Annotated in this window: 198 protein-coding genes, 1 tRNA gene and 1 pseudogene (2 of these 200 only partly in view); 80 read left to right on the top strand and 120 right to left on the bottom strand. The window is 63.6% G+C overall.

The features are described 5' to 3' along the window. The 4 genes from PIN31009_RS08760 to acnA form a co-directional block, all read left to right on the top strand. A protein-coding gene (locus PIN31009_RS08760; RefSeq protein WP_150789966.1) for an efflux RND transporter permease subunit crosses the window boundary here: on the top strand, positions 1-2342 show its 3' portion. 766 nt of this gene lie to the left of the window's left edge; 2342 of the gene's 3108 nt are visible here — the last part of the coding sequence; its start codon lies off the left edge, out of view; the stop codon is at positions 2340-2342. 4 nt (positions 2343-2346) lie between these two features. Continuing rightward, entirely contained in the window at positions 2347-3837 is a 1491-nt protein-coding gene (locus tag PIN31009_RS08755) for an efflux transporter outer membrane subunit (protein WP_150789965.1), read from the top strand. Between the two features lie 108 nt (positions 3838-3945). After that, positions 3946-4590 carry a LysE family translocator gene (locus PIN31009_RS08750; protein ID WP_174997051.1) on the top strand — a complete coding sequence of 215 codons (645 nt, stop codon included), beginning with the start codon at positions 3946-3948 and terminating at the stop codon, positions 4588-4590. 266 nt (positions 4591-4856) lie between these two features. Next, positions 4857-7454 carry an aconitate hydratase AcnA gene (gene acnA, locus PIN31009_RS08745; protein WP_150789963.1) on the top strand — a complete coding sequence of 866 codons (2598 nt, stop codon included), beginning with the start codon at positions 4857-4859 and terminating at the stop codon, positions 7452-7454. A gap of 47 nt (positions 7455-7501) precedes the next feature. On the opposite strand, the gene PIN31009_RS08740 is transcribed toward acnA, so the two are convergent. The 14 genes from PIN31009_RS08740 to PIN31009_RS08675 form a co-directional block, all read right to left on the bottom strand. After that, positions 7502-8431: a LysR substrate-binding domain-containing protein gene (locus PIN31009_RS08740; RefSeq protein WP_150789962.1), complete on the bottom strand. Its 930-nt coding sequence runs from the start codon at positions 8429-8431 to the stop codon at positions 7502-7504. Between the two features lie 63 nt (positions 8432-8494). Beyond that, the gene (locus PIN31009_RS08735; RefSeq protein WP_150789961.1) at positions 8495-9565 is read right to left on the bottom strand and encodes an ornithine cyclodeaminase; all 1071 of its coding nucleotides are present in this window, start codon (positions 9563-9565) and stop codon (positions 8495-8497) included. 84 nt (positions 9566-9649) lie between these two features. Continuing rightward, positions 9650-10768 (bottom strand): succinylglutamate desuccinylase/aspartoacylase family protein, encoded by a 1119-nt coding sequence (locus PIN31009_RS08730; protein WP_150789960.1) that lies wholly within the window; start codon positions 10766-10768, stop codon positions 9650-9652. A gap of 131 nt (positions 10769-10899) precedes the next feature. Beyond that, positions 10900-12762 carry a dipeptide ABC transporter ATP-binding protein gene (locus PIN31009_RS08725; protein ID WP_246185569.1) on the bottom strand — a complete coding sequence of 621 codons (1863 nt, stop codon included), beginning with the start codon at positions 12760-12762 and terminating at the stop codon, positions 10900-10902. Then, on the bottom strand, positions 12759-13598 hold the full coding sequence (locus PIN31009_RS08720; protein WP_150789959.1) for an ABC transporter permease: 840 nt from the start codon (positions 13596-13598) through the stop codon (positions 12759-12761). Before PIN31009_RS08720 ends, PIN31009_RS08725 begins: the two co-directional genes overlap by 4 nt. 8 nt (positions 13599-13606) lie before the next feature. After that, a complete protein-coding gene (locus tag PIN31009_RS08715) occupies positions 13607-14548 on the bottom strand; it encodes an ABC transporter permease (protein ID WP_150789958.1) in 942 nt (313 codons plus the stop codon). A 4-nt stretch (positions 14549-14552) separates the two neighbouring features. Next, the gene (locus PIN31009_RS08710) at positions 14553-16103 is read right to left on the bottom strand and encodes an ABC transporter substrate-binding protein (RefSeq protein WP_174997048.1); all 1551 of its coding nucleotides are present in this window, start codon (positions 16101-16103) and stop codon (positions 14553-14555) included. Positions 16104-16300: 197 nt separating this feature from the next. Beyond that, positions 16301-17422 (bottom strand): C45 family autoproteolytic acyltransferase/hydrolase, encoded by a 1122-nt coding sequence (locus PIN31009_RS08705; RefSeq protein WP_150683851.1) that lies wholly within the window; start codon positions 17420-17422, stop codon positions 16301-16303. A 314-nt stretch (positions 17423-17736) separates the two neighbouring features. Then, positions 17737-18873 carry a porin gene (locus PIN31009_RS08700; protein WP_174996039.1) on the bottom strand — a complete coding sequence of 379 codons (1137 nt, stop codon included), beginning with the start codon at positions 18871-18873 and terminating at the stop codon, positions 17737-17739. Positions 18874-19023: 150 nt separating this feature from the next. Next, positions 19024-20157: a hypothetical protein gene (locus PIN31009_RS08695; RefSeq protein ID WP_150789956.1), complete on the bottom strand. Its 1134-nt coding sequence runs from the start codon at positions 20155-20157 to the stop codon at positions 19024-19026. Further along, positions 20147-21475 carry an MFS transporter gene (locus tag PIN31009_RS08690; RefSeq protein WP_150789955.1) on the bottom strand — a complete coding sequence of 443 codons (1329 nt, stop codon included), beginning with the start codon at positions 21473-21475 and terminating at the stop codon, positions 20147-20149. Before PIN31009_RS08690 ends, PIN31009_RS08695 begins: the two co-directional genes overlap by 11 nt. 172 nt (positions 21476-21647) lie before the next feature. Next, complete coding sequence (locus tag PIN31009_RS08685) at positions 21648-22814, bottom strand: DUF5624 domain-containing protein (protein WP_150789954.1); 1167 nt, start codon at positions 22812-22814, stop codon at positions 21648-21650. 12 nt (positions 22815-22826) lie between these two features. Continuing rightward, positions 22827-23714 (bottom strand): amidohydrolase family protein, encoded by an 888-nt coding sequence (locus PIN31009_RS08680; RefSeq protein ID WP_217426774.1) that lies wholly within the window; start codon positions 23712-23714, stop codon positions 22827-22829. Positions 23715-23763: 49 nt separating this feature from the next. Continuing rightward, complete coding sequence (locus PIN31009_RS08675; protein ID WP_150789953.1) at positions 23764-24552, bottom strand: HpcH/HpaI aldolase family protein; 789 nt, start codon at positions 24550-24552, stop codon at positions 23764-23766. Between the two features lie 134 nt (positions 24553-24686). Here PIN31009_RS08675 and PIN31009_RS08670 point away from each other — a divergent pair, with 134 nt between their 5' ends. From PIN31009_RS08670 to PIN31009_RS08650, 5 genes are all read left to right on the top strand, one after another. After that, positions 24687-25652 carry a LysR family transcriptional regulator gene (locus PIN31009_RS08670; protein ID WP_150789952.1) on the top strand — a complete coding sequence of 322 codons (966 nt, stop codon included), beginning with the start codon at positions 24687-24689 and terminating at the stop codon, positions 25650-25652. A gap of 124 nt (positions 25653-25776) precedes the next feature. Continuing rightward, entirely contained in the window at positions 25777-25956 is a 180-nt protein-coding gene (locus PIN31009_RS08665) for a type II toxin-antitoxin system HicA family toxin (RefSeq protein ID WP_087723176.1), read from the top strand. A 53-nt stretch (positions 25957-26009) separates the two neighbouring features. Then, complete coding sequence (locus tag PIN31009_RS08660) at positions 26010-26414, top strand: type II toxin-antitoxin system HicB family antitoxin (RefSeq protein ID WP_087723178.1); 405 nt, start codon at positions 26010-26012, stop codon at positions 26412-26414. 109 nt (positions 26415-26523) lie between these two features. Then, positions 26524-26886, top strand: a complete 363-nt coding sequence (locus tag PIN31009_RS08655; RefSeq protein ID WP_150789951.1) for a hypothetical protein — start codon at positions 26524-26526, stop codon at positions 26884-26886. Positions 26887-27100: 214 nt separating this feature from the next. After that, a complete protein-coding gene (locus PIN31009_RS08650) occupies positions 27101-29791 on the top strand; it encodes an autotransporter family protein (RefSeq protein ID WP_150789950.1) in 2691 nt (896 codons plus the stop codon). Between the two features lie 23 nt (positions 29792-29814). On the opposite strand, the gene PIN31009_RS08645 is transcribed toward PIN31009_RS08650, so the two are convergent. From PIN31009_RS08645 to fdnG, 9 genes are all read right to left on the bottom strand, one after another. After that, positions 29815-31272, bottom strand: a complete 1458-nt coding sequence (locus PIN31009_RS08645) for a DUF1254 domain-containing protein (RefSeq protein ID WP_217426773.1) — start codon at positions 31270-31272, stop codon at positions 29815-29817. Between the two features lie 21 nt (positions 31273-31293). Further along, positions 31294-32793, bottom strand: a complete 1500-nt coding sequence (locus PIN31009_RS08640; protein WP_150789949.1) for a DUF1254 domain-containing protein — start codon at positions 32791-32793, stop codon at positions 31294-31296. Between the two features lie 501 nt (positions 32794-33294). After that, positions 33295-33390: transfer RNA gene (locus PIN31009_RS08630), tRNA-Sec, on the bottom strand. An 81-nt stretch (positions 33391-33471) separates the two neighbouring features. Continuing rightward, the gene (gene selB / locus PIN31009_RS08625) at positions 33472-35382 is read right to left on the bottom strand and encodes a selenocysteine-specific translation elongation factor (RefSeq protein ID WP_150790270.1); all 1911 of its coding nucleotides are present in this window, start codon (positions 35380-35382) and stop codon (positions 33472-33474) included. Next, a complete protein-coding gene (gene selA, locus PIN31009_RS08620; RefSeq protein ID WP_150789948.1) occupies positions 35379-36809 on the bottom strand; it encodes an L-seryl-tRNA(Sec) selenium transferase in 1431 nt (476 codons plus the stop codon). Before selA ends, selB begins: the two co-directional genes overlap by 4 nt. 4 nt (positions 36810-36813) lie before the next feature. Continuing rightward, positions 36814-37872 (bottom strand): formate dehydrogenase accessory protein FdhE, encoded by a 1059-nt coding sequence (gene fdhE, locus PIN31009_RS08615; protein WP_150790269.1) that lies wholly within the window; start codon positions 37870-37872, stop codon positions 36814-36816. Between the two features lie 51 nt (positions 37873-37923). Then, on the bottom strand, positions 37924-38628 hold the full coding sequence (locus PIN31009_RS08610) for a formate dehydrogenase subunit gamma (protein ID WP_246185567.1): 705 nt from the start codon (positions 38626-38628) through the stop codon (positions 37924-37926). 2 nt (positions 38629-38630) lie between these two features. Further along, positions 38631-39584 carry a formate dehydrogenase subunit beta gene (fdxH, locus tag PIN31009_RS08605; RefSeq protein ID WP_150683833.1) on the bottom strand — a complete coding sequence of 318 codons (954 nt, stop codon included), beginning with the start codon at positions 39582-39584 and terminating at the stop codon, positions 38631-38633. A gap of 9 nt (positions 39585-39593) precedes the next feature. Next, positions 39594-42662, bottom strand: coding sequence for a formate dehydrogenase-N subunit alpha (gene fdnG / locus PIN31009_RS08600; protein ID WP_150683832.1), 3069 nt, complete (start codon positions 42660-42662; stop codon positions 39594-39596). Between the two features lie 259 nt (positions 42663-42921). Here fdnG and PIN31009_RS08595 point away from each other — a divergent pair, with 259 nt between their 5' ends. Genes PIN31009_RS08595 through PIN31009_RS08580 form a run of 4 tightly spaced genes read left to right on the top strand, consistent with a single transcriptional unit; the run spans position 42922 to position 46538 of the window. Then, positions 42922-43545 carry a paraquat-inducible protein A gene (locus PIN31009_RS08595; RefSeq protein ID WP_246185566.1) on the top strand — a complete coding sequence of 208 codons (624 nt, stop codon included), beginning with the start codon at positions 42922-42924 and terminating at the stop codon, positions 43543-43545. Continuing rightward, positions 43542-44186 carry a paraquat-inducible protein A gene (locus PIN31009_RS08590; protein ID WP_058379608.1) on the top strand — a complete coding sequence of 215 codons (645 nt, stop codon included), beginning with the start codon at positions 43542-43544 and terminating at the stop codon, positions 44184-44186. Before PIN31009_RS08595 ends, PIN31009_RS08590 begins: the two co-directional genes overlap by 4 nt. Continuing rightward, complete coding sequence (locus tag PIN31009_RS08585) at positions 44179-45849, top strand: PqiB family protein (protein ID WP_150683831.1); 1671 nt, start codon at positions 44179-44181, stop codon at positions 45847-45849. Before PIN31009_RS08590 ends, PIN31009_RS08585 begins: the two co-directional genes overlap by 8 nt. A 35-nt stretch (positions 45850-45884) precedes the next feature. Next, a complete protein-coding gene (locus tag PIN31009_RS08580) occupies positions 45885-46538 on the top strand; it encodes a PqiC family protein (RefSeq protein ID WP_174997046.1) in 654 nt (217 codons plus the stop codon). Positions 46539-46622: 84 nt separating this feature from the next. Here the strand turns inward: PIN31009_RS08580 and PIN31009_RS08575 are convergent, their stop codons facing one another. Continuing rightward, entirely contained in the window at positions 46623-47567 is a 945-nt protein-coding gene (locus tag PIN31009_RS08575; protein ID WP_150789946.1) for a M14 family metallopeptidase, read from the bottom strand. 194 nt (positions 47568-47761) lie between these two features. On the opposite strand from PIN31009_RS08575, the gene PIN31009_RS08570 reads away from it, so the two are divergent. Continuing rightward, a complete protein-coding gene (locus PIN31009_RS08570; RefSeq protein ID WP_150683828.1) occupies positions 47762-49009 on the top strand; it encodes an ABC transporter substrate-binding protein in 1248 nt (415 codons plus the stop codon). Between the two features lie 64 nt (positions 49010-49073). Here PIN31009_RS08570 and mdtD read toward each other — a convergent pair whose 3' ends face one another. From mdtD to PIN31009_RS08540, 5 genes are all read right to left on the bottom strand, one after another. Then, positions 49074-50486, bottom strand: coding sequence for a multidrug transporter subunit MdtD (gene mdtD / locus PIN31009_RS08565; RefSeq protein WP_150683827.1), 1413 nt, complete (start codon positions 50484-50486; stop codon positions 49074-49076). A gap of 121 nt (positions 50487-50607) precedes the next feature. Further along, positions 50608-51213, bottom strand: coding sequence for a FlxA-like family protein (locus PIN31009_RS27865; protein WP_174997045.1), 606 nt, complete (start codon positions 51211-51213; stop codon positions 50608-50610). 204 nt (positions 51214-51417) lie between these two features. After that, positions 51418-53283: a glycoside hydrolase family 15 protein gene (locus tag PIN31009_RS08550; protein ID WP_150789945.1), complete on the bottom strand. Its 1866-nt coding sequence runs from the start codon at positions 53281-53283 to the stop codon at positions 51418-51420. Positions 53284-53702: 419 nt separating this feature from the next. Then, on the bottom strand, positions 53703-54941 hold the full coding sequence (locus PIN31009_RS08545; protein WP_150789944.1) for a CaiB/BaiF CoA transferase family protein: 1239 nt from the start codon (positions 54939-54941) through the stop codon (positions 53703-53705). Between the two features lies 1 nt (position 54942). Next, a complete protein-coding gene (locus PIN31009_RS08540; RefSeq protein ID WP_150789943.1) occupies positions 54943-55722 on the bottom strand; it encodes an enoyl-CoA hydratase/isomerase family protein in 780 nt (259 codons plus the stop codon). Between the two features lie 206 nt (positions 55723-55928). Between PIN31009_RS08540 and PIN31009_RS08535 the strand changes: the two genes are divergently transcribed. Beyond that, positions 55929-56603 (top strand): GntR family transcriptional regulator, encoded by a 675-nt coding sequence (locus PIN31009_RS08535; RefSeq protein WP_150789942.1) that lies wholly within the window; start codon positions 55929-55931, stop codon positions 56601-56603. 30 nt (positions 56604-56633) lie between these two features. On the opposite strand, the gene PIN31009_RS08530 is transcribed toward PIN31009_RS08535, so the two are convergent. After that, positions 56634-57293: a GntR family transcriptional regulator gene (locus PIN31009_RS08530; RefSeq protein ID WP_343039028.1), complete on the bottom strand. Its 660-nt coding sequence runs from the start codon at positions 57291-57293 to the stop codon at positions 56634-56636. Positions 57294-57674: 381 nt separating this feature from the next. Between PIN31009_RS08530 and PIN31009_RS08525 the strand changes: the two genes are divergently transcribed. Next, positions 57675-58442, top strand: a complete 768-nt coding sequence (locus tag PIN31009_RS08525) for a 2-keto-4-pentenoate hydratase (RefSeq protein WP_150789941.1) — start codon at positions 57675-57677, stop codon at positions 58440-58442. A 28-nt stretch (positions 58443-58470) separates the two neighbouring features. Then, positions 58471-58983: a cupin domain-containing protein gene (locus PIN31009_RS08520; RefSeq protein WP_150789940.1), complete on the top strand. Its 513-nt coding sequence runs from the start codon at positions 58471-58473 to the stop codon at positions 58981-58983. A gap of 2 nt (positions 58984-58985) precedes the next feature. Here the strand turns inward: PIN31009_RS08520 and PIN31009_RS08515 are convergent, their stop codons facing one another. The 4 genes from PIN31009_RS08515 to PIN31009_RS08500 form a co-directional block, all read right to left on the bottom strand. Then, positions 58986-60233, bottom strand: coding sequence for an MFS transporter (locus tag PIN31009_RS08515; RefSeq protein ID WP_174997043.1), 1248 nt, complete (start codon positions 60231-60233; stop codon positions 58986-58988). Positions 60234-60572: 339 nt separating this feature from the next. Next, complete coding sequence (locus PIN31009_RS08510) at positions 60573-62018, bottom strand: FAD/NAD(P)-dependent oxidoreductase (protein ID WP_150789938.1); 1446 nt, start codon at positions 62016-62018, stop codon at positions 60573-60575. After that, positions 62015-62323 (bottom strand): (2Fe-2S)-binding protein, encoded by a 309-nt coding sequence (locus PIN31009_RS08505; RefSeq protein ID WP_150683816.1) that lies wholly within the window; start codon positions 62321-62323, stop codon positions 62015-62017. The genes PIN31009_RS08510 and PIN31009_RS08505 overlap by 4 nt, the downstream gene beginning before the upstream one ends. After that, positions 62301-63404: an NAD(P)/FAD-dependent oxidoreductase gene (locus PIN31009_RS08500; RefSeq protein ID WP_150789937.1), complete on the bottom strand. Its 1104-nt coding sequence runs from the start codon at positions 63402-63404 to the stop codon at positions 62301-62303. Before PIN31009_RS08500 ends, PIN31009_RS08505 begins: the two co-directional genes overlap by 23 nt. Before the next feature lie 219 nt (positions 63405-63623). Between PIN31009_RS08500 and PIN31009_RS08495 the strand changes: the two genes are divergently transcribed. Then, positions 63624-64574, top strand: a complete 951-nt coding sequence (locus tag PIN31009_RS08495; RefSeq protein ID WP_246185565.1) for a LysR substrate-binding domain-containing protein — start codon at positions 63624-63626, stop codon at positions 64572-64574. A gap of 119 nt (positions 64575-64693) precedes the next feature. On the opposite strand, the gene PIN31009_RS08490 is transcribed toward PIN31009_RS08495, so the two are convergent. From PIN31009_RS08490 to PIN31009_RS08470, 5 genes are all read right to left on the bottom strand, one after another. Then, positions 64694-65686, bottom strand: a complete 993-nt coding sequence (locus PIN31009_RS08490; protein ID WP_246185564.1) for a LysR family transcriptional regulator — start codon at positions 65684-65686, stop codon at positions 64694-64696. A 92-nt stretch (positions 65687-65778) separates the two neighbouring features. After that, positions 65779-67218, bottom strand: a complete 1440-nt coding sequence (locus PIN31009_RS08485) for an NAD(P)(+) transhydrogenase (Re/Si-specific) subunit beta (RefSeq protein ID WP_150789935.1) — start codon at positions 67216-67218, stop codon at positions 65779-65781. A gap of 1 nt (position 67219) precedes the next feature. Further along, positions 67220-67633, bottom strand: a complete 414-nt coding sequence (locus tag PIN31009_RS08480; RefSeq protein WP_150789934.1) for an NAD(P) transhydrogenase subunit alpha part 2 — start codon at positions 67631-67633, stop codon at positions 67220-67222. Between the two features lie 15 nt (positions 67634-67648). Next, the gene (locus PIN31009_RS08475) at positions 67649-68779 is read right to left on the bottom strand and encodes an NAD(P) transhydrogenase subunit alpha (protein WP_058379630.1); all 1131 of its coding nucleotides are present in this window, start codon (positions 68777-68779) and stop codon (positions 67649-67651) included. Between the two features lie 42 nt (positions 68780-68821). Continuing rightward, positions 68822-69196: an HAD family hydrolase gene (locus tag PIN31009_RS08470; protein ID WP_087688422.1), complete on the bottom strand. Its 375-nt coding sequence runs from the start codon at positions 69194-69196 to the stop codon at positions 68822-68824. 206 nt (positions 69197-69402) lie between these two features. Between PIN31009_RS08470 and PIN31009_RS08465 the strand changes: the two genes are divergently transcribed. Further along, on the top strand, positions 69403-70380 hold the full coding sequence (locus PIN31009_RS08465) for a LysR family transcriptional regulator (protein ID WP_058379632.1): 978 nt from the start codon (positions 69403-69405) through the stop codon (positions 70378-70380). 129 nt (positions 70381-70509) lie between these two features. Here PIN31009_RS08465 and PIN31009_RS08460 read toward each other — a convergent pair whose 3' ends face one another. From PIN31009_RS08460 to oxlT, 7 genes are all read right to left on the bottom strand, one after another. Beyond that, positions 70510-71280 (bottom strand): fumarylacetoacetate hydrolase family protein, encoded by a 771-nt coding sequence (locus tag PIN31009_RS08460; RefSeq protein ID WP_150789933.1) that lies wholly within the window; start codon positions 71278-71280, stop codon positions 70510-70512. A 79-nt stretch (positions 71281-71359) separates the two neighbouring features. After that, a complete protein-coding gene (gene frc / locus PIN31009_RS08455) occupies positions 71360-72607 on the bottom strand; it encodes a formyl-CoA transferase (protein ID WP_058379634.1) in 1248 nt (415 codons plus the stop codon). A 15-nt stretch (positions 72608-72622) separates the two neighbouring features. Beyond that, entirely contained in the window at positions 72623-72766 is a 144-nt protein-coding gene (locus PIN31009_RS27860) for a hypothetical protein (RefSeq protein ID WP_174996032.1), read from the bottom strand. 414 nt (positions 72767-73180) lie between these two features. Next, the gene (locus PIN31009_RS08450) at positions 73181-73630 is read right to left on the bottom strand and encodes a PAS domain-containing protein (protein WP_150683813.1); all 450 of its coding nucleotides are present in this window, start codon (positions 73628-73630) and stop codon (positions 73181-73183) included. Positions 73631-73794: 164 nt separating this feature from the next. Next, a complete protein-coding gene (gene frc / locus PIN31009_RS08445; protein WP_058379636.1) occupies positions 73795-75045 on the bottom strand; it encodes a formyl-CoA transferase in 1251 nt (416 codons plus the stop codon). 25 nt (positions 75046-75070) lie between these two features. Further along, positions 75071-76861, bottom strand: a complete 1791-nt coding sequence (gene oxc / locus PIN31009_RS08440; protein ID WP_217426772.1) for an oxalyl-CoA decarboxylase — start codon at positions 76859-76861, stop codon at positions 75071-75073. 149 nt (positions 76862-77010) lie between these two features. Beyond that, positions 77011-78354 (bottom strand): oxalate/formate MFS antiporter, encoded by a 1344-nt coding sequence (gene oxlT / locus PIN31009_RS08435; protein ID WP_174996031.1) that lies wholly within the window; start codon positions 78352-78354, stop codon positions 77011-77013. Between the two features lie 730 nt (positions 78355-79084). Here oxlT and PIN31009_RS08430 point away from each other — a divergent pair. From PIN31009_RS08430 to PIN31009_RS08400, 7 genes are all read left to right on the top strand, one after another. Then, a complete protein-coding gene (locus tag PIN31009_RS08430; RefSeq protein ID WP_087688428.1) occupies positions 79085-80098 on the top strand; it encodes a 2-dehydropantoate 2-reductase in 1014 nt (337 codons plus the stop codon). 589 nt (positions 80099-80687) lie between these two features. Then, positions 80688-80906: a hypothetical protein gene (locus PIN31009_RS08425; RefSeq protein ID WP_058379639.1), complete on the top strand. Its 219-nt coding sequence runs from the start codon at positions 80688-80690 to the stop codon at positions 80904-80906. A 29-nt stretch (positions 80907-80935) separates the two neighbouring features. Continuing rightward, positions 80936-81649 carry a GntR family transcriptional regulator gene (locus PIN31009_RS08420; RefSeq protein WP_058379640.1) on the top strand — a complete coding sequence of 238 codons (714 nt, stop codon included), beginning with the start codon at positions 80936-80938 and terminating at the stop codon, positions 81647-81649. A gap of 663 nt (positions 81650-82312) precedes the next feature. After that, the gene (locus tag PIN31009_RS08415) at positions 82313-82780 is read left to right on the top strand and encodes a formate dehydrogenase subunit gamma (protein WP_058379641.1); all 468 of its coding nucleotides are present in this window, start codon (positions 82313-82315) and stop codon (positions 82778-82780) included. Next, positions 82777-84378: a formate dehydrogenase beta subunit gene (locus PIN31009_RS08410; protein ID WP_150789932.1), complete on the top strand. Its 1602-nt coding sequence runs from the start codon at positions 82777-82779 to the stop codon at positions 84376-84378. Before PIN31009_RS08415 ends, PIN31009_RS08410 begins: the two co-directional genes overlap by 4 nt. A gap of 13 nt (positions 84379-84391) precedes the next feature. Continuing rightward, complete coding sequence (gene fdhF / locus PIN31009_RS08405) at positions 84392-87256, top strand: formate dehydrogenase subunit alpha (RefSeq protein WP_150683810.1); 2865 nt, start codon at positions 84392-84394, stop codon at positions 87254-87256. Between the two features lie 202 nt (positions 87257-87458). Then, positions 87459-87692, top strand: coding sequence for a formate dehydrogenase subunit delta (locus PIN31009_RS08400; protein WP_150683809.1), 234 nt, complete (start codon positions 87459-87461; stop codon positions 87690-87692). A 42-nt stretch (positions 87693-87734) separates the two neighbouring features. Here the strand turns inward: PIN31009_RS08400 and PIN31009_RS08395 are convergent, their stop codons facing one another. Further along, complete coding sequence (locus PIN31009_RS08395; RefSeq protein WP_150789931.1) at positions 87735-88583, bottom strand: EamA family transporter; 849 nt, start codon at positions 88581-88583, stop codon at positions 87735-87737. A 436-nt stretch (positions 88584-89019) separates the two neighbouring features. After that, entirely contained in the window at positions 89020-89523 is a 504-nt protein-coding gene (locus PIN31009_RS08390; RefSeq protein ID WP_150789930.1) for a hypothetical protein, read from the bottom strand. Between the two features lie 322 nt (positions 89524-89845). On the opposite strand from PIN31009_RS08390, the gene PIN31009_RS08385 reads away from it, so the two are divergent. After that, positions 89846-90424: an SLOG cluster 4 domain-containing protein gene (locus PIN31009_RS08385; RefSeq protein WP_246185563.1), complete on the top strand. Its 579-nt coding sequence runs from the start codon at positions 89846-89848 to the stop codon at positions 90422-90424. Here PIN31009_RS08385 and PIN31009_RS08380 read toward each other — a convergent pair. The 5 genes from PIN31009_RS08380 to PIN31009_RS08360 form a co-directional block, all read right to left on the bottom strand. Further along, a complete protein-coding gene (locus tag PIN31009_RS08380; protein ID WP_150789929.1) occupies positions 90408-91655 on the bottom strand; it encodes a ShlB/FhaC/HecB family hemolysin secretion/activation protein in 1248 nt (415 codons plus the stop codon). The genes PIN31009_RS08385 and PIN31009_RS08380 overlap by 17 nt on opposite strands. A 574-nt stretch (positions 91656-92229) precedes the next feature. After that, entirely contained in the window at positions 92230-93855 is a 1626-nt protein-coding gene (locus PIN31009_RS08375; protein WP_150789928.1) for a bifunctional aspartate transaminase/aspartate 4-decarboxylase, read from the bottom strand. Positions 93856-93967: 112 nt separating this feature from the next. Next, positions 93968-95653 (bottom strand): aspartate-alanine antiporter, encoded by a 1686-nt coding sequence (gene aspT / locus PIN31009_RS08370; RefSeq protein ID WP_087688436.1) that lies wholly within the window; start codon positions 95651-95653, stop codon positions 93968-93970. A 28-nt stretch (positions 95654-95681) separates the two neighbouring features. Continuing rightward, on the bottom strand, positions 95682-97370 hold the full coding sequence (aspT, locus tag PIN31009_RS08365; protein ID WP_150789927.1) for an aspartate-alanine antiporter: 1689 nt from the start codon (positions 97368-97370) through the stop codon (positions 95682-95684). Positions 97371-98222: 852 nt separating this feature from the next. Beyond that, positions 98223-98546 (bottom strand): YXWGXW repeat-containing protein, encoded by a 324-nt coding sequence (locus PIN31009_RS08360; RefSeq protein WP_174997041.1) that lies wholly within the window; start codon positions 98544-98546, stop codon positions 98223-98225. 244 nt (positions 98547-98790) lie between these two features. On the opposite strand from PIN31009_RS08360, the gene PIN31009_RS08355 reads away from it, so the two are divergent. Next, a complete protein-coding gene (locus PIN31009_RS08355) occupies positions 98791-100131 on the top strand; it encodes an MATE family efflux transporter (RefSeq protein WP_150683802.1) in 1341 nt (446 codons plus the stop codon). Here PIN31009_RS08355 and hisN read toward each other — a convergent pair. Next, positions 100119-100925, bottom strand: coding sequence for a histidinol-phosphatase (gene hisN / locus PIN31009_RS08350; protein ID WP_150789925.1), 807 nt, complete (start codon positions 100923-100925; stop codon positions 100119-100121). The genes PIN31009_RS08355 and hisN overlap by 13 nt on opposite strands. A gap of 267 nt (positions 100926-101192) precedes the next feature. On the opposite strand from hisN, the gene rarD reads away from it, so the two are divergent. From rarD to PIN31009_RS08335, 3 genes are all read left to right on the top strand, one after another. Then, positions 101193-102113, top strand: a complete 921-nt coding sequence (rarD, locus tag PIN31009_RS08345; RefSeq protein ID WP_150683800.1) for an EamA family transporter RarD — start codon at positions 101193-101195, stop codon at positions 102111-102113. Positions 102114-102179: 66 nt separating this feature from the next. Beyond that, a complete protein-coding gene (locus PIN31009_RS08340; protein ID WP_246185562.1) occupies positions 102180-102509 on the top strand; it encodes a hypothetical protein in 330 nt (109 codons plus the stop codon). Between the two features lie 215 nt (positions 102510-102724). After that, a complete protein-coding gene (locus PIN31009_RS08335) occupies positions 102725-103186 on the top strand; it encodes a universal stress protein (protein ID WP_150683799.1) in 462 nt (153 codons plus the stop codon). 107 nt (positions 103187-103293) lie between these two features. On the opposite strand, the gene PIN31009_RS08330 is transcribed toward PIN31009_RS08335, so the two are convergent. From PIN31009_RS08330 to PIN31009_RS08265, 14 genes are all read right to left on the bottom strand, one after another. Continuing rightward, positions 103294-104202, bottom strand: a complete 909-nt coding sequence (locus PIN31009_RS08330) for a carbohydrate ABC transporter permease (RefSeq protein ID WP_246185561.1) — start codon at positions 104200-104202, stop codon at positions 103294-103296. Further along, positions 104199-105074 carry a carbohydrate ABC transporter permease gene (locus tag PIN31009_RS08325; protein ID WP_150683798.1) on the bottom strand — a complete coding sequence of 292 codons (876 nt, stop codon included), beginning with the start codon at positions 105072-105074 and terminating at the stop codon, positions 104199-104201. The genes PIN31009_RS08330 and PIN31009_RS08325 overlap by 4 nt, the downstream gene beginning before the upstream one ends. 88 nt (positions 105075-105162) lie before the next feature. Further along, a complete protein-coding gene (locus PIN31009_RS08320; protein ID WP_150789924.1) occupies positions 105163-106467 on the bottom strand; it encodes an ABC transporter substrate-binding protein in 1305 nt (434 codons plus the stop codon). 92 nt (positions 106468-106559) lie between these two features. Continuing rightward, positions 106560-107762: an ABC transporter ATP-binding protein gene (locus PIN31009_RS08315; protein ID WP_150789923.1), complete on the bottom strand. Its 1203-nt coding sequence runs from the start codon at positions 107760-107762 to the stop codon at positions 106560-106562. 124 nt (positions 107763-107886) lie between these two features. Next, positions 107887-108756, bottom strand: a complete 870-nt coding sequence (locus tag PIN31009_RS08310) for an alpha/beta hydrolase (RefSeq protein ID WP_087688444.1) — start codon at positions 108754-108756, stop codon at positions 107887-107889. Positions 108757-108758: 2 nt separating this feature from the next. Beyond that, the gene (locus tag PIN31009_RS08305) at positions 108759-109640 is read right to left on the bottom strand and encodes a DUF4118 domain-containing protein (RefSeq protein ID WP_150683794.1); all 882 of its coding nucleotides are present in this window, start codon (positions 109638-109640) and stop codon (positions 108759-108761) included. Between the two features lie 273 nt (positions 109641-109913). Then, positions 109914-110732 (bottom strand): M55 family metallopeptidase, encoded by an 819-nt coding sequence (locus tag PIN31009_RS08300; protein ID WP_150683793.1) that lies wholly within the window; start codon positions 110730-110732, stop codon positions 109914-109916. A 99-nt stretch (positions 110733-110831) separates the two neighbouring features. Further along, the gene (locus tag PIN31009_RS08295) at positions 110832-111965 is read right to left on the bottom strand and encodes a DmpA family aminopeptidase (protein WP_246185560.1); all 1134 of its coding nucleotides are present in this window, start codon (positions 111963-111965) and stop codon (positions 110832-110834) included. Between the two features lie 19 nt (positions 111966-111984). Continuing rightward, the gene (gene gsiD, locus PIN31009_RS08290; protein ID WP_150683792.1) at positions 111985-112890 is read right to left on the bottom strand and encodes a glutathione ABC transporter permease GsiD; all 906 of its coding nucleotides are present in this window, start codon (positions 112888-112890) and stop codon (positions 111985-111987) included. A 10-nt stretch (positions 112891-112900) separates the two neighbouring features. After that, the gene (gene gsiC / locus PIN31009_RS08285) at positions 112901-113821 is read right to left on the bottom strand and encodes a glutathione ABC transporter permease GsiC (protein WP_150683791.1); all 921 of its coding nucleotides are present in this window, start codon (positions 113819-113821) and stop codon (positions 112901-112903) included. A 138-nt stretch (positions 113822-113959) separates the two neighbouring features. Continuing rightward, positions 113960-115519 (bottom strand): glutathione ABC transporter substrate-binding protein GsiB, encoded by a 1560-nt coding sequence (gsiB, locus tag PIN31009_RS08280; RefSeq protein WP_150683790.1) that lies wholly within the window; start codon positions 115517-115519, stop codon positions 113960-113962. 137 nt (positions 115520-115656) lie between these two features. Next, positions 115657-117543, bottom strand: coding sequence for a dipeptide ABC transporter ATP-binding protein (locus tag PIN31009_RS08275; RefSeq protein WP_150683789.1), 1887 nt, complete (start codon positions 117541-117543; stop codon positions 115657-115659). Positions 117544-117628: 85 nt separating this feature from the next. After that, on the bottom strand, positions 117629-118609 hold the full coding sequence (locus PIN31009_RS08270) for an isoaspartyl peptidase/L-asparaginase family protein (protein WP_150789922.1): 981 nt from the start codon (positions 118607-118609) through the stop codon (positions 117629-117631). Then, the gene (locus PIN31009_RS08265) at positions 118606-119775 is read right to left on the bottom strand and encodes a MurR/RpiR family transcriptional regulator (protein WP_246185559.1); all 1170 of its coding nucleotides are present in this window, start codon (positions 119773-119775) and stop codon (positions 118606-118608) included. Before PIN31009_RS08265 ends, PIN31009_RS08270 begins: the two co-directional genes overlap by 4 nt. A gap of 511 nt (positions 119776-120286) precedes the next feature. Here PIN31009_RS08265 and PIN31009_RS08260 point away from each other — a divergent pair. After that, complete coding sequence (locus PIN31009_RS08260) at positions 120287-120550, top strand: hypothetical protein (protein ID WP_087688449.1); 264 nt, start codon at positions 120287-120289, stop codon at positions 120548-120550. Between the two features lie 63 nt (positions 120551-120613). Here the strand turns inward: PIN31009_RS08260 and PIN31009_RS08255 are convergent, their stop codons facing one another. The 3 genes from PIN31009_RS08255 to PIN31009_RS08245 form a co-directional block, all read right to left on the bottom strand. Beyond that, positions 120614-121171, bottom strand: coding sequence for a YggT family protein (locus PIN31009_RS08255; protein WP_058379672.1), 558 nt, complete (start codon positions 121169-121171; stop codon positions 120614-120616). A gap of 64 nt (positions 121172-121235) precedes the next feature. After that, the gene (locus PIN31009_RS08250; protein ID WP_150789921.1) at positions 121236-122357 is read right to left on the bottom strand and encodes an enoyl-CoA hydratase/isomerase family protein; all 1122 of its coding nucleotides are present in this window, start codon (positions 122355-122357) and stop codon (positions 121236-121238) included. Between the two features lie 127 nt (positions 122358-122484). Then, positions 122485-123618: an acyl-CoA dehydrogenase family protein gene (locus tag PIN31009_RS08245; RefSeq protein WP_150789920.1), complete on the bottom strand. Its 1134-nt coding sequence runs from the start codon at positions 123616-123618 to the stop codon at positions 122485-122487. Between the two features lie 701 nt (positions 123619-124319). On the opposite strand from PIN31009_RS08245, the gene PIN31009_RS08240 reads away from it, so the two are divergent. The 3 genes from PIN31009_RS08240 (at position 124320) to PIN31009_RS08230 (ending at position 127949) form a co-directional block, all read left to right on the top strand. Then, positions 124320-125981 carry an acyl-CoA synthetase gene (locus tag PIN31009_RS08240; protein WP_150789919.1) on the top strand — a complete coding sequence of 554 codons (1662 nt, stop codon included), beginning with the start codon at positions 124320-124322 and terminating at the stop codon, positions 125979-125981. A gap of 69 nt (positions 125982-126050) precedes the next feature. Further along, complete coding sequence (locus PIN31009_RS08235; RefSeq protein WP_058379676.1) at positions 126051-126818, top strand: 3-hydroxyacyl-CoA dehydrogenase; 768 nt, start codon at positions 126051-126053, stop codon at positions 126816-126818. A 120-nt stretch (positions 126819-126938) separates the two neighbouring features. After that, positions 126939-127949: an AraC family transcriptional regulator gene (locus PIN31009_RS08230; RefSeq protein WP_150789918.1), complete on the top strand. Its 1011-nt coding sequence runs from the start codon at positions 126939-126941 to the stop codon at positions 127947-127949. A gap of 76 nt (positions 127950-128025) precedes the next feature. On the opposite strand, the gene PIN31009_RS08225 is transcribed toward PIN31009_RS08230, so the two are convergent. The 3 genes from PIN31009_RS08225 to PIN31009_RS08215 all read right to left on the bottom strand — a co-directional run bounded on the left by PIN31009_RS08225 (position 128026) and on the right by PIN31009_RS08215 (position 131667). Beyond that, the gene (locus PIN31009_RS08225; protein ID WP_150789917.1) at positions 128026-129387 is read right to left on the bottom strand and encodes an MFS transporter; all 1362 of its coding nucleotides are present in this window, start codon (positions 129385-129387) and stop codon (positions 128026-128028) included. Between the two features lie 35 nt (positions 129388-129422). Then, positions 129423-130505, bottom strand: a complete 1083-nt coding sequence (locus tag PIN31009_RS08220; RefSeq protein ID WP_150683783.1) for a porin — start codon at positions 130503-130505, stop codon at positions 129423-129425. A gap of 358 nt (positions 130506-130863) precedes the next feature. After that, the gene (locus PIN31009_RS08215) at positions 130864-131667 is read right to left on the bottom strand and encodes an IclR family transcriptional regulator (protein WP_150683782.1); all 804 of its coding nucleotides are present in this window, start codon (positions 131665-131667) and stop codon (positions 130864-130866) included. A 360-nt stretch (positions 131668-132027) separates the two neighbouring features. Between PIN31009_RS08215 and PIN31009_RS08210 the strand changes: the two genes are divergently transcribed. Next, positions 132028-132801, top strand: coding sequence for a transposase (locus PIN31009_RS08210; protein WP_141118733.1), 774 nt, complete (start codon positions 132028-132030; stop codon positions 132799-132801). 203 nt (positions 132802-133004) lie between these two features. Here the strand turns inward: PIN31009_RS08210 and PIN31009_RS08205 are convergent, their stop codons facing one another. The 8 genes from PIN31009_RS08205 to PIN31009_RS08170 all read right to left on the bottom strand — a co-directional run bounded on the left by PIN31009_RS08205 (position 133005) and on the right by PIN31009_RS08170 (position 141092). Continuing rightward, positions 133005-134117 (bottom strand): NAD(P)/FAD-dependent oxidoreductase, encoded by a 1113-nt coding sequence (locus PIN31009_RS08205; protein WP_150683781.1) that lies wholly within the window; start codon positions 134115-134117, stop codon positions 133005-133007. Positions 134118-134240: 123 nt separating this feature from the next. Further along, positions 134241-135173: an electron transfer flavoprotein subunit alpha/FixB family protein gene (locus PIN31009_RS08200; RefSeq protein WP_150789916.1), complete on the bottom strand. Its 933-nt coding sequence runs from the start codon at positions 135171-135173 to the stop codon at positions 134241-134243. 12 nt (positions 135174-135185) lie between these two features. Then, on the bottom strand, positions 135186-135935 hold the full coding sequence (locus tag PIN31009_RS08195) for an electron transfer flavoprotein subunit beta/FixA family protein (protein WP_058379682.1): 750 nt from the start codon (positions 135933-135935) through the stop codon (positions 135186-135188). Between the two features lie 75 nt (positions 135936-136010). Next, the gene (locus PIN31009_RS08190; RefSeq protein WP_150683779.1) at positions 136011-137240 is read right to left on the bottom strand and encodes an MFS transporter; all 1230 of its coding nucleotides are present in this window, start codon (positions 137238-137240) and stop codon (positions 136011-136013) included. A gap of 82 nt (positions 137241-137322) precedes the next feature. Further along, on the bottom strand, positions 137323-138213 hold the full coding sequence (locus tag PIN31009_RS08185) for an amidohydrolase family protein (protein ID WP_087688462.1): 891 nt from the start codon (positions 138211-138213) through the stop codon (positions 137323-137325). 156 nt (positions 138214-138369) lie between these two features. Next, positions 138370-139791 carry an FAD-binding oxidoreductase gene (locus PIN31009_RS08180; protein ID WP_150789915.1) on the bottom strand — a complete coding sequence of 474 codons (1422 nt, stop codon included), beginning with the start codon at positions 139789-139791 and terminating at the stop codon, positions 138370-138372. Positions 139792-139872: 81 nt separating this feature from the next. After that, positions 139873-140607, bottom strand: coding sequence for a FadR/GntR family transcriptional regulator (locus PIN31009_RS08175; protein WP_150683776.1), 735 nt, complete (start codon positions 140605-140607; stop codon positions 139873-139875). A 185-nt stretch (positions 140608-140792) separates the two neighbouring features. After that, positions 140793-141092 (bottom strand): antibiotic biosynthesis monooxygenase family protein, encoded by a 300-nt coding sequence (locus tag PIN31009_RS08170; RefSeq protein ID WP_150683775.1) that lies wholly within the window; start codon positions 141090-141092, stop codon positions 140793-140795. 407 nt (positions 141093-141499) lie between these two features. On the opposite strand from PIN31009_RS08170, the gene PIN31009_RS08165 reads away from it, so the two are divergent. Next, entirely contained in the window at positions 141500-142702 is a 1203-nt protein-coding gene (locus PIN31009_RS08165; RefSeq protein ID WP_150789914.1) for an ammonium transporter, read from the top strand. 62 nt (positions 142703-142764) lie between these two features. Here the strand turns inward: PIN31009_RS08165 and PIN31009_RS08160 are convergent, their stop codons facing one another. The 3 genes from PIN31009_RS08160 to PIN31009_RS08150 form a co-directional block, all read right to left on the bottom strand. Then, a complete protein-coding gene (locus PIN31009_RS08160) occupies positions 142765-143859 on the bottom strand; it encodes a M14 family metallopeptidase (protein ID WP_150789913.1) in 1095 nt (364 codons plus the stop codon). 6 nt (positions 143860-143865) lie between these two features. Then, a complete protein-coding gene (locus tag PIN31009_RS08155; RefSeq protein WP_150789912.1) occupies positions 143866-145056 on the bottom strand; it encodes a M20 aminoacylase family protein in 1191 nt (396 codons plus the stop codon). A 181-nt stretch (positions 145057-145237) separates the two neighbouring features. After that, positions 145238-146581, bottom strand: a complete 1344-nt coding sequence (locus tag PIN31009_RS08150) for an MFS transporter (protein WP_087688468.1) — start codon at positions 146579-146581, stop codon at positions 145238-145240. 189 nt (positions 146582-146770) lie between these two features. On the opposite strand from PIN31009_RS08150, the gene PIN31009_RS08145 reads away from it, so the two are divergent. After that, entirely contained in the window at positions 146771-147643 is an 873-nt protein-coding gene (locus tag PIN31009_RS08145) for a LysR family transcriptional regulator (RefSeq protein ID WP_150789911.1), read from the top strand. Positions 147644-147686: 43 nt separating this feature from the next. Here PIN31009_RS08145 and PIN31009_RS08140 read toward each other — a convergent pair whose 3' ends face one another. The 3 genes from PIN31009_RS08140 to PIN31009_RS08130 form a co-directional block, all read right to left on the bottom strand. Continuing rightward, positions 147687-148049, bottom strand: a complete 363-nt coding sequence (locus tag PIN31009_RS08140; RefSeq protein WP_150789910.1) for a nuclear transport factor 2 family protein — start codon at positions 148047-148049, stop codon at positions 147687-147689. An 84-nt stretch (positions 148050-148133) separates the two neighbouring features. Beyond that, positions 148134-148556 (bottom strand): DoxX family protein, encoded by a 423-nt coding sequence (locus tag PIN31009_RS08135; protein WP_150789909.1) that lies wholly within the window; start codon positions 148554-148556, stop codon positions 148134-148136. Positions 148557-148629: 73 nt separating this feature from the next. Then, positions 148630-149370 carry a pirin family protein gene (locus tag PIN31009_RS08130; RefSeq protein ID WP_150789908.1) on the bottom strand — a complete coding sequence of 247 codons (741 nt, stop codon included), beginning with the start codon at positions 149368-149370 and terminating at the stop codon, positions 148630-148632. Positions 149371-149546: 176 nt separating this feature from the next. Between PIN31009_RS08130 and PIN31009_RS08125 the strand changes: the two genes are divergently transcribed. After that, on the top strand, positions 149547-150455 hold the full coding sequence (locus PIN31009_RS08125) for a LysR substrate-binding domain-containing protein (protein WP_150789907.1): 909 nt from the start codon (positions 149547-149549) through the stop codon (positions 150453-150455). 65 nt (positions 150456-150520) lie between these two features. Here PIN31009_RS08125 and PIN31009_RS08120 read toward each other — a convergent pair whose 3' ends face one another. Continuing rightward, a complete protein-coding gene (locus PIN31009_RS08120; protein ID WP_150789906.1) occupies positions 150521-152185 on the bottom strand; it encodes a hypothetical protein in 1665 nt (554 codons plus the stop codon). A gap of 416 nt (positions 152186-152601) precedes the next feature. On the opposite strand from PIN31009_RS08120, the gene PIN31009_RS08115 reads away from it, so the two are divergent. Both PIN31009_RS08115 and PIN31009_RS08110 read left to right on the top strand, forming a co-directional pair. After that, positions 152602-153564: a flagellar brake protein gene (locus PIN31009_RS08115; protein WP_174997039.1), complete on the top strand. Its 963-nt coding sequence runs from the start codon at positions 152602-152604 to the stop codon at positions 153562-153564. Beyond that, positions 153564-154349: an IclR family transcriptional regulator gene (locus PIN31009_RS08110; RefSeq protein WP_150683765.1), complete on the top strand. Its 786-nt coding sequence runs from the start codon at positions 153564-153566 to the stop codon at positions 154347-154349. The genes PIN31009_RS08115 and PIN31009_RS08110 overlap by 1 nt, the downstream gene beginning before the upstream one ends. Before the next feature lie 125 nt (positions 154350-154474). Here the strand turns inward: PIN31009_RS08110 and dmpG are convergent, their stop codons facing one another. Both dmpG and PIN31009_RS08100 read right to left on the bottom strand, forming a co-directional pair. After that, a complete protein-coding gene (gene dmpG, locus PIN31009_RS08105) occupies positions 154475-155494 on the bottom strand; it encodes a 4-hydroxy-2-oxovalerate aldolase (RefSeq protein WP_058379699.1) in 1020 nt (339 codons plus the stop codon). 32 nt (positions 155495-155526) lie between these two features. Beyond that, positions 155527-156471 (bottom strand): acetaldehyde dehydrogenase (acetylating), encoded by a 945-nt coding sequence (locus PIN31009_RS08100; protein WP_058379700.1) that lies wholly within the window; start codon positions 156469-156471, stop codon positions 155527-155529. Positions 156472-157136: 665 nt separating this feature from the next. Between PIN31009_RS08100 and pagP the strand changes: the two genes are divergently transcribed. Beyond that, complete coding sequence (gene pagP / locus PIN31009_RS08095; protein WP_174997036.1) at positions 157137-157844, top strand: lipid IV(A) palmitoyltransferase PagP; 708 nt, start codon at positions 157137-157139, stop codon at positions 157842-157844. Here the strand turns inward: pagP and PIN31009_RS08090 are convergent. After that, positions 157820-159040: a sugar MFS transporter gene (locus tag PIN31009_RS08090; protein ID WP_246185613.1), complete on the bottom strand. Its 1221-nt coding sequence runs from the start codon at positions 159038-159040 to the stop codon at positions 157820-157822. The genes pagP and PIN31009_RS08090 overlap by 25 nt on opposite strands. 388 nt (positions 159041-159428) lie before the next feature. Between PIN31009_RS08090 and PIN31009_RS08085 the strand changes: the two genes are divergently transcribed. The 10 genes from PIN31009_RS08085 to PIN31009_RS08040 all read left to right on the top strand — a co-directional run bounded on the left by PIN31009_RS08085 (position 159429) and on the right by PIN31009_RS08040 (position 167365). Continuing rightward, positions 159429-160514: a hypothetical protein gene (locus PIN31009_RS08085; RefSeq protein ID WP_150789902.1), complete on the top strand. Its 1086-nt coding sequence runs from the start codon at positions 159429-159431 to the stop codon at positions 160512-160514. A 314-nt stretch (positions 160515-160828) separates the two neighbouring features. Then, positions 160829-161293 carry an HU family DNA-binding protein gene (locus tag PIN31009_RS08080; RefSeq protein ID WP_058379703.1) on the top strand — a complete coding sequence of 155 codons (465 nt, stop codon included), beginning with the start codon at positions 160829-160831 and terminating at the stop codon, positions 161291-161293. A gap of 212 nt (positions 161294-161505) precedes the next feature. Further along, a complete protein-coding gene (locus PIN31009_RS08075) occupies positions 161506-162183 on the top strand; it encodes an amino acid ABC transporter permease (protein ID WP_150789901.1) in 678 nt (225 codons plus the stop codon). 21 nt (positions 162184-162204) lie between these two features. Continuing rightward, a complete protein-coding gene (locus tag PIN31009_RS08070; protein WP_150683760.1) occupies positions 162205-162858 on the top strand; it encodes an amino acid ABC transporter permease in 654 nt (217 codons plus the stop codon). A gap of 72 nt (positions 162859-162930) precedes the next feature. Continuing rightward, positions 162931-163854, top strand: a complete 924-nt coding sequence (locus PIN31009_RS08065) for a transporter substrate-binding domain-containing protein (protein ID WP_425495472.1) — start codon at positions 162931-162933, stop codon at positions 163852-163854. Next, positions 163851-164657 (top strand): amino acid ABC transporter ATP-binding protein, encoded by an 807-nt coding sequence (locus tag PIN31009_RS08060; protein WP_150789900.1) that lies wholly within the window; start codon positions 163851-163853, stop codon positions 164655-164657. Before PIN31009_RS08065 ends, PIN31009_RS08060 begins: the two co-directional genes overlap by 4 nt. 271 nt (positions 164658-164928) lie before the next feature. Continuing rightward, positions 164929-165564: a PadR family transcriptional regulator gene (locus tag PIN31009_RS08055; RefSeq protein ID WP_246185558.1), complete on the top strand. Its 636-nt coding sequence runs from the start codon at positions 164929-164931 to the stop codon at positions 165562-165564. Further along, a complete protein-coding gene (locus tag PIN31009_RS08050; RefSeq protein WP_150789898.1) occupies positions 165564-166403 on the top strand; it encodes a siderophore-interacting protein in 840 nt (279 codons plus the stop codon). Before PIN31009_RS08055 ends, PIN31009_RS08050 begins: the two co-directional genes overlap by 1 nt. 71 nt (positions 166404-166474) lie before the next feature. Continuing rightward, complete coding sequence (locus tag PIN31009_RS08045; RefSeq protein WP_150789897.1) at positions 166475-166825, top strand: cupin domain-containing protein; 351 nt, start codon at positions 166475-166477, stop codon at positions 166823-166825. 192 nt (positions 166826-167017) lie between these two features. Next, positions 167018-167365 (top strand): hypothetical protein, encoded by a 348-nt coding sequence (locus PIN31009_RS08040; RefSeq protein ID WP_150683755.1) that lies wholly within the window; start codon positions 167018-167020, stop codon positions 167363-167365. A gap of 138 nt (positions 167366-167503) precedes the next feature. Here the strand turns inward: PIN31009_RS08040 and PIN31009_RS08035 are convergent, their stop codons facing one another. After that, positions 167504-168259, bottom strand: coding sequence for an SDR family oxidoreductase (locus tag PIN31009_RS08035; protein WP_150789896.1), 756 nt, complete (start codon positions 168257-168259; stop codon positions 167504-167506). A gap of 31 nt (positions 168260-168290) precedes the next feature. On the opposite strand from PIN31009_RS08035, the gene PIN31009_RS08030 reads away from it, so the two are divergent. The 9 genes and pseudogenes from PIN31009_RS08030 (at position 168291) to dxs (ending at position 177937) form a co-directional block, all read left to right on the top strand. Then, on the top strand, positions 168291-168518 hold the full coding sequence (locus PIN31009_RS08030) for a hypothetical protein (RefSeq protein WP_150683753.1): 228 nt from the start codon (positions 168291-168293) through the stop codon (positions 168516-168518). 162 nt (positions 168519-168680) lie between these two features. After that, a pseudogene (locus tag PIN31009_RS28420) lies at positions 168681-169394 on the top strand (CDP-alcohol phosphatidyltransferase family protein); the annotation flags it as partial. Positions 169395-169409: 15 nt separating this feature from the next. Next, the gene (locus PIN31009_RS08020; RefSeq protein ID WP_150790265.1) at positions 169410-170216 is read left to right on the top strand and encodes a HalD/BesD family halogenase; all 807 of its coding nucleotides are present in this window, start codon (positions 169410-169412) and stop codon (positions 170214-170216) included. Beyond that, the gene (locus PIN31009_RS08015; RefSeq protein ID WP_087688486.1) at positions 170217-171239 is read left to right on the top strand and encodes a flippase-like domain-containing protein; all 1023 of its coding nucleotides are present in this window, start codon (positions 170217-170219) and stop codon (positions 171237-171239) included. A gap of 15 nt (positions 171240-171254) precedes the next feature. Continuing rightward, positions 171255-172019, top strand: coding sequence for a phosphocholine cytidylyltransferase family protein (locus PIN31009_RS08010; protein WP_150683751.1), 765 nt, complete (start codon positions 171255-171257; stop codon positions 172017-172019). Continuing rightward, a complete protein-coding gene (aepX, locus tag PIN31009_RS08005) occupies positions 172016-173713 on the top strand; it encodes a phosphoenolpyruvate mutase (protein ID WP_150683750.1) in 1698 nt (565 codons plus the stop codon). Before PIN31009_RS08010 ends, aepX begins: the two co-directional genes overlap by 4 nt. Further along, positions 173706-174884: a phosphonopyruvate decarboxylase gene (gene aepY / locus PIN31009_RS08000; RefSeq protein WP_150683749.1), complete on the top strand. Its 1179-nt coding sequence runs from the start codon at positions 173706-173708 to the stop codon at positions 174882-174884. Before aepX ends, aepY begins: the two co-directional genes overlap by 8 nt. 40 nt (positions 174885-174924) lie before the next feature. Then, positions 174925-175998 carry a 2-aminoethylphosphonate aminotransferase gene (locus tag PIN31009_RS07995; RefSeq protein WP_150789895.1) on the top strand — a complete coding sequence of 358 codons (1074 nt, stop codon included), beginning with the start codon at positions 174925-174927 and terminating at the stop codon, positions 175996-175998. Between the two features lie 22 nt (positions 175999-176020). Continuing rightward, positions 176021-177937 (top strand): 1-deoxy-D-xylulose-5-phosphate synthase, encoded by a 1917-nt coding sequence (gene dxs / locus PIN31009_RS07990; RefSeq protein WP_150789894.1) that lies wholly within the window; start codon positions 176021-176023, stop codon positions 177935-177937. Between the two features lie 95 nt (positions 177938-178032). On the opposite strand, the gene hpnN is transcribed toward dxs, so the two are convergent. After that, complete coding sequence (gene hpnN / locus PIN31009_RS07985; RefSeq protein WP_150789893.1) at positions 178033-180660, bottom strand: hopanoid transporter HpnN; 2628 nt, start codon at positions 180658-180660, stop codon at positions 178033-178035. 281 nt (positions 180661-180941) lie between these two features. Between hpnN and PIN31009_RS07980 the strand changes: the two genes are divergently transcribed. The 5 genes from PIN31009_RS07980 (at position 180942) to PIN31009_RS07960 (ending at position 186226) form a co-directional block, all read left to right on the top strand. Beyond that, positions 180942-181589, top strand: a complete 648-nt coding sequence (locus PIN31009_RS07980; protein WP_150683745.1) for an MlaC/ttg2D family ABC transporter substrate-binding protein — start codon at positions 180942-180944, stop codon at positions 181587-181589. Between the two features lie 337 nt (positions 181590-181926). Then, positions 181927-182886, top strand: a complete 960-nt coding sequence (ispH, locus tag PIN31009_RS07975; protein ID WP_058379718.1) for a 4-hydroxy-3-methylbut-2-enyl diphosphate reductase — start codon at positions 181927-181929, stop codon at positions 182884-182886. Positions 182887-182909: 23 nt separating this feature from the next. Next, positions 182910-184031, top strand: coding sequence for an adenosyl-hopene transferase HpnH (hpnH, locus tag PIN31009_RS07970; RefSeq protein WP_150682143.1), 1122 nt, complete (start codon positions 182910-182912; stop codon positions 184029-184031). Then, positions 184032-185027 (top strand): hopanoid-associated sugar epimerase, encoded by a 996-nt coding sequence (hpnA, locus tag PIN31009_RS07965; protein ID WP_087688492.1) that lies wholly within the window; start codon positions 184032-184034, stop codon positions 185025-185027. Further along, positions 185024-186226, top strand: coding sequence for a glycosyltransferase (locus tag PIN31009_RS07960; protein ID WP_150789892.1), 1203 nt, complete (start codon positions 185024-185026; stop codon positions 186224-186226). The genes hpnA and PIN31009_RS07960 overlap by 4 nt, the downstream gene beginning before the upstream one ends. A gap of 83 nt (positions 186227-186309) precedes the next feature. On the opposite strand, the gene PIN31009_RS07955 is transcribed toward PIN31009_RS07960, so the two are convergent. From PIN31009_RS07955 to hpnD, 4 genes are all read right to left on the bottom strand, one after another. Next, a complete protein-coding gene (locus PIN31009_RS07955; protein ID WP_150789891.1) occupies positions 186310-187032 on the bottom strand; it encodes a phosphorylase in 723 nt (240 codons plus the stop codon). Positions 187033-187129: 97 nt separating this feature from the next. After that, positions 187130-189103 (bottom strand): squalene--hopene cyclase, encoded by a 1974-nt coding sequence (gene shc, locus PIN31009_RS07950; protein ID WP_150790264.1) that lies wholly within the window; start codon positions 189101-189103, stop codon positions 187130-187132. Positions 189104-189239: 136 nt separating this feature from the next. Then, positions 189240-190493, bottom strand: coding sequence for a hydroxysqualene dehydroxylase HpnE (hpnE, locus tag PIN31009_RS07945; RefSeq protein ID WP_150789890.1), 1254 nt, complete (start codon positions 190491-190493; stop codon positions 189240-189242). Then, on the bottom strand, positions 190493-191341 hold the full coding sequence (hpnD, locus tag PIN31009_RS07940) for a presqualene diphosphate synthase HpnD (protein ID WP_150789889.1): 849 nt from the start codon (positions 191339-191341) through the stop codon (positions 190493-190495). Before hpnD ends, hpnE begins: the two co-directional genes overlap by 1 nt. A gap of 350 nt (positions 191342-191691) precedes the next feature. Between hpnD and hpnC the strand changes: the two genes are divergently transcribed. The 3 genes from hpnC to PIN31009_RS07925 all read left to right on the top strand — a co-directional run bounded on the left by hpnC (position 191692) and on the right by PIN31009_RS07925 (position 194965). Next, complete coding sequence (gene hpnC / locus PIN31009_RS07935) at positions 191692-192558, top strand: squalene synthase HpnC (RefSeq protein ID WP_150789888.1); 867 nt, start codon at positions 191692-191694, stop codon at positions 192556-192558. Between the two features lie 163 nt (positions 192559-192721). Further along, positions 192722-193699 carry a DMT family transporter gene (locus PIN31009_RS07930; RefSeq protein ID WP_246185556.1) on the top strand — a complete coding sequence of 326 codons (978 nt, stop codon included), beginning with the start codon at positions 192722-192724 and terminating at the stop codon, positions 193697-193699. A gap of 81 nt (positions 193700-193780) precedes the next feature. Then, the gene (locus PIN31009_RS07925; RefSeq protein WP_150789887.1) at positions 193781-194965 is read left to right on the top strand and encodes an NAD(P)H-dependent flavin oxidoreductase; all 1185 of its coding nucleotides are present in this window, start codon (positions 193781-193783) and stop codon (positions 194963-194965) included. On the opposite strand, the gene PIN31009_RS07920 is transcribed toward PIN31009_RS07925, so the two are convergent. From PIN31009_RS07920 to PIN31009_RS07890, 7 genes are all read right to left on the bottom strand, one after another. After that, the gene (locus tag PIN31009_RS07920; protein ID WP_150789886.1) at positions 194893-195516 is read right to left on the bottom strand and encodes a hypothetical protein; all 624 of its coding nucleotides are present in this window, start codon (positions 195514-195516) and stop codon (positions 194893-194895) included. The genes PIN31009_RS07925 and PIN31009_RS07920 overlap by 73 nt on opposite strands. Positions 195517-195679: 163 nt before the next feature. Further along, on the bottom strand, positions 195680-196654 hold the full coding sequence (locus PIN31009_RS07915) for a LysR substrate-binding domain-containing protein (protein WP_150789885.1): 975 nt from the start codon (positions 196652-196654) through the stop codon (positions 195680-195682). A gap of 2 nt (positions 196655-196656) precedes the next feature. After that, positions 196657-197037: a cytochrome o ubiquinol oxidase subunit IV gene (cyoD, locus tag PIN31009_RS07910; protein WP_150789884.1), complete on the bottom strand. Its 381-nt coding sequence runs from the start codon at positions 197035-197037 to the stop codon at positions 196657-196659. Next, positions 197034-197675 carry a cytochrome o ubiquinol oxidase subunit III gene (gene cyoC, locus PIN31009_RS07905; RefSeq protein ID WP_150789883.1) on the bottom strand — a complete coding sequence of 214 codons (642 nt, stop codon included), beginning with the start codon at positions 197673-197675 and terminating at the stop codon, positions 197034-197036. The genes cyoD and cyoC overlap by 4 nt, the downstream gene beginning before the upstream one ends. Continuing rightward, a complete protein-coding gene (gene cyoB / locus PIN31009_RS07900) occupies positions 197675-199681 on the bottom strand; it encodes a cytochrome o ubiquinol oxidase subunit I (protein WP_150789882.1) in 2007 nt (668 codons plus the stop codon). The genes cyoC and cyoB overlap by 1 nt, the downstream gene beginning before the upstream one ends. Before the next feature lie 3 nt (positions 199682-199684). Beyond that, entirely contained in the window at positions 199685-200614 is a 930-nt protein-coding gene (gene cyoA / locus PIN31009_RS07895; RefSeq protein ID WP_246185612.1) for a ubiquinol oxidase subunit II, read from the bottom strand. A gap of 269 nt (positions 200615-200883) precedes the next feature. Further along, complete coding sequence (locus PIN31009_RS07890) at positions 200884-201354, bottom strand: hypothetical protein (protein ID WP_246185555.1); 471 nt, start codon at positions 201352-201354, stop codon at positions 200884-200886. 1062 nt (positions 201355-202416) lie between these two features. Between PIN31009_RS07890 and PIN31009_RS07885 the strand changes: the two genes are divergently transcribed. Together PIN31009_RS07885 and PIN31009_RS07880 are read left to right on the top strand one after the other, a co-directional pair. Further along, positions 202417-203019 (top strand): response regulator transcription factor, encoded by a 603-nt coding sequence (locus PIN31009_RS07885; protein WP_087688504.1) that lies wholly within the window; start codon positions 202417-202419, stop codon positions 203017-203019. A 57-nt stretch (positions 203020-203076) separates the two neighbouring features. Then, complete coding sequence (locus PIN31009_RS07880) at positions 203077-204666, top strand: sensor histidine kinase (protein ID WP_150789880.1); 1590 nt, start codon at positions 203077-203079, stop codon at positions 204664-204666. Between the two features lie 56 nt (positions 204667-204722). Here PIN31009_RS07880 and PIN31009_RS07875 read toward each other — a convergent pair whose 3' ends face one another. From PIN31009_RS07875 to macA, 3 genes are read right to left on the bottom strand one after another with little or no spacing between them, the layout of a single operon-like run. Continuing rightward, on the bottom strand, positions 204723-206165 hold the full coding sequence (locus tag PIN31009_RS07875) for an efflux transporter outer membrane subunit (protein WP_150789879.1): 1443 nt from the start codon (positions 206163-206165) through the stop codon (positions 204723-204725). 53 nt (positions 206166-206218) lie between these two features. Continuing rightward, complete coding sequence (locus PIN31009_RS07870; protein WP_150789878.1) at positions 206219-208270, bottom strand: MacB family efflux pump subunit; 2052 nt, start codon at positions 208268-208270, stop codon at positions 206219-206221. A 59-nt stretch (positions 208271-208329) separates the two neighbouring features. After that, a complete protein-coding gene (gene macA / locus PIN31009_RS07865) occupies positions 208330-209532 on the bottom strand; it encodes a macrolide transporter subunit MacA (RefSeq protein ID WP_150789877.1) in 1203 nt (400 codons plus the stop codon). A gap of 414 nt (positions 209533-209946) precedes the next feature. On the opposite strand from macA, the gene PIN31009_RS07860 reads away from it, so the two are divergent. Then, the gene (locus PIN31009_RS07860) at positions 209947-210582 is read left to right on the top strand and encodes a trimeric intracellular cation channel family protein (RefSeq protein WP_150683731.1); all 636 of its coding nucleotides are present in this window, start codon (positions 209947-209949) and stop codon (positions 210580-210582) included. A gap of 79 nt (positions 210583-210661) precedes the next feature. Here PIN31009_RS07860 and PIN31009_RS07855 read toward each other — a convergent pair whose 3' ends face one another. After that, positions 210662-211987: a citrate synthase gene (locus tag PIN31009_RS07855; protein ID WP_246185554.1), complete on the bottom strand. Its 1326-nt coding sequence runs from the start codon at positions 211985-211987 to the stop codon at positions 210662-210664. Between the two features lie 226 nt (positions 211988-212213). Here PIN31009_RS07855 and PIN31009_RS07850 point away from each other — a divergent pair, with 226 nt between their 5' ends. From PIN31009_RS07850 to PIN31009_RS07840, 3 genes are all read left to right on the top strand, one after another. Next, positions 212214-213578, top strand: a complete 1365-nt coding sequence (locus PIN31009_RS07850; protein ID WP_150789876.1) for an MFS transporter — start codon at positions 212214-212216, stop codon at positions 213576-213578. A 71-nt stretch (positions 213579-213649) separates the two neighbouring features. Further along, on the top strand, positions 213650-214639 hold the full coding sequence (locus PIN31009_RS07845) for a substrate-binding domain-containing protein (protein WP_150789875.1): 990 nt from the start codon (positions 213650-213652) through the stop codon (positions 214637-214639). A gap of 47 nt (positions 214640-214686) precedes the next feature. Beyond that, a complete protein-coding gene (locus tag PIN31009_RS07840) occupies positions 214687-215451 on the top strand; it encodes a class II aldolase/adducin family protein (protein ID WP_343039027.1) in 765 nt (254 codons plus the stop codon). A gap of 22 nt (positions 215452-215473) precedes the next feature. On the opposite strand, the gene PIN31009_RS07835 is transcribed toward PIN31009_RS07840, so the two are convergent. The 4 genes from PIN31009_RS07835 to PIN31009_RS07820 form a co-directional block, all read right to left on the bottom strand. Then, complete coding sequence (locus PIN31009_RS07835) at positions 215474-216031, bottom strand: TetR/AcrR family transcriptional regulator (protein WP_150789874.1); 558 nt, start codon at positions 216029-216031, stop codon at positions 215474-215476. 78 nt (positions 216032-216109) lie between these two features. Beyond that, positions 216110-216787: an HAD family hydrolase gene (locus PIN31009_RS07830; RefSeq protein ID WP_150789873.1), complete on the bottom strand. Its 678-nt coding sequence runs from the start codon at positions 216785-216787 to the stop codon at positions 216110-216112. A gap of 59 nt (positions 216788-216846) precedes the next feature. Continuing rightward, a complete protein-coding gene (locus PIN31009_RS07825; RefSeq protein ID WP_246185553.1) occupies positions 216847-217149 on the bottom strand; it encodes a winged helix-turn-helix transcriptional regulator in 303 nt (100 codons plus the stop codon). 110 nt (positions 217150-217259) lie between these two features. After that, complete coding sequence (locus PIN31009_RS07820; protein ID WP_150789871.1) at positions 217260-218423, bottom strand: enolase C-terminal domain-like protein; 1164 nt, start codon at positions 218421-218423, stop codon at positions 217260-217262. 283 nt (positions 218424-218706) lie between these two features. On the opposite strand from PIN31009_RS07820, the gene PIN31009_RS07815 reads away from it, so the two are divergent. Genes PIN31009_RS07815 through PIN31009_RS07800 form a run of 4 tightly spaced genes read left to right on the top strand, consistent with a single transcriptional unit; the run spans position 218707 to position 222088 of the window. After that, positions 218707-219693, top strand: a complete 987-nt coding sequence (locus tag PIN31009_RS07815) for an ABC transporter substrate-binding protein (RefSeq protein WP_246185552.1) — start codon at positions 218707-218709, stop codon at positions 219691-219693. Then, entirely contained in the window at positions 219690-220577 is an 888-nt protein-coding gene (locus PIN31009_RS07810; RefSeq protein ID WP_217426771.1) for an ABC transporter ATP-binding protein, read from the top strand. The genes PIN31009_RS07815 and PIN31009_RS07810 overlap by 4 nt, the downstream gene beginning before the upstream one ends. Next, the gene (locus PIN31009_RS07805) at positions 220574-221326 is read left to right on the top strand and encodes an ABC transporter permease (RefSeq protein ID WP_150789869.1); all 753 of its coding nucleotides are present in this window, start codon (positions 220574-220576) and stop codon (positions 221324-221326) included. Before PIN31009_RS07810 ends, PIN31009_RS07805 begins: the two co-directional genes overlap by 4 nt. 15 nt (positions 221327-221341) lie before the next feature. Then, positions 221342-222088 (top strand): ABC transporter permease, encoded by a 747-nt coding sequence (locus PIN31009_RS07800; protein WP_150789868.1) that lies wholly within the window; start codon positions 221342-221344, stop codon positions 222086-222088. A gap of 10 nt (positions 222089-222098) precedes the next feature. On the opposite strand, the gene PIN31009_RS07795 is transcribed toward PIN31009_RS07800, so the two are convergent. The 7 genes from PIN31009_RS07795 to PIN31009_RS07765 all read right to left on the bottom strand — a co-directional run bounded on the left by PIN31009_RS07795 (position 222099) and on the right by PIN31009_RS07765 (position 229684). Further along, positions 222099-223043 carry an NAD(P)H-dependent flavin oxidoreductase gene (locus PIN31009_RS07795; protein ID WP_150789867.1) on the bottom strand — a complete coding sequence of 315 codons (945 nt, stop codon included), beginning with the start codon at positions 223041-223043 and terminating at the stop codon, positions 222099-222101. 104 nt (positions 223044-223147) lie between these two features. Further along, entirely contained in the window at positions 223148-223669 is a 522-nt protein-coding gene (locus PIN31009_RS07790; protein WP_174997032.1) for a MarR family winged helix-turn-helix transcriptional regulator, read from the bottom strand. 111 nt (positions 223670-223780) lie between these two features. Then, complete coding sequence (locus PIN31009_RS07785; RefSeq protein WP_150789865.1) at positions 223781-225172, bottom strand: MFS transporter; 1392 nt, start codon at positions 225170-225172, stop codon at positions 223781-223783. Between the two features lie 48 nt (positions 225173-225220). After that, positions 225221-226900, bottom strand: coding sequence for an AMP-binding protein (locus PIN31009_RS07780; protein ID WP_150789864.1), 1680 nt, complete (start codon positions 226898-226900; stop codon positions 225221-225223). After that, positions 226893-227678, bottom strand: a complete 786-nt coding sequence (locus tag PIN31009_RS07775; protein ID WP_150789863.1) for an enoyl-CoA hydratase/isomerase family protein — start codon at positions 227676-227678, stop codon at positions 226893-226895. Before PIN31009_RS07775 ends, PIN31009_RS07780 begins: the two co-directional genes overlap by 8 nt. A gap of 51 nt (positions 227679-227729) precedes the next feature. Further along, positions 227730-228923: a CaiB/BaiF CoA transferase family protein gene (locus tag PIN31009_RS07770; RefSeq protein WP_246185551.1), complete on the bottom strand. Its 1194-nt coding sequence runs from the start codon at positions 228921-228923 to the stop codon at positions 227730-227732. Then, a complete protein-coding gene (locus PIN31009_RS07765) occupies positions 228920-229684 on the bottom strand; it encodes an enoyl-CoA hydratase/isomerase family protein (protein WP_150789862.1) in 765 nt (254 codons plus the stop codon). Before PIN31009_RS07765 ends, PIN31009_RS07770 begins: the two co-directional genes overlap by 4 nt. A gap of 206 nt (positions 229685-229890) precedes the next feature. On the opposite strand from PIN31009_RS07765, the gene PIN31009_RS07760 reads away from it, so the two are divergent. Then, on the top strand, positions 229891-230686 hold the 5' portion of the coding sequence (locus PIN31009_RS07760) for a hydroxymethylglutaryl-CoA lyase (protein ID WP_246185550.1). It continues 185 nt past the right edge of the window; 796 of the gene's 981 nt are visible here — the first part of the coding sequence; the start codon lies at positions 229891-229893; its stop codon lies beyond the right edge, outside the window.

Below are 230686 nucleotides of genomic sequence, written 5' to 3'. Positions count from 1 at the left end.
ATCTGGGGCGTCTGACGTACAGCCATCAGGAACGCGAAGGCATTCTCGGCAAGGACCACAACCCGGACACGATCGAAGGCATCGTCGAGATGCTCAAGTATCAGAACCCGTCCGAAACGCTCAAAGGCGTGCACGCGAAGGTTGAAGAACTGCGCAAGCAGCTCGAGCCGCAGGGCGTTCGTCTCGTGCCGTACATCGACCGCGACGACCTCGTGCAGAACACCATCCACAAGGTGTCGCACACCGTGGCGGAAGGCGTGGGTCTCGTATGCATCGTGCTAATCCTGTTCCTAGGCAGCCCGCGCAGTGCGCTGATTGCCGCCGTAACGATTCCGCTCGCGCTCGTGGCCGTGTTCATCATGATGCACTTCACGAACATGCCGGCGAACCTGTTCTCGCTGGGGGCCATCGACTTCGGCATCATCGTCGACGGCGCCATTGTCGTGACCGAAGCGATCTTGCGACGGCGGGAAGCGGCACCCGAGGCCGTGCTTACCGAAGGCGACGTGCTGAGCGCGACGATACAGGTGGCGCGCCCGATCCTGTTCGCTACGCTAATCATCATCACCGCCTACCTGCCGCTGTTCGCCTTCGAGCGCGCAGAAGCCAAGCTGTTCTCGCCGATGGCCTACACGGTGGCTTACGCATTGGCCGGCGCCTTGCTGTGCACGTTCATGCTGATTCCCGGGCTGGCGTACGTGGCACTGCGCAAACCGCGCAAGGTCTTCCACAACGTGCCGCTTCAGCGCGCGCAGGCTGGGTTCCAGCGCTGGCTCGACAAGTTGTTGAATGCCCCCCGCATGGCCATTTCCATCGGTGTGTTCGCACTGGCGGCGGTGGTGGCGATGGGCGCGACGACCGCTCGCGAATTCCTGCCCGATCTCGACGAAGGGTCGCTGTGGCTGCAAGTGCAATTGCCGTCGGGCCTCTCGCTCGACAAGGCCAGCGAAATGGCCAGCGAGTTGCGCACGGTGCTGCTGAGCTTCCCTGAAGTGTCGTATGCCGTCACGCAGTTGGGGCGCAGCGACAGTCAGGCCGACCCGTGGACGCCGTCGCATATCGAAGCGCCGGTGGGGCTCAAGCCTTACGACACGTGGCCGCACGGGGAAACCAAGGCCGAGTTCGTCAGCAAGCTCAACGATCGTCTCAAACAGATTCCGGGCATGTCGGTCGGCATCAGCCAGCCGATCATCGACGGCATCAACGACGCCGTGGGCGGGGCTCACAGCCCGCTGGTGATCCGCATCGTCGGCGACGATTTCAAGGAACTGCGCCGTATCGGCACCGAAGTCGTGGGGGTGCTCAAGCAAGTGCCGGGCACGGCCGATGCGTCGATCTTCGAAGAGCCGCCGATTCCACAGATCGTGGTGAATGTCGACCGGGCCGCGGCTGCGCGGTATGGCATCAACGTGTCTGACGTGACGAATCTGATCCAGACCGCGATTGGCGGTGCGTCGGTGAGTCAGGTCTACGTGGGCGACCGCCAGTACAACGTGACCGTGCGCTTCCCGCCGAACACGCGCAATAGCCCCGAGACGCTGGGCAATCTGTTCGTCAATGCCCCGGGCGGTGCGCAGATTCCGTTGTCGGCACTCGCCAGCATTCGGTATCAGAGCGGTGAGGCGACCATCACGCACGACATGAGCAAGCGTGAGCTGATCGTTCGCATCGACTATGCGCAGCGCGGGCTGTCGGATTATCTCGCCGACGCCGAGAAGCGTATCGATGCCAACGTGAAGTATGACCACAGCAAGTACCAACTCGTGTGGGGCGGACAGTTCGAGAATCAGCAGCGGGCGCAGGCACGGCTCACGTTGATCATGGGGCTGGTGCTCGCGTTGATGCTGGTGTTCCTGTTCGCGGAATTCGGCAAGCTGCGTCAGGCCGCGTTGATTCTGGGCGTGGTGCCGCTGGCAACGCTCGGCGGCTTGATTGCCCTGCGGCTGACGGGCGAAACGTTGAACGTGGCGAGTGCGGTGGGCTTTATCGCGCTGTTCGGAGTGGCCGTGCAGAACGGCATCATCATGATCGCCAATATCAACCGTGTGCGCGCGGAGGGGTTGGGCTTGCGTGAGGCGGTGATTGCAGGCGCGGTCGAGCGCTTCCGTCCGGTGCTGATGACGGCAACGGTCGCGACCGTGGGCATGTTGCCGGCGGCCATGGCCATCGGCGTGGGCACCGACGTGCAGCGCGCACTCGCCACTGTGGTGGTGGGCGGGTTGATCGTCGCCACGCTGCTGACGCTGTTCATTCTGCCGACCTATTACTACGTCCTCGAACGCTATATGGAAGAGCGCGCCGCAAAGCGCGCCCTCGCAGCGGCCGAACCGGCACAGGGGTAAAAACATGACTTATCGTTATTCCGGGGCGCGCTGCGCCGCGGCGTTGGCAGCCGCGCTGTCGATGGCCGGATGTGCCGTCGGGCCCGATTTCAAAACGCCCGAAGCGCCTGCCAATGCGGGTTACACCGTCGACGCCCTGCCTGCGGGCACCACGTCGGCCGACACGACGGGCGGCAGCGCTCAGCGTTTTGTCTCCGGCATGGATATTCCTGCGCAGTGGTGGACGCTGTTCCACTCGCCCGAACTCGATGCCCTCGTGAAAGAGGCCATCGAACGCAATCCCGACATGGACGCGGCACGTGCTGCGCTCAAGTCGGCCCACGAGGCGGTACGCGTGCAGCAAGGCGACTTCTTTCCGCAGGTCAATGCTTCGTTCTCGCCGACGCGCCAGCAAATCGCATCGCCGCTGGCGAGCCCGGCCGCCAGTGGTGACGATCTCTATAACCTGCACACGGCGCAGGTGTCCGTGTCGTACACGCTCGATCTGTTCGGCGCAAACCGTCGTCAGGTCGAATCGCTCATCGCGCAAGCGGATGCCCAGCGCTTTGCACTGGAAGCGACGTATCTGACGCTGACCAGCAACGTGGTGGCCGCAGCCATTCAGGAAGCGTCGTTGCGCGGGCAACTGGCTGCGACGCAGGAGATCCTTGCGCTTCAACAGCATTCACTCGATCTGCTGCACAAGCAGTACGACTTGGGTCAGGTGGCGCAGGCTGACGTGGCGGCGCAGGAGGCATCGCTGGCACAAGCGCAGGCGGCGGTGCCGCCGCTGGAGAAGCAACTGGCGCAGCAACGCGATGCGCTCGCCCGCTTGCTCGGGCGCATGCCGAACGAGCGCATCGGCGCGCAGTTCGATCTGAGTGGCTTGCAGTTGCCCGAAGCGTTACCGGTGAGCTTGCCGTCGCAACTGGTCGAACAGCGTCCGGACGTGCGTTCTGCGCAGGCGCAATGGCATGCGGCCGGTGCTGCGGTAGGCGTGGCCGTGGCAGCACGTCTGCCGAGCATTACGTTGAGTGCGAGCTACGGGGCGAGTGCCGAAATTGCCCGGGAACTGTTCAGCCCGGGCACGGCGTTCTGGACGCTGGCGGGGAGCCTGACGCAACCGATCTTTGCGGGCGGTGCCCTGTTGCACAAGCAGCGCGGGGCCGAAGCGGCCTACGAGCAGGCGGGTGCACAGTATCGCGGCGCGGTGCTCACGGCGTTCCAGAACGTTGCCGACACACTGCATGCCCTGCGCACGGATGCCGATGCGCTGAGTGCATCGCTCAATGCCGAGCGCGCGGCGAAGCGCAGTCTGACAATTGCCCAAAAGCAGCTCGAACTGGGCGATATCAGTTACTTGACGCTGCTCAACGCCCAGCAGACATATCAGCAGGCGCGTATTGCGCTGGTGCAGGCGCAGGCCAACCGCTACGCCGATACGGTGGCCCTGTTTCAGGCGGTCGGTGGCGGCTGGTGGCATCGCGACGATGTGCAGACGGCTAAGGCGGGCTGACGTCGCGACGACGCTTGCCTGAGGTTGACGTCATGGACGGTGTTACGATGCCAGCGCATGACGTCAACTGTGTTGCCAACGCTGTCGCGCTTAATGGGAATCACCGGAATGATCGACTTTGCCGTATTGCCCTACTTCCTCGCCACCGCGGCGGTTCTCGTGGCCATTCCCGGCCCCAACACGATCTACGTGTCGACGGCGAGTGCGAGTCAGGGATTCCGCTACGGTCTGGCGTCGTGCTTCGGCGTGATGCTCGCAACGCTGGTGCATGTGGGTTTCGCGGCGGTCGGGCTCACGGCGCTGCTGATGGCGTCGCCGATTCTGTTCACGGCGATCAAGACGGTTGGGGCGGCGTATCTGGTCTATCTGGGTATTAAGGCTATTCGAAGCAAAACACGGCCCGACCCTGTCGACGCAATGAATGCGCCTGTACCGGCGCTTGGCGCGTCGGTGCGCAAGGGCTTTCTCGTCAATCTGCTGAACCCGAAGACGGGGTTGTTCATCGCGGCGTTCCTGCCGCAGTTCGTGAACGCCGCCGCCGGCAACGTCCCACTGCAAATCGTGACACTCGGGGTAATGCTCGTGGCGGTAGGCAGCGTGAGCGACGTGACATACGCCGCACTCGCCCGCACGATCGGCAAGGCTATTGCGAATCAGGGTGCCAAATCGGGCGCAGGCAAATACATCACCGGCCTGCTTTATATCGGCCTCGGCGCCGCCGCCATGGCGACGTCGAATGGGGCGGGGAAGTAAGAAACACACGCCTCGCTATGTGAAAACAGCCGCTTGAGCGGCTGTTTGGCGGTCGCTGACCGTGTGTATCGCCGGGCTTCCCCGTTCGACTGTCGTCCATCATCCTCTCGATCATTTCGGGAATGGTCTGGATTCGCGGCCTACCATCCAACCTTGCCGCATAAGCACACGCGAAATGCCTCATGAGCGCCGGTGATCGGTCCCATCGATCACCTCACGTCCGGGCGTCATTGTGGGCGGGCTGTGCAAGCCGCAAACTATCGGGCATGAACCCGATCTCCGCCTCCGGTCAGTTACTCGACGCAACCAGCCGCCCCCGTCGATTTATCGATCTGCCCGCCCTCTTCGGCGATACGCTCACGCGTCTGCCGGTCGTCTTACGCCTGTTGCTGGAAAATGCGCTGCGCAACCTGTCCGGCGATGAACGTCAGGCGGCGATCGATGGTGTGCTCGATTGGCTGGAACGCGGCACCAGTCACCACGAAATTGCGTTTTACCCGCTGCGCGTGCTCATGCACGACACTACCAGCACGCCCGCGCTGATCGATATCGCCGCCATGCGCGATGTGCTCGCCGAAGCCGGTGCCGACCCGTCGCAACTCAACCCCGTGCTGCCCGTCGACGTCTCCGTCGATCACTCGCTCGCCGTGCAATTCCACGCGCAAGCCGATGCCGCGCAGCGCAACCTGTCCGAGGAAATGCGCCGCAATGCCGAGCGTTATCGCTTTCTGCGATGGGCGTCCGGCGCACTCGACCGCGTTCGCATCCATCCGCCGGGCACCGGCATCATGCACACCATCAACCTCGAACAACTCGCCACCGTCGCCAGCGAGTGCGAGATCGACGGTGAGCCGTGGCTCGTCCCCGACACCCTCATCGGCACCGACAGCCACACGCCGATGATCAACGGTATCGGCGTGCTCGGCTGGGGCGTAGGCGGGCTCGAAGCGCAAACGGTCATGTTCGGCATGCCGGTCATGCAACGGATTCCGGATGTCATCGGCGTGCGACTCTCCGGCGCCCTCCCGGCAGGCAGCACCGCCACCGATCTTGCGTTGCGCGTGACCGAAGTCCTGCGAAACCTTGGCGTCAGCGGCGAATTCGTCGAGTTCTACGGCACCGGCGTGACGACCCTCAGCGCCAACGAACGCGCCGTCGTCGCCAATATGGCCCCCGAGTACGGTGCCAGTACCGGCTACTTCCCCGTGGACGACCGCACCCTCGCCTATCTGCGGGAAACCGGGCGCGACGCGTCGCATATCGCCAACGTCGAAACGCTCTACCGGCGCGCCGGGCTCTGGTTCGACCCGCACGCCACGCCGCGCTACACCCGGACGATCGATATCGACCTCGATAGCGTAGAGCGATACGTCGCGGGCCCCTTCCGGCCGCAAGACCGGCTGCCCAGCGGCGCGACAGGCCGCACATTGGGCACCGATCCGGCCTCGCGCCGGGGTGGCTTGCCCGACTGGCCGATTGCGCTGGCCGCCATCACCAGTTGCACCAACACGTCAGACCCCGCCTTGCTCATCACCGCCGGATGGGTCGCGCGCCGCGCAAGAGCGCGTGGCCTGCACGTGCCGTCGTGGGTCAAGACGTCGCTCGCCCCCGGCTCCCCTGCCGCCGCCGACTATCTCGCTCGCGCGGGACTCGATCACGACCTCGCCGCGCTGGGTTTCGATATCGTCGGCTTCGGGTGCACGACCTGCATCGGCAACGCAGGTCCGCTGCCGGAACCGATTGCCCGCGCCCTCGCGGACGCCGCCGCCACACCTGTAGCGGTCGTGTCGGGCAACCGCAATTTCCCCGGACGCATCCATCCGGACCTCGGGCACGCATTCATCATGTCGCCGCCGCTGGTCGTGGCCTTCGCGCTGGCCGGCACCGCGGCCATCGATATCGAAAATGATCCGATCCAATTCGACGCCCACGGTCTGCCGGTCTATCTGCGCGATCTCTGGCCCGCGCGCGAAACCGTCGCCGCCAGTCTGGCGGCCGTGCGCGCCGACGACTTCGGCACAGCATTTCACAACGCGAGCGGCAATCCGCTGTGGGCCGGTCTCGACGTATCGCATGCCCCCCGCTACGCGTGGTCACAACGCTCCACCGCTCTGCGCCGGCCGCCCTTTGTCGCGCGCGACGAAGGCAGCCTGCTCGGCGACTACGATGCGCATGTGCTGCTCGCCCTCGGCGACGATGTCACGACCGACCACATCTCCCCGGCCAGCGCCATTCCGCCGGACAGTCCCGTCGCAGACTTTCTGGTCGAACGCGGCGAGCCGCGCGACGACCTGAACGTCTTCGCCTCAAGGCGAGGCAACTGGGAGGTAATGGTGCGCGCGGCGTTCTACAGCAAATCGCTTGTTAACTTGCTTGCCGCAGACTTGCCCGTCGCGTATACGGTGCACGGACCAAGTGACGACGTGATGCCGATTTTCGATGCCGCCCAACGGTATCGCGAAGAAGACCGCCCCGTCGTTCTCGTGGCCGGTGCCCGCTACGGCACCGGATCGTCGCGCGACTGGGCGGCGAAAGGACAACGGCTGCTGGGCATCCGCGCCGTCGTCGCCGTGAGTTTCGAACGCATCCACCGATCCAATCTGATCGGCATGGGCATCCTGCCGTTGCGTCTGCCAACGGGCGTCGCGCCACAAACGCTGGCGCTGACGGCGCAAGATCGTGTCCGGATCAGAGCATTGCCTACGGATGTTTCGCCGCGTGCCGCCATTGAGATCGTGATCACACGTGCTGATGGCAGTACAGAGTCGCTGGTAACAACAGCGGCAGTGGAAACGCGTCTGGAAGTAGAACTGCTGCAACGCGGCGGCGTGATCCCGTCGATCCTCGCACGCGCGTTGAATTGATTGCCTAGTTAATAGGTTTGGTCGTCTTGCCCCGGCGGGCGGAATACTCAGCCCGCCGTACGCCGCCCGGTCGAGCCATGCACCAGCCGTGAGTACGACACGAGCATGGTTACCAGCTCTTGCGTGGCCATTGTGAACGGGGCCGAACGCCGCGCAATCAGACAAACGTCGCGCGGGTCGAACGTTTCCCGAATCGGGATGCTGATGAGCGCGTCCGAGAACAGCGGCATTTCGGCAAGCACTTGCGGCTCGATCGTCAGATAGTCCGACTCGGACACGATATGCAGCGTCTCGAGCAGCGACTCCGCCGTCAACGCGATCTTGGGATGTCCCAGACTCTCGGTATTGAACAGGCTGATGAGCCGGTTCTCGGCACCGACGATCCCCGCCGGTCGAATGCTGACCCATTCGCAATCGACGAGATCGCGCACCGACGTGGCATTCGCCTTGGGATGCCCCTTGCGGGCAATCACACTCGGTGACGACCGATATAACCGCTCGATGCTCAGGTCGACATCGCTCACCTGCGGCGCCAGCGGTGCGATCACGAAATCGAGCCGGCCATCGCGAATCCGCTCGATCAGCATCTTCGTGTAGCCGCTCGTGACATGCACCCGCACCTTCGGAAAGCGCTCGACAAAGCGCTTGACCACCGGCAGCAGCAATTCGGCTAGCGGCTCGGAGGTCACGCCCAGCGTGATATTGCCCTCCTCTTCGCCGGTCGATTGCTTGACGTCCTGCGTGGCCAGATCGCAGTCACGGATGATGGCATTGGCGCGGATGAGAAACCGCTCGCCCACCGGGGTGAGCGTCACCCCCTGATGCGAACGGTTGAGCAATGCCGTGCCGAGCTCCGACTCCAGCCCCTGAATGGCCTGCGTGAGCGTGCTCTGGGCGATGTCGAGCGTACGTGCCGCCGCGCGAAAACTGCCCTGCTCGACGACGGCACAAAACACGCGCAATTGAATGAGTGTCATGCTCCGCATCCTACCCGAAAGCGCCTGTCGCCAGCATCGGCGACGGCGTTCGTTGTGGCCGTGTCACACAGCGTAGACCGGTGCGGCCCCAACCGTCTTCACAGCTTTCACCGGCATCACCGGCGCCACCAGACTATAGAGATCCTTGCAATCGTCCGGCTCGGGAATCAGGTCGATGGTCTTGCCCACACCCGCCGTCTGCGACAGATCGCGCAGATAGCGCAACGTGGAGAAGTCTTCCAGCGCGAAGCCTACCGAATCGAACACGGTCACCTGCTCGCGCGATTCGCGTCCGGCGCGCTGCCCGGCGAGCACTTGCCAGAAATGCACCACCGGCGAATCCGCCGGCATTTGCTGAATCTCGCCTTCGAGGCGCGTCTGTGCTTCGAACTCGACCATCACGCGGGCGGTTTGCAGAATGTCGCGATCCAGTTCGGTCTTGCCCGGGCAATCGCCGCCGACCGCGTTCAGATGCATCCCTGGCTCGATCATGTCGGCGGTGAGGATCGTCGCGTAAGTCTTATCGGCGGTGACCGTCGTCACGATATCGGCGCCGCGCACCGCTTCGCGTACCGACGCCACCGGCAGCAATTTGAGCCCGGGCACGCCCGCGAGATTACGCATGAGCTTGGCCGTCGCGGCCTGATCCACGTCGTACAGGCGAATCTCGTCGATCCCGAGCATCGCGTGAAACGCCAGCGCCTGAAACTCGCTCTGCGCGCCATTGCCGATCAACGCCATGACACGGCTGTCCGGGCGCGCCTGACAGCGGGCTGCCAAGGCTGAGGTCGCCGCCGTGCGCAACGCGGTCATCAGTGTGAATTCGCACAGCAGCAGCGGATATCCGGTGCTCACTTCGGCGAGTGCGGAGAACGCCATCACCGTCAGCAGGTTGTGCCGCGTGTTGACGGGATGGCCGTTGACGTACTTGAACCCGTAGAAGCGGGCATCAGACACAGGCATCAGCTCGATCACCCCGTTGTCGGAGTGATTGGCCACGCGTGCCGATTTATCGAAGTCGTGCCAGCGCAGGTAATCGTCCTGCACATAGTCCGCGAGCGTGCGGATGAACGGGGCAACGCCGGTTTGGCGCAACAGGGTCTGAATATCGTTGACGTCGAGGAATCGAGTCATATGCGTCTCTTTTGTGGAGGTTCGGTTCGGCCTACATTGGCGGGCAGTCGGGTGTCGTAGCGGTCAGGGTCAGGACGAAAGCCATCAGGCGCCGAGCAGCATGCCGGAGCGCTGGACGCGCTGGCCGGTGACGCGGCCAAGCGGATCGCCGGCATTGACGAAACGCACGTCGCGCCGCATGTACAGCACGCCTTGCGTGCGGCTCGACACGGTGTGCACTTCGCCCGTCAACGGCGCAACGATGTCGAAGACCGGCTGCCCGACTTCGACCATCGTCCCCAGTGCCGCGCGGTGCACCAGAATGCCGGCGCACGGCGCACGGAATTGCTCGCTGCCGGCCAACGGCGTGGCGGGATGCAGCAGCGGCGGCAATGGCTGCGCATCACCCGCGATATCGCCAGTGTGGGTCAGGTACTGAATGATCGCGTCGGCATCGGCGTCGGCCTGCTCGTAACTGACGTCGCGTTGCCCACGATGCTCGACGGTGACTGACACCGGCCCCTCGGGCATCGGATAAGTCGTGCCGAAGTGCTGGCGAAGCTGCCACCACGTGTAGCTCTGCGCTTCGTCGAACGAAAACGCGCCCGAATCCAGCGCCAGCAGACTTGCTTGTGCGCCGAGATAGCGCGCCAACGGCTCGGCCGCCGGCCAGCATTCATCGCCGACATAGAGATGCATCGTCGCCTCACGCGAGCAATGCAGGTCGAGCACGATATCGGCGTCATGGGCCTGCGTCATCAACACGTGCTGCAACGAACCGAACGCATCCGTCACGGGCAAGGCAGCGAGCGCCTCGCCCCACGCTGCGCGTACGCGCTGGCGATTGGTGTCGACGTCGTCGGTCAGTGCGCCTTCCAGACGCTGCGCAACGGCCTTGAACACCATCGGAAAGCCACGGTTGTAGTTGCGACCGCTGGCCAATTCGAAGCGCCCTTGCGGCGCGCCCATCAGCCATTGGTTCAGCCCCAACGGATTCGCCATGACGACGAGCACGACTTCGGCGCGCAAACGGCCTTGCACTTCGAGCGCGAGAAACTTGTCGCGAAGGCGCGTCGCCACCAACATGGCGGGCGTCTCGTCGGCGTGCAGCGCCGCCTGCAAGTAGACCTTGCGGCCCGAGGATGCATTGCCGAAGTGTTCGGCGACCACCGCTTGCGAGGTGCCGCTGCACAAATGAGAAATGGGGTGCGTGACGCTATGCATGGCGAGAAATTAGTGACGTAACGTAAGACGGCTGACTTGCACGGCGCAGGCCGGCAAATCGATATCAGCATGGTAGGCAGTCACCTGATCGGCAGGAATGCAGATCCGCCGATCGGGATTGCCCAGAACAATCACTGCCCGCTCGCGAATACCGCGACGCGGTGCGCCGGATCGGCGCTGTGGGCGACCGGGCACAGATGCGGCAAGGCTTCGCCTCCCTGTTCGGGATCGAAGTACGCCAGCGGCGCATCGCTCGAGTCCGGTTCGGCAAATTCACGCGTATGGACGGCAAAGCCCGACTCGCGATCGCCGCGCAACTCCGGCACGGCGCGCAGCAAACGGCGCGTGTACGGATGCGCGGGACAGTCGTAGATCGCATCGCGCGTGCCGCGCTCCACCACGTGCCCCCGATACATCACGATGACGTGATCCGACAGCTGTTCGACCACGCCCAGATCGTGCGAAATCAGCAACAGCGCAAAGCGATAGCGCGCCTGCAATTCGGTGAGCATGTCGAGCACTTGCTTCTGCACGGTGACGTCCAGCGCCGATACGGGCTCGTCGGCTACGATGATCTGCGGATGCGCGGCCAGCGCGCGCGCAATGGCCACGCGCTGACGCTGACCGCCCGACATCTGATGAACAAACCGCGTGCCGAAACTCGCCAGCCCCACATCCGCCAGCACTTGCGCCACCCGCTCGCGGCGCTGCGCGGCACTCAACGAAGTGTCCAGCCGCAGCGGCTCCTCCACCAGTGCATCCACGCGCATGCGCGGATCGAGCGACGAGTACGGGTCTTGAAACACCATCTGGACGGCCCGGCGCGACGCCCGCATGGCAGCGTCGCCGCCCTGCGCCGGAAACGGCGCACCACGCACGCTCACCTGCCCCTGCGCGCGGGGCAGCATGCCCATCACGGCTTTGGCGAGGGTTGTCTTGCCGCTGCCCGATTCGCCCACGATCGCCAGCGTCTGACCGGCATGCACGCGAAACGAACACGGGTAGACGGTTCGCACGGCCTTGCGCCGGAACCAGCTTTGCGGAACAACGTAATCCACCGCCACATCGGTCACTTCCAGAATTGGCGCATCGACGATGGTGGTACCCGCCGGTGCCCGCGTCCCCGCGTCGCGGCGTGGCAAAGACTCCAGCAAACGCAGCGTGTAATCGGTTGAAGGATGTGACAACACCCGCGCCACCGGCCCCGACTCGACGGCGTCGCCCTGACGCACCACCAGCACACGCTCGGTGTAGGCCGCCACCAACGCCAGATCGTGACTGATGAACACCAGCGCCGTCCCCTCTTCGCGCGCGAGACCGATCATCACGTCGAGCACTTCCTTTTGCACCACACAGTCGAGTGCCGTCGTCGGCTCGTCGGCGATCAGCAAACGCGGCTTGAGCAGCATCACAGCCGCGAGCAGGATGCGTTGCCGCATACCGCCCGAGAACTCATGCGGATACCGCGCCATGCACCGCTGCGGATCGCGCACGCGCACACGGGCGAGCATCGCCAGCGCTTGCTGACGCGCCTGTGCCGCCGCGACACCGCGACGCCGCACGAGCGCTTCGATCATCTGCTCGCCAATGCGCATGGCCGGGTTGAGCGAGACCATCGGCTCCTGAAACACCATGCCGATCTCGGTGCCCCGCACGTCGCGCCATTGCGTAGCATCGAGATCGAGCAACGAGCGGCCGTCGAATGTCAGCGTGTCGGCGTGGGCCGTCGCAGATTCCGGCAACAGGCCAAGCAGCGCCTTGCCGATCAGCGTTTTACCGCTCCCCGATTCGCCCACGACGGCGAGCGACTCACCGGCACGCAGCGTCAGGTCGATATTGCGCACGACATCGCGCTGACCGCCTTTGCCGTCGGGAAAGGCAATGCACAGCCCTTTGATGTCGAGTAGCGGCGCGCTCGCCGAGGCGGCGTCGTCCACAGACATCGACGACGGCTGAACCGACTGAGCCGACTGACCATTTGCGAGCGCGTTCATTTGACCTCCTTCAGTCGCGGGTCGAGCAAATCGCGCACGGCGTCGCCCAGCAGGTTGATACCGAACAGCGCCAGCGAGATGGCCGCGCCGGGGAACAACACCACCCAGAACGCCTGATCGATGGCCGAACGCCCATCCGCGAGCATGCCGCCCCACGTGGGTTCCGGGGCGGGCACGCCAAGCCCCAGAAAACTCAAGGCGCTCTCCGCGAGCAGGGCCGAACCGAACAGCGACGTCGAGAAGATCAACAACGGCTGCACGCAGTGAGGCAACACGTGCCGCACGAACGTCCACGCTTCGCGATTACCCATGGTGCGCGACGCTTCGACGTAGTCGCGCAAGCGCAGCGACAGCACGGCACCACGCGCAATGCGGCTCACCGACGGCGTGTAGGCAAGCCCCAGCGCCAGCACCACGCCCCATTTCGAGGGCCCAAGCACGGTCATGATGCCGAGCGCCAGCAGCAGACCGGGGAAGGCCATCAACGCTTCGACCAGCATGCCGGCCAGCCGGTCGGGCCAGCCGCCGACATAGCCGAAGATCGCGCCGATCAACGTGCCGGCAGCCAAGGCGAGTACGACGGAAGCGACGCTCACCATCAGGCTCAGACTGGCGCCGGCCATGATGCGCGAGAGCACATCGCGGCCGAACGCATCGGTGCCGAACCAATGCGCCGCGCTCGGTGCGGCGTAGCGGGCGTAGAGATCCACGTCCACCGGGTTATAGGGCGTGTAGACGAGATCGACTGCGGCGATGAGCACCAGCAGGCCGACCAGAAAGCCGCCGATCCACAAATTGGCCCGTCGCACGGATAGCAGGGAGAACAAATAGGTCATGGGGGCGTTCAGTGCTTGATACGGGGATCGAACAGCGGATACAGCAGGTCGACGACGAGATTGATCACGACGTAGATCAAGGCGATCACCAGCAGACAGCCCTGCACGACCGGGTAATCGCGCGCATAGATGCTCTCCACCAGCAGACGCCCCATGCCGGGCAGCGTGAAGACGGTTTCGATGACCGCGCCGCCCGCCAGCAAGTGGCCGACCACGAGACCGATCACGGTGAGCGTGGGGCCGAACGCGTTGGGCAACGTGTGCCGCACCAGCACGCGGCGCTCGCTCAAGCCCTTGGCTCGGGCATGGGCGATGTACTCCAGCCGCAGCACGTCGATGCTGCTCGCGCGGATCATGCGGGTGACGACCGCGATCTCGCCCAGCGCAATCGCAATCACCGGCAGCACGAGATAGCGCAGCGATCCCCAGCCCGCCTGTGCAAACGTCTGATAGCCGAAAGTGGGCAGCCAGTGCAGCTTCACCCCGAAGATCCAGATGAGCAGAATGCCCGACCAGAAACTCGGAATCGAGACGAGCAGCACCGTCGTCATGACGATCGCCAGATCGCTGCGGCGATTCTGCCGCCACGCCGCAAACAGCCCGGCGGGTATCGCGAAGAGGCAGGCGACGAACGTTGCGCCGAGCACGATCTTTGCCGTCACCGGAAACGCTTCTGCAATCAGCGCGCTCACCGGACGATGCCGGGCAATCGACATGCCCAGATCGCCGCGCAGCAGGTGCTCGATCCAGTGCAGATACTGCGCAGGCCATGGCTCGTCGAGCCCCAGCGAGTGACGCAACTGCGCGAGCAGCGCCGGGTCGTTCAGGTCGCCTAGCATGAGCGTGGCGGGGTCGCCCGGAATGGCGCGAATCATGCCGAACACGAGCAGCGTCACGATAAAGACCGTGGGCACGGACATCGAGATGCGCTTGAAAAGGTACGCCGGCATGCCGTCAGTCCTTCGTCACGTTATAGAAGCGTTTGAGACGGATGGGCCAGCTCGTCACGCCATGCAGGCGAGAACTGACCAGCATCAGATCGGGCGAGTTGTAGAGCACGAGCATGGGCACATCGGCCAGCATGCGTTGGTGCAATTCGCCGAACACACGTGCACGCACGCGGTCGCCGGTCTCGCCCGCGATGCTGCGCAACAGGTCGAGCGCCGCCGGGTCTTCCCACTGCACCAGCGCATTGCGCGACTTGTCGCCGAGCACGTCGGCATACATCAACGCCGGGTCGGTGCGCGCCGTGTAGCCGAACGCCATCAGTTGAAAACGCCCGGCGCGGTAATCCGCCAGTTGCTTGCCCCACTCCACCACTTGCAGCTTCACGTTGATGCCGGCGCGTGCAAGCAGCGATTGCAGATACACGGCCATGGTGAACATGTGCGTGTAGCGGCGATTGGTCTCCAGCGTGATCGGCTGACCGCGATAGCCCGCTTCGTCGAGCAGACGCTTGACCGCCGGCAACGACTTCACGTATCCCACGCGGGTGGCCGGGCTTGCCAGCGCACTGGCGTTCGGCACGAGCGACGGGTTGTAGTCCGAGCGCCCTTCCGTCACGGCATTCGCAATGCCCGGCAAGTCGGCGGCCAGCGCAATGGCACGGCGAATGCGCACGTCGGCGAGCAGCGGGTCGCGCGACTGAATCAGCAGCATCGCGGGGTCGGCCCCGGGCCCGGCGACGATGTGCCATGCCGGGTCTTTCGGCGGCACCATTTGCTCGGACAGATTCATGGCATCGATCTGCCCCGACATCAGCGCAGACATCTGTGCCGTTTCGTCCGGAATGGTGACGAAGCGCACGTCGGCATGCGCCACCTTGGCACCGGCTGCCCCGTTCGCCGGCTCCGGGCGCGGCCGGTAGGCGGCAAACGGTTTGAGCAACACGTACTGCCCCGGCTGCCAGTCGGCGAATACATAAGGCCCGGTGCCGATGGGCTGCGCCCAATGGCCCTCGGCATCAACGCTGTCCGGACTGAGCACCGCCATCGGGCAGCGCGGGTCCGCCATGTGGTTGAGGAACAGGGCCGACGCGCGGTCCAGATCGAACGTGACGGTGTAGCGATCGACGACGTGCACGCCCAGCACCTTGGCGCCCGCGTGGCCGTCATAAGCGCGACGGCAATAGAACCCGGTCGACGGGTTCATGAAGTATTCGTAGCTCCACTTCACGTCGGCCGCCGTCATCGGCTTGCCGTTGTGAAACTGCACGCCGTGACGCAGATGAAACGTGTAGGTCTTGCCGTCGGCGGAGATGTCCCACCGGTCGGCAAGCATCGGACCGATGCTCAGGTCCGCACGCAACGCGACGAGCGACTCGACCACGTGCGCGAGGATGTTGTCCGTCGCCGTGTTGCGTAGAAGGCTGCCCGGCATCGACGTGGGCGTGTCGGAGCTGACGGCAAAACGAATCTCGTGACGGGAGGCGGCGGGCTGTGATTGCGGCTGTGATTGCGGCTGTGATTGCGTCGGTGATTGCGCCTGCGCCGACGAAGCGCACATCAGCGCCGCTGCCAACGCGACGCTCGCCGCAAGGCCGGCGTGCCAACGGTTGCGGAGTTCGCGCCGACAAGATGGCCGGGACATCGGAGATAACTGGGAGATCGGGGACATCGGGGACATCGGTTTGTCGTTGTACTAAGGGGACTGTCCGGGCGAAGCGGCGCGCAGGCTCGTGCCGAGCGCCCCGCCGCATGCGCTCAGCGCAACCGATATTCGACGAATTCGCGCGATTCGTAGGGCTTGCGTGCGATCCACAGCACGCCGTCGGCGGCGTCCATCAACGTGGTGCAGACCGTCGCCGCAATGCTGTCGAAGCTCACCTTTCGCGGCACGCGCAGCACGCCCACAGGGCTGCCGAAATCATCGGCGAGTACGCCCTTGATGACGGTCCAATCGATCTTGCCGAAGCGTTCGCGGCCGATGTTCAGGCCTGCGGTCACGCGGCGCTGGCGGTAGATGGAGTCGGGGCTCTTGGCCAGACCGAGATCGCGCAGCTTGGTGCGCGCCACCGGGCACAGCCAGTGATTGGCATGCACGAGGATGTCGTCGGTCGGCGTGAGCCAGAAAATCTCGTCCGGCGCGCATTCCAGATTCACGGCTTCACCGCGCGCGTCGGCCAGCATCAGGTTGTTCGACGCGTAGCGGCGCGTGTTCCACAGCGCTTTCATGGCGTCGGCCAGACTGGTGGAATCGAGCATGCGGCGGCGAATCAGCGAGAGCGGCGTATTGGCTTCGCTCGCGTTCACGTAGTCGCGATCGGATGTCAGAAAGTTGCCGGACAGCGACAGGCCCGCGCTGTTGATGCCGTGGCGGCCAAGCGTGCCGGCTTCGGTAAAGACAAGCAGATCGGGGCCATCGTCGCGGCGCATGCGCAGCACGATGCCGGTATCGGCGCACTCGGCCCGCCAGTCCCAGTTATGCGCATGCAGCAGACGCCCGTTGGTGCTCGCCTGCGGCATGACGATCAGGCCCGTGCAGCCGTCGTCGAGCGCCTTGCGCGCTTCGCCGATCTCGTCGTGCCCGTACATCATCTCGGTGCGGCAATTGATGATGACGATGTCTTCGAGCGTGACGTTCGCGCCCTCGGCGATGCCCCGCATTTCCTCGAGATACGTCGCGTCGAAGGCTTCGATGATGGGCACCATGCGACGTGCCAATGCCTGTTGCCGTTCGCTCGACACACCCCGGCGATCCAGTTGCGTGCGGTACAGCGCCAGACTGCGCGCCACGCGCTCGGGCACCTGACGACCGTGTGCGAGGCCCCGTTCGAACGGCGTGCCGCTCACATCGACGAGGGGAAAGGCTTCATTGGCATGCATGGCTTGGCGTATCCGGTGGTGAACGTGTGGATGAATGACACGTTGCCATCGTAGAAGGCCAAATAGACCGCGGGAAGCACGGTCCCGGTGATCGGTATCGGAAATTCCGATCACCCCTTCGCGATACCTCGGGTTATCGATCGAATCGGGCACATCGGGCGGAGCCAAGACCCCCGCCGATGGCCGATGCGACGCAATCGCGGCAATTTTGATTAGGGTTTATACCAATCTCGAAGTGCAGTATCGGAAAAACCGATCGCGATTGCGCGAGGCCATCAATGCACCGCCGTCCGGGGCGCATCGACGCCAATCGTTCAGAACGTGTGCCGCATGCCGATGCGCACCGCCGTCGACGACGGGCCTTGCCCGGTGTAGGTCCCCTTCACGAAGGTGGGTGCCGCCCCGCCGCCGAGGAACACCGGTGCCGCGCCGCCGCCCGCATACAGCCATGTGGCTTCGACGTAGACGTCGGTGCGCTTGGACAGCGCGTAGTCGGCGAGACCCGTCACGTTCTGCCACTTCTGCACGCCCATCTTCGAATACCAGTAGCCCGCCATGAACGTCCACGCCGGGCCCCAGCGATAGATCTGGTTGGCTTCATAGGTGTTCATCACGGCACTCTCGTTGCCGTTGCGAAACCGTGTGCTGGTGAACAGCAGGCGCGTCGTATTCGGCCCGTAACGGTAGCTGCCGCCCACGCCCCAACTGGTGATGTTGTCCAGCACGGCAGGCCCCGGCGGCAGGTCCGGGAAAATCGTCGTCCCGGCCTGCGTGGGCGCGTTGACGCCGGAGTTATGCGTGTTGGTATAGGCCGCACCGAGGCTGAGGCCGTCGTTCGCATACTTCGCGCCGAAGGCAAACACGCGTCCGGTCCCGGCGGAAACATCGGACGACGGTGTGGCGTACAAGCCGCCCACCGTCAGCCCCGCCCAGTTCGGCGACGTGTATTTGATGGCGTTATTGATGTGCAGCGTACCGGCAAGATGGTCGAAATCGCCCGGGTGCCACGAGTACTGGCCCGCCAACTGCCCCATCGTGAACTGCGTGAGGTTGTCCCAGAAGAAGTCGTATTGCTTGCCGAAGGTCAGCGTGCCCAGCGAGTTGTCCTGAAGCCCCAACCACGCCTGCCGGCTGAATAACACGCCCGACTGCACCATCGTGCCGGAGTAGAGATTGAACCCGTTCTCGAGGGCGAAGATGGCGCGGCGTCCGTCGCCCAGATCCTCGGTGCCACGCAGGCCCCAACGGTTGGCCTGAATCGCGCCGTCGTTCGCAACAAAGGTGCCGTGGCCGTTCAGGTTGCTGAAGTACGTGAGACCGGCGTCGATGATCCCGTACAACTGCACCGAGCTTTGCGCCTCGGCGGGCGCGGCGACGGCCAGCAAGGCCGGGGTCAACAAAACGGCAAGCAGCGAAGCGAGCGGAGTACGGCGTGCAGCAAGGCGAGTCATGAGGTTTGTCTCCATATGGTTTTTTTTAGGCAAAACGAAGCCGTCACCCTCTTGCGGGGCGAGACGGGTACAGCAGGGACTGCGGAATCTTCAGAAGTCGGGGCAGGCGTCGGCTATCGTGCGCGCCGCCTTAGCACCTGCCCGCGCGGGTCATCCGGAGAACCGGTAGACGACGGAGTCGACCCGAAAGCGCACGTCGGCGTCGAGACTGTTGGTCACGACCACATAGCGCTCGCCATCGATATCGAATGTCGATGCATCGGTGCCGCCGGACGTATCGATCCATGCGAGCGCATCGAAGCCGTCGCCACGCCATTGCCACAGCACCGATTGCTGAACGGGTTCCGGTGCCTTCGGGGTGCCGGTGATGAAGCGCACCTGCAACAGATAGCGCGGTGCGCCGGGGCGGCTGGCAGGTATCTCGCAAAGCTCGCGGCCACCCGCGCCATCGAGCGTCTGCGTCGCGATGAATTGCACGCCGTCGAAACGGTACAGCGTTGTGTGGCTGAGCAGATTGGCGTGGACGAGCCATAGCGTCTGGCCGTCGACGAAGAAATGGAAAGCGCGTCCGCCCGGCTCATCGAAGGTCTGGAGTGTCTCGAACTGGTTGCCGTTCCAGCGAAAGATGCGCGACCCGCTGACATGATCGGCATACGCCACGTAGTGTTTGCCGGCATGCTCGACGTGCGCCCAGTTGTAGCCCCATCGCCCGCCGGTCGCCTGAAACGGTTCGAAGCGCTCGCCATTCCATGCGAACACGCAGGACTGGTCCAGGTGCCGGGCTATCGGCCCTTCGACCGTGACGCCTTGCGCGAGGCCAAGGAAGTGCCGCCCGTCGATCTCGAAGTGACGCCACTGTTTGCCGGCGAAAACTTCGAATCTCTGATGCTCGCGCCATTCGCCGTGAAGGCGCTCGTACAACACGGCGTGCGTGTTCAGATCGTACGGCCCGCTCCCGGTGCGAATGCCCACGCAGGCGAGGAATTCTCGCGTGCCGATAGTGAAGTGCTCGACGTCTTCGCCACCGGGCAGTGACAGGCGCTCGGCGAGTGTGAAAGCGCCCGCTCCCTCCTCCTCTTTCGATCCAGCTTTTGATCCAGCTTCCCAGCGATAGAACAGTGCATCGACATTGCTGTCGCCGCCGTTCATATAGGGCACTTCGCCCGCCACGTCCTTCGACATCTGCGCAATCGCCAGCCAGCGCTCGCCATCGCGGGTGAACGTCGCCACCGCTCTCGCAGCGCTGGTCGGCAGCGTCTGCACCGGGGTGAAATTAACGGCCATGATTCACTTCTCCGTGCGGCACTGGTGCGACTTGTGCGCCGTAGGTATCCGCGTGTCGTTCATGCCCTTCCGCCTGAGGCGGCGTGCGCCAGCGAGCAATGCTCACGCCAAGCGCACCGACGACGGCCAGACAGGCTGCGAAAACGAAGAGTTGCGGCAACGGCATCTGGCGGGCGATCAACCAACCACCGACGGTCGGTCCGATGATCGAGCCAAGACGCCCGATGGCCATCGTCGCGCCCACGCCGGCGGCACGCACGTCCGTCGGGAACAGACGGCTGGCAATCGCCGGAAACGTCAGTTGGCCGCCAACAAGACACGCGCCGACTGCGAAGAGCATCCCGAACGTCGCATGCCCCACGCCGATGAGATTGCCAAGCACCACGGTCAGCACGGCACCACCGATGAAGGAGCACGCCACCGGCACGAACGGCCCGGCCCGCGTCACGACCGTCGAGAGCAGCAGCGCACCGACAATGGCACCGACGTTGAGCGTAACCGCGCCCATTGCCGCACGGTCGGGCGCCACGCCGTTCAGGTGCAACAGCGTCGGCATGAAGCTCACGAGAAAGCCCGACAGGATCATCGTCGCGAGCACGCCGACCCACAGCGCCGATGCCGCGACACCACGTCCGTCGGCGAACACGCGCGGCAACATGCCACGGCGTTGCAAGACGGCACCGGGACGTTCGCCCTTGTTGGCCTCGGCAGGCGCCGTGGCGGGCAGCACCCAGAGCACCGGGAGGATGACGAGCAGCGCAAACGCACCGCCCATCTGGAACACGAACGGCCAGCCGAAGCGCATCATCAGCACGGCCGAAATCGCGCCGCCCACCACGGCACCCAGCGGAAAACCGATGAACATCAGGATGACGAGTGCCGAGCGGCGGCGCACCGGCGCGCTTTCTGCCGTGATGGCCGTCACCGGCGGAATCGCGCCGCCCATGCCCAGACCGCCGAGCAGGCGAAGAATCGACAACTCCGTGGCCGACGTGGCCCACGCGCAAGCCAGCGTGAATACGCCGGTCATGATCAAAGCGGCCACCAACGTCGGGCGGCGTCCGAAGCGGTCGGCGAGCGGCCCTGCAATGAGCGAGCCGACGACCGTGCCGATAAAGCCCGCGCCGAACACCCGCCCCAGCGACGCCGGGTCGATGTTTAGCGACTTGGACAGCAACGGCGCGACAAAACTGAGCATCAGCGTGTCGAAGCCGTCGATCATCGAGACGGCGAAGCACACCAGCGTGATCGCGACGATCCGTCGTACGGGTAGCGCAGCAGAGACACCGGGTGTCCCCTCGTTCTGCATCAGATTCATGGTTGTCTCCTGATGGGGCTATTTGATTTCGTGTTTAAACCGTCTTGAAGCGGTCCCTTCGGACAATGAACGGTGCAGCGCCCCTGCGGCCCGTTTCTCGTTTGTTGCTTCATTTCCTGCTTCGTCGGTGGTTGTCTCTACGGATCAATCAGTTCATACGCCTGCGGGTGATTTAGCGAATTCGCGTCGGGTAATTCACATGCGTAAAGCCGGGGATGACCGCGCGCGACGGGTCGTTATCGCAGCGGGCCAGCTCGTCGACGATGTAGTCGGCCACGCAGTTGGAAAGCAGTTGCGCCGGGTCTTCCATGATGCGGCGCAGTCGTGCCGCCATGACCTTGCGGTCTTGCGCGTCGGCCAGCGGCGGCATCGCTTCGTCAGGCGACGGCGCGAACGAAAACCCGGGCGCTTCTGGAAACATCTTTCGAGCGACTTCGATGCTGGCGCGCGTGTTGTGCCACAGCTCGCGGTAGCCCGCCTCAAGGGATTTAAGGTCGTCCGCGGTGCCGAGATTCGCCACGGAAAAGCCCTGTGCATGCGGTGCGACCAGCAGGCGCTCTGGTGGCAGTTGTTCACCTGAAGCCCGCCAGATGAGATGGCACATGTTGTTCGACGACCATGTCGCCCCCGCCGTCGGACGGCCCGAGCGCCCGGAGACGATGACCATGGCGCGCGACCAGTCGATCGATTGCGCGCGCAGCCAGTTGCCGATGCGATAGACGATGTCCAGATACGCCAGACCGAAGGTTGCGAACATCACGTCGTTCATCGGCACCGGCAAGTCGCTGCCCGGCGCGGCCTCGAAGTAGTCTGCGACGAGCCGGTCGAAGTCCAGCCGCGACGGATCGACCAGTGCTTGCGTGAGCCAGCGAATAGAAATGTCACACGTGTAGTCGATCAGATCGACCAGCCAGGCTTCGTTGCCGCGCAGACTCTGCACGGCAACGACGTCGCGCCAGTGCGCCAAGGTATTGGCCTCGCGCACGTGTCCGGCATGCTCGATCAGTCGCTTCGCTTCGGCGCGCCATGCGGCCGCTTCGCTGTCGCCCTGCCCTTCGTCGTCCAGTTCGCGCAAACGGGCGAGATAGGCCAGTGCCAACGGCAGATGCGAGACCGCCGTCAGTTCGATGAATCCCCGCGTCGACTTGCGAAAACTCTCGATCTGGGCGGGTGCGCCAGCGCCCGGAAACAGCGCAATATCCGAGCCGGTCGAGACCAGCAGCGGCAGTGCCGCGTCGCGTGCCGACATCGTCTTCGCCAGCCGGTTGCCGAGACTATTCGGGTCGGAGGTGAAGGCATGAAACAGCCCGGCGAAGGCGGAATGAGGTTGGTAGCTCATGAACGAACTCGATCAGAAATCGTAGAGGCGGGCCGGATTATCGACGAGGATCCGGCGACGCGTCACGGCATCCGTCGTCCAGTCGCCCAGCAGGTTCAGCAACTCGCCGGTATCGCGCTCGCCCATCGGGATATGCGGCCAGTCGGATCCCCAGATGACCTTGTCGGGCGCGGTCTCGATGATCGCCTTCGCCATCGGCGCGACGGACGACAGCGGGCGCCCCTTGGCGACGCGATACGGTGCCGATAGCTTGAGCGTGCAGTTGCCATCCTTCAGCAGTTGAAGCAGACGCGTGAAGTCGTCGCTCGTGAGCCCGTCTTCCTGCGTCATGTAGCCCATGTGGTCGATCACGAACGGCGTGCGCACGTCGGTCAAAAACGGAATCAGGTTGCGCACGACCGGGCCCGGCGCATAGAACTGAAGATGCCAGCCGAGGCTTTCACACAGCGCCGCCATGCGGGTGATGTACGCCTGAATTTCTTGCGTGGGTTGTTCTGCGCGCGAGAACAGGTCGAGCCGGATGGCCCGCACGTTGGCGCGATGCCAAACGTCGAGCGTGGCGGCGGGCAATCCCTCGTCGATCATGACAACGCCGCGCGCGGCATCGCCGGCCTTGGCCAACGCGTCGAGCAGGCAACGATTGTCCGTGCCGTAGAAACTGGGTTGGACGATGGCGAAGCGGCGAATCGAAAGCGCGTCCATCACTTCGCGGTACTTGTCGAGTGCGCCATCGGGCAAGGTGTATTGCGGATTGCCCACGCTCGGATACTGCGCGAGCGGTTCGAACACGTGCATGTGCGCGTCGCAGGCATTCTCGGGCATGTCGAATGCGGGGCGGGTCAGCGAGCTTGCGGCGCGCATCGGAGTGGAGGTCAGTTGGCCGGCGTATTGGGTTGCCATGTGAGTGGGTTCTGTTGGGTTGGCAAAAAAAATCGGGTAAGGCGAACGCTCAGGCGGGCGTCAGCGCGGCGCGGTCTGCCGTCACGCGGCGGCGCATCGCGTCGAGAAACAGGTCGCCGTCGATGCCGCTGAATACGAACGGTGCAGCGCCGTCGGCGCGCAGTTGCGTCAGGGCTTCGCCTTCCGGCATGCCGCCAACGATGGCGATCTTGCCTTGGGCACGCACGGCGGCCACGACTTGGCGGCAGGCGGCCAGCACGTCGGGATGGGTTGGGTTTCCGGTATGGCCAAGGTCGGCCGACAGATCGTTGCAGCCGAGGGCCACGATGTCGACGCCGGGCACCGCCGCGATTTCGGCCGCGTTTTCTACGCCCGCGCGGCTTTCGATCAGCAGCTTCACGGCCGTCACGGCGTTCACGCGGCGATTCATTTCCGCGGCCGGCAATTTCTCGTAGCCGACGAACGGGAGCGTTGCCAGTTGGGAGCGCTGACCGTGCGGGGCAAAGCGGCTCGCCGTCACGATTTCGCGGGCTTGTTCGGCAGATTCGATACGGGCAGCGATGATGCCCAGTGCGCCGCCGTCGAGCACGCGGTTGATCATGCCGTAGTCGCGTTCCGGCACGCGCACCCAAGGCATCAGGCCAAGATCGACCGCGCACAGACAAAGCTGCGAGACGGTGTCGACCGGCATCGGGCTGTGTTCCATGTCGATCCATACCGTGTCGTAACCGGCGGCGCGCGCCCAGCGCACGACGTCGGGTGAGCGGGCGGCGCGCATGCCTAGTGCGAATACAGGCTGACCGGCGCGCAGACGCGCCATGAGTTCGGTACTTTCCATGCTGTCTCCGAAGCCCTTGGGGCTTGGTTTCGTTTGAGTGGTTTCGTGACAGTATGGCCCCGCCAATCGATTTCATTTATTCTTTGAAATCACGTTAATGATTTGCAAATCAAATCAATGAAAGGCACCGGGCGATGATGAATATTCGGCATCTGGAGTACTTTGCGGTGCTAGCTGAGGAGTTGCATTTCCGGCGCAGCGCCGAGCGGCTTGGGATCACGCAGGCGCCGCTGAGTCTGGCGATTCAGGCGCTTGAAGAATCGTTGGGAGCGCGTCTGTTTCACCGCACCCGGCGCTCGGTCTCGCTGACCGAGGCGGGTATTGCGCTGGCGGCACAGGCACCAGCGATCCTCGCGCATATCGAGCACGCGCGTGAATCGGTGTGGCAGACGGTGAGCGGTGAGGTGGGACGGTTGCGCGTGGGGTTCACGAACGCGTCGTCGCTGTCGCCCGTGTTTCCGCAATTGATTCACGCCTACCGCAAGCAACGGCCGAAGGTGCAGGTTCAGTTGCACGAGTTGCCGTCGTCGCGACAGCTCGATGCATTGGAAGCGCGCGAAATCGATGTCGCGTTATTGCGCCTCGATGCGCAGCAACCGGCGCCGTCGTCGTTGGTACTGACGCCGTTGGTCGTCGAGCCGCTGGTGTTGGCGATGCATGCCGGACATCCGTTGGCGAAGGCGGCCAAGGTGCGGATTGCCGATTTGCGCGACGAGGCGTTCATCGCGTATCCGCGCTCGGCGGGTGTGGTGATGTTCGCGCAGATTCATGCGCTGTGCGCCAAACGCGGGTTCGAGCCGAAGATCGTGCAGGAGGCGCAGCAGGCCTCGACACTGATTGGGCTCACGGCAACCGGGCTTGGCGTCACCATCGTGCCCGCGTCGCTGAACGCCATCGCGGTACCCGGTGTCGTGTTTCGCGACTTCGCAGATACGGACACGACGACAACGCTGTACATCGGCCACCGCTACGGCGACGCAAACTCACGGGTGAAATTGTTCGTGGAACTGGCGGGGACGTTGCGGGAACAAGACGGCGGCGGCGGGCCGGCGACGAGTGGGAAGAAGGCGCCCGCGAGGAAGCGCAAGGTGGGTGGGTGACACTTGATGACCAGTCCTTAGCTGGGTGCCGTTAGCGTCGCCAATAAATACACACAATTACACATTTTCATTGAAAATCTCTGGTTTTTGTGTATATTTACACACTCGAACACCGGAGATACCGATGAACTCATCGAAACTGATCCGGATGCTCGATGAGGACGGCTGGAAGTTGGTTCGTATTACCGGCAGCCACCACCACTTCAAACACCCGACGAAGCCGCTCCTTGTGACGGTGCCTCACCCGAAAAAGGATCTGCCAGTCGGTACTGTAAGAAGCATCCTGAAAACCGCCGGCCTGTGAGGCCGGTGGTTTTTTCGATAGCGCGATCTGACAAAAATTGTGGGAGTGCACACATGGAATTTCCCATCGCAATTCATAAGGACGAAGGGAGCACCTACGGTGTTACCGTGCCCGACGTGCCGGGCTGCTTCTCTTGGGGCGACACCATAGATGAAGCCATCCGAAATGCCAAAGAGGCGATCAGTGGTCACATTGAAACGCTGATAGCACAGGGCGAAGAAGTCTCATTGACTTGCTCGGCCATTGAAGATCTGGCAAAACAGGAAGCGTTCGCCGATGCGATCTGGGCGTTCGCCGATGTCGACATCAGCAAGCTCGACAGCAAGCCAGAACGTATCAATGTGAGCTTTCCGCGCTTCGTCCTGCACAAGATCGATGCCTATGTTGCGAAACGCCACGAAACACGAAGTGGCTTTCTTGCACGTGTTGCCATGGCGGCGATCGTGCATGAGGCGTAGCTCCGATTAGATCGGGACTACGCGCGAAACAACCTATCCCGGAGAACGAACATGCCTCAAATCAACGATATGAAACCCTCCAATTCAAATACTCATATCGAGGTCTCTAATGTTTTCGTTTTTCGAGGAATACGTTAAGCATTCCGCGCTCAACTTTGGTCAGGCGGCGCATGGATTTCGGTTCTTGCTGACCCACCCGGATGCCGACTCGCTCGCGCGTCCCGGAACCGTGAGGCACGCGGTAGCAGCACTGCCAATTCGTGCCAAGCGAATCGCGAATGATCTGTTCTTCGCCGTGATTCCCCCGCATTGGCATCACACCGATCGGGAACTGAAATCGCTTCACGGTTATTCCGTAAAGCAATGGTTTGACGCCGGCTACGGCCCATACCGATTTGCCAAAACCGGTGAATATCTGCCTGCGCATGAGATAACGCGCGAACCTCGCTGGGACCCGCGTTGCAAGGAATAAATAGCGAGGCATTGTCCAGCCACTCATACTTCGCGTCCGAGGAAGCATGAGTGGTCAATTACTTCAAGACAGCATCGGCATCAAGGCAAAGATCGAGGTGAATAACACCTGTGACATGGGCACAACAGGTGATTGAAATTGGTGCGCCTACGGCATAAATTTTAGCCACGGGGGATTCTTCTTTAATCAAGAAAATTGTCCTGGGAGCGTGCCTATGAATGCCACGGCGCTTGCAAACCGTACCTGCCCTGTCCCCTTAAAACCGCTGCTCTTCGCCATTCCGCTTTGCACGCTCGGCACCGCCCATGCCGCTTGCGATAACCTGAACCCATCCAGCAATACCACGGTCACCTGCACGGGCAGCGGCGGCGCGGTCCTCGCGCAAAGCGGCAGCACCAACGTCACCGTCAACGTCACGCCGGGAAGCACCGTTTCCCTGATTCGTGGCACCCCGAATCTCGCGATCATCACTGTCGACACCGCCAGCACGATTTCCAACGCCGGCGCGCTTAGCCTGTCCGGCTCCTCGTCGACGGGACGTGGCGCCGCGATGCTGGGCCAGAACAACGGCAACACCCTCGTCAATACGTCGACCGGCACCATTACGACCAGTGGTGCCAATAACGACGCCATGGCGCTGAACGGCAACAACGGGTCGATCACGAACAACGGAACGATCACGCTCTCGGGCCCCAACAGCTATGGCATGACAGCGTCGTGGGGCCAGTCGTCGTCGCTCGGGCAATTCACGACGTTCCTGAACACAGGGACCATCACCGCCACCGGCTCGGGCAGCCGCGCAATGAGTTCGACCGGCGGGCAGAGCACGCTGACCAATACCGGCACGCTGATCACCACCGGCGGCACGCCCTCCAGCCGGTCGTTCACCGTCTTCATGCAAGGCAACAACATCACGTTCACCAACAGCGGCTATGTCGAGGCTCGAGGTATCAGCAGCGACGCCGTAGTGTCGAATACCGGCGCGGGTTTCACCGGCACCATCGTCAATCAGGCGGGCGGACAGATCATCAGCCAGCAGGGTTACGGCGTGCGCACCGTAAATGGCACGATCTCGATCACCAATGCCGGCCTGATTCAGAGCAACGTCGGGACCGCCATTTTCATGAACCCCGCGGCCCGCTCGAACACATTGACGTTGCAAACCGGCTCGCAGATCGTCGGCACCGCAGACGGTGGCGCGAGCGCCGTGAGCACGCTGGTGTTGCAAGGCACGGGAACGGCCAGTAATCCGTTCATCAATTTCGGCACTCTGCTCGCGCAAGGCGACAACTGGACGTGGAGCGGCAGCGGCAATTTCAACAACGCCCAACTGCAAAGCGGCATCTTCAACCTGACCGGTACGTTGGGCGGCGCGACGACGACGGTTGCGGCCGGCGCCACCCTGACGGGTACCGGCACGCTGACCGGCAACGTGACGAATCTGGGCACTGTTCATCCCGGCGATGGCGCGGGCAACGGCACGCTGACCATTGCCGGCAACTACACCGGTCAAGGCGGCAAGCTCCTCGTCGACTCGGTGCTTGGCAACGACAGTTCACGCGTTGCCCCACTCACGGTGAGTGGGGGCACGATCGGCGGCAGCACGACCGTTGCCATCAACAATCTCGGCGGCCTCGGCGCGCTCACCACCGGCAATGGCATTCCCGTCGTGCAGGCCGTCGGCGGCACCACGTCGTCAGGCTCGGCGTTTTCATTGGGTGCGCCGGTCAGCGCGGGTGCCTACACGTACTTCCTTTACAAAGGCGGCACCACTGCCAACAGCGCCAACAGTTGGTATTTGCGCTCGACTGTCCCGACGTCTGAGGAAGTCGTCGTGACCGTGATCGATCCCGTCACCGGAGAACCGGAAACCGAAGTAGTCCCACCCCCGACAGCAGCCGTCGGCACCCCGCCGACTGCGACGCTCCATCCGGGTGACGACCCTCTGCCCATCTATCGAATCGAAGTCCCCGTCTACTCGATGATGCCGGAGCTGGGCCGAACCGCAGGCTTCGCCCAGTTGGCGACATTCCACGAACGGCAGGGCCAGCAGGGATTGCTCGACGAGCGTGGGTGGCTGACCGATGGCTGGGCCCGGGTCTGGGGGCAAACCGAGCAGCTGCGCGCGAAAGGCGACGTGACGCCCCAGTTCGACGGCAATATCGGCGGCATACAGATCGGACACGACCTCTTTGCCGGACGCAGCGACACCGGCCATGCCGATCACGTCGGCGTGCTCGGCGGATGGACCCGCGCATCGGGCGACGTTCAGGGGCTGGCGCTAGGCATGCCCGACACCCACGCGGGCACATTGGCGTTGGACATGTACAGCGCGGGTCTTTACTGGACGCACGTGATGCCGGGCGGTGCGTATACCGACGCCGTGGTACTCGCGTCCGCGATGCAATTTCAATCGAAGCCGATCAGCGGACTCAACCAGAACGTTCACGGCAAAGGGCTCGCGGCCTCTCTCGAAACCGGATGGCCGATTGCGCTGACCGAAACGCTGGCGCTCGAACCGCAGGCGCAAATCGTCTGGCAGCGTCAGGCGATCGACGATTTCAACGATGGGATTTCGAGCGTTGGATTCAACAATGTGAATAGCTGGCTGGCGCGCATCGGGGCACGGCTCGAGGCAAATTACGACGGTGCGCGGGGTCTGCTGCGGCCGTATTTGTTATTCAATCTGCTGCACGCATTCGGCAACGACGGCCGCGTTCTCTTTGGCGGCACGACGCCGGTCGTGACGAGCGCCAACAGCACAGCGGCGCAATTCGGGATCGGCGTGGCAGGCCGCTTCAACAAAGCCGCCAGCGTCTACGCCACCCTCGCGTACCTGACGCAACTCGACGCGACGAGACAGCAGTCGGTGTCTGCCACGCTTGGTCTGCGCTGGACGTGGTGAGGCAAAGGGTGAACATGCAGAAATCAATACCCTGCCGTGATGTCCTCCATCTTCCAGCGCTTGTCAAAATACGCCTCGGTCGGCCCATAAAGACGGAAATAGGCAAACCAATGCTTACCGGCCACGGTTTGCACCCAATTGCTTTCCTCTCCCGGCGGCGGGTTGGGGCCAAAGTAAAGATCCACCGAGCCGTCGGCATTTTTCCGTAGATTCTCGCGGCTGGAGACATCCGATTTTTGCTTGGAATTCTCCACAAAGCGGCGCGTGTCAGTGTCGTAGACGGTCAGTGACCAGAACTGCTTCGCTGGCGGATTCGCGGCGACACGCAACTTGTAGTTCTTGCCGCCATCGAGCCAGGCATCGTTCTTGTCGGTGTACGCGCCGAGATAAGCCTGTCCCAGCCCCGGTGTGGAGGAGATCATGCCCTTGGTGTCTGACAACGCCTCATAGAACCACGCCGTGCGCTCAAGCAACTGATCGTAGTTGGCCACGCGTTGCGACGGGTCCTTGATGAACAACGCATATTCCCAGCGCCGGTCCGGCCAATGATTTACGTTCTCAAATCGCTTCGCATAGGTATTCGTCTGCGCCAACAGCTTGCCTGCCGTGGCGCCTTGCTCCAGCGCCTTGCGTTGACGCTCGTCGGGATTGAAAGGCTTGCCCTTCTCGATCCCGAGGTTTGCCAGCATCGCCATGTAAAAGCGATCGCGCTCGTTCACCGGCTCGCGCTGGATGATCTCGTGCAAGCGCTGCCAGTAGGCCATGCCATCTGGCTGGGTGCCCGACCAGTCGCGGCCGTCTGGCGAAACAAGACGCATATTGGGTGGGGACTGGCGATCACGGTACGAATACACTTTGATCTTGCTGACGATAGCTTTTGCTTTCGCCGGGTCGGGCTCGAGTACCCGGAAGCCAAGCAACACGTTGTTCGTCTGCGACTGTGCGACGTAATACCCTTTCGCGTCCGCAGGGGCTTTCACACCCGGTGGCAGGATCAGATATTTGCCGCCTCGGCCTTTATCTGGCCCGGTCTGTCCCAAATCGATCAGAGACCGTTGCCAGAAGTCACCTACCCCACCGGCTGTCTGGCCGGCCGGCATATCGATGACCAATGGTCCGGATTTGTCCAGCTCGGAAAATCCGAGAATGTACGGTGTTGTCGCATTGGCCGTGAGAATGCCTAGCTTGTCTTTCCATGTGGTGTAGACCACCAGGTCATTCGGTTTTGCACCGAGTTTTTCGTAGGACTCTTTCTGCCATTGGGCATAAGCCACAAGCGGCAGCGCCCAAAGGTAGGCTTGCGTCGCCTGTTGAAAATCCAGCTCTGCGAACAACCCCGGGACGGCGCTGCGCGCGGGCAGCGTTCCGTCCATCTGGACGTTGCCGAACGGTAGCGCCTCGGCTGCGCCATGCACTTGCGTGCCGACCACGCTAAAAGCGAATGCCGCAAGTACAGTCATTGATTTCGGTGCTTTGAACATGTCCGCCCCAAAAAAGAAGTGTCACTTGGTGGGTTGCAGATCACCCGGCTTCCAGGTCTTGTCAAAGAACGCCTGAGTCGGCCCGTACAAACGCAAGATGACGAAGTAGCCCTTTCCCGGCAGGGTCTTCAGCCAGTTCTTGCCGGTGCCCGGTGCACTCGGGCCGAAATAGATATCAGTACTGCCGTCGGCGTTCTGTGCGGGCTTATCCATCGTGTTGATCGAGGGGAAGGCCTGACCGTTATCGACGCCCGATGCTGTGATCGAATCGTAGATCGTGACGGACCAGAACAACGCGGCCGGCACGTCCTTGGGCAGACTCAGCTTGTAAGCCTTGCCGCCGGACAGAAACGCACCCTTCGCATCGACAAAGGTCGCGGGATACTTCGCGCCGACGTTGACCATCTCAACCGCCATGCCGGGGCTGGTGGAGTAGGCATTGGTAAAGAAACCCGTGCGGGCATCGATGTAGTTGAATGTTGGTGCGGTAAACGTGGCGTTGCCCGGGAAAACGTTGAGCCAGCGGCGATCCGGATACCAGGTGCCGTTCTCCACGATCGCCTGGGGCTCGTAGGAAATGGCGTGCCCCATCTTGGCGGCAGTTTTGGCGGCTTTGTCCAACAGGCTGCGCGTATGGGCGTCCGGTTTGAAAGGTTTGCCCTTTTCAATGCCGATGGCGGCAAGCATGCCGCGCATTTCCATATCAGCCGGATCGGCGTATTCGTTCTCGAAGAACTGCGCGAGCAGGTCGAACGCGCTTCCGTCCGTGGGATACAACATGTTGACCGGCACGCCTGAAGCGTTCGGGAACTGCATTGGCTTCGCTTCGGCCTGTTTGCCCAATGGATAAATGCGCGTCTGCTCCATCACCTTGACGGGCTCGTCGAGTTGGGACGGATCTTTGAAGAAACCGCGCCAGAAAACGAATACGCCATAAGTGCGCGACCGCAGCACGAAATATCCCTGTGGGATCTCGCCCTTGTAATCTGGCGGCAGCACCAGATATTTTCCACCTTGCCCCTTGTCAGGACCGGGTAGGCCGACGTCGCCGCACCAGACACGCCCGTCGATCGGTCCCTCAGAACAAATCGGGCGCTGAAAGAAGTCGTCCAGAATCCCTTGTAGGCCCTTGGGCACTTCGATGACCATCGGGCCGTCCGCCTTGAGGTCGAGATACCCCATCGCGTATATAACGTCCGAGTTCGGTGTGGTTACCAGCGTTTTAGCATTCAGCCGGTCTTTCCAGATGGGCAACACGTTGTAGCCCTTGCCGAACGTCTTTTCCGAACCGCGCTGCATACCCAACATGTTGAGTGCCGGCAGTGCCCAGAGGTAGGCCTGCACGCCGCGCTGAAAGGTGAGTTCATCCTTGAGTTGCGCAATCCCCTGCGCTGTCGGATATCCGCCATTGAATGGCAGATTGGCGAGTGCGTCGAAGCGCGAATCCGGCCCGGCCGCAAAAGCGGGAGATGTGGCCACTACTGTCAACGCAGCAAACACGGCAGTTGCTAGAAAGCGCATGAGTACCCCCTTGAAGATACGGGGCGCCGCTCGCACCCGGTAGTATTCAAATCATTGATTTGCGCCCAGGTGCTAAGCCTCCGAAGGAGGTGTGTTCAGACAATCTCGGTTATATATTTTAAAAAAACAGTAATTAAAATTATTTTTATAATTAAAATTACTCGCCAAGAAAAAACCAAAGCACATTAAAACAATATGCCCGACCAAATAATTAATCAGATCGGGAAAATAATCAATATTGACGGCTGCTCTAAGCGCGGCTTTTCCTCCATAAAACCCAGTGAAAGCAAGCCACACAGATCGATTGCTAATACCGAATCACCCACGCCTATCGTCCAGCCTGACGCCCCAGTGCATCAGACACCAGCGCCATGCAGGCACCCCGCCACCGGTGACGATGACGAAGGTTTTCAACTATGAGATTTGCGCGCGAAAGCGGGGACCGATAAGACTGACACGGCGGGCGATATCCTGCAGGCGCAGAAGCCGCTGAAAGTCTTATGGCGGAAAGCAGCAGGAGTCGAACCTACCTGGGAACGGCTGACGCCCCCAACCGGGTTTGAAGCCCGGCCGCATCACCGGATACGGATGCCTTCCTTCGTGTAACGAAATGACGGTGTAACGATATCGAGCCGCGCTCGATAAAAACGCCACGCGAAACCTCGCGTGGCGTTTTTGCTATGCCGTGCCCCAAACCACGCCGGGACGCCGCACATGCGTATCGCCAACGCGGCGAGTATAGCCCGCGCGGTCGAAGAACTCCAGAATCTGCACGGCCCGCTTGCGCCCTAAACCCGTCGCATCGCGGAACCCGCCAGCTTCGATCCGGCCGTCGCCCTGCGCTACCAATTCGGCCAGCGCCTGCACGCAGGCATCGTCGTAGAACAAGTCCTTGACGATCTGATGCACCCGCCCCTGCCGCGCCAATTTGCGCAGTACCGCGCGCACCTTCTCTTCCGGCGCACTCACGTCACGCCCCAGATCTCTCACCCACGGCGGGTCGAATCGGCCCTGCGCAATGCGCGGCAACAACGCCTCTGCCAGCGTCGTCTCTTCTGCACTCATTTCCACGCGGTGCGTCGGTAAATGCAACCACGCGCCCGTACGTGTCAACGAACCGTCCGCCACCAGCGCCTGTACGATCGCGCGCCAACGCGTCGCCTCCAGCGCCGGCCACGTCATCCGCCCAAGACGCGCCGCATCAAGCCCCGGCTCGTCGGCCAAGCGAGCATGGTAGTCGCGCAGCACGTCGAGCACGCGCGTGCGCATCGCCTCCCACGGCTGCGGCGCAAACGCCAACGACTCGCCGTCTGCCGCCGCAAGAACCACGGCTTCCGACGGCCATTGCCACGTCGCCGACGACAACCCCGTCAGCGCCGTCATCTGTGCACTCGTCAGCCCCTGCGGCGACTGCGCCAGCAACCCTGAGAGCCCTTCTCCATCCAGCGTTCTCGCCATGGCATCGAGCCACGCCAGCCGCGCCGCCGAACGACGCTTTCGCTCCGGCCCCGCCGGATCGAGCACGCGACCACCACCCACGGTCGCCGTCGCCTGCGGATTTCGCACGATGAACCGGTCGCCCGGCATGGTGCACACCGGCGCGTCGAATACCAGTTGCACACGCATCGTGCCGCCCGGCGCAAGCGTGTCGCCATCGAGCAGCACCGTGCGCGCCTGCACGTGGGTCGTGCCCAGATGCACATGCAGCGGAAACCATTGCGTCAGCGGTGCATTGCCGTCGAGCCAATGCAACTCGACGTCCACATGCGTGGAAGGCGCCGAGAGTCCCGGCGCGACGATCCAGTCGCCACGGCCGAGTTGGTCGCGTTCCACACCCGCCAGATTCAACGCGCAACGCTCGCCTGCCCGGCCAGCTTCGACGGCACGGTTCTGCGCATGAATACTGCGCACGCGCACCGGCAAGCCTTGTGGCATCACCGTCAACGTATCGCCCACGCGCACGGTGCCGGCAAACGCGGTGCCGGTGACCACCGTGCCATGACCCGCCAGCGTGAATACCCGGTCGACGGCCAGACGAAACAACGCATCGTCACGGCGCGCCGCATTGCCCGCCGCCTTCAATGCCTGCGCCGCGTGCGTCAATTGATCGCGCAACACCGCGACGCCCGCATCGCCCTGCGTGGTTGCCGACACCGGCACGATCTCTGCGCCGGCCAATGGCGTATTCGCAAGCCACTGCGTGATCTCGCGTTTGACCCTGCCCAAACGTGGAATATCGACCCGATCCGCCTTCGACAGCGCCACCACGCCCTGACGCACGCCCAACATCGTGAGAATCGCCAGATGCTCGCGCGTCTGCGGCATAACGCCGTCGTCCGCCGCAATGACCAGCAACGCGAAATCGATGCCGACCGCGCCCGCCGCCATCGTATGAATCAACTTCTCGTGGCCCGGGACATCGATGAAACCGAGGACTTCACCATCGGGCAACGGCGTATAGGCATAGCCCAGTTCGATGGAAATGCCCCGTGCCTTTTCTTCTTTCAGACGATCGGTGTCAACGCCGGTCAGGGCGCGTACCAGACTCGTCTTGCCGTGGTCGATATGACCCGCCGTGCCGACGATCATGCGCGCAGCTCCGCGAATTGCAGCGTCAGGCATGCCTCGTCGCTCGCCTCAAGGCAGCGAAGATCGAGCCATAACGTCTGGTCGGAAATGCGTCCGATGACCGGATACGGCAGCCCGCGCAACGCCGCTTCGAGCTTGGCCAACGCGCGTCCGCTGCCGCGCTTGCCACCGCCTGCGGGCGCAATCGCCAGTCCATAGCTCGGCAGTTGTTCAACAGGCAACGCACCGCTGCCGATCTGGCTCACCATCGGTGCGGCGGCAACGGTATAGGCTTCGCCCAGCGACTGCGCCAGCACAGGCGCGAGTCGCTCCGCCTGCGCCGCCATTTCGGCGCGCGTACGCGTGAGCAAACGCAGCGTCGTCAAACGCTCGGGCAGATGTTCAGGATCACGATACAGACGTAGCACCGGCTCAAGCGCCGCCAGCGTGAGCTTGCCCACGCGCAACGCCCGCTTGAGCGGGTGCTTCTTAATTTTGGCGATAAGGTCCTTGCGCCCCACGATCATGCCGGCCTGCGGGCCGCCAAGCAGCTTGTCGCCCGAGAACGTCACAAGATCGGCACCGGCGGCAATGGTCTCTTGCACGGTGGTTTCGTGTGGCAGGCCCCATCGCTCGAGCGGCGTCAGCGTGCCGCTGCCCAGATCCACTGCGACCGGAATGCCATGCGGTTTCGCAATGGCAGCGACTTCCGCCACGTCCACACTCTTGGTGAAACCCGTCACTTCGTAGTTGCTGCAATGCACCTTCATCAGCAGCGCCGTCTTCTCGCCGATGGCATTGCGATAATCCGCCGCGTGCGTGCGATTGGTCGTGCCAATTTCAACGAGCTTGGCACCCGCGTGCGTCATGATGTCCGGAATGCGGAACGCGCCGCCAATCTCCACCAGCTCGCCGCGCGACACGACCACTTCGCGCCGCTTGGCCAGCGTCGCCAACATCAGCAAGACCGCCGCCGCATTGTTGTTGACCACGGTGGCCGCTTCGCCGCCTGTGAGTTCACAAAGCAGCGGCGAGATCAGATCATCGCGATCGCCGCGTCCGCCCGTCGCCAGATCGAACTCAAGATTGGCAGGCGACGTCAGCGCCTGCATGACTGCATCGACCGCCGCTTCGGGCAGTAACGCGCGGCCAAGATTGGTGTGCAGCACCGTCCCCGTCAGGTTGAACACCGGACGCAATGTCGCATGATTGCGCGCAACCAATGTTCGCGTCACACGCGCGGCAAAGGCTTCGGGCGCCAACGCGTCGCGCGACAGCGTGCCAGCCAGCGCTTCGCTGCGGCAAGCGTCCAGATCGGCACGCAGCGTCGCGGTGACCTGCGTGCGTCCGAAGTCGGCAAGCGCCGCCTGAAAGTCGGGCATGCCCAACAACCGGTCGAGCGACGGCAACTCTGCCGCGCCTACCGGCGCAAGATCGTCCGCGGCCATGTCGTTACTCCTCGGCGTTTTGCCAGAGCAACGGATTGCCGTTGGCGCGTGCGTAGCCCGCTTCGCCCATCAATACGTCGAGCGCGAGGCTCGCCAGATCGTCGGCAACCGGTTCCACGAACGGGTCTTTGTCCTGATAGAAAATCTTGCGGTAGCTGTGACAGTCGTCGCACGACTCGGCACGGCTCGGCGACGACGCCACGCGCTTGGCGGCTTCGTCGAGCTTGGGCCGGCCGGCTTCCGTCAGCTCGGGGGCCCGGGCCGCGTCGGCCACGTCGTCGGCTGCCTGCGCAGGATGCGCTGCCTGCGCGAAGAGATCGGCCTTGGCACTGGCTTCGCCCTGCTTGTCGACCACGTGATACGCCACGTGCTCGCTCGCTTCGCAATGCGTGCATTTCACGCGCACCATGTGCCATTCGGTCGAACACAGGCCACACGCGAGATAGCGATAGCCTTCGTGGGCGCCGCCGATACGCACCACGCTTGCCACTGGCAGCGTGCCGCACACGGGGCAGATATTCGGTACGTCGAGCATCGGTACTTCACCGGCATCGAACGTGCTCGCCACGCCTGTCCACAGCACTTGCAGCGCCGCCATCAGGAACGGTGCGCTCGCGGCGTCCACGCCCTTGCCATGCCCGGCCAGCAGCGACTGTGCGGCCGTATCCAGCGTGGCGGCGTCGGCGCTGCGAATACGATCGAGCACGCCGCGCACCGCCGGCGGCAAGTCGGCCTGTGCCGCCACGGCATCGAGCAACGGCGTGAGCAATGGCTTCCAGCGGCCGACTTCATAGCCGCTATTGGCCGGCACGAGCGGCATGCAATGCTGCTGCGCCTGCGCAATCGATTCCGCGGACGGACGCTCCGCCACGAAGTTCTCGATCTCGCTGCGCTGAGCATCGACCAGTGCGGCCATTAGCCGCAGGTAGTCGCCCAGCGGATGCCCCTCGGCAAGCTGACGCAAACGCGCCGCACGCGCCGAAAAAATCTCGGCGCGTTGCGGCATACGAAGACGGGGGATGGCGGTGCGATCGAGGGACTCGATCTGTCCGGGTTGAAGGATGCGTTGCAAGGTGGCTGGCCTCGTAGGAGCGTCCAGCCACCGGGGCCGGACTTACTTGTTGAGCTGCTTGTACCAGGCGCGATGGTGTTTCCACGCCCAGCCGCGTGTCACGGTGCCACGTGTCATGGCACCCACGGACCCTTTGATCCAGATCGCCGCGTAGATGTGCGTAATGATGCCGCAAATCAACACGAATGCACACACCGCGTGCACGTCGGAGGCGAGTCGAATGACCCAGATCGGGAAGTAGAACGCGAAGTACGCGCGCCAGATCACGATCCCCGATGCGAGCAGTCCGAGCATGCACAGCACCATCACGTAGAAGAGCAGCTTCTGCCCGGCGTTATAACGCCCGACTTCCGGCAGATTCTCCTCGCGATTGTTCAGCACATCGCCGATCTTCATCATCCACTCGCGGTCGCGCGACTCGAACTTGTTGTAGCGGGCAAGCCGCAGTGCGAGCCACACAAAACCGGCAAACATCACCAGTCCGACGAAGGGATGCAGAATCCGCGTCCACGGCCCGCCACCGAACAGGTTGGTGAGCCAGAACATCGACGGATGGAACAGCGCCAGCCCGGACAGCGCGAGCAGGATGAACGTCCCCGCGACAATCCAGTGGTTGATGCGCTCTGCCGCGTTGTAACGCTGAATCAGATCGTCCTTCGGATGCTGCTGATGCCCCGTGTAGGACGGATATCCTTCATGGTCCGGCTGCCCCGGACGGACCTCACGTTCGCTAGGTTCTTGCGACATCGTCAGACCTCCTCGTGCGTGGCGACACCCTTCGGACCATTGCCGGGGTCATCGCCCTTGCGGGACGCATCGTACCGGCGCGCTTCCTCTTCATCCTCTTCGGTCGTCTCGTTCGGACCGGTCTTGATGTAGTGGAAGAAGCCGGCAATCGCGGTGAACGCCATCGCTGCCACGCCCAGCGGTTTCGCAATGCCCTTCCAGAAACTGACCATCGGGCTGATGCGCGGGTTGTCCGGCAGGCCGTGATACAGCGACGGCTTGTCGGCATGGTGCAGCACATACATCACGTGCGTGCCCCCCACCCCGGCCGGGTCGTACAACCCGGCATTATCGAAGCCCCGTGACTTCAGGTCTTCGATGCGCTCTTCCGCCTGATCCTTCATGGCGTCTTTGGTGCCGAACATGATCGCGCCGGTCGGGCACGTCTTCACGCACGCCGGCTCGAGCCCCACGGACACGCGGTCGGAACACAGCGTGCACTTGTACGCCTTGTGATCCTTCTGCGAGATACGCGGAATATTGAACGGACACCCGGTAATGCAATAGCCGCAGCCGATGCAGTTCTCTTCGTGAAAATCGACGATGCCGTTGGCGTACTGCACGATCGCCCCCGGCGACGGGCAGGCCTTCAGGCAGCCCGGGTCCTCGCAGTGCATGCAGCCGTCCTTGCGGATCAGCCATTCGAGGTCGCCCTTCGGGTTTTCGTACTCGGTGAAGCGCATGAGCGTCCACGAGTCCGCCGACAAGTCCCGCGGATTGTCGTACACGCCCACGTTCTCGCCGACTTCGTCACGCAGATCGTTCCACTCCATGCACGCGGTCTGGCAAGCCTTGCAGCCGATGCACTTCGAGACGTCGATCAGTTTGGCGACGTCGCCCGTGTGCGATTCACGCACCGAGGGCGACGGCAGCGTGGTCGCCGAGCGCCGTTTGATATCAAGTGATTGCAATGCCATGGCGCCTCCCTATGCCTTCTCGACCTTCACCAGGAACGACTTCACTTCCGGTGTCTGCGAGTTGCCGTCGCCGACGATCGGAGTGAGCGTATTCGCAAGGAAGCCCGGTTTGGCGACCCCCTTGAAGCCCCAGTGAATCGGAATGCCCACGTGATGGACGGTCTTGCCGTCGATCTGGAGCGCCCTCAACCGCTTGGTCACCACCGCCTTGGCCTTGATGAAGCCCCGGTTGGACGACACCTTGACCGTGTCGCCCGCCACCACCCCGACCTCCTTGGCCAGCGCTTCGCCGATTTCGACGAATTGCTCGGGCTGGATGATCGAGTTGAGCAACGCGTGCTTGGTCCAGTAGTGGAAGTGCTCGGTCAGACGATACGTCGTCGCCACATACGGGAATTTATCCGCAGTGCCCATCGTCGCCAGATCGTCCGGGAACACGCGGGCGCCCGGGTTGCTAGTGACCTTGGGGTTCTTCGGATGCAGCGGGTTGTAGCCCAGCGGCGTCTCGAACGGCTCGTAGTGCTCGGGGAACGGCCCTTCGGCCATACCCGCCTTCGCGAAGAAGCGCGCCACACCTTCGGGGTTCATGATGAACGGGCCCATGCCGCCGGCCGGATCTTCATCCACCTTGAAGTCGGGCACGTCGGCGCCCACCCACGACTTGCCGTTCCACGAAATCAGCTTGTGCTTCGGGTTGAACGGCTTGCCGGCCACGTCGGCCGAGGCGCGGTTGTACAAAATGCGCCGGTTGGCCGGCCATGCCCACGCCCAGTTCAGCGTCTGGCCGATACCGGTCGGGTCGCTATTGTCACGGCGTGCCATCTGGTTACCGGCCTGCGTCCACGATCCCGCGAAGATCCAGCAGCCCGACGACGTGCTGCCGTCGTCCTTCAACTCGGCGAAACCGGCCAATTGCTCACCGGCCTTGCGCGTAACCTTGGTCGGGTCCTTCGGATCGACCAGATCCTTGAGCGCTTTGCCGTTGTACTCCTTGGCGATTTCTTCCGGCGACGGGCTCTCAGCCTGTGCATACGGCCACGAGAGATTGACGATCGGGTCGGGGTACTTGCCGCCCTGCGTCTTGTACATCTCGCGCAGGCGCAGGAACAGGCCCGACATGATCTCGATGTCGGTGCGTGCTTCGCCCGGCGGCTCGGCGCCCTTCCAGTGCCACTGCAACCAGCGCCCGGAGTTGACGAGTGCACCGTCTTCTTCCGCGAAACAGGTGGTCGGCAGACGGAACACCTCGGTCTGGATCTTGCTCGAATCGACGTTGTTGTGTTCGCCGAAATTCTTCCAGAACTCGGACGTCTCAGTCGCGAGCGGGTCCATGATGACCAGGAACTTGAGCTGGGCCAGTGCGGAATCCCACTTGACCTTCGCCGGCGCCGCCGCAATCGGGTTGAAGCCCTGTGCGATGTAGCCGGTGATCTTGCCCTTGTTCATCAACTCCAGCACTTGCAGCAGATCGTACGGCTTGTCGAGCTTGGGCAGATAGTCGTACGCCCAGTTGTTCTCGGCCGTGGCCGCGTCGCCCCACCACGCCTTCATCAGGCTGACGTGGAACTTCGGGTAGTTCTGCCAGTAGCTGAGCTGGTTCGGACGCAGCGGTTTTTGCGTGCGGGCCGTCAGGTACTGATCGATAGACTGCTCGGCCTGCTTGGGCAAAGACATGTAGCCCGGCAGCAAGTCGGTCATCAGCCCCAGATCGGTCAGCCCCTGAATATTGGAGTGACCGCGCAACGCGTTCATGCCGCCACCCACCGCACCGATATTGCCCAGCAGCAACTGCACCATGGCACCGGTACGAATGATCTGCGAGCCGATCGAGTGCTGCGTCCATCCCAGTGCATACAGGATGGTCATCGTGCGCGTAGGCGTCGAGCACTCGGCAATCTGCTTGAAGATGTACTCGACCTTGTCGGCCGGCGTGCCGCACACCCGCTCGACCATATCGATCGTATAGCGCGAGTAGTGCTGCTTCATCAGTTGGAAGACCGTGCGCGGGTGTTGCAGCGTGGGGTCGGTGAGCACGAAGCCGTCCGCGCCCTTCTGGTAATCCCAGGAGCTGCGGTCGTAGGTGCGCTTCTCAGCGTTGTAGCCGGAGAAGAGCCCGTCTTCGAACTGGAACTCGTCTTTCACCAGGAAGGTGAAGTCGGTGTAGTTCTTGACGTATTCGTGTTGAATCTTGTCGTTCGTGAGCAGGTAGTTGATCAACCCGCCGAGGAAGACGATGTCCGTGCCGGTACGAATCGGGGCGTAATAATCTGCGACCGATGCCGAACGGTTAAAGCGCGGGTCAACGACGATCAGGCGCGCTTTGTTGTGCGCCTTCGCCTCGGTCACCCATTTGAAACCGCACGGGTGCGCCTCGGCTGCGTTGCCGCCCATGATGAGTACCAGATCCGCGTTCTTGATGTCGACCCAATGGTTCGTCATCGCTCCACGGCCAAACGTCGGGGCAAGACCTGCCACCGTCGGGCCATGTCAGACACGTGCCTGATTATCGAATCCCAGCATCCCGGTACTGCGGATGACTTTGTGAGTGAGATAACCGACTTCGTTGCTCGACGCCGACGCGGCCAGCATGCCGGTCGTGGTCCAGCGGTTGACCGTCATGCCATCGTCGGTTTTCTCGACGAAATTGGCGTCGCGGTCGGCCTTCATCAGCTTGGCGATGCGATCGAGCGCGTCGTCCCACGAGATGCGTTCCCACTTGTCGGAGCCGGGCTTGCGGTACTCGGGGTACTTGAGGCGGCTCGGACTATGGATGAAGTCGATCAGGCTGGCACCCTTCGGGCACAAGGTGCCGCGATTGACCGGGTGATCGGGATCGCCTTCGATGTGGAAAACGCTCTTCTTCGCGTTCTTGGCACCGTCGCCGTAGCTGTACATGAGGATGCCGCAAGCGACAGAACAGTACGGACAGGTATTGCGGGTCTCGGTCGCACGCGCGAGCTTGAACTGGCGAACCTCGGCCAGCGCAGCGTCGGGTGCGAACCCGAGCATTGCCAGGCTGGACCCTGCCAGCGTTGCGCCACTCACTTTGAGGAACTGGCGCCTGGACATATTAAGCATGGGGGAATTCTCCTCAAATCTTTGGAAACTTTGCGGGAGTTTGTTGAGTATAGAGCAAAGTGTTGAGCGTTTTCCGTGACTTAGCACAAACCATGCCGAAAATGTCGTTGCAGTGCACAACGTGGGAACTTCCCCAACAATTTGGTATTCTGAGCGTCACTTTGGTCACCGTCCCCCGAAGGTAATGGATACATTGCCCCCTGTAGATGATGTGACGGACCTGATCGCGTGTCCCAATTGCGACACTCTGCACCGTCGCATGGATCTGCCGCCGCACGAGACCGCCCGCTGCGTACGCTGTCACTCGGTGCTCTATCGCTCTCCCGACCTTCGCCTGTCGCGCGTGCTCGCGCTCACGGTGACGTGTCTGATCGTCTTCGCCATTGCCAACGCCTTCCCGATCGTCGAGATCGAAGTGCAAGGCATCTATACCGAGACCACGCTCATCGGCGCCGCTTGGGCGCTGTACCGAGAGGGGATGTGGCTGGTGGCGCTGCTCGTGTTCGCGACGACGGTGCTGTTTCCCCTGTCGCAACTGCTCGCGCTCGTGCACCTGATTGGGCCGCTCTCGGTTGGCCGCCGGCCGCGCGCCGTGTTTGCCGTGATGCGCGCCATCGAGTTCTGCCGCCCGTGGGGCATGATCGAAGTCTTCATGCTGGGCGTGCTGGTGTCGCTGGTGAAGCTCTCGGCCATGGCCAGCGTGTTGCCGGGCATTGCCCTGTGGGCCTTCTGCGCGCTCACCGTATTTCTCGCGATGGTGCTCTCGTACGACCTGCGCAATCTCTGGCAATTGATCGACCGCACGCCGGACCCGGCCGCCCAAGACGCCCGCGCCAAAGCCCTTGACCGTGCCCGCAACGATCGCGGGACGGTGCCCCGATGAAGTACCTCACCGCGAAAGCAGCCGGGTTGGTGGCCTGCCACGTCTGCGGCCGGCTCGCACGCGAAGTCAAAACGGTGGAAAAGGAGCGCTGCCCGCGTTGCGGCGCGGTGCTGCACCAGCGCAAGGTCGACAGTCTGGCGCGCACTTGGGCCTTGCTGATTGCGGCGGCCATCCTGTACATTCCCGCCAACCTCCTGCCCATGATGCAGACGCGCTCGCTGCTTGGTAATTCCAGCGACACCATCATGAGCGGCGTGATCTATTTCTGGACCAGCGGCGAATACGATCTGGCCATCGTGGTCTTCACGGCCAGTATTCTGGTGCCCATGCTCAAGCTCATTGCGCTGTCGCTGCTGTGCTTCACGGCGCAGCGCGGTGCCCGCTGGAAACCGCATCAACGCACGAAGCTCTATCACATGGTCGAATTCATCGGCCGCTGGTCGATGCTCGATGTTTTCGTCGTGGCGTTGATGGTCGCGCTCGTGAATATCCAGTCGCTTGCCGTGATTCAGGCCGGCCCCGGCATCGTGGCCTTCGGCTCGGTGGTGGTGCTGACCATGCTGGCCTCCATGCAGTTCGACCCGCGCCTGATCTGGGACCAGATCCGCGACGACGACACCGAACAGGACGACCATGACTGACCCGAAAGACGAGAAAAACAACAGCGACGCGAAGCAACCGCCGGCCGGTGCCGACGATTTGCCCACGCCCGCCATCGAGCGGCGCAAGCGCTGGGCACCGTCGCTCGTCTGGCTGATTCCGCTCGTCGCCGCCGTGATCGGGCTCTCGCTGGTGGCCAAAGTCATCGTCGAGCGCGGCCCGACGGTCACCATCGACTTCAAGACGGCCGAAGGCCTCGAAGCCGGCAAGACCAAGGTCAAGTTCAAGGAAGTCGACATCGGCACGGTGAAGAACATCGAGCTTTCCGACGACCTCACCTATGTGCGCGTGACGGTCGATCTCACCAAGAACGCCAAGCGCTTTGCCGTCAAGGATTCGCGCTGGTGGGTCGTGCGTCCGCGCGTGGCCGGCGGCAGTGTCTCGGGCCTTTCCACGCTGCTCTCGGGCGCTTACATCGGCGCCGACGCCGGTAAGACGAAAGACACGGCGGAGCACTTCGTCGGTCTCGAAGTGCCGCCGGTCGTCTCGAGCGGTCAGCCCGGCAAGCCGTTCATTCTGCACGCGGCCGATATCGGCTCGCTCGACATCGGCTCACCGATTTACTACCGCCGCATTCAGGTCGGGCAGGTCGAAGCTTATTCGCTCGATGCCGATGGCAAGGGCGTCACGCTGCGCGTCTTCGTGCAGGCACCTTACGATCAATATGTGGGCACCAACACGCGCTTCTGGCATGCGAGCGGCATCGATCTGCGGCTCGATTCGAGCGGCTTCCAAGTGAATACGCAGTCGCTCGCGTCGGTCGTCATCGGCGGCATCGCCTTCCAGGCACCGGCGGATGCCGGCGCTGGCGTCATGGCCAAACCGGGGCAGGAATTCCGCCTCGCGCCGGACGAATCGACCGCCATGAAGGCGCCCGACACGCATCCGGTGCGCGTGGTGTTCCGCTTCCAGCAGTCGCTGCGAGGCTTGGCAGTGGGCGCACCGATCGACTTCCGGGGCATCACGCTCGGCGAAGTCACCTCCATCGGCGTGGAATTCGATCAAGCCACCAAGCGCATCGCCATGCCGGTGACGGTCGAGCTGTATCCGGACCGCTTGCGCCGTCGCGACGCGAAGAACAACCTGCCGCAAAACGAGCTGGCGAGCCATCAGATTCTCAACGCGCTGGTGGCGCGCGGTCTGCGCGGTCAACTGCGCACGGGCAACCTGCTCACCGGCCAGTTGTACGTGGCGCTCGACTTCTTCCCGAATGTCGCGCCCGCCAAGGCCGAGGATGTCGACGGCGTACTCGTGCTGCCGACCGTGCCCAACACGCTCGACCAGTTGCAACTCCAGATTGCCGACATTGCCGGCAAGCTCGACAAGATTCCGTTCGACACCATCGGACAGAATCTCAACTCGTCGCTGGCCAAGCTCGACAAGACGCTCGACAGCGTGCAGGGGCTGTTCAAGCAGCTCGATACCGAGATCGCGCCGGAAGCCAAGGCAACGCTGGGCGAAGCGAAGAAGAGTTTCGGTGCCGCCGAGCGCACGCTGTCCGAAGACGCCCCGGTGCAGCAGGATGTGCGTCAGGCCATGCAGGAACTGACCAAGACGCTGCGCTCGCTCAACACGCTCGCCGACTATCTGCAACAGCACCCAGAAGCGCTGCTGCGCGGCAAACCGAAGGATCCGCAACCATGATGAGGCCGACCGATATGTTCCGTAGCTCCCGAAGCATGTTGGGTCGCCGCGCCGTTGCGTCGGCTGCCACCGCAACGATGGCTGGGCTGGTGCTGGCGATGGCGGGTTGTGCGTCGCCGACGCCGAGTTTCTACACGCTCGCAGGTGCAGGAGGCGCTTCAAATACGGCCAACACGGCCAGTGCGGGCAATGTGGGAACCAACGCGCCCGCAACGCCGTATGCCATTGAAGTGTCGCCGGTGGCCGTACCCGAGCAGGTCGACCGCCCGCAGATCGTCGTGACCAAGGGCGGCGGACAAGTCGATATTCTGGAAGCGTCGCGCTGGGCGGCCCCGCTCAAAAACGAGCTGACGTCGACGATCTCGCGCGGCCTGACGCAACGTCTCGGTGCGATGGATGTGTATGGGCTGCCGCGCGCTGACGGTGTGACGGTGTATCGCCTGTCCACGTCGGTGCAACGCTTCGAGTCTGCGCCCGGTGAACAGGCTGCGCTCACCGCCGTCTGGACGGTGCGCCGTGTGCCGGGTGACGTGGTGCTGACCTGCCGTTTCAATGGCACCGAGCCCGCATCAGGCGGCATTCCCGAGGTGGTCGCCGCGCAGCGCAAGCTGGTCGGCCAATTGACCGACAGCATCGGCCGCGCCATCGCAACCAGTGCACAAGGCGCGACGCCGCGCTGCGACGGGTAACACCGCCGAAGCACGCTAGAACTGAATTGCCGGGCATCGGCAACATCCGCTGCCCGGCAACTGCATCAACGCTTCACGCGTCGCTCAGACGCGCTCCCGCGCCAGATACATCGCTTCACGGCCCACGATGGGCTCACGCGTCGGCATGATGACCGTGCAGCCATCGAAAGGCGCGACAATTTGCGTGTCGCCGTCGGTCGCCACCAGTTCATCTTTGCCGAACACTTCGAACCCGACGACCGGGCGCGCGAAGCGGAACTCCGGCGTCTGCACCACGTGCGTCTCCACCAGTTCGAAACGGCGTCGCACGCTCGGTTGCGGTTCGGCGTCGCCTGCCTCACTCGCTTCAATGAGCCCGAAGTGCGTGAGGAATTTGGTCGCGGCGGCAATCGCCACTGCGGCGCTGGAAGGCTTGAAGTGTTGCCCGCACTCGATCACGACGGCCGCGCCTGCGGTTGAGGCTGCTTCGCCAAATCGCCCGAACTGGATCAACGGCGTGCCCGACCCGAGCCCCTTCGGCATGATCAGGTGCAAGCCACACACGTCGATGGCTTCGGCCAGCGCGCTGTTGCGTTGCGCATCCGGGTACACCCAGAACGGCGGGACATCGAGCGACGTCGAGTGGATATCCAGCACGTGATCTGCCGCGTCCACAAACGGGGCGAGCTCGCGCATGCGACGGATTTCCGGGCTATCCGATTCCCCTTGCAAGTACTCGTCGGACCAGATCCGGTTCAGGTTATGCACCAGTTGGCGGCTCGCGAAGGGTTTCGATTCGTCAAAGCTTTCGTAGGCTTCGACGTTGGCGAAAAGCAACGTCAACTTGCCTCGCGCCGGGCGCACGCCCCGGTCCAGCAAATGCGTCACGGCATGCATGCCGCAAAACTCGTTGCCATGCACGAGCGAACTGATCAGCAAATGCGGCCCGGGCAGCCCCGAATCGAAATGATGAACGTAATCGGTGCCCGTGTTCCCCGCCTTGTAGGCGGAGATGTCTCGATACATTGCCTTGCTGTTTTGTGTGTCCATGATGACCAGAGTGCCCGACGAATCGACGGCATTATAGGGCGCAATAGCGCGCCGCCGGGCACCGCGCCCGCCTTGCAACGCCTAGAAAATTTACGGATTGCGCAATCGATTACGAGATGTTTAAGATATTCGAGACCTTGCCCGCATCACGACGGTGCGGCGGGTCGACATAACTCGAATATCGGAGACAAGCCATGCCCACCCTTATCCGGCGCGCGATTGCGTGTGCCGCCTCTGCGCTCGCCCTCGGCGCATTCACCGCCAGCTTCGCCCCGGCCGCCCACGCAGCGGCCATTTCCGACGGCGTCGTCAAGATCGGCGTGCTCACCGACCTGTCGGGCGTGTCGAGCGATAACGCAGGCAAAGGCAGCGTGCTCGCCGCCACCATGGCCATCGACGACTTTGCCAAAGACCACAAGGTACTCGGCGCCCCCATCGAACTCGTCTCGGCCGACTCGCAAGGCAAGACCGACACGGGCGCGACCATCGCGCGCGAGTGGTACGACCGCGACAAGGTCGACATGATCACCGACCTCACCTTCTCGAACGTCGCCCTCGCCGTCGACCGCATTGCCGACGAGAAGAAAAAGATCGCCCTCGTCACGGGCGCCGGTTCGTCGGCCATCAGCAACGAGCAGTGCACGGCGCACAGCGTGCAATGGATGTACGACACCTACGCGCTGGCCAACTCCACTTCGCAGGCGCTGCTGCGCCGCGGCCTCAAGTCGTGGTACTTCATCACCGCCGACTACGCGTTCGGTCAGGCACTGGAAAAAGACGCCAGCGAAATCCTCACGCGTCAGGGCGGCAAGGTCGTCGGCTCGGTCAAGCACCCGGTCAACTCGCCCGACATGTCGTCATACCTGCTGCGCGCGCAAACCTCGGGCGCGCAGGTCATCGCACTGGCCAACTCGGGCACCGACACGCTCAACACGGTCAAGCAGGCGTCGCAGTTCAACATGATTCAGGGCAGCAAACAGGTCTTCACGCCGCTGCTCTCGCTCATTACCGAAGTGCACGGCATGGGCCTGAAGAACGCGCAGGGCATGATTCTGACCAACGGCTATTACTGGGATCAGGACGACCGTTCGCGCGGCTTCGCACAGCGCTTCTACGCGCAGCACAAAAAGATGCCGACGATGATGCAGGCGGCCGTCTACTCGGCGGTGCTCAACTATCTGAAGGCGATTCAGGCGGCCGGTACCGACGACGCAGACGCCGTCATGGCCAAGCTCAAGACGATGAAGATCGACGACCCGGTGATTCGCAACGGCCATATCCGTGCGGACGGCAAGCTCGTGCACGACATGCTGCTCGTGCAGGTCAAGACGCCGGCAGAGTCGAAGGGGGACTGGGATCTTTACAAGATTCTCGAAACGATTCCGGCCGACAAGGCATTCGCGCCACTGGCCGAATCGAAGTGCTCGCTGGTGAAGAAGTAAGCACGGCGTGACGCACGGGCAGTCATCGCTGCGGTGGCTGCCCGGGTACCGCGATCTTAGTTAGTTACTGCCCTGCCACACCGGCGACCGCCGGACGCTGCTCTTCCACACGGCGGAACACCAACGCCGAGGCCAGCGTAATCAGGCCGACGCACACGAACGTCATCCGGAAGCCGGCCACTGTGCCGCCCATGCCAAGTTCGCCCGCCTCGCCCGCCAGATGGCCGAAGAGCGCCAGCAGTTGACCGCCGATGGTCACCCCCAGCCCCAGCGCGAGCATCTGCGCCATGGAGAACAGGCCGTTGCCCGCACTGGCACGACGCGCGCCGAGATCCTTGAGCGTCACACTGTTCATGGCCGCAAACTGCATCGAGCCCGCGCCGCCGAACACGGCCAGTTGCACAATGCCCAGCCACATCGGCCAGCCCGGCCCGAACAGCGCGAAGCTCGCAATCGAGCCCCCCACCACCGCCGTATTGACCATCAGGAAACGCGTGTAGCCGTAGCGCTTGACCAGCGGCGTGACCATCCGCTTGACGACGATCCCGGCGAGCGCCATGGGCAACATCGTCAGGCCCGAGATGAGCGGGCTGTAGCCCATGCCGACCTGCAACAACAGCGGCATCAAAAACGGCACCGCACTGCTGCCGATCCGTGCGACCAGATTACCGAGCAGCCCCAGACTGAAGCTGCGCGTCTCGAAGAGCTCCAGCGGAAACAGCGGCGCAGCGCTTCGGCGCGCGTAGGGCCAGTAGCCGGCAGTCGTCGCCACGCACAGCAGCGCCAACGCCACCGACGGCGCCCAACCCGCTTGCGGGAACGGGTGATCGAGCGCCAGCGTGAACGACACCATGGCCACCGACAGCATGGCAAAGCCAATCCAGTCGAAGCCGGTCTCGATGACATCTTCCTTGGCAGGCCGCGGCAGATAGCGCCGCACCGCCAGACTGCCGATGACGCCGATGGGCACGTTGATCAGGAAGATCCAGTGCCACGACGACACCTCGACCAGCCAGCCGCCCAGCACCGGCCCCATCATCGGGCCGACCTGTCCGGCAATCGAGACGAAGGCCAGCGCGGCGAGATATTGCTCGGCGGGAAAGGTGCGCAGCACGGCCAGCCGGCCGATCGGCAGCAGCATCGAGCCGCCTGCGCCTTGCAGCACGCGCGCGACGACCAATTGCGGCAGCGTGTGCGCCATGGCGCAGCAGATCGAGCCCAATACGAAGAGAAGAATGGCGACGAAGTACACGCGGCGCGTGCCGAAGCGGTCGGCAAGCCAGCCCGACGCGGGCGTGAGCATGGCCATCGTGAGCGAGTAGGCAACCACCACGGGCTGCATGCGCAGCGGGTTCTCGCCGAGGCTGGCGGCCATGGCCGGCAGTGCCGTGTTGACGATGGTGCCGTCGAGCGCCTGCATGAAAAAGCCCGCCGCAACGATCCACAACAGGGCGGTGAGTGACTTGTCTTGCTTCATGCTGCGAGGGAGAAGGCTGGGACGGCACGCGCGATCGCGGTGCCGTCTCAAGAATTAAGCGAAAGCCGAATTCTATCGCGCCAAATCTCCCGAGCACAGGGGAAAAGACGGGGGACGTCTGTCAGGCCGTGGTGTTGACGCGCGTGCCGGTAGTCTTGCTCGGGTCCATCAACGTCTGGATTTGTGCGCGAATCGTCATCGCCTGTGCCGACAGCGTCTGCACTTCCGCCATCTTCTCTTCCGGCGGAATCGAGTCGTTGTTGCGCACGGCTTCGAGCTGCGCCATCACCTTGGCCAGCATGTCCTTGAGCTTCTGGATGGTCTGCTCGACGATGCCGTTGGCGGCCGGGGCCGCACCTCCCGCACCGCCTGCCGCGCCGGCGCCGCCGGCCGCCGCCCCGCCGATCGCCTTCGCGGCATCGCTCGCTTCGCGCACCGACTTCACCATATCGGCGTCGATCTTGCGCGAACTCGTGCCGTTGTTGTTGGCATCGGGCGTGGTGGTGGACGCCGCCGGCGCCGTGCTGCCGTCGGCGGGCTTTGCCGCCTTGTCGGAGGTGTTCGAGGCATTCGCCGTAGCGGCCACCCCGGCTTTCTGACCGGCCGCATTACCCGCAGCGGCCGCCTGTGCCGCCTGAGCCTTTTCGGCCTGCTGCGACTGGATGTGCGCTTGCCAGACGTCGAGCAGGCTGGACGTCGAGCTGTTCTTGACCGCGATGATAGTCATGGAGAGGGGGGCGCTCCGCAAAGAAGGATTGTAAGGATTCGAAAGTTATTACGGCATCCTTTGCGAATACCTTTAGCAATTCGTTATTCCCCTGCGAGATTTGGCCGTGCGTGCCGAAGCCGACCGACATGCCGCCTGCATCCCCCCTACATGACGCGGGCCCGTGCGAACACGGGCCCGGCAAGGGTTACAACAGGTTTCGGATCAGGCGCGAACCGCCCGATACCCCACATGCTCGTAATGCGCCTCGTCGGCGTCGGCATCCGTATCGTTATCCGCCCGTTCGTCGTCAGCGAGGGCTTCGAGCCGAATCGCGGCATGCACCAGCGCGATATGCGAAAAAGCCTGCGGGAAGTTGCCAACCTGACGCTTGTGGTGCGTGTCGTACTCCTCAGCAAGCAAACCCACGTCATTGCGCAAGGACAGCAACCGCTCGAACAGCTTGCGGGCGTCGCGCTGCCGGCCCAGCATCACCAGACAATCGACCATCCAGAAGCTGCACGCCAGAAACGCGCCCTCGCCCGCCGGCAAGCCGTCGTCGACTCGGCTGGTGCGGTAGCGCTGCACCAGCCCATCGCGCATCAACTCGCGCTCCACCGCTTCGACCGTGCCGATCACGCGCGGGTCGTCGGGGGGCAGAAAACCCACCAGCGGAATCATCAGGGCACTCGCATCCATCTCGTCGGAGCCATACGCCTGCATGAAGGCGTTGTGCGTCTTGTCGAAGCCATGCGTGCAGACGTCCGTGTGAATCTCCTGACATAACTTGCGCCAGTGATCGACCGGCCCCGGCAGATTGAAGCGCTCCGCCGACTTGATCGCGCGGTCGAACGCCACCCACGCCATCACCTTCGAGTAAGTGAAATGCTGGCGCCCGCCACGCACTTCCCATATGCCTTCGTCGGGCTTGCGCCAGACCGTCTCGAGATGCGCGACCAGCTTGGTCTGCACCTCCCATGTCGCGTCGTCCGGCGTCAGACCGCCAAGGCGCGCCTGATGCAGCGCGTCCATGACTTCGCCGTACACGTCGAGCTGAAGCTGGCCGACCGCGCCGTTACCCACGCGCACGGGCTTGGCACCCTCGTAGCCGGGCAGCCAGTCGACTTCCCACTCCGGCAGCCGCCGCTCACCGGACAGCCCGTACATGATCTGCACCTGCGACGGCGCGCCCGCGACGGCGCGCACCAGCCAATCACTCCAGTCGTTGGCTTCCGTGTAGTAGCCGCCGAGCATGAGCGCCTGCAACGTCAGCGTGGCGTCCCTGAGCCAGCAATAGCGGTAGTCCCAGTTACGCTCGCCACCGAGTTGTTCGGGCAGCGACGTCGTGGGCGCGGCGACCACGCCGCCCGTCGGCACGAACGTCAGCGCCTTGAGGGTGATGAGCGAACGGCGGATCGCGTCGGTCCAGCGGCCGTCCAGTTGGCAGCGGCCCGCCCACGTGCGCCAGTAGCGCTCGGTATCGGTGAGCGCCGCCAGCGGGTCGATTTCGCGCGGATCGGCGTGATGCGAGGCCACCCGCGACAACACGAATGGCACGGTCTCGCCCGCCTTCACCTGAAAACTGGCCCGCAAACTGCCCGGCACATCCTGAATGGGAACCGGTGTGCGCAATACCACCTTGTCAGGCCCCGCGATCAGGCGCATGCCCGGGCCGGTGGCGTCGTCCTTGTCCAGCGGGCGGGCCCATGGCACCGATGCGCCATAGTCGAAGCGCAGAATCAGTTCCATCGACATCGTGATCGTGCCGTGGATGCCTTTGACCAGCCGCACCAGATCGGCCGCGCCATCGCGCAATGGCATGAAATCGATGATCGACACGCAGCCTTCACACGTTTCAAAACGTGTTTCCAGAATCAGGGTGTCGTCGTGATAGCGGCGTGTGACGGTGGCTTTGGGATCGTCGGGGGCGAGTTTCCAATGCCCGTGCTCGGGACCGCCGAGCAACGCCGCAAAACAGGCGGGAGAATCGAAATATGGCCAGCAGAGCCAGTCGATCGAGCCGTCGCGCGCCACCAGCGCTGCGCTTCGGCAGTCGCCAATCATGGCGTAGTCTTCGATGCGTGCCGGCATGCTCACCTCGCGAACGTCGATACGTGAAGCCCAATGGTACGCGCGTCGTTCTCGCGCGACCACCCTCCTGCCGAACGGCCTTGGTACCGGCCCTCATGCCGGCCCTCGTGCCGCTCACACCGCCTATGAAACCTGTTGCCTGCCCTGCTCAACTGCATGCGATCAGTCATCCCTTCCCTCCTTACGGCCTTGCCGTGTGGTGAGGTTCGTCGGTGGCGCGCGTGGCGCCAATGAATGCCCGGCTAACGATCAATTCACAATCCGTTAAAGACCGACCGGCCCATCCGAGGGAAGTTCGGATCAATTTTCATCGCGACGCGAATTAGCGCCGTAATTCCACTTCATGAAAAAAACGCCGGGCACCTCGGCGGTGCACGGCGTTTCTGATGACTTCATGACTTTCTGCGTGCCCCCAAATATCAAGCCGCGGTGGCGCGCGCCGCCGCCAATGCATGAATCGCGCCTTGCGCCAGCAGGTCACGGATCTGCGCGGCGTCGTAGCCATATTCCGCGAGCACATCGAGCGTGTGTTCGCCCAGTCTCGGTGCAGGGCCGCCGGTCTGCTTGGGCGTTTCCGAGAACCGGATCGGCAGCCCGATGCTGCGCGTGGGCCCATCGAGCGGGTGCACCGTCTCCACGACCATCTCGCGCGCGACGATCTGCGGATGCACGGCGGCCTCGGAGATCGGCAACACCGGCCCGACGGGCAGCCCGACGGCGTCGAGCCGTTCGACCCACGCCTGCGTCGTGTCGCGCATCAGATACGACGTAATCCGCTCGACGAGTTCGGCACGATTCGCCGTGCGGCCGGCATTCGTCGCAAAACGCGGATCGCCGGCAATCTCGGGGGCGTCGAGCACTTGCAGCAGCCGCTCATAGTTGGCCTGATTTGCCGCGCCGATATTGATCCAGCCGTCTTTCGTGCGAAACGCCTGATACGGCGTGCTGGTCGGGTTGGCCGAGCCGAGCTTCGGTGGATTCTCGCCGCTGGCGAAGAAATTGGCCGCCGCCCAATACATCTGTTGAAACCCGGCCTCGAGCAGCGACGTGTCGACAATCTGCCCCTGCCCCGTGCGCAACCGGTGCGCATAAGCTGCGGAGATGCCAAGCGCCGCCAGAATGCCCGCATTGATGTCGGCAATCGGCGAACCCGCCTTGATGGGGGCCTGCCCCGGCTCGCCCGTCACGCTCATCAGACCCGAAAGGCCCTGCGCGATCAGATCGAATCCGCCCTTATCGGCATACGGCCCCGTGCGGCCGTACCCGGAGATTGCGCAATAGATCAGCGCCGGGTTGGCCTCGCGCAGCGTCTCATAGCCGAGACCCAGTTTCTCCATCGTGCCTTTGCGGTAGTTCTCGGTGACGACGTCGGCAGTGGCCAGCATCTTGCGCAACACTGCCTTGCCACCCTCGGTCTTGAGATTGAGCGCGATGCCGCGCTTATGGCGATTGAGCATCATGAACGATGCCGATTCGCCATGCGCGAGGATGGGCGCGAAGCGGCGCGCATCGTCGCCTTCCATCTTCTCGACTTTGATGACATCGGCGCCCATGTCGGCCAGCATCATGCCGCACACTGGGCCCGACATGATGTGCGACAACTCGATCACCTTCACGCCCTGCAACGGGCCACCCTTGGGTTGGACGGTCTCGGTCATCTCAGCGCCCCTCGAACACCGGGGCCGTCTTCGCGAGAAACGCGCGATAGCCCGCTTGAAAATCGGCCGTGCCGAAGCACGCAAAGCCCTCGTCGATCTGTGCCGGCGTCAGTGGCTTGCCACTCACCAATTCACGCACGAACCGCTTGTGCCAGCGCGCCACCAGCGGTGCACCGGCGGCAATGCGCTCGGCGCTGGCGAGGGCTTCTTCCGTCACGTTCGCATCAGCGACCACTCGGGTGACGAGGCCGATACGCTGCGCCTCCTGTGCATCGAAAATTCGCCCTTCCAGCAAGATTTCCAGCGCACGCGTGGGCCCGACCAGTCGCACCAAACCCGACAACTCCGCATGCGCCATGACCAGCCCCAGCTTATTGATCGGCGCGCCAAAGCGGCTCGACTCACCACAAATGCGCACGTCGCACGACGCGGCGATTTCCATACCGCCGCCCACGCAGATGCCGTGAATCATGGCCACGAGCGGCACCGGGCAATTGGCCAGCGCATCGAGCGTTCTGTGCATCAACGCGCCGTATGCCCGGGCCTGTTCCACATTGGCACGATCGGTCTCGAACTCGGCGATGTCGTTGCCGGGCGCGAACGACTTTTCGCCCGCACCGCGAAGCACGATGCAGCGCACGCCGGGCGCCTCGGACAGCGTAAGAATCGTGTCGCCTAACGCCTGCCACATCGGCTTGGTCAGTGCGTTGAGTTTCTCTGGACGGTTGAGCGTCACCAGCGCCACTGCGCCGCGTTGCTCGGTCAGAACGGTCGATGTCACATTGCCTCCTTCTTACGCTGGCTTGCACCCCATGTGCCGCAGCCATTTTGGTATACCAATTTTCGTTAACGATAGAAGTATTGATGTCGAACTGGCAAGTGATAACCGTAAAAATCAGGGTTAACGTGTGAATTACCGCCTGAAGCGATTGACGGAACACTTCATGCCCATCAGAATTGGCATTCCATTTTAAGAATCCACGGCCCATGGACACGTCAGCATCGCTCAACGCCACTGCTTACGAAGCGCTCAAGGCGCGCATCGTCAGCGGTGAACTACGCCCGGGCGCGCCGCTGTCCGAGCGGGCGCTGTGCGACGAACTCGCGGTATCGCGCACGCCGCTGCGCGAAGCGCTCAAGCGGCTGGCCAATGAGGGACTGGTGGAAATCTCGGAGACGCGCCGGGCCCGCGTGGCGCGCGTGAGTGTCGACGAGGTGGTGAATCTGCTCGCGGTGATGGCGGTGCTTGAGGGGCTGTCAGGCGAACAGGCTTGCGAGAAGGCGACGGACGCCGATCTTGAAGAACTCGCCCGCCTGCAAGTCGAGATGGAAGCGGCCTTTGCACGCACGGATCACGAAGCGTATTTCTCGCTCAATCAGCAAATTCACCTGCGCATCTTGCGCATCGCCGATAACGGCCCGCTGGCGGAGTACTTCCACAATCTGAACGCGCGGCTGCGGCATGTGCGTGAGCGTCTCACGCCTACGCCCGAACGCTGGCGGCAAGCCGTCGACGAGCACGCGGAAATGCTTGCGCTGATGCGCCGGCGCGACAGCAAGCGCCTGCGCACGCTCATGGAGACGCACCTGCGCAGCAAGACCGACGCTTATGTCGCGGCCATGCTCAATGAAGGACTGGTGAGTACGAGCCGCGCCGCATAAGTACGCGCCGCGCAGCTCAGGCGCGGCCTGTCAGGCGGCGGCGCGAACGTGAGCGAGCACCACGTCGCACTTGGCCATCAGATGCGCGCGCAGCAGGCGGCCGAGGGTGACGCCGTCGCGCCGATGCAGGGCGTCCAGCATGGCGTCGTGCTCTGCGATCGCACGCTCCCACTTGCCCGCATGCAGGTTCGAGCGAAAACGCAGCGCCTGCAAGCGCCGGTTCACCGCCTGATACATCTGCATGAGCGACGGATTACGCGCGGCGGCGTTGATACGTTCGTGAATGCGCCGATTGCATTCGAAGTAACCGGGCAGATCGCCGTGCGCGTGGCACACGCTCATGGTGGCGTGCAGCGCTTGAATCTCGTCGATTTCCGCCTGCGTGATGCGCTCGCAGGCCAACTCCCCCGCCAGCGCCTCGAGACCACTGAGCAGTTCGAACGCGTCGGCAATATCGCCGGCCGACAGCGTCACCACGCGGGCGCCGCGATTGGGCAGCAATTCGATCAGGCGCTCGACGGCCAGCGCCTTGAGTGCCTCGCGCAGCGGCGTGCGCGATACGCCAAGTTGTTCGCACAATGCACGCTCGTTCAGATGCGCGCCCGGGGGCAGCACCCCTTCGGTGATCATCCTGCGCAAGCGGTCCCCGACCGCCAGATGCAGCGCCTGACGGCTGATCGGCAAGTGCACGGCGGCCTCAGTCGCGGGCGGGCCATGGGACGCGTGATCCGGAAAAACATTCAACGGGACAGAGTGCATAGGCTCGGCAAGGTCGCTCGCTTTTGGAAGAATGTTATCGACACCAGGCACGGCACTTTCGTGGACGGCGGCGTAGCGCGCCAAGGACTTATTGCGACGGACTCCACGAAATATTACGAACAATTACACGAAACCGATTCTCGCAGATCGATGTCACTTTGACTACGTTGACTGTTGTTTTCGCGCGGTAGGCATCACGTTCGCTGCACTGCGCCATTGGCGTTGAATTATGTATACGATTCGTCTGTCTGACACACCGGTGTTTGCCCGACCTACGGGCATCGCCCGCCCCATATTCCGGAGACCTGCTTCATGCCCGACACCCACGATACGCAAGCTGCCGTCGAGTCCCTCGCCCGTTTGTTGGCGGATACGCGCCGTGGCGACACGCCCATCGATTCGCCCGCGGCCGAGTTGCGCCCTGTCGACGCCAACGGCGCTTACGCCGTGCAATTGCGCACGCTCGACCTGCTCGGCGAGACGATTACCGCTTGGAAGGTGGGCGCCAAGGCACCGACCGATCTGCCGAACTGCGCACCGATTCCCGCATCTGTCGTCAGTGAGGCGGGAGGCGCGCTGGCGCTGAACGATTTCTTCCGTCCGGGTCTGGAGCTGGAAATTGCGTTCCGGCTCTCGCGCGATATCAAACCGGGCCGCTACGACGAGCGCGACATCTTCATGCACGTGGGCGAGACGCTGGTGACCATCGAAATCACCGATAGCCGCTATGCTGCGGCGGGTCTCGATTCGCGTTTCGTGCTCGCCGATTTGCAGAACAACGGCGCATTGGTGATCGGCAGCGGCCGTGAGTACGCCGCATCGCTCAACTACGATTCGCCGAAAGTGACGTTCACACTCGACGGCAACAACATCGCCCCTGCCCGTACACGCAACCCGGCAGGCGACCCGCGCGCGCTGCTCACGTGGCTCGTCAATCACAACGGCAAGCGCGGCATCACGATGCGCGCCGGTGCCGTGATTACGTGCGGCTCATATGTCGGCATGATTCCCGCCAACAGCGCCGGCGTGTTGCGCGGCACCATCGACGGGATCGGTGAAGCATCGGTCACGTTGCGCTGAGTTTCCCGAGATTTGTCAGGAGTCCGCCATGCCGTCTGCCGCTGAACTCGTCACGTCGCTGGGGCTACAGCCGCATCCGGAAGGCGGCCACTATCGCGAAACCTACCGCGCCGCAGACACCGTGGCGGCGCAGGCACTGCCGCCCGGCTTCTCGGGTGCGCGCAACATTTCCACGGCGATTTTTTATTTGCTCGAGGCCGGCGATTTCTCCGCGTTCCATCGGATTCGCAGCGACGAGATCTGGCATTTCCATCTCGGCGGCACGCTCTGGATTCACGAGATCGACCCGGCGGGCAAGTTGACGACGACATGCCTCGGTGCCGATGTGGTGAACGGCGAGCAGCTTCAGCACGTGGTGCCTGCCGGGCATTGGTTCGCGGCGCAGCCCGCGCCGTCGACGAGCTACTCGCTGGTCGGGTGTACCGTCGCCCCCGGGTTCGCGTTCGAGGACTTTGAGATGGCCGACCCGGCAACGCTCGCCGCACAATGGCCGGCGCACCGCGCGCTGATCGAACGCCTTGGGCGTGGTGCGCCTGCGTGATCTCAGTGCTGTGCGGTGCGCCCGTCGGCGCCCGCCAGCATCTTCGGCGCAAGCAATGCAATCGGCACGATGCACAGCAGGCCCGCAGCCAATGCCACCGGCAGACTGATACCGTGTGCGATCGCCCCGATCAGCACCGGCCCCACGAGCAGACCGAGATAAGCGAGACGTGCCATCACGGCAATCGCTTCGGCGCTTGCCATGCCCGCGCCGCGTGCCACTTCCCCCGACGCCGCAAACATCACCGGCATCACGTTCGACAGGCCCAGTCCGGCCAGCGCAAAACCGGCCACGGCCGCCGCAGGTTCGCGCCAGACCAGCGCCAGCATCACCCCACCGACACACAACAAGCTGCTCACACGCAACAGACGAGCGCCGCCCATACGCGCACGCACCGGGTCGCCGCCGAAGCGTCCGCCCGCCATGCCGAGTGAGAACGCCGCATAGCCCGCGCCGATCCATGCGCCTTGTGCAGCCACTACCTCGCGCATGTAGACGGCCGTCCAGTCGTACATCGCGCCCTCCACCACCAACCCGAGAAACGCGAGAATGCCGAAGCCGGTCAGGCGGCGATGCAGCTTGCGGCGCGACATGTCGTCGAGCGCGGGCGGCGGGACGTCGTTACGCGACGAAACCGCCGACGATGCCGCCACCGGCGCCTCGCCCGGCAACATGTCGGGCTGCATGAAACGCGCACCGACCACCATCACGACAGCGCAGCCGATCGCCGCCAGACCGACATGCCACTGCGGCGAACCCTGATGCGCGAGCCATGCGCCGCCCACGAGTGCGCCCGACATCCCGCCCAGACTGAAACACCCGTGCAGCGAGGCCATGATCGGCTTGCGGTAGCGCGCCTCCAGCGTGGCGGCCTGTGCATTCACGGCGACGTCATACGTGGCGTTCGCGGCGCCATACAACGCGAGCCAGCCCACAAGGCCCCAGTAGTTCGGCATCGACAGAATGAACGCGCCGGTCACAGCAAGCGCCATGCCCGACACAAGGCTGGCGCGCTGGCTGCCCGCGCGGCCGATCCAGCGGGCCATGCGCGACATCGTGACGATGGCCCCGCCCGCGATGGCGAACATCGCCACCGACAAGCTGGCATCGTTCAGATCGAACATCGCCTTGACCGTGGGCACGTGCACGCCCCACGTCGCATAGAGAAAACCGCTGCAAAACAGTAATGCCATCGTCGCCGCGCGCGCAGGCCAAAAGCCCGTGCGTGGCTTCGCAGATGTTGAAGTCATGGGAGTCTTGAAACTTGGGGGGGACACGGCGCAGTTGCCTGCCATGTCATGACGAGAAGAGAGATCGTCAGGCCGTCGGCGGGTTGCGCGACCTGCGAATAAAAGGAATTCTAGCGCAACCTCGATGACATTGCAGTGAACCGCCCCGGCAATGCCACGGCGTCCGAAGCATCGACGTTGCACGGAAAAAAGCTGGCCGCCGCGACGCGCCGGTCAAGTACGCGGGCGGCAGCCAGACAGGGGAAATAGATCAGTGCGAGTTCAGTGCGGGTTCAGTGCGGATGCTGTGCCGGTGTCGCGCGGATTCAATGCTGCATGCAACGAATACGCGCCCGATGATCAGCGGGGAAATTCCTGCCGCTCGGCGGGTTGCGTCGGCGCCGGCACCGCCATGGCCAGATCGCCAAGCATCACGGGTTTGAGTGGTGCACGGATGCGGTAATAACCTACGTCCGCCACCGCGCGCCCTTGCGCTTGTGCGAGCAGTTCTGCCACTGTCAGGCCGCACAGGCGTCCCTGACAAGGCCCCATCCCGCAGCGTGAGAATGACTTCGTCTGGTTCGGGCCCACGCATCCCAGCGCCGCCATGCGCCGCACGTCGCCTGCCGTCACCTCTTCGCAGCGGCACACCACGGTGTCGTCGTCGGCAGGCCGGCGCATGGCATCGGACGGGCGATAGTACGCATCGAAAAACGGCCGGATCGCCGTATGACGAGCGAGATCGCGCCGCAACGAAAACGCCGCCGAATCTCTACGCGACGTGTCGATGCGGCCAAGCGCATGCGCCGCCTGCAAGGCAGCCAGCCGCCCCGAAGGTTCCGCGGCGCGCGCCCCGGCAATACCACCGCCATCGCCCGCCACGAAGATGCGCGGCACGCTCGACTCACCCCACGCATCGGTGCGCGGCACCCAGCAGAGCTGTGCGTCGTGCCACACGTGCTCACAACCGATCGAGCGCGTGATCTGCGTGTTGGGCACCACGCCGTGATGCAACAGGATCAGCGGCGTGTCGATGCGCTTCGGTGCGCCGTCCGCGCCAGCCACACGGTATTCGATGGCTTCCGCCCGGTCGCCGCCCGCGCTGCCGAGCACGCGCAGGGCTTCGACATCCGTCACATGCTCGACGCCTGCCGCCCGGATCGCGCGTAGCAGTTTGATGCCTTTGGCGAGATAACCGGGTGCACGCAACGCGCCGCCAAGATGACGTAAAGCATCGCGTCGGGCACAGCGTTGTGTCGTATCGAGAATTGCGCGCACGGGGACGCCAGCGCGCAATAACTGCCACGCGAACAGGTAGAGCAACGGCCCGCAACCCGCGAGCACGGCACCGTGTTGCGGCGCGAGCGCCGCCGACTTGAGCAGCGTTTGCGCGGCCCCCACGCCCATCACGCCGGGCAGCGTCCAGCCGGGAATCGGGAACGGACGCTCCATCGCGCCGCCCGCCAGCACAATCGCCTGCGCGTCGATCTGCCACGTGCCCGCGCCTTCGCGGGTCGCAAACACACGCCGATCCTGACCGATTTGCCATACCAGCGTGCGCGGCCAATACGCGATATCCGCGTCTTCGAACGCCTGCACGAGCGTGCGGCCGTACAGATAATCTTCGCCGAGCAACGCAGGGTCAGCCAGTGGCGACGCGCTGACATTGCGATAGATCTGCCCGCCCGGCAGCGGGTTTTCATCGATCACCAGCGGCGTGAGGCCGTGGCGCTTCGCTTCCAGCGCGGCCGCCAGCCCCGCGGGGCCCGCGCCGACAACGAGCAGGTCAACCGTCTTCACCGTCATGCCAGTTCCCTCGCCCCTTGCATGCGGCGCACGCGCATGCCGTCGCGCACGGGCGTCATGCAGCCTTGCCGATTCGGCACGCCGTCGATTTCCACCAGACAGTCGAAACACACGCCCATCAGGCAATACGGCGCGCGTGGCGCGCCCGTCACGGGCGTGGTGCGGCAAACGGTGTCGCCTGCGGCGAGCATGGCAGCCGCCACGTTGGCACCGGCCGGGGCATCGTACGGCGTGCCGTCGATGACGATGCGCACCGTCGCGCCATCGCGGCGCGCGAGCGACTTAAACAGCGAATCGCTGGGCATGGAATGGCTCCAGAAGGTCAGGACGCTCGCCGCCCATGATCCACGGCACGATCGTGTCGCAGTGCGCAGCGGCCAGCGTCACGCCGCTATGGCAGGTCGTGAGAAACGCGCCGGGACAGTCGCGCGACGCTTCGTAAATCGGCAGGCCGTCAGATGTCATGACGCGCAGCGCCCCCCACGCCCGCACAACGCGCACATTGCGTAGCAGCGGAAACGGCGAGATGGCGCGGCGCGCAATGTCAGCGATGACATCGGGGGTCACACCGTCGTCGAAGCCCACGTCTTCCGCCGAGTCGCCCAGCATGACCGAGCCCTCGACGGTCTGGCGGACATAGATCGTGGGGTTCGACAGGAACGGCGCGACGCGCTCCGTCACGAGAATCTGCCCGCGCATCGGGCGCACCGGTGCCGACAAGCCGACCATCGGGGCGAGATCGCGATTGGCGAGACCTGCCGCGAGCACGACGCGTCCTGCATCGAGCGTACGGCCGCCTTCGATGTCGAGCCGGAACGCACCGGCACGCGGCGTGATGTTCGTCACACGCGCGTTCGGCACATAGGTGCCGCCCGCCTGCGCGAAGGCAGCAAAGAGCGCGCGCAAGGTGTAGAGCGGACTGACGTGACCATCGTGCGGCGAGTAGATCGCCCCGGCGACATGCTCGCCAATCGCGAGGATGCGTTCGGCGAGCGCGTCGTGATCGAGCACGTCGTAGGTCAGCGCAGGCTCGCTGGTTTTGAGCTGCTGCATGACGGCGGTCTTGGCCGCCAGTTCCTGCGCCGTCTCGGCGATGTTGAAGCCACCCGGACGCTCGAAGCCGACCGACACACCCGTGCGGGCTTCCAGTTCGTCGGCGAACGCTTGCCAGCGATTGGCAGAGTGCAACGACCAGCGGGCATACGGCGGGCAACTCGCGCCCTTGCCCTGCACCCACACGAGGCCGAAGTTGCCACGCGCGGCGCGCAGCGCATCGTCGGCACCGTCGAGCACGACGACCGACTCGCCACGCCGGGCCAGCCCGTACGCGATGGCCATGCCGACCAGCCCGCCGCCAATGACGGCAATCTCGCTTGTCTTTTGCATCGATGGGGGAACGTCCGCTAATGCAGGCAAAGCCGGCAACGCCGGATGTTATGGCTTACCGCTGCTGCGATATTTCGCGCGGGCGTCTTGATTTATTTGAGAGTACCCAAGAATCGCTGACGCGCGCGGGTCCGTCAAATCACATTTTCTGCGACCGGTATGTTTGTATATTATGGCGACGTCACCGGCTCCCCCTGCTCCCCCGTTCCCCCGCCGATCATGAAGATTCGCCAACTCGAAGCTTTTCGCGCCGTGATCCTGCGCCAGACGGTCACGCGTGCCGCGCAGATGCTGCACGTCTCGCAGCCCGCCGTCACACGACTGCTGAACGATCTCGAAGCCGATGTCGGGTTTGCTCTCTTCGACCGAAGCAACGGACGCCTGCAACCGACGCCCGAAGCGCTGGTCCTGTTCGATGAAGTCGAGCGGTCATTCGCCGGGATGGCACGCATCGCGCAGACGGCGGAACAGATCAAGTCGCTGCGGCGCGGTTCGCTGCACATCGCCGGTGCCCCCGCGATGGCACTCGATTTTCTGCCGATTGCGCTCACGCACTTTCTGCGCGAGCACCCGGGCATCAACACCACCCTGCTCGTGCATGCGTCGAACATCGTGGTCGATATGGTGCTGGGCCGCCGCTGCGATGTCGGCTTCGTTGCGCACCCGCTCACCCATCCGGGCTTGCAGGTGCAGCCGTTGCTACGCGTACCGATGCGCTGCGTGCTGCCGAAGGGACATCCGCTCGCCGCGCGCGAGATCATCACGCCGGAAGATTTGCGTGGCGAAGCGTTCGTGTCGTATCCGACCGAATCGGATGCAAGGCTCGATATCGACCGCGTGTTCGCCGAACGTGGTGTGGATCGCGTCATGAGCGCGGAGTCGCAACTCTCCGCTGCGGTGTGCACGCTCGTGGAACATGGCGCGGGCGTCTCGATCATCGACGGCATCACCGCGTCGTTCGCGACGCAGCGTGTCGAAGTCAGACCGTTTGCTCCGCAGGTCCTGTCGACGTTCTCGGCCGTGACCTCACTTCATCACCCGCCGTCGCAACTCGCACAAGCGTTTGTGCGGCACGTTCGCGCAGCGCTCGAAGCACGAAGCTTATCCACAGATTTTGTTCACAAGCCTGTGGACAACCCCGCACAAAGCGATGGCAAATCGTTGATTTAATTAGGAATGCGGGTGGAATGCGCGGCCGCGGTCAGCCTGACGCCACCAGCGTCATCGAAGTGTCCGCTAACTTTCAGCGGAAGTGGCGCGTGGAGCACGCGCCACGACAAGTGAGATTTTCAGGCCTTGCCGCCGGCCGCTTCAGCAGCGGTCGCGGCAGTGGCAGCCGTCGCGGCCGTCGCAGCGGTCACGAACGCCTGCGCGTCGCCGCGCAGTTGCCCATTGCGTTCGCGTACGACGCGGTGGATCAACTCCCACGTCGTCTGCGCGACCGGCGAGAGCGACCGATTCTTGCGGCGTGCGAGCACGATGGCCCGCTCGAATGCCGGCAGCAGCGGGCGCACGGCCAGCGTCGAATTCTCCGGCAGCGGCAGCGCAAACGGCGGCAGGATGCTGACACCCAACCCTTCCTGCACCATGCGGAAGATGGTGCTCACATGCCCCAGCTCCTGCGTGATGGTGCCCTGCACTTTCTGCGTCGTCAGTGCGCGGTCGATCAGCGGGCGGCTGCCCGAGCCCTGATTGAGCAGCACGAGATTTTCACCTGACAACTCCGACCAATGCACTGCCGCTTGCGTCGCGAGCGGGTGATCGGTGCGGCACACCAGACAGAACGGCTCGCTCATGAGCAGTTCGGTATAGAGATCGTCAGCGCCTTGCGGGGCGACGACAATGCCGAAGTCCACATCGCCCGCGCGCACGCTGTCGAGCACGGCGCGTTGCATCTGGTCGACGAGTGCGAGCGCGATGTCCGGATAGGTTGCCTGCGAGGCGAGCAGCACACGCGGCATGAGCGTTGCGGAGATCGTCGGGGCGGCGCCGACACGGACCCTGCCCGTGGTGCGGGCTTCGGCACCGTGCGTTTGCAGCAGTGCGATTTCCAGTTCGTCGAGCACGCGATCGAGACTGCCCGCGAGCGTCACACCGGCGTCGGTCAGCGAAACTTCTCGCGTGGTGCGATCCACGAGCCGCAGGCCCAGTTGGGCTTCCAGTTCGTTGATGCAACGGCTGATGGCCGGTTGTGTCAGGCCGATCTCGGCGCCCGCGCGGCTAAAGTTCTTGCTGCGCGCCACGACCATGAAGACCTTGAGTTGTCTCAGCGATACGTTCATGTGCTAGTGCCCTGCCAGTAAGTAAGCAAACCAGCCACCGCAGTGGCGCTGGCGCGCCGTTGAAGCCGGCGCGCCCCGAGACCCCTGCTGCGTCAGGCCGCCGCCTTGACCATCTCCTCCACCACCTTCTTCGCGTCGCCGAACACCATCATCGTCTTGTCGAGATAGAACAGTTCGTTATCCAGCCCGGCGTAACCGGCGGCCATCGAACGCTTGTTCACGATGATCGTCTTGGCCTTGTAGGCTTCGAGAATCGGCATGCCGGCAATCGGCGATTGCGGATCGTTCTTTGCCGACGGGTTCACCACGTCGTTCGCGCCGAGCACGAGCACCACGTCGGTCTGACCGAATTCGCCGTTGATCTCGTCCATTTCCAGCACTTGATCGTAGGGGACTTCAGCTTCTGCGAGCAGCACGTTCATGTGACCCGGCATACGGCCCGCCACCGGGTGAATGGCATAACGCACGGTCACGCCCTTCTCCACCAGCTTGTCGGTCAGTTCCTTGAGCGCGTGCTGGGCACGTGCGACCGCCAAGCCGTAACCCGGCACGATCACGATCGATTCCGCGTTGCTCATCAGGAACGCCGCGTCGTCAGGCGAGCCCGATTTCACCGGACGTTGCTGCTGTTCGCCGCCTGCGGCCGCAGCACCTGCCTGTGCGCCGAAGCCGCCGAGAATCACGTTGAAGAACGAGCGATTCATGGCCTTGCACATGATGTACGACAGAATCGCACCCGACGAACCCACCAGCGAACCTGCAATGATCAGCATCGGGTTGTTCAGCGAGAAGCCGATACCGGCGGCAGCCCAGCCCGAATACGAGTTCAGCATCGACACCACCACCGGCATGTCGGCGCCGCCGATCGGGATGATGATCAGCACGCCCAGCACGAAGGCGATGGCCGTCATGGCGACGAACGGCGTCCAGCTTTGCGAGACGAAGAACGCACCACCGAAGGCCAGCATCGCAATCGCCAGCGCCAGATTCACCATGTGCTGGCCTTTGAAGACCACCGGTGCGCCTTGGAACAGACGGAACTTGTACTTGCCCGAGAGCTTGCCGAACGCGATGACCGAGCCCGAGAACGTGATCGCGCCGACGAACGTGCCGATGAACAGCTCGATGCGGTTACCCGGCGGCAATGCTTCCCCCGCAGCCACGATACCGAACGCAGCCGGTTCCGCGACAGCGGCAACGGCGATACACACTGCCGCGAGACCGATCAACGAGTGCATGGCCGCGACCAGTTCCGGCATCTTCGTCATCTCGACTTTGCGAGCAACGTAAGCACCGATACCGCCGCCCACGACGAGACCCGCGAGGATCAGGCCGAGGCCCGAGTAGTTGCCGTTCGAGAGCTTGCGCAGTTCGAAGATCAGCGCCAGCGTGGTGAAGGCCGCGATGGCCATGCCGATCATGCCGAACGCGTTACCGCGACGTGCCATTCTCGGATTCGACAGGCCCTTGAGCGCCTGAATGAAACAGATCGACGCGACCAGATACAACAGCGTCACAAGATTCATGCTCATATCAGTGGGCTCCCTTTGCGGCCGAATCATTGTCTACGGCCGCTTCGCTTAACGCGCCGCCATGCGGCGCATTAGCCTGCGACGACGCTCCGCTACGCTGCGCGGTAACGGCCTTAGCGGGCGCCTTGTCTTTCTTCTTGAACATCTCGAGCATGCGCTGCGTGACGAGGAAGCCCCCGAATACGTTCACCGCTGCCAGTGCCACCGCCACGACACCCATCGTCTTGCCCAGACCGCCTTCGGTCAGGCCAGCCGCGAGCATGGCACCCACGATCACGATGGCCGAAATGGCGTTCGTGACCGCCATCAGCGGCGTGTGCAGTGCCGGTGTGACGTTCCACACCACGTGATAGCCGACGTACACCGCCAGCACGAAGATGATCAGATTGATCACCGTGTGATTGATCATTTCCATTCTTATGTCTCTCCCTTAAGCGGCGCGCAGGACTTGGCCGTCGCGGCACATCAGGCACGCGGCAACGATGTCGTCGTTGGTATCGATGACGAGCTTGTTTTCCTTGTCGATCACCAGCTTGAGGAAGTCGAGCACGTTGCGCGCATACAGGGCCGACGCGTCAGCCGCGACCATGCCTGCGAGGTTCGTGTACCCGGCAATCGTCACGCCGTGCACCTTCACGATCTCGTCGGCCACCGACAGCGGGCAATTGCCGCCGCCGTTGGCACCACGCCCTGCCGCCAGATCGATGATCACGGAACCGGGCTTCATGGCTTTGACGGTGTCTTCAGCGATCAGCGTCGGCGCAGCACGCCCCGGGATCAACGCGGTGGAGATCACGATGTCGGCTTGCGTCAGGCGCGTATGCACCAACTGCGATTGGCGGGCGAGCCAAGCCGCAGGCATCGGACGTGCATAACCGCCCACGCCTTTGGCGATCTCGCGTTCTTCGTCAGTCTCGAACGGCACGTCGATGAACTTCGCGCCAAGCGATTCGATCTGCTCGCGAACCGCCGGACGGACGTCCGACGCTTCAATCACTGCACCGAGACGCTTGGCCGTGGCAATGGCCTGCAAGCCGGCAACGCCAGCGCCCAGCACAACGAGGCGCGCAGCTTTGACCGTACCGGCCGCCGTCATCAGCATCGGCATGAAGCGCTGATACAAATTGGCGGCAAGCATCACGGCCTTGTAACCGGCAATGTTGGCCTGCGAAGACAGCACGTCCATGCTTTGCGCACGCGTGGTACGCGGCGCAGCTTCCAGTGCGAAGCCGATGATGCCGGCGGCCGCCATGCGGGCGTTGTTCTCGGCATCGAACGGGTTGAGCATGCCGACCACGGCCGCGCCACGCGCGATCTGGCCGACTTCGGCAATCGACGGTGCGCGTACCTTCAGCACGAGTTCCGCGCCGAATGCGTCGGCCGCACTACCGGTCGCAGCACCCGCAGCGACATACGCCGCATCGGGGACGCTGGCCGAATCGCCTGCACCTCGCTCTACGGTGACGCGATGCCCTGCGCCCACCAGCTTCTTCACCGTTTCCGGTGTGGCCGCGACGCGGGATTCGCCGCCGACCGTCTCCTTCGGAATGCCAATATGCATGGTTATTGTCTCGGGGTCTGGGCCCCTGTCGTGTTGTAAAACTCAGGCCAGCACGGAGCGCGGCGGTTGCATCGAACGTCCTTCATTGGCCGCTTCGAAGCAGCGCACCTTCGTGCAGTGAATCAGGTCACACAGAAATTCCGGCTCGTAGGCACGCAGCAGGTGCGGCTGATGCCCATCGAGATACGCGCCGATCAGCACAAGCTCGGCATGGCGCAGCGCTTGCGCCGACGCCCCTTCGAGATAGGCCAGCGGCAGGTCGTCGTTGCCCGTCGTGCGCAACAACCAGTGGTAGGTGGGGTGATCCCAGTGCCAGTCGAGACCCAACTCGACAAACGCGTTGTTGAACGCATGCAGATGGGCATTGGCAACCGGGGCCAGGGCGGCGGGTTTGATATGCGTTTCGATGACAGACATGATGGCGCTCTCCCAAATCAGTGATCGTCTCCAGAACACGCGGACCCGCCTGTACTGTGCGTAATCGAGTGGTTTCGGGTGATTTCTTCACCCCCTCGTTCACGCTTCTGTCATGCGGGCTGCCATTGCAGATTACGCAGCCCCACCTATAAAAGACAGTTAAAGTTAATTATGCAAACCATCTACGATTGCTTATACTTCATCGCATGAAAAACGCCACGCTCCGCCAGTTGAAGGTCTTCGAAGCTGTGGCGCGCCATCTGAGCTTCTCGCGCGCCGCCGAAGAACTCCACCTCACGCAACCGGCCGTCTCGACCCAAGTCAAGCAACTCGAGACGCACGCCGGACTGCCGCTATTCGAACAGCTCGGCAAAAAGATCTTTCTCACGCCGGCGGGCAGCGAAATGCTGCACTACAGCCGCGCCATCATTGCCCTCTTCCGCGAAACCGAAGAGGCAATGGATCACCTCAAAGGCATTACCGGCGGCAAGCTCAACGTGGCCGTCATCAGTGCGGGCGACTACTTCTTCCCGCGTGTGCTGGCCGCCTTCACCGCGCAGCATCCCGGCATTACCCTCAACCTCACGGTGCACAACCGCGAGGAACTGCTGCACCAGTTGACCGAAAACCTGACCGATCTGGCCGTGATGGTGCGCCCGCCGCACGAGATCGATACCGTCAACGAAGTTTTCGCGCCGCACCCTTACGTCATCGTCGCGCCGCCCGACCACGCGCTCGCCGGACTTCGGCAGATCCCGTTTGCGCGCCTTGCGGCCGAGCCGTTCATCTGTCGCGAGCGCGGCTCCGACACGTGGAACTCGATGCAGGACGCCTTCGGCCATCGCATGTCGCAGTTGCAGATTGCGATGGAGATTTCGAGCACCGAGACCATCAAGCAGGCCGTCATTGCCGGCATGGGCGTCTCGTTCCTGTCGGCTCACACCGTCGGCATGGAGCTTCAGACCGGCAACCTCGTCGTGCTCGACGTGCAGGGCTTTCCGGCATGGCAGAGCTGGTACATCGTGCATCGGCGCAGCAAACGCCTGCCGCCCGTCGCCCACGCGTTCCGCCAGTTCCTGCTCACCGAGGGCGCGGCCCTGATCGACGGCATGATGGCTTACAAGAGCCCCCTGCCGCCGCCCGAAGCGGCTGACCGGCCGGACAGGTCCGACACCGCTCGCTGATATCCCCGGATGCATGCGGCAGTCCGGCCGTTCGCGCGATACGTCTCGCGAAATGCCGGACTGCCGAATGAAAAAGGGCGATCGACTCAGGCCATTGCCACCCCGGCCGACCACCGTGAAATCAGTGCATCAGCCCATGCGGTTGGCGAGCGTGCCCAGACCGTCGATGCTCACTGCCACCAACTGGCCTTCCTTCATCGAGCCCACGCCGACCGACGTGCCCACGGCGATCACATCGCCGGGCAGCAGCGTCATGTCTTGCGAGATGCGCGAGACCTGCTCCCACGGGTTGAAGATCATGTCTGCGAGCGGATAGCGCTGGCGTTCCGTGCCGTCCAGTTGCGTGACCAGTTCCGCTTCGCGCCAGTCGAAATCCTGTGCGATCACCGGCCCGATACAGCCGAACGTGTCGTAGCCTTTCGCGCGGGTCCACTGCGCAAAATTCTCGTCTTCGCCGATGATTTCAGCGGCCGTAACGTCGTTGACCAGCGTGTAGCCGAGGATGTGATCGCGCGCCGCTTCCACGCTGACGTTGCTCGTGCGCTTGCCGATCACGATGCCCAGCTCGCCCTCGAAGACGATCTTCCCCGCATACGCGGCGGGACGGCGAATCACCTCGTTCGGGCCGAGCAGCGTCGTGGCAGGCTTGATGAGAAAGAGCGGGTGCGAGGGCGCGGCCTTGCCGAGCTTCGCGCCGAGCGCGTGATAGTTGTTCCACAGCGCGACGATCTTCGACGGCTCGCACGGGCACAGCAGATCGACCGAATCGCGCGCAATCGTGGCGCCCGTGGCGATCGGCGCGTCGTAGAGACTGCCGCGGTGTTCGAGGATTTGGTCGCCCTTGAGAAGGCCAAAGCCGATGCGGCCGTGGGCGGTCTTGAAACGGGTCCAGAGCTTCATGCGTTTGCCATTCCGGTAACGGTCCGGCGACGCGGCACACCTGAGCATGCGCGCGCCGGACGCGACTTCTTGAGGTCATTCACACTGCGCCGACTTCGCGCAGTGCCGCGATCTGCTGCGAGCTATAGCCGAACTCCGAGAGCACATCATCCGTGTGTTCGCCAAGCAGCGGCGAGCGTTCCACGTGCGTCGGGCTGTCGGAAAGCTTGATCGGGTTGCCCACCGTGAGGTACTTGCCGCGCTTCGGGTGATCCACTTCCACGATCGTGCCCGTCTCGCGCAGCGACATGTCCTCGGCGATTTCCTTCATCGAAAGAATCGGGCCGCACGGAATGTCGTACTCGTTGAGGATGTTCATGACCTCGAACTTCGTCTTGGTCATCGTCCAGAGTTCGATCGTGTCGAAGATCTCGCGCAGACGCGGCAGGCGCGCGCGCGGCGTGGCGTATTCCGGGTGCTCCACCCACTCCGGCTTGCCAATCACCTTGCAGATCGAGCCCCACACCGGCGCTTGCGTAATGAAGTAGATGTAAGCGTTCGGGTCCGTCTCCCAGCCCTTGCACTTCACAATCCAGCCCGGCTGGCCACCGCCCGAGGCATTGCCTGCACGGGGCACCGCATCGCCGAACTGACCGTTCGGGTATTGCGGGTATTCTTCCATCACGTTCGTGCGTTCCAGACGTTGCTGATCGCGCAGCTTCACGCGGCACAGATTCAGCACACCGTCCTGCATCGCTGCCAGCACGCGTTGCCCCTGCCCCGTCATCGTGCGCTGATAGAGCGCCGTCACGATGCCGAGTGCCAGATGCAGACCCGTGCCCGAGTCGCCGATCTGCGCGCCCGTCACCATCGGCGGGCCATCGTCGAAGCCCGTCGTCGAGGCGGCACCGCCCACACACTGCGCCACGTTCTCGTAGACCTTGCAGTCCTGATACGGGCCGGGGCCGAAGCCTTTCACCGAGGCCACGATCATGCGCGGGTTCAGTGAGTGGATGTGTTCCCACGTGAAGCCCATGCGATCGAGCGCGCCGGGCGCGAAGTTCTCCACCAGCACGTCGCAGTCGCGAATCATGCGCTCCAACACCGCCTTACCTTCCGGGTGCTTCGTATCGAGCGTGATCGAACGCTTGTTGCTGTTGAGCATCGTGAAATACAGACTGTCGGCGTCCGGGATGTCGCGCAGTTGATCGCGCGTCACATCGCCGTGGCCCGCGCGTTCAATCTTGATGACGTCCGCGCCAAACCAAGCCAGCAGCTGCGTGCAAGTCGGTCCCGACTGCACGTGTGTGAAGTCGAGGATGCGCACGCCTTCGAGTGCCTTGCTCATGATCGACCCCTGTCGTTAGCGAATCAGCGCCTGCGCAGCAATGCCATGCGCAGGAACGGGTCGATGGCCCTGAAGACCCGCCTCGCGGCGCGTCTGCAACAGGGTGTCGCCAGCGAAAACGCTGACGGTATTCGGACATGCGATGGCGATGAATGCCATGGTTGTCTCCTCCTCGGGCTCGGCTGCAAGGGCCGTTATGTTGGTATTTGGTTGTGATATACAGTATTTCATACACGATATTTTATCAACGGCTATTTTTTGCCGATGCGGGATGCTGCAATGCGAAATGAATGAGCAAATCCCCGCCAAATACCAATGTTTAAAAGGATCCGCAGCGCAGCAATTAAAAAAGCCCCGGCCTTGGATAGGGGTTTACAGGCATGCCGCTAACGTTGGACGAGACGGATCGGGGCCCCTTCTCGAGGCGAGTTGAACACTGTCTGAGCAGCGAGAAGGGGCCCCGGTCTGTCTGGGGGGAGGTTTTAAAGGGGGGATGAAAACCGGGACGGAAAGCGGGAAAAACAGAACCTGCCGCGAGTGCGGCAGGCGTGCATCAACACATGAGGGGCAGAATCAGGCGCGGGTACTGCTCAGCTCGCCGACTTTGGCTTCGAGTTCAGCGAGCCGTTTGCGGAGTTGGCGGTCTTCCTGAAAGCGGGCGGTCTCGTCGCGAATGACGGCGACGATGCCGCTCACCTGCCCTTGCGCGTCGCGCAACAGGGCCACGGTAAAAGCAATCGACATCGCGCGCCCATCCTTGTGCGTCGCCGGCACCTTCAACAAATCGCTGCCGTACTTCGTTTCGCCGGTGGCCATGGTTTTTTCATAGCCTTCGTTGTGACGATGGCGCAGGCGTTCCGGGATGATGATGTCCAGCGGTTGCCCGACCGCTTCGCTGGCCGTGAAGCCGAACATCTTTTCGGCGCCGGCGTTCCACAACGTGATGATGTTCTTCGGGTCGGCCACGACGATGGCGTCGCCGACGACCTGAACCAACTGTGCTGCGTCCACCGATGCGCTCATGGTGTCTCCTGCTGTTTTGTGGGGGATGATGCGTAGTTGCTAAAACATGCCACAAAAATACATGAATCAAAAGACAATGCGGTCCCGAAAAAGCGACAACAGGTGCCGCCCCCGAAAAAGGTGCGGCACCTGCACAACTACCTACGTCAGTTCATAACAACCGATTAGATCGCCTTGGCGGTATGCAGCTTGCCAATCTGATCCTTGCTGTAGCCCAGCTCGGCCAGAATTTCTTCCGTGTGCTCGCCCAGCAGCGGCGACCCCGTGATTTCCGGCTTCAGGCCCGAGAACTTGATCGGGCTGCCGACCGTCAGGTACGAACCGCGTTCCTTGTGCGGCACTTCCACGATCGTGCCCGATGCGCGCAGCGACGGATCGTTCGCGATTTCCTTCATCGACAGCACCGGTGCGCAAGGAATATCGAACTTGCGAAGGATGTCCACTGCTTCGAACTTCGTCTTGTCGGCGAGCCATTCTTCGATCGTCTTGAAGATGTCGAAGATGTGCGGCTGACGGGCTTGCGCCGTAGCGTAGTTCGGATCGCTGATCCACTCCGGCTTGCCCAGTGCGCGGCAAATCGGTTCCCAGGCGTGGCCCTGAATCGTGAAGTAGATGTAAGCGTTCGGGTCCGTTTCCCAGCCCTTGCACTTCAGCACCCAGCCCGGTTGGCCGCCGCCGCCGGCGTTACCGCCACGGGGCACCACGTCGCTGAACTCGCCGTGCGGGTACTGCGGATACTCTTCCAGGAAGCCGACACGGTCCAGACGCTGCTGGTCGCGCAGCTTCACGCGGCACAGGTTGATGACCGAATCTTGCATCGACACGGCCACCTTCTGACCACGGCCCGTCTGGCCGCGACCGATCAGCGCCGTCAGAATACCGATCGCCAGGTGCATACCCGTGTTGCTGTCGCCCAGTGCTGCGGCCGACACCGTGGGAGGACCGTCCCAGAAGCCCGTCGTCGAGGCTGCACCACCGGCGCACTGCGCCACGTTTTCGTAGACCTTCAGGTCTTCGTAGTGGTGACCGTCCGAGAAGCCCTTCACCGATGCCACGATCAGCTTCGGGTTCAGTTCGTTCAGACGCTCCCACGTGAAGCCCATGCGGTCCAGTGCGCCCGGTGCGAAGTTTTCCACCAGCACGTCCGATTCACGCACCAGCTTCTCCAGCACTTCCTTGCCTTCCTGCGTCTTCGTGTCCAGCGTCAGCGAGCGCTTGTTGCTGTTGAGCATCGTGAAGTACAGCGCGTCGGCCTCGGGAATGTCGCGCAGTTGATTACGCGTCACGTCGCCCGAACCCGGGCGCTCCACCTTGATCACGTCCGCACCGAACCATGCCAGCAACTGGGTGCAGGCCGGGCCGGCTTGCACGTGCGTGAAGTCGATGATCTTGATGCCTTCGAGGGGTTTGCTCATGTCATGTCTCCTTAATTGACTCGAGTTACTTTTTCATCGCCGCGCTTTGCGGATTCAGATTGGTCAGGCGGCCGCTTTCCGTGCCCGCCGCTTCGTCGATCACGGCGTTGATCAGCGTCGGCTTGCCCGACTTGATGGCGTCTTGCAACGCCTTCGTCAGTTCTTCCGGCGTCGTGACGTGGTAACCGATGCCACCGAAGGCTTCGATCATCTTGTCGTAGCGCGCGCCCTTCACGAACACCGTCGGGGCCACGTCCTTGCCACCGGTCGGGTTCACGTCGGTGCCGCGATACACGCCGTTGTTGTTGAAGATGATCGTCGTGACCGGCAGGTCGTAACGGCAGATCGTTTCCAGTTCCATACCGCTGAAACCGAAGGCGCTGTCGCCTTCGATCGCCACCACCGGCTTGCCGCTCGTCACGGCTGCGCCGATCGCGAAGCCCATGCCGATACCCATAATTCCCCACGTACCCGAGTCAAAGCGCTTGCGCGGCTGGTACTGGTCGATGATGCTGCGGGCATAGTCCAGCGTGTTCGCGCCTTCGTTCACCAGGTTGATGTCCGGGTACGCTTTCAGCACGTCGCGAATCGAGCGCAGTGCGCTGTGGAAATTCATCGGCGACGGATTCTGGTCGAGCGTTGCAGCCATCTTGGCCAGATTCTTGTTCTTGCGTTCCGCAATCGCGCCCGTCCACTCAGCACTCGGCTTGCCGAAGTTGCTGTCGATGCCGGCCAACAGTGCCGACACGCACGAGCCGATATCGCCGATCACCGGTGCGGCGATCGCCACGTTGCTGTCGATTTCCGTCGGCGAGATGTCGATCTGCACGAACTTCTTCGGTGCGGCGCCCCACGTCTTGCCCTTGCCGTGCGCGAGCAGCCAGTTCAGGCGAGCACCGATCAGCACCACCACGTCAGCTTCCTGCAACACGAACGAGCGTGCGGCGGCCGCCGATTGTTCATGCGTATCGGGCAGCAGGCCCTTGGCCATCGACATCGGCAGATACGGAATGCCCGACTTTTCCACCAGCGCGCGAATATCTGCGTCGGCTTGCGCGTAGGCTGCGCCCTTGCCCAGCAGAATCAGCGGACGCTTGGCGTTCTTGATCACGTCGAGTGCGCGCTTCACCGAGTCCGGTGCCGGGATCTGACGCGGTGCCGCGTCGATCACACGAATCAGCGAATCTTTCGCCTTCTGCGCATCGAGGGTCTGAGCCAGCAGCTTGGCCGGCAGGTCCAGATACACGCCACCCGGACGGCCCGACACGGCTGCGCGAATCGCACGGGCCACGCCCACGCCGATGTCTTCTGCATGCAGCACGCGGTAGGCGGCTTTGCAGTACGGCTTGGCAGCGTTGAGCTGGTCCATCTCTTCGTAATCACCCTGCTGCAAGTCGACGATCTCGCGCTCGCTCGAGCCGCTGATCAAGATCATCGGGAAGCAGTTGGTGGTGGCGTTCGCCAGTGCCGTCAGGCCGTTCAGGAAACCCGGTGCGGACACCGTAAGGCAAATGCCGGGCTTCTGGGTCATGTAGCCAGCAATGGCGGCAGCGTTGCCGGCGTGCTGCTCATGACGGAAACCGATGAAGCGCATGCCTTCCGCTTGCGCGAGGCGGGCCAGATCGGTGATGGGAATCCCCACCAGACCAAAGATAGTGTCAATGTCGTTCGCTTTCAGGGCATCGATGACCAGATGGAAACCATCAGTCGTTTCTGCCTCGGACACGATGTTCGCGTGTCGGCTGCTGTCTTTGAGCGTGTCGCCCGCGGTGTTGTTTTCCGCCTTGCCGACTGGCACGGTCATCGCAATGGACATAATTCTCTCCTCCAATTTTTCCGGTTTCAGTGTTGCGTCGTCTTTCGCTGACGATTACTTTAGGACTTCAATACTGTCTTGCATGCCGCGCGCGCTACCCCGTTAAGTCTGGTGGTGTCGCGCGCGGCACTCCTGCCGGCGCCTGTTCCTCAGGTCGTACTGCGGGACAAGTCTGCTGGTTTGGTAATGACCTCGTCGGCGCGGGCACTGCTGTCCGCGTAACGTTGGGCCAGTCGGGCGCGCATCGGCTTGAGCACGAAGAGCGCAAGTACGGCGGCCGTGGCATTCATGACGACTGCAATCATGAACACGGCGTGCCAGCTACCTGTTGTGGCGGTGATGACGCTGGTAAATGGCACCAGCAATGCGGCCGTCCCCTTGGCGGTGTAGAGCATGCCGGCGTTGGTCGCGGCGTACTTCGAACCGAAGGTGTCGGCGCAAGTGGCCGGGAACAGGCTGTAGATTTCACCCCAGGCGAAGAACACGAGACCCGTGAGAATCACGAACGCGACCGGGTGTTGACCCCAGACCGACAGTGCGTAGATACCCGCGGCTTCCATCGCGAAGGCGATGAACATCGTGTTTTCACGACCGATCTTGTCGGAAATCCAGCCGAAGATCGGACGCGTCACCCCGTTCAGTACCCGGTCGATGGCCAATGCGAAGGTCAGTGCCGGCAGCGTCAGGCCCATCAGCGAGACAGGCGTGCCGTCCAGACCGTAGTCCTTAGCGATCGGGCCGAGCTGAGCCGTTGCCATCAGACCGCCAGCGGCCATCAGCACGAACATCAGATACATCAGCCAGAACACCGGGCTGCGCATGACTTCGGTCGGCTTGGCGTCGTAGCGGCGTGCACCCGGGGCGAGCTTCTTGAGTGCCTCGAAGGCGGCCGGCGGCGCAGCGAGCGCGAGACCCAGTACCAGCACGATGATGCCCTGGCCAAGACCGAACACCAGGAAGGTGTTTTCGTAGCCGCTGCTCTTGATCATGTTGGCAATCGGCACCACGGTCAGGGCCGAGCCTGCACCGAAGCCCGCTGCCGTCAGCCCTGCGGCCAGACCCCGGTTTGCCGGGAACCACTTGAGCGCGTTACCCACGCAAGTGCCATAGACAGCACCGGCACCGACACCCCCCACTGCCGCGGCGAAATACAGCATCGCCAGCGAATCGGCATAGGCATTCAACACCCACGCCACCCCGCAAAGCAGACCGCCGCCCACTACCACCGGACGCGGACCGAAGCGGTCGACCAGATAGCCTTCAATCGGCACCAGCCACGTTTCGGTGACCACGAAGATCGTGAATGCCACCTGAATGGCCGTGCGGCCCCAGTGATACTTTTCATCGATCGGATTGACGAACAGCGTCCACCCGTATTGCAAGTTGGCGATCATCGCCATACAAATCACGCCGAACGCGAGCTGAACCCAAGGGCTCGCGAACACGGATGTCTTACCGTGTTGATTTGTCGTCTCCACTTGTACCTCCTCCATCGGTTTTCAGTTGTTTGACAGCTTCACAACAACAACACCTTCCGGATGGGGTCTATGCCCCCTGGGTATGCTTTTACGAGGTCTTGGCCTCGTCGACTTTGTCTCTGATGCTTGCGATGCGACGTCGTCCACCGCAAATATACCGAACGAAATATACGATATATCAGATATAAGTCAACACTAATTTATTGCTTTTCTCGCTATCCCCCTCGCGTGCCGCAGGCGTTTTCGGTCCATTGTTTCGAAAACGTCCACGGCACGCGAGGCACTGTTCCAAGTGGCGGCTAGATACAGTAAGGCAACTGTAGGCTGGAGCGCCGCAACAACGCAATGCGAAAATACTAAGGAGTTAACCTGATCCGGGAGGCACGCTGGATAAGGCGCTCCGCCCTTTTATATCGGCATCCTTGAGGATTTTTAAAACGAGCACAAGACGATATTTTTGATAATTTCTCTCACAAGAACTTCCTATCGCCGAAGGCTCGACCTCGCTGTAACACACCGTAATAATTCACTCGCCCACCGCTTTTCCCGTCAATTCATCTGCACGCATTGACGGTCGCGCTCACACATCCCTCCCCCCCTTGGCAGACCGACCGCGGGGAAACCATGACACGTTAAGTGACAGGAAAGCTTGGTGCTTCCCGCCTTGTGATATACGATATACAACATTTGATATTAGAAAAATAAAAGGCCAAGTTTCGATTGACCATTTGTGGAGGGAGACTTCATGAAGATTTGCATCTATGGCGCCGGTGCCATCGGTGGTTATCTCGGCGTGCAGCTTGCGCGCGCCGGGGCCGATGTCAGTCTGGTGGCGCGCGGACCGCATCTCGCGGCGATGCGTGAGCACGGACTCAAGTTGTTGATCGACGGCGAAGAACGCGTCGCCCAGCTGCGTTGCACCGATGACCCGCGTGAGCTCGGTCCGCAGGACTACGTCATCATCGCGCTCAAGGCGCACTCGGTGCCGGCGGTACTCGACGCCATGCAGCCGCTCATCGGGCCGGACACTGCGGTGGTAACCGCCGTGAATGGCATTCCCTACTGGTACTTCTATAAGCACGGCGGCGCGCTGGAGGGCAGCACCCTCGAGAGCATCGATCCGGGCGGCCGTCAGTGGCGCCAGCTCGGCCCCGAACGCGCCATCGGCTGCGTCGTTTATCCGGCCACCGAAGTCGTCGCGCCCGGCGTGATTCAGCACGTGTACGGCAACAAGTTTCCGCTCGGCGAAGCCAGCGGTGAGCGTACGCCGCGCGTCGAAGCGCTGGCAAAAATCATGACCGAAGGCGGACTCGACGCCCCGATTCGCGAAAACATCCGCGATGAGATCTGGCTCAAGCTGTGGGGCAACCTCTGCTTCAACCCGATCTCGGCGCTGACGCACGGCACGTTGGACATCATCGCCAGCGATCCCGGCACACGTGCCGTCGCCCGCGCGATGATGCTCGAAGCCAAAGCGATCGGCGACAAACTCGGCGTGCATTTCCGCGTCGACGTCGAGCGCCGTATCAATGGTGCCGGTGCCGTGGGTTCGCACAAGACGTCGATGCTTCAGGATCTCGAGCGCGGCCGGGCGATGGAAATCGATCCGCTCGTCTCCGTCGTTCAGGAAATGGGCCGCCTCGCCGCCGTACCGACCCCGACGCTCGATGTCGTGCTCGCGCTGATTCAGCAACGCGAGTTCATGACCCAGCCCGATGCCGTCGCCGCTGCGCAGGCACGGCTGGCCAAGGCCGCCTGAGCGAACTTGCTCGAACTGGGGCGAGCCCGAGCCGTTAGCGGGAAATCGCTACTGATATAGGGTGTGTGGCAGGCGGGCGCGTTGCACTTCGCTTGTCACGCACCCTATCTATATAGCAGGGCCGGTTGCGGCAACAACCTCAGGGTGGCCCCGCCGCAGTCGTGCCCTGCCCCGTCGGTCCCGATTTGTATTTGGCCCTTTTTGGGCACCTTCGCCGCTTGCCTGCCGGATGTACGCAATACCGGCTGTGGTTTCGCGGCAACGCAATATCACCGTTTTCCCCTTTTTGAGGACACCTTCGAGCACGCGACTGACAGCGCACGATCAGCGCGTCCCGAAATCCACACTCTTGCACGCCAACCGGACACTTGAGGAGGTCAGCGCCGCGCATCGACCCGCCCGGCACTATCGGAAAAAGAGACAAAATCGGCCTATCGACTGGGGGTGACACCCATAGAATGTCCCGAAAAACGATAAATTTTGATATTCCGTATGTAGTATATCTTGAGACTTGCTGCGTTGCGACATACAATGCAAAGCAAGTTCTCCCCCACGTACTGATCAATTTTCGTCTTTCAGGAGTGTCATCATGTTTGTCGCTGCGCTGACTTTGCTCGCCCTCGCTGCCGCCCTCGCCACCGGTATTGCCATGGTTCATCTGTATGCATCGCTGCCGGCGTCGATGCTTGAAAAGGCCGAGAAGAACGGCCGCTTCGCTTACCTGGCGGAAACCACGCAGGCAATCGAATCGGGTAAACTCGTCACGAAGCCGGCAACCGTCGTGGGGCAGCAAGCATTGCGCCTCTGAGGAGGCCGTAATACCTAGGAGACTATTGCATGTCCCTGATCACCCCAACTCCGGAGCGAGTGACACCACTCGCGCTGGGGCCGATCGATACCACCACGAGTTTTCGTAATCAGGCGTATGCGCGGCTGAAAAAAGCCATCGCCGACGCTGATATCTATAACCGGAAAGAAGAGATCCGCCTGGACGAGCGTCAGCTCATCCAGGAGCTTGGCGTTTCGCGCACACCGATTCGCGAAGCGATGACCTTGCTGGAACAGGAAGGTTTTCTGCGCACCGTGCCGCGTCGTGGCATCTTCATCATCCGCAAGACCAAGCGTGAAATCGTCGAGATGATTCAGATGTGGGCCGCCCTCGAAGGTATGTCGGCCCGTCTGGCAACACTGCACGCATCGGATGACGAAATCGCGAAGCTGCGTCATCTGTTCGATGAATTCGTCAATGCACCGCCGACGGATCACATCGAAGAGTATTCCGACGCCAACATCGACTTTCATCAGGCGCTGATCAATCTTGGCGGCTCGCAAGCGATTGCGAACACCATCAAGAACCTGTTCATTCACGTACGTGCCATCCGTAAAGTAACGATCGCTCAGAACGACCGGGCCGCACGCTCGATTGTCGACCACCTGAAGATCATTACCGCACTGGAAAAACGCGATACGGAACTGGCCGAGAAGCTCGCGCGCGACCACACCCTCGGTCTGGCCGCGTTCGTCGAAGAGCATTGCGACTTCCTCGACTGATCGATCTGTATGGCGACTGACGTCCGCCAAGCGCATCGCATCTGCGCACAAAGAAAGCCAGCCGCACACTCGTGCCGCTGGCTTTTTTGTTTCCTCGCGCCTCTGCGCCGACTCCACGGCATACTCTATTAGCTGCCCTCTCTTCGTCGCGCTCGCCGACGCCCCGCTTCACCTCGTCTTTCGCATCGTCGCGTTACCCAAATCACCCGCACCCCGGCGACCTCGGGTAAACGAGCCTGCCAAACCCCCTCCCAAACTATTGCACGTATACCGTATATCATATATCGTGTTTCACATACTGATGCTTCGGCACCGACAAGACGGCCACTCCCCATGCCGCCCCAGACGTGACGAAGCGCCGCCCGGGAAAGTGGGCGACAAGCCGCTCGCAGATCAGCGAGGCTTGGCAGTTCCGGTTCATGATGTAAGCAACGGGCGAGAGGCCAGCTCGTGCGGCATATGGTGGGGGCTATGTGCCGCACACGCATCCGGCGTCAACGCTAATCGCTAGACCCGAGCCGCGTCTTCCGGATGCGTTTTTATCGGGCCTCTCGCCCCGGGGCAAGCCGAACAGGTTTGCCGGAATTTAATTGCGGTAGACAAAACATATTCATACCCGCAGGTGCGCCGTCCCCCCGGCAAGCCAAACAGGAGACAACTGCCATGCGCGAGGCTTATTCCGTCGCGACGGTGCAAGCGATTCTGGACGCTCATGCAGCGCAGGAAGGGCCGCTATTGCCCATCCTCCACGACGTTCAGGAAGCCTTCGGCTTCGTTCCCCCGGACGCCGTGCCCGTTATCGCCAACGCCCTCAATCTCTCGCGCGCCGAAGTTCACGGCGTGATCACGTTCTATCACCACTTCCGCACCAGTGCGCCGCCGCGCCACGTGGTGCAGATTTGTCGTGCCGAAGCCTGTCAGAGCATGGGCGCCGATGCCCTCGTGGCGCATGCCGAGCGCGTCATCGGTTGCGCGATGCACGCCCATAGCGGCGACGTCGCGCTCGAACCCGTGTTTTGCCTTGGCCAGTGCGCCACGTCGCCGGCCATCACCATCGACGACAAGCTGCACGCGCGCGTCACCCCCGAGAAATTCGACCGCCTGCTCGCCCGCGCGAAGGATGCCGTATGAGCCAAGCTCCCGCCCAATCCAGCCCATCGACCGGCACCGTGCGTCTCTACCTGCCGCGCGACTCTGCCGCCCTCGCCCTCGGTGCCGATGAAGTCGCCGAGGCCATCGTCGCTGAAGCGGCCGCACGCGGCATCGCCATCGAGCTGGTGCGCAACGGCACGCGCGGCATGCTCTGGCTCGAACCGCTGCTCGAAGTCGCCACGCCGGCAGGCCGCGTCGCCTACGGCCCGGTCGAAGTCGACGACGTGCCGGCCCTGTTCGATGCAAACGTCATCACCGGCGGCGATCATCCGCTCGCACTCGGTCTGACCGAAGAAATCCCGTATCTGAAGCAGCAGGAACGTCTCACGTTCGCTCGCGTGGGCGTGACCGATCCGGTCTCGGTCGACGATTACGTCGCCCACGACGGCTATCGCGGTCTGCGCAACGCCCTCGCCATGGACGGTGCCACCATCGTCACGCAAGTGACCGATTCGGGCCTGCGCGGCCGCGGCGGCGCAGCCTTCCCGACCGGTATCAAGTGGAAGACCGTGCTGAACACGCCGTCGGCGCAGAAGTACATCGTCTGCAACGCCGACGAAGGCGACTCCGGCACGTTTGCCGACCGCATGCTGATGGAAGGCGATCCGCTCGTGCTCGTCGAAGGCATGACGATCGGCGGCATCGCCGTCGGCGCCACGCGCGGCTATATCTACGTGCGCAGCGAGTACCCGCATTCGATCGATGTGCTCAATGAAGCTATCGTCAATGCACAGGCCGCCGGCTACCTTGGCGAGAACATCCTCGGCTCGGGCAAGACGTTCCATCTGGAAGTGCGCAAGGCCGCCGGCGCGTATGTCTGCGGCGAAGAAACCGCGCTGCTCGAGAGCCTCGAAGGCAAGCGCGGTGTCGTGCGCGCCAAGCCGCCGCTGCCCGCCATCGAAGGCTTGTTCGGCCAGCCGACGGTCATCAACAACGTGATCTCGCTGGCCTCGGTGCCGATCATCATGGATCGCGGCGCCGACTTCTATAAGAACTTCGGCATGGGCCGCTCGCGCGGCACGCTGCCGATTCAGCTCGCGGGCAACATCAAGTACGGCGGCCTGATCGAGAAGGCCTTCGGTGTCACGCTGCGCGAGATTCTGTACGACTACGGCGGCGGTGCCATCACCGGCCGTCCGCTGCGCGCGGTGCAGGTCGGCGGCCCGCTCGGCTCTTATCTGCCCGAATCACAGTGGGACACGCCGCTCGACTACGAAGCGTTTGCCGCGCTGTGGGCCGTACTCGGTCACGGCGGCATCGTGGCCCACGACGACACCGTCGATCTCGCCAAGCTGGCGCGCTACGCGATGGAGTTCTGCACCATCGAATCGTGCGGCAAGTGCACACCGTGCCGCATCGGCTCGACGCGTGGCGTCGAAGTGATGGACCGGATCATCGACGGGCGCGACCGCCCCAAACAGATCAAGCTGCTGCGCGACCTGTGCGACACCATGCTGGCCGGCTCACTGTGCGCAATGGGCGGCATGACGCCCTACCCCGTGCTGTCGGCACTGAACCATTTCCCCGAAGACTTCGGCGCGGCTGAAGCATCGAACCAGCCGACTAAGGCCGCCTAGGAGAGCCCTCACCATGATGGACCCGATGTTCGAAAAGGATTACGGCACGCCGCGTCGCGAGTCGCAGAAAGAAGTCACACTCGAGATCGACGGCGAGCAGATCACCGTGCCCGCCGGCACGTCGATCATGCGTGCGGCGTCCGAAGGCGGCGTGAATGTGCCCAAGCTGTGCGCCACCGACTCGCTGGAGCCGTTCGGCTCGTGCCGCCTGTGTCTGGTGGAAATCGAAGGCCGTCGCGGCTTCCCCGCGTCGTGCACCACGCCCGTTGAGCCGGGCATGAAAGTGCGCACGCAAACGCCGAAGTTGCAGGAGCTGCGCAAGGGCGTGATGGAGCTGTACATCTCCGATCACCCGCTCGACTGCCTGACCTGTGCGGCCAACGGCGACTGCGAGTTGCAGGACATGGCGGGTGTCACCGGCCTGCGCGAAGTGCGCTACGGCTTCGACGGCGCCAACCACTTCGACAGCCAGAAAGACGAAACCAACCCCTACTTCACCTACGACGCCTCGAAGTGCATCGTCTGCAATCGCTGCGTGCGCGCCTGTGAAGAAACGCAGGGCACTTTCGCGCTGACGATCTCGGGCCGCGGCTTCGAAGCGCGCGTGTCGCCGGGGCAGGATCAGCCGTTCATGGATTCGGAATGCGTGTCGTGCGGCGCCTGCGTGGCCGCCTGCCCGACCGCAACGCTGCAAGAGAAGTCGGTCATTCACCTCGGTCAGGCCGAGCACGCCAAGGTCACCACCTGCGCCTATTGCGGCGTCGGCTGCTCGCTCAAGGCGGAGATGAAGGGCAATGAAGTCGTGCGCATGGTGCCGCACAAGGACGGTCAGGCCAACGAAGGCCATGCCTGCGTGAAGGGCCGCTTTGCATGGGGCTACGCCACGCACAAGGACCGCATCCTCACGCCGAAGATCCGCAAGAAGATCACCGACCCGTGGCAGGAAGTGTCGTGGGACGAGGCACTCGACTACGCCGCGTCGGAGTTCAAGCGCATTCAGGCCAAATACGGCCGCGACTCGATCGGCGGTCTGGTGTCGTCGCGCTGCACGAACGAGGAAGACTACCTCGTGCAAAAACTCGTGCGCGCTGCCTTCGGCAACAACAACGTCGACACCTGCGCCCGTGTGTGCCACTCGCCGACCGGCTACGGCCTGAAGGCCACGCTCGGCGAATCGGCCGGTACGCAGACGTTCAAATCGGTGGAACACTCCGACGTGATTCTGGTGATGGGTGCGAACCCGACCGACGGTCACCCGGTGTTCGGCTCACGCATGAAGAAGCGTCTGCGCGAAGGCGCCAAGCTGATCGTGATCGACCCGCGCCGCATCGATCTGGTGAAGAGCCCGCACATCCACGCCGACTACCACCTGCAACTGCGCCCCGGCACGAACGTAGCGATGGTCAACGCCCTCGCCCACGTAATCGTCACCGAAGGCCTGATGGCGGATGACTTCATCGCCGAGCGCTGCGAAGACCGCGCCTTCGGCCAATGGCGTGACTTCGTCACCCGTGCAGAGAACTCGCCGGAAGCCACGGAAATCCACACCGGTGTGCCGGCGCATCTGGTGCGTGGCGCCGCGCGTCTGTACGCCACGGGCGGCAACGCAGCGATTTACTACGGGCTGGGCGTGACCGAGCATGCGCAAGGTTCCACGACGGTGATCGGCATCGCCAACCTCTCGATGGTCACCGGCAACATCGGCCGCGAAGGCGTGGGCGTGAACCCGCTGCGCGGTCAGAACAACGTGCAAGGCTCATGCGACATGGGCGCGTTCCCGCACGAACTGCCGGGCTATCGCCACGTTTCGGACGCGAGCGCGCGTGCACTGTTCGAAGCCGAATGGGGCGTCGAGCTGCAAGCGGAGCCGGGCCTGCGGATTCCGAACATGTTCGATGCCGCACTCTCGGGCACCTTCATGGGCCTGTACTGCCAAGGCGAAGACATCGTTCAGTCCGACCCGAACACGCAGCACGTGACCCACGCGCTGGAGCAGATGGAGTGCATCGTCGTGCAGGACATCTTCCTGAACGAAACCGCCAAGTACGCCCACGTGCTGCTGCCCGGTTCGTCGTTCCTGGAGAAGGACGGCACGTTCACCAACGCCGAGCGCCGTATCTCGCGCGTGCGTCAGGTGATGCCGCCGCGCGGTGGCTACGCCGACTGGGAAGTGACGATCATGCTCGCCAAGCGTCTGGGCTACGAGATGAACTACTCGCACCCGTCGGAAATCATGGACGAGATTGCCCGCCTGACGCCGACCTTCAGCGGCGTGAGCTACGCCAGACTCGACGAGTTGGGCAGCGTGCAATGGCCGTGTAACGCCGAAGCGCCGGAAGGCACCCCGGTCATGCACATCGACGAATTCGTGCGCGGCAAGGGCAAGTTCCTGATTACGCAGTACGTGCCGACCGACGAGAAGGTGACGCGCCGCTTCCCGCTCATTCTGACCACGGGCCGGATTCTGTCGCAGTACAACGTCGGCGCGCAGACGCGTCGTACCGACAACAACCACTGGCACAGTGAAGACCGGCTCGAGATCCACCCCCATGACGCGGAAGAGCGCGGCGTGAAGGATGGCGACTGGGTCGGCATTCAGAGCCGTGCCGGCGAGACGGTGCTGCGCGCGATCGTGAGCGATCGCATGCAGCCGGGCGTGGTGTACACGACGTTCCACTTCCCGGAGTCGGGGGCCAACGTCATCACGACCGACAACTCGGACTGGGCGACCAACTGCCCCGAGTACAAGGTGACGGCGGTGCAGGTCTCGCCGGTGGCACAGCCGTCGGATTGGCAGCGCCAGTACTCGGACTTCAACCGTCAGCAGGAAGCGTTTCTGGGCCACGCACAAGGCGCGGCCGAAGCGAACGCGGGGTAAGTTTGGCCGGGTTTGTGTAAGGAGCAACCAGGACAATCCGCGTCCATCGCCGGGTGCCGGCGGGCTTCATCGTCCAACGCCATGAGACGATGCGGCGGACGCAGGATTGTCCACGGGCCGGCCCCGTGCAGCGGACCAGTCAAGTGACGGATTAGCGGACCAACGCAAAGACAGCGGATTACGAGAGGGGACAGAACAGATCATGGACACCGACAATCTGGTCAAGATGGCCAATCAGATCGGCGATTTCTTCGAGACGATGCCCGACCGCGACGAAGCGCTCGAGAGCATTGCGGGGCACTTGCGGCGCTTCTGGGCACCGCGCATGCGCATGACGATTCTCGAACATCTCGAATCGACCGACGGTCACGGCATGCGCGAAATCGTGGTGGCGGCCATTACGGCCCATCGTGCGGAGCTTTGGCCGCGCGGGTGAATGCAGGAAAAACCGGTGCCGGAGAATGTCTCTGGTACCGGCTCATGCACCGAGTTTGATCAGGACCGCGCCGCCCACGACCAGACTGCACGCCACCAGACGGCGCGCGTTGAGCTTCTCGCGCAGGAAGAGCCAGCCGAGGAGCACCGCAAAGATGGCACTCGATTCGCGCAGCGCCGAGACCACACCCATCGGCAGAAATTGCAGCGCGAACACCACCATGCCGTAAGCGCACTGCGCGACCACCCCAGCCCCGAGCGCCTCGATCACGCGCCGGCGCGGCGCAAAGAACATTCCGCGCCAACCGCCCCGCAATTTCCACACGCCCCCGACGAGCGGCACGCTGGCGAACAAATAGGCCCACGCGATATAGCCGAAGCCGTTGCCGTTCGACATCCGCACGCCAAAGCCATCCACGACCGTGTAGGCCGCGATGAACACGCCGGTGAGCAAGGCGGCAGGTACGCTATCACCCGAGAAACGACGCCCGCGCAGCGCGAGCGTGAGAATGCCGGCGCAGATACATGTGATGCCGAGGGCGGCGGTGCCGGAGGGCCACTCGCCCGCGAGCAACAGCGCCGCCCCGGAGATCAATAAGGGGGAGATGCCCCGCGCAATCGGATAGATCTGCCCGAATTCCCCTACCCGATACGCGCGGATCAGCGCCACGGTATAGCCGACCTGCGCACACGCCGACAGCAAGATCAGCGGCCAGACCTGCACCGGTGGCAGCGGCAACAACACGATGCCGACCACGGCCGCAAGGAATTGCGGCACCGCCATCAGGCCGATTTGCCAGACGCGGTCGGGGCTTGCGTGGAGAAAGGCGTTCCAAGTGGCGTGCATCAGTGCAGAGAGCAGCACCAGCAGCACGATAGGCGTAGTGGTCATTAACGGGGTAGCGGGGCAACGGGTCGACGGGGGGCGGTCGGGGCGACGGCAACCGGCGGCGTGTGGTTGCGACGAATACGTGCTTTCGATGGATGGGCCGCCGGGCAAGCCGTTATTGTGGCAGCAGCGCGCGTGCCGCCATAGAGCCAGCGTCCAACAATCCCACGGGGCCAGACGATTTCGGTCTGCATGCCGAAACGGTGCCGGGGCGCAATCAGGGAAAAAAACACGGACGGGTTCGCGTCTCGCGAGAAAAGTTGTCCACACCCTTTGTGGATAACCCACTGGATAACCTGACCCTTGTCGCTCAGATCGCCCGTGCTTAGGGGCTGTCAAGAGCCTTGCCCAAAAAACGATCAGCCCCGGAACAAATATTCGGCTTGACGGTCCGGCATCACCCTGCTCAAGCGCTGTCGCCCTCGTTTTCGGCCCGATGCTACGACTTCGGGGATGTGTCGGCGTCCTTTTGACCCGATGCGTCCGAGGTACCCGATGCCGAAGGGGGCGACTGCGGCACGGTGCGCAGTGCCGCGACGACACGGCCCTGCCCCATCACGGCCTCGGGGGCCTGTTGCAGCGCCAAACGATATCGCTCGCCAAACTCTTCGTCGGCATCCCTAAACAATTTGGCAGCCATGTCCGCCAGCGCGATACCACTGGCGGCGGTCGGCGGTGTCTGTTCCTGCCACTCGTCGATCGCGACGATCAGGCGCGAGAGCGGATCGAGCCACCGGAACCAAGGATCTTCCGTCAGCAGTTGGACGAAGCGGCCAGTCGGCACGGCACCGAACACCGCCTCGTACTGCTGGCGGTCGTTGGCGATCAGCACTTTGTGTTGTGCCAGCAGCGCCGTACGCAGGCCTTGCATAGCCGCAATTTGCGCAGCATCGGCGGCATCGGCAGCATCAGCGGAGGCGGCGGATTCGATCGGTTCACTCATGGAAAGACTCGCTGCGTCAGAAAGTGTACGAAATGGAAATGGAAAGCGTCTGACATGCACTTTAGGACTTAGCCCATAGCCAACGACCCACTAGATCACGATACTAACGCATCTCGCATACACCTCGCGAGATCAGGCTTTCACTTCCCCGTGGGAGGCCTGCTTCCTCACCCGCCCATCCGGCGGGTTTTTTTTGCCTGCGGCTCACGTACAACTTGCCGACGATTCCCCCGCGTTTTACCCGCGTTTACACGTGCGGGTCTGCTCGTCGCGGCGGCGTGAATTCGTTTATGATCGGCAGCGCGTAAATCCCGCTTCCCATATGACGGCGACTCCCCTCCCCCAACGTTCCAAAACCATCGGCGTGATGGGTTCCGGCAAGCAGCCGTGGATTGAACTCGCTGCCCCGCTCGGTCACGCACTCGCGGCGGCCGGCTACCATTTGCTCACCGGCGGTGGACAAGGCGTGATGTCCAGCGTGAGCGAAGCGTTCTGCGCCGTGCCCGGGCGCGTAGGGCGCAGCATCGGCGTAGTGCCCACAGAAGCGGTGGAAAGTGAATTGGGAGAAAACGGCGGTGCCGATGTAGGAAAAGGCTACCGTCCCCTGTCCGGTTATCCGAATCCGTTCGTCGAAATCACTATCGTGAGTCCGCTGCCGCGCCATCTGCCCGATGCGCCGCCGGGTACGCTCTCGCGCAATTCCATCAACGTGCTGTCGAGCGACGTCATCGTCGCGCTGCCGGGCAGTCATGGCACGCGCGACGAAGTCAGGCTTGCCGTGCGTTACGGCAAGCCTGTGATTCTCTTCGGGGAAAGCGAGCATTTTGCAGACCTGCCGGCCTCGCTCGCACGCACCACGTCGCTCGACGCGGTGCTGGCGTTCATCAGAACGGCACCGTGAGCTTCGCGTCGATCGACTGGAATCGGTAGGACCAACCGGGCGGCCCGCTCGACGACGGCATCCACGGCGCGTTGAGCCGCTGCATGACCGACAGATCCAGCTTGGACGTGCCGAGATAGTGGGTGTGGTTCAGGCCCACCTCGGCGTAACTGTCATAGGTATGGAGGGCGTTCGGGTCTTCGGTACGGCTGCGGTTGTAGCGCAACTCGATCCCGGTCGAACCGTTCGACGTCACATCGAACGCTCGGCGCACGCGCCATTGCAACGTCTGCGTCTGCGTGGTGCCGGTGGCAATCTGGTCGGTGGCCGCATTGGTCTTGCCCGTCAGCCCGACCGTCCAGTCGGCATCGAGCGGCACGGAGTAGTTGGCCGTGAGATCGCGGTTGGTCGCATCGCGACGGGCGTTCTGCAAGTCCTGACTCACCGTCGTGTTGAACTTGCCGTACATGCCGAGCGGGTTGTTCATCAACAGATTGGCCGTGCCCTGCATCTTGCCGGTGGTCGTCATGCCGCTGTTGTTCATGCCCAGATTGAACTGATACGGCTGCTCGTTGAGCACCTGAAAACCCACAGCACCTTCCCCCGGCGTTTTGCTGCGCGAGGCGATGAGCGGCAGGTTCTCGTTGCGCACCACCAACCCGTGACGCATGAGCATGCGGATGTTGCGAGCGGCGTAGCTCTCGGTGCGCGGCTGCCCGCGCAAGCAGGATGCCCGGGCGAGGAAACCATTGGGCGGAGCGACATCCGGGGGCGGAGGAGGCGCGGCCGGCTCAGGCGCCACTTCACCCGGTGCCAGCAGCGCCGTCGCGGAAATCGCCGTTCCGTCGGCGCTCAATTCCGGCGCGACGGCAAAGTCGGCTGCGGGCAATGGTGGCGATGGCGGTGGCGGCGGCGGTACGTCAGCCTGTGCGGCGGCTTCACTCGCCACGCCGTCGGCACCCGCAGCCTGTGCGGCACTGGCAACGCCTTCAGGCACCGCCGCCGCAGCAGCACTCGCTACGCCCTCACCCACAGCAGGCCCCGCCGCCTCAGCGGCTTGAGCGGCTGACGCTGCGCGCTGCGCCGCCTCGCGATCTACAGTGGCGGCAACGGCATTCGGATCGTCACCGGCAAACAGAGCAATGGGATCGGACGAGACGCCCGGGTCCTGCGCAGCAGGCGCCGGTGCTGGCTCGGGGGGCGGCACAAAATACTGAGGCGCAAGGCCGCGGTCCCACAACCCGTAGGACAAGGCATTCTGCTCAGTGAAACACGGTGGATTGGGATCCGAGAACAATGACTGTGCGTGAGCGACCGACGACGTGACGGCGTTGAGACACGCGACCATCGTCAAGCCACTGCGCACGACCGACTTTACCGACATTCGACACCCGAAGACCCACCCCCACGCGCGCGTCGTTTCGCGAGCTTCGTGCGCCGCTGACGACATCGGGGGGTGTTTAGCGACAAGTGACCATTTTACGTCGATCGTATGACACGCTGCCAGTCACTTTCCTTGGGAACTCTTTCACGGGTTCGACGCTCATAACGCGTGACTTCCCCTGTAGTGACTTCTGCCCGCCTCGTGCGGGCATTTTTATTGGCGCGACGAAATGTCGCAAAACGATGTTGCAAGCCGCCCCAACCCTGCCGCCGTGGCACACATCGGGGAGATGGCCCACAGATTTCACATCGTAAAAAAGCCCGGGAAGGTGGTTCCCGGGCAATGATCGATCGCCATGGAGGGGCGATCGAGGGGGGGCCTGCCGGTACCGCACGCTAGACGTGCGGCACCGTGGTCGACGTTTGTGACGCGAAGGCGTGGCTTACTTCTTCTTGCCACCCTTGCTGGCGCCACCGGAACCGCCGGCCAGATACCGCTCGTTGTACTCGTCCATGAGCTTGCGCACCGTCGCACCGATCTGGATGTAATCCGGCTCGTTCAGGTTGGCGAGCGACACACGGCCCGACGGGTGCAGCGTGCCGAAGCCGCGGCCCGGCAGCAGCACCACGCCGCTTTCCTTGGCCAGACGGAACAGCACTTCCGACGGATCGATGTTCTTCATGAACCAGTCGACGAAGCCCTTGCCGTAGATCTTCGTGCCCGAGACTTCCAGATCGAGAATGTTGTAGTAGTCGACGGTGTTCGGGCCGGTTTCCTCGGTGATCCCGGCGGCGCGGTACATCACGGCCTTGCGGCGGCGGATGATGCGCTTCACGGCATGCTTGTAGGCGTCCGGCTCATCCATCAGGCAGAACAGCGAGAAGAGCGCCATCTGCACCTGCTGCGGCGTCGACAGACCGGCGGTGTGGTTCAGCGCCACGGCGCGGCTGTCGGCCACCAGACGGTCGATAAACTTGAGCTTCTCGGGTTCGGTCGTGATCGACGAGTAGCGCGCATTCAGCCCTTCGCGTTGCGCCTTGGGCAGCTTGGCGATCTTGTCGTCGAACACGTTCTTCTCGTGCGTGGCGATCGCGCCCAGACGCCAGCCCGTGGCCCCGAAATACTTCGAGTACGAGTACACGAGAATCGTGTTGTACGGCGCGATGGCGAACAGCGAGCGGAAGTCGTCGGCAAACGTGCCGTACACGTCATCGGTGAGGATGATCAGGTCCGGGCGCTTCTTGACGATGGCAGCCAGATGGTCGAGCGAGGCGTCGTCGAGCTTGACCGACGGCGGGTTGCTCGGGTTCACGAGGAAGAACGCCTTGATCTTCGGGTCGAGCAGCTTGTCGAGTTCCTTCTTCGAATACTGCCAGCCCAGTTCCGGATCGGCGTTCAGGTTCACTTCGTGAAGCTGATAGTCGGCCAGTTCCGGAATTTCGATATACGGCGTGAAAATCGGCATGCCGAGCGCGATCGTGTCGCCGGCTTGCAGCAGATGGTTGGTCTTGAGCGTGTTGAACAGATACGTCATGGCCGCCGTGCCGCCTTCGACAGCAAACAGGTCGAAGTTGCCGGTGAACGGATGCTTGCCGACCATCTCGCGGCGCAGGTACTTGGCCGAAATCTTCTCGGTGTTCTTGAGCATGCGGTCCGGCACCGGGTAGTTACAGCCCAGAATGCCGTGCACCATTTCCGTGAGGAAATCCTCCACGTTCAGGCCCATCTGATCGCGAATGTACGAGATGGCCTTCTCGAGGAATTTCACCCCTTCGGCCTGATGATTCTCGCGGGCGAAATCCTGCCAGCGTGCTTCGACGCCCTTGCCCGGGGGAATACCACCCACGCCTTCGGGCATGTACGTGAACTGACGCGCGGCTTCCGACAGCGCGAACAGTCCCAACTGGAAGAAGCCGTGACGCGGTTCGAGCGCGAGAAAGTTCGGGTTACCGCGCCCGGCATTGAGCATCGAGCGCTGTGCGCCATTCTCTTGCGCGAGTTCGATCAGCGTGTCCTTGAATTCGAACGGGCTGAGTTTGGCGAGTGCGTCGAGTTCCTTCGATTTCATAGCGTTATCTCCATGAACAACCAAGTGCGATCAGACATTGACTGGCAATGACAAACGATCGGGCAAAGACTTTCGCTGGCCCGGGCCCTCGGGGAAAGGGCCCGATACGGCACTAGGACAGCGACACCACAAGCGGTCCAAGCAACGTAAGCAACACGTTGGCAATGGCATAAGTAATGGCGAACGGCACCGTCGGCACGTTGCTCTCGGCCTTGTCGAGAATTTCGCCGAAGGCCGGGTTGGCACTGCGCGAGCCCGACAACGCACCGGCCAGAATGGCCACGTTGTCGTAGCGCAGCACATAGCGCCCGAAGAGGTACGTGAGCAGCAGCGGCACGATGGTGACGATCACCCCGGCGACGAAGATCGAAACCCCGCTTTGTTGCAGCGTCTGCCATGCCTGTGCACCGGCAGACAGCCCCACGCAGGTCACGAAGGTCGCAAGGCCCAGCTCTTTGAGCAGCGAACTCGCCGCCAGCGGCATGGCGCCGAAGGTCGGATGCTTGCCGCGCAGCCAGCCGAACACCAGACCGGCCAACAGCGCACCGCCGCCGCTACCGAGCGTGAGCGGAATGCCGCCGACCTTCACCACGATGTAGCCGATGAGCAGACCGAACACGATGCCGATGCCCATGTAGACGTAGTCGGTCTTGACCGAGTACGCGACCGGATAGCCGGCTTCCTTGGCGGCGCGTTGCACGTCGCTGTCAGCACCGTAGAGCGTGACCACGTCGCCGTGGTACGCGATGGTGTCGTCGAGCACCGGCACGGGTTGCCCCATCCGCGTGATCTTGGCGATGTACACGCCGTGCTTAGTATCGCGCTCGACACCAGCCTTGAGCTCGCCCAGCGTCTTGCCGTTGCCGCCCTTGCGGGCGAACACCACGTCCTGCAAGCGCAGCGGGATATCGAGGTCGCGTGACGGCGGCTGTTCGTCGCCGAGCAGACGCCATGCTTCGGTGGCGGCTTCGCGGCGGCCGATGAGCATCACGTCGTCGCCCGTTTCGAGCACCAGATCGTCGGTCGCGATGATGATCTTGCCGTTACGGCGCAAGCGCTCGATGGTCACGCCATCGGAGAGTTGCTTCTCGATGTCGACCACGCGTTTGCCGGCCCCGGTCGTCACGCGATACACACGGCCCACCAGCGCGGGCAGCGAATCGACCTGATCGGCATTGAGCACCTGCTGGCCGCCGGCCATCGCGAGTTCGGCCTTCTTGGCGTCTTCTTTGAGCGTGCGGCCCATGAGTTTGGGCACGAGCGATGCGCACACGATGATCGCGCCGAGGCTGCCGAAGATGTAGGTCACCGCGTAGCCGATGGCCACTTCGGATTGCAGCCGTTTGACCTCGTCGACGGGCAGACCCAGACGCGAAATCGCATCGCCGGCCGTACCGATGATGGCCGATTGCGTCAGACCGCCACCGGCCACACCGGCGGCGAGGCCCTTGTCGAAGCCGAAGATCTTGGCGCAGATCAGCACCGTGACCAGACCGGACGCCGCCAGAAAGATCGCCATCGCAATCTCACGCAAGGTCTTGCGCGAGAGCGAGTTGAAGAACTGCGGGCCGCTTTCGTAACCCACCGCGTAGATGAACAGCGCGAACATGATGCTTTTCACGCCCGCGTCGACCGAGATACCGATCTGCGAGACGACGACGGCGACGAGCAGCGAACCGCCCACACCGCCTAGCTGGAAGGAGCCGAACTTGATCGCCCCGAGTGCGTACCCGAGGGCGAGCGATAGAAAGATCGCCACCTCGGGGACATGATTAAGAATGCTATGCACGATATCCACGGCAGAACCTCCGTCAGGAATAGGGGGGCTAGTGCGAAAACTGATGGGCGACAAATACGACGGCGGGCCCCATCAGCGGCAGCAACACGTTCGACAGGGCGTAGGTCACCGTGTACCCCACGACCGGCAACGCGCTGTCTGCCGTTTGAACCACTGCGCTGATCGCAGGCGTGCTGGCCTGCTGACCGGCGATGGCGCCGATCAGGATCGGACCGTCGATGCGCAGCAACTTGTGGCCGACCCAGAGTGAAACGAGGGCCGGAATGAGCGACACACAAATACCCACGACCGGCAGCGCAAGCCCGTGTTCGCGAAGCAGCACGGCCGCCTGCGGCCCTGCGGAAAGCCCCACGCACACGACAAACACGGCCAGTCCCAGATCCTTGAGCAGCTCGTAAGCCGCCGGTGGGAACGTGCCCCACGTGGGCCGGCGCGAGAGCAGCCAACCGCTCGCGAGGCCCGTGAGCAGCGCGCCGCCACCACTGCCGAGCGTCATCGGTACGCCACCGATGCGTACCGACAGGTGACCGATGCAAAGACCGAGAATCAGCGCCAGACCGACAAACACCAGACTCGTCTTGTTGCCATGCGGCACCTCTTTGCCCAGCACGGCACCCGCGCGCTCGATGTCTTCCTGCAAGCCCTGCAACGTGATCACGTCGCCGCGTTGCAGCGTAATCTTGCCCAGCGACGGCAACTGCATGCCCATCCGTTTAACGGATTTGACGAACACGCCGTGCCGCACTTCGACGGGGGCTTCCCGGCGCAGATCGGCGACGGTGCGCCCTTCGGCTTCCTTGTTCGTCATGACGAAATCGCGCTCGACGAGCACGATCTCGTTCGTCTCGGTGCCTGCCACTTCCGGGCCGACGAGCGCATGCGCTTCGAGCATGGCGTCGCGGCGGCCGACCAGCAGCAACTCGTCACCGGACTCAAGCGTGAGGGCCTGCGCTACCGGCACGGCCGCCGTGGCGCGCCGCACGCGCTCGACGGCGACACGCCCTTCGAGCGCCGCCTCGAGCGCAGCCACGGTGAGGCCGGGGTGCGCCACCCGATAGCTGCGGCCCACGATATCCGGCGCGGCCGGCGCACCGGCTTCGGCACCGTTCTCGTCTTCCATCTCGCGGGCCAGACGTGCGCTGTCCTGCTTGAGATCGATGCCCAGCAAACGGGGGGCCAGCAGATTGGTGAACAGCACGATGGTGATGAGGCCGAACACGTAGGTCAGCGTGTAGGCGGTGACCACGTTGGCCTGCAAGGCCTTGAAAGCGTCCGGGTCGAGGCCGAGGCGGTTGAGCGCTTCGATGGCCGTACCGACCATGGCGGATTCGGTCGCCGCGCCCGCAGCCAGACCGCCAGCCGTGCCCGGATCGAGCCCGAGAACTTTCACGGCGATCATCACGATGCCGAAGACGAACACGACTTCGATGATCGACAGCACGCCAAAGCGCAGGCCGCGCAAATTCAGGTTCTCGACGAACTGCGGCCCGGCGGAGAAGCCCATCGCAAAGATGAACAGCGCAAACGCGAAGTCCTTGAGCGAGCCTTCGACCATGCAACCGGTCTGCCCGATCAGCAGCGCTACCAGTAGCGCACCGCACACGCCACCGAGTTGAATCGGTCCGAGTTTGATGCGGCCAAGCAATTGGCCCAATACGACACACACGAATACCGTAATCAACGGCACAGCATCAAACAGCGGGACAGAACACTGCATAAATGCTCCAGCGACTTGTCACGCTAAGGTGACGGGGCCGCGCCGATCAAGCGCCGGCGCGTGAATTGCTAATGCAAAAGGCAACAGACAGCCGTACCCGGATGGCAGGCACAGGGGAATACGTTCGAAAAGACCGGCTTTACGTTATGCGCCTGGGCGTGACGCTGCCAGGCGTGGATGTGGGGACAGGGAAAAGCAAAGTAACCAGTGCGGCACTTGGGCCGAAGCGTACGGTGTTCATAGCGGATCCCAAAACGTTGAGACAACCCGATAATCGACGACGCCCGCCTCCTCCCTCAGAAGCCCCGGGCGCTACACCATAAGCCGCATGACACGCGATCCTAACGCTCGAAATCGCTTTGGTTATTACCAAAACTCGTTTGGAGAGTTATTTAAATTACGCTATCTGCGACTGTTCCGCATTTCGTGGTGACGCGGTGTCGGCATAGTGTTGTTCAACGTTCCGGGCATGTCAATATGTTTTGCGTAGCGGCTCAAGCTTGTGCCCGTCAAGTCTGCATGCAAATAGATACATAGCATTCCTGATTATTTTTTATAAATCTTTGGCAGTCCGTTGTCCGACATGGGCTGGAGAGACTCAGCGTGATGGCGTGGCGGTAGCGCCCGCATCAATGTGACATTTGCAATCGCAAATATTCGAAGGAAAAGATGAAAAACTTTCAAGTGCTGCGGCACGACGCCGCAACACGATTGCCCGTCGCATTTGAGTGATCAATCATCTATCGATCAATGGATCAATGGATCAATCGATCGCTTAACTGATTCTTGATAGCCAATCAGTTTTGATAGCAGATGTATTTAACAGCCGACAGGCACCTGCACATCGGCCGTTTATTTTGGTGCACGAATCTCGTGAATGGTCCCCGGGCCCCAACTCGTGGGGGCCCATTTGCCGTCGCGCAGCGTCCACTCATGCGACGCCGTCTCTTCCCAGTGCGGCGGCGTGTAACGCATGCCCGAGCGCTTGGTTTCCATGTGGCCGTCGATCCAGTCGTAGCGGCCGGCGCTCCACTGCCAATACCCGGGCACCCAGAATTGCGTGCCGGTCGCAGCCGGTGGATTCTCGACACGCGGCGGCGGCGGTCCGCGATCGACCGTCACGTCGGCCAGTACCGGCAGGCTTGCCAGACACAGGGCGGCGGCGAGCGCGGCCATGCTGGCACGCACGACGCTTGAGCGCGTGGCGGGAGACAGGGAAGATGAGGACGAAGGCGAAGACGATGACGAGAACGGCATGCGCAGTCAGTGGCTCACGAAGGAGTGGGCGGGCGTGGACGAGGTGTCATTGTACCGTCCGCGTCTAACGTAGCGTCCAACGTATAATCGGCGCCATCTTACATTCGCCGCCCCGTGCGGACTACGACGGCACCGCCATGAACGGATGCCGCATATCGTCGACATGAACCCTGCCCCTGCGAGCGTCGGTCACCGGCAACTCCTTCGTCTGGCTGTGCCCATTGTGCTCGCCAACCTCACTCAGCCCCTGCTCTCGGCGGTGGACACGGCGGTCGCCGGTCATCTGCCGGGCCCTGCCTATCTGGGGGGCGTCGCCCTCGGGGCGCTGCTGCTCAACCTGATCTTCTGGGGCTTCTCGTTCCTGCGCATGGGCACCACCGGCCTCGCTGCGCAGGCGTTCGGCTCGCGCGACGCCGTCGCGTTGCGCGACACCCTGTGCCGCGCGCTGGCGCTCGCCTTCTCGATCGGCGTCGTGCTGCTGCTGTTGCGCGAGCCGCTGGTATCGCTCGGCGTTTCGTGGCTGGGCGGGAGCGCGCAAGTGCAGGCGCTCGGGCGCGAATACGCGGGCATTCGCATCCTCGCGGCACCGCTGGCGCTCGGCAATTACGTCGTGCTCGGCTACCTGCTGGCCTGCCAGCGCGTGCGGCAAGGGCTGATGGTGCAGGTGTTTATCAATGTGGTGAACATCGTGGCGGTGATCGTGTTCGTGCGCGCGCTCGACTGGGGTGTCGCGGGTATCGCCATCGCCACGGCGCTCGCCGACATACTCGGCTTTGCGCTCGGCGCGTGGCTGCTGTGGCTGGCCCGCACGCCGGGGCTGCCGCCGCTGCGGCTGGCCGCGCTGGTCGAGCGCAGCGCGTTGTGGCGGCTGCTGCGGCTCAATCTCGACATTTTCTTGCGCACACTGTTCTTGCAGCTCGCGTTTGCATGGTTTGCCCGCGTCGGTGCCCGTCTTGGCGACACGACGCTGGCCGCCAATGCGCTGCTGCTCAATTTCCAGACGTTCATGGCCTACGGCCTCGACGGCTTTGCCCACGCTGCCGAAGCACTGGTCGGTGCCTACGTCGGCGCGCGCCAGCGCGAGGCGCTGCTCCATGCCATTCGTCTGTCGCTCGGCTGGGCGCTCGGCTGTGCCGTTGCATTTGCGCTGGTCTATGCTGTGGCCGGTGGCGCCATCATCGACACGCTGACGGATCAACCGGTGCTGCGCGCCGCCGCGCGTGAATTCCTGCCGTGGGCTGTGATCTCGCCGATCGTTGCCGTGTGGTGTTTTCAGCTCGACGGCGTGTTCATCGGCGCGACGCGCACGCGTGAGTTGCTCAGTTCGTCGCTGATCGGACTCGCGGTCTTTGGCGCCGTGATGCCGTTCACGCTCGACGCGTGGGGCAATCACGGCCTTTGGCTGGCGCTGATGGCATTTCTCGCCACGCGCGGCGTCGTGCTGGGCGTGTTGCTGCCGCGCATCTGGCGCGGCATGCCGTCAGCCGGGCTTCAGCGCCCCTGAATGCAGGCCAGTGCCGCCGCGTGCAGTTCGGCGTTGGCGGCAGCCAGTACCCGGCCTTGCGAGGCCAGCGTGAGCGGCTGGCCGTCCCAGTCGGTAATCACACCGCCCGCGGCTTCGATCACGGGTGCCACGGCCAGATAGTCGTAGGTCTGCAAGCCGGCTTCCATGACCAGCTCGATGTGCCCGCTGGCCAGCAGCCCATACGCGTAGCAATCGCCGCCGAAGCGCCGGCGGCTCACCGCCTTCGTCAGGCGTTCGAATTGGGCGTACTCGGCGGCATCGAAAATGTCCGGCGACGTGGCATACACCGTCGCTTCGGCCAGCGACGTGACCGGGCTCGTCGCACAACGCTCGCCGTCGAAGCGCGCTTCGCGCACCCCGCTGGCGGCATCGTTCACGCCGACCCAGCGCTCGCCCGTGGCGGGCATGTCGATCACGCCCACTACCGGCTTGCCGTCATGCAGCAGGGCCAGCAAGGTGCCCCACAGCGGGTGGCCGGTGATGAAGCTGCGCGTGCCGTCGATGGGGTCGACCGACCAGACGTATTCCGCATCGGGGTTGAGCTTGCCGAACTCCTCGCCCCAGATGCCGTGGGACGGATAGCGCGCGGCGATCTGCTCGCGCAGCGCCGTTTCCACTTCGCGGTCGGCGATCGTCACCGGGCTTTCGTCCGCCTTGTCGTCCACCGCGAGACGGCGGCGAAACCAGCCGAGCGAAAGCGGCCGCACGGCGTCGGCCAGCGTGGCGGCAAAGGCGGCGTACTCGGCAACAGGGGTAACGGGGGCGGACGACATGCGTGGGTCTCCTTTGAACTTTGCAGCGCGGCCATTGGGATCGGGGCCTGCGAAAAATAAGGGGTATCGGTATCGCGCGGGGCGCTGGCCGATCTCGGCGTCGGGCGCCACCAGCGAGGCACGTCAACGCCTCGCGATCATACAAGGTGCCGATGTCGCGCGCCTGCATTACGCACCAATCCAGCGCAAAACGACACAAATTTGCTATGCTCGCGGCCTGACTGCCGGGCACGCCCCGGCCCCTCCCCCGCCTTCCTCAGGACGCTCATGCTTTCCGGTCGCGGCGTGATGCTCTCCGTCTCGGCATCCGTCTTGTTTGCAGTGATGCCTGCGCTTGTCTCGCAGCTCGCCCCGTTGTCGGGGCTGGACGTCTTCGCCTGGCGCATTCTGCTCACCCTTCCCGGCGCGCTCGTCATCGTCACCGTGCTCAAACGCTGGCCGGTACTCAAGCACACGATGGCGCATGTGCTGCACCGCCCTGCTGCCCTCGGCGCACTGGTGTTGTGTGCCGTGCTGCTGGGTGTGCAGCTCTGGCTGTTCGTCTGGGCACCGTTGCAGCAACGCATGCTCGACGCTTCGCTCGGGTACTTTCTGCTGCCGCTCACGATGGTGCTGGCCGGACGCACGGTCTATAAGGAACGCCTGAGCCCGCTGCAAACGCTTGCGGTGACCTTCGCGATCGTGGGGGTCGCCCACGAGTTATGGTCCACGCGCGCGCTGTCGTGGGTGACCGCACTCATCATGTTCGGCTATCCGCCGTACTTCATGCTGCGCCGCCAACTGCGGCTCGACGCCCTGTGCGGCTTTGTGCTCGAGATGCTGCTGATGACGCCGGTCGCCGCCATGCTGCTCTGGCACGCGTGGCCGCAGAACGCGATGGTGCTGGCCGAGCCGCGCTTCTGGCTATGGCTGCCCGCCCTCGGGCTGCTGAGCGCCAGCGCACTGGCCGGCACCTTCGGCGCGGCGCGGCTGCTGCCCATCGGGCTCTACGGCATTCTCGGCTACGTCGAGCCGGTGCTGCTCTTCGCCGTGTCGCTGTTCGTGCTGGGCGAACCCTTCACCGAACAGGGCCTGTGGACCTACGTGCCGATCTGGATCGGCGTCGCGCTGGTGGTCTTCGACAGCCTGCGCACGTTGCGCCGCCAGCGGCTGGGCCGCCCGGCCCCGGCAGGCGTGCCGGAAGCTTGACGCCGGACGCTTGAACGGCCAACTCGGGGCGCGTCCGCCCCGGGCAAGAGCAGGCAAGAGCGGGCGATGGCAGGCCATGCAGTGGGCACTGATGAGGCGGCACGCTATACTCGCGTGAGCCAGTCAGGTCAGACCAATACGATGAAAAAACTCGCCAAGATCGCCATGTTGTTGTCCTCGGGGATGCTGACACTTTCACTCTCCGCCTGCGGGACTTCCGCGCCGCTGTTCACGTCGGACGGCCGCCCCACCCAGCAGATTCAGTGCTCCGCCGCGTCGAGTGGCGACTGCGATCAACGCGCCCGCACCCAATGCGCCGGCAAGAATTACGATGTGCTCACCCGCGATGTGAGCGGCAATGTCGCCAATCTGGTGATTGCCTGTCAGGCGAACTGATTTCCGCTTCAACGCGGTAATCACCGTAATCACGGTAATTCCGGCCGGCCCCGCGCGCTGCCGTGCGCGCGCCGGCCGTTGGCATTACGATGCGTTATTGCGTACCGTCAATTCCCCCGCATCCGGTGGCATGACTTTCGATGCGTGCGGTGCGAGAATAAAAACATCCCGGATTCCCAATCCGCCAGCTCACCAGCCCTCAAGAGGACGCCATCATGTATGACCGCATTCTGGTATCGATCGACGGTAGTACGCCTTCCAACCGCGCTATCGACGAGGCCGTGAAACTCGTTGCCCTGAGCCAGGGCAAGATTCGTCTGGTGTCGGTGGTGCCGTCGCTCGCCAACGCCTACGCTGCCGGGGCTTACAGCGGCTTTGTGCCGCTCGAGAGTCAGGAATCGTTCGAGAAGGAAACGAGCGAGATTCTCGCGACGGCGCAGGCCGATTTGAAGAAACGCGGTGTGGATGTCGAAACGAAGCTGATCTCGCTCGACGCCGGCACCGACGAAATCGCCGATGCCGTGCTGCGCGAAGCGCAGGAATGGAACGCCGACGTGATCGTGCTCGGCACGCACGGCCGCCGCGGCATCAACCGCCTGCTGCTGGGCAGCGTGGCCGAAACGCTGCTGCGCATTACCACTGTGCCGGTGCTGCTCGTCAAAGCCGCCGACAAGTAATCAGCGCCCCGGCTACTCTGGCAGCAAGACCCGCCTGAAACAAAACGGCACGCCCCTGCGGCGTGCCGTTTTGTTTTGTGTCCTCAGTGAATCGCCAAATCAGCGCATCAACGAATACCGGCGCGCATGAACGACTGCACGAACTGACGCTGGAACAGCAGGAACGCGATGAACAGCGGCGCGGCCGTCATCAACGTGGCGGCCGTAATCAACGACCAGTCGATGCCCTGATCGGTGGACGAGAAAATCTGCAAACCCACCGTGAGCGGACGTGTCTCAACCGAGTTCGTCACGATCAGCGGCCACAGGAAGTTGTTCCAGTGATGGCTGATCGACACCAGCGCGTACGCCACATACACCGGACGCGCCAACGGCACGTACACGCGCCACAACACCTGCCACGCATTCGCCCCTTCCACGCGCGCCGCGTCGTCCAGCTCTTTGGGCACCGTCTTGAACGCCTGCCGCAGCAGGAAGATGCCGAACGCTGAGGCGAAGTACGGCAGCGCGATGCCAAGAATCGAATCGCGCAACCCCATCCACGCGATCGTTCGGTAGTTCTCGACGATCAGCACGTCGGGCATCACCATCAGTTGCAGCAGCACGATCATGAATGCGACTTCGCTGCCACGGAATGTGAAGCGTGCAAACGCATAGGCCGCGAGCGTCGCGAGCACCAGTTGCGCCGCGAGAATCACCGTGACCAGCACGAAGGTGTTGATCAGATACCGGCCGAACGGTGCGGCCTGCCACGCATGCACGAAGTTATCGAGCGTGAGCGGTGCCGAGAGCGAGAACCGCGTCGCGTAGGCCGACGGGTGAAACGCACTCCACAGTGCATAGAGCAATGGCAGCAGCCAGAGCAGGCCAAGCAACCACGCCCCGGCGATGTCGACCAAACGGGTGTCGCCGGTCGCGGAAAACGCCGGCAACGCGGCGCGCGGCTTCTTCGCGCCAGTGGCAGTCGCCGAATCGAGCGGGCGGGAAGTCTGAAGCGGCTGTGCGGGTGTCGTCATTGGTAGTGCGTACGCGAATCGAGCAGACGGAATTTCACGAAGGCGACCACGGCGAGCAAGGTGAGCAATACCACCGTGAGCGCTGCCGCGTACGACGTGTCCCAGAAGCTGAACGCCACCTGATAGATGTAGTACAGCAGCAGTTGCGTGGCGTTATCGGGCCCGCCACGCGTCATCACCACCACGTGATCGACCAGACGGAAAGCGTTGATCACCGCGTTGATCACCACGAACAACGTCGTGGGCATGAGCAGCGGCCATTGCACCCGGCGGAAGAACTGCCAGCGCGACGCGCCTTCCAGTGCCGCGGCTTCCGCAAGCGTCGGCGAGATCTGTTGCAGCGCCGCCAGATAGAAAATCATGAAGAAGCCGGCTTCTTTCCAGATCGTCACGATCATCAACGCAGGCAACGCCGTACCCGGCTGACCCAGCCAGTTGTAATCGCTGCCGCCGAACGCTTGCGAAATCTGCGCGATCAGGCCGTATTGCGGCGTGTAGAAGAAAAGCCAGATGTTCGCCACCGCAATCATCGGCAAGATGGCCGGCGTGAAATACGCGAGACGCAGCAGCGCGCGCCCCGGCACCTGCCGGTGCACCCAGAGCGCCATGGCGATCGAGATCGCAATCGCCACCGGTACAGTAATCAGCGCAAACAGCACGTTGTTGCGCAACGCCTGCCAGAACACCGGGTCGTCGAGCAACAACTGATAGTTCTCGGCCCCCACGTAGACCGAAGGCGCACCCGCGCGTGCCGTCGAAAAGAAGCTGTGCCACAGGGTGGCCACCGCCGGATAGTGCGTGAAGGCGACGAGCAGCACCAGCGCCGGTAACAGCAGCAGCCAAGGCACCCACGAGGAGGAAGAGCGGTTCATCGACAGTCCATCGATTCGGTACTCGGGACCGGACACCCCTGCACGTCGTGACATCGATGTGCCGGTATGTCGCGGTCCCGCATGTCAATTAGCGAGCGTAAGCACGCAGGATGCGATCCGATTCACGTTGTGCATCGTCAAGCGCCTGCTTCGGCGACTTGGTGCCCGTCAACGCGGCTTGCAGTGCGTCGTTGAGCGCCTTGGTCACGCGCTGGTTGTCGTGCGTCGAGAACTCGGCGACGCTGCTGCCCAGTTGGTCGCGCGCCACTGCCGCAGCCGGCACCTTCTGGACGTATTGCTTCATCGCCGGGGTCTCCCACGCGGCCGGCGTCACGGCCACATAACCCGTGTCGATACCGAACTGCGCGGCACGCTCCGGCGTGGTGGCCCACTTGATGAAGGTCATCGCTGCCTGCTTCTCTTCCGGCGTGCTCTTCTTGAACACGTAGAAGTTGCCGCCGCCCGTCGGGCTGCCGCCGCGCACCTTCGTCGGCATCTTGCCCACGCCGAATGGGAACGTGGCGTTGGTGCGAATGTTGGTCAGGTTGCCCGTGGTCGTGTAGATGATCGCGGCCTTCTTCTCGAGGAAGTCCTTCGGCGTGGTGCCCCACTCGATCGACCCCGTCGGCATGGCCTTGTACTTGGTCGCGAGATCCACCCAGTACTGGAGCGATTCGACCGCTTGCGGCGCATTCAGGAACGTCTTGGTACCCGACGCGTTCATCAGCTCGATACCGGCCGGCGTGGTGAACGCCTGGAACAACCAGTAACCGAAGCCCGTCGAAGGCACCTTGATGCCCCACTGCGTCACGTTGCCCGACGCATCGCGCTTGGTCAGCTTCTGCGCGTAGGTGGCAAGTTCTTCCCAGTTGGCCGGTGCACGATCCGGGTCGAGGCCGGCTTCGCGGAACAGGTCTTTGTTCCAGTACATCACGATGGTCGAACGCTGGAACGGCACGCCCCACGTATGGCCGTTGATGCGCGAGTTCATCATCAGCGCCGGGTAGAAACCGTCGAGCCACTGCTTATCGGCCGGCGTGCTGGCGATGCTGTCGATCGGCACCACGGCGTCTTCGTCGATGAGCGTGAAGACGTCGGCGGCGGCCAACACGGCCAGTTGCGGCGGCGTGCCGGCCTTGGCAGCCGTCAGTGCCTTGACCACCGAATCCTGATAGGTCCCGGCGTAGACCGGCTTGAGCTTGATGTTCGGGTGATCTTTTTCGAAGTCGGCCACCAGATCGTTGATGATCTTGGTCACCGGGCCGCCAACGGCCACCGGGTAGTAGAACGTCAGTTCGACCGGCTTTTGCTGCGCCATGGCCGAGGTCGTCAGGCCGCCCATTGCCAGTGCGGCAAGACTGGCCGCAAACGTTTTCAGAATCGTGCGTCGCATGTCGCTTGGTTCCCCATGAAAGCGTGGTGGTGTGACTCGTAGTTTTGTGGTGATCCGCCGAAGCCGTGCGCGTGGTGCGTCGGTCAGGCGTGTTATGCGGTGGTAGCGGTGGTCGCTGCCGCCATGGCTTGCGGCGTTGCCGGCGGCATCATTGCCGCGGGCGGCGCCGGCGTATCGGCCACGTGAGGCGTGTCATCGGTCGTGACAGTGGCGGCGTGCCCCTGCCCTGCCGACACGCTCGTGCGCAAGCCGGTGTCGGCGTCGAACAGGTGCTGATCGGCGGCGTCCCATTGCAGGCCGATCGCGTCGCCCGGTGCAAACGGACGATGCCCCGGCACGCGCGTGGCGATCTCGCCCGCCGCGCCCAGCGTGCAGGCGACCAGCGTGTCCGCACCCAGATATTCGACCGCGCTTACGGTGGCAAGCACCGCACCGACCGACGTGGGCGGCACGGCGCAGACATGTTCCGGACGCAGCCCCAGCAGCGCACGCTCACGTGCGCCCGCCGAGGCAAGTGCGGGGCCAGTCTGGCCCGCCGGCACCAGCGCTTCGCCATGACGCACCAGTTGCAGCAACTGCATCGGCGGCGTGCCGATGAAGCTCGCGGCAAAGCGGGTCGCGGGGGCGGTGTAAAGGGATTGCGGTGCGCCGGCCTGTTCGATACGGCCATCGCGCAGCAGCACGACCTGATCGGCCATGCTCATCGCTTCGGTCTGATCGTGGGTCACGTAGACCAGCGTCATGCCGAGCTTTTGTTGAAGTGCACGAATCTCGCGGCGCATTTCCTGACGCAGTTGCGCGTCGAGATTCGAGAGCGGCTCGTCCATCAGGCAGACCGACGTCTCGGCAATCACGGCACGGCCCAGCGCCACACGTTGCTGCTGGCCGCCGGAGAGTTGCGACGGCTTGCGATCGAGATAGGGGGCGAGGCCCAGCAGGTCGGCCACGCGGGCCAGACGCTGCGGGTAGCCGCTTGCCGGCTCACCACGCACGCGCAGACCGAATAGCAGGTTCTCGCGCACCGACAGATGCGGGAACAGCGCATACGACTGGAACACCATCGAGAGCTTGCGGCGCGCCGGCGGCAAGCTGGTCACATCGGTGTCGCCGAGCAGAATACGGCCGCTGCTTGGCGTCTCGAGGCCCGCGATCATGCGCAGCAGCGTCGATTTGCCGCAACCCGACGGGCCGAGCAACACCACGAGCGAGCCAGCCTCAGCGGAAAAGCTCACCTCGTGAAGCGCGTGTGTATTGCCCCACTGCTTGCTGACGGAATCGATGGTGAGCGATGACATGGCCGGATATGCAGGGGCCCTGACGGGCGCCGGGATCGTAAAACCCCGACCATAACCGGCCAACGATGGCAGTTTGATGACATGTCACAACCCCGGTATTGCACGGGGTTAGCCACATGTCGACTTACGCTGCCGCCTGACGGCGCTTGGCGCGCAGCAGCGCCTTGGAGATGATGCGCGTCTCGGTCGACGCCGCACCGGTGCGGCGCGCCACGGCGTCGCGGAAGAAACGGCGCGTCTCGTCGGCCACGGTCTCGCGCTCGTTATCCATCGTCAGGATGTGATAGCTCTCGCTAAGCAGGCACTTCTGCTTCACTTCCGACGACACGCCGTCGTAGACGATACGTGCGTTGTGCGGGCTCGACGTATCGTCGTCGACCGCGTGAATCACCAGACAGTCGGCAGTGACGCGATCCAACCGGCGGCGCACGTGCGCCGCCAGCCGGCGCGCGTGATACAGGTGCGCGAGCGGCAGCGATGCCGCACCGATTTCCGACGCGTCGTGCTGCGACATCGACTTGGCCACACGCGCGCGCAGGGCTTCGTTCTTCAGGCCGTACGGCGCCTTCTCGTGATAGCGGTAGCGATGACGGAACGGCGTGTGGAAGACCAGATCGATGAGCGGGTAGTACCAAGGAATGGTCCAGCCGTCGTACACCAGAGTGACCGCCAGCAGCGAAAGCGCCGCCACGTCCTCTTCTTCCTGCGCGACGGCCAGACTCAGCGTGGCGCCGATGCACAGCCCGCAAAGCGACACGGTTTCGTGCGTCTCGCGCAACTCGCGATACTTAGCGCGTGCGGCGGCAATCCACGAGCGCCAGTCGCTGCACGGCGCGCCGAGTCCATAGCCTTCGATATGCGGCACGGAGACGGTGTAGCCCTCACGATGCAACGCACGCGCGACGGGACGCATTTCGAGCGGCGTGCTCGACAGTCCCGGCAGCAGCAGCACCGCGTGTTCGCCGCCCTTGTAATAGATATCTTCTTGAAACATGCTCAAACTCCGCCCGAGACGACCGGCGCCTCTTTAACATCGCGCGCATTGGCAGCGGGCGTGAGCGTATGCAACGGTGTGACCGGACGCACGGCCGGCCCCGAATGCAGACGCAGGATGACATACGTCCCCAGATGGGCCTGAAAGTATTGCAGTTCGCAGGCAAACATCTCATAGCCGCCATCGCGGCTCAGCATGCGCAGGTTGTGGGCGCCGTGTTGCGGGCGCTGCGCATCGGGATTGAACAGCCCAGCGAGACGCCGTGCGTCGTCCGGGTGAAGCAAGGCACGCAGGCCGTCGCGCTTGACGACGTCCGGCGCAACACCGGTCGCACGACGGAAATGCTCGTCGATGAACTCGTAGTGCGTGGTCGGGTTCGCCAGATAGAAAATCGTATCCAGATGCTTGGTCAGATACGTCATCAGCGCGTTGCTCAACTGCACCGAGTCCGACAGCACCATGCGCTCGTTCTCGGCACGCAGCAGCATTTCGTAGCGGGTCTGGGCCACTTCGGCGATCAGTTCAGCCCGGTATTGCGCGCGGCGCAGGCGTTCGATGAGCACGACAGCCAGCGGCGTGATCGTCAGAAAGCCGGTGACGATCATCACGTCGCGCCGGTCAAGCATCGCGATGTCGCGAAACGGCGGCACGAAGAAGAAATCGAAAATGGGGATGCTGATGACCATCGCCATCAGGGCCGGGCCCAGGCCCCAGATGAATTCGACGATGATAACGGCGCAAGCGAAGAAGATACCCGGCATCGAGTGATCGAGCACCGGATGCAAGAGGCTGCGAAACAGAAACGCAGCAAATACCACCATCAATGCCCCGGCATAGCGCTTGGCACCGGGCTCCGCCCAACGTCGGGCGTTTCTGATATCCATGATTCCCCGTCGGTCATGGCCGACGCTCAACAATCCACAGACGTGACCACGAAGGTCGCCTGTTACAAAATATTACGGATTATCGCACGGCACCCAAAACGCGTCGGCTGTCCCAAACCCTAACTCAGTCGCTTCTTAACAACAGGACAGTCGATGCCCGCCCAGCATGGGTTTGCCGTGGGTTTGCCGGTTGGCGCCCCACGGTTACCGTCATGGGAAAGACACTGGCGGCATCAGGGTCAGGGACCGTCGAGTGACGGGACGGCGGCGCGCTTACCGCAGCATCGACGACATCGCGGAGAGACAGTTGAGCATGCGCACGGCGGCCTCAACCGTGGGCGCGGTGAACTGGAGCGTCACGCCGTCGACACGTTCCAGCGTGGGCCACTGGCAGAACAGATCGGCCAGCGCGGTGGTCTGGGCCTGTACCCGCACCTCCACCGGCACCGCCACCTGATAGGGATGCCATTTACGCCGGTCGCTCAGCGCCTCTCGGGCGGCCTCGCGAATGAGCTCGCACGACTCGCGCGGGTTGAGCGTCATGCCACTGCCCTGCCCCCATGCCGCCTTCGTCTGGACGAACCGGACGTGCGGGAAGATCAGTTGCGTCTCGTCGCAGAACACGTCGTCGCCGCTGGCCATCACCACCGGCACGCCGCGCTCGCCGGCCAGTGCGCCATACAGGCGCGCTTCGCTGGCTTCTTCGCCCGCCAGCCAGACCCGCGCGAACGCGAAGCTGTTGATCGTGTGCGCGAGAATCCCTGCGCTCTGGGCTTTGCCGTGATAACCGACCATGAAAATGGCGTCGCAACCGGCTTCCACGCCAGCCACCATGCCCAGATAGCGCGGCTTGCCGAGCACCATACGGGCGCGCGGGTCGAGCTCGTCGGGCAGCAGGTTCCGGAAGCCGCCGTGCGAGTCGTTGACCATCACCTCGGTCGCACCGCCCTCGAACGCGCCGATGACGGCGGCATTCGCCTCCTGTGTCATCCAGCGCCGGGCGCGTTCGTACTCGCCGTTACCGGCGCGGGTCTGTTCGGGATGGAAGACGCCGGCGACGCCCTCGATGTCGGTAGAGATCAGGATTCGCATGATGTCAGCAATTCGGGTGGCCTTGGGTGGCCCAATCGGGTTGAAGCGAGATCCCGGATCAGGCCGGGATCTGACGGAAATCAGGCCGGAATCAGGAAGTCAGAGCGCCGCCCAGTCGGGCAGCACATCGGCGAGCGCACGGCGCACGTGGCCGTTGCGCCCCAGCACCGACTCGGCGGCAAACAGGGCGTGCAGGATGGCCTGCTCGGTCGCGTCGGCCGTCGCCTGAAAAATGGGGTCGAGCAAGGGGTCGGGCACCAGTGCCGCAGGCGCGACCCGGCCCTGCGCATCGTGCGCCGTCGTATAGCCGGTGGTGAACGCCAGCGCGACATCGCCGCTGCCGTGTCCGTAGACCGAGCCTGTGCGGGCCAGCCCGGCGGCCGTGCGCGTGGCGACGCGGCGCAACTGGCGGGCGTCGAGCGGTGCATCGGTGGCCACCAGCATGATGATCGAGCCGCGCTCGGGTGCCGCGCTCTGCTCGGGTTGCGCCAGACGCTCGTCGAGTACGGCGCCGACATGGCGCCCGGCAATGGTGAGTTGCGACGGGCGGCCAAAGTTAGACAGCACCAGCACACCCACGGTGAAGGTCGCGCCGGCCGTTTCGACCACGCGCGAAGACGAGCCGATGCCGCCCTTCAGACCGAAGCTCGACATGCCGCGCCCGGCCCCGACGGCCCCTTGCGCGAAGTCGACCGAGGCGCTGGCCAGCGCCTGCGCATAGTGGTCTTCGGTCACCGCGAACGCCTGCATGTCGTTCAGATAACCGTCGTTGCATTCGAGCACAGTCGGGTTGAGCGACGGCGCACCGCGTCCGATCGTCGGGTTTGCCTCGATGGCGGCCCGCAACTGGCCGAGGACGACGTGGCTGACAGAGAACGTATTGGTCAGAGCGATAGGCGCTTCGATCACGCCGAGTTCGTCGATCTGCATCAGACCGACGCTCTTGCCGAAACCGTTGATGACAGCGGCGGCGGCGGGGATTCTGGCGCGGAACGGGTCCCAGGCGGGCGGCGGCACCGTGTTGGGTGCACTTCCGGCCGATCCGGCGGCCAGGCCTTCGGCCGGCGTCGGGCAGACCACCGTCACGCCCGTCTGGATCGCCCCTTCAGCGAGGGTGGCATGCCCGACGAATACGCCGGGCACATCGGTGATGGCATCGCGCGGGCCGGCCGGCAGAAGCCCGACGTGCGGTGCGCCGAAAGAGGTTTCGCGCAAGTCTGGCGTCTGCATCATGACAAGCCCTGTCAAATGCTCAGTGTCGGTCGAGCTTCGGATCGAGCGCGTCGCGCAGGCCGTCGCCGAGCAGGTTGAACGCGAGCACGGTCAGGAAAATGGCCAGGCTCGGGAAGATCGCGATATGCGGTGCGTTGACCATGTCGGCCCGCGCCTCGTTGAGCATGGCGCCCCACTCCGGCGTGGGCGGTTGCGCGCCCAGACCGAGGAACGACAGACTCGCGGCCGTGATGATCGACGTGCCGATACGCATCGAGAAGTACACCACAATCGACGATACCGTGCCCGGCAGAATGTGCCGCATGATGATCGTCCAGTCGGACGCCCCGATCGAGCGCGCCGCTTCGATGTACGTCATGTGCTTGAGCACGAGCGTATTGCCGCGCACCAGCCGCGCAAACGCCGGGATCGAGAAGATCGCGACCGCCACGATCACGTTGACCATGCCGTTACCCAGCACAGCGACCACGCCGATGGCGAGCAAAATGCCCGGGAAGGCGAACAGCACGTCGGAGATGCGCATGACGATGCGGTCCCACCAGCCTTCGTAATAGCCGGCCAGCAGCCCCAGCACGGTGCCGATGATCGCACCGATGGCCACCGAGCCGAAACCCGCCGCCAGCGAGATGCGCGTACCCGCGAGCACGCGGCTGAAGATGTCGCGGCCGAGCGAGTCGACGCCGAACCAGTGTTTGGCCGACGGCCCGGCATTCAGCGCGTCGTAATCGAAGAAGTTCTCCGGATCGAACGGCACCAGATGCGGCGCCAGAACGGCGATGATGACGAGCAACAGCACGAAACCACCCGCGACGAGCGCGATGTGCTGTTTCTTGAACTTGCGCCAGAATTCGCGCCACGGGGTGCGCACGCGATTGGCATTGGCCGCAGCGGCCGGTGTTGCAGTCGTAGGTTGACCCGCGCTCATTATGCGTGCCTCACTTGTAGCGAATGGTCGGGTTGATGACGGCGTACAGCACGTCGACCACGAGGTTGATCAGAATGAACTCGAGCGAGAACAACAACACCAGCGCCTGAATCACGGGGTAGTCGCGCATCTCGACCGAATCGACCAGCAGGCGCCCGAGGCCCGGCCAGTTGAATACCACCTCGACGACAATCGAGCCGCCGAGCAGAAAACCGAACTGCAACCCCATCATCGTGATGACGGGAATCATGGCGTTGCGCAGCGCATGCTTGAACACCACGCGCATTTCGTTCAGGCCCTTCGCGCGTGCGGTACGCACGAAGTCTTCGTGCAGCACTTCGACGAAGGCCGAGCGGGTGAAGCGTGCCATCACGGCGGCCACGGCCGCGCCCAGCGTGATCGAGGGCAGGATGTAGCTCTTCCACGAATCGGCGCCCATGGTGGGCAGCCAGCCGAGTTGCACCGAAAACACCTGCATGAGCAGCATGCCCATGGCGAACGCCGGGAACGAAATGCCCGAGACCGCCAGCGTCATGCCGAGCCGGTCGGGCCAGCGATTACGCCACACGGCCGAGGCCACGCCGATGCCCATGCCAATCACCACCGACCAGATCATGCTGACCAGCGTGAGCCACAGCGTGGGCATGAAGCGGCTGCCGATTTCTTCCGAAACCGGTTGCTTGCTGCGCATCGACAGGCCGAAATCGCCGCGCACCGCGTGCGTGACGAAGTGCGTGAACTGGGACAGCAGCGGCTTGTCGAGGCCGAGATCCTGACGCACCAGCGCCACGGTCGCCTCGTCCGCCTGCGGGCCGGCCGCCAGACGCGCCGGATCGCCCGGCAACATGTGCACGAACGCGAACACCAGCACCGCCACGATCAGTAGCGTGGGGATCAGGCCGAGCAGGCGTTTGAAAAAGTAATTGAGCATCGCAGTCTTGCCGAACGTCTTACCAAACCATGTCTCTCTCGCGGCTATCGGTGGCGCGCTGCCTGCCGGGTTGCCGGTAAATCCGCGCCGCCACGGTGTGTCGATGGCGGCGCGGGCACTTCAGACTCGCAGTCCTGCTTACTTCATCGAAATGTCGGTGAAGTTGAACGAGCCGTCAGGCATGGTGTACACGCCCGTCAGGTTCTTGTTGCGTGCGTACAGCAGCTTTTCCGTCACGAGGAACGCCCACGGCGCATCGTTCCAGATCTTCTGTTGCGCGTCGGTGTAGAGCTTGGTCTTCTCGGCACGGTCGGTCGTGAGCAGCGCCTTGTTGAAGTCGGCATCCACAGCGTCGTTCTTGTAGTACGCGGTGTTGAACAGCTTCGGCGGGAACGACTCCGAGCTCAGCAGCGGACGCAGCGCCCAGTCGGCTTCACCCGTCGACGACGACCAGCCCACGTAGTACATGCGCACCGGTGCCTTGTCGGGATCCGGGGCCGATTCGACCAGTTCGACACGCTGACCGGCTTCGAGGGCACGCACTTGCGCCTTGATGCCGACCTGTGCCAATTGCTGCTGCACGAACTGAATCACCTTCTGCGCGGTGGTGTACGTGTACGCCGACCACAACGTGGTTTCGAAACCGTTCGGGTAACCGGCTTCCTTCAGCAGTTCCTTCGCCTTGGCCGGGTTGTACGGCCACGGGCCCGTCTTCGTCGCGTAGTCCACGCCCTGCGGCACCACACCGTCGGCCGGCGTGGCGTAGCCTGCGAAGGCCACCTTCACCAGCGCTTCCTTGTTGATGGCGTAGTTGATGGCCTGACGCACGCGCACGTCGTCAAACGGCTTCTGCTTCGTGTTGAAGCTCACGTAGCGCTGAATGATCGACGGGCCGGCGATCACGTCGACCTTGCCGCTGGCCTTCAGGCCATCGGCTTGTTCGTACGGCACCGGGAAGGCGAAGCCGGCTTCACCGGTCTGCATCACGGCAGCGCGCGTGTTGTTGTCGACCACCGGCTTGAAGGTGATCGTGTCGACCTTCGGATAGCCCTTCTTCCAGTAGCCGTCAAACTTCTTCACCTTCACGTAATCGGTGCGGTTCCATTCGACGAATTCGAACGGGCCCGTGCCGACCGGGTGCGAGGCGATGTCCTTGCCGTACTTCTTGAGCGCTTCCGGCGAGATGATCACGGCCGACGGGTGCGCCAGCGTGTTGATGAACGGCGAGAACGCTTCTTTCAGCGTGAACTTCACCGTGTGCGCATCGACCGCTTCCGTCTTGGCGATTTCCTTGTACAGGTTGTAGCGCTTGAGCTTGTTGTCCGGATTCGTCACGCGGTCGAAGTTCGCCTTGACGGCGGCGGCATCGAAATTCGTGCCGTCCTGGAACTTCACGCCCGATTTGAGCTTGATCGTGTAGACGAGGCCGTCCGGCGAGACCGTGTAGCTATCGGCCAGCACGTTGACGAGCTTCATGTCCTTGTCGAAGCCGAACATGCCTTCGTAGAACGACTTGGCGACGGCCTGCGACAGCGTGTCGTTGGCGTCGTAAGGATCCATCGTCGTGAAGGTCGACTGCACGGCCATCACGACATCCTTGGCGGCAAACGCCGGAGCTGCGCCGAGCACGGCGGACGCCACGGCGACGGACGCGAGCGCGGTTTTCCAGCGAGCGCCCAGCAAAGCGGTTTTCGACATCTGTCTTTCTCCTTCTGGTCTGACGGGGTCGCCGCGAGCGGAGCCTCTGGACTCCGGCCCTTGGCGGGCATTGTTATTACTGAAACAAAGTACTGCCTGAACCACCGGGGAAACCCCCGAAACACTCACAACTTCAATCAGTAGGCACCTGCAACGCGATGACGCGCCACGTAGTGCCCCGCGCCCACTTCCACGAGCGGCTCCACCTGCGGCTCGTCGCCCACGGCGCGAATCGGGCTCGGGATTTCTTCCGTGAGCAATTCGCGTTTGGCATGACGGCGTGCGGGATCGGCAATCGGCACCGCCGACATGAGCTTCTTCGTGTACGGGTGCTGCGGGTTCTCGAAGATCGCCCGGCGCGGGCCGATCTCGACGATCTGGCCGAGGAACATCACCGCCACCCGGTGGCTGATGCGCTCGACCACGGCCATATCGTGCGAGATGAACAGGAACGCGATGCCGAACTCTTTCTGCAAATCGAGCATCAGGTTGATGATCTGCGCCTGCACCGACACGTCGAGCGCCGAGACGGATTCGTCGGCGATCACGACCTTCGGCTTGAGTGCGAGGGCGCGCGCGATGGCAATACGCTGGCGCTGGCCGCCCGAGAATTCATGCGGGTAGCGCTGCGCATAATCGGCGGGCAGGCCCACACGTTCCAGCAGTTCGGCCACGCGCTTTTCGGCTTCGGCACCGCTGGCGACCCCGTGCACGAGCAGCGGCTCCATGATCGAGAAGCCGACCGTGAGGCGCGGATCGAGCGAGGCAAACGGGTCTTGGAAAATGAACTGGATATCGCGGCGCAGCGTCTGCAACGCACGCCCGGCGAGATCGTGAATCGGCTTGCCGCCGAATTCGATCGAGCCGCCCTGACTCGCCACCAGACGCAGCAACGCACGCCCCGTGGTGGACTTGCCGCAGCCCGACTCGCCCACGAGGCCGAGCGTCTCGCCCGGATACAGATCGAAACTCACGCGTTCGACGGCGTGCACGCGCTGCTTCACGCTGCCGAAGAAGCCCGACGGCACATCGAAGCGCGCGATCAGGTCTTTCACGCGCAGAATCGGGCCGGCGTCGGTCTTGACGGTCGGTTGCGGCGTTTCGGCGACCGGCTTGGCATCGGCCGGGGCGTCGTAACGCAGCAACGGGAAGCGTGCCGGCAGGTCGGTACCCTGCATCGAACCCAGACGCGGCACGGCGGAGAGCAGCGCCTGCGTGTAACGCTCGCGCGGAGCACTGAAGATTTCCTGCGACGGACCGGCTTCCACCTTGTCGCCACGGTGCATCACGAGCACGCGGTCGGCCACTTCGGCCACCACACCCATGTCGTGCGTGATGAAGACCACGCCCATGTGCATCTCGTCTTGCAACGCGCGGATCAGTTGCAGAATCTGCGCCTGAATCGTCACGTCGAGCGCAGTCGTGGGTTCGTCGGCGATCAGGATGCCCGGCTTGCACGACAAGGCCATCGCGATCATCACGCGCTGGCGCATGCCGCCCGAGAGTTGGTGCGGAAAGCGGCCCAGCACGCGGCGGGCTTCGGGAATGCGGACGAGTTCGAGCATGCGCAGCGCTTCGGCACGCGCGGCGGCGTGGTCCTTGTGCTGGTGCAGGCGAATCGATTCGGCAATCTGTTCGCCCACCGGGAACACCGGGTTGAGCGAGGTCATCGGCTCTTGGAAGATCATCGCCATGTCGGCACCGCGAATGGTGCGCATGGTGTGGCCGCTGGCCTTGGTGAGATCGACCAGCTTGCCGTTACGGCGCCGCATGATCATCGAACCTTGAATGATCTTGCCGCCGCCGTTCTCCACCAAACGCATGGCGGCGAGCGAGGTCACCGATTTGCCGGAACCGGATTCGCCGACGATGGCGAGGGTCTCGCCGCGATCAACGTGGAATGACAGGTCGCGCACCGCCGTCACCACGCGCTCTGAGGTGGCGAACTGCACGGTGAGGCCGTCGACGGCGAGCACGCGCTCGTCGGGCAACGAAATCGTAGGGGTTGTCTTGCGCTCTGCCACGCCTGTCCTCGCTAATCTACGCTTGCTGATACTTGCTGATGCCGACTGATACTGACTTGATGCGGTACTGATGGTGAATCGGGGGTTACTCGTGGATCGCCGTCGCGGGCGTCTCGCCCACGCGTGCGACGCCGCGATACATGCCTTCGGTATTGAACGGCAGCGCCACGTTGCCCTGCGCGTCGACGGCGATCAGGCCGCCTCGGCCCTGCACGCGCGGCAGACGCTCGTTGACGACACGATCGGCCGCGTCGGCCAGCGACAAACCGGCGTAGGCCATCAACGCGCCCACTTCGTAGCAAGCCACTGCGCGAATGAAGGCTTCGCCCGTGCCGGTGGCCGACACCGCGGCCGTGGCGTCGTTGGCATAGCAGCCGGCACCGATGAGCGGCGAATCGCCCACGCGGCCTACGGCCTTGTTCGTCATGCCGCCCGTCGACGTGGCGGCAGCCACGTGACCGTGGATATCGCATGCGACGGCACCGACGGTGCCGAACTTCGTGTCCGGATCGATGGGTTCAATCGGTTCGCCCGAGGCGCCATCTCGCTTGAGCGGCATGTCGTGGTCGAGCGCCACGGCAGCGTCGGCCAGTGCGCGCTGCCATTGGGCGTAGCGCGCATCGGTATGGAAATATTCCGGCCCGACCATCTCTGCACCGTGGCCTTCAACAAAGGCTTCGGCGCCCTCGCCCACCAGCAGCACGTGCGGGCTGTGCTCCAGCACCGAACGGGCGGCAAGAATCGGGTTGCGCACGCGATGCACGCAAGCGATGGCACCGGCGTCGAGCGTCGTGCCGTCCATGATCGCGGCGTCGAGTTCGTGCGTGCCTTCGTGCGTGAACACGGCACCGCGCCCGGCGTTGAAACGCGGGCAATCTTCCAGACGTCGCACGGCTTCGGTCACGGCGTCGAGCGCCGAGCCACCAGCGGCCAGCACGGCCTGTCCGGCGCGCAGCACGTCGGCCAATGCCTCGTGGTAAGCCTTGAGTTCTTCGGGCGACGTGTCGCGGCTGATCGTGCCCGCCCCGCCATGAATGGCGATGACGGCGCGTTGTGGGGTGCTCATGAGGCCTTGTCCTTTCTTTCCTGACCGGTCTGCGTCGTCTTGGTCAGCGCGGTCGATGGGGTCGGGTTCGTGGCCGCTGCGGCCGTAGCGGCCGATGCAGCGGCGTTCGTATGCGAGGGAGTGGCGTTAGCGGCGATGGACGCGATCGTTGCGACAGTCGCGCCCTGCGGCGTGGCGACGCGGCCCATCACAGAGCCGACTGAGCCAACCGAACCGATTGAGCCGGCAACGGGGGTATTGGCCGGTACGTTGACGGGGGCATTCGCCGACGCGGCGGCCGAGGCCACCGATGCCGAGTCGAGCCACGGCAACAGGAAGTCGGTCAGTTCGGTCGCACGGTCCACCGCGTGCTTGGCACGCTGCGCGACGGCGTCGCACAACGCGTCGATCATGGCGAGCACACTGGCTTCGGAGTTGCTCGACAACCGGGGCTTGCTGCGCACGAAGATGACGATGTCACCGAGCGGTGCCAACGGCGAGGTCGGGCTGTCGGTCAACACCAGCACCGACACGCCGCGCCCGCGCAACCGGCGGCACAGCGTGATCGTATCGGTCACATAGCGCGGGAAGCCGAGCGCGATCACCAGATCGCCTTCGCGCAGCTTGAAGAGTTGGCGCGCCGCATGGGTCGAGCCACCCGCCCCCACGACTGCCTGCACGTTCTCGCAATACGGGTCGAGGCCGTGATGCAGCAACCCGGCCAGATAACCACTGGCCCCCAGCCCCAGCACGTGGATGCGGCGCGCTTGCAAGATCGTGTCGACAGCGCGCTCGCACGTGCTCGCGTCGAGCGTGCGGCGGGTCCAGTCGAGGTTTTCCATCGCCTGCGCGAGCGACGCGGCCATGATGTCGGCGCTGGCACTCATTTGCGCCTTGCTCGTGCGCAGGCTTTCGATGGGCGCGAGCGTCGCTTCGAAGCCGCGCACCATTGCGGCGCGGCACTGCGGGTAGCCGTCGAAGCCGAGTGCGCGGGCAAACCGGTTGACGGTGGCGAGCGACACGCCAACTGCGGCCGCGAACTCGTCGATGCGCATGGTCGCCGCCCGGAACGTGTTGTCCAGCACAAACGCCGCCATGCGCTGCTGCGCGGGCGTCAGTTCGGGCATGGCACGCACGATGCGCTCGGTGAGCGGCAGATCGGCAGGCAACGAGTCGGCGTCAATCATGGAAAAAGCGGGTCGTCCGTGGCACCGGCGTTGTCACCGGTGTAACCAAAAGTGCATGAAAGAATTTGATCGCGAATCCCTGCAACGAATCGGTCAGGGCGCCAGTCATACCGTTAGTTTTTTCGTCGACTATCGGTGACATTCACGAAGTGGAAGAAAGTATATTTTCATCACGCCCTAGTCAAAAGAAAAAAAATTGATCAAACGGGGTGACATGGCCCGTCAAATGCTGGGCGATGTCCCGCAAACCCTGTCAAAACAAGGGGGAAGCTCGTCAAGCTACGTAAAATGCGGGCATACTAGGGGAAACCCGAACCCACGAACTCGCCGGATAACCGGGAGGCCGTATCGAACATCAGGCAGTAGATTCACAGGACAGTCGCATGACCGCCTGGGGAGGCTTGGTCGGAGGCGAGTCGTAACGTCGTAACACGCAGTAATCATGGCGTAGCCGTGGGCTTACATCTGCCCCGTACGCTGACGTGAAGCCATCGCCTCAAGGAGTACGACCATGCTGAGCCCGCATGAAATCGCCACGTTGATACTGGCGGCCGCATCCCTTGGACCCATCGATGCCGATGCGCTCGAACCGCCCGAACTCGCGGCGCTCGAGCAAGCCCGCCTGGTGCAGGTGGCCGTCGATGAGGGACAGACAAAAGTGACGGTGACCGAAGACGGTCATCGGGTGTTGCGTCGCCTGGGGATCGAGCCCTCGGCTGGCGAGCGTTCTGAAGCGCCGCGCATGGCAGCGCGGCGCGAGATGAAGGTCAGTTGATCTGGCAGTTACCCCGCCAGTTGATCTGGTAGTCGAACCGGCAGTGGCGCCGGTCCTTCCAAATCAAAGCGTTGCGAAGAACAGACTCAGGCGTGCGAGCACGATCAGCAGAATCTGCATCAGCAGGAACAGCGCCAGCGGCGACAGATCGAAGCCGCCGAGTTGCGGAATGACACGGCGCAGCGGGCGCAGCAACGGATCGAGCAAGTGTTGCAGGATGGGCATGGCCACGGCGCGCGGATTCACCCACGACAGCACGGCCATCAACAGCGTCATCCACATCACCAGATTGGCGCCCCACTTGGCGACCAGCACCAGCGCCACCAGCAAGCCTCGCGGGAACACCGCGAGCGGCGACACCCCCACCACGGCAGTGATCAGCACCAGGTAGACGATAGCGCTCAACCAAGCGCCGATCACGCACGCCCAGTCGATCCCGCCCACGCCGGGCACGACTCGCCGCAACGGCAATACGAGCCAGTTAGTGAACTGGAAAATGCCCTGAGACAGGGGGTTGCCCGGAGGCAGTCGTGTGGCTTGCATCCACACGCGAAGCAACAGCAAGGCGCCGAACAGCGAGAAAACGAGATCTAGCAGCAGACGGGCGATTTCGACGAGCATCTGGACTCCAACGGATTGAGCGGTGCCCCGCAAAACCGGCATTGTCGCACGCGTTCGCCCGAGTTCACTCGTCTTTACCCAAGCCTGCCAGCGGATGTGTGCCGTCAGCCCAAGGCGACGTAAAAAACGCGTCGACCTGCGCCACCGGCACGTCGGCAATCGACGCATACCGCCAGCGCGGCTGTTTGTCCTTGTCGATCAACAGGGCACGCACGCCTTCCACGAAATCCCCCGATTCGAAGGCGTGGTAGCCGAGCACCAACTCCATGCGAAACGCGTCGGCCAGATCGAGCCGTCGGCCCTTCTGCAATTGCCGGTCAGTCACGCACAGGCTCAATGGCGAGCGTTGCAGCAACAGGGCGAGCGTCTCGGCGGCCCACGGCGTTGCGGTATCGGCCTGCAACGAGGCGAGGATCGCCGGCACGTCGATGGCGCTGAAATGCCGGTCGAGCGAGGCGCGCACCGCAATCAGCGGCGCGGCATCGGTCCAAGTCCGGCCCAGAGGAAGGATGGCGGCGCGCAGTTGGCCCAGCGGGTCGGCCGTGTCGCCCTTCGACCAGTCGAGTTGCCAGAGCGTCTCGCGGAGATGCAACGGCGCATCGCCTTCGAGCCAGACATCGGCCAGCCCGCAGTAAAGCGCGTCGGCGGCCCCGATCGTCGTGCCGACCAACCCGAGGTATCGGGCGAGCGTCGGTGCAAGGTGGCCGAGAAACCAGCTCGCCCCCACGTCTGGAAACAAACCAATGCCCGTCTCCGGCATCGCGAGCCGGGTCTTGTCGGTCACGATCCGCAGGCCCGCACCTTGCGCCACCCCCATCCCCCCGCCCATCACAATGCCGTCGAGCAGCGCGAGATAGGGTTTCGGGTAGCGATGAATCAGGTAGTCGAGCCGATATTCGTCGATGAAGAAGTCACGGTGGTGCGTGGCGTTGTTCAGACGGCTGTCGTACAAAGCACGCACGTCGCCGCCCGCGCAGAACGCCTTCTCACCGGCGCCCTCAATCAATACCGCTCGCACGGCCGGATCGTCGGCCCACGCCGTCAACTGCTGCCACATCGAACGCACCATGCCGTGCGTGATGGCATTGAGCGCACGCGGCCGGTTCAGCGTAATGACGCCGAACCCGTTGATCACTTCGAACAACACTTCGTCTTGCGCCTCAACGGCGCCGTCATGCAGATTCACGTGCCCTCCTCGCGGTGTGCGGGGTTGTCGTGCCGGGTTGTCGTGCCGGGTGGTCGGCCCGTTGTCGTTCGCGCCTGTCGTACGAAAGTACGAAAGTACGAACGAACGTACGTAGCGCCTTAGGCTCTCAGTCCAGATTGCGGGCGATCACCTGTCGCTGGATCTCACTCGTGCCTTCGTAGATCTGGGTGATGCGGGCGTCGCGATAGTGGCGCTCGACCGGATAGTCCTGAAGGTAGCCGTAGCCGCCATGAATCTGAATCGCGTGCGTGCACACCGATTCCGCCAATTCCGAGGCAAAGAGCTTCGCCTGCGATGCCTCCGACAGACACGGCAGCCCTTGCGTACGAAGTGCCGCCGCGTGAAGGATCAGAAACCGTGCGGCGTTGATACGCGTGGCCATGTCCGCGAGCATATTGGCAATGCTCTGATGCTCACGGATCGGCTTGCCGAATTGCTGACGCTCTCCCGAATAGCGCAACGCCGCTTCGAATGCCGCGCGTGCCACCCCCAGCGCCAGCGCAGCGATGCCGATGCGCCCGCCTTCCAGATTGGACAGCGCGATCTTCAGCCCCTGCCCCGGCTCGCCCAGCAGTGCGTCATCGTCGACAGCACAATCCACCAGCGTGATAGGGCAGGTGTCTGAGGCCCGGATGCCGAGCTTGTGCTCGGGCGGCCCCACTTCAAAACCGGGGGTATCCGTCGGCACGATGAAAGCCGAAATACCGCGCTTGCCCGCCGCCGGATCGGTGACGGCGAAGACGATCGCCATGGCTGCTCGCTTGCCGTTCGTCACGAATTGCTTGTTGCCGTTGATGACCCACTTCCCGTCGCGGCGTTCGGCGCGCGTGCGCAGATTGTTCGCTTCCGATCCAGCCTGCGGCTCGGTCAGGCAGAAGGCGCCGATCTTTCGCCCGGCTGCCAAATCCGGTAGCCAGCGCTGCCGTTGCGCCTCGTTGCCGAACTTCAGAATCGGGGCACAACCGACCGAGTTATGGACCGACATCATCGTGGCAGTCGATGCACACCCGACGGCGATCTCCTCCATTGCCAGGGCATAGGCCGTGTAGTCGGTGTACGAGCCGCCAAACTCCTCGGGCACCATCATGCCAAGCAGGCCCAGCTCGCCCATCTGCGCCACCATGGCGTCGGGCAGTGCGCAGTCGCGATCCCACTGGGCGGCATGCGGCGCGAGTTGCTCACTCGAGAAGCTGCGCGCCATGTCGCGAATCATGCGTTGGTCTTCGGTATAGAAATCCATGCTCTGTCTCCCGCACCGTGATGGCCACTGGCGCCGTTTTGATGTCGATGGATTAGGGCCTGTTCCCCCTAATTCCGGGCTCGTGAACGTGTTCTACCGGCTGGCTGGCAAGGCGCCCGCAGCGCCGCTTGGTCGCTCCAAGCAAGCTGCGGGCAACGCCGCCAGACGGCCGGTAGGGCACGTTCCCTTCGGGTTGCCCACCCAAAGGGGCGATCGCCACGTCATGATCCTCGCGAATATTCCCGATATTCGCTTCGGCTCATTCCTCGCGCTCGCCCCTTTGGCCGGGCAACACGAGCCCGGAATTAGGGGGAGCAGGCCCTAAGTTTAGGGATGCCGGTGGCGCGACACCATAGCCAAAAGCGGCAAATTGGATGAGCAGAATTGCCATCGGAAACCTCTGGCAACGGCCTCGGATAAACCCCTAGGCCTTGCCCATCGGGGCGGATCGGGACCGGCCAGTACCGGCGTCCAGTGGATAAATCCCTCACCCAATCTGACCCGTTTGGACATTGCCTGTCGCCGACGGCCCGCATTACGATGAATTTCGCCATCGCCCCGCGAACACCGCGCCAAATCAAGACGGTGCCCGGGGAGGCCGATACGACACGCCGCCGTCCGCCGGGCCCGTCTTGCTGGCGCCGGCGCCTTCATCATAGGCGCGTTGTTACCGGCCAGCATCCGACTACAGGAGACAAGCCATGACTGCGGATTACGCCAATGCCTACGCGGCATTCGATCTCGACGCGACCGTAAAGGCCACGCTCGACGGCAATCTCGATGCGATGAACGCCTGCATCGAATGCTGTGACCGGCATGCCCTGCCCGGGCGTATCGCCCTGTTCTGGGAGGGCCGCGACGGCACGAGCCAGACGTGGACGTTCCGTCAACTCCAGACGCTCTCGGCGCGCTTTGCCAACTTTCTGCGCGAACAAGGCGTTCAGCCCGGCGACCGCGTCAGTGGACTGTTGCCGCGCACGCCCGAATTGCTCGTAACGATTCTCGGCACGTGGCGAGCGGGGGCGGTCTATCAGCCGCTGTTCACCGCGTTCGGTCCGAAAGCGATCGAGCATCGCCTGCAAGGCGCGCAAAGCAAGCTCGTGGTGACCGACGCCGCCAATCGTACCAAGCTCGACAAAGTCGCGAACTGCCCGCCCGTGACAACGGTGAGCGGGCCGCGCGGCGAAGGCGTGCGACGTGGCGATTTCAGCTTCTGGCATGAAGTCGAACAACACCCCGAGACGTTCGCGCCCGTGATGCGGCGTGGCGACGATCCGTTCCTGATGATGTTCACCTCGGGCACGACCGGTGCCGCCAAGCCGGTCATGGTGCCGCTGCGCGCGATCATGGCTTTCGTGGGCTACATGCGCGACGCCGTCGACCTGCGTCCGACCGACACGTTCTGGAACATCGCCGATCCGGGCTGGGCTTACGGCCTTTACTACGCCGTGACGGGGCCGCTGGCCATGGGTATCCCGACCACGTTCTACGACGGCCCGTTCAACGTCGAAAGCACCTACCGGGTCATCCGAAAACTCGGCATCACCAACCTTGCCGGGTCGCCCACCGCCTTCCGGCTGCTGATTGCCGGTGGCGACAAGGCCGCCGCGCCCGTCAAAGGGCAGTTGCGCGCCGTGTCCAGCGCGGGCGAACCGCTCAACCCGGAAGTCATTCGCTGGTTTGCCGAACACCTCGGCGTGACCATTCACGATCACTACGGCCAGACCGAACTGGGTATGGTCGTGTGCAACCATCACGCCCTCAACCATCCGGTGCAGGCGGGGGCCGCCGGTTTCGCCTCGCCGGGGCATCGCGTCGTCGTACTCGACGACGACGGGCGCGAATGCCCGGCCGGGCAACCCGGCGTGCTCGCCCTCGACCGCAAGCAATCGCCGCTCATGTGGTTCGGCGGCTATTGGGAGCGCGAGACGCCGTCGTTCGTCGGCGATTACTACCTCTCGGGCGATACGGTCGAGCGCAACGACGATGGCAGCATCAGCTTTGTCGGCCGCAACGACGACGTGATCACCTCTGCCGGTTACCGCATCGGGCCGTTCGACGTGGAGAGCGCGCTCATCGAACACCCGGCCGTGGTCGAAACGGCGGTGGTCGGCAAGCCCGACCCGAAGCGCACGGAATTGGTCAAGGCGTTCGTCGTCTTGCATCCGCAGTACGCCCCGAGCGAAGCGCTCGCCTGCGAATTGCAGGAGCACGTGCGGCATCGGCTTTCTACCCACGCCTATCCGCGCGAAGTCGAATTCGTCAGCGAGTTGCCCAAGACACCAAGCGGCAAGTTGCAGCGGTTCATCCTGCGTAATCAGGAAATCGCCAAGGCGCAGCAGGCGGCGGCCAATGCAGCCTGATATCTGAGGCTCGAATCTGAATCTCGAACCCGAAGCTCGACACCCATTTCTTTACAGGAAGCGCAGTCAATGCAGATCAAGGATCACGTATTCATCGTCACCGGCGCGTCGTCCGGTCTGGGTGCCGCCACCGCGCGCATGTTTGTCGATGCCGGTGCGAAAGTCGTGCTGGGCGACATCAACGCCGAAGCCGGCGCCAAGCAGGCCGAAGCACTGGGTGACGCCGCACGCTTCGTCGTGACCGACATCACGCGCGAAGACGACGTGCAACGTCTGGTCGATACGGCAACAACCGCCTTCGGCCGTCTGAACGGCGTCGTCAACTGCGCGGGGCTCGTCATCGGCGAGCGCATTCTCGGCAAGCAGGGGCCGCACCGGCTCGACAGCTTTGCGCGCATCGTCAACGTCAATCTGATCGGCACCTTCAACGTGTTGCGTATCGCGGCGTCGGCCATGGCCGAAGGCACCGCCGACGCGGAAGGTGAGCGCGGCGTGATCGTCAATACCGCTTCGGTGGCAGCGTTCGACGGTCAGATCGGCCAAGCGGCCTACGCAGCGTCCAAGGGAGGTGTGGCTGCGCTGACGCTGCCCGCCGCCCGCGAACTGGCGCGCGTGGGCGTACGCGTGGTGACGGTAGCCCCGGGCATTTTCGAGACACCGATGATGGCCGGCATGACGCCCGAAGTGCAGGCAGCACTGGGCGCATCGGTGCCCTTCCCGCCGCGTCTGGGCCGTCCGTCCGAATACGCCGGTCTGGTGCGCCATATCGTCGAGAACACCATGCTGAACGGTGAAGTCATTCGCCTTGACGGCGCGCTGCGCATGGCACCGAAGTAAGACCCGTTGGCGAATTAGGAAACCGCCGATCCGATTTTCGGACGGCTGTCGAAGCGATGACGGGGGCCGCACTGCTAGAATCCCTGCGTCCCCCTGCTCCGACATCCCGGTTCGCCACGCATGGAAAAAGGCAGCATCTCGATTCACTTCGTCATCAACGCGCTCGCTCACGTCGAGCGTCTCGGCGGCGATTCGTACGCGCTGTTGCGTGCCGCCGATATCGCCCCCGCGCTGCTTGCGCATCCGCAGGCGCGCGTGCCGGCCGATCGTTACGCCAGACTCTGGCGGCTCATCAGCATTGCACTGGACGACGAGTTTTTCGGGCAGGATTCTCGCCGCATGAAGGTCGGCAGTTTTGCGATGCTGTGCCACAGCGTGATCGCTTGTCGCACGCTGGAACAGGCGCTATTGCGGGCCGCACGCTTCTTCGGCTTGCTGCTCGATGACCTCGAAATGCATCTCGTGCGCGACGGCTCGCTGGCCCGGCTCGAGGTGCACGAACGTGACGATGCGCAGGCACCGCGCGTCTTCGGCCACGAGACGTTGCTGATCCTCTTTTACGCGCTCACCTGCTGGCTCATCGCGCGCCGCGTGTCGCTAAGCACCGCGTACTTTGCCTATGACGAGCCGGTTTATAGCGACGAGTACCGCACTATGTATTCGCCGCGGCTGGTCTTCAATGCCGAACACACCGGCATCGAGTTCGACGCGGCATGTCTCGATCTTCCCGTGGTGCAGGACGAAGTCACCGTCAAGGATTTCCTGCGTGCCGCACCGGGCAATATCATCCTCAAATACAAGAACACGAAGGGAATGGTCGCGCGGGTTCGGCGACGGTTGAAGACCATGCCGACCGACAGCTGGCCGGCGTTCGAAGCGCTCGCGGGCGAGTTTCACACCACGGCGTCGACGCTGCGGCGGCGGCTCGAAGACGAGGGCCAGTCGTATCAATCGATCAAGGACCAGTTGCGACGCGACCTTGCCATCCATGCGCTGTGCAATACGTCTAAGCCCATGCTCGATATTGCGTTGTCGCTGGGCTTTGCCGATCCGAGCGCGTTCTTTCGCGCGTTCCGCAAGTGGACCGGGGTACGTCCGGGCGACTATCGGCGACAAGCCGTCGAGGCATGAAAAAAGCGGTACGACCGGCAGGGTATCTGCCTTTCGCACCGCTTTTCATTGCACTACCTGAGAATAAGACGCCGCCTCAAGCCGCCTTGGCCTTCACGTCGGCACGCTGTTCTGCGCCGTGGTCATCGTCGTCCAACTCGATACGCTTCACCTCGCCGAGCAGCAGCAGATAGCACAGCACGCCGGCAATGGCGAACAGGCTGATCAGCCCCAGCGCCCACCCAAACGAACCGGTAGCCTTCACGATAAAGCCGATGGCAATCGGGGTCACGATGCCCGACAGATTGCCGGCAAAGTTGACCGCGCCGCCGGTGATCCCGACCATGCCCTTCGGGGCAATATCGGCCACCAGCGACCACGACGCCGAAGCGACGCCCTGCGCGAAGAACGCGAACGACATGATGGCGATGACGAGCCAGTTGGCATCCGTCAGCACGCACAGCGACATCGTCGGCACGAGCAGCAGGCCCGTCACGATCGGCGTCTTGCGCGCCGTGCCCACGGCCACGCCACGTCGCAGCAGCCAGTCAGAAAGCAACCCGCCGCACACCACACCGATCGACGCCGCGACAAACGGCACCGACGTCATGCCGCCCGCCTTGAGCACCGTCATCTTGCGCTCGGTGATCAGGTAAGTCGGGAACCACGTCAGGAAGAAGTACAGCGACGAGAGCGACGCGAACTTGCCCACGCAAATGGCGATGATCTGCCGGTTGCGGAACAGCGCCAGCAACTTTTTCCAAGGGAATTTCTGCGCGGCGGCATGATCCGCAGACTTCACTTCCACGAGCGCGCCGCCACTGCGGATGTGCTGCAACTCGGCCGCGTTGACCCACGAACACTTGTCCGGATCGCGATAGCCCAGATACCAGACACCGGCCCAGACAATGCCAAGCAAGCCCGTCGCGTAGAAGATCTCACGCCAGCCCCACGTGTGCGCAATCCAGAACAGCAACGGCGTGAGTGCCGCCATGCCGATGTACTGGCCCACGAGATAGACGCTGGTCGCCACGCCCCGCTCGCGCTGGGCAAACCAGATCGAGACCACGCGGTTGTTGACCGGGAATGTCGGTGCCTCGGCAATGCCCACGCCAAGCCGCATGCCGAACAGCGTGACGAAACGCGTCGCGAAACCCTGCATGAACGTGAGCACCGACCAGCTCAGAATGGCCACGCCATAAATGGCGCGTGTGCCGAACCGGTCGATGACCCAGCCACCCGGAATGTTGGCGATGACATACGTCCACGCGTACGCGGAGAAGATGAAGCCCAGTTCGACCGGGCCCAGACCGAACTCCTGCTTGAGCATCGGCGCGGCCACCGACAGGTTGGCGCGGTCGACATAGTTGATCACGGTGCCGACGAACACCAGAAAGAGCATCCAGTAGCGCACGCGCGACGGGCGCTGCGCGGATGAGGGGGACGGCGAGACTGACATGTGAATTCTCGTATTGATTCTCGTGGGGGCCGCAATCAGAAGCTGTGGTACATGCCCAAGCGCACGAGCACCTGATCGTGGTTGCTCGACGCGCCGATCGGGTACGACGCCGCCTTGTTGTTACCGTTGGCCGCGATGTACGTCACCTGCGCTTGCAGTTGCGTGCGCTTCGAGAACGAGTACAGATCGCCGGCTTCCACTTGGTTGTAGTGCGTGTGGTTGAACGACGAGTACGAGTAGCCGAGCGTGAGCGCGTTGGCATCGGTCACGCGATATTCGCTGCCGACGTCGTAGTTGAACATGTTGCCCGAGCCCCCCACCGCGCGCACTTCGCTGCGGGTGTAGAGCGCGTGCACGTTCCAGCGCGACGAGATGCGGTACGAGGCGCCGATGCCGGTGTTGTTCACGGCGTCCGACTTGAAGACGTTGGTCGCCGAGAGCCCCGACTGGCCGAACAGCGACGTGAGCCCAAGGCGCGACGAGAAGTCGAATGTGCGCTTGTTGATGCTCACGTAGGTAGCCGCGACGGACAACGGACCGTTGTCGTATTTCACATAGCCACCGACCGTGCGGCCCAGCGCATTGCCGCCCGCGAAGCCGTACATCAGGCCGCCAGTCAGGCCGAGATAGCTCGCGCTGTTCCACTTCACGGCATTGTCGATCTGCGAGGAATTCGCCAGATTGTCGAGGTTGCCCGGGTGGTAGGCGTACAGGTTGTGCTGCCAGAAGCCGTTCGAATAGCGAATCGACACGTCTTGCATGAAATCGGTCTGATGGCCGATCGAGACGGTGCCGAAGCGATCGCTGGCCAGACCGACCCACGCCTGACGGTTCCACTCGACGCCACTGTTGATCAACGCGCCGGTGCTGGTGTTGAAGCCCTGCTCCAACTGAAATACTGCCGCGAGCCCGCCGCCCAGATCCTCGCGCCCTTTCAGGCCGAAGCGATCAGGCTGGCCGATGCCGGCGTCCATCTTGAACAAACGACCGCCGCCGGAGTTGCTCACATAAGTGAGGCCGTCGTCGATGGTCCCGTAAATCTGCAACGAATTGCCTGCGGCATGGGCCGCGCCGACGCATGCCAAGAGGCACGCTGCGACGATACTGCGTCTCTTCACCTTCTACTCCTGTTCTGCTTCTTGATGCTTCCGGCGCCGTCCAGAGGCCCCGCACCGATCACGCCGCCGTCAACAAGAACGTTGCAGGACGTCTCGGTTCACATCGTTATATTGTCTTACCTATGAAACAATGGTTAATAGGTGAGACAATTATGGCGAAGAGGATAAAGTGAGACAAGCAGAAAATAAGCCGGCGTTTATTGATGTTGCGCAAATGCTAATGACTAAGCGCTCGCGCGTCTGTGGAGAAAAAATTGCTTCCGACTCGCTGAGAACCCCGGCGCGCGGGCATAAGAAAGGGGCCCCGTGGGGCCCCTGAATTCGCCGAAAACTTCGCCGCGCGAAGGCAGCATCCACCTTACCGAACCGCCGTCAGCGACTCGCCCCGGTAGTTGAGTTTGTGCGAGAGTTCGTCCGCAGCCGACACTACCTTTTCGACGATGCCGTTCTCCAGCAAATCGGCTTCCACGCGGGCCTGCGGAATCGTCACGCTGATGACGGCGGCGATCTGACCGCGATGGTTGCGCACCGGCGCAGCAATCGTCGAGATGTTCTGCTCGAAGAACGCCTGACTCATGCTGTAGCCGCGCGTGATGTCTTCCTGCACCACGCGGTGCAGCGCTTCGACGGTGGTCGGCGTGTGCGCCGTATAGGCCTCGAGCTTGCGCTCGGGATACAACTGCTTGAGCGACGGCAGTGAATAGTCGCCGAGCAGAATGTGCCCGACCGCCGTCGCGTGCGCCGGCAACCGCGTGCCGACACGCACGGTGCCGAACACCAGTTCGCGGCTCGCAGCCTTCGCGACGAAGACGGCATCGCGCTGGTCCAGAATCAGGATGTGACTCGAGAAGCCCGTCGCATCGCGCAGCTTCTCGATCACCGGCGTGCCGAGATCGGTCAGCTCAAGCGAGTTCAGATACTCGAAGCCCAACCGCAACACGGCCACGCCGAGCCGGTAGTGACGGTCGTCGCCCGCCTTCTCGATGAAGCCCTCGGCTTCCAGCGTCTGGAGCAGACGAAAGACAGTCGAGCGCGGGATGTCGAGTCGTCGTGCCAGATCGGCCCCACCCAACACCGGCTCGCGCGCGGAGAAGGTCATGAGGATGCGCAGGCCGCGTTCGAGGCCCGGGACGGAGTATTTGTTATCGGTATCGTTGCTCATGCCGTTTGCGCACACTGGCGCCGACCGGCATGCGAGCGTTTCGCGCAGCCGATAGACGATAGTCAGGGAAGGCGCACATTATAGGGCACGCATCGCAGCCCCGGCGACGGCAGCATGAAGCCAGGCATCGCGCCGGCCGGTTCTCACCTCACGAGACACCGGGTTGCGCCGGTTCGCGACGGGTTGCGATGGGTTGCGCCCGTTCTGGCGGCAGCCTGCCCTTTGACGGCGCAGGCGGGCACCCTTCTTGGGCGATTCGCCTCGTCGCGGGTCCATGCACCGCAATGGGGGTAATTCCGAAGCGCGTCGACGCTCACTTTTTGTCATCATTGCGCCTGCAAGCTTGACAAGCTGGCGCAAGTGGAGCGAGACACTCTGGCAGGCACCGAGAACAACAAACGATCCGGACCCGCCAAACGCACGTATCCCTTTTCTCCTGACGCTTTTGCGATTGCCTATCCCAATAGCCACCAGGAGCTGCGCCCACCTGCCAAGTGGGCGTTTTTTTGCTGGTTAAACGCTCCCTTCGCCGTGTGGTCCGACCCGCCCGCCGCGTTCTTCACGAGAGAACCCGATGACCTGGCATGCTTGTTGCTTGTATTTCCAGCATCGGGGATCGACGCCGCCTTGGCCGAGGTTTCGACGATAAGCACGCACCAGATTGCACCGGTAAGTGCCAGATCGCGAAGTCCGGACTCGCCCCCTGCGGCGCCTCCGTTTGTTTTGGGTCGAGGTGTTATGTTTAATGAACTGAGCGACGTTGAATGGCACGCCCTGCGTGATCTGATTTGCGACCGTCCGGTCCGTACGGAACGACGTGGTCGCCCTCAAGTCGAGCAGCGCACGCTGACCAATGCTGTCTTGTGGGTGCTGTTCACGGGAGAGAGCTGGTCGAAGCTGCCGATGCAGTATCCCTCCGTGCCGACTTGCCGCCGCAAGTTGAACGAATGGCGCGAATCGGGGATGCTCGATACGATTTTGAAACGCCTGCAACAATCGGGCCGCGATATCAGCGCCTGTGCAGGTCAGATCAGCAAGCCGGCCCGCAGCACGCCGTGTGGCGACACCGATCGCCTGCGCGGCGTGTTCTGGACGAACCCGGCTTCGTGGAAGCCCCCGGTGGCCGTGCGCTGATCGATATCGTCGATATCGGCAGCAACGCATCACCACCAAGCAACGACTTCGATCCGACAGGAATGCCGCGCAATGCTCGCGGCACCGTCAGTCAGAATGTCAGGCTGGCATCACGGGGTTAGCTCAAGCGGCGCTGTCTGGGCCCTTGCGCGAGAAAAACGCGAGATCGCGCGAGATTGCGACCGTCTGGCCGCGATCTCGCGTCAAAGTAGTGCGTGCACCGCGTCGGCAATCGCCAGCGATGCCGTCAACCCGGGCGATTCAATGCCGAACAGGTTGACGAGCCCTGACACGCCATGCACCGCCGGACCGTCGATACGGAAGTCCGCCGCCGGTTGCCCTGGCCCACTGATCTTCGGTCGAATGCCTGCATAGCCCGGCTGTAATGCACCGTCGGCCAAGGCTGGCCAATAGCGGCGCACGGCAGCGTAAAAGCCATCGCCATCCGCCGGATTCACCGTGTAATCGATGTCGTCGACCCATTCGACATTCGGGCCGAAGCGCGCCTGCCCGCCGAGATCGAGCGTCAGGTGAACACCCAAGCCGCCGGGTTCCGGCACCGGATAGATTAGGTGCGTGAACGGCGCGCGCTGCGCACAGGTGAAGTAACTGCCCTTCGCGTAGTACCGCTGCGGGATATGCGCCGGGTCCAGCCCTTCGAACGTGCGGGCGATATCAACGGCGAACAGACCCGCGCTGTTGATTACCGTGTTGGCGAGTAGCGTCGACGTCTCGCCGCCCGTCTGCACGGTGAGTTCGATACCTTCCGCCCCCGCTGCCCCACCCACTCGGCCACCAACGACGCGCGCGTCGAAGGCCAGCATGGCTCCCGCGTTCTCAGCGTCACCCTGCAACGCCAGCATCAGACCATGACTGTCGACAATGCCCGTTGACGGTGAGAGTAATGCACCAAAGGTGTGCAAATCGGGTTCGCGTTGGGCCACTTCGCCGGCGCTCAGCCATTGCAGATCATCGACGCCGCTCGCGCGAGCGTTGGCGGCGATCGCTTCGAGTTCGCCGACCTGATGATCGGTGGTCGCCACGATGAGCTTGCCGCAGCGTCGATGCTCGACGCCGTGCGAGGCGCAGAAGTCATACAGCTTGTGCTTGCCTTCCACGCAGAGCCGGGCCTTGAGCGAGCCGGGCGAATAGTAGATACCGCCGTGAATGACTTCGCTGTTGCGTGAGCTCGTGCCGGTGCCGATCGCACGCTCGGATTCGAGGATGACCACCTCGCGGCCCGCCATGGCCATGGCGCGTGCGACCGCTAGTCCCACCACGCCCGCGCCGATCACGACGCAATCGACTTTGTCCATTGATCTTCCTTGGTTGCCTTCCGATTCGGATAAAGACGCAGGCCGCTCCCGCATCCTCATGCGAATCGGCTGCGAAGCCAGTCTCTCGACTCACTCCGCAGCGCGATTTCGTTACAGCGTTACTTACAGCGCGTTCACCAGTTCCGGCACGACGGTGAACAGATCGCCCACCAGACCGTAATCCGCCACCGAGAAGATGGGCGCTTCCGGATCCTTGTTGATCGCCACGATCACCTTCGAATCCTTCATCCCGGCCAAGTGCTGAATCGCGCCCGAGATGCCCACCGCCACGTACAACTGCGGTGCCACGATCTTGCCCGTCTGTCCGACCTGATAGTCGTTGGGCACATAACCGGCGTCCACTGCCGCGCGCGAAGCGCCCAGCGCCGCGCCCAGCTTGTCAGCCAGCGGCTCCAGCACCTTCGTGTAGTTCTCGCCCGAGCCCAGACCGCGGCCACCCGAGACGATGATCTTCGCGCTCGTGAGTTCCGGGCGGTCCAGCTTCGTCACTTCACGGCCCACAAACTGCGACAGACCGGCGTCCGGCGTGGCGGCAATGCTCTCCACTGCGGCGCTGCCACCGGTCGCGGCTGCCGGGTCGAAGCCCGTCGAGCGCACCGTGATCACCTTCACCTTGTCGGCGCTTTGCACCGTCGCAATCGCGTTACCGGCGTAGATCGGGCGCTCGAACGTGTCGGCGCTGTCGACCTTCGTGATATCCGAGATTTGGGCGACGTCGAGCAGTGCGGCTACGCGCGGGGCGATGTTCTTGCCGTAGGCGGTGGCCGTTGCCAAGATGTGCGAATAGTTACCTGCGATCGACACCACCTCGTCAGCGATGTTTTCCGCCAGACCGTCGGCGAAGTACGGCGCGTCAGCGAGCAGCACCTTCTTCACACCGGCGATTTGCGCGGCAGCGTCAGCGGCGGCCTTGGCGTTCGAACCGGCCACCAGCACGTGCACGTCGTCACCGCATTGCAGGGCAGCGGCCACCGTGTTCAGCGTTGCCGCTTTGATCGATTGATTATCGTGTTCTGCGATTACCAGAATGCTCATCTCGTCGTCTCCTTACAGGACCTTGGCTTCGGTCTTCAGTTTGTCGACGAGCGTTGCCACGTCCGCCACCTTCACCCCTGCGCTGCGCTTGGGCGGCTCGGCCACCTTCAGCGTCTTCAGACGCGGCGCCACATCCACGCCCAGATCGGCAGGCTTCACCGTCTCGAGCGGCTTCTTCTTCGCCTTCATGATGTTGGGCAGCGTCACATAGCGCGGCTCATTCAGGCGCAAGTCGGTCGTGATGACTGCCGGCAGCGACAGCGAGATCGTTTCCAGACCGCCGTCCACTTCACGCGTGACCTGTGCGCGGTTGTCCGCCACCGTCACCTTCGAAGCAAACGTCGCCTGCGGCAGCTTCGCGAGCGCCGCGAGCATCTGGCCGGTTTGGTTCGAGTCGTCGTCGATGGCCTGCTTGCCCAGAATCACCAGTTGCGGCTGCTCTTTGTCGACCACCGCCTTGAGCAACTTGGCCACGGCCAGCGGTTGCAGTTCTTCATCCGACTCGATCAGGATCGCGCGATCCGCACCGATGGCCAGCGCCGTGCGCAGCGTCTCTTGCGATTGCGCCACGCCTGCGGACACCGCAATCACTTCCGTCGCCACGCCCGCTTCCTTCAGACGCACCGCCTCTTCCACCGCGATTTCGTCGAACGGATTCATCGACATCTTCACGTTCGCGATGTCGACGCCACTGCCGTCGCTCTTCACGCGAACCTTTACGTTGTAATCCACTACCCGTTTGACCGGAACCAGAACCTTCATGCGGACTCCCTTGATTCAGAAAAACCGGGCGGCAGGCTGCTCATGCAGCCCCTGCCGCCCGCGAAGAATACGAACTTACTCGATCTCGCGCCCTTTCGTCTCGGGCAACAAGAACGCCGTGACCAACACGACGAAATAAGCACCGCCGGCAAACATGCCGATGGCCGTGCCCAGACCGCTCGTCTTGGCCAGATAGCCGACCAGACTCGGGAACAGCGCACCGATGCCGCGCCCGAAGTTATACGCAAAACCTTGCCCGTTGGCACGCACGGCCGACGGGAACAACTCCGTCAGATACGCGCCCATGCCGCTGAAAATACCCGAGGCGGCAAACCCCAGCGGGAAGCCCAGAATCAGCATCTGATCGTTGCTCAACTGGAATTGCGTGTAGGCGTAAATGCTCGCCCCAGAGAGTACCGCGAAGATCAGCAGGTTTGCACGGCGGCCCAGCTTGTCGGTCAGATACGCGCCGGTGATGTAGCCGATGAACGAGCCCAGAATGATCACCAGCAGATAGCCGCCCGTGCCGATCACCGACAGGTGACGCTCGGTCTTCAGGAACGTCGGCAGCCACGTCGTCACGGCGTAGTAACCGCCCTGCACGCCCGTGCACAGCAGTGCCGAGAGCAACGTCGTCTTGATCAGCGCCGGCGAGAAGATCGCCCATGCCGACGTGCGGTTGGCCGAGGCGGCCTCACGCTTGCGGGTGCGCTCGAACAGTTCCGGCTCGGGCACGTTCTTGCGGATGAACAGCACGAACAGCGCCGGAATCACACCGATCCAGAACAGCGCACGCCACGCATATTCTTCCGGCAGATACGAGAACGACAGCGTGTAGCACAGTGCCGCCACGGCCCAGCCGATGGCCCAGCCGCTTTGCACCGTACCGACAGCGCGGCCGCGATACTCGGTGCGCACGATTTCGCCCATCAGCACCGAGCCCACGGCCCACTCACCGCCGAAGCCCAAGCCTTGCAGCGCGCGCAGCACGAAAATCTGCTCGAAGTTCTGCGCGAAGCCGATCAGCACCGTGCACACGGAGAACCACAGAATCGTGGCCTGCAAGATGCGCACGCGGCCAAAGCGGTCGGCGAGCACGCCGGCCAGCCAGCCGCCGATCGCCGAGAACAACAGCGTCACGGTCGCCAGCATGCCGGCTTGTCCCTTGTCGATGTTGAACACGGTAATCAACGTGGTGATCACAAACGTGAACACCATGAAGTCGAGCGCATCGAGCGCCCAACCGCCGAAGGCGGCGATAAACGTGCGCCGCTCGGTCTTGTTCATCTGACGATACCAATCCATCCCTGTCTCCCCATTCATCCTTGGTGATGCAAGGGCGCCCAATGCGCCCGGGTACTACTTCCGCTACGATCTGTTGTTGAATTCAGCCCTTCGCCGGAAAGCCGTACAGACGCGCCGGGTTGTCGACGAGAATGCGGCGGCGCGTGTCGGCGTCGGGGGCCCACTGCGGCAGCAGGTTACGCAGCGTGCCGGTGTTCGGCATACGCGTGAGCGACACGTGCGGCCAGTCACTGCCCCACACCATGCGGTCGGGTGCGTCGGCGATCAGCGTTTGTGCGAACGGCGTCACGTCGTCGAACGACGGGAAACGCTCGCTGATCCGGTACGCGCCGGACAACTTCACCCAATAGCCGTGATCGCGCACCAGCGAGCGCAACGCCGTGAAGCCCGGCGAGTCGAGCCCTTGCGCCACCGGTGTGTGGCCCATGTGATCGACGATGCCCGGCACGGGCAGCTTCGTCATGCGTGGCATGAGTTCGGGCAAAGTCTTCACGTCCATCAGGAACTGCATGTGCCAGCCCAGATCCTTGATGCGATGCGCGAGCGTTTCCATCGCCGTGAAACCGATGCCGCCGCCAAACAGCACGTTGATCCGCAGACCACGCACACCGGCTGCGTGCATCGCTTCGAGTTCAGCATCGGTCACCTCGGGCGCCACCACGGCGATGCCACGCAGGCGGTCGGGGTGACGCTTCAGCGTTTCGAGCATGTAGCGGTTGTCGGTGCCGTAGACGCTGATCTGCACCAGCACGCCGTAGGTCATGCCAGTGGCGTCGAGCATCGCCAGATACTTGTCTTCAGGCGCGGGCGGCGGCGTGTAGCTGCGCTCGGCCACCATCGGATAGGCGTCGCTGGCGGCGACCACGTGAGCATGCGTATCGACGGCACCGAACGGCACGTCGAACGTCGGCGGATCGATCTCCGGCAGCGGGCCAAGGCACAACGGTGCCCCGGCAGCGGAAGTTACAGTCATGACGACTCCTCAAAGGGCGCGAGGCGTCAGGCTGGACGTCGGGCTCACGCCGGGAAAAATTCGGATGAAACACGGGTGAATCACAGGTGAATCACAGGTGAATCACGGTTGAAGCACATCAGGCACCGGCACCGCCGATGCCTGTGAACAGCCACCTCACTGCACCTTGAGCAACTTGCCCGGGTTCATGATGCCGGCCGGGTCGAATACGGCCTTGATCTCGCGCATCAGGCGCAGTTCGAGCGGCGACTTGTACTTCGCGAAGTAGTCGCGCTTGAGCTGGCCGATGCCGTGCTCCGCGCTGATGCTGCCGCCGTAGCGCGCCACTTCGTCGAGCACTTCGGCGGTGATCGCCTCGCCGTGCTTCGCCATGAAGTCGGCTGGCTCGCCCGCCGGGCGCGAGAGGTTGTAATGCAGATTGCCGTCGCCAAAGTGCCCGAAGATGAACGGCCGCACCTGCGGGCACACACGGCGCACGCGCGCCTCGGCGCTCTCCATAAATTCGGGAATGGCCTCGATGGGCAGCGACACGTCGTGCTTCAAGTGCGGGCCATCGGCGCGTTGCGCTTCGGAAATCTCTTCGCGCAGCTTCCACATCTCTTCGACCTGACCGAGCGTGGACGACACCACTGCGTCGGCGCACAGATCGCGCTCGATGGCGGTCTCGATCACTCGCTCCAGCAGCGCGGCGAGCGCCTGCTCGTCGGCCGTGTCGGCCAGTTCCACCAGCACATAACCCGGATGACGCTCACCGAACGGGGCGCGCACGCCCGGCACGTGGGCCATGACGAGGTCGACACATTCACCGGTGAAGAATTCGAACGCCTGCATGCGCGAGCCGCACTCGGTGAACAGCAGTTCATAGAGTTCAAGCGCCTGACGCGGCGACGTGACAGCCGCGATCACCACCTGACGCACCGGCGTCGGCGCAAACAGCCGCAACGCGGCGGCCGTGATGATGCCGAGCGTGCCTTCGGAGCCGATCAGCAATTGTTTGAGGTCGTAACCGGTGTTGTCTTTGCGCAAGGTGCGCAGGCCGTGCAGGATTTCGCCATTGGGCAGCACGGCTTCGATACCGAGCACCAGCTCGCGTGTCATGCCATAGCGCACTACGTTCACGCCACCGGCGTTGGTGGCGAGATTGCCGCCAAGCTGGCACGAGCCTTCTGCCGCGAGACTCAGCGGAAACAGACGATTGGCGTCGCTCGCTACGCGTTGCAGGTCCTGAAGAATGCAACCGGCTTCGGCCACCATCGTGTTGGCGATGGTGTCGAGGCTGCGCACGGCGTTCATGCGATCGAGGCTCAGCACCACGTTCTGCGCCGCACCGTCGGGCGTCGCGCCACCGCACAAACCGGTGTTGCCCCCGCGCGGCACGACCGGCGTTGCCGTCTGCTGGCACAGGGCGAGCACTTTCGAGACGTCCTCCGTCGAACGCGGACGCACCACAGCCTGCGCGCTGCCACGGTACATGCCGCGCCAGTCGGCCAGCCATGGGGCGATGTCGTCGGGAGCGGTGAGCACGCTATCGGCACCGATAGCGTCGATGAGGCGTTGAGCGAAGGCAGTGATTGTCATGGGATCACGCGTCGGAAGTTAGGGGGCGAGAAGTTGGGGGTATTCGATGTCGAGCGATGCTTGCAAGACGGGCCGCAGGCCCTAAGACGCCACCGTGGGCGCGATGGCCCCGGTGATGATGTCGCGTCCGGGCAGCGTCAGGCCAAGGCGCGCCGACGCGCGTAGCAAGTGCGAGAGCGATGCGGCGCGTGCCAGCAGCGGATCACGCGCCTTGATGGCGTTGAACACGGCGACGTGCTCCTGATGCACCTGCGCCGCCAGCCCTTCGTGGCGCAGCGTATTCGTGCGCGCGGCCTGCACCACTTGCCGGATCTGGAGATTCAGGTACTGCAACAGGTCGGCGTAGTAGCGGTTGTGTGTAGCGCGTGCGATGGCGGCGTGAAACGCGGTGTCGTACTCGACGCCGTTTTCCGCGTGATAGAGATTGGTTTCGAGCTTTTCGAGAATCTCGCCCAGCAGACGGATGTCCTCTTGGGTATGACGCACCGCTGCGAGCGCCGCCGCCGTGCTTTCGAGATCGAGGCGCAGTTCGTACACGCTCGCGAGATCGGCCGCGTCTTGCCCGACGGGCACCTGAAAGCCACTGGACGGCGTACGCGCGCGTACCGTGACGCCCGCGCCCTGACGACTGTCGATCAGCCCCTGTGCGCGCAAACGTTCCGTGACTTCACGGATCACCGCCTGACTCACACCATAGGTTTCGGAGAGCTGCTTGCCGGTCGGCAACTTGGTGCCGACGGGATAGATCCCCTGCCGGATCGCGTCATGCAGTTGCTGCGAGACCTGTTCGGTCAGGGTTTTGGGCTTGGTTGTCATCCTCTCACGTCATCTCATGCTTTTCTGGTTTGCATGTTATATGAAAACTTTTGAGGCGTTATATCGCGTTAACCCTTGGTTTGGTCTTAGTGTTCCCTGCTATCTCACACCATGAAAAAACTTGGGCGGTGCCGGCCGTGTTGACCGGGCACCGCCCTTGATTCTGCCGTCCGCCTGAAATCGACTTAGAAGCCGATCAGCGCTTCCGTCACGTGGCTCACGTTCGGCGGCGAGGCAAAGCAATCGCTCACGAGGGCACGCCACTGGGCGAAGGCTTCCGAGTTACGGAAGTCGACGGTGTGGTTTTCCAGCGTTTCCCAAGTGACGACGAGGCTGTAATGCGTCGGCTGCTCGATCTGCTTGAGCAGGCGCATGCCATGGCAGCCTTTCGACCCCTTGAACAGCGGCGCGGCTTTGGCGACGCCTTGCTCGAATGCCGCTTCCGTGCCGGGTTTGACTTCGATCTGGGCGATTTCAAAGATCATGGGTTTTCCTCAGTGGTTGGCTCGTGTGTGACTGGATGTTTTGATGTGGTCACGCGGTTGCAGCGCACGCGGCACGATACGCGATACACGGTACGTCCCGGTGCGAGAACGCTCGATTCTATACCGCGCCTTGCGGCCACGCATCGCGCGAGCCATCGCGTATCGCTTACAGAGTTTTATCGACGGCATTGCCGGCGCTGCCGATGACCCCGCCGAGGACGCCATCCACTGCGTCGATGCACCGGCGTCGCTCACGATCGCCGTCGCCGCACCACGAACGTGCCGAGATTTGCCCCTCAGGCATTTCCATCTGGCGAAACATCCATACAAATCAGTGACCTGAAAATTCTGGCATCGGTCTTGCTCATCATCTTTCTTCTTCCCGTCTGCACCAAAAGAGCACATTCATGCCCAATACCAATACACCCGGCGACGTGCTGTTCCTGTTACTCGGCGCGATCCTGGTGCTTGCCATGCACGCCGGCTTTGCTTTTCTCGAGCTCGGCACGGTCCGTAAGAAGAATCAGGTCAATGCGCTGGTCAAGATCCTGACCGACTTTGCCGTCTCGGGGCTGGCCTACTTCTTCATCGGCTACCCGCTCGCCTATGGCGTGGACTTCTGGTCGAGCGCCACGGTGCTGGCCGAGCACAACGGCTATGCGCTCATCCGGTTCTTCTTCCTGCTGACGTTTGCCGCCGCGATTCCGGCGATCGTGTCGGGCGGGATTGCCGAGCGGGCGAAGTTTCATCCGCAGTCGTTGGCGACGTTCTTCCTCGTGGGTTTGATCTATCCGTTCTTCGAGGGCATCGCGTGGAACGGCCACTTCGGTATTCAGGACTGGCTGACGCGCACGGTCGGCGCACCGTTCCACGACTTTGCGGGGTCGGTGGTCGTGCACGCGGTAGGGGGCTGGATCGGACTGGCGGCCGTGCTGCATCTGGGCGCACGCCGTGGACGCTACAACGGGCAGGGTCAGGTCGCGGCGCACCCGCCGTCATCGATTCCGTTTTTGGCGCTCGGCGCGTGGATTCTCATCGTCGGCTGGTTCGGCTTCAACGTGATGAGCGCGCAGCGTGTGGGCGGCATCTCGGGGCTGGTGGCCGTGAATTCGCTGATGGCGATGGTAGGTGGCACGCTGATTGCGATGTGGGTCGGCAAGGACGACCCGGGCTTTATTCATAACGGTCCGTTGGCGGGTCTCGTCGCAGTTTGTGCAGGCTCGGACGTGATGCATCCGCTGGGCGCGCTGGTGGTAGGTGCGGTCGCCGGTGGGCTGTTCGTGTGGTTGTTCACGGTGACGCAGAACCGCCTGCGTATCGACGACGTGCTCGGCGTGTGGCCGTTGCACGGCGTCTGCGGTATCTGGGGCGGTCTGGCGGCCGGCATCTTTGGCCAGACGGCACTCGGCGGGCTGGGCGGCGTGAGCTTTATCGCGCAGGTCGTGGGGACGGTATCGGGTGTAGTGATCGCCTTCGTCGGCGGCTACGTCGTCTATGGCGTGCTGAAACGCACTGTGGGGCTACGACTCGACGACGAGCAGGAATACTATGGTGCGGATCTCTCGATCCATAAGATTACGGCGACGCCAGAGCGGGAGACGAACTGGTAGGAGTAAAAAGGCAAGACTGAACGCCGACGAAATCGGCGTTCAGCAAAGCACTCCCAGCGTCCTCAAGCCCCCTCCCCCCGCCCCAACCCCAACACCGCCTGAAGAATCGCAACACGCGCCTGACCGAGAATCTGGCCTTGCCATCCGGCGTCGTCGAAGCAGAACGCTGCGCGCACCTGATCGCGGATCTTTGCCGCCTGTTCGGACGGTGTTTCCGGGTTTCGACGCAGCCACGCGTCGGCGCCCAGCATATGCAGCATGTCGATGAGCGGCACCGTGCCGTACTCGATGGCCATCGCCGTGATTTGTGCATCCGGGCGAGCGAAGCGCAGCGTGTCGAGCAACGGGCCGCCGACGTTCGACGCCACCGTCGTGCCATCCACCGGACTCGCCACATCGGCGCCCCACCAACGGCGCGCCCGCTGCAACTCCGCCGCATCCAACTGCCCCACGCTGATCTTCTCGCCATGCCCCGGCGGACCGAGGCCGGTATGGAAATCGATCCAACCGATGGCATCACAGCCCTTCGCATGCGTGTCGATCAGCGTGCGCATCAGACGAGTGCTCCACACCGGCCCGCGCCCGCCGTAGAACAACCCGTCTGCGAAGCTGTACTGCCCGATCGTCAGCGCGCGCTGATACGCCGGTTCTCCATGCATCGCGATGTAGTCGGCAATCGCTGCCGCATTCACATCCGATGGCGGCCAGATCGGCGGCACGAGCAGCGCATGCAAGTCGGCGTAGGCATCGTTGACCGGCAGCGCTTGCGTGAAATCGATGCTGTTGCGGTTCAGATCGACGTTGTCTTCATTCGTGCGCGACAGCCACGAAAAGCCATACGGATTGATCGCGTGCACCACGAGAATCGCCACATCGGCCGCTGCCAGACGCGCCTGCAATCCCGAATCGCCCAGCAGGGCAATCTGCGCCGCACTGCCGCAGAAACCTTCGACGCCATGCGTGCCGGACGTCAGGATCAACAGGCGCCGGGCATCCGGTGAACCAAGCCGCACAACATCGGTGGCCAACGCTTCGCCTTCGCGCCCGATGATGCCCTGAATCACGTGGCTCTCGACATCGACACCCGCAGCGCGCGCAGCCGCGGCAAACCGCTTGCGCGCCTGCGAATAGCTCACGGAGAAAAGTCCGGTCGTCATGGCGCGTCAGGCCACCAAAAAGGCTTCTGCCAGCCGCACCCAGTAGGTGGAGCCCAGCGTCAGCACGTCGTCGTTGAAGTCATAGCTAGTGTTGTGCAGCATGCACGGCCCGAGTCCGTGACCATGCGCGCGGTGATCGCCCAGCCCGTTGCCGATGTACGCATAGCAGCCCGGGCGCTCCAGCAGGAAGAACGAAAAGTCTTCCGCGCCCATGGTCGGATCGATCGGGCTCACCACGTGATCGCGGCCGACGATCTCCTGCATCACATTCACAGCGAACTGCGTCTCGGCGGCCGTGTTGACCGTCGGCGGGTAGTTGCGGACGAACGAGAACTCGACCGTGCAGCCATACGCCGCCGCCGTCGCTTCGCAGAACTCGCGCATGCGCGTTTCCACCAGATCGAGCACTTCGAGCGAGAACGTGCGCACCGTGCCGGCCAACGTGGCCGTATTCGGAATCACATTGATGGCTTCGCCTGCCTGCATCTGGGTGATCGACAGCACGGCGGCATCGATCGGGCGCTTGTTGCGCGTCATGATGCTTTGCAGCCCCGTGCCGATCTGCATGGCAGTTAGCACCGGGTCGATACCGTCGTGCGGCATCGCAGCGTGTGCGCCCGTGCCCTTCACGACAATCCGGAACTCGTTGCTCGACGCCTGCGTCGCCCCCACCCGTGCCCCGAAACTACCGGCGGCAAGCCCCGGCCAGTTGTGCAGCGCGAACACGGCGTCGACCGGAAATTTCTCGAACAAACCATCCTTGAGCATGGCCTTGGCGCCGCCACCGCCCTCTTCCGCTGGCTGAAAGATGAACACGATGGTGCCGTCGAACGTGCGATGCGCCGCGAGATGCTGGGCCGCGCCCAACAGCATGGCCGTGTGGCCGTCGTGACCGCACGCGTGCATCTTGCCGGCGTATTGCGAGGCGTGCTCGAACGTGTTCAGTTCCTGAATCGGCAACGCATCCATGTCGGCACGCAGGCCGATGGTCTTCGTGCCGATGCCGTTGCGCAGCACACCGACGACACCGGTCTTGCCCAGACCACGCGTGACCTCGATGCCCCACGATTCGAGCAGGCGCGCGACGATGTCGGCCGTGCGCTCCTCTTCGTAGCGCAGTTCCGGATGCGCATGGATATCTCGGCGAATCGCCTGAAGTTCTGCCGTACGTTCGGCAATTTCGGGAATGATGGACATGGGAGTGGACTCTGATTGGACGTTATCGAAAGGCCCCAATGCAGCGGCGACTACCCCCGGCTCAGGGGCAGTCATGCACGGTGTGCTTTACGGGGTAATGGGGCCGGTTACGGGAATTCGTCAGGCAAGACACGCGCGGAAATCAGGGGAGCCAGACTCCCGCGCGATGGTGAATGAAGGGTTACGCCAGCGGCTGACGCGAGCGGTCTTTGAGCATCAGAATCGTGATGAGGCCCACTGCCGCGCCGAACAAGCCGTAGTACACAACGGCGAGCTTGTCGCCCGTCCAGCCGATCAGCAGCGTGGCGATCGCCCCGGCAAAACCGCCGAAGATCATCACCGCGAAGTTGTAGCCGATGGCCATCGACGTGGCACGTACCCGCGACGGGAACAACTCGCACACGAACGCGCAATACGACCCTTGGAACAAGCCGAGCGAGAGCATCAGGCAGCACTGCACGAAGATCAGCATCGGCAGCGTCGGCGTATGGCTCACCGCGAGGAACAGCGGATACGCGATGATCAGGCTGATGAGCGCCGAGGCCACCATCGGCTTCTTGCGCCCGATCGAGTCCGAGATACGGCCCGAGGCGAAGGTGCCGATGATGTACGCCACGGCGGCACACAACGACGCGATGACGCTGCTCTTGAACGGAATGCCCAACGACTTCGTGGCGTAGCTCGGCATGTAGTAATAGAAGATGTACGTGCCGATCGTGCCGTACACGGTGAGACCGAAACCGGCCAGCACCTGACGCCAGTGCTGCGTGATCGATTCGATAAACGGCGAGCGCTCCGGTGCTGCGCGCTTGGCCGCATCCTTGAACACCGGCGACTCATCGAGGCGCGAGCGCACATACAAACCAACCGGCACAATCAGCAGGCCGAGCACGAACGGGATACGCCAGCCGAACGAATCGATCTGCTCCGGCGTCAACGCCTGCGTAATGCCCACCGAAACGATGGCGCCGAGCAGCATGCTGCATGCCTGCGCAATCATCTGGAAGCTGCCGTACACGCCACGGCGCTCGACCGGGGCATGCTCGACCAAAAAGGCCGTGGCACTGCCCACTTCGCCGCCCGCCGAGAAGCCTTGCAGGAAGCGGCCGATCAACATCAGGATGGGCGCAGCCATGCCGATCTGCGCATACGTCGGCGCAAACGCGATGACGGCCACACCGAGCGCCATGACCGAAATGGTCAGCAACAAGGCAGCTTTACGGCCGTGTTTGTCGGCGTAGTTGCCGAGCACAATACCGCCGAGCGGGCGCGTGAGAAAGCCCACGCCGAAGGTGGTCCATGCCGCAAGCAAGGCGGCGGTCGGGTTGTCGCTGGGGAAGAACTGGCGGGCGATGTTCGCCGCGAAGAAGGTGAAGACGGTGAAATCGAACCATTCGAGCGCGTTGCCGATGGTGGATACCGCGATGATGCGGGCATCAATACGTTTGCCCGATCGCTCGGGCACTGCCGGGTTGGCAGCATTAGCCGAATTCGAGGCGCTGTCGCGCCCAACCGAAACTTCCATGGTGATGCTCCTGTCTCGAAGTTTTACCGTGGCAAGCCGACTGCACTCGCATCGACCCATTCTGCTTGTGCCAAAAAACCAATAAAAGCTAGAATTTGTGATCCGTCGTCGCAACTTTTTTGATGAATCGAAAGACGCCGACGGTCTTCACAACCCAGCAAAATCAGGCAAAACCTGCGAGGCACCCCCGTGAGCAACCTGCGATTCATGCGCACTTTTACGGCAGTCGCGCGCTACGGCTCGTTTGCGTCAGCCGCCGAGCATCTGGCGATGACGCAATCGGCCGTGAGCATGCAGATGCGTGCGCTGGAAGAAGAATTCGATCACGCGCTGTTCGACCGGGTGGGCCGGTCGGTCGCGCTCAATGCGATGGGCCGCGCGCTGCTGCCGCACGCCAAGCAGTTGCTGGCGCAATACCAGACCATGCAGATGCTGGCGTCGGGCATTGAAACGCCCGCCGGAACCGTCAGCATCGGTACGGTCGAGTCAGCCGTCAGCGCGCTGGCCGCCGCCGTCTCGCAGATCAAGGATGCGCAGCCGCATCTCGACGTCTTGATCCAGACGGCACGATCGATCGAGTTGACCGCCCAGCTCGATGCGGGCGATATCGATTGCGCGGTGCTCGTCGAGCCCTCGGGACGCCGGCCGGCGGGCGTGCGCTGGACGCCGCTATATAAGGAGTCACTGGTGCTGCTCACACCGGCGGATATGAAGCCGGCGCCGGCGGCGCGGCTCCTGTCGACGGAGCGCTTTCTGCGCTTCGACAAGACGCAACGCACCGGCGCGCTGATCGATCGCGCAGTGCGGCGTCAACGCGTCAAGGTCAATGAGTATCTGGAACTGAGTTCGATTGAGGGCATCGTCGCGCTGGTGCGCCAAGGGCTGGGGGTCGCTGTGGTGCCCATGCTGCGCAGCGCCACATGGGCCCACGAGGAAACGCTTCGCATCGTGCCGTTGCCCGGCGTGACCGAGCAACGCAGCATCGGCCTGCTGGAGCGCGTGCGTCACGACAAGATCGGCATTACGACCGCTATCGCGCAACAGGTCATGGCGCAGGGGTGATCGCGTCTTCAGCACCCCATCTGTTTCGTGTGCTGTCGCACCATCAAGGCAGCGGATCGAAGAAGAGATAGATCGCGGCAATCCGGCCGTCGCGCGCCAGAATGACATCCGTCCCGGCGTATTCGGGGGCATAACCGGGGCGCCCGGAGACCCAGCGAATTCGCCCGCCGTCGCCTGACACATCGGGCAACGCAATCGGCTGGTACTTGAATTCAGGATGCGTGGCCTTGATGGCACCGGCGATCCGGTCGAGTTGGTCACGCCCGCGATAGACGCCCATGTTCGGGTCGTAAAACACGCAATCGTCGGTGTAGAACGCGTCGATGAGCGCGCGTCGGCGCACCGGGTCGTTCTCGCCAAACATATCGAGGTTGCGTTGCAGCAGCGTCGGAATATCGTAGGTCATGATCTGGGCCTCCTGAAACTCGTTTCGACCGGACGTGGCGCACGTTTTGACGTCCGTCATACGTGCGCCACTACGCGGCTACACTCACGACGCACTCGGCACCGAGCCACGCAACGCGGCGGCCTTGGCGCGCGCATCAAAGCTGTAGGCACCCGCACCGAAATAGGTAATCTGGAGCAAACCGCCGGCCATCATCACGTTCTTCAGGAAGTGGATCATTTGGTTCTGATCGGCAAAGTTGTGATGGAAAAACACCGCAGTAGCGATGGAAAACAAGGCCAGCACCAACGACACCGGACGGGCACGGAAGCCCGTGATCAGCAGCAGGCCGCCGCCCGCTTCAACGAGCACCGCCACGAGATAGGCGAGCGACGGTGCGGGCAGACCAACCGCGCCGATGTATCCGACCGTGGCGGCGTGCGCGCCGAGCTTGCCCAGCCCGCTCATGAGAAACGGTGCGCCGAGCAAAACGCGACCCAGCAACGGGAGAAATTTGTAGTTGTTCATCGCAAAAGTCCTGAGAAATCAAAAAAAAAAAAGAAAAGAGAAAACCCGTGAGGTGGAATGAAAAAGTCGAAGCTCAACCGGTCTCCACCATGACCAGTTCAGCGTCTTCGAAAGCAGTGATCTCGGCAGTTGAGACGTCCGTCATGGCCACGCCGTCCAGCGGGCCCATGGGCTCGCCGTTGATGGCGATGCGTCCGGCCGCGACCACGAGATAGGCGCTGCGCGACGGCCCGAGCGTGTGCCGAACCGTTTCGCCCGCCGCGAGTGTTGCCCCCAGCAGCCGGGCATCGGCCCGTATGGGCAGCGCGCCCTCGTCGCTCGCGTAGTAGCCGCTGGCGAGGACGGTGAAACGTGCCTTGCCGCCAGCGCCCGACGGCGCGTTGGGACTGTTGGAAATCACCTTGGCCTTGGGAAACGCCCGCGTGTCCCAGTGCGGTTGGCCGCCTTCCGCCCGGGGCTTCAGCCAGATCTGAAAGAGCTTCAGCGGCACGTCGCCCTTGTTGAACTCGGCGTGACGAATGCCGGTGCCCGCGCTCATCACCTGAACGTCGCCCGCACGGATCGTGCCTTCCGACCCCAGCGTGTCGCGGTGTCCGAGCACGCCGTGCCGGACGTAAGTGATGATTTCCACATCGCTGTGCCCGTGAAACGGAAAGCCACCGTCCACGGCGATTTCGTCGTCGTTCCAGACGATCAGCGGACCGAGCGCCTTGTGCGCCGGGTTACCGGCGGGCCTGACCTGAAAGTGATACTTCGCCCGCAGCCAACCGTGGTCGACGCTGTCGAGCATTTCCGAACGCCGATGAGTAAGCATGGCTATCTCCTTGATTCACGCGCCTGAACCACTCGCGGATATCTACGGGGGCTCTGGCAATGGAGAGAATGCTATTCGGGCAAAGATCGGCTGCATATCTCCCATATTGAAAAGCATCGTTGCTTCCTGTAGAACGATAGGAACGCATTTAGACGTTTCACGGAGTCTTCCCCCCGATGGACCCGATCTCGGATCTCAACGACCTCAGGCTCTTTGCCGAAGTGGTCGAGCATGGCAGCTTCACCGCCGCCGCACGTCATCTCGGCCTTCAGACATCGAAGCTGAGCCGACGCGTGCGCGCGCTGGAAGAAGAGTTGGGTGTGCGCCTGCTCAACCGCACCAGCCGAAGTCTGTCGCTCACGGAAACCGGGCGGCAGTTTCATCAGCACTGTCTCGCGCTGGTCGCAGAGTCGCGCGCCGCCAAAGACCTGATCGATCAGACCCGCAGCCAGCCGCAGGGCACGGTGCGAATCAGTTGTCCGTTGGGACTATTGCGCTCGGGCATCACCGCGATCGTCTCGCGCTACGTGCAGGAGAATCCGCAGGTTCAGGTACTGCTCGACGCCACCAACCGCCGCGTGGACGTCATTGAAGAAGGGCTGGATTTCGCGATTCGCGTGAGGCTCCCGCCGCTCGATGACACCGACCTCGCAGTTCGGCAGCTTGGGCAGTCAGCGCTGGTGCTCGTCGCCAGCGCGGCCTTGGCGAAGCAATATGTCGAGCCCGCGTCGCTCGATGCATTGAAGGATTGGCCAACGCTGTCGATGGCTAGCAAGAACGAGCGCCATACGTGGCAGTTGATCGATGCCGAGGGCCGGGTCGCGTCACTCACCCATCGGCCGCGATTGGCGACGGACGACCTCGACAGCCTGCGCATGGCGGCCATGACGGGCGTCGGCGTCGCGCTGCTGCCGGCCGAGTTCGTGAAGGAGGACTTGCTCGCCGGGCACTTGCACCGGCTGTTGCCGGACCTGTCGACGGCGCCGGGGCTGGTGCATGCGATCTTTCCGACGCGACGTGGCATGGTGCCCGCGGTACGCCATCTGCTCGATGCACTCGTGGCCGGCTTTGAACAACCTGCGTGACCGTGTGATGGTGTGATCGTGTGATGGTGTGATGGCGCACGCGGCGCGACACCTGCCGATTGCGCTTACAGGCGCGTTTCGTGAACATCGATGTCGACGATGTCGTCGATATCGACGCACACCGTCGCTGCGGAAGCCGAATTCGATCCGGCACCGAGCCTGCACGCATCGAACGCTGGCGCGACACGTTCGCCACCGCACGGGCCGCGCGCCATCAGCCACTCCGGCAACATCGCGCCGTAGTGCTGATACGCCAGTAACAGCCGGTACGCGGCGCGTACCGACGTCGCGCTGCTCCATTGCCACCCTTCGTCTCGCCAGCGCTTGCCCCACGAACTCTCCGCCGGGCGCAGGCTCAGGAACGACAGGTTTCCCGTGATCGACGGGTGGCTCTGCACACCGTAGCGCTCGCATGATTGCGCAATCGCGTTCACCGTCAGCGGATCGGGATGATCCAGAAGAAACTCGCACAAGCCCTTATCCGAGGCGATTTTTGCGAGCAACGCCGTGTCGCAGTGAATCGAGATTTTCATGACGCGCGCCACATGCCGCATCACCATCGCCAGTTCCGCTTCCGGCACCCGCCCTACGGCGTCACCCAATACCTGCCACCGGTCGCGTAACTGGCGCGCATCGTGTGCGAACGCGACGTTACGCGCCCATGTCCCCGCAAGACTTGTCACCGCGCGGCAGCTGTCGAGCACAAGACCCGCCACCCGCAGCACACCCCGGTCGCTATCGAGGCCGTGCGTCTGTGGCCCCAGCCACGACGACACCCAAAGGATCAATCGTGCCGGGGGCACCGCCGAATTCGCCAGCGTGAACACGGTCGCCACGTCACGTAGCCGCGTGAGCGTGCCCAGCGCATCACGCCATGAGGAATACGGTGACGCGGCCACACCGGCCCTGCCCGGCAGGTCGTCCGGCAAACACGCGGCGAGTAACCGGCAGCCGGCGTCCATGCGCTTGAGCACTTCATCGACGGCGTGGTGGCGAATCAGCGTTGGCGAACCCAGCGATTGCGTGATCAGGCCCTTCAGGCCCTCGACGCTCAGTAGCGTCCAGTCGGCCCACGGGATGTCGAACGGTGTGTTCGCCGCCGCAGCACCGGGCCACGGGCCGCCGACCGGCTCGGGTGAGATCGACGCTTGCGCGGCGTCACGATAGAACCGTTCGCCGATGATCGCGAGCAACGACACGTTGCCGAGTAGCGACAGCAGATCGCGCGCCACGCGAAAATGCCATCCCCGGTCACCGGTATTGCTCATGGCCCGCAACCAAGTGGCGATGTCGCCAGCCACGGCGTCGAACGGATCTTGAACTGGCTCGTATTTCACGCCCGCCTCTGTGTGCATCGGGCCGGTCAGCGTCGTTTCGATATGTTCAAGCTGGGTCGCCAGCCGCACATCACGCTCGTGGGCCAGATCGAACTCCTTGCGATAAAAGTGCTGGCATGGCCCGGTTGTCACCCAAAGGCCGGCCCACGCGCGCATGAACGCATCGGTGAGTTCGCGACGCATCGCGCGGCGGGTCGACAGCACATCGGGCCCGAGCTCGCGCATGCAATTGGACGTGCGCACGAGACTGTCGGCAATGTCTGCTTGCCGCGAACTGCGGTGCGCGACCTGTTCGTGTGTGCGCGCAAAGCTCGCCCCACGTGCACCGTTCCACGAGCAACATTTGCGCTCATTGCGTGCCGCTTCCGTCCGGATGGCGACCTGATGTGGCATGACTCCCCCTTGCCTGATGGTGTGCGCCAGCGTCGATCGATGGCCTCAATGAGCGCTGGCAAACCGTCGACCATAGGGGGACGGCGGGACCGCTCGCGACAGCCCATCGAGCGGGCACGCGGTAGTGGCAGCACCGGCCGCGAGTCTCTGACGGGAAAACAGCAAACCCCGTCGCAAATCGTCAAACGACACCTCCCCCAGCGAGTGCCCACTTACGCAAGCTGCACACGCCGCGCAAGCGGGATCGCCGTTGTCATGGCGCGTCTCCTCTCGCCAAGTGCCAATGCGGCGCGGTAGACTTCGGACCACTGACGTCCGCTATGGCTGCGTTGTCTTGCCACGGTCCGACGCCGCACGAATTCTGCTGCGCGCATGGCGCGCGTCACGCTCACTCGCTTATTGCCACGTCTTCTGCCATGTCTTCTGCCACGTCATCGTCGTTACCGCTCGTAGCGCTCACGCCCGCCGACATCCCCCTCGGCGAACCCTTGCTCTGGGCCGTCGTCGACCGTAACGGCGACCCGCTGCTGGCAGAGGGCGATATCGTCCCGACCCAAGCGGGTCTCGATTGGCTGTTCACGTCATTCGCGCCGCATCGTGCCGCCACACTCGGCGTCGACACCGAAGTGGGCACTGACGAGGGCGCTGCTGCCGACACCGAAACAAGCACTGACATGTCTGCCGCAGGCGCAGTGGCAGCCACCACCGCCACCGATACCGCAGGCGGTGCACAAACGCAGTACGGACTCACCGACCTCAACCTGCGCCCCGGCGACTGGCTTCAGATTCAGTTGCCGCCCGGTGCCGGTTCGCAGCGCATTCGCACGCGCGTCATCGGCCATGCCCCGAATCAGATGCTGTTCGTCACCGCACCGACCGGCCGCTCGGCGCCGCCCTCTTTGCAAGCCAGCGAACGTCTCGAACTGTGGACGTTCTCGGGCGAAGACATCTATCACTTCGTCTGCACGGTCGAGCGCGTGGAGCGCATGCCGTTCGAGTACGTGGTGCTTTCCGCGCCCGCACAGATCCGCCGCAAAGTGCTGCGCCGCTCGCAACGGGTCTCTGCCCGTCTGGTTGCGTCGATCACGATGGGTGAAGCCAAGTCCCTCGCCCTGTTGCAGGACGTGAGCGCAGAAGGCGTGTCGTTGCTGACCGACGCCCCGCTCGGCGCCCCCGGCGACATGATGCAACTGGCCTTCCGCGTACGGGTCGGCGATATCGATATGCCCGTGGAAGCCACCGGTACGATTCGCGGCATTCAGCAAAACGATGACGGTGCGCACCTGCACGGCATCGAATTGCCGTCGCTCGAACCCGCGCATTACGTCGCCCTCAAGTGCTATGTGTATGAGCGCTTGCTCGCGCTCGGAGGCGCGTGATGGCGAAATCGTCGGAAGGAGAACGTCCGCGCACGCTCGCGAGCCAGACGCTGTTTCGCGGCCTCGATATCGTCGAAGCCGTTGCCGCCGGTATCGATACCGTGCCCGCGCTGTCCGCCCATCTGGGCATCACGTCGTCGACCACGCATCGCATTGCGTCGGCGCTGGTGCACGCCGGGTACCTGCGCTTCGAGCCGCGTCGCGGCTACCGGCTCGGCAACAAGCTCATCGAACTCGGCTTTCTCGCCTACCGGCAGATCGACCTGCCGCGTGTGGCTCGCCCCACGCTCGAAGCCCTCGCCAGCGAAACGCAGGACACCGTCCATCTGGCCGTGGCCGATGGCTGGGAGGTGATGTATCTCGACAAGCTGCCCGGTCAACGGGCGGTGGAAATCAGTTCACGTATCGGCGGTCGTAAGCCGATTTGCGTGACGGGCGTGGGCAAGGCGCTGCTGCTCGATCAGGACGAAGCCGAATGGCGGGCGCAGCTTGAGCACTATCAGACCCAAGTGCCCGCCCATCCGATCGACACGGCGCCATGGCTCACACGCATGCGCGACTATGCCCGGCAGGGCTATGCGTTCGATCTGGAAGACGACACGCCGACGATTCGCTGCGTGGCCGCGCCGATCTATGACGCTAGCCAGCGCATCGTGGCGGCGATCAGTGTGTCGAGCACGACCAAGTACATGAGCCGCGAGCGCATGCAGGAACTCGTGCCGCGCGTGAAGGACGCCGCCGCACGCATCAGCCAGCAACTCGGCTGGTCGGGCAACGCGCGCTGAGCAGCGCCGCCCGCTCTCTCATTCACGAATAAGCGCGAATAAGCGCGAATAAAAAACGCCGGCCCTTCGTGAGAATGGCCGGCGTGAAAACTTGCCGAGATGCTACAACTGCTTGGGTGAAATCGTCAGGCAGCGCGGCGCTTGAGCAGATCGAGCGCAACGTCCACGATCATGTCTTCCTGTCCGCCGACCATGCGGCGCTGACCCAGTTCGACGAGAATGTCGACCGTCTTCAGGTCATAACGCGCGGCGGCCGCTTCGGCGTGACGCAGGAAGCTCGAGTACACACCGGCATAGCCCAGCGCCAGCGTTTCGCGATCCACGCGCACGGCGCGATCCTGCAACGGACGCACGATGTCGTCGGCCGCGTCCATCAGGGTGTACAGGTCGCAGCCGTGGTTCCAGCCCAGACGCGACGCCGCCGCAATGAACACTTCCAGCGGCGCATTGCCAGCGCCCGCACCCATGCCCGCGAGGCTCGCGTCGATACGGTCGCAGCCCTCTTCCACGGCCACGATCGAGTTCGCCACGCCCAGACTCAGGTTGTGGTGCGCATGCATGCCAGTCAGGGTGTCGGCGTTCAGCACGTCCTTGAACGCGCGGAAACGATCGCGCACGTCGGTCATGCCCAGTGCACCGCCCGAGTCCACCACGTAGATACACGTGGCGCCGTACGACTCCATCAACTTGGCCTGCTCCGCCAGATGCTGCGGCGTGGTCATGTGGCTCATCATCAGAAAGCCGACGGTGTCCATGCCGAGTTCGCGGGCGTATTCGATGTGCTGACGCGAAACGTCGGCCTCGGTGCAGTGCGTGGCGATACGCACCACGCGGGCACCGGCGTCATAGGCTTCACGCAGGTCGTGCACGGTGCCCACGCCCGGCAGCAACAGCGTGGCGACCTTGGCGTGCTGAACGGTTTCGGCAACAGCGGCAATCCATTCGAGATCGGTGTGTGCGCCAAACCCGTAGTTGAAGCTCGAACCCGACAAGCCGTCGCCGTGGGCGACTTCGATGGAATCGACGCGGGCGGCATCGAGCGCCGCCGCAATCGCCTTCACGTTGGCGATGCTGTACTGGTGACGAATGGCGTGGCTGCCGTCGCGCAGCGTCACGTCGGAGATATAGAGTTTTTTCTGCGTCATGGTGAGGTGTCTTCCCGAAGAGCGTGCGGCGTTCAGGCCGCGAGGGCCAGACGAGTGGCGGCGATACGATCGGCACACGCCAGCGCAGCGCTGGTCATGATGTCGAGGTTGCCCGCATAGGCCGGCAGGTAGTGCGCGGCCCCTTCCACTTCGAGGAATACCGACGTCTTCAGACCCGTCAGCTTGCCGAGACCCGGCACGTTGAGCGGACGCGATGCGTCGAACAGTTCGAATTGCACTTTCTGCTTGAGGCGATAGCCCGGCACATAGGCGTGCACCTTGTCGACCATCGTCTGGATGCTGGCTTCGATGGCGGCCTGATCGCCCGGCTCGGACAGCACGAACACGGTGTCGCGCATGATGAGCGGCGGCTCGGCCGGATTCAGCACGATGATCGCCTTGCCGCGCGACGCGCCGCCCAGCACTTCGATCGCCTTCGACGTGGTTTCGGTGAACTCGTCGATGTTGGCGCGCGTGCCCGGGCCGGCCGACTTGCTCGAAATCGACGCGACGATTTCGGCGTAATGCACCTTTGCCACTTGTGAGATGGCCGCGACCATCGGAATCGTGGCTTGTCCGCCGCACGTCACCATGTTGATGTTGGTGGCGTCGAGATGCGCGTCGAGATTGATCGACGGGATCACGTACGGCCCAATCGCCGCCGGCGTCAGGTCGATCACCTGCACGCCGCGCGCTTGCAGCAGCTCGTTGTGGTGCGCATGGGCTTTGGCCGACGTGGCGTCGAACGCGATGCGAATGTCTTCAAAGCCCGGCATGGCCAGCAGGCCTTCGATGCCGCCGGAAGTCACCGGCACCCCGAGGCGCTGCGCACGCGCCAGTCCGTCGGACGCCGGATCGATACCGACCATCGCGCCCATTTCCAGATGCTCGCTATTGCGCATCACCTTGATCATGAGGTCGGTGCCGATGTTGCCCGAACCAATGATCGCCACTTTCTGTTTGCGTCGTTCCGTCACTGTCGTCTCCTGAACGTATCCGTCCACCGCTTACCGGTATGAGGCGCATCGTAATTCCGTCGCCGCTTTAATGTCAATATGTAAACATTGATCTCATATATTGAGATATTAGAAACCGACGAACCCGCCACTGGCTTATCCACACTTTTTGTTCACAAGCCCGTTGATAACTTGCGGAAAAGCATCGCAAGTGACTGATTCGACAGGGAAGAAAAGCAGAGCGCGAAAGTTGTGCCAATCGCTGCAAATCGAGGCACGACGCGTGTTTCGGCGAGGTAACGTTATCCACAGAATTTGTTTGCAAGCCAGTGGACAACTTGCGGATAGCTATCTCAAGTGCTTGATGCGACGGGGAAAAAGTGCGGCGCGCAATAGATGCGCCAATGGAGAGGCAGGCGATAGCCGCAGAAGCATGTTTGCGTGCGCGGCCGCCGCGAGAGGATGTGGACTATGGTTATCCACAGAAAATGTTCACAACCCGGTGCATAACCCGCCCATATCTGACGTATCTGCTTGATGCGAAAGCACTAATGCGCGAAGCAGCAGGTTCGGTCACCGAACGCTTCTTGCGTGGGCATCTTCCCAATTCTCCGGCAGGACGAACTTTCGCGACGGGGGGCGAGTCTAGTTACTCGTCTTTTCTCCACGAACCCACGCCTTTCCTCATGACGTCTACGAACCCCCAGAACACCGGGCGGCTCGCGCAATCGATTTGTGTCGTACCGCCCCCCTCACGCTTTCCGCTTTCCCGTCTTGCCGATGGTCCCTCGCGTCCCTCGCGTCCGTCGCTGCGCGCCGTGCCCACGCTTGCCGCACTGACGACGGCGCTGGCGCTCTCGTGGTCCATCGACGTCCGTGCAGCAGAAGAGAGTCAGCGCAGTGGCATCGCGACGTGGCCGGGTGCCATCGCAGACGAGTTCCGCGACATTGCAGTGGAAGGGGCGAGCGATCTTTACGTGCCGTTGCACACGCACCATCTGCGCTTCGCGTACACGCCCGAAAAAATCTCGCAGTTCAACGAAAACCCGTGGGGCATCGGTTACGGCCGGGTGCTCTCGGATGGCAACGACGGCTCGCGCATGTTGTACGCGATGGTCTTCAAAGACTCGCATAACGACTGGTCGCCGATGATCGGCTACGGACGGATCTGGAATATGGCGAAAGCCGGGCCCGTGCGTTTCGGGCTCGGCTATACCGCGTTTTTGATGTCGCGCACCGATACGCTCGGCGGCTTTCCGTTCCCTGCCGCGCTGCCCATTGCAGAAATCGCCGTGGGCCGCGCGTCGGTGGCGACCACCTATATCCCCGGTGGCAAAGGCAACGGCAACGTGCTGTTCATCTTCGGCCGTTACACGTTCGGCAAAGCCGGCTGACCGGCAAGTTCCGGCGATGTGCGGGCGCACCACGCGCCGAAGCCGGCGATATAGCAATAGGCCGCGGCAGGCACCAGAAACGACATGACCACGCCGACGCCGTCCGCGAGCGCACCTTGCAGATACGGCAGCACGGCGCCGCCGACGATGGCCATGCAGATCAGTCCCCCGCCTTCGCTCACACGTGAACCAAGGCCGCCGACCGACAGCGAGAAAATCGTCGGGAACATGATCGCGTTGCCCAGTCCACACGCGAGCAGCAGCCACATCGCGAACGTGGCCGGCAAGGTGAACGACGCGAGAATCAGCAGCAAGTTGTAGAGCGCGCACAGGCTCAACAACTTGCCGGGCGACACCTGCCTCAGCAGCCACGCGCCGATGAACCGTCCGACCATCGCGCCGCCCCAGTAAAACGCGAGGTAGCGGCTGGCATGACCGTGATCGGCAATGCCGGTATCGGTGTGCGTCAGATAGACGATGAGGAAGCTGCCGATACTCACTTCCGCCCCGACATACAAAAAGAGCGCCACGATGCCGTATCGCAACGGTCGATGCGCGAGCAGGCTGCGCACGTTGCCGATCAAACCCGGCGGCGTGGCGGCTTCGGCACGTTGCTCGGGTAGCGTCAGCCGCCACAGCACCACACCGCCAACCATCAACACCGCCGCCAGCATGCCGTACGGCAGGCGCACGCTGTCCACTGCATGCACTGCGTGCCCGGTGGCCGTCTCCGTCACCGCCTGCGGCGCGAGAATCCACAGCGCAGCGAGCGGCGGGCCGACCGTCGTGCCCAACGAGTTGAACGCCTGCACCAACGTGAGGCGGCTCGCCGCCTCGCCACGCGAGCCTAGCGTTTCGACATACGCATTGACGGCCACTTGCAGCAGCGTGATGCCGCTCGCGAGCACGAACAGCGCGGCGAGGAAGCACGGATACGACACCAGCGCCGCCGCCGGGAAGAACAGCGCGCAGCCCAGACCGGCCAGCCAGAGCGAACTCGCCAGCGCCCGCCGGTACCCCACACGCGCCGTGTATTGCCCGGCCGGATACGACACGACGAAGTAAGCCGCGAAGAAACTCGACTGGATGAGCGCAGCGTCGCGATACGTCAAATCGAACGCGGCCTTGAAGTGCGGCACGAGAATGTCGTTGAGCGAGGTGATCAACCCCATCGCGAAAAACAGCGTCGCGAGCATCGCAAGCACGCGTTTTGCGGACGGTGGAACGTTGGGAATCCCTGATAAATCAGCGCTTCTGGTGGCACGTTTCGAGGAGGCTTCTGACGGCGGGGGCACGTGGGACGGGCGATTGACGGACATGCATGTCTCCAGTGGGCGGTGGCACTGCAAGGCCACGAATCGCCAGTGTAGACCGCTCGATCGGCGACGCACACGCGCTAAGCGTCACATCAAGATGACGCCGAAATGGCACGCGATCCATTGACGACTTGCGATTTCCGCCCTCTGTTCGTCGTTTATTTTCCCTTTGTTTACAGCGTTTTCCACCCGTTCGACTCTTGTCAGCGGACGCCTTTTGATTGACTATCCGCTGCATAGGACACACCGCCACATTCGGGGAAACGTCATGCGGGGATTCAAGTCATGGAGTATTGCGGCGGGATGGCTCGTCGCGAGCATGCTCGGTACGCTTGCTGCGGCCGGTCATGCGCAAGCGCAGGCCGGTGGCAGCGCGCACGAGCCGGTTGGCGGATGCGACTGCGCACGCATCATTGCCGATTGTTCGGCGTCCGTTGCGGTCATTCCGGTGTTCGCGAGCAATGGGGCTTACTCGGCGGACGTCACGCTGCAAACCAATGCGCCGTCGTGCGCCAAGGTCGATTACCGGCTGGACGACACCGCCTACGTCACCATCCTGCGTGACGGTTCGCAAGGCGGGCAGCGCATGTTCGGCACCCGCCCGCTCACACGTAACAGCTTGTCGAGCCTGTCATGCCACGTCTGCGCCGCCGCCACCGCGCCGGTGCCGAACGACGGCCTGTCGCCGGACATGGCTCGCTTGAGCGGCGCGCCGGGTACGTTCAGCGCTGCGCCGCTGGCCCCCGCACCGGCAGCACCTGCCAACAACGCCACTACTTACGTACCCGCGTCGGCGATGCCATCCGCCCCCGCGAGTGCAGCGCCATCGTCCGCCACTCCCACGCCGACGGCGACGCCCATGCCGAGTTCCATTGGCGACACGGCTGGCCTGAACGCCGTCAACGCGTCGACCTCGGGCTCACCGGAAGTCGCACGCGATGTCGCGGCGATCAACGCCCCTACACCTGCCGGCGCAACCATCGTCACCCCGCCGATCCCGCCATCGGCAGCGGCGCAGCCCCCGGCCGCCGCACCGATGCGCGTGGTGAATCCGTCGGGCCGCTGGCGCGGCCTGTGCACGAATGCACCGCCTTGGTGGGGTCTCTGGGGCTCGCCGATGACGCGACTCATGGCGCTGGCGCTTAATGGCGCGCAGGTCACCGGCAACGTCGACGACGTCGAACCGAACATCCACACCACCGTGCAAGGCACGCTCGCGGGCGACCGTCTGCAACTCGCCGGCAGCTACGGCGCGAAGCACGACATCACGTTCGGGGCCGACGGCACCACGCTCACCGACGCCTGGTGCAACCGCGACGGGCGCTGCGAAACCTGCCAGATGCAGCGTTTTTGAGCGCGCTGCGGGCGGTTTTCAGCACCCCTTCACAACGAGTCCGGGACAAAGTAAGACAAAGAAAAACGACGGTGCGGAACCCGTAAGTCACACAACGCGACAAAGACGCTGTGTCACGTCGCGAACGAAACACTCGCAAAACACTTCGAAATACGGCTCGCGCGCTGAGAAACCTTGTGCGGCAAGCGCGCAACATAATTTGCGCACTGCTCGCAGAACGCGATTTCTTAGGTAGAATCGTCGGCGCAGCAAGACGTATCATTCGGGTGGCCGTTCTACGACGGCACTTTCTTATTCTCATCGATTGGATCGATATGGCAACGGCAAAGAAAGCAGCAGCTAAGAAGGCCCCTGTGGCAAAAAAAGCTCCGGTAGCGAAAAAGGCTCCGGCCGCTAAAAAGGCTCCGGTGAAGAAGGCAGCAGCACCGAAGGCAGCTCCGAAGGCAGCAGCGACCGACAAGGTCACGCCGCTCAAGGACTCGCTCAACAAGACGCAACTCGCCGCACACCTCGCAGAGCGTGCTGCTGTCGAAGTGAAGACCGTCAAGGCAGTGCTGGCCGCGCTCGAGAACACCATTCTCGGCGCACTGCACAAGAAGGGCGCTGGCGAATTCACGCTGCATGGCCTGTTCAAGGTCACGACGCAGAAGATCGCCGCCAAGCCGAAGCGCCGTGGCATCGACCCGTTCACGAAGCAAGAACGTGAGTTCGCCGCCAAGCCGGCTTCGACGCGCGTGAAGGTTCGCTCGCTGAAGAAGGTGAAGGACGCTGCACAGTAAGTCTTGCGCGATGCGCTGCCGCCTCACCGGCAGCAGCGAATATCGCAAAACTTGCCAGATATGCAGTCAAACGGTGCCGAGATTCGGCACCGTTTTTTTTCGCCCGCCCCATCGCCACCCCGTCATTTCGCTGGGGTTTGTGCTGAGTGGACGCATGGTGCGTCGCCCGCTAACATCGCTCCGGGCACCGTCAGCGCTCGCGGGGGACTTCCTTGCATTACACGTTTGCGTTCGGCGACGTCTTCGCGGCGTGGCCACTGCTACTCAAGGGCACCTGGATCACCATCGAACTGTCGGCCACCGCTATGGTGCTCGGGCTCGCGCTCGCCATCGTCTGCGCGTGGGGCAAGACCTCCGGCCCCGGCCCTGTGCGATGGCTCGTGGACGCCTATATCGAGCTGATCCGCAACACGCCCTTCCTCGTTCAGCTGTTCTTCTTTTTCTTCGCGCTGCCCGCCGTCGGGTTGCGCTGGAGCCCGCACACCGCAGCGCTCACGGCAATGGTCGTCAATCTGGGGGCCTATGCCACCGAGATCATCCGCGCCGGCATCGATGCCATTCCGCGCGGCCAGATCGAAGCCGGGCTCGCGCTCAACCTCAAGCCTTGGGAAATCTTTCGCTTCGTTATTCTCAAGCCTGCGCTTAAGGCGATTTACCCGGCGCTCACCAGCCAGTTCATCTTGCTGATGCTCAGCTCGGCAGTGGTCTCCGTCATCTCGGCGGACGACCTGACCTCGGTGGCCGCGAATCTGCAATCGCAGACGTTCCGCAGCTTCGAGATCTATATCGTGGTTGCCGCCATCTATCTGCTGCTCTCGCTGGCGTTTTCCGCGCTCTTTCGCGTGATCTACCGCCGTACGCTCGATTATCCCGAGCGGCGCCAGACCTAAACCCGATACGGAGCACACGCGATGCGGACTTTCGGTTGGCCGGAGTTCTGGTTCATCGTCGAGGCGGCGCGCTGGACGCTCGCCCTGTCTGCCATCGCCTTCGCGGGGGGCGCCGTTCTCGGTCTGGGCATTGCCCTCGCGCGCACCTCGAGCGTCGTCTGGCTGCGCAACGCCGCCCTCGCCTTTATCAAGCTGTTTCAGGGCACGCCACTGCTGCTGCAACTGTTTTTGATTTTCTTCGGTGCGCCGGTGTTCGGCTTGGAAATCGATCCGTGGATCGCTGCCGGTATCGCACTCATTCTGAATAGCGCCGCGTTTCTCGGTGAAATCTGGCGCGGGTGCATCGAAGCGGTGCCGCACGGTCAGGTCGAGGCTGCGCAGGCACTTTCGTTGTCGTGGTTCAACCGCATGCGCGATGTCGTGCTGCCGCAAGCGGCCCGCATCGCCATCGCGCCGACGGTGGGCTATCTGGTGCAGATCGTCAAAGGCACCTCGCTCGCTGCCATCATCGGCTTTACCGAAATTACCCGCGCCGGCCAGATCATCAACAACGCCACGTTTCAGCCGCTCGTGGTGTTTTCGGTGGTCGCTGCGCTCTACTTCGTGCTGTGCTGGCCGCTGTCGCGGCTGGCGGCGCGGCTTGAGCGCCGGCAGGCCAGCGCGTGGGCAAGATAGTTACGAAAAACGCCAGAACGAGAGAACGAACGACAGATCGCCACCTATCGATATCGAACAAGGAGATCCAACATGACGCGCAAAACCCCTCCCTCGACAACGCCGCCCTCACCGCGCCGCGTGCACCCGGCCAACGAACCGTGCACTGCCGGCACGACGTCGCGCCGTCATTTCATCACCACGGTCGGTATCGCGGCGATGCCCGCCGGTTTTGCGGGCTCGCTGGGCGGCACGCTCGGCAGTCTGCTCACCGGCACGCTGTCGCTGTTCACGACGCCCGCGCACGCGCAGAGCGTGGCCGACATCAAGAAGAAAGGCGTCATCAACGTCGGCATGCTGGTCGACTTTCCGCCGTACGGCACCACGAATGCGCAGAATCAGCCCGACGGTTACGACGCCGACGTGGCCAAACTGCTCGCAAAAGACCTCGGCGTGAAGGTCAATATCGTGCCGGTCACGGGGCCGAATCGCATCCCGTTCCTGCTGACCAGCAAGGTCGATGTGCTCGTCGCGTCGCTGGCCATCACGCCGGAGCGCGCCAAACAGGTGCAATTCTCGAAGCCCTATGCGGCCGCAACGATCGTGCTGCTCGGCAAGGTCGGCGCGCCCATCAAGGCCGCCGCCGATCTGAAAGGCCTGCGCGTCGGTGTGGCGCGCGCGAGCACGCAGGATGTGGCTGTCACCAAGACCGCGCCCGAGGGCACGGAAATCCGCCGCTTCGACGACGACGCCTCCGCCATGCAGGCGCTGCTCTCCGGTCAGGTCGATGCCATCGGTTGCTCGGTGACGGTGGCCGCCGCGATTCGCCAGCGTGCCCCGGGGCAGTACGAACCCAAGTTCAATCTGTTGCAGCAGTCCATGGGCATCGCGCTGCGCCAAAACCAGCCCGAACTTCTGGCCGCCGTGAACGACTTCGTGACGCGCAACACGGCGAACGGCGAGTTGAACAAGCTCTACCGCAAGTGGCTCGATACCGATCTGCCGAAACTGCAATGAGCGACGTGAGCCAAAGAAGTGATCCCGCACGCACCCCGGGCAGCGAATCGGAATCGCCCGGGCCAATCATCGAGCTCGATGGCGTGAGCAAGTGGTTCGGGCAGTTTCAGGTGCTCACGGAGATCGATCTGCGTGTTGCAGCGGGCGAGCGCATCGTCATTTGCGGGCCGTCGGGCTCCGGCAAATCGACGCTCATTCGCTGCATCAACCGGCTCGAGCCGGTGCAGCGCGGACGCATCGTGGTCGACGGCATCGACCTCACGGCCGGCGGCGCCAATGTGGCCTCCGTCCGGCAGGAAGTCGGCATGGTGTTCCAGCAATTCAATCTGTTCCCGCATCTGACGATATTGCAGAACTGCACGCTGGCGCCGATGCGTTCGCGCAAGCTCTCGCGCGCCGATGCGGAGGCGCTCGCCATGCAATACCTCACCCGCGTGCGCATTCCGGAACAGGCAAACAAGTACCCGAGCCAGTTGTCGGGCGGGCAGCAGCAGCGCGTCGCCATCGCCCGGGCGCTGTGCATGACGCCGCGCATCATGCTGTTCGACGAACCGACGTCCGCGCTCGATCCCGAGATGGTCAAGGAAGTGCTCGACACGATGATCGGTCTGGCCGAAGACGGCATGACGATGCTATGCGTCACCCACGAGATGGGTTTCGCGCGCCGTGTGGCGGACCGCGTCATCTTCATGGCCGACGGCAGGATCGTGGAGCAAGCGCCGCCCGCGCAATTCTTCGACGCCCCGCAACACGAGAAGACCCGCAATTTTCTCGGTCAACTGTTGAGTCACCCGGGGCAGTAGCCATCGCTACAGGGCTGTCGTTTCGACGGCCCTCACCCGAGTACTCACCCGCCGACTCACCCACGCCCTTCTCTACTCTTTCGCTCAATCCCGCATTGACGACAGGGCGTCCGCGCGCCCCGGCGTCAGCGCCTCCCCTCCGCCAAATTCCCCTAACTTGGTTAGGGTCATTCGACAAAAAACTTTGTTTAGATGCAATTTAGATATATCGTAAACACGTCTTAACTACATCTGAAGGGGTCGCATCATGCGTGGATCACGAGGCGATTTCATGGGCCGAGGCCCGCTGGGCTTGGATAGCATGGATTTTGACGAGCGCCGCGGCGAGCGTCATGGCCGTCGCGCAAGCGGCGAAGGAATGGGCGAAGGTTTCGGCGAAAGCCGCCGGGGCCGGGGTGATGGCGAGGGCCGTGGCGAACGCGGTGGCCGTGGCGGACGCGGCGGTGGCCGGCTCTTCAGCCACGGCGGGTTGCGCATGGTGCTGCTGCACCTGATCGCACAGCAACCGCGTCACGGCTACGAACTCATCAAGGCCATCGAAGAAAGCGTGAACGGGACGTACAGCCCGAGCGCGGGCGTGGTGTATCCGACGCTCACGCTGCTCGACGAGATGTGCTACATCCGTGTGCAGGAAGGCACGGGCGAAAGTCAGCGCAAATCGTACGAAATTACCGATGCCGGACGCGAGTATCTGGCCGAGAACGAAGCCGCCGTTACCGAGCTGCTCGCGCGGCTGGCGACGCGCCGCGAGCGTTCGGAAGACATGCCGCCGCAAGTCCAGCGCGCGCTGCACAACTTCAAATATGCGGTGCACTTGCGTCTGGGCGGCGAGCCGCTCTCGACCGAGCAAGCCAACGCATTCGCCGCGATTCTCGACGCGGCCGCACAACAACTGGAGCGACTTTGATGCAAGACAACGCTGCACTGAACGCCACCCCCGATCGCACGCCGCGCCGCGTGCGCCACGAACTGCGCATGCGCCTGCTCGAAGTGCGCAGCGTGGAATCGATCACGCCGCACATGCTGCGCGTGACGCTCGGTGGCAACGATCTTGAAGGATTCACCAGCCCGGGCTTCGACGACCACGTCAAATTGTTCTTCCCGAACCCCGAGACCGGCGAATTGTCGATGCCGCAGGTCGGCCCGGAAGGCGTCAGGAAGCCCGCCCCCGGCGACGCGCCTCGTCTGATGCGCGACTACACGCCGCGCCGCTTCGACGCCGAAACGAAGACGCTGGTCATCGATTTCGCGATGCATGAATCCGGTCCCGCCACGCAATGGGCGCGCTCGGCCAAGCCGGGCGACCGTCTCGGTGTCGGCGGCCCGCGCGGCTCGTTCGTCATCCCGATGAACTTCGACGGCTATGTGCTGATCGGCGACGACACGGCACTGCCGGCCATTTCGCGCCGTCTCGCCGAGTTGCCGGCCGGCGCGCTCGTCTTCGTTTTTGCGGAAGTCGACAGCCCGGCAGACCGGCTGCGGTTCACGAGCGAAGCCGACGTCGTGGTGGAGTGGATCTACCGCGAAGGCGCGCCCGCAGGCGAAAGCACCGCGCTGATCGACGCCCTTCAGGTCGCCACCCTGCCTGCCGGTGATCTGCACGCGTGGGTCGCCGCTGAGTCCGGCGTCGCGAAAGCCGTGCGCCAGCATCTGGTCGGCGAGCGCGGACTCAATCCGAAGTGGGTCAAGGCAGCCTCATACTGGCGTCGCGGTGACGCCGCCGTGCACGAGAACCTCGACGACTGACGTTCGCCGTGTACGCTTTCTACCCTCGTCCGATGAATGAACGCGTGGAACGCACGGAACCGATAGAACGTATGGCTTCGCCACTACTGCCCGATACCTGTCTTTTCGCAGGCCTGCCCGCCCGCCCCGATCCGGCGGCGGCGGAGCAGTTCGATACGCTGATCGCACGCCCGGGCATGCGCGTCGAGCGCATTGTCTCCACCGGTCAGGCCTCGCCGCCGGGCTTTTGGTACGACCAACCGCAACATGAGTGGGTGGTCGTGCTTAGCGGCGCGGCCGGACTGGCCTTCGCCGATACCCCCGATCAGACGCTGACGCTGCGTGCGGGCGACGCCGTGACCATTGCTGCGCACCGGCGTCACCGCGTCGAATGGACGGCGCAGGGCGAAGCCACGGTCTGGCTGGCGATTCACTACGACTGACAACGACACGCTGAGGTGGCCGACGGTGCGCCGGGTGAAGGCGCCCGTCGAAGTTCTTTGGAGAAATTCCCTGCCGCTTTTCGGAATTGCCTGATGGAAATACCGGGAACAACTTCCGACTATGAAAAAACGCCCGGGGGTGTCGGTTCTCGGCACCCAGAAGGCGTTTCATCATAAAGGGGGAATACAACAATGGAGCCACACAAACGGCATGACGGGTTCGAGCGTTGGGCCGCTGGCGCGACGGGGCGTCAATCGGGGCGGGACGACGCACGCTGGCGTGTGTTCCGGGCCCCGGAGCAGGCAGATTTTCAAGGGTTCGTCGTCTGGTGCTACACCCAAGGCGTGTTTCTCGGGCAGGAATTCGACCGCCGCACCGACACCATCACGCACTGCTATGTGCGAAATGGCGCTTGGGCGGTGCAGTTCGATTCTTATAACGAAGCCTGCGAACGCGCCTTCGACATTCACGCGCCCACGCTCATCTTGTTTGCGCCGGAGCGTAACGGAGGGGTCTTCATTACCAGCACGGAACAGTAACGCCCACGTCGGTGCGGAAGTCTCGTACCCAAACGAAAAGGCACCGGTCCGGCAAATGCCGGCCGGTGCCTTTCGACTTTCCGCACCTCGGTGAGCGTTCGGCTAACCGGGATTCACCACCTTGGGTGTCTTAGCTGCTTAGCTGTAGTTGCGGATGTCGTCGATCTCGGTCTGACCGAAGTCGTCGCGCTCGGTATAGGCAAGAATGCGGCGCGCCACGTCCTCGGGTGTCGACAACTTGCCGGCAGCCTTCATTTCCTGAAAACGTGCCAACGCCGGGAAGCTCTCGACGCTGCTGCTGCGAATCGTTTCCTGCATACCGGTATCGACCACGCCCGGCGCCATCGACACGGCTTGCACGCCCTGCTCGCGATGTTCGGCGTTGACCACACGCGTATACATATCCAGTGCAGCCTTCGTCGCGCAGTACACGCCCCAGCCGGCATTCGGATTGCGGCCCGCGCCGGACGAGATGTTCACGATCTGACGGCGGGCGCTCAGGCCCTGCGTGGCGGCAAGAAAACGCGCGGTCAGCACCATCACGGCCGTCACATTGAGCGTGAAGGCCGCGCCGATGGCCGCAACGTCCGTCAGGGCTGCCGTATTCGCCACTGGGTTGACCGTTCCGGCGTTGTTGATCAGCAGATAACGGGACGCGTCGCGCGAGAGCGACGCGAAAATGCGCTCGGCAACACTCGCAGCGGCCTCGGCATCCGACAGGTCGACCGGCACCTGTTCGAGGGTGACGCCCTGCTCACGGGCGAGGGCGGCGAGATCGTCGTCCGTGCGACGTGCCAGCGTGACGAGATGCGTGCCGGGAGCGAGCAGACCGCGGGCGAGCGACGCGCCGAGGCCGCGCGAGGCACCGGTAAGAATGGCAATCGTTTGGGACATGTGGGGAAAGCGGTCGGATAACACCGCGAAAATGACCAACGGGATCGCCATTATCCGCGCATCGGCGACGCGCCGCTATCCCGAACTCAAGTCGTTTTATCCCGCGAAAAATAACGAATTGCGGCGTTTTTTGCCATTCTGCGTCGGATTGCGGCGGCATTCTCCCGCGCAGTGCGTCAAAACGACGCGTCGACTGTGTGCCAAAGCGAAACAGACTATTGCGGAATATAATCGCGAATTCGTCGCGCTTATAACCTAAGGTGTTAAGCAAGACATCCGGCACCAATTGCATGCGTCAATACGTCTCAATTCACGCGCGTCAATGCCCGTGAGCGCCAACGTTGTCGCGCGTTGTCACAGTTAATACAGGCGTTTCAGGTGCACTGCACATGACCGCCTTATGGGTATATATTCCCCCCTCATGGAAACGATACCGAAACTCATTTCGGCGCCTTCTGCTGCGCCCGCCACAAGCAAAACTGCACGCCCGGCACCGCCGCGTCCGCGTCAATACGACGCCCGGCTCGCCCGTTGGATGGTCACGCCGCTGATCAATACGCGTGTCAGTCCGAACCACCTGACCACCCTGCGTCTGATCGTCGGGCTGGCCTGCGCGTGGGCGTTCGCGAAGGGCGGCTATGCCATGGCCAACCTCGGTGCGGTGCTGCTCGTGCTGTCGAACTTCATCGATCACACCGATGGCGAACTCGCGCGCGTGAGCGGCAAGACGAGCCGTTTCGGCCATCTTTACGACCTCGGGTCCGACGCTTTCGTGACCGTGCTGCTCTTCGGCGGTATCGGTATGGGCGTCGAAGCGATGGCGCCGGGCAGCTTGCCGGTATCCGCCTCGGTGCTCGGCTGGATGGCCGGTGTTGCCGTCGCGTTGATCTTCTTCCTGCGCATGCGCATCGAAGACCGCGTGGGCAAGGCCGGTACCAAGCAAGCGTCGGTCGGCGGCTTCGAGACGGAAGACGTGCTGTATCTGATGCCGCTCGTCACGCTGTTCGACGGCACGCGCGGTTTCCTGATCGCTGCCGCCATCGGCGCACCGCTGTTCGCCTTGCTGGTGGTCGCCGACTACGTGCGCGTGATGCGCCGCCCGTTGCCCGCGAAGCCCCAGACAAACAACAACACGAACGCCACAACCGACATGACCGATACGACGGCCGCGAGCGCTGCGGCTCTTGCCCCCTCGACAGTGGCCCCGCTGGCTCCGGCTGCCTTTGCCGCCGATGCGGAAATCGAGCGCGCGATGGACGCCATCGACTTCGACGCCGTCACGTCCGAGTTCAAGTCGCAAGACGCGTTCATCTATCTCGAAAAGTTCTTGCCGCGCACGGTCACCGATCAACTGATCGCGGCCGCGCGCGCGGTCACGCCGAACGTGAACCGCAACTATCTTCCCGGCCACAAGCAGGGCGGCAGCGTCAGCCGTCACACGCTCGACGAGCTTGCCCCGTTCGTGGCCGAGTTGTACCGCTCGCCTGCCCTGATGCGTTTTCTCGAGCGTCTGGCCGGCGAAAAACTGCTGCCGTCGCCGAAAGAAGACCCGCACGCGTATGCGCTGTATTACTACACGCGTCCGGGCGATCACATCGGCTGGCACTATGACACCTCCTACTACAAGGGCCGCCGTTATACGCTGCTGCTTGGCGTGGTGGACCAATCGAGCTGCAAGCTCGAGTACCGACTTCACACGCGCAATTCGGGCGCGCCGCAAGTCGATGGCGCCGTGGCTTATCCGCCGGGCGCGCTGGTGTTCTTCGACGGGGACAAACTGCATCACCGGATCACGCCGCTCGGCGACAACGAGGAGCGTATTTCGCTCACGTTCGAGTATGTGACCGACCCGCGCATGGGCACTTGGCAGCGCTTCATATCGAATATGAAGGACGCCATCGCTTACTTCGGTTTCCGGCAAGTGTTTCGTCAGGTATTGCAACGGACGAAGCGCTAAATGAACCGGACTGCCATCGTATCTCTGACCCTCGGTATCGCCCTGTTCGTCGCCCTGCTCATCTGGCAGGGCACGGGCTCGGTGATGTCTACGCTGGCCATGGCCGGCTGGGGGCTGCTGCCCATCGCCGCCTTCCACATCGTGCCGCTGGTGCTCGACGCTGCCGCCATTCAGGTGCTGGTCGCGAAATCGTGCTCGCTGCGCCGCGCGGTCCTCACGCGCTGGGTCGGCGAGTCGGTCAACAGCCTGCTGCCGGCCGGTCAGATCGGTGGTCCGATTGCGATGGTGCGTCAGATGAAGCAAAGCGGGATGGCCGGGCGCGAAGCCGCTGCCGCCATTACCGTGAGCACCACCTTGCAGGCCGTCGCGCAGATCGTCTTCGCGCTGCTCGGTCTGGCCGTGTTCGGCATCAGTGCCACGCATGACAGCAACGGCGGCCTGTGGGTGCCGATGCTGCTCGCCACGGCCCTGATCTCCGCCCTGCTCTACGCGTTCTATATCGCGCAACGCCGCGGCCTCTTCGGCTGGGCGTTTCGCATGCTCTCGAAAATGTCGTCCAAGCGCGACTGGTCGTCTCTGCTCGACCGGGCCGACGCCGTCGATGAAATCGTGCAGCGCATGTACGGCCAGCGCCGTCAGGTGCTGGCGAGCTTCGCACTCAGTCTGGTGGGCTGGATCGTGGGCACGGCCGAAGTCTGGCTGATCCTGCAATTCATCGGCCACCCGGTGAGCTGGGTCGACGCCATGTTGCTCGAAAGTCTCGGGCAGGCGATTCGCGGTGCCGCATTCTTCGTGCCGGGCTCGCTCGGCGTACAGGAAGGCGGCTATCTGCTGCTCGCACCGCTCGTGGGTCTGCCGGCCGATGCCGCGCTGGCCCTGTCTCTGGCCAAACGTACGCGTGAGTTGTTGCTCGGCGTACCGGGCCTCGTCTATCTGCATTTCTCCGAACGTGGCTGGCGCCGCCGGCGCGCCTCGCAACAAGGCGTGTCGCTGCCCACGGCCACGGATACTGCACCGCTCTAAAGAAGGATACCGACCATGCGGGCCATCATTCTCGCAGCAGGCATGGGCCTGCGTTTGCTCCAGCCCGAAGACAAGCAGTCGCCCAAGTGCCTGCTCAAGTTCGACGGCATGTCGCTGCTCGAGCGCCATCTGCGCATGCTCGCAGCGGTCGGCATCACCGACGTGGTGCTGGCGCTCGGCTTTCACCATGAACAGGTGAGCGAAGAGCTCGATCGCCTGAACTGGACCCCGCGTCCGCAGATTTGCCTGAACCCCGACTATCAGCTGGGCAGCGTGCTCACGCTGCACACGGCTGCCGCCGCGATGACCGCCGGTGGCGACGTGCTCGTGATGGACGCCGACGTGCTCTACGATCAGCGCATCTTCAATGCGTTGGTGGCGGGCAAAACGGCCAACCGTCTGCTCATCGACCGCGACTTCGAAGTGGGCGACGAGCCGGTCAAGCTGTGCCTGCGCGACGGCGTGCCGGTCGAACTGCGCAAGCAGGTCATGGTCGGCCTCGAATACGACACCGTGGGCGAGTCGGTCGGCTTCTTCCGTTTCAACGAAGCCACGGCCACGCGTCTGGCAGAAATCACGCGCGATTACGTCGAATCGGGCCGCGCCAAGCTGCCGCACGAAGAAGCCGTGCGCGATCTGCTGCTCGAACGTGGTGCCCAGTTCGAAACCGCCGATGTCACGGGTTTCCCGTGGATCGAGATTGACTACCCCGAAGATGTAAAGCGCGCCGCCGATCAGGTGCTGCCGCAACTCGAACCGCTCACGATGGTGTCCGAATGAACGCTCCCGACGCATTCACCTTGCCGCCGACCGCCACGCGCGCGGCGCAACTGCGCGCCATGCTGCGCAGCAATCAACTCGAATTCCTGATGGAAGCCCACAACGGCTTGTCCGCGCGCATCGTGCGCGAGGCAGGCTTCAAGGGCATCTGGGCATCGGGTCTCGCGATTTCCGCCCAGTTCGGCGTGCGCGACAACAACGAAGCCAGTTGGACGCAGGTCGTCGATAACCTCGAATTCATGGCCGATGCCAGCGATCTGCCGATTCTGCTCGACGGCGACACCGGCTACGGCAACTTCAACAACATGCGCCGTCTCGTGCGCAAGCTCGAACAACGCGGCGTAGCCGGCGTGTGTATTGAAGACAAGGTCTTCCCGAAGACCAACAGCTTCATCGGCGGCGAGCGCCAGCCGCTCGCCGACATGGACGAGTTCTGCGGCAAGATCAAGGCCGGCAAGGATTCGCAGGCCGACGACGATTTCTCGATCGTGGCACGTGTCGAAGCCCTGATCGCCGGCTGGGGCATGGAAGAAGCCCTGCGCCGCGCCGAGGCCTATCGTCTGGCCGGTGCCGACGCCATCCTGATTCACAGCAAGCTCAAGCGTGCCGACGAGATCGTGCAATTCGCCCGCGAGTGGGATAACCGCTGCCCGCTGGTGATCGTGCCGACCAAGTACTACAGCACGCCGACCGACGTGTTCCGCGAAGCCGGCATCAGCGTGGTGATCTGGGCGAACCATCTGATTCGCTCGGCCACATCGGCCATGCAGGCCGTGGCTGCCGAGATTCATCGCAACGAGACGCTCATCAACGTCGAAGACCGCATCGCGACCGTCGACGAGATCTTCCGTTTGCAAGACGCCGACGAGTACACCGAAGCCGAAGACCGCTATCTGTCCGCCGCCAACGCCCCGCGCTCGGCCATCGTGCTCGCCGCGAGCCGTGGCAAGAACCTCGAGAGCGTGACGACGGACCGTCCGAAGGTCATGCTGCCGGTCGCCGGCAAGCCGCTGCTGCGCTGGCTGGTCGACGGCTTCAAGAAGCAGAACGTGAACGACATCACGGTCGTCGGCGGCTACCGTGCCGACGCGATCGACACGGCCGGCATCACGCTCGCCATCAACGAGCGCTTTGCCGAGACCGGCGAACTGGCCTCGCTCGCCCGCGTGGGCGATGCCTTCGCACACGACACCGTCATCTCGTATGGCGACCTGCTGTTCCGCAGCTACATCGTGCGCGATCTGGTCGAGAGCGACGCCGACATCACGGTGGTGGTCGACTCCACCGCCGCCACGACGGCCAACGCCAGCGTGCGCGACTTCGCGTACTGCTCGTCTGGCGACGATCGCGGTCTGTTCGGCCAGCAAGTGCTGCTCGAGAAGATCAGCGGCGACGCGACGGACGCCGGGCGCACGCCGAACGGCCGCTGGATCGGTCTGCTGGGCGTGCGTGGCGAAGGCCGCGCGCAAGTGCAACGCGTATTCACGACGCTTCAGGCCCGCGCCGATTTCGATCAGCTCGGCGTGCCCGACCTGATCAATGCATTGGTAGCCGACGGCGCGAAGATCGAGGTGCAGTACGTGCACGGCCACTGGCGCGGTGTGAACGACATGGAAGAATTCCGCCGTGCGGCAGACTTCGCCCATGGTCAGACCCCGTTCAGCGGTGCCGATACGGAGACGCAAGGTGATTGAAGCGGGTCAGTTCGTCGAAGCCGCGCGCAAGCACGGCTTCACTTGGTACACCGGCGTGCCGTGCTCGTTTCTCACGCCGTTCATCAACTACGTGCTCCAAGACCCGACATTGCATTACCTGTCGGCGGCCAACGAGGGCGACGCGGTCGCCATCGCGGCGGGCGCCACCCTCGGTGAAGGCCGTGGCGCGCGTGCCGTGACGATGATGCAGAACTCGGGCCTCGGCAACGCCGTGAGCCCGCTCACGTCGCTCACGTGGACGTTCCGTCTGCCGCAGTTGCTGATCGTGACGTGGCGTGGCCAGCCCGGCATCACCGATGAGCCACAGCATGCGCTCATGGGCCCGATCACGCCGGCCATGCTCGACCTGATGGAAGTGCCGTGGGAGCTGTTCCCGACCGAGCCGGAAGCGATCGCCCCGGCGCTGGAGCGGGCCGTGCGTCACATGGACGAAACGGGCCGCCCCTACGCCCTCGTGATGCAAAAAGGCAGCGTGGCGTCGTTCCCGCTGCAACCCACCGAACGCCCGACGCGCCCTGCTCAGCCGGCACCTACGTCGCTCGTGCGCGGTGTCGCACCGGCCGATCTGCCGACGCGCCGCGATGCGCTGGAGCGCGTTATCGCCCATACGCCGCTCGACGGCACGGTGGTCCTCGCCTCGACCGGTTTTTGCGGACGCGAACTCTACGCGCTCGACGACCGGGCCAACCAGTTGTACATGGTCGGTTCGATGGGCTGCGTCACGACGCTGGCCCTCGGGCTGGCGCTCGCACGCCCCGACCTGCGCGTGGTCGCGGTCGATGGCGACGGGGCCGCATTGATGCGCATGGGCGCATTCGCTACGCTGGGCGCTTATGGCCCGTCGAATCTGGTGCATCTGCTGCTCGATAACGCGTCGCACGACTCGACCGGCACGCAGGCCACGGTTTCGCCGACGGTGTCGTTCGCCGGTGTCGCTGCTGCCAGCGGCTATGCGCTCGCACTGGAAGGCGATACGCTCGAGGTCATCGAACAGCTGTTCGACGGCCGTTCCACGAGCCTGAGCGACGGCCCACGCTTCGCCTGCCTGACCACGCGCCCCGGCACGCCCGATGGCCTGCCGCGTCCGAAGGTCACGCCGGAAGCCGTCAAGTCGCGTCTGATGGACCACATCGCTCAAGCCCGCGCCTGAGCGTTCCCCCTATAACAATATCCGCCGAGGAAGCTTCGCCATGCTGTTACTGAACCCGGGCCCCGTTACCCTGACCGAGCGTGTCCGCAAGAGCCTGCTGCAACCCGATCTGTGCCACCGCGAGCCCGAGTTCTTCGACTTGCAGGACGAAGCCCGCGCGCGCCTGACGGCCGTCTACGGTCTGGACCCGGCCGTATGGACGCCGGTGCTGATGACCGGGTCAGGCACGGCAGCGGTCGAGAGCATGACGGCGGGTCTCGTGCCCGAGGGCGGGCGCCTGCTGATCGTGGAGAACGGCGTGTACGGCGAGCGCATTTCGCAGATCGCCAAGCAGTACCGCATCGATCACGACGTCATCCATTTCGAATGGATGCAGGCCCCGGATCTGGCCCAGATCGTCAACAAGCTGGACACCGCCGGTGACCGTCCGTATACCAACGTGGCGATCATCCACCACGAGACGACCACGGGCCGCCTGAACGATTTGGGCGGCATCGCGCGCGCCTGCCGCGAGCGCGGCATCGACCTGCTGGTCGACGGCGTCAGCAGCTTTGCCGCCGAAGCGATCGATTTCAACGACTCCGGCATCGTGGCCGTGGCCGCCACCGCGAACAAGTGCGTGCACGGCGTGCCGGGCGTGTCGTTCGTGATGGTGCGCAAGGATGCACTCGCGAAGGCATTCGGCCGCACGTATTACCTCGACATCGCACGGCTGGCCAAGCTGCAAGCCGAGCGCAACACGCCGTTCACGCCGTCCGTGCATGCGTACTACGCGCTGGTCGAAGCACTGCGCGAACTCGACGAGGCCGGTGGCTGGCAGAAGCGCCACGCCCACTACGGCGCCCTCGCCGAGCAGGCCCGTGCCGGACTGGCCGCGCTGGGCATGGATGCCGTGCTGCCGCCGAACGAATCGTCGGTCGTGCTGCGCGCCTACAAGCTGCCGGCGGGCGTGGATTATCCGCGTCTGCACGACTGGCTCAAGGCCGATGGCTTTGTGATCTACGCAGGCCAAGGCGGCCTGTCGAAAGAACTGTTCCGTATCTCGACGATGGGCAACCTCACGTCGGCCGACATCGATCGCCTGCTGGCGTCGTTCGCCCGGTTGGTGAAGTAAGCGCGGGGACGGACGTTCAGCCATGGCCGATCTGCTAGCCACCCTCCGCTCCCCTGCCGACATGCGCGCGCTCTCGCGCGCCGACCTGCGCCGTCTGGCCGATGAACTGCGCGCCTGCGTGCTCGACAGCGTGTCGCGCACCGGCGGGCATCTGTCGTCGAACCTCGGCACCGTCGAACTGACGATTGCGCTGCATTACGTGTTCGACACGCCCAACGATCGCATCGTGTGGGACGTGGGTCATCAGACCTATCCGCACAAGATCCTCACCGGACGCCGCGAGGCGATGCCCACGCTGCGTCAGTGGCAGGGCTTGTCGGGCTTTCCGAAGCGCGACGAATCGCCGTACGACACGTTCGGCACGGCCCATTCGAGCACGTCGATTTCTGCCGCGCTCGGCATGGCGCTCGCCAGCAAGGTCAAAGGCGAAAAGCGCCACGCGATTGCCGTGATCGGCGACGGTGCCATGACCGCAGGCGAAGCGTTCGAGGCCCTGAACAACGCCGGTGTGTACGACGACCTGCCGTTTCTCGTCGTGCTCAACGACAACGACATGTCGATCTCGCCGCCGGTGGGCGCGCTCAACCAGTACCTCACGCGACTGATGTCGGGCCAGTTCTACTCGGCCGGCAAGGAAAGCGTGCGCAATCTGTTGCGCAATGCCCCGGCACCGATGCGCGAGTTCGCGCACAAACTCGAAGAACACGCCAAGGCGATCGTCTCGCCGACCGGCACGATGTTCGAAGAGTTCGGCTTCAACTATCTGGGCCCGATCGACGGCCACGATCTCGATGCACTGATTCCCGCGCTCGAGAACATCAAGGCGCTCAAGGGGCCGCAGTTCCTGCACGTGGTCACGCGCAAGGGTCGCGGCTACAAGCTCGCCGAGGCCGATCCGGTGCTATATCACGGCCCGGGCAAGTTCAATCCGAGCGAAGGCATTCGCCCGGTAGCGCCCGGTACCGCCGCGCCGAAGACCTATACGCAGGTGTTCGGCGAATGGCTTTGCGACACCGCAGCGGCCGATTCACGCGTTGTCGGCATCACGCCGGCCATGCGCGAAGGGTCGGGGCTGGTGGAGTTCGAGAAGCGCTTTCCTGAGCGCTACTACGACGTGGGCATCGCCGAACAGCACGCGGTGACGTTTGCCGGCGGGCTTGCCACCGAAGGGCTCAAGCCCGTCGTGGCGATCTATTCGACGTTCCTGCAACGCGGCTACGATCAGGTCATTCACGACGTGGCGCTGCAAAACCTGCCGGTCGTGTTTGCGATCGATCGCGGTGGTCTGGTCGGTGCCGACGGTGCGACGCACGCGGGTGCCTACGACATCGCGTTCCTGCGTTGCATCCCGAATATGGTCGTGATGACCCCGGCCGACGAGAGCGAGTGCCGCCAGTTGTTGCAGACGGCACTCGGCATCGACGGCCCCAGCGCTGTGCGCTATCCGCGCGGCACGGGGCCCGGTGTCACGCCGGAAGCCGGTCTGTCGACGCTGCCCGTGGGGCGAGCCCAAGTGCGCCGTCAAAGCGCCGCCCCGGCGGGTCGCCGCGTGGCGTTGCTGGCGTTCGGTCCGATGGTGGCGCTGGCCGAACAGGTGGCCGGCGAGTTCGACGCGAGCGTGGTGAACATGCGCTTCGTGAAGCCGCTTGATACGGCCACCGTGCTGGAGATGGCCCGCACGCACGATCTCGTCGTCACGCTGGAGGAAGGGGCCGTCATGGGCGGTGCCGGTTCCGCCTGCATCGAAGCGCTCAATGCGAACGGCGTGCAGGTGCCGGTGCTGCAACTAGGACTGCCGGACAAGTACGTCGATCAGGGCACCCCGGCGCAGCAACTGGCGTCGGTCGGCCTCGATGCTGCGGGCATCGCGGCATCGATTCGCCGTGCCCTCACCGAACGTCTTGGCGGCAAAGTCGAAGCGGTGCCTTCGCCGCAATAAGTCAGCGAGAAGTCTCCCGGCATCTGCGGGAAAGCAAAACGGCACCTTTCGGTGCCGTTTTGCGTTGTGCCATCAGATAGCTTGCGATGCCGGCGTCAGACCTTGCCCGGCGTCTTCGCTGCCGCCTTCTCACGCGGCTTGCCCATCAGCACCGGCTGGAAGAACACGGCACCGATCAGCGTGCACACGAGCGAGAGCGCCAACAGCTTGCCCATGCTCGACGTGCCCGGGTGGTGCGACAGCCAGAGGCTGCCGAACGCAATGCCCGTGGTCGCCGCCGACAGCACGACGGCCTGCGTCAGACTCGACGCGAGCAGACGCGTCTGCCCGTGACGCCACGCGATCACGTAGTAGATCTTGAACGCCACGCCCACGCCCAACAGCAGCGGCAGCGCGATGATGTTCGCGAAGTTCAGCGGCAGGCCGATCAGCACGGTAATTTCGAGCGTCACGGCTGCGGAGACCAGCAGCGGCACGAGCGTGCGCAACACGTCGCCGAAGTTACGCAGCGCGAGCCACAGCAGCACCGTGATCGACAGCAGCGCCCAGATACCCGCTTCGATGAACGCGCGAATGATCGTATCCGCCGAGCGCAGGATCGAAATCGGACCGCCCACAGCGTCCGGCGTCGTCGCCAGCACGGCGGCACTGAACTTGCGCAGCATGGCGTCGTCGCTCGGGTCGGCGCCCTTCGCCACGCGCGGCGAAATGTTCACGAGGGCGCGTCCGTCGGCCGCGACCCATTGGGCCACGATGTCCTTCGGCAGCGATTCGTGAGTCACCGTCTGCGGTTGCAGCGCATCGCGCAACTGGCCAAGCGCGAGCTTGAGCGGACCGGCAATCGCACGGTCAGCGCGGTCGCGCAGCGCGGCGTCGCCCGCGGCGAGCTTGCGCAGTGCGGCGGCGAGCCGCTGCGCTTCCTTCGCGCCCTCACCCGGATGATCGAGCGCAGCGTCTTCCAACTGCCCCGCGGCCGTCTTGAGCGACGACACGCGCGCGGCATCCGCCACCGGCGGCAGCGGTGTTTGCGAGAGCGCCGGCAGCAGCGACGTCGCGGCCGCACCGATTAAGGCAAGCTTCGCCGGCTGTTCGGCCGGCATGAAGGTCGTGAGCGTGACCACACGGCCAATTTCTGGCACCGCACGCAGCTTGGCAGCCTCGGCATCGGCGACGTCGAGGTTGGCGGCGAGCAACTGCACGTCGTTCACCCCGGCCTCCGGCGAATTGGCGAGATCGAGCAGCGTCGCCATCGACTCCGTATGCGGGTCTTTCAGATGCAGCGGGTTGAAGTCGAAATGCAGATGCGCAAGCAACGGCAAACCGGCGACCACCAGTGCCAGCGTGCCGTAGAGCAGCGGGTTGCGGTATTTGTCGGTGAAATCGTCGACCCGGCCCAGACTGCGAAAGCCCGGCGGGCTCGCTTCGCCACTCGGCTTGAACACACTGATCAGCGCGGGCAGCAGCGTAATCGCCGACGGGAAGGCCACGCACAAAATGCCCACGCCCGCGATCAGCCCCAGCTCCGACACGCCACGATAGTCCGTAGGCAGGAACGAGAAGAAGCTCGCGGCGGTGGCCGCAGCGGCCAGCGACAACGGCATGGCGATGGCCTTGCCGGCACCGGCGAGCGCCCCTTGCAGCGCGCCTTCGTCGTTGCCCAGACGATGCCGCTCCTCGCGATAGCGCACGCCGAACTGAATCCCGAAGTCCACGCCGATGCCGACGAACAGCACCGCAAACGCGACCGAAATCATGTTGAGTGCGCCCACCATCATCAGGCCGAGCGCGAACGTGATGGCCAGACCGGCGAGCAGCGTGATGAACACCGCGACGATCATCTTGCCCGAGCGCACCGCGAGCCACAGCACCACCAGCACCGCCAGCAGCGTGATCACGGCGTTGGGGCCGGCGTCCTGACGCACCGACGCAAACTCTTCATCGGAGAGCGGACGCGGGCCCGTCAGGCGCACCGTTGCGCCATAGCGTTCTTCGAGCTTCAGATCGGCTGCCGCAGCGCGAATGCGCGACGCGGCATTGGCACCGGCCTCGAGCGCCGCGTAGTCGAGCACCGGCTGCACCTCGACGTAGCTGCGCGCCACGGTATCCGGGGCGACCAGCGCACGCCACGACATGGCAGCCGGCTTGCCGGCCAGCACCGCTTCGGTCGTATCGGCCGCATTGCCCAGCAGACGCGCCATCTCTGGCAGCTTGACCTGCCCGGTGAGCAACGGCGTTTGCAGCGTGACCGAGAGCAGATTCGACAGGCCGGTCAGACTCGGGTCCTGCGCGAGCCTGTTGAGCAGCGGCTTGGCATCGCCGAGCTTGCTGGTGAGGCTCTTCACATCGTCGACCGAAGCAAACAGCAGCGCATTGTGGGCGAAGAACTCGCCGGCGCCCGGACGGCTCACCGCACGGAAGACGTCTTTTTCGGTGGCAAGCTTTTCTGCCAGTTCGGCGGCGGCGCGATCGGCAAATTCAATGGCGGGTGCCTGCACGACGGCCAGCGTGACGTCGGCCTTCTGCGGGAAAGCCCGGTCGATCTCGCGGCCACGCTCGGCGGCGGGCGTGTTCGAGTCGATCAGGCTGGAGACATCGGTGTTGATCGCGAAGTGCTTGGCGACGTACACGCAACTGGCCACTGTCAGCAGCAGCGAGGCGAAGATGACTGGGTACGCGTGCTTCGCCGAAAAACGGACGATGCGCACGACGAGCGAAGTCAGCATGTAGCGGTTCCGGAAGAGAAATGCAAAACGAATGGAAAGGCAACCGCGCCGGCCATCCCGTCATCCCCCGCCTGCGCCCCTCGCATCACGCCATTTGGGCATAAGCGATTGAGACATCAGGTAAATTTTGCGGGACCTGTCGGGAACCAATCGGCGATAAAGACCGTCGATCTGGCCATTGAAACGGTGAATTTACAAAATCGAAGCAGTATACAGGGCCTCGTGGACTACACTACGGCCTACCCGATTTAAACCAACGAAGAGAAGCTGGGTTCCTACGTATGAAGAAATTTCTGGTGACGGCAATGGCCGCGGCCACCATGGCCCTTTCAACCGTTTCATCGGGCGTCTGGGCACAGACGAACAGCGCCAATCCCAACGACATGGTGAAAACCGCCGTCGAGACGGTCGTCAAGGCCGCCAAGGCGGACCCGGCCGCGCGCGATGGCGATATCGCCGCCACGGCCAAAGTGGTCGAGCGCGATTTCCTGCCCTACACCGACTTCCGCCGTACCACGCGCTACGCCGTCGGTCCTAAGGCGTTCGACGCCGCCACGCCGGCCCAACAGCAGCAGGTCTTCGAGCAGTTCCAGCGATTGCTGGTGAATACCTACGCCCTGCAACTCTCGCAAGTGCGCGGCTCGCAGCTCTCGTTCAAGTACGATCCGGCCAAGGTCTCGGCGGGCAGCACCGACGCTGTCGTAGGTGCCCAGGTCAACGGCACCGGTGACACCCTGGCGGTGGCCTATCGTCTGGGTAAGACCGACAAGGGCTGGAAGATCTACGACATCAACATGATGGGCGAGAACGTGGCCGACGCGTGGCTCATCCAGTTGTACCAGCCGCAGTTCAAGGCCCGCCTTGCCAATGGCGGCATGGACAGCCTGATCGCGTACCTGCGCGAGAAGAACGAACGTTTCGGCAAGTAAAAAACAAGGACCCGGCACGGGATGCCGGGTCCGCCACTCTCCTCGCAGGGACTTTGTACCGATTGGCCACCCGATCGGCGCAAATTCGGCCCAGATCGGCGCCGATTCGTCAATCTTTATGTAACAAGTGCTGACGCTTCCCCACAGGGGGTCGCCAGCAATAATTGGCGGCGGCGGTTACAATCGTCGCTTGTCAAACGACCGGACGGCGGTCCCCCCGCGGGCATGCTCGACGAGCCATCGAAAATGGCGCGGAGAGTCCCATGAGGCCAATGTAATAACGACATGGACTCCCCGATTAAACCGCCATCCCGGCCGACCTGAGCCGGAGAGCTGAATGCAAGTCATCCTTGCCCAACCCCGCGGGTTTTGTGCGGGTGTCATACGTGCCATCGAGATCGTCGAACGTGCCCTTGAAAAATACGGCGCGCCGGTCTACGTGCGCCATGAGATCGTCCACAACAAACATGTGGTCGATTCTCTAAAGGCCAAAGGCGCGCGCTTTATCGCCGAGCTTTCCGAAGCCCCGGCGGGTGCAGTCACCATTTTCAGTGCCCATGGCGTTGCCCGCGTTGTCGAGCAGGAAGCGCAGATTCGTGGCTTGAAAGTGTTGAACGCCACCTGCCCGCTCGTCACTAAAGTGCATATCCAGGGCAAGAACTACGTTTCCGCCGGACGCGAAGTCATCCTGATCGGTCACGCCGGTCACCCGGAAGTCGAAGGCACCATGGGCCAGATCGACGGCCCGGTGCACTTGGTGCAAACCGAAGCCGACGTGGACCTGCTGCCGTTGCCGGTGAACACGCCGGTGTCCTACGTGACGCAGACCACCCTGTCGGTCGACGAGACTCGCGGTATCATTGCTGCACTGCAACGACGCTTCACCAATATCGTCGGGCCGAATACCAAAGACATTTGCTACGCCACACAAAACCGTCAGACCGCCGTGCGCGAGCTGTGCGAGCGTGTGGACGTGCTGCTGGTGGTCGGTGCGACGAACAGCTCGAACTCGAACCGCCTGCGCGAAATCGGCTCGGAAATGGGGTTGCCCAGCTACCTCGTGGCCGACGGCTCGGAAGTGAACCCTGAATGGGTTCGCGGCCAGGCCCGCATCGGCATCACTGCCGGGGCGTCCGCGCCCGAGCGCATGGTCGAAGACGTGATCGACGCGCTGCGCCGCATCGACACCGTCGAAGTGACTCTCATGGACGGCATCGAGGAAACCATCCAATTCCGCTTGCCGTCGGAATTGACCAAAGACGAGCCGGTCGCCGCGCAACACGCGGTCGCCGGCTAACGCAACACGAACAGGAGCCGAACTTGGCCATCCCCTTCCTGCAACAGGCGTATGTTGGCGCCTACCTCATGAAGCAACGCTTCAAGGGCAACAAGCGCTACCCGCTGGTGCTCATGCTTGAACCGCTTTTCCGCTGCAATCTGGCCTGCTCGGGCTGCGGCAAGATCGACTACCCGGATCCCATTCTGAATCAGCGCGTCTCGCTCAAGGACGCCCTCGATGCCGTGGACGAATGCGGCGCACCGGTGGTCTCGATCGCCGGCGGCGAACCGCTGCTGCACAAAGAAATGCCGCAGATCGTCAAGGGCATCATCGAGCGCAAGAAGTTCGTGTATCTCTGCACGAACGCCCTGCTGCTGGAAAAGAAGATCGACGACTACGAGCCGAGCCCGTTCTTCGTCTGGTCGATCCACCTCGACGGCGACCGTGAAATGCACGACGCGTCGGTGTGCCAGGACGGCGTGTACGACCGTTGCGTCGCCGCCATCAAGCTGGCGAAGTCGCGCGGCTTCCGCGTGAACATCAACTGCACGCTGTTCAACAACGCAGATCCGGAGAAGGTTGCCAAGTTCTTCGACACGACGAAGGAAATGGGTCTGGACGGCATCACCGTGTCGCCGGGCTACGCCTACGAACGTGCGCCGGACCAGCAACACTTCTTGAACCGTTCGAAGACCAAGCAACTGTTCCGCGACATTCTCAAGCGCGGCAACGGCGGCAAGGACTGGACGTTCAGCCAGTCGAGCCTGTTCCTCGACTTCCTCGCCGGCAACCGCACGTATCACTGCACGCCGTGGGGCAACCCGACGCGTACCGTGTTCGGCTGGCAACGTCCGTGCTACCTGCTCGGCGAAGGCTATGCCAAGACGTACACCGAGTTGATGGAAACCACCGACTGGGACAAGTACGGCGTGGGCAACTACGAAAAGTGCGCAGACTGCATGGTCCACAGCGGCTTCGAAGCGACCGCCGTGAACGACACGCTGTCGCGTCCGCTGCGCGCCCTCGGCGTTGCGCTCAAGGGTGTGCGTACCGACGGCCCGATGGCTGACGACGTGTCGTTTGCCAAGCAACGTCCGGCCGAGTATGTGTTCTCGAAGCACGTCGAGATCAAGCTCGACGAACTGAAGCGAGCTAAGGCGTAAATGCCGTCGCGTGTGCTGGTCACCGGCGCCTCCGGGTTCGTCGGTTCTGCGGTAGCACGCACGGCGCTCGCGCGCGGTCACGAGGTTCGCCTGCTGGTGCGTGGCACCAGCCCGCGCGCGAACCTCGCCGACCTGCCCGTTGAAGTCGTCGAAGGCGACATGCGCGATGCGGCCTCGATGCAGCGCGCGCTCGCCGGCGTGGACGCCCTGCTCCACGTTGCGGCCGACTACCGCCTCTGGGCGAAAGATCCCAACGACATCATGCGAGCCAATATCGACGGCACGCGCACGGTGATGGAAGCCGCGCTGCGTGCAGGTGTCGGGCGTGTGGTGTACACGAGCAGCGTTGCCACGTTGCGCGTGCAAGGCGCGACCGGTCCGGTCGATGAAACCTCCCCGAACGACGAAGCCACGACCATTGGCGTGTACAAGCGCAGCAAGGTCGCGGCCGAGCGTCTGGTCGAGCGCATGATCGCCAACGACGGCCTGCCCGCCGTGATCGTCAATCCGTCCACGCCCATCGGGCCGCGCGACATCAAACCCACGCCGACCGGGCGCATCATCGTCGAAGCGGCACAGGGCAAGATTCCGGCCTTTGTCGATACGGGGCTCAACCTCGTGCATGTCGACGACTGCGCCGAGGGCCACCTGCTGGCGCTGGAGCGTGGCCGCATCGGCGAGCGCTACATTCTGGGCGGCGACGACGTGCTGCTGCGCGAGATGCTTGCCGCCATTGCCGGCCTCGTGGGCCGCAAGGCGCCGACCGTGGCACTGCCGCGCTGGCCGCTCTACCCGCTCGCGATGGCCGCACAAGGTGTGGCGCGCTTCACCGGCAAAGAACCGTTCGTCACGGTCGACGGCCTGAAGATGTCGCGCTATCACATGTTCTTCTCGTCGGAGAAGGCCAAGCGCGAACTGGGCTACACCGCCCGCCCTTACCTCGATGGCCTGCGCGACGCGCTCGCCTGGTTTCGCACCGCCGGATATTTGTCATGACTGTTTTGGGCTGGATCGCCGCGCTCTCGCTGGCCATCTGGATCTATCTGCTGATTTCGCAGGGCGGCTTCTGGCGCGCGCGCGAACGCGATGATCTCGACGAAGATCGACTGCCTGTGCCTGATGTGTGGCCCACGGTGGCAGTGATCATCCCGGCGCGCAACGAGGCCGAGTCGATCGGTCAGGTCGTCGAATCGCTCTGCCGCCAAGACTATGCGGGGCGCTTGCGCATTGTTGTCGTCGACGATCAGAGCAACGACGGCACCGCCGATCTGGCGCGTCAGGCAGCGGCTCGTGCGGCGGCCGACGGGCTCACGCGACGCGTGGACGTCCTGAGCGGTCAGCCGCTGCCCGGCGGCTGGACCGGCAAGATGTGGGCCGTGCGTCAAGGCGTGGCGTTCGCCAGCGATCCGGCGACCAACGACAACGGCGTTGCGCCCGAGTACCTGCTGCACACCGACGCCGACATCGCTCACACGCCCGACAACGTGCGTCACCTCGTGACCCGCGCCACCGGCGACAATCGCGTACTCGTCTCGCTCATGGCGAAGCTGCGCTGCACGGCGTGGTTCGAGCGCACGCTGATTCCCGCCTTCGTGCTGTTCTTCCAGATGCTCTACCCGTTTGCTTGGGTCAACGATCCGAAGAAGCGCATGGCGGCAGCCGCCGGGGGATGCATGCTGATCCATCGCCGGTCGCTCGAAGCAGGTGGCGGCATTGAAGCCATTCGCGACGAGATCATCGACGACTGTGCCATGGGGCGCCTGCTCAAGAAGCAAGGTTCGATCTGGCTGGGACTCACCGAGCGCGCGATGAGCGTGCGCCCGTACGACAACCTCGGCGAGATTCGCAAGATGGTCTCGCGCACGGCCTACGCGCAGTTGCAGTATTCGCCGGTGCTGCTGGCGGGCACGATCGTGTCGCTGCTGCTCACGTTCATCGTGCCGCCTGCCCTGACGATCTTCGGGTCCGGCATTGCGCAATGGCTGGGGTTCTTCGCGTGGGTGGCGATGACGATCTCGTATGTCCCGATGCTGCGCTTCTACCGCCAGCCGACGAGCTTCGGCCCGATGCTGCCACTGGTGGCTGCGCTCTACACCGTCTTTACGTTCGACTCAGCGTTACAACACTGGCGCGGTCGTGGTGGCATGTGGAAAGGACGCGCGCAAGCACGCGGGCAACAGTCTTCGGACGTATAACGCTGCGTCGAAGCGCGCTGCCCCATAGAAAAAGCCAGTTTGCCGACAACGCAAACTGGCTTTTTTGTTGAAACTCGACGCCTTCAGATCTCCGCGGCTTCCGCGCCAAATCCGTCGCCGAGCCGCAGCGTGATCGCCTGACGGCCGTAGCGCATTGCCTCCTTCGCGCGGCTCGCATCCTTCCCCACACGAATCAGCGCCGGCAGTTGCAGCGGATGCTTGGCCAGTGAGCACAACACGCCGAGAAGGTTGACCGAACCATCGGCACGCATGCCGGCGAGCGCCGCAGGCGGCAGCGAGCGTTCTGCCGGATCGATGACCACGCGTGCCACCACGAACGGCAGCCCATGCGCCGCCGCCACACGGGCGACGATATGCGACTCCATATCGGCCGCCGCGGCCCCGCTCTCGCGACACAGCGCCGCCTTGTCGTCAGCCGTCACCACTGGTGCCGTCACGCCCGCCAGATCGGCCCGTAGCGCCGCCGGCAAGGCTCGGCGCAGTGCGTCGGCCCACACAATCGACGACACGTATTCGCGCGCGTTGTCGGGCATATCGAGCACCTTGTGCGCGATGATCCACTGCCCCGCTTTCACCCCCGGCACCAGACCACCCGCCGTCCCGAAGCTCACCAACCCGCGTGCGCCCTGCGCAATCGCGGCTTCCAGTTCTTCAGCCAGCGTATTGTTCTGCGCGCAAACCACGCGCACACCATTGCCGCGCGCAATGCGGGCTTCGAAGGGCATGCCGGTCACCACGATGATGGGCGAAGTCGTGGGACTCGCCGTTGCGCTCTTTGCGCTCATTAGCCTGCCTTGAGAAAACCGAGGGAATTACGAAGAAACCGCCCCGGAGACAAACCTCTGCCACCGGGGCGCGCGATGCGCATTGCGCGCATCGATATTACATGCCGCAGGGCACCGGGCAATCGTTGCGCACGGTCAGATTGCGATAGCGTGCCAGCGCCCACAGCGGGAAGAACTTGCGATAGCCGTGATAACGCAGGTAGAACACGCGCGGGAAACCCGTCGCCGTGTACAGCTCCTCGTCCCACAGCCCTTCATCGTTCTGCGTGTTCAGCAGATAGTCGACGCCGCGCTTGACCGCCGGGTCGTCGGCCTTGCCTGCCGCCATCAGGCCGAGCAGTGCCCATGCCGTTTGCGACGACGTGCTCGGTGCCGCCTCATAACCCTTGTATTCGAGCTTGTAGCTGTCGCCATCCTCACCCCAGCCGCCGTCGGCGTTCTGGATCGAGAGCAGCCACTTTGCTGCGCGCGCCATGACCGGATGCTCCGGTTGCATGCCCGCCGCTTGCAGACCGCACATGGCCGACCACGTGCCGTACACGAAATTCATGCCCCAGCGGCCGTACCAGCTACCGTCAGGTTCCTGATCATCAAGGATGTACTTGAGCGCCAGATCGGCGGAAGCCTTGCGTTCCGGCGACGTCGGCAATTGCGCCAGCATCGACAGGCAACGCGCGGACACATCGACCGTCGGCGGATCAAGCAACGCCCCGTGATCGGAGAACGGAATGTTGTTCAGATACAGGTGCGTGTTTTCGGGCTCGAATGCGCCCCAGCCACCGTTGCTGCTCTGCATGCCGATGACCCACTCCGTGCCGCGATCGATTGCGTAACGCATCGCCTGCGACTTCGGGTCCGCCTGATCGACCTTGGCACTCTCGAACTTGCCCGCGAGCTTTTCGTAGCGGTCCATCGCCATCGCCACCACTGCCGTGTCGTCCACGTCGGGGTAATGCGGGTTGGCGAACTGGAACGCCCAGCCGCCCGGACGCACGTTCGGACGGCGCGAAATCCAGTCGCCGCGAACGTCGAGAATCTGCAACGGGATCAGCCACTCAAGCCCCTTGCCTGCTTGCTCGATGGCGCGCTTATCGCCCGTCTCCAGCAGCGCATGCGCCGAGAGCGCCGTATCCCACACCGGCGACAGACACGGCTGCACATACGTTTCGTCATCGGCCGGCGTCACCAGCTTCTCGACCGACTTGCGGGCAATCGCGCGGCTCGGATGATCTTCCGGATACCCGAGCACGTCATACATCATGACCGAGTTGGCCATTGCCGGATAAATCGCGCCGAGGCCGTCTTCGCCGTTCAGACGCTCTTCCACAAACTCGACCGCGCGCTTGATCGACTTCTTGCGCAGCGACTTCGGGAAGTACGGATCGAGCGCACGCAGCACATGATCGACGCCCGAGAAGAACGTGAACCAGAAACGGCTCTGATGCGGCGCGCGCTTGGGCGGGCCCACATCCTTGGGGCTGCCGATGAAGAGCTCATCGATGCCCACACCCTTGGGGTTACGCGCGAGCGGGCGCTTGGCCTGCAACACGAGCAGCGGCACGATCACCGTGCGCGCCCAGTACGACACCTTCGAGAGATGGAACGGGAACCACTTCGGCAGCAGCATGATCTCGACCGGCATCATCGGCACTGCCTTCCATTCGAGCACGCCATACAACGCCAGCAGAATGCGCGTGAACACGTTCGAATTCTGCGCACCGCCGCGCGAAATGATGGCCTCACGTGCGCGCACCATGTGCGGCGCGTCGATCGGGTCACCGATCATCTTGAGCGCGAAGTACGCCTTCACGCTCGCGCTCATGTCGAACTTGCCCTGATGGAACAGCGGCCAGCCGCCATGCTCGCCCTGAATACGGCGCAGATAGACGGCGATCTTGGCTTCGAGTTCGGCGTCGACCTTCTCGCCCAGATGGTGGCGCAGCAGCACGTACTCGGCCGGAATCGTCGAATCGGCTTCGAGTTCGAACAGCCAGTGGCCGTTGTCCTGTTGCAGATCGAGCAGGGCCGTGATCGAGCGATCGATACCCGTCTCGAGCGTTTGCGTCGCCATTGCCGTGCTCACCTTCTGGGCAAGTTCGGTATGCAGTTTGAGGTCCACTGCGGTAGCAGTGGCCGTGCGTCGAGCTTCCTTCTCGGAAGCGTCGCGAATCGTATCCATGACAGTCTTGCCTTTTCAACCGGCCGTATCAGGCCGGGCTCAGTAAATCGGCGGCGCGGTTGCCGCTTCGCAACGCGCCCTCGATGGTCGCTGGCAGGCCGGTGGCCGTCCAGTCGCCGGCGAGCAAGAGATTGCGCCAGCGCGTCTTCGCCGCAGGGCGGCGTTTGTCCTGCGCCGGCGTTGCCGCAAACGTGGCGCGCTTTTCGCGCACCAGTTGCCACACCGGCATCGGCGTGGACGGCACCTGACACGCCTTCGCCACCTCTTCCCAAATGCGCAGCGCGAGCGACTCGCGCGACTCATCGAGCAGATGGTCGGCGCCGCTGATCGTCACCGACAAGCGGTCTTCGAACGCGAAAATCCAGTCGCTCACGCCGTTCACCACACCGATCATCGGCGGGCAGCCCGGCGGGGGCGGCACCTGAAAATGCGCGTTGACGATGGCGCGGTACTCGTCCGGCGTCGTCAGCTCAGGCACCAGCGAGGCCGCTACGTTCGGCGGCACAGCCAGCACGACAGCATCGTCCGCACCGAGCATTTCCGGACCGTCGCCGAAGTCGATCGACTCGACACGGCTGCCGTCGGCCGAGTAGGCCAGCGCACGCACGCGGTGTTGCATCATGACCTGCGCGCCCTTCGCTTCGAGATACGCCAGCGCCGGGTTGACGAACGACACGTCGAGCCCATCGCTCGCAATCAACGGATGGCAGGCTTTGCCGCCCGCCGCGAGCGTTTCGCGAATGACGGCCGCGGCCATCTGCGCCGAGCCTTCCGCCGGATCGGCGTTGAGCACGGCCAGAAACAGCGGATGAATCAGCCGCTTGTACAGCGCCGGCGGGCAATTCATCGCGTCGGTCATCGTCGCGTCGGGGCCGGCGCGCAGCAGCGGCGCGAGCGACAGATAATCCGACCACTTCGTGCCCGGCACGCGCGCGCTCTTGTCGAAGATCCACCACGGCAGGCGGCCTTCCGAGAGGCGCACGGTCCAGCGCTCGTCGCTGTCGAGATCGACAAAGGCGAATTCGGCGCGGCCCGGGCCGGTCAGCGTGTGCTCCGAGCCGATCGTGCGGGTAAACTCACGCATGGTCGTATTGCCCGAGAGCACCAGATGGTTGCCGTTATCGATCACGGCGTTCAGCGTGCGATCGAAGTACGACCGGCAACGTCCGCCCGCCTGCGGTGCGGCTTCGTGCAGCACGACCGGCACGCCGCGCGTGGCAAGTCTTACCGCGGCGGCCAGACCTGCGAGGCCGGCGCCGATGACATGAACCTTGCCCGCCATCAGAAGACCATCTGCCGCAGCAGCATCAGAATCAAACGCCAGCGCGGCACACGCACGCGCTCACGCGGCGCGGCAAAGCCGCGCGCAATCAGTTTGTCGAGAATCGCGCCATAGGCCTTGGCCATCACCGCCGGGGCGATAACCACACGGCGCGGGTGGCGCGCCATGATCGCGCGCGCCTTCGCGTAATGTTCATGCGCCTGCGCCACGAGCGGCGCACAAGCCCGGTCGAGCCGGGCGTCGGCCATCATCCCAGGCGTAGCGTTGACGATACCGGCCTCTGCCAGCGTCTCGCGCGGCAGATAGACGCGGCCGATGGCGGCGTCTTCGTCGATATCGCGCAGGATATTCGTCAGTTGCAGGGCGCGGCCGAGGTGGTACGACAGATCGATCCCTTCCTGCTCGGGCATACCGAACACCTTGACCGACAGACGGCCGACGGCACTCGCCACGCGATCGCAATAGAGATCGAGGGTCGGCAGATCAGGCGCCACGATGGGACCGCACGCGTCCATTTCCATGCCGTCGATGACAGCCAGAAAATCGTCGTGCTTCAGGTCGAATTGCTTGACCACACGTGCCAGATTGGCGAGCGACGGCGCGGGACGACCTTCGTAAAGGTCGGCCAGATCGCGGCGCCAGACCGCCAGACGCGCCATGCGGCTCGCCGACGTGTCTTCGCCGTCGTCGGCAATGTCGTCTACGGCGCGGCAAAAGGCATAAATCTCGAACATGCCTTCGCGCTGTGCGGGCGGCAAAATACGCATCGCAGCATAGAAGCTGCTGCCGGACGCCACACGTGCGCTGCTTTGCTCAGGCGAAATTTCGATCGGTTCGGCGACGCTCACGAGGCTCCTCGTCGTGCAGGGGAACAGGGTGACACCACTGAAAAACCCAGGGGATTCTTGCAAACCCGGAAGTATACCGGGGATTGGCGTGACTTTCCCGCCAGGATTGGGAACGATAGCATAGAATCTCGGGGCGTTCGGGGGAGGCCCGATGGGTGAAAATCGCCCCACAGCCCTGATTTCCCGACGTTTTTTGACAATTGCGTCAGTTGGCGCGCCGCTGGCCGAACGGTGGCCGGTCCGGCACAATCGTTATCCCAGTATTCGCAACAATCGCAACTATTGCGGCGGCGGTCTTCCTCTGGCGGACACCCCTCGATTTGCCCCAATTGAATTGCCTCACCAGCCCGATGACTTCCGACGCCAAGATCGAGCATTACGAAAACTTCCCCGTAGCCAGTGTCCTGCTGCCGCGCGAAATGCGCGCGCCGGTGGGCGTGATCTACAACTTTGCCCGGACTGCCGACGACATCGCCGACGAGGGCGACGCGACCAACGCCGAGCGTCACGCCGGGCTGGCCGCCTATCAGGCTGAACTCGACAAGATCGCCGCCGGGGTGCCCACTTCGCCCGACCAGCCGCTGTTCGCCGCGCTCGCGCGCGTGATCGCCGAGCACAAGCTCTCGGTGCAGCCGTTCTCCGACCTGCTCTCGGCCTTCGATCAGGATATCGAGGTCAAGCGCTACGCCACCTTTGCCGACCTGCGCGACTACACGCGCCGCTCTGCCGACCCGGTCGGGCGCATCATGCTCGGCCTGTTCAAGCTCGACACACCCGAGAACATCGCCTGCTCCGACGACATCTGCTCGGCGCTGCAACTGATCAACTTCTGGCAGGATGTCGAAGTTGACTGGCGCAAGGCGCGCGTCTATCTGCCGCAGGACGACATGGCGCGTTTCGGTGTCACCGACGCCGATATCGACGCGAAGACGCTCGACGATCGCTGGCGCGCGCTGATGCGCTACGAAGTGGATTTTGCCCGCCGCATGATGCTGCGCGGTGCGCCGCTCGCCAACCGTGTGCCGGGGCGCTTCGGACTGGAGCTTTGCTGTGTGGTTCATGGCGGCCTGCGCATTCTCGACATGATCGAAGCCGCCGATTACGACGTCTTCCGTCACCGTCCGCAGTTGGGCAAGGGCGACGGCGTGCGCGTGTTCCTGCGCGGCCTGTGCATGAAGCTGAGCGGCCGCCCGCCCAAGGCACTCGCAACAGCCTGATCCCGTCCGGCCCTGCCACGGTCTGTGGCAGTGGCACCATCGATCCGCGCGCTGCTGGCGCTTCTCCTGCGGCCACGCTTGCCCTAACGTGATGCATTGACGCGCCGTGCTCAAGGGACGACGCGCCCTCCTCTCACGTTCTGGAGCTTCGGAGCCGCGCGCCGTGAATCTGCCTGCCGCCCTGCAACGTCTTGCCTCGCAACGACGCGATGTCCGTGGCAGTCACGGCGCTCCCACTCGTACGAACGCCGGCCTGATCTTCGCCGTCGTCATCGTCATGTGGGGCGTGAACTGGCCGGTCAGCAAAGCGCTGCTCGCGCATGTTTCCCCTTGGTGGAGCACGGCATTTCGCTCGACCGTCGGCATGCTCACCCTCTTCATCATCTGCGCCGCGACCCGTCGGCTGGTTTGGCCGAAACGCGGCGACCTGCCCGTGATCCTGAGCGTCGGCCTGCTGCACATGACGGTCTTCTCGCTGCTGGTCGCCATCAGCCTGCAATACGTGAGCGCCGGGCGCTCGGCGGTGCTCGCCTACACCACGCCGCTCTGGGTCATGCCGGCGGCACGCCTTTGGCTGGGTGAAGCGCTGACGCCACGCCGACTGGTCGGCATCGCCTTCGGCCTGCTCGGCATCGCGGTCATGTTCAACCCACTCGCGTTCGATTGGCACGACCGCAACGCCGTCTTCGGTAACGCACTCGTGCTCGCCTCGGCACTTGTTTGGGCCATTGCCATCGTCCATATGCGCGCGCATCGCTGGGTCAACGGTCCGTTCGAGTTGAGCCCATGGCAGTTGCTGCTCGCAAGCGTGATCCTGAGCACACTCGCGGCCGTATTCGATGGCGCACCGCGCATCACCGGCGTGGCCGGCTTTGCCGGGCTGATGACGTACGGCGGCATCGTCGGTGGCGGCATTGCTTTCTGGCTGGCAGGCGTGGTCACGCGGCAGTTGCCCGCGGGCGTCACGTCGCTCGGCCTGCTCGGCGTGCCCGTCGTCGGTACGCTCGCGTCCGCGTTCCTCCTGCGCGAATCGCTCGGACTCGACGTTTGGCTGGCCCTCGCGCTCATCGTGGGCGGCATTGCACTGGGGACCGTGTCGAAGCCCAGTGCGACGCCATGCCGCACCGACACCGCCACCTGATCCCCCTGCGCTTGACCCATCGCAAATGCCGTTCGTCGCGGGCGTGACAGACTGCCCTCACGCATGACGAATGGAACTGACATGAACGAGCAATGGCTGACGCTGGCCGGCCGCCGGCTGGTGCCGGTGGTACAGGGCGGCATGGGAATCGGCATCTCCGCGCACCGGCTGGCGGGTACTGTCGCACGCAACAACGGCATGGGCACGATTGCGAGCATCGACCTGCGGCACCACCACCCCGACCTGCTGGCTCAGGTCGAAGGCACCCGCGACAAGGCGGCCATCGAAGCGGTCAACCTGATCGCACTCGACCGCGAAGTCCGGGCGGCCAAAACGCTCGCCGACGGCCATGGACTGGTCGCCGTGAACGTCATGAAAGCGGTGAGCGCGCACGCGTCGCTCGTGCGTCAGGCGTGCGAGAGCGGTGCCGATGCCATCGTCATGGGTGCCGGCCTGCCGCTCGATCTGCCGGAACTCACGGCGTCACACCCGAACGTCGCGCTCATCCCGATTCTGTCGGACTCACGCGGCGTGAGCCTCGTGCTGCGCAAGTGGATGAAGAAAGGCCGCTTGCCCGACGCCATCGTCATCGAACATCCCGCACATGCGGGCGGCCATCTGGGCGCATCGCGCATCGAAGACCTCGGCGACGGGCGCTTCTCGTTCGACCGTGTGTTGACCGAATGCTGCGAGATCTACGCATCGCTCGGCATCGAGTGGGCGCGTGTACCGCTGATCGTCGCGGGTGGCATTCATCGGCACGAACAGGTGAAGCATTGGCTGGGGCAAGGCGCAGCAGGCGTGCAATTGGGAACGGCATTCGCCGTGACTGAAGAATCCGACGCGCATCCGGCCTTCAAGGAAGTGCTGGCGACCGCCCGCCCCGAAGACATTGCCGAATTCACCAGCGTGGCGGGTTTGCCCGCGCGCGCAGTCCTCACGCCGTGGCTCAAGCGCTATCTCTCTCGCGAGACGGCATTGCAGGCGAAGGCGAAAGTGCGGCAGTGTCTGGAAGGCTTCGACTGCCTTCAGGCGTGTGGTCTGCGTGATGGCGTGGCCCGTATCGGCCAGTTCTGCATCGATCTGAAACTGGCGCAGGCCGTGCGCGGCGATGTGGCGCGCGGGCTGTTCTTCCGGGGACGCGATCCGCTGCCGTTCGGCGAGCGCATTCGGCCCGTGGCCGACCTGATGCGTTACTTGCTGACCGGCGAGTCGCCTGCGGATGGGCCGGCCGCCGCCGATGCCGCGTCGGTCACCGCCGCCTGACCGTTGCTGCCACTAGTGCTGCTGGCTCCGGCTGCGCCTGAAGTCCCGCTATTGCGCGCCGCAATTCGCTTGTCGAAGAACGCGGCTAACGCGGGATCGTTCACCGTCAGATCGAACTGCCGGTCATCGACCGCGTTGAAATAGTTGTCACAGAGATCGGCCTTGGCGCTCTCCGTCGTCTGATCGTCGATGCTTCGCGCGTAGACGGTGAACTGCCGCTCGACCAGCATCGGCAATTGCGTGCGCAGCAACTCGTCAAAACTTTGCCGCGCCTGCGGGTCGGTATAGGTTGCCTGCAACTCGGCGCGCACGCGGCGGCCTTCGAGCAGGTATTCGCGATGACGCGATTCCCACGCGCGTAGTGCTGCGTTGCCATGCGCGCGCGTTGCCTCGCCATACAGGCCGCATTTCTGCACCAGTTGTCCGAGCACCTGCCCCACGCCCTCGGGAGAGGCGATGGCGGCGCCCATGAGTTCGGCGTCGCTCTTGTATTGCGGCGGCTGCGCCCACGCCGTGGATACCTGCGCGAACACCGCTGCACCGGCGAGCATGCTTGCGCATGCCCGTCGCCATGACTTGCGTTGTCGAGTCATTACCGGGTCATCAGGACGGCGTGCTTGGGTGGCCACGCTCTGGGAGATATCGCTTCGGCCGCGATTGAATAACGGCATCTTAGCCGAAGTCGCCGGGCGCGTCCGGGAAGCGTCGCCGAGCCTACGCCGCACAGGCCTCCGGCCCGAGACGCGCGACCATATACCCGACAAAGTCTTCCAGTTTTGCCGACACGTAGCGCCCGGCCAGATGCACCAGATGCATCGGCTCGCTCACGGTTGCATCGGCTTCCAGCACGCGAACCAACCGCCCTGCCGCTACTTCAGGCGCCAGCAGATACTCCGGCAACAATGCGATCCCCATGCCGCATACCGCTGCCTGCAACTGCGCAAACGGGTTGTCGGCAATCAACCGAACATCGTGCTGCAACGGCTGCAACGCCGACGTGCCAGTGGCCGCACGCGGACCATCCGCGCGTAGCCACTGCCCGTGCGCATCGTCATAGCGAAACCCCAGACAATCGTGCCCGGCCAGATCGGCGGGTTGGCGCGGCACACCGCGCCGCGCCAGATAGGCCGGCGACGCGCAGGCAACCCGCGTCACGCCGCGCAGGGTGTGCGCGACGAGCCCCGGTTCGGGCAATCCGCCGGCCTGAAACGCGGCGTGAATGCCCTCTTCCTCCAGATCGACGGCGCGGTCCTTGAGATCGAGATCGAGCGCCACGTCCGGGTGCGTGCGCAAATACTCGGCAAACAGCGGCATGAGCAGGTGCGCGCCCACAGTCGTAGGCGCACTCACACGAAGCTGCCCGAGCGGGCGGCGCGCCGCCTGCATTGCCGACGACGCCGACGTTACCGAAGACATCGACGACATCGATGAGCCCCCCGCCACCCCGGCATCCGCGTTCTCCACGCGCGCCAGCACCTCGGCGCACTCGGCAAAATAGCGCGCCCCCAGCGCCGTCGGCACCTGCCGCCGGCCACTGCGATGCAGCAGCGGTTGCCCGAGCCGGGCCTCCAGCGCCTGCACGTGACGCGATGCGGTCACTGCCGACATCGCGCAGGCGGCGGCACCGGCGCTGAGACTCCCGGCGCGCACCACCTGAACGAACACCTCCATGCATTTGAGGCGGTCCATGATCAATCGCGCAGCTTGGCCCGTTCGATCGACATGTGCGTCGGCATCATGTTGGTGTTCGCGTTATGCATCACCCACAGCGAGCCCGCCACGATGATGGCAATCAGTCCGGCCGTGCACAGGAAGATGGCCGAGTTCTGCCGCTGATCGCGCTTTGCACCGATGTGCAGGAAGTACACCAGTTGCACGATCAACTGCGCAACACAGAGCACCACGATGGTGGCGAGCCCCATACCGCGCGGCACCACACCGAGCATGACCGCGCCAAACGACGCGAAGGTCAGCACCAGCGACAGGAAGAAGCCGATCACGTAGTCGCGAAGGCCGCCGTGCGCGGCGCTCGCCGCGTGGGTTTGTGACGTTGGTGAATGAGCGCTCGTCATACGAACTCCCGCAGATAGACGAAGGTGAACACGCAGATCCAGACCAGATCCAGAAAGTGCCAGAACAAGCTCAGGCATTGCAGGCGGCGGCGCACCACGTCGTCGAAACCGAAGCGGCGAATCTGGTCGATCATCACCAGGAGCCACAGCAAGCCGCACGTCACGTGCAGCCCGTGCGTGCCCACGAGCGTGAAGAAGGCCGACAGGAACGCGCTGCGCCCCGGCCCGGCACCTTCGTGAATCAGCGCCGAGAATTCATACACTTCCATCGCGACGAAGGCCGCGCCCAGCGCGAAGGTCAGCCACAGCCAGCGCTTCACGTTGGCTTCGTTACCCGGGCGAATCGACAGCGACGCCAGCCCGAACGTGAAGCTCGAGAGCAGCAGCAACATCGTTTCGCCGAGCACGAACGGCAGCTCGAACAACTCGCGCCCGACCGGGCCGCCTGCCGTGTTCTGCGCGAGCACACCGAAGGTGGCAAACAACACGCAGAAGATGAGGCAGTCGCTCATCAGGTAGATCCAGAAGCCGAGCGTGGTGTTCGCGCCCGCATCGTGGTGCCCGTGCGCGGTGTCATGGAGGTGGGCACCGGCGTGCGCGCCGTGCCCGTGGGTGGGGTTGAGGGTTGCGCCGGACATCAGGCTGCCTTTGGAATGGATTGAGACTGGGGCTGCGCGGCGCGCAGATCGGCATAGCGGGCCCGCTCGATGCGCGCGACTTCCGCCGCCGGGACGTAGTAATCGACGTCGCGGTCGTAGGTGCGCCACAGGAACGTGGCGATGGTCGCCACCAGACTGGCGCCGGCCAGCCACCAGATGTGCCAGATCAGGGCAAAGCACATCACCGCGCTGAACACCGAGACCACGAAGCCCGCGCCGGTATTACGCGGCATATGGATGTCTTCGTAGTGCTTCGGCTCACGCCACGCGAGGCCGCGCACCTTGTCGTCCCAATGCTGTTCGAGCGAATCGATGTTCGGCACGTGCGCAAAGTTGTAGAACGGTGCCGGCGACGACGTCGCCCACTCCAGACTGCGCGCGTCCCACGGGTCGCCCGTCAGATCGCGATTGTCCTTGCGGTCGCGCACGCTCACCACCAACTGCACGATGAACGCCAGAATGCCCAGACCGATCACGGCGGCACCCACGGCGGCCACGATCAGATACGGCTGCCAATCGGCCTGCACGTAGTGGTTCATGCGGCGCGTCATACCCTTGAAGCCGAGCACATACAGCGGCATGAAGGCCAGATAGAAGCCCACCAGCCAGCAGAAGAACGAAATCTTGCCCCAGCGTTCGTTGAGCGTGAAACCGAACACCTTCGGGAACCAGAACGTAATCCCGGCCAGACACCCGAACACCACACCGCCGATGATCACGTTGTGGAAGTGCGCCACGAGGAACAGCGAGTTGTGCAGCACGAAGTCCGCGCCCGGCACGGCCAGCAGCACGCCGGTCATGCCGCCGATCGCAAACGTCACCATGAAGCCGATGGTCCACAGCGTGGACGAGTGGTAACGAATGCGGCCCTGATACATTGTGAAGAGCCAGTTGAACAGCTTCACGCCGGTCGGAATCGAGATGATCGTCGTCATGATGCCGAAGAAGGCATTCACGTTCGCGCCCGAGCCCATCGTGAAGAAGTGGTGCAGCCACACGAAGAACGACAGAATGCCGATCGACGACGTCGCGTAGACCATCGACTTGTAGCCGAACAGCGGCTTGCGCGAGAACGTGGCGATGATCTCCGAGAACGCCCCGAACGCCGGCAGAATCAGGATGTACACCTCCGGGTGCCCCCAGATCCAGATCAGGTTCACGTACATCATGGCGTTGCCGCCGAGCTCGTTCGTGAAGAAGTGCATGCCAAGATAGCGGTCGGCGGTAAGCAGCGCGAGCGTGGCGGTCAGCACCGGGAACACGGCAACGATCAGGATGTTGGTGATGAGCGCGGTCCACGTGAACACGGGCATCTTCATCAGGTTCATGCCCGGCGCACGCATGCGCAGAATCGTCACGATGAAGTTGATGCCGGTGAGCGTGGTGCCAAGCCCCGATATCTGTAGCGACCAGATGTAGTAATCCACCCCGACCGTTGGGCTATACCCCAGCTCGGACAATGGCGGATACGCCACCCAGCCTGTGGCCGCAAAATCGCCCACGAACATCGACATCATGACCAGCACGGCGCCCATGGCGGCGAGCCAGAACGAGAGCGAGTTCACGAACGGGAACGCCACGTCGCGCGCGCCGATTTGCAACGGCACGATCACGTTCATCAGGCCCAGCACCAGCGGCGTGGCCACGAAGAAGATCATGATCACGCCGTGCGCGGTAAAGATCTGGTCGTAGTGATGCGGCGGCAGATAGCCGGCTTCGCCACCGGCTGCAACGGCCTGCTGGGCGCGCATCATGATCGCGTCGGCAAAGCCGCGCAGCAGCATGATGAGCGCCAGCACGATATACATCACGCCGATGCGTTTGTGATCGACGGAGGTAATCCACTCCGTCCAGAGGTACTGCCACTTGCGGTAATACGTAATGGCGCCGAGCAGCGCCGCGCCGCCCAGCAACACCACCACCAGCGTGCCCATGATGATGGGCTCGTGCAGCGGGATGGCGTCGAGATCGAGTTTTCCGAACATGACTTACTCCGTGAGCGAATTCGGCGCAGTGGCCGGCGACCTGACGCCTGCCAGCTGCTGCGTTTCTACGCGGCAATTGGCGGCGGCGATGATGTCGTCGAGTGCGCTGCGCGTGCCGTTAGCGGCCACGCTGCCGTCCATCGGCCCCATGTATTTGCCGACGATGGCGTCGAACAATCCCGGCATCACGTTCGCGTAAATCGGCACCGGCACGCCCGTGCCCGGTTGTTCGAGCTTCACGTAAGTCGGTGCGTCGAGCGTGTCGGGCGAGCCCTGCGCTTCGTGCACCCATTTCTCGAAGTCCGCACGCGAGGTCACGTGCGCCTTGAAATGCATGTCGGAGAAGCCGGCGCCGCTGTACGCCGACGACATGCCGGCATAGGTGCCGGTTTCGCTGGCGATCAGGTGCAACTTGGTCTGCATGCCCGACATCGCGTAGACCATGCTGCCGAGTTGCGGGATGAAGAAGGCGTTCATCAACGACTCGGCGGTCAGCTTGAATTCGACCGGCGTGTCAACCGGCAGCACCAGCCGGTTGACGGTGGCGACGTGGTAGTCGGGATAAATGAAGAGCCACTTCCAGTTGAGCGCGACGACTTCTACGCGCACGGGCGGCTTGTCGGACGCCACCGGCTCGATCGGCCGGTACGGGTCGAGCTTGTGTGTGGTCTCCCAGATCATCACGGCGAGTGCGACGACGATGATGACGGGGATCGTCCAGACGACGACTTCGATCTTGGTGGAGTGCGACCACTTGGGCGAATAGGTCGCGGCCGTGTTCGATTCGCGGTAACGCCAGAAGAACACCAGCGTGAGCACGATCACGGGCACTACGACGAGCAGCATGACGCCGAGCGCGATCAGGATCAGATGCTTCTCCTGTTCGCCGACGCTGCCCTTCGGGTCGAGCAATTCGAGCGTGCAACCGCTCATGGGCACCGTCGCGAGCAGCACGCCGGCCCGGGCACACCACCGGGCGAACCCCGTTTGCCAGCGCGTGCCGCTTATTCTGTCCGCCCGCTCCTGCGAGAGGGGCCAGACGTTATGCATGGGCATTTCGAACCTCTATGTATGGATACACAATTTGCGTTTCGAATGCTACTCACACGCATAATCCATACATCGCGACATAATGACGCAGGGAGGAACCTGTTGGCCCGGCACATGGCGCGCCGGTGCCCGATTGACTTGCCTACATAGCGTCAGCGCTGCCCGGCGGCCCGGGGCGCGGCACAGCAGTTTTGGGTATCGATCTTGCGCCCCCGGCACGACGGCAATGCGGGAGACGACTTGCACATCAGCGCGTTGGCCGGCCATGTGTAGGTGAAATGCCGGTCGAGCATGCATAGCTCGGCGGCGGCCACCTCGTCCGCTTTCATCAGGTCGACGCCCGGCTGCGTGACGCTCGCGAAGCCGCAGGCACGCATGGCCTGCTTCACGCCGTCGGCATCGGTATTCGCACGCTGCCAGAACGTGTAGGGCGGTGGCAGCGCGGCGCGCGTGCTGTGCACGGCGGGATCGAAGTCCGGATCGGTGCCGAAGGTTTTGCCGCGCGGCACGTTGGCGCAGGCGGGTAATTCCGGTGAATCGGTGCACAGGATGCGGCGGCCCTGATAGCGGAACCCGATTTCAAGCATGCACAGCTGCGCCTGCGCGGCGTCGTTGGTGGACATCTCGCGCGGGGTGATATTGGCAGGGTCCGGGAATCCGCAATCGACCATGGCCCGTCGCACGCCCAACTCGCTGACGCCCGGCTGCGTCCACAGCGTGTATGCCGCAGGGGGTGGCTGAAACGGCCGCGTAGTGCACGCGGCAGCGCCAAGACAAAGCAGGACGGCGCTAAGCGCTGCGCGGACTAAGGAGACGGTTGGGAACATTGGCATAACGATTTAAAAAGCGCCATTGAGTCGCGCCGATTATAGCGACGCCCCCGCCCCATTCTTCTGCGATTCCCATTGCGGTGGCGCTTGCAACGGGACACTGTGATTAATACGAGCCGGCAATTCCGGCGCCTCTCGAATCCACGCAAATCCCCGCCAGATAAGGCATTCCGCCCATCGCGCACACCCCCGACTTCTCGGCTTTTCACCGACTTGTATTAATCACAGTTTCGGCGCGGCAGGCCGATGACGATACTTCATTCAACGGCCAACGCAACACAACAGCCGCGAAACACCGAAGCCAAATCGAACCCTGAACCGCAACTTGAATCGCTGAAAAAAGGAGCCACACCATGATCCCGTTCGCCTACCTCTTCGACACCTACGCCGAACCCGCCGCCAACTATGTGATCACCGTCGGCCACTTCTTCGGCTACTGAGCCGAATCAACCGAACCCACCGCCTCACCCGCCTCACCTTTATTCATCGCTACACCACTGACTCAGGAGAAACACCATGGCAGCTATCGCTTACTACATCGGCCGCGACGTCGTCCCCTTCATCGCCAGCCTGCCGATTTTCAACTGAAGCAAGCGTCACCCGCCCCTTCACAACGACCTAAGGAGAAACACATCATGCCCATCCTCTTTCACATGCTCGGCGTCATGGAACAAGTCTGGAGCGGCGGTCTCGCCCAAGTCTTCTGACCGGCGGCAGCCTCGCCCCTCGCCCGACCGGAACTAAAAGGGACCACTTCACGCGGTCCCTTTTCTTTTGGTGGACGGCATAGGAATTTCGTCATCCGGCATTTCCTAGTACGATTTCGGCATTACACGAAAAACTAGGGCCAGCGGGATGACTTCTCCCACCAAAGTGTTCTGCATCGAAGACGATCACGATTCGGCAGACCTGATTCGCGAAGACCTGACCGATCGCGGTTATGTCGTCAAAGTGGCGCACGACTTCACGGCGGCACTCGCCACACTGGCGTCATTCATGCCCGACATCATCGTGTGCGACGTGAACGTGCCGGGTATGACCGGCTTCGAGTTTCTGGAAAGCGCCCGCAGCATCATTCAAGGCGAGCGCAAGATTCCGTTCATCTTTCTGACCGGCAACGCCGACAAAGCCTCGATCATGCGCGGGCACAGCACCGGCGCCGATGAATACATGCTCAAGCCGGTCGATTTCGACGTGCTCGATACGGTGATCCGGAAATACACGCACCATGACGAGCCGGACGACGGCGCTTCGCTGCCCTTCGGCATCACCAAGCGGGAAGTCGAGATTCTGCAATGGTCGGCGCGCGGCAAGACCTCTGCCGAAATCGCGATCATTCTCGATCTGAGCAAACGCACGGTCGACTTCCACATCGACAACGCCCGCGAAAAGCTCAACGTCGCCACCCGCACCGAAGCCGTCGTGCGCGCCGCGCTGCTCAATATCATTCAGTTGTGATGGCAGACAACGACGGTCGCCCTGCCCGCCTACGCCCAGTCCGAACGGATACACCGCATGCCTAAAGCGTCTAAACAGCCGAACACGAAGCTCCCCGTTCGGGGGCGAATGTATCTTCTGCTCGTCATCTGCCTTGTCGTCATGGTCGCCGTGGGCGTCGTGGTGCACCGCGAAGTCGACACCGCGCAACGCACCGCACTCGCCGCCGAGCGTGCGCAGATCGACAATCTGAGCGTGCTCGAAGAACTCAACGACTACATCTCCGACTTCCGCACCGTCGAATCCGAGGCGCTCGCGCCAATGTCGCCCAAGGCGCTCGCGGCCATTCGCAGCGCCGCCGACGAGTTCGACGACAAGATCAAGAACGCCTCCGATCGCTACCAGAAGCTGCTGGTGCACGACGAGTACCGTCTGGCATTTTCGAAATTCCAGACGCAATGGGCACAGTACCGCCGCATCTCGAATCAGGTCTTTCAACTCGCACAGAACGGCAAATTGGCCGACGCCGTCAAGCTCTACCGGGGCGAATCGAACAACAAGTACACGCTGGCCAACAGCACCTTCGGCGCACTGGTGTTCCGCAGCACCGAAGGGCTGATCAAGAACGTCGAGACGAAGGGCAACGCCGCACATACCCGGCTGCTGCAAATCGACGCGCTGATCGCCGCGATGATTCTGGTTACGCTGGGCTGCCTCGTGTATGTGGATGCGGCGATCCTGCGGCCGTTCACGCGCCTGATCGCGCTCGCCGGCAACGCCATCTCGGGCAAGAACAAGGCACGCCTGCCATGGCTCACGCGAGGCGACGAGATCGGCACGCTCTCGCGCACGATTGCCAAGTTTCAGGAAAGCACGTCGTCACTGGTGCGCAATCAGAAGCTCACGACGGCCAAGAACACCATTCTCCAGCGGGCGCTGGCCAATGAAGAGCGCCTCAACAACTTCCAGAAGACCTTCCGCTCGATGGCGTCGCACGAGTTCCGCACGCTGCTCAATGTGATCGACGGCCATGCACAGCGATTGCTGAGCCCGCGTAACGAAGAAACCGATTCGCGCCCACGCTACACGAAGATTCGCGAAGCCGTGGCGAAGCTCAACAATGTGATTCAGAACTGGTTGGAAGCCGCGCAAAGCGCCTCGCTCGACGATCCGAAGTTCGGCAAGCGCAGCGAGTTGTCGCTGGTGGCGTTGCTGGAAGACGTGCGCGACGTGGGCTCGGACATGTTCCCCAACGCGACGATTACGGTGACCCCGACGCCGGACCTCGACAGTCAGATGATCGGCGACAGCAACGTGCTGTTCCACGCGTTCATCAATATCGTGAGCAACGCGACGAAGTACACAATGCTGCCGCCCGCCATCGATATCGGTGTGGCCGATGCGGGCGATGCCCTGCGCGTGGTGCTGCGCGACAACGGCACCGGCATCCCCGAGGAAGAACTCAAAGAGATCTTTCAGATGTCGTTCCGCTCGCGCAGCAATGCCGTGCTCGAAGACGGCTCGGGGGTCGGGCTGGCCGTCGTGCACGCGGCCATCGAATTCCATCAGGGCACGATCGAGGTGACCAGTCAGGTCGGCGTGGGCACCACGTTCACCATCACGCTGCCGAAGGCGCCGGTGCTTCAGGAAGCCGAGGCCAGCGCCTGAAGCAGAGTCTTCACACCGCCGGCTGCCGTCAGCCGTCAGCCGTCAGCCACCAGCCATCAGCCGGCCGCCGGCAGCACATCGCTGGCGCTGCCGCCACCACCCAGCGTCTTGTACAGCGCCATGCGGTTGTTGAGCCGATTCAGGCGCACCAGCGCGTCGGCGCTTTGTGCGTCACGCACGCGCTGCTGCTGATCCAGCCACAACTGCACGCCCGTGGCCCCTGCGAGAAAACGCGAGCGCGCCAGCGTCTCGGCGCGCTGCGCCTGCGCGAGCGACAGCGTACGCTGCTCGCCCTCGCGGGTCAGTTGCTCACGCGCCGACAATGCGTTCTCGACTTCGCCCAACGCCGTGTAGAGCGTCTTGCGGAACAGGACCACGGCCTCGTCGAACTGCGTTTGCGACACCTTGATCTGCAACTGCATGGTGTTCCACTGGATGAACGGCAGTGCCAGCCCCAGCCCCAGCGAGCCCACCGGATTCATCAGCGCGCTCGACAGATTCGTGCTCGTGGTACCGGCCTGCCCCGTCAGCGTGAACGTCGGATAGAAGCTAGTGCGGGTGACATCGGCATTCGCCAGAAACCCGCGCAGGCGCCATTCCGCTGCACGCACATCCGGGCGGCGGCTCAGCAACTCGGCGGGCAAGCCCGCAGGCACCACCGGCAACGCGGCGGCCGGCAGGGCCGACGGTTCGGGTGCCGACTGCTCGGGCGGCCGGTCGAACAGGATGGCGAGCGCGTTACGGTTTTCGGTGCGCTGCTGAACGAGTTGCGTGATCGCGGCACGTTGCTGCGACAGGTTCTGTTCGGTCTGCGCCACATCCAGCCCTGAGACGGCCCCTGCCGCGTACCTCGAGCGCACCAGCGCCAGTGTGCGTTCTGCATAGGCAATGTTGGCTTCGGCGTAGGCAATCTGTTCATTCAGATAGCCGATCTGCCAATAGAAGCCCGCCGTCGAACTGATCAGCGACAGCCGGGTGGCCTCACGGTCGGCGTCGGTCGCATCGGCTTCCCAGCGGGCGGCGTCGCGCTGTGCGGCCAGCTTGCCCCACAGATCCAGCTCGTAGCTCACCTGCACCTGCAACTGACTGCCGCGCGACATCCGATGCGTGTCGAGCGTGCGGCTGACCTGCCCATTGCCCTGCACGGTCACGCCGGGCGTGAGATTGGTATCGGCAAGCCCTGCCTGCAATTGCGCGCGGTAGACACGGATGCCCGCGGCCGCCAGATCGTTGTTGGCGGCCAGCACGTCGGCGATCAGACGGTCGAGCACCGGGTCGCCAAAGGCACGCCAGAAGTCCGGTGCCATGAGCGGCGCCGGGGCGGTTGCCGTGCCGGCCGCCGCTGCGGTTGACACCGGCGCCGCAGTGCCGCTCCATTGCGCAGGCACCGGCACCGCCGGCAGCGGGTCGTGACGCACACCGGCACAGCCGGAGAGCAACACCGCCGCGCTGGCCGCGAGGGCAAGCAGCGTGCGGGAAACCGTGGGAAACGTCGGCATCAAAAAAGTCGGCGTCGCAGAATTCGTGGAATTACGGATCATCAGTCGCTACCTCAATCGCGCGCGAGCGCTTCAACCGGATCGAGCCGGGCGGCATTACGCGCCGGCATGAAACCGAAGACCACACCGATGAGCGTCGAACACAGGAATGCCGTGACGATCGAGCCCATCGAAAACACCATCTTCCATTTGGCGACGAACAACGAGAACACGAAGCTCGCCCCGAACGACAGCGCAATACCGATCGCACCGCCCATCAGACAGACCATCACCGCCTCGACCAGAAACTGCTGCATGATGTCGCTCTGACGCGCGCCGACAGCCATTCGGATACCGATCTCCCGCGTACGCTCGGTGACGGATACGATCATGATGTTCATCACGCCGATACCGCCCACCACCAGCGAAATCACGGCAATCAGCGAGAGCAGCAACGTGAGCGACTGGCTGGTCTTCTCGACCGTCTTCACGATGCTGTCCATGTTGTAGGTGAAGAAGTCCTTGCGCCCGTGGCGCTGCGTCATCAGCGTCTCAAGACTCTTTTCGGCAATCTTGCTCGGCTGACCGTCGCGCACCCGCACGGTGATGCTGTCGACGTTGCGTTGGCCGAAGAGCCGCCCGCTGGCCGTGGTGTACGGCACCCAGATGTTCAGGCTCTTCATGTCGCCAAAGGCGCTCTTCTTCTCTTCCGTCACGCCGATCACCACACACGGCAGGTTGTCGACGAAGATCACTTCGCCCAGCGGATTCGGGTTCGTCGGGAAGAGCTTGCGGCGCGTGTTCTGATCGATCACGGCGACCTGAGCCTGACGGCGCACCTCATCGGGACCGAAGGCGATACCCTGCGCGATCTTCATGCCGCGCACTTGGAAGAAACTCTCCCCGACGCCGGTCACCGTCGCGTTGGCATCGACGTTGCGGTAGCGCAGCAGCAGATTGCGCGCGGTCTCGGGCGTCACGCTGTCGACATAGTTCTGCTCGGTCAGCGCGTACACGTCCTCGGGTACCAGCGTCTGAATCGTGCCGGCGCGGCTGTCACCCCAGTCTTTGCCGGGATAAATGTTGATGGTGTTCGTCCCGATGCTGCCGATCTCGGCGAGCATGTAGCGCTTGGCGCCTTCGCCAATGGCGACGATCGACACCACCGACGTGATACCGATGATGATGCCGAGCATCGTCAGGAACGTGCGCAGACGGTGTGAGACCAGTGCAATCCACGCCATGCGGAACGCCTCGGCAAAGCGGCCGACGCCGCCGGTCCAGCGACGCTCGGGCATCGGCGATGTGTTGGCGAGGGCGTCGCCGGTGGCGGCCGCCGTGGCTGCGTTTGCGCCGACGTCCGACTTCGCGGCGTTGGCGACTTCGTCACCGTCTTCGTCCGACACCCCGGGCGTTGCCGCATCGTCGTCGATCACCGGCGTGTTCTGCCGGTCGGCAACCACTTCACCATCGCGAATTTCGATGATGCGGCGCGCATGCGCGGCCACGTGCTCGTCGTGCGTAACGATGATGACCGTATGCCCGAGCGCGTTGAGTTCGCGCAGGATACGAATGACTTCTTTGCCACTACGGGTATCGAGCGCCCCGGTAGGCTCGTCGGCCAGAATCACGTCGCCGCCGTTCATCAGCGCACGGGCAATACTCACGCGCTGCTGCTGACCGCCCGACAACTGGCTGGGCCGATGGTGCGTGCGATCCGCCAGCCCCAAGCGGGAAAGCAGTTGCTCGGCCCGGGCGCGGCGAGCCGCGTGCGGTGCGCCGGTGTAGACCGCCGGCATCTCCACATTCCCCGCGGCCTCCAGATGGGGCAACAGGTGATAGCGCTGGAAGATGAAGCCGAAGTGTTCGCGGCGCAGTTGCGCGAGCGCGTCGGCGTCGAGATCACGGGTCTCACGCCCGGCCACGCGATAGCTGCCTTCGCTCGGGTGGTCGAGACAGCCGAGAATGTTCATCAGCGTCGACTTGCCGGAGCCCGACGCGCCCATGATCGCAACGATCTCCCCCGCCTCGATGGTGAGGTTCACGTTGCGCAGCACGACGACGTCGCGATCGCCCGCCGGAAACCGCCGCGTGATGCCGGTCAGTTCGAGCATGGGATGTACCATCGCGTCTGACGGGGCCGGGTGTGTTGCGGAGGGGGGCGTCATGGTTTCAGCCATTGCCATTACCCCACGCTGACCGAATCACCGAACGCATCGTTGCGCGCGTCCTTGACGTCGCCGGCCTCGCCGATCACGACCTGATCGCCGGCAGCGAGACCTTCCTTCACTTCGACCTTCACGTTGTTGTTCAACCCCGTGCGGACCTGACGCGTGACGACCTTGCCGTCCGCCCCCACCACCCGCACGTCGTAGCGCCCGTCGGCCTGCTTCTTGCCCAGCGCGGCCACGGGAATGCTCAGGGCCTGCTTGGCGGTGCTCAGCAACACATTGACCTGTGCGGTCATCGAGATGCGCAGCTTGTGATCGGGGTTCGGCACTTCGAACAACGCGTTGTAGAACACCGCCGTATTGCTGCGCGACCCGCCCAGCCCGCCGAGCGAGCCCTGCGTGTCGAGGAAGTTCTGCGGTGCCGGTTCGATCGCACGCAGCTTGCCGTAGTAACGCTTGTCGGGCTCGCCGAGAATCGTGAAGTACGTCGTCTGCCCCGGCGCGATACGGATCACGTCGGCTTCCGACACCTGCGCTTTGATGGTCATCGTGTCCAGATCGGCCAGCTTCAGAATCACCGGTGCCTGCTGCTGCGCGATCACGGTCTGGCCTTCCTGCGTGACGATGGCCACGACCTGACCATCCATCGGCGCGACGATACGCGTGTAGCCGAGGTTGGCGCGGGCCGACTCGATCTGAATCGCCGCCGAACGGATCTTCGCTTCCAGCGCCGCCAGATTCGCCCGCTGTGCATCGAGATCGGCTTGTGCCGCTTCGAAATCCTGACGCGAGGTCGCGTCGTCCGGCAGCATCTGCCGCTGACGGCGGAACGCCAGATCGGCCTTCGCCAGCAGCGCCTGCGTGGCGCGGCGCTGCGCTTGCAGGTCTTGCTCATTGGCTTCGGCCTGACGCAGCGTGTTCTGCGAGAGCACCGGATCGATCTCGGCGAGCCACTGGCCCTTGGTCACCTTGTCGCCCAGCTTGACCTTGAGCGACTTCAACTGCCCCGACACCTGCGCGCCGACATCCACCTGCGTGAACGCGACCAGCGTGCCCGTGGCAAGCACAGCATTCTCGAGGTCGCTGCGCTCGACCTTGGCGGTCAGATACTGCGGCGGCTTCGGCGAGACGACACTGCGAATCCCGAGAATCAGGAGAACGGCGAGCACGACAAGACTGGCGACGAGATAACGCCGGCGTCGAATGAACTGGATCATGGAGCGATGTGAACGATCAAAGAAGGCGCGTCTAAGAAAGCGGGTTGCCCGGGCCGGCGCTGCGCAGAGGTCATCTGAAGATCAGACGGGTGGGACGTGGCACCAGCGCCGCTTACCGGATTGCCGGCCGGCCAACCGGCCAGCCAGAGCACTGGCCAGATCCCCGTACCTCCCCGGCAGCACCGTTCGGAGCACGAAAAGTAGAGAGTTTAAGGGCTTTGCTGCCTTTGAAAAAAGATCAACGCACCCAAAACCTCAGAAACTCTCCTCGTTGGAAGCAGTGTCTCACTGGCCCGTGACGCTGAAAACTTGTACAAATCACAGTTGGCCGGGCCGCGCGGGTCAGGCATCGTGCCGGGCAAGCCATCGCCACCGGACGCAGTGGTATATTCCCCCCGCACTTCAGGGAACCTTATGAAAACCGAGATCTTCTACGCTCTCTACCTGATCGCCATCGTGACCGAAGCGATGTCAGGCGCGATCATGGGGATGCAACGCGGCATGGACCGCTTTGGGCTCGCCTTCGTCGGCATGGTCACCGCGCTCGGTGGCGGCACGATTCGCGACGTCTTGTTCGGCCGCCATCCGCTCGTGTGGATTGCGCACCCGGAGTACCTCTTGCTCACGCTCGGGGCAGCTACGTTAGCTTCCATCGTCGCGCGCCACATTCACCGGCTGCGCATGACGTTCATCACCGTGGATGCCATCGGGCTCGCCGCCTTCACGATTCTCGGCTGCGACATCGGTATGACCGTGAGTACCAGCCCGGTCATCGTCGTGCTCGCGGGGGTGCTGACCGGCATCGGCGGCGGGATGCTGCGCGATCTGCTGTGCGGACAGGTGCCGCTGGTGCTGCGCCGCGAAATGTATGCGAGCGTGGCGTGCATCGCCGGCGCGCTCTACGTCGCCATGCTGCACTTCGGCGTCGAGAACGGCATCGCTACGGCCATCGGCTGCGTCGCCGGCTTCGTCATCCGCATGCTGGCCGTGTGGTTCGGCTGGCGCTTCCGCACGTTTGAGAACGACGCACCGGCGGAACCGCTGCACTGATCGCCGCACGCATCGCATCAAAGGAAAAGCGACGCCCAGCAAAGGCGTCGCTTTTTTATTGCGTCATCACTTCATCATGTCAACGCGCCTTAGGCGGGTCGATGGGCGGTGAGACCGCCGGCTCGATAGGTCCGCCGAAGCCATACTTCGCGCGCGGGCGCAGCATAAACGCCTGCGTGCGTTGCTCCATCACATGCGCCACCCAGCCGGCCGAGCGGCCGACCACCCAGATCGCGGTCGCGGTACCGTCCGGCAAGCCGAGGGCGCGCGCCAGCACCACGATCCCCATGGCCAGACCGGGGTGCGCACTCAACTCCTCGCGCATGCGGGCCAGAAAATCGAGCGTCAGGCGAGTCTGCGCGGCACGCCGCACGTCAGTCCCGGCCGCCTCGTCGCGCTGCGCCGCCAGTTCGGCGAGTTGCAGCATCAGGTCGGCGCGCGCGTCGCCGCCCGGATAGAGCGGATGGTTGAAGGCAAACAGGCTCGCACCGTACTCACGCACACGATCCTTACGCGAATCGAGCGCATCGAAGGGCTCGCATAGCAGCAGCGTCTCGATCTTCTCCGTGCTGGTGCCCGTTGAAAAACCGATGTGCGAGCCGATGGCCGCCGCCACGCAACTGAACAGGTCGGCGTTGGTCGATGCCGCCACCCGTGCCGCAAACGTCGCCGGGGCCAACTCGTTATCGGCGGTCAGCACCAGCGCAGCGTTCACCGCGCGCAGGGTCTCCGGTGTCACCTCGCCGCCCGCCGCGCGCAGGATCTGCGCCGCCACGGTCTCGTCGGCGGTGCGTGCCACGTATGCGCGCTTCGGTCCGAGAAACCCCACGCATCCCGCCATGCAATGCAGCATCAGACGCGCCGCCTGCACCGCGCTGCCATCGGCAATTTCGCGCGGCCCGCGCCCCTGCATCGCCAGCGCAAACGGCACCATGCCGAGCAGATTGCCAATGTCTGCGCTGACCACGTCGCCGTTGTAGGTCGAGAGAAAACGCAACACGTCGGGCGGCGTCTCCTGCGGCGACCAGACCGCAATGCTGTCCTGCCAGATGCCGGTCATCAGCAAATGCACCACCGACTCGAACGAGGCCCCTGCACTCGCCAGATCCGTCGCCAGCCGGTTGCGGTAACGCGGCCCGTGCGGCGTGATCTGCGTAATCGCCGAGTGCAGCACCGGATCGCCGAAGCGCATGGTCGATTCGGCCACCGAGCCGGTCGGCGCGCGCCCACGCTTGCGGGTGCCCAGACGCTCCACGTCGCGGCGCAAGTAGAGGCTCTTGCGGCCATCCTCGTGCGGACGCGCCCGGATCAACCCACGGCTCACATAGGCGTACAACGTGGCCGGTTTGATCTCCAGCAGCGCGAGCACTTCCTCGCGCGTCATCAAGTCGTTTTGTTGCGTCATGGTATTCCCCGGGGAAACCCGCATCCGTCGCAACCCCTTACCGGATAAGGATTCCCGTCATGCATTCGTCAAAGATCCGTCACATGATGCCACAGTGATATTGACTTTAATAATCAATATTGATAAACACAAAATCGGCCAGTAAAGTCAACTCCGAACACACAACAAAGGCACTGCGGGACCGGGTTCGTCCGGCGCTCAGCAGGCCGACCATCGGAGACAAGGCATGGCCCAGAACACCCCATCGGGGTACGCCGAACGCATCGACGTTCGCGATACCCTGCAAGCCGCCCCGCTAGGGGCCTATCACTTCAAGCTGGCGATTCTGCTGGCGCTCATCCTGCTGTTCGACGGCTACGACCTCTACAACGCCGCCTATATCGTTCATGACGTGGCCTCGCTCTGGCACATGTCGCCGAGCCAGATCGGCGTGCTGTTGTCGTGCGGACTGGCCGGTTTTGCGGCGGGCTCTGCCGTCTCGGGCCTGTTCAGCGACCGCATCGGACGCCGCCGCGTGCTGCTCACCGGCATCTGGCTCGCGGGGCTGTTCAGTCTGGCGATTGCGCTCTTCGCGCACGACCTGACCACCTTCATCGCGCTGCGCTTCGTGATGGGCATCTCGCTCGGCCTGCTCATGCCGGTGGCCGTGACCTACATCAACGAGATCGCCCCGAAGCGCAGTGCCAACGTCTTCACCATCGTGTTCTTCACCTGCGGCTGGATCGGCGGCGCCACCGCGTCGGGCTTCATCGCGGCGTGGCTGATTCCGCAATACGGCTGGCAGAGCATGTATTTCGTCGGCGCGCTGTCGGTGGTGCTGGCGCTGGTGTTGCAGTTCGTCTTGCCGGAATCGGTGTCGTTTCTCGCCAGTCGCGGCCATCAGGACGCCGTGCGGGCGCAACTCACCCGCCTGTGGCCTGCCCGCGCAGCGGAGTTTGCCAATGCCGTCTTCACGTCGCCCGACGCTGGCGTGAAAGCCGGTTCCGTCGCGGCACTGTTCTCCGGTGCGTTCCGCCGTCAGACGTTTTGTTTCTGGGCGATGGGGGCGCTGTCGCTGTTCTCGTCGTACGGGCTGTCGGGCTGGCTGCCGACCATCATGTTGAAGCGCGGCGAAAACCTCTCGACGAGTTTTGCCTACGGCTCGCTGCTGGTATTCGCATCGGCCTTCGGCAGCCTGATCTGTGGCGTGGTCGCCGACCGCATCGGCAACCGCCGTCTGGCCATGTCGCTGGCGTGGCTGGCTGGGGCGGCCGCCATCGGCGTGCTCGCCGTCGCGACCGGCGGCAAGGTGACGTTTCTCGGCATCGTCGTCGCGGGCATGTTCGTGATCGGCACGCAGACGGTGCTCAACAATCTCGTTGCCGTGAGTTACCCAACGGAGATTCGCAGCACCGCTGTCGGCCTGTATCTGGGTATCGCGCGCGTCGGCGCCATGTGCGGCCCGGCCATCGCGGGCGTGCTGCAACAGGCCACCGGTGGCGCAGGCGCCATGTTCGTGGTGCTGGGCGCCGCGCTGGTGAGCGCCGCCGCGCTCGTGTTTCTCGTGGCCCGCCCCGAAAGCCTGCCGAAAGCGCCCGCCTTCGGTCACTGAATCTGCCCATGCAGTTCGGCGCGGGCATCCGAGCGATGTCCGCGCCCTTCCCCCCGACATTGGAACGCGTCATGTCCAAGCTCACGCTCTCGCTTGCCGTCAACGATTACGACCACGTGCGCGACCTGCTCTCCGGCCGCGTCGCCGCCGAAGGTATCGAACTGGTGCCGTCGGTGCTGCCGGTCGAGGAGATTTTTTATCGCACCACCCACTTTCAGGAATGGGACCTCTCGGAGATGTCGCTGGCGAAATACACCGCACTGCGCTCGCAGGGTGACGATCGTCTGATCGGCTTACCGGTGTTTCCTTCGCGTGTGTTCCGGCTCTCGTCGCTGTATGTGCGCAGCGATGGCAGCGTGCGCTCACCGGCCGATCTGCGTGGCAAACGCGTGGGGGTGCCCGAGTGGGCGCAGACCGCTGCCGTCTATTCGCGCGGGTGGCTGGCCCACGAGCAAGGTGTCGCGCTGGAAGACATCGAGTGGGTGCAAGGCGGTGTGAATCAGGCGGGGCGGCGCGAAAAGGTGGACGTGCAACTGCCCGCCGGCGTGCGTTACCGGCCGTCGCCCGATCGCTCGCTCACCGCGCTGCTGCTCGACGGCGAGATCGACGCCATCCTCAGTGCGCGACCACCCGCTCCACCGCCCGGCCGGCAGGGTGAGGTCGTGCGTCTGTTCAAGGATTTTGCAGCGGAAGAGCGCGCCTATTTCGGCAAGACCGGCATCTTCCCGATCATGCATCTGATCGTGATGCGCCGTGAGGTGTTTGCCGCCAATCGCTGGATCGCGGGCAACTTGTTGAAGGCCTTCTCGCAGGCGAAAGACGCCAGCATTGCGCGGCTCGACGACATCACATGTTCGCACTTCCCGCTGCCGTGGATGAGCGAGCACGCCGCATCGGCGCGCGCCATGTTCGGTGCCGATCCATGGCCCTACGGCATTGCTGCCAATCGCACCACCCTCGACGCCTTCCTGCGCTTCGCCTTTGAACAAGGCGTATGCCATCGCCCGATGCAGGCCGACGACCTGTTTCCGGCAGAAATGCACGCCGCCGTCAGGGTCTGAAACACCCCTCCCATCGCCATTTTTTGTCGCAATTTTCGCTGAACATCATGATGCAAACCACCACGCCCTACACCCCAGCCGTCACCGAGCACGACGCACAATCCATCGCGCAACTGCTGGAAGACCTCGCTTCGGCCAACCATATCCTCGCGCATCACGAAGTGCTCGATGGCTTCGGTCACGTGAGCGCGCGCGATCCGCGCAACTCGCAGCATTTCCTCATCGCGCAGTCGATGGCGCCGGAGCTGGTCACGCCCGACGACATCCTCACCCTCGACTTCGATTGCCAGCCGGTCGACGGCGACACCCGCAAGCGCTATCTGGAAACGTGGATTCACAGCGAGATTTACCGCGCGCGCCCCGACGTCATGTCGATCGTGCACAGTCATGCGCCGTCGGTGATTCCGTTCGCGGCGTCGAGCGTACGTCTGCGCCCGGTGTATCACATGGCGGGTTTTCTCGGCAGCGGCTCGCCGGTGTTCGACATCCGCCATTGCTTCGGTTGCACCGACATGCTCGTGCGCAACAGCGATCAGGGCAAGGCGCTGGCCGACACGCTGGGCGAGTTCGACGTTGCCCTGATGCGCGGCCACGGCTTCGTGACGACCGGCCCGTCACTGCCCGCGTCGGTGTATCGCGCGATCTACACCTCGCTGAACGCCGACATGCAGTACAAGGCGGTCACGCTCGGCGGCGACGTGACCTATCTCGATGAAGAGGAAGGCAAGCGCTCGACGGCGACCAATCTCGGCGTGATGGAGCGGCCGTGGACGTTGTGGAAACGTCAGGTAGAAGCGTTCAGAAAGGATTAAGACGTTCGGGAGATGAAGCGAGTCAGCGTTTGCCGTGACCGAGCGCGTCCATGGCGGCCTGCGTGATGATCGGCCGCCACTCGCGCTTCTGATCCGCGCGCACGGCCTGCAAAGCCGTTGCGCCCAGACCGGCGAATGCGCTGGTGACGCGCACGATACGTTCGAGATCGAGCTTCGTCAGATCGATGCCCAGCGCGTCATAGAGAATCATGCCGATTTCGATCAGCGCCGGATCGCCGTCCGGCGCGTTGTCGGAAATCCGGTTAGAAAACGCCGACACGCCCGGCCAGTCGTACGTGAACTGCAAGGCATCGTCGACCAGCACGCGGTCCCGCTCGATGCCGACCGGAATCCCCTTCACTCGCTCGCGCAACTCGACCATGTGGTTACGCACCACGCCGACCGCCGCTTCGTAGATCGCCAGCTTGCTCGGAAAGTGATGCAGCAGCCCGGCCTTGGAGTAATTGACCGCGTCGGCAATCTGCTGGAGCGACGTCTGCTCGAACCCGTGGCGGGCAAACAGCCCCGCGGCGCGTTCAATGATATCGGCGTTGATTTCGGCTTTCGTCGGCTTGGGCATGCGATCAGGAACTCGAGGAACTCGGAAGCAATGGCGTGGGATAGACGGATTTTATAACTTTGGCGCACGCCCCAGCCGTTAGCGATGTGCCGACGCCGCACCTGCGACGAGGTCAGCCACTTCGCCCACGTGGTGTGTCACCGCCATTTTTCCGGCAGCGGACCACGCGTCGAACGAGGTCGTCCCGCTCACCATGCCGATAAAGCCCGTGCCCGCCCCCTCGGCCGCTTGCGCATCGACCGCGTGGTCGCCGACGTAGATCGCCTGCGCCGCCGCAAGTCCCAAATGCCCCAGCGCTTGCGTGATCCCCTCGGGGTCCGGTTTGTGCCGCTGCACGTCGTCGCCCCCGACGATCACGTCGACCTGCGAGCGCAGTCCGGCCCGCGTGAGAATCGCATCGATCCGGTGGCGGAACTTGGTCGAAACGATCGCGACCGCCAGCCCCTGCTCGCGCAGCGCCGCCAGCAAGCCGGGGACTTCCGGATAAATACGCGTCGATTGCACCATGATCTCGTCGGCGCGCGACACGAAATGCCGCACGAATGCCTCCGCGCGGGCGGCATCCTCATCCCCGCTCAGCGTGTGAAACATGACCGGCAGCGGCAGCCCTATCACGCCGCGAATCTGCGCTGGTGTCGCCGTCTCGCACTCGAGACGCGTCAGCGCGTATTGCGTGCATTCGACAATGGCCTCGGAGGAGTCGGCCAGCGTCAGATCGAAATCGAAAATCACAGCCCGGATAGCTTGCGTCGGCATACGTCGTGTCGTTGTCTTGAGGTGATGTGTCGTGATGCGGCGTGATAGGAATCACGGCATCAGTCGGATTTTTCGTGGTCGGCCGCGTCGAACCCTGCCGGGTCCCGTGTGGCCCATTGCCTCGCCCAGCCCAACAGCGGCTGTAGCGCCGTCTCCAGCCGTCGGCCCTCGTCGGTCATGCGATACCCGCCTTCGGCATGCTCGACCAGCCCCGTCGCCTTCAATTCCGTCAGCCGGGTATTGAGCAGGCGCGCATTCGTTTCGCACGCCTCTTGCAGCGCCCGAAACGTCATCGGCGCACCGCGCAGCTCCCACAGGATTCGCAACGCAGTGCGCCGTCCCAGCAAGTCCAGCACGACCATGATGGGTCGGCCCGACTTCGATCCGCGTACGGATTGTCCGATTTTTGGCGTCGTCATGCTTTACAAAGTAAAGCGTCATGCCTAAGCTGTCAATCGTTGCCACCCACGCGTCAATGCAGCGCTTGAAACTCTCGCCAGATCGAAGGATTCGTCTCGAACCCGATGCCGGGCGCCTGCGGCACGCCGGTATGCCCCTGCACCACTTGCAAGCCCTCGGCCAATCCGCAGAACGGTGCGAACGCGAACGGCGTGACCTCCGCGCCGCCCAGCCCGAGCGCCGCGCACAGGTGCAGCGAGAACAGATGACCGCCATGCGGCCAGAACGCGCTGCGCGCCCAGCCGGCCGCGGTCATCGTCTCGATAATCCGCAGATAGCCGGGCACGCCATAGCAATGCACGGGATCGAACACGAGCACGTCGCGGGCCGGGCTCAACCCGCCGTGGCGCACGAGCAGTCTTGCCTCAGCCTGCGAGAACAGCGCCTCGCCTGCGGCAATCGCACCGCCGTACGCCGCCGCAATGTCGGCCTGTGTCGCGAAGTCGAGCGGATCGCAAATGTCTTCGAACCAGAGCAGTCCATACCCGGCCAACGCGCGGGCGGCCGTGAGCCCCGCCGCAAGGTCGAACCGGTTCATCGCATCGATGGCCAGATGATTCACGCTCGCCAATGGACGCGCCGCCGCCTCGATGCGGCGCAGATCCTGATCCAGCGGGGCGCTGGCGATCTTGATCTTCGCGTGCGTAAAGCCGAGATCGACACAGCGCTTCATCTCGTCGGACAAGCGCGCCAGATCGTCGTGCGGGTATTGATAACCGCCGCCCGCATAGACAGCGACGCGGGGCGCGTGCGGCACTTCCCGGCCCAGCTTATCGGCGAGAAAGCGATACAGCGGCAAGTCCGCGATCTTGGCAGCAGCGTCCCAGATCGCCATGTCCAGCGTGCCCACGGCGACGCATCGCTCGCCGTGACCGCCGGGCTTCTCGCCAGTCATCATCACGTCCCAAGCGCGGAACGGGTCCAGATGGCTGCCGCTGTCGCCGGCAAGGTCACCGTCGCGGGCCGCCAACAGGCGCGGGGCAAATCGCTCGCGAATCAATCCACCCTGCCCGAAACGCCCGATGGAAGCATAGCCGTAGCCGGTCACCGGTTTGCCATCGCGTATTACGTCGGTCGTGACGGCGACCAGACTCGTCGTCAAACCGCCCGATGGGATAGCCGGGTCGGCGTAGCGGGAAACGGGGATGGTGTGTTCGCGAATCGCGGTGATGCGCATGGACAACCTCGTAGTGTCAGACAGCCGACGTGGCGGACGATGCCCCCGGGCATGCGCCTGCACCCGCCGTCTCGATTTGCCGTCAATACTAACGACGAACGCCAGAGCATGCAGACCAACGCCACGCCCGCCGCATCGTGAAGGTATGATTGAGCGCTTTCTCCGCTTGAAAGACGCCTTCACGGCGGCCATCGGCCCGATGCCGGCGCGACAAGGCGCACTCGTCTTTGACTTTTTTCCCGGCGCGCAGTGATGCGCCGGCTGGCTTGACCCGGAGTAGATGATGAAAAGGCTGTTCCAACTCGCTCACCCGTTTGCACTGGCGGGCGCCCTCCTTCTGCCGGCTTCGCGTGCCGCCCACGCCGAAGAGATTTCCGTCACCCAATGGGGCAGCAGCCTGTACGGCCTGCCCTACGCGGTGGCCATGGACGGCGGCCTGTTCAAGAAGGCGGGCGTCGACATCACCGGCATTCTCAGCTCGGGCGGCGGCGGCACTACCGTGCGCAACATCCTCGCGAGCAAGACCCCTTACGGTGAAGTTGCCGTGTCGGCCGCGCTCGCCGCAGCGCGCCAAGGGCTCGACATCGTGATCGTGAACGTCGGCACGCGCAGCGTCGCCGAGGCGTCGATGGTCACGATGCCGGACAGCGCCATCCACTCGCTGAACGACCTCGTCGGCAAGAAGGTAGCCATCACGTCGCCGAAGAGCGTGTCTGAAATGCTCTTCCTGATGGTGTTGCGCGAGAAAGGCATCGACGCCTCGAAGATCACGCGCGTGGCCTCGGGCGGCTACGTCAACGGCATGACCATGCTGGAACAGGGTGCAGTGGCGGGTGCCGTCGCAATCGAGCCGCTGTCGATCCTGCGCAAATCCCAATACCGAACGCTTTACCTTGCGGGCGACGTGCTCAAGCCGATGACAACCTCCGTGGGCATCACCACGCGCGCGTTCGCTCAATCGCACCCGGATACGCTGCGCGCGATCATCGCCGGCCGCCGTGCCGGGGTGGATGCCACGTATGCCAACCCGGCCGGCGCGGCAAAACTGCTCGCGGCGCAATTCAAACTCTCGCCGGACGTTGCGAAAGAGGCCGTCGACAACATGGTGCGTTCGCACATGTGGAGTCAGGGGCAATTCGACCGCGCGGAACTCGATCGTGTCGCCAGCGGGCTCAAGCTCATCGGCGAAATCAAAGACGATGTCGACTGGCCGAAGCTGATCGATTCGCGCTTCCTGCCGGCCGACATTCGCGCGAAGGGCCAGCTATGACTTCGCAGCACCCGGGCCCGCATCTGCATCTGGTGGAAGGTGCCGGGACACCGCACGCCAGCCATGAACCGCACGCCGTGCTGGAGGGCGTGACGAAAGACTTCGACACCCCCGGCGCAAAAACGGCCAGAAAGACGCGGATGCAGGCGCTCGGCCCCATCGATCTGACGCTGCGAAAGGGCGAGTTCTTTTCAGTCGTGGGGCCTTCCGGCTGCGGCAAATCGACGTTGCTCGAACTGATTGCCGGGCTGGCAAAACCGACCACCGGGACCGTGCATTTCGAGGGCCAGCCGGTGAATGGCGTGCCCGACGGTGTCGGCGTGGTGTTTCAGGAAGATGCGTCGTTTCCGTGGCTGACCGTGCGCGAGAACATCGGCTTCGGCCTGCGCATGGCGGGCATCGACGGTGCCGAGGTGGCACGCCGCGTCAGCTATGCACTCGGATTTATGGGGTTGCGCGACTTTGCGAATGCGTATCCCGCACAGCTCTCCGGCGGCATGCGCCAACGCATGTGCATTGCGCGCACGCTCGTCATTGCGCCGCGCCTGATTCTGCTCGACGAGCCGTTCGGCGCGTTGGATCAACAGACCCGCATGCTCATGGGCGACGAGTTACTCCGACTGTGGCGTGAAACGTCCGCCACCGTGCTGCTGATTACCCACGCGCTCGATGAGGCCGCCGTGCTGTCGGACCGCGTCGGCGTCATGTCGGCGCGCCCCGGGCGCTTTATCGACGTCATCGACACCGGCTGGGCGCCGCAACGCGATAGCCGCGTCGTGACCACACCACGTTTCGGTGAAATTACCGCACGCCTGTGGGAGACGCTGCGCGCCGAGTCGCTCAAGGCGATGCAGGACGGAGAGCACCCGCATACATCGTCATGATTCGCACTGAACGTCTCATCCGCGCCGGTATCGTCGTAGGGCTCGTACTGCTTGTCGAAGCGCTGTGCCGTACCGGCACCATCCCGGCATCCGTCATGATCGCCCCGAGCGCGATGGCGGCGCATGCCATCGACGTGCTGCGTGAGGGGCGCTTCACGCACGACATCCTCACGAGCTTCGCCAGCATCGCCGTCGCGTCGGTTTGCGCCGTGGGATTCGGCTTTGCCGCCGGGCTCGTCATTCACACATTGCCGGGCGTACGCCGCGCGCTGGAGCCGCTGATCGCCAGCTATTACGCGGTGCCGACGTTCGCGTTCTATCCCGTGTTCATCGTGCTGTTCGGCGTCGGCCCGTTGCCGATCATCGCCATCGCCTCATTGCTGGCCGTGGTCTCGATGATTACGGCGACGATGACCGGACTCGATCGCATCCCCCGCTCGTATTCAAAGACAGCCCGCGTGATGCGACTTTCGCGCTGGCAAGCCGTATGGCATGTGAAATTTCCAGCGGCCCTGCCCCATCTGTTCAGCGGCGTGCGCCTCGCGGTGTCGCACGCTTTCATTGGCGTGATCGCGTCCGAGTTCATCCTGTCGGGCTCGGGCATCGGCTACGCCATCAGCTACGCGTATAACAATTTTGAGAATGCCGACATGTACGCCCTGATGCTCACGGTGCTGGTCACGGTGACGTTGGTGAATGGCGTACTCAACCACGTCGATGCGCGCTTTCAGGCGCGCAGCCGCCGCTGATCGGCATCGATTCGTATGGACACGAAAAAACCCAACCCGCTTGGCACACTGGCCGTCCTGCTCGTCTTGATTGGCGCGTGGCAGACGGTGCACTGGCTCAACGGCGCCGCACTCAGCTCCCCCTCGGCCACGGTGCAAGGGCTCTGGCAGATGATGGGCACGGCGTCGTTCTGGGACGATGCGGCAGAGACGGGTCTCGCACTGCTCTACGCACTGGTGCTCGCCGTCGCGGGCGGCATTGCGTTAGGGCTGGGACTGGGGGCGAATCGTCTCGCCGGCAACGTGGCCGAGCCGATTCTCGTCAATTTGTATTCGCTGCCGAAGGTGACGTTGTACCCGCTGGTGCTGCTGATCTTCGGTCTGGGGCTCGCGGCCAAGGTGGCCTTCGGGGTGATGCACGGCCTGATCCCGATCCTCATCTTCACGATGAACGGCATCCGGCAGATCAAGCCCGTGTACTTTCGCGCGGCCCATGCGATGCATCTGTCACGCAGCCAGATTGCCCTGCGCGTCGTGCTGCCGGCCGTGCTGCCCGAAGTGCTATCGGGCGTGCGACTGGGGTTTTCGTTGACGCTGCTGGGTGTGCTGATCGGCGAGATGTTCGCCTCGCAGAAGGGGCTCGGCCATCAGCTATCGAACGCGATGAATCTGGGCAATATCGATACGATCATGGCCGTCGCGCTGTTTCTGATGCTGTTCGCGCTGGCGGGCAATGCGCTGCTCTCGGCATTGAGCCGGCGCTACCGCGCGCTCGGGACCTGAACGCCATCGTTCAACCGGCGATCCGACGGGCCGCCGCTTCGTATTCTTCCACCAGCCGCGCCATGACGTCGGCCGCACCGGGCAGATCGTCGATGAGTCCGGCCGACTGGCCTAGCTCCACCTTTCCCCAGTCGATGTCGCCATCGAGCGCCGCCTGCTTGAGCGAGCTGGATTTGAACAGGGCGTCGTAGGCGTCGGCGTCCGGTTCGTCACGGTCGGCTTGCAGCACACGCTCGGCAAAACGATTGCGCGTCATGCGCACCGGCAAGCCACGCACGCCGACGAGCGCCGTCGCGTCGATATCGGTATCGAGCACCGCACGCTTGTAGTTCTCGTGGACACCGGCTTCGCGGGTCGCCAGAAAGCGCGTTCCCAACTGCACGGCATCGGCACCAAGCGCCAGCAGCGCCGCCACACCATATCCATCGGCGACACCACCACCCGCCACGATCGGCAGGTCGAATGCCTGCACCGCGCGACGCACAGCCACCAGCGTGCTGACACCATTGGCGGGGGGATGCCCACCGGCCTCCGCGCCGACAACGACAAGCGCGTCGACCCCGGCATCCGCTGCCTTGCGCGCATGCGCCATCGTCGAAACCACGTGAATCCATCGCACGCCACGCGCGTGAAAACGCGCCAGATGTGCTTTCGGTCCCCCTTGCGAGGCGATGACCACCGGCACGCCCTCTTCTTCGATCACGTCGAGAAATAGCTCGGCTTGCGGACGATAGAGCGGAATATTGACGGCGAACGCACCGTCGGTGGCGGCTTTGACTTCACGCACAGTCGCACGAAACGCATCGAGGTACATCGGCCCGGCGGCAATCACCCCGAGACCACCGGCCTTCGATACCGCAGCGGGAAGCGCCGCATTTGACGAGGCCCAGCTCATCCCGGCCTGAATGATGGGATAGCGAATGTTCAGCAGGCGGGTGAGTCGGGTCTGAAGCATGGAGAGTCCCAAGAATTGCCGCGCGACAGCGCGTTGACGATGCTCGTCAATCTAAGGGACATATGAGACAAAGTCAAATAATTTACGGCGATTATTTTGATTAATCAATCCCCATTACCCGCCTCTTCTCGCTCTTGATCCAACATGATCCTCGCTTGATACGTGAGCTTATCAAGTATTTTCGGCAAGGCATCCCGTTCAGCGCGTGTGAGCACCGACAGCAGGCGATCGTTGAGCTCCTCTGCCACGGGAAAGACTTGTTTGACGAGATCGCGGCCATGCGCAGTGAGCGAGATCACCACGCCGCGCGCATCCGAGCTGTCGGCGCTGCGCTGAAGAATGCCACGGGCTTCGAGCGTCGTGACGGTGCGGCTCATCAACCCGCGGTCGAATTGCGCTTGCTCGGCGAGCCGGTTGAGCGACATGCCGGAGATGCTGTGCAGCAGCGCGATGGAGCGCCATTCATTCAACGTCAGACCGAAGTTTCGTTCGTAGACGCTCGACGATCCCTTCGTGTAGATGTTCGTCAGTTGACGCAACTGAAACGACGTGAGCTGCCGCAAGTCGGAAGGTGCTGCGCTCACCGGTTCGGGTGAGCCCGAAGGCTTGGGGTTTGACTTGGGCATGTGACGGGAGCGCCGGGATTGGGATGGCGTCATGCTATCGCCTCGCCAATGCCCGGTCAAACGCGCACCGGTGCGAGCACGAATGCAGGCACGGGTGCGCTCGATTTCACGTTACGCGCGGCCTGCACCGCCCGCGCCAGTCTTGGGCAACAACCGCGCGGGAATCCCTATCAGCAGCAAGAAGCCACCGAAGAGCACGATGCAGCCCGCCACCTGCAACCCCAATGCCAGATTGCCCGTGACCGATTTGATATAGCCGATGACGCTGGGCCCCACCAGCCCACCTAGCGCGCCGATGCTGCTCACCACGGCAATCCCGGCAGCGGCACTGGCTGGCGCGAGATACGTCGACGGAATGGTCCAGAACACCGACAGGCTCGACAAATGCCCCGCCGTGGCAATCGCCAGCAACAACACCGCCAGCACGAGGTTGTGCGACATATAAGGCATGACCATCAGGCTGATTGCTGCGCACATCAACGGCAACGCCGCGTGCCAGCGACGCTCGCGATGGCGGTCGGAATGACGGCTCACGATCAGCATCGCGACGATACCGACGACCGGTGGCAGTGCCGACAGCAGCCCGACGTGGAAGGTATCGCGCACGCCAGTGGCCTGAATCACCACCGGCGCAAAGAACGCAATGGTGCTGGCCAGCACATACGCGCAGAACGAGACGAGCCCCGCCACATAGACCCGCCAGTCGGCGAGTGCTGCCAGCGTGCCGCCCTTGCCGTGGCCGTGCGCGGCCTTCCCTGCTTTCTGCGCACGCTCCACGCTCAATGCCTGTGTGAGTCTCGCCTTCTCATCGGCCGTGAGCCATTTGGCCGATTCCGGGCGGTCTTCCAGACTGAAGAACACCACGATACCCAGCACAATGGCCGGCAACCCTTCGAGCAGAAACATCCACTGCCAGCCAGCGAGACCGTGTACTTCGTGAAACTGGCGCATGATCCAGCCCGAGGTCGGCGCGCCGATCATCGTGGCAATCGGAATGGCAACGAACGACAAGGCCGTCACGCGCGCCCGGCGCTCCGCCGGAAACCAGTAGCTCAGATACAGAATCAGGCCGGGGAAGAAGCCCGCCTCGGCCGCACCAAGCAGCATGCGCGCAACGTAGAACTCCATGGGCGTGCGCACGAACATCATCGCGCACGAGACCGCGCCCCACAGCGTCATGATGCGCAACAGCGTCTTGCGGGCGCCCATACGGGCGAGCATCAGATTACTCGGCACCTCGAACAGCAGGAAGCCGACAAAAAACAGCCCGGCGCCGATGCCGTAGACCAGATCGCTGAAATGCAGATCCGCTTTGAACTGAATCTGCGCGATGCCGATATTGGCGCGGTCGATGTAGTTGATGATGTAGCAAACGAACAGCAACGGCAGAATGCGCCACGCGATCTTGCGATACGTCGCCTCCTCCACACCCTGTATGTCCGGCACGGCGGCGTGCGCCGCGGCGGCGAACGGCTGTGAAGCCGTCGTCGTAGGTGAAGTCATGTCTCCTCCAGTATTGTTTTGATGAGCCGGTTCAGATGCTCTCTGGCATCAGGACAAACCGAACTCCCGTATGGCGTACTCGCGCAGTTTGTTTTTCTGCACTTTCGAGCTTCCCGTCATGCCGATGCCGTCGAACGAATCGACGAGGCGCAGGTAACGGGGTACCTTGAAATTGGCGGCGCGCGACTTGCACCATTCGATCAGCGCCTCGCTCGTGACCTCTGCGCCCGGGCGCAGCACAACGAACGCCGCAGGCACTTCGCCGAGCCGCGCGTCGGGCACGCCGACCACTTGCGCGAGTTGCACGGCGGGATGCGTGAACAGCGTCTCTTCCACTTCGGCCGGCGCGACGTTCTCACCCCCGACACGGAACACGTCCTTGAGCCGCCCGATCATGCGCAGACGCCCTTCGTCGTCGATGACGCCGAGATCGCCCGTGCGCAACCAGCCGTCGTCGCCCAGCGCCTGCGCGGTCTCCTTAGGCTTGTTGTAGTAGCCCTTCATCACGCCCCAACCGCGCACCTGAATCTCGCCCGGCGCGTTGGCAGCGGTGACCTCGCCGGTTTCCGCCGACACCGTGCGGATCTCGACACCCGGATGCGGGCTCGCCCAGCCGCCGACGCGCAGCGCCAGCGGATCGCGCCAGTCGTTGAGCACCACGTTGGGCGAGGCTTCCGACTGTCCGTAGGCGCCGACCATGTACGGCACGCCCATCACGTCGTGAATCTTCTGCATGATTTCAGGGCCTGCCGCCGCCCAGCCGCCGCGCAGATGAATGCGCTCGCGCCGGAATTCGGGGTGCCCCATCATCATCAGGAAAATCGTGTCGTTGCCCGACGTGAGCGTGCAACGCTCCTCATCGAGAATGGTCAGCACGCGCGCCACATCGAACGACGGCACCGACAGCAGACAGGCCCCGGTCACAAGCGAGACCAGCAGCGACATCGTGGTGCCCGCTACGTGGAAGAACGGGCGCACGCTGAAATACCGGTCGTCGGGCTGCACACCGATCCGCAGGGCCGATGCGGCGGCATTCATCAGCATGTTGCGATGGCGCAGCAGCACCCCCTTCGGGAACGACGTGGTGCCCGAGGTGTACTGAATCAGCAAGACGTCGTCAGGCGCCACCGCTGCGGCGCGGCGCGCGGCTTCGGCACGCAGCGACGGCGTATCGGGCAGCGCGTCGAAATGCTCGACACCGGCAGGCAGTTCACGCGCACTGCCCTTACCTGCGCCGACCATCACGGCGCGGCGCAACAACGGCAGCACATTGCCCGGCAACTGGCTGTCGAAGGCGGGCTCTACACCGCGCAGCAGTTGCGTGTAATCGATATTCAGGAACGTGTCGACGTAGAACAGCACGCGCACATCGCCCTGATTCAGGCAGTAATTCAGCTCGTCGGACTTGAAGCGCGTATTGACGGGCACCGCGACCGCGCCAATCGACGCCGCCGCGTAGAACAGCACCACCCAATCCACCGAGTTGCCCATCAGAATGCCCACGTGCTCGCCGTGGCCGATGCCCAGCCCGACCATGCGCGCAGCCGCCTGCGCCACACGTTGCGCGAGCGTGCGGTAATCGATGCGCTCGCCATCGATGACCAGCGCCTCAGCCGTGGGGGTCAGACGTGCCCGGTCGGCAAGCACGTTCGGCAACGTCACCGGCCCTTCCAATCCGAACTGGCGCGCATAAACCTCATGCCCTGCGCCGCTTTGGGGTTCATGCATGGCGGCCTCCCGTCTTTTCACCACCGCCATCGACGCTGCCGAAGCTCGCAATTTTCTTGCCCCAGTCCGGGCTTTGCAGCAGCGTGTCGATCGCCAGCAGTTCGATGGCCAGCGCGCCGGCCGCGTCCGTCTCGACACCCCGGTCGATGCAATCTTTGGTCAGATGCATGGCCAACGGCGGCGCCCCGGCAATCGCTTGCGCCATGCCGCGCACGCACTCAAGCGCCTCGTCGGCCGGCACCACGCGTGCCACCAGACCAGCTTCGCGCGCCTCTTGCGCGCCGAGCGTGCGCCCGGTGAATGCCATGTCCTTGGCGAGACGCTTGCCCACGGCACGCGGCATGCGCTGCGTCGCGCCCACCGTGCCCCACAGCGCCTCGGGGGTGCGGAATGCGGCGGCCTCGGTCGCGACGATGAAGTCGCAGGCCATGGCGATCTCGCCACCCGAGCCGATGGCCGGGCCCTCCACCAGTGCGATGCACGGCTTGCCGATCTGCTCGATGGCGTCATAGGCTGCAAACGCCTTGACGCGGCGCGCGCGCACCTCGTCCGGCCCCATCCCCTGACGTTCTTTCAAATCGGCGCCCGCGCAGAACACCGGTCCGTTAGCGCGCACGATCACGCAGTGCACCGTGGCATCGTCGCGCAGCGCCTGCACGCACGCGCGCAACTCGTCGCACATGGCGGCATTGAGCGCGTTGCGCTGCTGCGGCCGGTTAAGCACGATCTCGACAACAGCGTCGCTGCGCTCGACCTGCAATGTCTCCCAAACTTTCATACGTCTTGCATCCCTGTTCGCGCGTGGCGATAGTCAAACGAAATGGCGAATTCAGATCGCGCCGTCACGGCGCAGTCCCGCGATTTGCTCGGATGTGTAGCCAAGTCCGGCGAGCACCGGCTCGGTGTGCTCCCCCAGCAGCGGCGGGCGGCCGACTTCCGGATCGGCAAATCCATCGAATTTGAAGGGCACCGGCAGCGCGCCGAATTTGCCCACGGTCGGGTGATCGAACTCGCCCACCATGCCGCGCGCCAGCACGTGCGGGTCGGCCAGCACCTCGTCGACATGCTGAATCGGGCCAGCGGGCACACCGGCGGCGTCGCAGGCATCGCACAGTTCGCGGCGTGCTCGCCCTGCGATGACCTCACTCAGCGCCGCCATGACGCGTTCGCGATGCTCGACGCGACCCGCATTGGTCGCCAGCGTCGCATCGGCACCCAGTTCGTCCAACCCGAGCAGTTCGCACAACGGCAGCCAGTGCTGATCGCTGCAAGTGATATGCACGTAAGCCCCATCGCTGCACGCGAACGTTGCCGACGGCACACGTCCCGGGTGCTCGGTCCCCAGACGCGGCGGCACTTCGCCCAGCGCGAAGTAGCGACCGGCAGCCAGCGTGAGCAGACTCACCTGACCGTCGAGCATCGAGAAATCGACGTGACAGCCGGTGCCCGTCTGTGTGCGGCCTTGCAACGCACTCAGAATCGCAATCGCGATCCACAAACCCGACGACAGATCGGCAATCGGCAGCCCCGGCTTGACCGGGCCGCCACCGCGCTCGCCCGTCAGGCTCATCAGCCCGCCCATCGCCTGAAAGACGGTGTCGTAACCCTTGCGCTTCGCGTACGGGCCGGTTTGCCCGAAGCCGGTACACGAGACGTAGATCAGTTTGGGATGTGCGGCGCGCAGCGTTGCCTGATCGAGGCCATAGCGCGCCAGCGTGCCCACGGGAAAGTTCTCGAGCACGATGTCGGCACGCGCAGCGAGATCGCGGATGATCTGGCGTCCCGCCTCGGTCTTCATATTGGCCGTGACCGATTGCTTGCTGCGATTGCAGGCGAAGTAGTACGCCGACTCGTCGCCGACTTTCGGCTCGAAGGTTCGCGTCTCGTCGCCGCTACCCGGCTGTTCGATCTTGATGACCGTGGCCCCGAGCTCCGCCAGAATCATGTCGGCGAACGGGCAGGCCAGCACGCGCGCCAGTTCGAGAATGGTGACGCCCGCGAGCGGTTTCATCCGGCCGCTCATGACTGCTTCGGCGCCGGCTTGCGGAAGCTGCGCATCATCATGTTCGTGTCGAGCGAGACGTCAAACGCCTGCGTAAGCGGCAAGTCGACCACGCGATGGAACAGGCGCTTAGTCGCGGTCATTGCGACCGGGTCGTAATTGGCGAGTCGCGCGGCGAGCGCCACCGCGTCGTCCACCAGCGTGGCATCGGGGCTGACACGATTGGCAATGCCGAGCGCGATCGCACGCGACGCATCGACCGTATCGCCAGTCGACACCAGCTCGAAGGCCGTCTTGCGCCCCACCTGCCGCACCAGATTGGCCATCACGATGGCCGCCACGATGCCGTGCTTCAGTTCCGGATAACCGAGCTTGAGGCTCTCGCCGACAACCAACAGGTCGCACGCCAGCGCCAGCCCCGCACCGCCACCCATGGCATATCCCTGCGCTGCGCCGACGACCGGCGTGCCGATTTCGGTGAACGCGCGGTGCAACGAGGTCGTCAGGTGAGCACGCTTGAGCGCCGACTGCGCGGCGTCGGCATCGGTACCGCCCGCCACGAAGCCACCGAATTCCTTGACGTCGGCCCCCGCGCAGAAGCTCTGCCCGGCACCGGCGAGCACGATCGCACCCACTGCGGGGTTCTGGTCGGCGTCTCGCAACGCATCGAGCAAACCCTGCGTGAGTTCGTTATTCAGCGCGTTGCGCTTGTCGGGACGGTTCATGGTGATCACGCGCACGGCGCCGCGATCTTCTACTAGCAACGATTCGGGAAGGGTCATGGATCGGGACATCGGGTTCATCGACAGAAGGTCATTCAGGTATGGCGTCCAGCCTAATCCACTAAACGTGACTTAGTCAAACAAAATAATCAACCGACGATCTTGAATCGCCAAACAACGCCATAAAACAAAACGAACAAACAACCCAACACCGCCAACCGATTTATAAATTATTTGACATTGCATCACATTAGGTGATTTCATGCGTGCCATCAGAACCCGAATTGGCGCATCGCGCCAGCGAGACCATGTCCGACATCACCCTGTGCGAATGCTTTGCCCGAGACGGCCTGCAACATGAGAGCGAATTCGTTGCGACCGAAACGAAGCGTGCGTTGATCGATCAGTTTGCGAAGGCCGGCTTTCGCCGCGTGGAAGCCACGTCCTACTCCAACCCGGCGGTCGTCCCGCAGTTTGCCGACGCCAGCGCGCTGCTCGCGCAGTTGCCGCGTGTGGATGGGGTGCACTACAAGGCGACGTGCGCCAACACGCGCGCCGTCGAACGCGCATTGACCGATCTCGACGCTGGCTTCGGCGTGAACGAAATCAGTCTGCTGGTCTCTGCCAGCGATGCGCATTCCGAGCGCAACCTGAAGCAGTCGCGTGCCGACCAGTGGCAGCGCGTCGCCGAGATGGCTGCCGCTGCGCGCGGCCAGTTCCGGATGGTGGGCACGATCTCGGTCGCCTTCGGCTGCCCGTTCGAAGGGGCCATCGATCCGGCGCGCGTGATGGAAGACGTCGAGCGCTTTGCGGCACTCGGGGTGAAGTACGTCACGCTGGGCGACACGATCGGTGTGGCGACGCAGGCGTCGACGAAAGCGCTGTTCGCGCAGATGCTTGCGGCCTTCCCCGACGTGCACGCGATTGCCCACTTCCACGACACGCGCGGCACGGGCATCGTCAATTACCTCGCGGCGCTCGAGGCCGGGGTAACGCATTTCGACGTAGCGTTCGGCGGTGTCGGCGGCCACCCCGCGAAGGTGCAATACGGGGGCGGCGTCA

This window comes from Pandoraea iniqua, from assembly GCF_902459685.1.
Lineage (GTDB): Bacteria > Pseudomonadota > Gammaproteobacteria > Burkholderiales > Burkholderiaceae > Pandoraea > Pandoraea iniqua.
The sequence above is the reverse complement of the archived record's forward strand: the minus strand, read 5'-3'. Positions and strand labels throughout refer to the sequence as shown.

What these genes read in the sequence shown, in the direction of transcription:
- frc (WP_058379636.1), bottom strand. Translation starts at nt 75,045, where the DNA reads ATGAGCAAACCCCTCGAAGGCATCAAGATCATCGACTTCACGCACGTG.
- oxlT (WP_174996031.1), bottom strand. Translation starts at nt 78,354, where the DNA reads ATGGAGGAGGTACAAGTGGAGACGACAAATCAACACGGTAAGACATCC.
- PIN31009_RS08115 (WP_174997039.1), top strand. Translation starts at nt 152,602, where the DNA reads ATGTCTTCTGCCACGTCATCGTCGTTACCGCTCGTAGCGCTCACGCCC.
- selA (WP_150789948.1), bottom strand. Translation starts at nt 36,809, where the DNA reads ATGGCCGCGGACGATCTTGCGCCGGTAGGCGCGGCAGAGTTGCCGTCG.
- PIN31009_RS08180 (WP_150789915.1), bottom strand. Translation starts at nt 139,791, where the DNA reads ATGACAATCACTGCCTTCGCTCAACGCCTCATCGACGCTATCGGTGCC.
- PIN31009_RS07810 (WP_217426771.1), top strand. Translation starts at nt 219,690, where the DNA reads ATGACTTCGCAGCACCCGGGCCCGCATCTGCATCTGGTGGAAGGTGCC.
- PIN31009_RS08515 (WP_174997043.1), bottom strand. Translation starts at nt 60,233, where the DNA reads ATGACTTCAACATCTGCGAAGCCACGCACGGGCTTTTGGCCTGCGCGC.
- PIN31009_RS08415 (WP_058379641.1), top strand. Translation starts at nt 82,313, where the DNA reads ATGCGCGAGGCTTATTCCGTCGCGACGGTGCAAGCGATTCTGGACGCT.
- PIN31009_RS08430 (WP_087688428.1), top strand. Translation starts at nt 79,085, where the DNA reads ATGAAGATTTGCATCTATGGCGCCGGTGCCATCGGTGGTTATCTCGGC.
- PIN31009_RS08645 (WP_217426773.1), bottom strand. Translation starts at nt 31,272, where the DNA reads ATGTTCAAAGCACCGAAATCAATGACTGTACTTGCGGCATTCGCTTTT.
- PIN31009_RS08495 (WP_246185565.1), top strand. Translation starts at nt 63,624, where the DNA reads ATGAAGATTCGCCAACTCGAAGCTTTTCGCGCCGTGATCCTGCGCCAG.
- hisN (WP_150789925.1), bottom strand. Translation starts at nt 100,925, where the DNA reads ATGTCGTCCGCCCCCGTTACCCCTGTTGCCGAGTACGCCGCCTTTGCC.
- PIN31009_RS08755 (WP_150789965.1), top strand. Translation starts at nt 2,347, where the DNA reads ATGACTTATCGTTATTCCGGGGCGCGCTGCGCCGCGGCGTTGGCAGCC.
- PIN31009_RS08740 (WP_150789962.1), bottom strand. Translation starts at nt 8,431, where the DNA reads ATGACACTCATTCAATTGCGCGTGTTTTGTGCCGTCGTCGAGCAGGGC.
- PIN31009_RS08330 (WP_246185561.1), bottom strand. Translation starts at nt 104,202, where the DNA reads ATGACGACACCCGCACAGCCGCTTCAGACTTCCCGCCCGCTCGATTCG.
- PIN31009_RS08195 (WP_058379682.1), bottom strand. Translation starts at nt 135,935, where the DNA reads ATGAAGGTTCTGGTTCCGGTCAAACGGGTAGTGGATTACAACGTAAAG.
- aepX (WP_150683750.1), top strand. Translation starts at nt 172,016, where the DNA reads ATGAACGCTCCCGACGCATTCACCTTGCCGCCGACCGCCACGCGCGCG.
- gsiB (WP_150683790.1), bottom strand. Translation starts at nt 115,519, where the DNA reads ATGTCGAAAACCGCTTTGCTGGGCGCTCGCTGGAAAACCGCGCTCGCG.
- PIN31009_RS08400 (WP_150683809.1), top strand. Translation starts at nt 87,459, where the DNA reads ATGGACACCGACAATCTGGTCAAGATGGCCAATCAGATCGGCGATTTC.
- PIN31009_RS08030 (WP_150683753.1), top strand. Translation starts at nt 168,291, where the DNA reads ATGACCAACGGGATCGCCATTATCCGCGCATCGGCGACGCGCCGCTAT.
- PIN31009_RS08065 (WP_425495472.1), top strand. Translation starts at nt 162,931, where the DNA reads ATGACGCGCAAAACCCCTCCCTCGACAACGCCGCCCTCACCGCGCCGC.
- PIN31009_RS08090 (WP_246185613.1), bottom strand. Translation starts at nt 159,040, where the DNA reads ATGCTCGCGACGCTGTTTTTCGCGATGGGGTTGATCACCTCGCTCAAC.
- PIN31009_RS07880 (WP_150789880.1), top strand. Translation starts at nt 203,077, where the DNA reads ATGCCTAAAGCGTCTAAACAGCCGAACACGAAGCTCCCCGTTCGGGGG.
- PIN31009_RS08595 (WP_246185566.1), top strand. Translation starts at nt 42,922, where the DNA reads ATGGATCTGCCGCCGCACGAGACCGCCCGCTGCGTACGCTGTCACTCG.
- PIN31009_RS07855 (WP_246185554.1), bottom strand. Translation starts at nt 211,987, where the DNA reads ATGACGCAACAAAACGACTTGATGACGCGCGAGGAAGTGCTCGCGCTG.
- PIN31009_RS08390 (WP_150789930.1), bottom strand. Translation starts at nt 89,523, where the DNA reads ATGAGTGAACCGATCGAATCCGCCGCCTCCGCTGATGCTGCCGATGCC.
- PIN31009_RS08135 (WP_150789909.1), bottom strand. Translation starts at nt 148,556, where the DNA reads ATGAACAACTACAAATTTCTCCCGTTGCTGGGTCGCGTTTTGCTCGGC.
- PIN31009_RS08690 (WP_150789955.1), bottom strand. Translation starts at nt 21,475, where the DNA reads ATGAATCTGATGCAGAACGAGGGGACACCCGGTGTCTCTGCTGCGCTA.
- macA (WP_150789877.1), bottom strand. Translation starts at nt 209,532, where the DNA reads ATGATCCAGTTCATTCGACGCCGGCGTTATCTCGTCGCCAGTCTTGTC.
- PIN31009_RS08470 (WP_087688422.1), bottom strand. Translation starts at nt 69,196, where the DNA reads ATGTCTGTCATCGAAACGCATATCAAACCCGCCGCCCTGGCCCCGGTT.
- PIN31009_RS08585 (WP_150683831.1), top strand. Translation starts at nt 44,179, where the DNA reads ATGACTGACCCGAAAGACGAGAAAAACAACAGCGACGCGAAGCAACCG.
- fdxH (WP_150683833.1), bottom strand. Translation starts at nt 39,584, where the DNA reads ATGGCATTGCAATCACTTGATATCAAACGGCGCTCGGCGACCACGCTG.
- PIN31009_RS07925 (WP_150789887.1), top strand. Translation starts at nt 193,781, where the DNA reads ATGAACGAGCAATGGCTGACGCTGGCCGGCCGCCGGCTGGTGCCGGTG.
- PIN31009_RS08685 (WP_150789954.1), bottom strand. Translation starts at nt 22,814, where the DNA reads ATGAGCTACCAACCTCATTCCGCCTTCGCCGGGCTGTTTCATGCCTTC.
- PIN31009_RS08590 (WP_058379608.1), top strand. Translation starts at nt 43,542, where the DNA reads ATGAAGTACCTCACCGCGAAAGCAGCCGGGTTGGTGGCCTGCCACGTC.
- PIN31009_RS08260 (WP_087688449.1), top strand. Translation starts at nt 120,287, where the DNA reads ATGCTGAGCCCGCATGAAATCGCCACGTTGATACTGGCGGCCGCATCC.
- PIN31009_RS08715 (WP_150789958.1), bottom strand. Translation starts at nt 14,548, where the DNA reads ATGCCGGCGTACCTTTTCAAGCGCATCTCGATGTCCGTGCCCACGGTC.
- acnA (WP_150789963.1), top strand. Translation starts at nt 4,857, where the DNA reads ATGAACCCGATCTCCGCCTCCGGTCAGTTACTCGACGCAACCAGCCGC.
- PIN31009_RS08670 (WP_150789952.1), top strand. Translation starts at nt 24,687, where the DNA reads ATGATGAATATTCGGCATCTGGAGTACTTTGCGGTGCTAGCTGAGGAG.
- PIN31009_RS07775 (WP_150789863.1), bottom strand. Translation starts at nt 227,678, where the DNA reads ATGAAAGTTTGGGAGACATTGCAGGTCGAGCGCAGCGACGCTGTTGTC.
- PIN31009_RS07960 (WP_150789892.1), top strand. Translation starts at nt 185,024, where the DNA reads ATGACTGTTTTGGGCTGGATCGCCGCGCTCTCGCTGGCCATCTGGATC.
- cyoD (WP_150789884.1), bottom strand. Translation starts at nt 197,037, where the DNA reads ATGACGAGCGCTCATTCACCAACGTCACAAACCCACGCGGCGAGCGCC.
- hpnA (WP_087688492.1), top strand. Translation starts at nt 184,032, where the DNA reads ATGCCGTCGCGTGTGCTGGTCACCGGCGCCTCCGGGTTCGTCGGTTCT.
- PIN31009_RS08300 (WP_150683793.1), bottom strand. Translation starts at nt 110,732, where the DNA reads ATGCGAATCCTGATCTCTACCGACATCGAGGGCGTCGCCGGCGTCTTC.
- PIN31009_RS07915 (WP_150789885.1), bottom strand. Translation starts at nt 196,654, where the DNA reads ATGGACCGCCTCAAATGCATGGAGGTGTTCGTTCAGGTGGTGCGCGCC.
- PIN31009_RS08045 (WP_150789897.1), top strand. Translation starts at nt 166,475, where the DNA reads ATGGCTTCGCCACTACTGCCCGATACCTGTCTTTTCGCAGGCCTGCCC.
- PIN31009_RS08640 (WP_150789949.1), bottom strand. Translation starts at nt 32,793, where the DNA reads ATGCGCTTTCTAGCAACTGCCGTGTTTGCTGCGTTGACAGTAGTGGCC.
- PIN31009_RS08150 (WP_087688468.1), bottom strand. Translation starts at nt 146,581, where the DNA reads ATGGAAGTTTCGGTTGGGCGCGACAGCGCCTCGAATTCGGCTAATGCT.
- PIN31009_RS07870 (WP_150789878.1), bottom strand. Translation starts at nt 208,270, where the DNA reads ATGGTACATCCCATGCTCGAACTGACCGGCATCACGCGGCGGTTTCCG.
- PIN31009_RS08725 (WP_246185569.1), bottom strand. Translation starts at nt 12,762, where the DNA reads ATGAACGCGCTCGCAAATGGTCAGTCGGCTCAGTCGGTTCAGCCGTCG.
- PIN31009_RS08060 (WP_150789900.1), top strand. Translation starts at nt 163,851, where the DNA reads ATGAGCGACGTGAGCCAAAGAAGTGATCCCGCACGCACCCCGGGCAGC.
- PIN31009_RS07920 (WP_150789886.1), bottom strand. Translation starts at nt 195,516, where the DNA reads ATGCTCGCCGGTGCAGCGGTGTTCGCGCAGGTATCCACGGCGTGGGCG.
- PIN31009_RS08245 (WP_150789920.1), bottom strand. Translation starts at nt 123,618, where the DNA reads ATGGATTTCTATACCGAAGACCAACGCATGATTCGCGACATGGCGCGC.
- PIN31009_RS08385 (WP_246185563.1), top strand. Translation starts at nt 89,846, where the DNA reads ATGACGGCGACTCCCCTCCCCCAACGTTCCAAAACCATCGGCGTGATG.
- PIN31009_RS08655 (WP_150789951.1), top strand. Translation starts at nt 26,524, where the DNA reads ATGTTTTCGTTTTTCGAGGAATACGTTAAGCATTCCGCGCTCAACTTT.
- PIN31009_RS08215 (WP_150683782.1), bottom strand. Translation starts at nt 131,667, where the DNA reads ATGAGCAACGATACCGATAACAAATACTCCGTCCCGGGCCTCGAACGC.
- PIN31009_RS08700 (WP_174996039.1), bottom strand. Translation starts at nt 18,873, where the DNA reads ATGACTCGCCTTGCTGCACGCCGTACTCCGCTCGCTTCGCTGCTTGCC.
- PIN31009_RS08420 (WP_058379640.1), top strand. Translation starts at nt 80,936, where the DNA reads ATGTCCCTGATCACCCCAACTCCGGAGCGAGTGACACCACTCGCGCTG.
- PIN31009_RS27865 (WP_174997045.1), bottom strand. Translation starts at nt 51,213, where the DNA reads ATGACTATCATCGCGGTCAAGAACAGCTCGACGTCCAGCCTGCTCGAC.
- gsiD (WP_150683792.1), bottom strand. Translation starts at nt 112,890, where the DNA reads ATGAGCGCGGGTCAACCTACGACTGCAACACCGGCCGCTGCGGCCAAT.
- PIN31009_RS08110 (WP_150683765.1), top strand. Translation starts at nt 153,564, where the DNA reads ATGGCGAAATCGTCGGAAGGAGAACGTCCGCGCACGCTCGCGAGCCAG.
- PIN31009_RS08355 (WP_150683802.1), top strand. Translation starts at nt 98,791, where the DNA reads ATGAACCCTGCCCCTGCGAGCGTCGGTCACCGGCAACTCCTTCGTCTG.
- rarD (WP_150683800.1), top strand. Translation starts at nt 101,193, where the DNA reads ATGCTTTCCGGTCGCGGCGTGATGCTCTCCGTCTCGGCATCCGTCTTG.
- PIN31009_RS08465 (WP_058379632.1), top strand. Translation starts at nt 69,403, where the DNA reads ATGAAAAACGCCACGCTCCGCCAGTTGAAGGTCTTCGAAGCTGTGGCG.
- PIN31009_RS08325 (WP_150683798.1), bottom strand. Translation starts at nt 105,074, where the DNA reads ATGAACCGCTCTTCCTCCTCGTGGGTGCCTTGGCTGCTGCTGTTACCG.
- pagP (WP_174997036.1), top strand. Translation starts at nt 157,137, where the DNA reads ATGACGTCTACGAACCCCCAGAACACCGGGCGGCTCGCGCAATCGATT.
- PIN31009_RS08235 (WP_058379676.1), top strand. Translation starts at nt 126,051, where the DNA reads ATGCAGATCAAGGATCACGTATTCATCGTCACCGGCGCGTCGTCCGGT.
- PIN31009_RS08730 (WP_150789960.1), bottom strand. Translation starts at nt 10,768, where the DNA reads ATGCATAGCGTCACGCACCCCATTTCTCATTTGTGCAGCGGCACCTCG.
- PIN31009_RS08160 (WP_150789913.1), bottom strand. Translation starts at nt 143,859, where the DNA reads ATGACGACCGGACTTTTCTCCGTGAGCTATTCGCAGGCGCGCAAGCGG.
- PIN31009_RS08320 (WP_150789924.1), bottom strand. Translation starts at nt 106,467, where the DNA reads ATGCGACGCACGATTCTGAAAACGTTTGCGGCCAGTCTTGCCGCACTG.
- PIN31009_RS07835 (WP_150789874.1), bottom strand. Translation starts at nt 216,031, where the DNA reads ATGCCCAAGCCGACGAAAGCCGAAATCAACGCCGATATCATTGAACGC.
- PIN31009_RS07770 (WP_246185551.1), bottom strand. Translation starts at nt 228,923, where the DNA reads ATGAGCGGCCGGATGAAACCGCTCGCGGGCGTCACCATTCTCGAACTG.
- PIN31009_RS08450 (WP_150683813.1), bottom strand. Translation starts at nt 73,630, where the DNA reads ATGAGCGCATCGGTGGACGCAGCACAGTTGGTTCAGGTCGTCGGCGAC.
- PIN31009_RS08155 (WP_150789912.1), bottom strand. Translation starts at nt 145,056, where the DNA reads ATGTCCATCATTCCCGAAATTGCCGAACGTACGGCAGAACTTCAGGCG.
- PIN31009_RS07955 (WP_150789891.1), bottom strand. Translation starts at nt 187,032, where the DNA reads ATGAGCGCAAAGAGCGCAACGGCGAGTCCCACGACTTCGCCCATCATC.
- PIN31009_RS07785 (WP_150789865.1), bottom strand. Translation starts at nt 225,172, where the DNA reads ATGACTTCACCTACGACGACGGCTTCACAGCCGTTCGCCGCCGCGGCG.
- cyoA (WP_246185612.1), bottom strand. Translation starts at nt 200,614, where the DNA reads ATGAGCGGTTGCACGCTCGAATTGCTCGACCCGAAGGGCAGCGTCGGC.
- PIN31009_RS08050 (WP_150789898.1), top strand. Translation starts at nt 165,564, where the DNA reads ATGCAAGACAACGCTGCACTGAACGCCACCCCCGATCGCACGCCGCGC.
- PIN31009_RS08705 (WP_150683851.1), bottom strand. Translation starts at nt 17,422, where the DNA reads ATGCATGCCAATGAAGCCTTTCCCCTCGTCGATGTGAGCGGCACGCCG.
- PIN31009_RS08650 (WP_150789950.1), top strand. Translation starts at nt 27,101, where the DNA reads ATGAATGCCACGGCGCTTGCAAACCGTACCTGCCCTGTCCCCTTAAAA.
- PIN31009_RS07875 (WP_150789879.1), bottom strand. Translation starts at nt 206,165, where the DNA reads ATGCCGACGTTTCCCACGGTTTCCCGCACGCTGCTTGCCCTCGCGGCC.
- fdhF (WP_150683810.1), top strand. Translation starts at nt 84,392, where the DNA reads ATGATGGACCCGATGTTCGAAAAGGATTACGGCACGCCGCGTCGCGAG.
- PIN31009_RS08190 (WP_150683779.1), bottom strand. Translation starts at nt 137,240, where the DNA reads ATGGATTGGTATCGTCAGATGAACAAGACCGAGCGGCGCACGTTTATC.
- PIN31009_RS08500 (WP_150789937.1), bottom strand. Translation starts at nt 63,404, where the DNA reads ATGCAAAAGACAAGCGAGATTGCCGTCATTGGCGGCGGGCTGGTCGGC.
- PIN31009_RS08375 (WP_150789928.1), bottom strand. Translation starts at nt 93,855, where the DNA reads ATGAAATCGAAGGAACTCGACGCACTCGCCAAACTCAGCCCGTTCGAA.
- aspT (WP_150789927.1), bottom strand. Translation starts at nt 97,370, where the DNA reads ATGCAGTGTTCTGTCCCGCTGTTTGATGCTGTGCCGTTGATTACGGTA.
- PIN31009_RS07825 (WP_246185553.1), bottom strand. Translation starts at nt 217,149, where the DNA reads ATGGTCGTGCTGGACTTGCTGGGACGGCGCACTGCGTTGCGAATCCTG.
- PIN31009_RS07850 (WP_150789876.1), top strand. Translation starts at nt 212,214, where the DNA reads ATGGCCCAGAACACCCCATCGGGGTACGCCGAACGCATCGACGTTCGC.
- PIN31009_RS07980 (WP_150683745.1), top strand. Translation starts at nt 180,942, where the DNA reads ATGAAGAAATTTCTGGTGACGGCAATGGCCGCGGCCACCATGGCCCTT.
- hpnE (WP_150789890.1), bottom strand. Translation starts at nt 190,493, where the DNA reads ATGGCGGGCAAGGTTCATGTCATCGGCGCCGGCCTCGCAGGTCTGGCC.
- PIN31009_RS08015 (WP_087688486.1), top strand. Translation starts at nt 170,217, where the DNA reads ATGAACCGGACTGCCATCGTATCTCTGACCCTCGGTATCGCCCTGTTC.
- PIN31009_RS08460 (WP_150789933.1), bottom strand. Translation starts at nt 71,280, where the DNA reads ATGAAGCTCTGGACCCGTTTCAAGACCGCCCACGGCCGCATCGGCTTT.
- PIN31009_RS08175 (WP_150683776.1), bottom strand. Translation starts at nt 140,607, where the DNA reads ATGACAACCAAGCCCAAAACCCTGACCGAACAGGTCTCGCAGCAACTG.
- PIN31009_RS08305 (WP_150683794.1), bottom strand. Translation starts at nt 109,640, where the DNA reads ATGGATATCAGAAACGCCCGACGTTGGGCGGAGCCCGGTGCCAAGCGC.
- PIN31009_RS07765 (WP_150789862.1), bottom strand. Translation starts at nt 229,684, where the DNA reads ATGACCCTTCCCGAATCGTTGCTAGTAGAAGATCGCGGCGCCGTGCGC.
- PIN31009_RS08490 (WP_246185564.1), bottom strand. Translation starts at nt 65,686, where the DNA reads ATGAACGTATCGCTGAGACAACTCAAGGTCTTCATGGTCGTGGCGCGC.
- PIN31009_RS08480 (WP_150789934.1), bottom strand. Translation starts at nt 67,633, where the DNA reads ATGGAAATGATCAATCACACGGTGATCAATCTGATCATCTTCGTGCTG.
- PIN31009_RS08520 (WP_150789940.1), top strand. Translation starts at nt 58,471, where the DNA reads ATGCCGTCTGCCGCTGAACTCGTCACGTCGCTGGGGCTACAGCCGCAT.
- PIN31009_RS08265 (WP_246185559.1), bottom strand. Translation starts at nt 119,775, where the DNA reads ATGATTGACGCCGACTCGTTGCCTGCCGATCTGCCGCTCACCGAGCGC.
- selB (WP_150790270.1), bottom strand. Translation starts at nt 35,382, where the DNA reads ATGATCGTCGGCACGGCGGGTCATATCGACCACGGCAAGACGAGTCTG.
- PIN31009_RS08425 (WP_058379639.1), top strand. Translation starts at nt 80,688, where the DNA reads ATGTTTGTCGCTGCGCTGACTTTGCTCGCCCTCGCTGCCGCCCTCGCC.
- PIN31009_RS08125 (WP_150789907.1), top strand. Translation starts at nt 149,547, where the DNA reads ATGGACCCGATCTCGGATCTCAACGACCTCAGGCTCTTTGCCGAAGTG.
- PIN31009_RS08360 (WP_174997041.1), bottom strand. Translation starts at nt 98,546, where the DNA reads ATGGCCGCGCTCGCCGCCGCCCTGTGTCTGGCAAGCCTGCCGGTACTG.
- PIN31009_RS08695 (WP_150789956.1), bottom strand. Translation starts at nt 20,157, where the DNA reads ATGGCCGTTAATTTCACCCCGGTGCAGACGCTGCCGACCAGCGCTGCG.
- PIN31009_RS08085 (WP_150789902.1), top strand. Translation starts at nt 159,429, where the DNA reads ATGCGGGGATTCAAGTCATGGAGTATTGCGGCGGGATGGCTCGTCGCG.
- PIN31009_RS08315 (WP_150789923.1), bottom strand. Translation starts at nt 107,762, where the DNA reads ATGTCATCGCTCACCATCGATTCCGTCAGCAAGCAGTGGGGCAATACA.
- PIN31009_RS07815 (WP_246185552.1), top strand. Translation starts at nt 218,707, where the DNA reads ATGAAAAGGCTGTTCCAACTCGCTCACCCGTTTGCACTGGCGGGCGCC.
- PIN31009_RS08070 (WP_150683760.1), top strand. Translation starts at nt 162,205, where the DNA reads ATGCGGACTTTCGGTTGGCCGGAGTTCTGGTTCATCGTCGAGGCGGCG.
- PIN31009_RS08665 (WP_087723176.1), top strand. Translation starts at nt 25,777, where the DNA reads ATGAACTCATCGAAACTGATCCGGATGCTCGATGAGGACGGCTGGAAG.
- PIN31009_RS08720 (WP_150789959.1), bottom strand. Translation starts at nt 13,598, where the DNA reads ATGACCTATTTGTTCTCCCTGCTATCCGTGCGACGGGCCAATTTGTGG.
- PIN31009_RS08475 (WP_058379630.1), bottom strand. Translation starts at nt 68,779, where the DNA reads ATGCATATTGGCATTCCGAAGGAGACGGTCGGCGGCGAATCCCGCGTC.
- PIN31009_RS08525 (WP_150789941.1), top strand. Translation starts at nt 57,675, where the DNA reads ATGCCCGACACCCACGATACGCAAGCTGCCGTCGAGTCCCTCGCCCGT.
- PIN31009_RS08120 (WP_150789906.1), bottom strand. Translation starts at nt 152,185, where the DNA reads ATGCCACATCAGGTCGCCATCCGGACGGAAGCGGCACGCAATGAGCGC.
- PIN31009_RS08205 (WP_150683781.1), bottom strand. Translation starts at nt 134,117, where the DNA reads ATGGACAAAGTCGATTGCGTCGTGATCGGCGCGGGCGTGGTGGGACTA.
- mdtD (WP_150683827.1), bottom strand. Translation starts at nt 50,486, where the DNA reads ATGAAGCAAGACAAGTCACTCACCGCCCTGTTGTGGATCGTTGCGGCG.
- PIN31009_RS08735 (WP_150789961.1), bottom strand. Translation starts at nt 9,565, where the DNA reads ATGACTCGATTCCTCGACGTCAACGATATTCAGACCCTGTTGCGCCAA.
- PIN31009_RS08395 (WP_150789931.1), bottom strand. Translation starts at nt 88,583, where the DNA reads ATGACCACTACGCCTATCGTGCTGCTGGTGCTGCTCTCTGCACTGATG.
- PIN31009_RS08230 (WP_150789918.1), top strand. Translation starts at nt 126,939, where the DNA reads ATGGAAAAAGGCAGCATCTCGATTCACTTCGTCATCAACGCGCTCGCT.
- PIN31009_RS08200 (WP_150789916.1), bottom strand. Translation starts at nt 135,173, where the DNA reads ATGAGCATTCTGGTAATCGCAGAACACGATAATCAATCGATCAAAGCG.
- PIN31009_RS08310 (WP_087688444.1), bottom strand. Translation starts at nt 108,756, where the DNA reads ATGTTTCAAGAAGATATCTATTACAAGGGCGGCGAACACGCGGTGCTG.
- cyoB (WP_150789882.1), bottom strand. Translation starts at nt 199,681, where the DNA reads ATGTTCGGAAAACTCGATCTCGACGCCATCCCGCTGCACGAGCCCATC.
- PIN31009_RS07830 (WP_150789873.1), bottom strand. Translation starts at nt 216,787, where the DNA reads ATGCCGACGCAAGCTATCCGGGCTGTGATTTTCGATTTCGATCTGACG.
- PIN31009_RS07845 (WP_150789875.1), top strand. Translation starts at nt 213,650, where the DNA reads ATGTCCAAGCTCACGCTCTCGCTTGCCGTCAACGATTACGACCACGTG.
- PIN31009_RS08080 (WP_058379703.1), top strand. Translation starts at nt 160,829, where the DNA reads ATGGCAACGGCAAAGAAAGCAGCAGCTAAGAAGGCCCCTGTGGCAAAA.
- PIN31009_RS08040 (WP_150683755.1), top strand. Translation starts at nt 167,018, where the DNA reads ATGGAGCCACACAAACGGCATGACGGGTTCGAGCGTTGGGCCGCTGGC.
- PIN31009_RS08485 (WP_150789935.1), bottom strand. Translation starts at nt 67,218, where the DNA reads ATGAGCATGAATCTTGTGACGCTGTTGTATCTGGTCGCGTCGATCTGT.
- PIN31009_RS08295 (WP_246185560.1), bottom strand. Translation starts at nt 111,965, where the DNA reads ATGATGCAGACGCCAGACTTGCGCGAAACCTCTTTCGGCGCACCGCAC.
- PIN31009_RS08570 (WP_150683828.1), top strand. Translation starts at nt 47,762, where the DNA reads ATGCCCACCCTTATCCGGCGCGCGATTGCGTGTGCCGCCTCTGCGCTC.
- PIN31009_RS08535 (WP_150789942.1), top strand. Translation starts at nt 55,929, where the DNA reads ATGGACACGTCAGCATCGCTCAACGCCACTGCTTACGAAGCGCTCAAG.
- PIN31009_RS07885 (WP_087688504.1), top strand. Translation starts at nt 202,417, where the DNA reads ATGACTTCTCCCACCAAAGTGTTCTGCATCGAAGACGATCACGATTCG.
- oxc (WP_217426772.1), bottom strand. Translation starts at nt 76,861, where the DNA reads ATGTCCATTGCGATGACCGTGCCAGTCGGCAAGGCGGAAAACAACACC.
- PIN31009_RS08140 (WP_150789910.1), bottom strand. Translation starts at nt 148,049, where the DNA reads ATGACCTACGATATTCCGACGCTGCTGCAACGCAACCTCGATATGTTT.
- PIN31009_RS08010 (WP_150683751.1), top strand. Translation starts at nt 171,255, where the DNA reads ATGCGGGCCATCATTCTCGCAGCAGGCATGGGCCTGCGTTTGCTCCAG.
- PIN31009_RS07805 (WP_150789869.1), top strand. Translation starts at nt 220,574, where the DNA reads ATGATTCGCACTGAACGTCTCATCCGCGCCGGTATCGTCGTAGGGCTC.
- PIN31009_RS08410 (WP_150789932.1), top strand. Translation starts at nt 82,777, where the DNA reads ATGAGCCAAGCTCCCGCCCAATCCAGCCCATCGACCGGCACCGTGCGT.
- PIN31009_RS08165 (WP_150789914.1), top strand. Translation starts at nt 141,500, where the DNA reads ATGCCCAATACCAATACACCCGGCGACGTGCTGTTCCTGTTACTCGGC.
- hpnC (WP_150789888.1), top strand. Translation starts at nt 191,692, where the DNA reads ATGACTTCCGACGCCAAGATCGAGCATTACGAAAACTTCCCCGTAGCC.
- PIN31009_RS08255 (WP_058379672.1), bottom strand. Translation starts at nt 121,171, where the DNA reads ATGCTCGTCGAAATCGCCCGTCTGCTGCTAGATCTCGTTTTCTCGCTG.
- PIN31009_RS08035 (WP_150789896.1), bottom strand. Translation starts at nt 168,259, where the DNA reads ATGTCCCAAACGATTGCCATTCTTACCGGTGCCTCGCGCGGCCTCGGC.
- PIN31009_RS07840 (WP_343039027.1), top strand. Translation starts at nt 214,687, where the DNA reads ATGATGCAAACCACCACGCCCTACACCCCAGCCGTCACCGAGCACGAC.
- PIN31009_RS08225 (WP_150789917.1), bottom strand. Translation starts at nt 129,387, where the DNA reads ATGTCAGTCTCGCCGTCCCCCTCATCCGCGCAGCGCCCGTCGCGCGTG.
- PIN31009_RS08505 (WP_150683816.1), bottom strand. Translation starts at nt 62,323, where the DNA reads ATGCCCAGCGATTCGCTGTTTAAGTCGCTCGCGCGCCGCGATGGCGCG.
- PIN31009_RS08340 (WP_246185562.1), top strand. Translation starts at nt 102,180, where the DNA reads ATGGCAGGCCATGCAGTGGGCACTGATGAGGCGGCACGCTATACTCGC.
- PIN31009_RS08020 (WP_150790265.1), top strand. Translation starts at nt 169,410, where the DNA reads ATGACCGATACGACGGCCGCGAGCGCTGCGGCTCTTGCCCCCTCGACA.
- PIN31009_RS08750 (WP_174997051.1), top strand. Translation starts at nt 3,946, where the DNA reads ATGATCGACTTTGCCGTATTGCCCTACTTCCTCGCCACCGCGGCGGTT.
- PIN31009_RS07860 (WP_150683731.1), top strand. Translation starts at nt 209,947, where the DNA reads ATGAAAACCGAGATCTTCTACGCTCTCTACCTGATCGCCATCGTGACC.
- PIN31009_RS08610 (WP_246185567.1), bottom strand. Translation starts at nt 38,628, where the DNA reads ATGTCGCAAGAACCTAGCGAACGTGAGGTCCGTCCGGGGCAGCCGGAC.
- PIN31009_RS07890 (WP_246185555.1), bottom strand. Translation starts at nt 201,354, where the DNA reads ATGTCCACCAACGACGCCGCGCAGGCGCAGCTGTGCATGCTTGAAATC.
- PIN31009_RS08545 (WP_150789944.1), bottom strand. Translation starts at nt 54,941, where the DNA reads ATGACCGAGACCGTCCAACCCAAGGGTGGCCCGTTGCAGGGCGTGAAG.
- gsiC (WP_150683791.1), bottom strand. Translation starts at nt 113,821, where the DNA reads ATGCTCAATTACTTTTTCAAACGCCTGCTCGGCCTGATCCCCACGCTA.
- dmpG (WP_058379699.1), bottom strand. Translation starts at nt 155,494, where the DNA reads ATGACGCAGAAAAAACTCTATATCTCCGACGTGACGCTGCGCGACGGC.
- PIN31009_RS08335 (WP_150683799.1), top strand. Translation starts at nt 102,725, where the DNA reads ATGTATGACCGCATTCTGGTATCGATCGACGGTAGTACGCCTTCCAAC.
- PIN31009_RS07780 (WP_150789864.1), bottom strand. Translation starts at nt 226,900, where the DNA reads ATGCATGAACCCCAAAGCGGCGCAGGGCATGAGGTTTATGCGCGCCAG.
- PIN31009_RS08055 (WP_246185558.1), top strand. Translation starts at nt 164,929, where the DNA reads ATGGGCCGAGGCCCGCTGGGCTTGGATAGCATGGATTTTGACGAGCGC.
- cyoC (WP_150789883.1), bottom strand. Translation starts at nt 197,675, where the DNA reads ATGTCCGGCGCAACCCTCAACCCCACCCACGGGCACGGCGCGCACGCC.
- shc (WP_150790264.1), bottom strand. Translation starts at nt 189,103, where the DNA reads ATGGCGACGCAAACGCTCGAGACGGGTATCGATCGCTCGATCACGGCC.
- PIN31009_RS07820 (WP_150789871.1), bottom strand. Translation starts at nt 218,423, where the DNA reads ATGCGCATCACCGCGATTCGCGAACACACCATCCCCGTTTCCCGCTAC.
- dxs (WP_150789894.1), top strand. Translation starts at nt 176,021, where the DNA reads ATGGCCGATCTGCTAGCCACCCTCCGCTCCCCTGCCGACATGCGCGCG.
- PIN31009_RS08680 (WP_217426774.1), bottom strand. Translation starts at nt 23,714, where the DNA reads ATGGCAACCCAATACGCCGGCCAACTGACCTCCACTCCGATGCGCGCC.
- PIN31009_RS08185 (WP_087688462.1), bottom strand. Translation starts at nt 138,213, where the DNA reads ATGACTGTAACTTCCGCTGCCGGGGCACCGTTGTGCCTTGGCCCGCTG.
- PIN31009_RS07800 (WP_150789868.1), top strand. Translation starts at nt 221,342, where the DNA reads ATGGACACGAAAAAACCCAACCCGCTTGGCACACTGGCCGTCCTGCTC.
- hpnN (WP_150789893.1), bottom strand. Translation starts at nt 180,660, where the DNA reads ATGCTGACTTCGCTCGTCGTGCGCATCGTCCGTTTTTCGGCGAAGCAC.
- frc (WP_058379634.1), bottom strand. Translation starts at nt 72,607, where the DNA reads ATGAGCAAGGCACTCGAAGGCGTGCGCATCCTCGACTTCACACACGTG.
- PIN31009_RS07795 (WP_150789867.1), bottom strand. Translation starts at nt 223,043, where the DNA reads ATGCTTCAGACCCGACTCACCCGCCTGCTGAACATTCGCTATCCCATC.
- PIN31009_RS07790 (WP_174997032.1), bottom strand. Translation starts at nt 223,669, where the DNA reads ATGCCCAAGTCAAACCCCAAGCCTTCGGGCTCACCCGAACCGGTGAGC.
- PIN31009_RS08130 (WP_150789908.1), bottom strand. Translation starts at nt 149,370, where the DNA reads ATGCTTACTCATCGGCGTTCGGAAATGCTCGACAGCGTCGACCACGGT.
- ispH (WP_058379718.1), top strand. Translation starts at nt 181,927, where the DNA reads ATGCAAGTCATCCTTGCCCAACCCCGCGGGTTTTGTGCGGGTGTCATA.
- PIN31009_RS08575 (WP_150789946.1), bottom strand. Translation starts at nt 47,567, where the DNA reads ATGGACACACAAAACAGCAAGGCAATGTATCGAGACATCTCCGCCTAC.
- PIN31009_RS08270 (WP_150789922.1), bottom strand. Translation starts at nt 118,609, where the DNA reads ATGAGCACCCCACAACGCGCCGTCATCGCCATTCATGGCGGGGCGGGC.
- PIN31009_RS08710 (WP_174997048.1), bottom strand. Translation starts at nt 16,103, where the DNA reads ATGTGCGCTTCGTCGGCGCAGGCGCAATCACCGACGCAATCACAGCCG.
- PIN31009_RS08550 (WP_150789945.1), bottom strand. Translation starts at nt 53,283, where the DNA reads ATGCCGGCACGCATCGAAGACTACGCCATGATTGGCGACTGCCGAAGC.
- PIN31009_RS27860 (WP_174996032.1), bottom strand. Translation starts at nt 72,766, where the DNA reads ATGGCATTCATCGCCATCGCATGTCCGAATACCGTCAGCGTTTTCGCT.
- PIN31009_RS07995 (WP_150789895.1), top strand. Translation starts at nt 174,925, where the DNA reads ATGCTGTTACTGAACCCGGGCCCCGTTACCCTGACCGAGCGTGTCCGC.
- PIN31009_RS08675 (WP_150789953.1), bottom strand. Translation starts at nt 24,552, where the DNA reads ATGGAAAGTACCGAACTCATGGCGCGTCTGCGCGCCGGTCAGCCTGTA.
- PIN31009_RS08240 (WP_150789919.1), top strand. Translation starts at nt 124,320, where the DNA reads ATGACTGCGGATTACGCCAATGCCTACGCGGCATTCGATCTCGACGCG.
- PIN31009_RS08660 (WP_087723178.1), top strand. Translation starts at nt 26,010, where the DNA reads ATGGAATTTCCCATCGCAATTCATAAGGACGAAGGGAGCACCTACGGT.
- PIN31009_RS08170 (WP_150683775.1), bottom strand. Translation starts at nt 141,092, where the DNA reads ATGATCTTTGAAATCGCCCAGATCGAAGTCAAACCCGGCACGGAAGCG.
- PIN31009_RS08580 (WP_174997046.1), top strand. Translation starts at nt 45,885, where the DNA reads ATGTTGGGTCGCCGCGCCGTTGCGTCGGCTGCCACCGCAACGATGGCT.
- PIN31009_RS08510 (WP_150789938.1), bottom strand. Translation starts at nt 62,018, where the DNA reads ATGACGGTGAAGACGGTTGACCTGCTCGTTGTCGGCGCGGGCCCCGCG.